Source organism: Pantoea rwandensis (assembly GCF_002095475.1).
Lineage (GTDB): Bacteria > Pseudomonadota > Gammaproteobacteria > Enterobacterales > Enterobacteriaceae > Pantoea > Pantoea rwandensis.
Genome location: NZ_MLFR01000003.1, coordinates 57,672 through 264,112, shown reverse-complemented (window position 1 = coordinate 264,112; position 206,441 = coordinate 57,672). Strand labels below are relative to the sequence as shown.

The window sequence follows — 206,441 nt, the reverse complement described above, 5'->3', positions numbered from 1 at the left end:
GGTGCGCTGGCCTGATGCTCGGCCGCCGCTGGCTGTGGTGCCTGCGCCGGTGCGCTAGCCTGATGCTCGGCCGTCGCAGGTGTTACCGCGGGTTGAGTCGGCTGAGCTGGAGCAGGATGCGGCTGATGAATCGTGTTGGCTTCATCTTCCGCTTTCTCGATATCGATACTCTGCTGCACAGAACGTTTCATGGAATCAGCAGTTTTACGCAGCTCTTCCATTGACTCTTTCAGCTCAGGCGATAGCGAACCACGACCCGCCTCTTCCACCTTTTTCAGGCTGTCCTGCAACTCCTGCAGTTTCAGCTCCTGTGCCAGTTCATTTTGAACGTTAGCAGCCAGCGAACGAATCGCCCGAATCCAGCCCACGACGGTTTTCACCGCAACCGGTAATCGTTGTGGGCCCAGTACGATCAACCCAATAACGAACACCAATAACAGTTCACTAAAACCAATATCGAACACAGTTAACCCTTACTTATCCCGGGCGTCGTCTTTGCTCGCCGAGGTTTGCTGTTTGTCTGCCAGAGTTTTGGCGCTGAAGTCAGCGTCCTGCTCTTTCGGTTGATCCTTTTTATCGTCTTCATCACCCATGGCCTTTTTGAAGCCGCGAATGGAAGAACCCAAATCCGAACCCAGGTTGCGAAGTTTATTGGTACCGAACAGAAGTACAACAATGACGGCAATGATTAACAATTGCCAAATACTGATACCGCCCATGAGATATGCCTCTAATATTCTGTGAAAAACTATTGAATGTAACGCACAGAAAGCCCGTATGAATTCGGGCTTTAGCTTGCGACATTACGCGATTTGCACCAGGCAGACAATCAGTTTGTCTTACGCCAGCCGATAAGCCAGGTCACGATGCCAGCGGCCATTAATAGTGCCGGGAAGAAATCCCAGTCGGGTCGACTCAACAGCACTGCGGTGCCACTGATTAATAGTGTAGCTCCTACCCCGAACAGGTAGCGTGCCTGATGATGGCGAGTCCGCTGCGCATTCATATCACTCACCAGTTTATCGACACTGTGGCGCAATAATTTATGCTGGCGCATGCTGTCGTAGAACAACTCGGGCAGCTCTGGCAACTTCTCAGCCCAGAACGGCGCTTTCTCTTTAACTGCGCGCAGGATTGCGGGAATCCCTACTTGATCCTTGATCCAATCCTCAAGGAAAGGTTTCGCGGTTTTCCATAAATCGAGTTGCGGATAGAGCTGACGGCCAATGCCTTCGATATACAACAGCGTTTTTTGCAATAACACCAGCTGCGGCTGCACTTCCATATTGAAGCGGCGCGCGGTGTTGAACAGATTCAGCAGCACGTGACCAAAAGAGATCTCTGCCAGCGGCTTCTCGAAAATCGGTTCACACACGGTGCGAATAGCAAACTCAAAATCTTCAACATTGGTATCCGGCGGTACCCAGCCAGAATCCACGTGCAATTCCGCGACTTTGCGGTAATCGCGGTTAAAGAAGGCGATAAAGTTTTCTGCCAGATAGCGCTTATCTTCTTTATTCAACGAGCCGACAATGCCGCAGTCAATCGCGATGTATTGCGGATCTTCTGGATGGTCGTAGCTGACGAAGATATTGCCGGGATGCATATCAGCATGGAAGAAGCTGTCACGGAACACTTGGGTGAAGAACACCTGCACGCCGCGTTCTGCCAGCAACTTCATATTGACACCATGCTTCTCCAACGTCGCCACATCGGAAATAGGAATACCGTAAATGCGCTCCATCACCATCATCGATTCGCTGCAGTAATCCGAGAACACTTCCGGCACATACAACATCGGGCTCTGCTCGAAGTTACGACGCAGCTGAATGGCATTCGCCGACTCGCGCAGCAGATTGAGTTCATCAATCAAGGTCTTTTCGTAATCGCGCACCACTTCAACCGGGCGCAGACGACGACCATCCGGCAGTAAGCGAGGAACCCAGCGCGCCATGCGGTAGATCAGCTTCATATCCGCTTTGATCACCGGCAGGATGTCCGGGCGAATCACTTTGATCACCACGTCACGGCCGTTGGATTTCAGCGTCGCCGTATGCACCTGCGCAATAGACGCAGAAGCCAGCGGCTTGATATCAAAGTCGTCAAACCACGTATCGACCGGGCCACCAATCGCTTGTTCAATCTGCTGTTGGGCTTTGAGGCCATCAAAAGGCGCGACGCGGTCTTGCAACACAGCGAGCTCATCGGCAATGGCCGGTGGGAAGAGATCACGACGCGTCGACAGCATTTGGCCAAACTTAATCCACACCGGACCCAGCTGCTCCATCGCCAGACGAATGCGCACGCCCGTCGATTCGTTTTTGTGCTTGTTAGGGATCCAGAAAATACAACGCCGCCAGAGTCGCAGCGGCAATGTGATGCGCATGTGGGGGATCAATTCATCAAGACCATAGGTCAGAAAGATCTTGATGATGAAGTATAAGCGCCGAATTTCTCCCAGCGTCATTTCGCCTCCAGCTGTGCTAAACGCGCTTCAAACGCATTGAGCGAACGTTCCATCGCCTCTACCTCTTCGCAGAACCACGCCAGTTCCAGTGCACCCGGTGCGACACGCCACTCTTCCGTCAGAACCTGACCAAGATAGTCTTGTCGACGAGTGACCTGCTTCTGCACAAATTTCAACGCATGCTGTGCTGCCTGGCTTACGCCTTGCGCTGCGATATCGCCAATCCACGGCGCGAGGTATTCGGCCGGGTCGAGTTCGGCGAGATCCATGAGCGCAGAGAACTGCTGCACAACCTGCAGATCGCCTTCCACATCTAGCTCACCGCTGCGAATCAGGCTGGTGAGCTGCTGGCGATCGCGCAATTTTGGCAAGGTGCTCAGGCGAAGGCTGACACTGCAATCGCTGCTGTCCTGCCAGTCACTCAGCACATCCAGTTGTGACTCGCTGAACACCAGCACCAGCGGGAAATCCAGCTCCTGCAAGCGCAGCGTTAACACTTTACCGGCCAGACGCTGGCGCGAAGCTTTCAGACTGCGGTCGCGATAGAGAACACGATTGAGGGCGGTCTCAAAACCGCCGGTAATAAGCGGGGTAAAAGTCATGATAAATCAGAACTTGAAGCCGCGATGCAGCGCCACAATACCGCCAGTCATATTGAAGTAAGTGGTATTTTCGAAACCGGCGTCGTTCATCATCGCTTTCAGGGTTTCCTGATCGGGATGCATACGAATCGATTCTGCCAGATAGCGATAGCTTTCCGCATCCTGCGCCACGAGCTGGCCAATACGCGGCAAGATGTGGAATGAGTAGGTATCGTAAGCTTTGCTCAACGGTTCCAGCAGCGGTTTAGAAAATTCCAGCACCAGCAGACGTCCACCCGGCTTAAGCACGCGGAACATCGATGCCAGCGCCTTCTCTTTTTCGGTCACGTTACGCAGGCCGAATGAGATGGTGATGCAATCGAAATAGTTATCGGGGAACGGCAGGGCTTCGGCATTGGCCTGCACATAGCTGACGTTGCCTGAAACGCCCATATTGCGCAGCTTCTCGCGACCCATCTTCAGCATAGAGCTGTTGATATCAGCCAAAACCACCTGGCCTGTTTCGCCGACCAAGCGAGAGAATTTTGCGGTTAAATCACCCGTACCACCTGCGAGATCCAATACACGCTGCCCGCGGCGCACGCCGCTGCTATCGATAGTAAAACGCTTCCAGACACGATGGATGCCAAACGACATCAGATCGTTCATCAGGTCATATTTTGCCGCTACGGAATGAAACACGTCCGCGACTTTATCGGCCTTTTCGCTTTTCGCGACGGTCTTAAAGCCAAAATGGGTAGTTTCCTGCTGTGATTCATCTGCCATCGGGTTTACCTGTTCCACAAACAATTCTTGCCGAAGTGTATCAGAGTCGCGCTACGCGAGCACGTGACCACCGTGCTATTCATTGATACGGCGCAGCGAAGCGGTGGAAGAATCTGTTGGCTTTTCATCGGGCTCAATGTCGTCGGCCCAATGTTCATCTGCCTCCTCTGGCTGCGCCTGCTCAACGAGTTGAGGATTGATGGGCCGCTTGATCTCCACGCCCAGTGCGCGAAAAGATTCGCTTTGCGCGATTAAGTTGCCGCGCCCTTCCGCCAGTTTTTTCATCGCCTGCTGATAGCTCTGCTGCGCTTTGTCGAGGTTATGGCCTATACCGCTCATGTCATCAACAAACAGGCGCATTTTGTCATACAGCCGTGCCGCACGGTCTGCGATACGTTGCGCATTGCGGCTCTGATGCTCATAGCGCCACAAATTGTTGATAGTGCGCAGCGCCACCAGCAATGTTGTTGGACTGACCAACATGATGTTCTGTTGCAACGCTTCGCTGATCAGCTCGGGTTGGCGATCAATAGCTAACAGAAATGCCGGTTCGACCGGAATAAACATCAACACATAATCCAGAGAGCGTAAACCCGGTAATTGTTGATAATCTTTTCGCCCCAGCAAGCGGATATGCCCACGCATCGCGCTGATGTGTTCCTGAATGGCTTGCTCACGCGTGGCTTCGTCTTCGGCGTTAAAGTAACGCTCATAGGCAATTAACGTCATTTTGGCATCAATCACCACGTCTTTGCCTTGAGGTAGCCGCACGATCACATCAGGTTGCATTCTGCCTTGCTGCTCTAACCGCACGCTGACTTGTGTTTCATACTCATAGCCTTCGCGCAAACCCGAGGCTTCCAACACACGAGTTAACACCACTTCACCCCAGTTACCCTGGATTTTGTTGTCGCCCTTCAATGCTTTAGTCAGGTTCACCGCTTCCTGTGCCATTTGCACATTGAGTTGCTGCAACTGACGGATCTCGTGCGCCAGCGTGTGGCGTTCGCGCGCTTCCAGACCAAAGCTGTCGTTGACCTGGCGGCGAAAACCATCCAACTGCTCTCGCAACGGTCCAATCAGGCTATTCAGGCTCTGGCGGTTCTGTTCATCAACACGGCGTCCGCTGTTTTCGAAGATGCGGTTTGCCAGGTTTTCAAACTGCGCGCTGAGGCGCTGTTCACTGTTAGTCAGCAAACGTTGCTTCTCTTCAGCACCAAAACGCGTTTCTTCAAGACGAATAGTGACTTCACGCAACTCGGCTTCCTGCGCACTGTTCACTTCCAGCTGATTGCGCAGTTCACGGTTTAGCTGCTCGCTCTCGCCGCGCCAGTAATCAAGCTGCTGTAATCTTTCCTGCGCAGCGCTCAGTGCACCATGTAGCTGACGCAGCTCTTGTTCACGCTGTTGGATTTGCTGTTGCAGCTGTTCAAGCTGCTGCTGTTGACGCTGCTGCGCCTCTTCCAGCAGGCGCCGCTCGGTGGTGAAACTGGCGTGCTGGTGTCCGGCGCGCAATTGGGCAAGTATCCAACCAATGCCCAATCCGGCCAGCGCCAGCGCGCCGCTAATGATAAGTTGCTGATCCATAATTCCCCCGCGGATCGTTTCGCTGAGGGAAAAGGTAAGATGCTACTGTATGAATGTCCAGATTGTTGTGTAACTTCGGGTGATTTACAGCGCTTTCACCGTCAACTCCCCTGCCCTCCATGCATCGATCAGGAAAAACGGCATCGGCAGCATCCATTCGGCGCCTTTCACTTTGGCAGGGTAATGCCAACTTTGGCCATTGCAGGTAAGTTCAACCTGCTGCCATCCGTTATCTTCATTTTCGACTTTTCCCGCCATGCTGGAGAAACCCGCATTACTGCCAACGTGGAAGCGATCGGTTTGCCAGCGAATCGGCGGGTGTGCGGGCCATGCCTGCGCGTGATGGAAATGGAAGAGATTGTCATGATTCAGCACGCTCTCGCGCACGGTCGGCCACAGCGCCACCTTGAGGAAGTATTGGTCGGTGAAACGCTCACTACCGCTGTACTTCGCAATGAAATCTCGCATCTGCTGCTCAACGTTGTGGAACACGCCATGGCAGCCACCCCACATCCCTGCCAGTAGTAGTTCAGTGTGCGTAAAGTAGTCGCGCATGTGGTGGAACCAGTATGGCGAATCGAGCCAGGCATCCACCGCGCTGACCTCACGCTCAGAGAGCAACGAATCCGCGTCACGTACGATATAGCGCTTCACGTTGGCATCATCCATTACCAGAAAGCGCCATAGCGTTGGGAAGATGCTCTTCTCATGCGACATATCCACCAGCTGCGTGTTCGACTGTTGCAAGCGCTGCCAGACATGCTGAGGTACGCTGTCGTCAAGATAGATACGGCAGATCCAGTTGGGGTAAAGCTCGCGCGCGACTTCAATATTTTTAATCAGCGTTTCACAGTAGCGCGGCTGACCACCGTACAAACTAAAAGAGATGACGTTTTCGTTGGGATTCACAGGATTGAACGGCGGTGGCGTCTCAGTGGGAAAAGCCACCTTGTGACCCTGACGAAAAATCGCATCTGATTTTTCCAGCGATTCACGGCCATAACGCGCCACTTCATCGTGTTTTTCCAGCCAGCCACACACTTCTGTTAAGCCATCCAGCCAAGTGTCAGATGCCTGCGCACGCTGCGCCGCAGGTGCCTGGTAGATCTTTTGGTAGGTTTTGTAGGATTTTTTGTATTCGCCGATCCGCATCAGCGTCAGTGCATAGTCGCTGAGCACCTGCATGTTGTGGGGCATCACGCGCAGGACTTCTTCACAGCACTGGCAAGCCACAGGGAAATCAGAGGCCGCCATCGCGTGGCGAAAACGCGCTGCCACGCCCTCAATATGAGATTGCGTAGCAGCAGGGTTTTTAACAAAGGCAGGACGAGGAGCAGTAACCGTTTTGCGCATAGTTATTTTCTCAGTATCAGCTGAAAAAAGTGCGCAATTAAGCGGCAGAAAGGTGATTTCCTATCCGTAAATTCCCTTCCGCCTTGCGCACTAAATTAAGCGACGCGCTGCTTCAACCACAATCTTCACCGCATCACTTTCGGTCTGTTTCATGGTCACCGCATCCGGGATCTCTTTTTGCGTACGGTTAACGATAACACCCGCCACCATGCCCGCTCTCAGCCCCTGACTGGCGCACATGGTTAACAGTGTAGCGGATTCCATCTCATAGTTAAGCACGCCCATTTGCTGCCACTCTTGCATTGAGCCCTGGAAGCGATTCACCACACGTCCTGAGAAGGTATCGTAACGCTCTTGGCCAGGATAAAAGGTGTCTGAAGAGGCGGTAATACCGATGTGCGTTTTGGCGCCACAGGCTTCTGCTGCGGCCACCAGCGCGGTGGTGCAGGTGAAATCGGCCACTGCTGGGAATTCCATCGGCGCAAAGTGCAGGCTGGCACCGTCAAGGCGTACAGAAGCGGTGGTGACCAGCACATCGCCCACATTGATATTCGGCTGGATCGCACCCGTGGTTCCGACGCGCAGGAAAGTGCGCACGCCCAACTGGGCCAGCTCTTCTACGGCAATAGAGGTTGAGGGGCCACCGATACCGGTTGAACACACCACGACCGGCTTACCGTCCACTTCCGCCAGATAGGTGGTGAACTCACGATGTGAAGCGAGATGTTGTGGATTATCCATCAGCGCCGCAATTTTTTTCACACGCTCAGGATCGCCAGGCACAATCGCCAGCGTGGCTCCTTTGAGGTCGGCTTTAGTGATACCAAGGTGGAAAACGTCAGACTGGGCCATATCAGACTCCTGATAGATAAGGGATGTGCGCGCCACTCTACGTCAGTGAGCGGCATAAATATGTGATTAATTTCACTATCAACAATGAAAGTTACATTTTAATAAAATTATTATGTGACATGAATCACACAATGGCGGTCGGTAAATCTGAATTGCTACAAGCGGTACTGTGTAAGTACGGGTGGCAGTGTTAATAGAGAGGGAGAACATCTGAAAAAGTCCCTCTGCACCCTACATCAGCCTCGCTCCTGAGCCAGGCTATAGTTACGTGATTGCGCACTTGCTAGCACGGAGAGAACAATGAAAACCGAAGACAATATGGCACAAAAATCAGCAATCGGCGGCTTTGCTCCCGCCGTTCAGCCCATCGCCAGCAGCACCATTACCACATCCAGCGACAACATTCATACCGGGGAGACATCGGTGCCAAGCCAAGGGGAAAACCTGCCGGCTTATTATGCACGCCCCAAAGAGTATGAAGGCACGTTGCCAGTTGTGTTGGTCGTACAGGAGATATTTGGCGTTCACGAGCATATTCGCGATTTATGCCGCCGTTTAGCGCAGGAAGGTTATCTGGCGGTTGCACCGGAACTCTATTTCCGAGAGGGCGATCCCAGCGAATACAGTGATATCCCTACATTGTTTAAAGAGTTAGTGAGCAAAGTACCGGATTCGCAGGTCCTGTCCGACCTCGATCATGTTGCCAACTGGGCTGCCCGTCATGACGGTGATATTCGTCGTATGGCGGTGACCGGTTTCTGTTGGGGCGGTCGTATTAGCTGGCTGTTTGCCGCGCACAATCCACAAGTGCGTGCTGCTGCAGCATGGTATGGCCGTTTAGAGGGTGATAAAACGCTGAAGCAGCAGAAGCACCCGATTGATATCGCCGTCGATCTTACCGCACCGGTACTGGGTTTGTATGGCGGTCAGGATGAAAGCATTCCGCTTGAGAGTATCGATAAGATGCGTCAGGCACTGCACGCAGCGAACGCCAAGGCAGAGATTGTTGTTTACCCAGAAGCAGGGCACGCTTTCAACGCCGATTATCGCCCGAGCTATCATGCTGATTCTGCTGCTGATGGCTGGTCGCGTATGCTGGCGTGGTTTAAACAGTATGGCGTTGCGCCGAACGCGTAATAATAAAGAGGGGCGCAGTGGCGCCCCACTCCCCTTAAACTCCTTCACCCCTCAGCTTCTGCGCCGCCTTCACCATGTTCGCCAATGCCTGCCGTGTTTCGCTCCAGCCGCGCGTTTTCAGACCGCAATCCGGGTTCACCCACAGACGCTCCGGCGGGATACTTTGTGCCGCTTTACACAGCAAGGCTTCCATCCACTCTACGCTTGGCACATTGGGCGAGTGAATGTCGTACACGCCAGGGCCGATTTCGTTGGGGTACTCAAACGCTTTAAACGCATCCAGCAGTTCCATATCTGAGCGTGATGTTTCGATGGTGATCACGTCAGCATCGAGCGCGGCGATTGACGCCATGATGTCATTGAACTCGCAGTAGCACATATGCGTGTGGATCTGGGTCTCATCGTTTGCCACCGCAGCGTTAAGGCGGAAGGCATCCACGGCCCATGTCAGGTAAGCAGCCCACTCAGACTGGTGCAACGGCAACCCCTCACGCAGGGCGGGCTCATCAATTTGAATAATGCCGATACCGGCGCTCTCGAGATCTTCCACTTCATCACGCAATGCCAAGGCAATTTGCTTGGCAATGGTTTCCCGCGTCACATCTTCACGTGGGAATGACCAGCAAAGGATAGTGACCGGGCCAGTGAGCATGCCTTTGACCGGTTTGTCAGTCAGCGACTGCGCGTACTTTGCCCACTCAACGGTAATCGCCTGCGGACGGCTGATATCACCGATGATCACGGGCGGTTTCACACAGCGAGAACCATAACTCTGCACCCACCCGTTTTGAGTGAACACAAATCCGTCGAGGTTCTCACCGAAGTATTCCACCATGTCGTTGCGCTCAGCTTCGCCATGCACCAGCACATCCAGGCCCAGACGTTCTTGCTCAGCAATGGCTTGTTTGATGTGTTCGGCAATCCCCGTGCGATAGTGGCCGCCGTCAATATTGCCTTTTTTAAAATCGAGGCGCAGACCGCGAATCTCAGTGGTTTGCGGGAAGGACCCGATGGTTGTGGTTGGCCATGCCGGCAGATTAAAACGGTTGCGCTGGGTTTTAGCGCGTTCGGTGTAGGGGCTACGGCGCTCAACGTCCTTGGATTGGATTTTTGCCAGTCGCTGGCCCACCGCCGCGTTGTGCACACGTGCTGAGTGAACGCGGGCGCGAATTGGCGCACTCCAGGCTTCCAGCGATACCGCATCATTATTGTTGAGTGCGTGACTTAATAAAGACAGCTCCGCACACTTCTGCAAAGCAAACGCAAACCAGCTTTTGACTTCCGCATCCAGTCGGGTTTCCACGCTGAGATCAATCGGGCTGTGCAGCAGTGAGCAGGAAGAACCCAACCATAGCTGTTTGCGCTGGCTAACCAGCGGCTGCAGACGCTCGAACCAGCGGCTGAGGTCAGCACGCCAGACGTTACGGCCATTAATCACCCCCAGCGACAACAGCCACTCAGCAGGAAGTTGTTGATGAACATGTTGGATGTCGTCTTTACCGTGGACCAGATCGATATGTAGCCCCTGTATCGGTAGCGCTTTAATGACATCAAGATTTTGGCCAATGCTGTCGAAGTAGGTAGTGAGCAGCAGTTTGACTTCACCTTGTAGTGCAGCGTAAGCGGGCTTGAACGCATCACGCCATGGCTGCGGCAATTCCAGCGCCAGAGCGGGCTCATCAATCTGCACCCACTCAATATTGCGCTTTTTCAACTCAGCCAGAACCTGCTTGTAGACGGGCAAGATGTCATTCAGCAAGGAGAGACGGTCAAACTGCTCGCCCTTCACTTTACCCAACCACAGGTAGGTGATCGGGCCTAACAAGATCGGTTTGATGTTGTGGCCTAGCGCGAGTGCTTCGTCCACTTCATCCAGCAGTTGAGTCCAGGTGAGTTTGAACTGATGGCCTTGGGTAAATTCCGGCACCATATAGTGATAATTGGTGTTAAACCATTTGGTCATCTCAGCGGCGGCGGCGGGTTCTCCACTTGGCGCCCGGCCTCGGCCCAGACGGAACAGCGTATCCAGATCCACAGAGCCATCTTTGTTCTGATGCCGTGCCGGTACGTTGCCCAACAGTAAGCTGGTGCTCAACACGTGATCGTACCAGGCAAAATCACCCACTGGCAGCAGATCGACACCGGCTTCTTTCTGTTGTTGCCAGTGGCGAGCACGCAGCTCTCGCCCAACTGCCAGTAAGTCTTCCTGTGAGCTATTACCTGCCCAGTAACTTTCTTGGGCCTTTTTCAGTTCGCGACGTAGGCCTACGCGAGGAAAACCAAGTGTGTGATTCAGAATGGTCATGTCATGTTCTCCAGATATTCTTAACCGTAAAGCACGCACCAAAACCGATTTACGTTCATCCAGCAGGCGGATTTGCCTTTCGCTGAGCGCATTCACGCGATAAAAGTAAAGCGGCCGCAACGCTTGCCTGAGATGTTTAGCCGTCCAGATGTTTACACCGCCATAATCTGCGGGTACTGTATGTTCCTCAAGCGCAATTTGTTCAATCTCGATGTGAAGGACTCTCATGATCGAACTCAAACACCTGAGAACGCTGCAGGCATTGCAGAACACCGGCTCCTTAGCCGCTGCTGCTACCCAGCTTCATCAGACACAATCGGCGTTATCTCATCAGTTCAGCGACCTGGAACAGCGGCTGGGCTTTCGCCTGTTTGTGCGCAAGAGCCAGCCGTTGCGGTTTACGCCGCAGGGGGAGATTTTGCTGCAGTTGGCCGAGCAGATTTTGCCGCAGATTCAGCAAGCCCTGCAGGATTGCCACGAGCCGCATCAAACCACGTTGCGCATCGCGATTGAGTGTCATAGCTGCATTCAGTGGTTGACGCCTGCGTTGAATAATTTCCGCCAGAGCTGGCCGCAGGTGGTGATGGATTTCAAATCGGGCGTGACCTTTGATCCGCAACCTGCTTTACAGCAGGGCGAACTGGATGTGGTGCTCACTTCAGATATTCTGCCGCGCAGCGGACTTTTTTATACGCCGATGTTTGATTTCGAGGTGCGACTGGTGTTGGCGCCCGATCATCCGCTGGCCAAGCTCGATCATATTTCACCGGAAGATTTAGCCGACGAAGTGTTGATGATTTACCCTGTGCAGCGTCAGCGCCTTGATGTGTGGCGTCATTTCTTGCAACCCGCTGGCGTCACTCCGGCGTTGAAGAATGTCGATAACACTCTGCTGCTGATTCAGATGGTGTCGGCACAAATGGGGATTGCCGCGCTGCCGCATTGGGTCGTAGAGAGCTTTGAAAAGCAGGGCCTGGTGGTGACGAAGACGCTGGGTGAGGGTTTGTGGAGCCGCTTATACGCCGCAGTTCGTGATGGCGAGCAGCGTCAGCCGATTCTGGAAGCCTTTGTGCGTTTCGCTCGTCAACATGCGTGTGATCATCTGCCGTTTGTCCGTGATGCTGCTCGTCCAGGTTCACTTCAGTCGATTTCTTCATGATCTTGCGGGCGACCTGTGTCGCCCATGCTGTTATCCCTGCCCTGCCTGCTCTATAATGCGCCGCCTCAACCCGCGACCAAGAGAGTTTCACCATGACGAGTAACGATGTTCTGCGCAGCGTGCGCTATATGCTTGATTTGAGCGATAGCAAAGTGGTGGAGATTTTTGCCTTAGCGGGCAGCGAAGTGCCATTGGAAGATGTACAGGCATGGATGAAGAAAGATGAAGATGCGGCGTTTCGTAAACTGCCCGACGTATTGATGGGTTACTTCCTCAACGGTTTGATTTTTTACCGTCGTGGTAAGAGCGAAGACGCGCCTGCACCCTCGGTAGAGCGTCGCATGAATAACAATATTTTCATCAAGAAACTGCGTATCGCGTTTGCGTTGAAGACCACGGATATTCCGGTGGTGCTGGAGAAGGCAAACTTTAAGATTTCACAGGCTGAGGTCGGTGCGATTTTCCGCAATCCTGATCATAAGAATTACCGCGAGTGCGGCGACCAGATTCTGCGTAACTTTTTGAAGGGATTGACGATGATGAATCGTCCAGCGGCGCCCGCGAAAAAGGGCTGAGTGCTTTGTGTTAGTGCTCAGTCGGGAAAGGGCTGATTGCTTTTTGTTAGTGCTCAGTCAGGGATAGCGTGGCAGATCGCAAAGGGAACCCACATCCCTGTGGATCGGCCTCGCCATCCATGGCTCGGACGCTTTGCTCCTCTGCCACGCTATCCCTTCCCTTAAGCTTTGAGCGTCGCTTTGATATCAGGTCAGATACCGAGAGCATAGAGCGCCTTAGCAGTTCAGCTCATTAGGCATCGCTTTTAGCGACACGCCCTACCACCCAACGCTTGTGCACGTAAAGTGAAGCGAAAATGACAATCGCCCCGGCAATAAAGCTCGGCCAGTGCGGTTTCTCCTGCCAGATCGCCAGATTGACCAACAAACCCGCTGGCACGTGCATGTTGTTCATGATGCCCAGCGTACCCGCATCGACCTGCGTCGCACCGTAGTTCCACATAAAGTAACCTAAACCTGATGCCGCCACGCCCAGCCACACCAGAATGCCCCATTGGAGGTTTGTGGTCGGCAGTTTGTTCGGATTACCCCACAGGCTCCACGCAATGATGGCAATGATCACCGCGCCTAAATAGAACCACGAGAATGCCGTGTGTTGCGGCATCGGGCGGGTTTCCTGCAGGCGCTTGTAACCGACCATACCAATGGCGAAGCAGATGTTAGCCGCCTGAACCAGCAGTAAACCGAACCAGAAGTGATCGCTGACTTTGTCATAGCGAATGATGGCCGCACCGGCCACCGCCAACAGCGCGCTGAAGGCATAGCCAACCCGCAGCCGACGTCTGCTGAGCAAATCGTAAATCAGCGTGACGTAGAGCGGCGTCATCACGGTAAACAACAGGAATTCTGTCACGCTGAGGTAGGTATAAGCCTCAAAACTCAGCAGGTACATGACGCCGAGTTGCAGCATCCCCACCAGCATATACAGCAGGAGGGTTGAGGCGCGATATCCCTTCCAGCGCAGGAAGGGCAAAAAGACGAGCGCAGCCAACCCAAGGCGCATCAGTACAGAGAACCAGGAGTCAACTTGGCCCGCAAGGTATTCCCCTATCAAACTAAAGGAAAAAGCCCACAAAATGGTGGTAACGATCAGTAACGGCACGGCATCGATCCCAAAATGAACAGTGGCGTTAGTGTAAACAAACTGTCGTGAGCGGGCTTAAATATCTGGTTGACAAGTGGTCAAAATAAATTCAAACGAATCAATTTAACTCCTAAGCCAACGCTGTATCGCTCGCTTTCAAAACCGGGTGGTTCATTGCTGATGGAGTAAATCTATTTCAGCGGCGCAATGAATTACCCTTTCAAATGCAAAAGCCCCGACGCTTAATGCGCGAATTCCAACATTTTCTGGTTTATATCGCTCTTTAATGTCATTAATCTGTAACAAATGTGTCACACATCACAGTAACGCAGCGTGACTATCCCTATTCTGTGCGCGAAAAGGAACTTTGATTTTCTGTTTTTACGCCAGATGGCTTTGACCCAACCTGCTGGGAATGAATAAAAATATTGCGCCCTGGAGGGCCACCTTCATGTTAAGTATCTTCAAACCGGCACCTCATCAGCCGCAAGTCGCTGATGATCGTGTTGATCCGCTCTATCGTCGGCTACGCTGGCAAATCTTCATCGGCATCTTCTTCGGCTATGCCGCTTACTACCTGGTACGCAAGAACTTCGCCCTGGCGATACCTTATTTAGTTGAACAGGGTTTCTCACGTGGCGATCTGGGCTTTGCACTTTCAGGGATATCCATCGCTTACGGTTTCTCCAAGTTCATCATGGGATCCGTCTCTGACCGTTCAAATCCGCGCGTCTTTTTACCTGCTGGACTGATTCTGGCCGCCGCCGTCATGCTCTTTATGGGCTTTGTGCCGTGGGCCACCTCCAGCATCATGGTGATGTTTGTACTGCTGTTTTTGTGTGGTTGGTTCCAAGGCATGGGCTGGCCGCCATGTGGACGCACCATGGTGCACTGGTGGTCGCAGAAAGAGCGCGGCGGGATTGTCTCGGTGTGGAACTGCGCGCATAACGTCGGTGGTGGCATTCCCCCCTTGCTGTTCCTGCTGGGCATGGCGTGGTTTAACGACTGGAAAGCGGCACTCTACATGCCAGCGTTCGGTGCCATCGTCATCGCTATCATTGCGTTTGCGCTGATGCGCGATACGCCGCAGTCCTGTGGCTTACCGCCGATTGAGGCCTATAAGAACGACTATCCGCCGGATTACAGCGAGAATCACGAAGAAGAGCTGACGGCGAAGCAGATTTTCATGCAGTACATCCTGCCTAATAAGCTGCTGTGGTATATCGCGCTGGCAAACGTGTTTGTTTACTTGCTGCGTTACGGCATCCTCGACTGGTCACCGACCTACCTGAAAGAGGTGAAGCACTTCACGCTGGATAAATCTTCCTGGGCTTACTTCTTCTATGAATATGCAGGCATTCCTGGCACCTTGCTGTGCGGTTGGATGTCGGACAAAGTGTTCAGGGGCAATCGCGGTGCGACCGGCGTGTTCTTTATGACGTTGGTGACCATCGCTACCATCGTTTACTGGCTCAACCCGCCGGGCAATCCTGGCATCGATATGCTGTGCATGATCGTGATCGGCTTCCTGATCTATGGTCCGGTGATGTTGATTGGCCTGCATGCGCTGGAGCTGGCGCCGAAGAAAGCGGCCGGCACGGCAGCAGGTTTTACCGGCCTGTTTGGCTATCTCGGTGGATCGGTGGCGGCCAGTGCGATTGTCGGTTATACCGTGGATTACTTCGGCTGGGATGGCGGTTTCATGGTGATGATTGCGGGATCGGTGTTAGCGGTAGTTCTGCTGCTGCTCACTATGGTCAGTGAGCACAAGCATAAGAAGCAGATGGCATAACAAAAATGGGCCGGATTAACCGGCCCATTCGTTTAAGCAAGAAACAGCTTACGTAATGTGTTGGGTACCGCGTCTTCGGCGTTGCTGCCAATCACTTCCAGCGTGGGCAAGGTGTCTTTCAAGCGCTGCTGCGCATTACGCATAATGCAGCCCTTCCCCGCCATACTCAGCATCTCAACATCATTCATGCCATCACCAAAGGCGATGCAGGCTTTAAGCGAGTGTCCGAGCTGTTTAGAAACCGCTTCCAGCGCATGCCCTTTCGATACACCGCCCGCCATCACTTCGAGACACGTTGGCAGCGAGAAACTCACGTTTACGCGATCGCCCCAGCGCGCTTCAATCGCCAGTTCCAACGGCGCCAGACGTTCAGGATCTTCACAGGTAAAGAACACCTTGCTGATACCGTCTGTTTCCAGCATACCCGGCTGATAAACCTGATAGTTGAACACCGATTCACGGAAATAGTCCTGCTCCTCGGGACGGTGGCGGCTCATGTACCACTCATCGTCGCGATAAACGTGCGTCAGGATATGCTCATCGTGATACTGCAGGCCATACAGTTCGCTGGCGATATCACCGTCAAGGTTATGGCTAAACACCAACTCACCTTCGGCATTGTGTACGCGGGCACCGTTGGAGGTGATCATGTAGGCCGGAATGCCAAGGTTATCGCGCATCTGGCCGACATCGATGTAATGACGCCCAGTGGCAAAAACAAAATGAACATCACGCGCGACCAGCTCTTGCAGCGTGGTGCGAGCAAACGGCGTTAAGCGGTGTTCCGGCGAGAGCAGCGTGCCATCCAAGTCGGATGCAACGATCTGGTACATGTAAACCTCTGGTATTGATATCGGATAAAAATTAAACGTGGCGTTCGAAGAAATCGACCACCAGGTTGAGCGCTTCAGCGCGCATGGCGTCTGTTTCAAACAAAATCTCGTGACGCGCGCCTTGAATCACGTAAGGCTTTGTTCCTTCACAGGGGTGGCCTGCGTCGGCCATCGCCGTACAAAAAATATCTTGTGAGCGGTTATCCACCACATCGTCTTCGCTGGCTTGTAACACGAGCGCAGGCGTGGTGATTTTCGCCGCCTGGCTAATGATACTGCGTCCGGCATACACGCCCTCACGTACCCAATGGTAAGTTGGGCCGCCCACACGCAATCCGGGATCGTCCGCGTAAAAACGCAGGTTGCGCCGATAGCGTTCCCGGCTGTGAGTCAGGCGATTAATACCAAACGGACTGGCGCGCCAGCGGCCGGTGCCGAGCGCATAGCGCTCACGAATCGCAGGCAATTTTTCCGCCCAGTCCAAAATCGGGTGCGCCATCCAGTCGGGCAGCGGCAGCACAATGCCGAACATCGGTGCCGAAAACACCGCGGCATGGAACGCCTGCGGCTGACGCGCCAGAAACAGCGCTAAAATCGCGCCGCCCATTGAGTGCGCCAGCACATACCTTTTCTGGTAATGGTTGCTGACGATCTCTTTCAGATACAGCGTTTCTAAGTCGTCAACGTAGTGGCTGAACTCCACCACATGTCCCCGATGTGAATCGGCCAATAGGCGATCGGAGCGCCCTTGCCCGCGATGATCGAGGATGACCACGTCATAACCGCAGTGAAACAGATCGTAAGCCAGTTCCGGGTATTTGATATAGCTTTCGATGCGGCCAGGAACAATCAGGATGACACGGCGATGTTGCGGTGAAGTGAAACGAACATAGCGAATTTTCAGGTTGCCAACGCCGGTGAATTCACACTCTTCACGTCGACGCCAGAAGTCGAGCAGCGGTCCGGTGGCAAAGGCAGAAAAGCCTCTCTCACGCCCGAGCCAACTCTGTTTATGATGCTGCATCCGTCCCCCAGAAAAAAAGCCTCATCGCGCCTTTGTGCGCCATAGCGTACCGCGATGTTCTGGCGTATTGTGTCACACTTCGTTCACTTCAGGGAATGTCACACATGACCATTGAATGGTGGTTAACCTATCTGCTGACGACAACTATCCTCAGCCTTTCACCCGGTTCCGGTGCGATAAACACCATGAGCACCGGTATCAGCCACGGTTATCGCGGCGCGGCCGCTTCAATCACCGGATTACAACTTGGCCTGGCGATTCACATCGTGCTGGTGGGTGCGGGTCTCGGCGCGCTGTTTTCACAATCGCTTATGGCGTTCGAAGTGCTGAAATGGGCGGGTGCCGCTTATCTGGTGTGGCTGGGCATTCAGCAGTGGCGTTCCGCAGGTGGCATTGATCTGGATGCAGTCGCGAAAGCCATGCCGCGCCGTCGTTTATTTAAGCGCGCAATACTGGTGAACCTCACCAACCCGAAAAGCATCGTGTTTCTGGCCGCGCTGTTCCCGCAGTTTATTCAGCCACACCAGCCGCAGCTCATACAGTATCTGGTGCTCGGCGTCACCACCATTGTGGTCGATATTATTGTGATGATTGGTTATGCCACGCTGGCAACCCGCATCGCAGGCTGGATTAAGGGGCCAAAGCAGATGAAGGTGCTAAACCGGACTTTCGGCGGATTGTTTATGGCAGTGGGTGCGTTGTTGGCGAGTGCGCGTCGAATGGCGTGAGACGCTTTGAAACGTGTCGCACCGAGGGGAAACCCGTCGGTGCGCAGTCAGTTGGGTGCCGGCAAGCCGCACAGTCCTCGGAGCGTAAACGCAGTACGTGAGGAGGGCCAGCAATGCCCGGTGCCGAACCCGATTTAACGAGAGATAATCAGGTGGATGCCGAATCCGGCGAATAGCACGCCCGCCATCCCATCAACCCACTTCGCCATACGCTGATACTTGTCACGCATCCACGGCAGCGCAAAGATGGCGGCCACCAGCGTAAACCAGGCAAAAGTTTCACCGATAATCAGCAAGAACAAACCCCAACGCTCCATCGCGCCAACATCATTACCCACAAACAGTGAGAACACGCTGCCGAAGTAGATAATGGCTTTCGGGTTCGACAGATTGGTCAGGAAACCTTTCAGGAAGCTCATGCCTCTCTTCGGCAGTTCCACCACCGGCGCATTAACCTGCGGGGCTTTATGCTGCTGACGTGCTGAGCGCAGCAACTGCCAGCCCATCCACAGCAGATACAGACCACCGCCCACCATGATGATTTCATGCAACCACGCCATTTTTTGCAGGATCAGATGCAGACCCATCAGCGCCACGCCTGCCCAAATCACGATCCCCAGCGTAATGCCCAATACGCCCATCATCGCCTCTTTGCGCGAACGGCTGGCGGCAGTTTGCGAAACAAAGAAGAAATCGGGGCCTGGGCTCATCAGCGCAACCAGATGCACCAGCGCAACGGTAGCAAATAACATCAACATGATTTATTTCCTTTACTCTTCATCGACATGTTCTTTGATCATCACCAGGAACGGTTTACCAAAACGTTCCAGCTTGCGATGACCGACACCGTTTACACTCAGCATTTCTGAGGCGGTAATCGGCATTTGTTCCGCCATTTCAATCAACGTGGCATCGTTAAATACCACATACGGTGGAATGTTCTCTTCGTCGGCAATCGCTTTCCGTAATTTACGCAGCTTGCCAAACAGCGTGCGATCGTAATTGCCACTGTGTACTTTTGGTGAGCTGCTGCGGCTTTTGACCGCTACGATACGCGGCACCGCCAGCATCAGTGGCACTTCAGCACGTAACACAGGACGCGCCGCTTCCGTCAGCTGTAATGCCGAGTGCATGGCGATGTTTTGCGTCACCATGCCAAGGTGAATCAACTGGCGTAGTACGCTGACCCAATGTTCCTGGCTTTGCTCACGGCCAATGCCGTATACCGGCAATTTGTCGTGTCCATTGTCGCGGATACGGTGGTTGGTGGAGCCGCGCAGTACGTCGACAATATAGCCCATGCCAAAGCGCTGACCAGTGCGATAGATGCTGGACAGCGCCTTCTGCGCCTCCACTAAACCATCATAGCGACGCGGCGGATCCAAACAGATATCGCAGTTACCACACGGCTGCTGGCGACCTTCACCGAAGTAGTTGAGCAGCACCAGACGACGGCAAGTTTGCGCTTCGGCGAAGGCACCCATAGCATTGAGCTTGTGGCGTTCGATATCTTGCAGCGGGCCAGGTGCTTTCTCTTCCAGGCATTTACGCAGCCACGCCATATCCGCTGGGTCGTACAGCATCATGGCTTCGGCAGGCAGCCCATCACGCCCTGCGCGACCGGTTTCCTGATAGTAGGATTCGATATTGCGCGGAATGTCGAAATGCACCACGAAGCGCACATTCGGTTTGTTGATGCCCATACCAAACGCCACGGTGGCGACCACGATTTGCAGGTCATCACGCTGAAAGGCTTCCTGCACATGGGCACGTTGCGTGCTTTCGATACCGGCATGATAGGCGCCAACGCTCAGCCCGCGGCTTTGCAGACGTGCGGCGGTGTCTTCTACCTTGGCGCGGCTGTTACAGTAAATAATCCCGCTTTTGCCACGCTGTTCCTGCACATAGCGCAGCAGCTGATCGGTGGGTTTAAATTTCTCTACCAGCGTATAGCGAATGTTAGGACGGTCAAAGCTGCTGATTTGAATCAGCGGATCGTCCATCTGCAACAGATGTGCGATGTCATTACGCGTGGTTTCATCGGCGGTAGCGGTCAGCGCCATCACCGGCAGCTCCGGGAAGTGCTGACGCAGCTGGCCAATCGAGCCATATTCCGGGCGGAAATCATGGCCCCATTGCGAGATACAGTGCGCTTCATCCACCGCCAGCATCACGGGGTTCCACTGATGCAGACTGTCGAGGAAGTTGTCCATCATCAGGCGCTCAGGGGCGATATACAGCAGCTTCAGCTTGCCCGTGCGGCAATCCGCAAACACCTGTTGCTGTTGCTCACGCGTCTGGGTGGAGTTAAGGCACGCTGCTGCCACGCCGTTGGCCAACAGCTGATCAACCTGATCTTTCATCAGTGAAATCAGCGGCGAGACCACCAGCGTCAATCCTTCACGCACCAGCGCGGGGATCTGATAGCACAGCGATTTGCCGCCGCCGGTTGGCATCACGACCAGGCAATCCCGCCCTGCAAGCGCGGTTTCGATGATGTTCTGCTGGCCGGGACGAAATTGCTGGTAGCCGAAGGTATCTTGTAATACCTGCTGCGCCAGCATTTCCTGATTAAGCACTGCCGATGTTGCCACGGTAATCCTGTTTTCTAACTGATTAGAATAAATCGTTAAGCGTTACACCCACGCCAAAACGGGTTTGACGGTGGTTATAGTCGATGAGCGATTCACCATACCCGCTGAACAGCTGAGTGTAAAAGCGCACATGTTCGGTGATCGGATAGCTCCAGGCGAAAGTGGCACCGCCGTAGCCGCTGTTCCAGTTATAGTTGCCTTCCACGCTGAAGATGCTCTCGCCCATCTCATAACCGAGTTTCGCGCGATAGTAGCCCATGTACTTGGTGATGTCGGGGTTATCATCGTTATTTTCATTTTCTGGAATGCGATACCAGGGTTTGATTTCCGCGAGGAAGTTGCCATTCTGCGCCATCAGGCGCGCGTAAACGCGGTTCCAGCTACGTGAAGTCGGATCGCTACGTCCGTTCGACTCGTGGTTCAGACCGGTTTCAATGTCGCGCAGTGTCCATCCACCCAACGTGTAATCGGTGGCCCAGCCGAGGAAAATCTGCGGCTCATAGTTGGTTTCACGGAACGGCGATGAAGCACCACGGTTTGAAAGCTGCCACCAGGAGCGCTGGGTGTAAGATGCAGCCAACACCGAGTTGTCGCCTAAAATACCGCGCCATAACGGGAACGCCAGGCTGAGCTGGAATTTTACTTCATCGTTTTTTGCTTTGTCAGCCCAGTTATAGGAGGAAATCGCACTTTTATTCATGCTACTGGTGTAAGTGTAAAGCAGGTAGTTGTTTTCGTAGGGATAAAGCACGAACGGGTTATCGTGTTTTTCCAACAGGTTGGCGATAATACTGCCCTTGACCGCTGGGGCGTCATGCACCTCTTTTATTGTGGCTTCATCAGCCTGTGCCAGTGCAGGAATCATCAAAGCTGCAGCCAGCAACGCGTATTGCTTACGCATAAAATTCTCCAGAAAACGGCATGTTGTCATTATTAGGGCGACGTTCAAAAAGCAGGCCATTCTACACGCAAAGCCAAAGGTTGATCAGTGCCGATTTCTGAAACTGGAAAGCAGCGCGAACGCGGCATAATATACACAACTCTTTAACATCTTAAGGCAGAAACTATGTCATCCCCGTTGTTGACGCAGCAGGAAGCTCGCCGTCTGATTGGCGAAATTTTTGTTTATCACATGCCCTTCAATCAGGCTTTGGGACTGGAACTTGATCGGCTGGAGGCGGATTACGCCGAATTAGGATTTGCGAACAAAACTATGCTGGTGGGCAATGCCGCACAGCACATTCTGCATGGTGGTGTCATCGCGTCAGTGCTGGATGTCGCAGCCGGGCTGGTCTGCGTCAGCCATGCGCTGTCTCGTCAAGAGAGCATCAGTGAAGAGGAGCTGCGCCAGCGCCTGTCGCGCATGGGCACCATTGATATGCGCGTGGATTATCTGCGCCCAGGACGTGGGGAACGATTTGTTGCCACCAGCAGTCTGCTGCGCGCAGGCAATAAGGTGGCGGTTGCACGTGTTGAGCTGCACAATCAGCAGGGTGATTATATCGCCACCGCAACAGCAACCTATTTAATTGGATAACTTTGATGGCGTGAGCTTATCAAAGACTTTTGGACAGTGATGATGGATACGCAACAAACGCGCCAGGGCATTGGTTATGCACTCGGCGCTTACTTTATTTGGGGCATTGCACCCGCCTATTTCAAGCTGGTGAAAGAGGTACCGCCCACAGAAATCATGACGCATCGCGTGATTTGGTCCGCGCTGTTTATGCTAGTGCTGATTACCCTGAGTCGCAGCTGGAAACAGGTGAGAACGGTACTCGCCCAACCGAAAAAAGTGCTGCTGCTGGCACTGACTGCCGTGACCATTGGCGGAAACTGGTTGCTGTTTATCTGGGCCGTGAATAATCAGCATATGCTGGAAGCCAGCCTGGGCTATTTCATCAACCCGTTGATCAACGTGGTGTTTGGTATGCTGTTTCTGCGCGAGCGCTTCCGTCGTTTGCAGTGGGTGGCGGTCGCACTGGCCACCACTGGCGTGCTAGTACAGTTATGGCAATTTGGTTCGCTGCCGATCATCGGCTTGGGCCTGGCGCTGAGTTTTGCGCTCTATGGCCTAGTGAGGAAAAAGATTCAAGTGGATGCGCAAAGCGGCATGCTGATCGAGACCGCCTGGCTTTTCCCGCTCGCGGCCATTTATCTGTTTGGATTTGCTGACAGTGCGACCAGTCATCTCAGTGCTAACCCACTGAGTCTCAATCTTAAACTGATCGCTGCGGGCATCGTCACCACCATTCCATTGATGCTGTTTGCCGCCGCCTGCGCGCGCCTGCGCCTGTCAACCGTGGGCTTCTTCCAGTATCTGGGCCCCACGCTGATGTTCCTGTTGGCGGTACTGTTCTATGGCGAGAGCCTGACACCGGATAAAATGGTCACCTTCGGTTTTATCTGGCTGGCACTCGCCGTGTTTATCATTGATGCGATTGCCTTTTCAGCTCGCACTCGCGTGCGCATAGCGTGAAATAAAGCGCGCGATAGCCGGGCCGGTCAGCAGGATGGTGAACAGGCGTAGCGTCTGCAACGCCATCACAAAGGCGATATCGACTCGGCTGCCAGCAGCAATGATCGCCACGGTATCCAGCCCGCCCGGGCTGGTTGCCAGGTACGCTGTCATCAGATCGACGTGCAGCACGCGCGTTAACATCCACGCCAACCCTCCGCACAGCAGCATCAGACCAAAAATCGACACCAGCATTTGTGGCAGCGTGCGCAGCGCCAGCAGGAAAATGGGACGCGTGAAACGCAAGCCCACGCTCCAGCCAATCAACGCATAAGCCAGCGCCAGCAACCATTCCGGCACCTGCAAAGTCGCGACGTCGGTGCCGTGCAGCGTGGCGCCAATCAGAGCGGGCAGCAGCAGCGCACCCGAAGGGATACGCAGCTTTTGTCCCAGCCACGCACCCGCAAACATCACCACCCATGTCAGGATGAAGCTGCTTTGTAAGGCAGGGAACCATACCAGATCCACTGTGCCACCGTTGGTGCCAAGGCCAATACGGGCGACCACCGCGGCTGCGGTCGCCACAAACAGCACGCGCAGATACTGCATGAAAGCCACTAAACGCACGTCCGCGCCAAAGTCTCCGGCCATCGCCACCATCGCAGAAGCGCCGCCGGGCGACGATCCCCACGCACCGGTTGGTCCTGGGAGGTTGCTAAAGCGTACCAGCAGAAAACCCGATAAACCGCTGGCCGCCAGCGTGAGCACCAGCACCGCCAGCACCACCGGCCAATCCGCTAACAGCGGTGAGAGAATCGCCGGTGACAGCGTTTGTCCGATCATGCAGCCCAACACCGCTTGCGCGAGCACAAATAAACGTTTGTCGATGCGTACGGTGGCGCCTGATAGGCCCATGACGGTTCCGACGATCATCGGACCCAAAAGCAGTGCAGCAGGAAGGTGAAACAACTGGAGAATGATCCCCAGTACTAATGAAGCAACCAGCAGAATGGTCCACTGCTGTCGCAAAGAGAGACGCGCCATAGGGTGGAAATCAGAAAGTGAGAAGTGACAACAGCCTACGCAGAAAAGTTAAACCATGCCAGTTTTGTCGCGGCGCAATTTGTTACTCATCTGTTAGCGACATTGTCGCTTCAGATAAGCGCGATAAATCGCGCCGCTACGAAAACGGTAAAACATTTTCAGGTCGTGTAATTACAACCAATTTTTCCGTTTGAAATAGAGGTACGGCGCCAGGCCGGCGAGGATCATCAACGAAATTGCACCAGGATAACCAAAGCTCCACTTCAGCTCAGGCATAAACTCAAAGTTCATACCATAGCTGGAAGCCACCAGCGTCGGCGGCAGGAATACCACTGAAACCACCGAGAAGATCTTGATGATGCGGTTCTGTTCGATGTTGATAAAGCCCATCGCCGCCTGCATCAGGAAGTTAACCTTTTGGAACAGGGATTCGTTGTGCGGCAGCAGCGACTCGATATCGCGCAGGATTTCACGAGCCTGCTCCAGCTGATTGCCTGGTAGGCGCGCTTTACGCACCAGGAAGTTAAGCGCACGCTGCGTATCCATCAAGCACAGGCGCACCTTCCAGCCGATATCTTCCAGCTCCGCCAAACGTGACAGCGCCTGGTCGTACTCTTCGCCCTGCTGGCCTTCCATGATCACGCGGCTCAGTTTTTCCAGCGCGCTGTAGATGTTCTCGATCTCATCCGCCAGCTGTTCGATTTTGGTTTCGAACAGGTCCAGAAGCAGCTCGTAGGCATTGCCATCGGTCAGTGTCTGGTTACGCGCTCGCATGCGGTAAAGACGGAAAGCGGGTAGCTCACGCTCACGTAGTGTATAGAGGCGATCTTCACGAATGGTAAACGCCACCGTGGAGTTACCGGCGTGATCTTCCGCATCTTCAAAGAAGAAGAAGGAGTGGATGTGCAGACCGTCTTCGTCTTCGAAGAAACGTGCGGAGGCCTCGATATCTTCAAGCTCCGGACGCGTCGCCAAGCTTTGGCCCAGCTCTGTTTGCACACGATCACGCTCACTGTCGTCAGGTTCGATAAGATCGACCCATACCGACGTGTTCAGTTTGTCGTTGTTGTCTTCCAGCTCGATACGCGTCAAGCGATCACGTTCGAGTTTAAAGGCGCTCAGCATAGCAATACTCCCCATTGCAGACTAAATGGGACAAGGCGGCACACCGTCATGCCAGAGGCAAAACGGGCACGGCAAAGCCTGAACGCGGAAACTTTCGCTTCAAGGGTAAATCAGTGCTGACTCGTGCGACGAGAGTGTTGAGGGAGGTCGCTGATAACCACTAAGGCTATCCGCAATGAGAGGTAACCTTAGAAGTTATTCCTGTTAAACAGGCGGTTGAGCCAGCATCGACTGGGCGCGTCCAAGGCATTGTCCTCTCATGATAATAGTGCGCGCATGTTACGCTGAGACGAAAAAGTCGTCAAGGTAGCGCAACCGCGCTACACCGTTTCCAGGCGGGCATAAGCCGCCACCAACCACTTGATCCCCTGCCCCTGAAACGCCACTTGCAGACGGCTGTGTTCACCACTGCCTTCGAGATTAATGATGGTGCCTTCACCGAATTTGGCATGGCGTACACGCTGTCCCAGCGCGAAACCACTGTCGTTTTCCGCGAGCGGCGTGCCCATGCGCTGATGGCTCACCGGCCGGCTCACGCTGGCGCGCAGACGTACTTCCTCAACGCACTCTTCCGGCAATTCGCCAATAAAGCGCGATGGGCGGTGATACACTTCTTTACCATAAAGACGGCGGGTTTCGGCGTAGGTCAGCGTGAGCTTTTCCATCGCGCGCGTAACACCAACGTAAGCAAGACGACGCTCTTCTTCCAGACGGCCACCTTCATCCAGCGACATCTGACTCGGGAACATGCCCTCTTCCATGCCGACGATAAATACCTGAGTAAACTCCAGCCCTTTAGCCGAGTGCATCGTCATTAACTGCACCGCATCCTGCCATTTATCGGCCTGGCCTTCACCGGCTTCCAGCGCGGCATGCGACAAGAACGCCTGCAGCGGCATCAAATCTTCATCTTCGTCTTGATAGCTGAACTGGCGCGTGGCCGTCACCAGTTCTTCTAAGTTTTCGATACGAGCCTGGCCTTTTTCGCCCTTTTCCTGCTCGTACATGATCCATAGACCGGAATCTTTAATCACCCGATCGGTTTGCACATGCAGCGGCATGTCGGCGGTTTCTGCTGCCAGCGAATCCACCAGTTCGCAGAAACGTTGCAATGCAGAGGCGGCGCGGCCAGCTAACGCTTTGTTTTGCAGAAGCTCACGTGTGGCTTGCCACAGGGTCAATTGCTGATCGCGCGCGGTTTGGCGCACCACATCCAATGTGCGATCGCCCACGCCACGTACCGGCGTGTTCACTACACGCTCAAAGGCGGCATCGTCATTGCGGTTGGCCATCAGACGCAGATAGGCCAATGCGTCTTTGATCTCCTGGCGTTCAAAGAAGCGCATACCACCGTAAATACGGTATGGCATGCTGCCTTGCAGCAGCGCTTCTTCCAGCACGCGTGACTGGGCGTTACTGCGATAGAGAATGGCGCAATCCTGCAGCGCGTTGCCGTTCTCATGCCAGGTTTTAATGCGGTTTACCACGAAGCGCGCTTCGTCTAATTCGTTAAACGCGCAGTAGAGGGAAATCTTTTCGCCATCGCTGCCATCGGTCCACAGCTCTTTACCGAGGCGGCCATTGTTATTGGCGATCAAGGTGTTGGCGGCTTTCAGGATATTATTGGTCGAACGGTAGTTCTGCTCCAGGCGAATGGTTTCCGCGCCAGGGAAATCCTGCAGGAAACGCTGGATGTTCTCCACCTGCGCACCGCGCCAGCCGTAAATCGACTGATCGTCATCGCCGACGATAATGACGCGACCGGTATCACCCGCCAGCATGCGAATCCAGGCATATTGAATGTTGTTAGTATCCTGGAATTCATCCACCAGTACGTTACTGAAACGCTCACGGTAATGATTGAGAATGTGCGGTTTATTGAGCCACAGCTCATGGGCGCGCAGCAGCAGTTCAGCGAAATCCACTAAGCCTGCACGATCGCAGGCTTCCTGATACGCCTGGTAAATGCGCAGCCAGGTTTGCTCAATCGGATTGTTGTAGCTCTCAATATGCTTCGGCCGCAAACCTTCATCTTTCTTGCCGTTGATGTACCACATGCCCTGACGGGCAGGCCATTGTTTCTCATCAAGGTTCATGGCTTTGATCAACCGCTTAAGCAGGCGCAGCTGGTCATCGCTATCGAGAATCTGGAAGTCTTGCGGCAAATTGGCATCAAGGTGATGCGCGCGCAGTAAACGGTGCGCCAGGCCGTGGAAAGTGCCAATCCACATACCGCCTTGGCTGGTGCCGATCAACTGATCGATACGATGACGCATTTCCGCCGCGGCTTTATTGGTAAAGGTCACCGCCATAATCGAATAGGGTGAGCAGTTTTCTACCGACAGCAGCCAGGCAATGCGATGTACCAACACACGGGTTTTGCCACTGCCTGCTCCGGCCAGCACCAGCAGGTTGCTGCGCGGTGCGGCGACCGCCTCGCGCTGTTTGTCATTCAAGCCGTTAAGCAGATCAGAAACGTCCATAAGCACCGTTTTGCCAAAGTAATAAAAGGAGAATTGAGAAATGCGGTTTCCCAGCATTTAAGCAACGCACCATTGTAGCGGAGTGATTTAACGTGCAATAAATTACGCCGCTACAAATGGTGCGTCAGGAAATGCCTGTCCTCACCCAGCCATTAGCTGGATGAACATACAGCATTATAGCAGCGAGGTCAGCGATGCCAACTGATGAATTTCCACATGCGGAACCAAACGCGCATCGTCAATCTTCATCAAATTACCGCCGCGCAGGTTAATCCAGCAGGCCTGCATGCCCGCGCGTAGTGAACCCACCACGTCGGTAGTGAGATCGTCGCCCACATGCAAAATATGCTCAGGCGCGATGCCCAAACGATCGGATGCCAGTTGATACATATCCTGCCAGGGTTTCGCGCGGCCATGGGGACCGGCGCGCAGGGCGAACTGGAAGTAGTGATCAATACCCAGCTTTTCTGGGCAGGCATTGCCATTGGTGATCGCCACCAGCGGCACGCGCTCCCCGAGCCACGTCAGCGTTTGATGCGTCTCTTCTGGCATCTCCACTTCGCTGCGCCACTGATGGAACACACTCATCACTTCGCTGGCACCCGCAGTGGCTTCAGTGGCGGATAAACCGATATTAAGCATCGCCCGTTCAACCGAACGACGGCGCCACTCAGAAACATCGTGATAAATCTCAGGCTCTTGCACTAACAATTCGTCACGCAGCGCCTGGTAATCAGCTGGGGTAAATTCACGCAGCGCCGGATGATAGGCCTGCAAAGCGGCATGGGATTCAGCCGTGGTTTTGCGGATCACCGGATGGTTGTCATAAAGGGTATCGTCGAGATCAAAGGTGATCGCTTTGATCGTCCCCAGCGGACGGTAGAACTTCATTCAGACTTTCCTCGTTTAGCACGTGGATGTGCTGCATCGTATACGGTCGCCAAGTGCTGGAAATCAAGATGGGTATAGATTTGCGTGGTGGAAAGATTCGCGTGCCCCAGCAACTCCTGCACTGCGCGCAGATCGCCGCTCGACTCCAGCAAATGGGTGGCAAATGAGTGACGCAACTTATGCGGATGGATATGACTGGCCACACCCTGCTTAATACCCCACTCGGCAAAACGTTTCTGCACGTTACGCGCGGAAATGCGGCTGCCTCGGCTGGAGACAAACATGGCATCATCCTGTGGCGCAAAGCTTTCACGCAGCGGTAACCAGTGCTTAAGCCAAGTCACAGCAGTACCGCCGATGGGAACACGGCGCTCTTTGCTGCCTTTACCCAGCACCCACACTTCACCGGCTTCTAAATCAACATGACGGCAATCCATACCGACCAGCTCAGACAGGCGCAGCCCGCCGCCGTACATGGTTTCCAACATGGCGCGATCGCGCACGGCCAGCGGATCGTTAAGATCGATTTCCAGTAATTGGTTGACCTCATCGACGTCCATATTTTTTGGCAGGTGGCGAGCATTGCGGGGTGTTGAGATACCTTTGGCGGGATTGGCACTTAACATGCCCTGACTGACCTGCCAGTCGAGAAAACTACGCAGCGCCGACATGCGTAACGCCAGGCTGCTAGGACCCAAACCCCCGCGACGACTGCGCGCCGCCAGTTGGCGAACCTGCGCAGGTTCCAGCTGGGCCCAAGCGGTAATTTTCATCTCATCGGCCATGGCCATTATCGCCTGCAATTGGCGAGTATAATTTTTTGCGTGAGCGGGCTAAGCTGGCGTTCGACTTTCAGATAACGCAGAAAGCCTTCAACGGCGGGCAGCAACGGGCTCATGCACGTTCAATCCAACGTGACAGCAGCTCGGGCAACATTTGCGCCAGATGCTGCAACAGCAGTGTCCCCATACCCGCCTGATAGTGTTGATTATCGCGGCTACTAAATATCAGCACACCCAGCTCACCGCGTTCCCCCATCAACGACATCGCGACAGAACCAATCGCTTTGGCCTGCGGTAATAACAGCAGCAGCTCAGGACCGTTGAGGCTACCAAGGTAATGGTGTTCGTGACCAAAACGTTGGATGCGCAGCGGCTCAAAGGCCTGACGCGACAGACCGAGTTGGGTGAAATCAGAAGGCGCACCAATGTGCCAATGGTCGTTGAATACGCGCACATGCGCACCGGCGAGGCCAAGTTCGCGTGCCCAGCGATGCAAACGCGTGAGCATCTCTTGCAGGCTGTCAGCGGAAGCAAGGTGGCTCTGCAACGACAGCAGGCGATCAAACAGCTGATGGTTAGCCGTAGCCTGCTCCATCAACAGGGTGATCTCCTCTTCCAACTGCTGGATGTGGTTGCGCTGACGGGCCATATGCCACTCCACCAGCGAAACACTGCCGCGCACCGGATGCGGCACCATCATCTGTTCGACCTGACGCGCATTGCGTATAAAGAAATCGGGATTCTGGCGCAGGAAGGTGCTAACCGACTGATCGTCCAGCAAAACCGCGCTGTCGGTTTGCTCTTCGATATTTTTCATAGATGAATAAACCCATCGTAGACGTGTGTGGCTGGACCGGTCATAAACAGCGGCTGACCTGCCCCTTTCCAGGCGATATGCAGAGTTCCACCAGGCAAATCAACGCGGACTTTCTCCGCCAGAATGCCTTGCTGAATCCCACAGGCCACCGCCGCACATGCGCCGCTGCCACACGCCTGGGTTTCGCCTGCGCCACGTTCATACACGCGCAGACGGATATGTTCGGGATTGACCACTTCCATAAAACCGACATTCACCCGTTCTGGGAAGCGCTCATGGCTTTCCAACTCCGGGCCGAGCGTCTCAACGGGCGCGGTTTTCACACTCTCCACCTGAATCACGCAATGCGGATTGCCCATTGATACCGCACCAAACATCACCGTTTGGTCCGCTACACGTTGCAGATAAAGGTTTTCGGCTTTATTGGCACGTAATGGCACCTGCTGCGGGTCGAAATTCGGCTCGCCCATATTCACGCGCACTAACTCATCGCTGGTCACGCTAAGGACCATGCGGCCGGTTTGTGTGCTGACGCGAATGTCGCTTTTGTTGGTCAATCCTTTCAGACGCACAAAGCGCGCGAAGCAGCGTGCGCCATTGCCGCACTGTGCCACTTCACTGCCATCGGCGTTGAAAATTCGGTAGTGAAAATCGAGATCCGGATCGTAAGGCGGTTCGACGATCAACAGCTGATCGAAACCGATCCCCAGATGCCTGTCCGCCAGACGGCGAATCAGCTCCGGCGAAAAAAAGACGTTTTGCGTCACGGCATCCACAACCATGAAATCGTTGCCGAGACCGTGCATTTTCGAGAACTGCATTTTCTGCTCCGCCGGATTACTCATAGAGATTAGTTCGCCTGCACACCAGGTTTAGTGGTGACCAACCCATTCACGTCAGCGTTTTGAGCGGCTTTTTGCTGCTGCTCAGTCACTTGCTGATTGCTCTTGGTTGGCTGATCTTTCGGCGGGAAATACAGCGGTCCTTTCAGGCCACAGCCTACCAGGCTGACCAGCGCCAGCCCCATACCCAGCTGACTTATTATTCGTCTCATTCTGTCTGCTCTTTCTGTCCTTAAGCCTTGGCTGCTTATCATCGCAGTTGACGTTGTAAAAGCAACAGGAAATACCCGCAAATCCGGGAGCATGTCAGAGGAAAAGCCAATCCCACCGCGCGAACGCTGGCGGGATCAGTGCATTTGGTAGCGCGGCTGGAAGTCGCCGTTGTCGTTATCGGGTTGCGTGGCGCAGAGTTGCGCCAGCGTCTGGCTGCGGAACGGAATCACCTGGTAGCGATCGCCCGTGTTCACAATCTGATAGAACTGCGGCAAGTTGAAATTGATAAAGCTGGAGCCGTACGTAAAACGGTCGTGCGAGGACGAGTAAAAACGGCTCACGTCGCGCACCAACTCTTCCTTGCTGCCTTCGCAATGGTGATACACCTCAACGCGGTTGCTCTCGTCGAGGATATAAATATTAAAGCCACGATCGTTCGTGGTGTCTTCAAAGAAGAACTGGATGATGCCTTCGCTGGCGTAGCCGTTGACCACCGGCGGTAACGGCGTCTGGTTCGATTCTACTTTGATCGACAAACCGTGCAGTTTGTTATTGGAAATCGCACCATAAAACTCCACCGCATTTTCCAGCTTCTGCACCGATACACTCATACGTTCAAAGAACAGACCCCAGGTTTGTCCCGCCATACGTAGTGCTTTAAAGCGGCCTGGCTCCTGACGCGTACTCGACAGACGCAGTTCAATGCATTCAGAAACCAGCTGCTGCACTCGCGTTCTGATCAAACCGCGCAAATGCTGGCTGTAGCAGAACACTTCTACCGTATCGGGCGGCGCAGCGTCCTGATGCATTTTGCCCAGAATGGTTTTCAGCGCTTCAATCATCGCCTGCTCGCCACTGAAGTGCAGCGTACGCACCTCATTCCACGAGTTGCGATACAGCAGGTCGATGCTGCCAATCAGGCACTGTTGCTGCTGGCCGAAGCTGAACACATCCAGCTTGCGGAAATCAAAATGCACCACCTGATTGCGGAATGCCGAGGTCGGATCGTGCTCAAGATTGACAATAATCGCCAAATGACGGATTTCACACGGGCTATACAACGCTTTCGGCGTCGGTGCCGGTACACGCAGCGGGAAGTGGCTCGACACATCGTTGACCAACTCCTGCAAGCGCGGCAGATCGCAGAACTCATTACCTTTCATGTGCAGACGGGTTTTGCTGGTCAGCAACCCGTTAAACCACGCCCATGCCACTAACTTGTTCAGGTAACGGTTATATTCCAGCGGCTGATGGCTGATGATCGAACTCATGTCCGGCGACTGGTTGTAAAGATACCAACCGGCGCGATTGGCGCGGCCTTCCGGCACATGAATAAAGGTCAGATTTTCTTCCGAGAGATCCGGCGAAATCTGCGGGTTCACCAGCGTCACTTTACCCGGCAGTGCCTCAAACGCGGCATACAGTTTACGCGTCAGCACGCCGATATCTTGCGGGCTGGCACTGACGCTTAAATTGTTACGGCGGGCAAAACGGATCAGGTTGCGATAACTCTGCATCATCGCATCCAGCAGTTCGTTGTGCGCTTCACGCACACGTTCGATTTTCCACTGCGCGCGGTTGTCTAATACCGCTAATTTCTCATCATCCCAGCCCCACTCTTTCACCAGCTGCGACAGAATCTCGCGACGCCAGCCTGAGCGTTGATGATGGTGATCTTCGCTCGAGAGCTTTTCACACACTTTTAAGTAGAAACATCGACGCACCAGATCGAGACGCGCCATGTCGTCGACACTGGTCAAATAACGCGTTACACGTTCCAGCATCATGCAGTAGGGATCGAGACCAAAGCAGATGATTTCGCCATCGTGCAGGCGCTGTTTGATATCCATGGCCAGCAACTGCGTATTGGGATATTCCCAGCTGTAGGCTTCCAGCAGCAGCGTTTTCAACACGGCTTTATAAGGAGAGTCGATGCTTTTATACAGTTGCCACAGGCTGGCACCAAAATACTCTTCCGCGGACAGCGTGCCGAGGCCGCCGAGATCCAGCCACTCATTCGGCGTTAACACACCTTGAGAATAGAGTGACATCACGTATTCGTCGTAATGGTGTTCTTCTTCGCCGGGCACCATATTCCACAGGATGCGTTTGCCCGCCATACGTACAGCGGTACGGTAAAACTCATCCAGCAGCAAAATATGTTGGGTTGAACCACAGTCCTCACCACCAAGACTGCCGCTCTCATTATGACGGAAACGGTTCTCGTCAATCAGGAAGAAACTGACTTCCACACCCATTGACACACACCATTTCTGCAACAGCGTACACTTGCGCTGCAGATTGAGGCGCTCTTCATTATCTAGCCAGGATTGGTGGCACACCCAGATATCGAGATCCGACACGCTGTTCTGCCCAACGGACGACGTGCTGCCCATTGAGTAAATGCCGGTGATAGGACGTTCGCCTTTGACGGCCGTACTGAGATCCAGTGGCTGATCGCCTGCGAGATCTTGCAGCAGCAGCTGTTGATTTTCATCAGGCGTGAAGATGCAGACACCGTGGGGAACGTTACCTTCAAGGTAGCCCGGCATCAGCGGATGATGATAGTGCAGTAATGTTGGCAGCAGACTGTAGACTTGCTGGAAAGCAGGCCCCATGGCAGCCAGTGCGCGATCAACACGCAGCTGGTTAATTGCATCCAGTCTCTGTTTCAGTGTCTCAATGTAGAGGTACAAGACGTTTCGCCTGATTGTCCCAGTGTTAAGCACCCTGTTTCCAAAACCTGCCGCTTAATAATAAAGATGTTGGGCAAATTATTGCTGGAAACGTGATCAATCTAACACCTGGAGGATTGACCGTAAAGAAAGTTGCGCTACCTAACAGTTTAGCACGTTCCGTTGGTAGCCCTGCTTTTTCGGACTTCGACCTCAGATTACGTCGCCCTAAGTGACCAAATCTGACATCGGGGCCTTTTCAATCCGTTGAAACTGACAGCATTCCCCTATCAATGATAGGATAATCGATGAACGATCAAAATGGTTAACAGTATGTTAAACAAAATTTTCAGAATTGCTACCAGGCAAAGTCCTCTTGCCTTGTGGCAGGCACAATATGTCCAACAGCGCCTGATGGCGGCACATCCGGGGCTGCGCGTTGAGCTGGTTCCGATGGTGACCAAGGGCGATATTATCCTCGACACGCCGCTGGCTAAAGTGGGGGGTAAAGGGCTGTTTGTCAAAGAACTCGAACTGGCTATGTTAGAAAATCGCGCCGATCTTGCGGTGCACTCCATGAAAGATGTCCCTGTGGATTTCCCCGAAGGTTTAGGATTAGTGACCATCTGCGAACGTGAAGATCCGCGTGATGCGTTTGTCTCTAATCATTACCACTCGATTGATGAACTGCCGCAGGGTGCGGTGGTCGGTACATCCAGCCTGCGTCGTCAATGCCAGCTCAGTGCACGTCGTCCCGATTTGGTGATTCGCTCGCTGCGCGGCAACGTTGGCACCCGCCTGGGTAAGCTGGACGCCGGTGAATATGACGCCATTATCCTTGCTGCGGCGGGGCTCAAGCGTTTAGGGCTGGAAGAGCGTATTCGTCAGGCAATGCCGGCTGAAATCTCCTTGCCGGCTGTGGGCCAAGGGGCGGTGGGTATTGAGTGCCGTCTTGACGATCACGCACTGATTACCCTGCTGGAAGCCTTAAATCACAGCGATACCGCAGTCTGTGTCCGTGCTGAACGCGCCATGAATACCCGCCTGGAAGGCGGTTGCCAAGTGCCGATCGGTAGCTTTGCGGTACTGGAAGATGACCAGTTATGGCTGCGCGGCCTGGTCGGTTCGCCGGATGGCCATCAAATGGTGGTGGGTGAACGTCGTGGCCCGCGCGAGCAGGCTGAACAGATGGGTATTTCTCTGGCAGAAGAGTTGCTGGATGGCGGTGCCCGTGACATTCTGCGTGACGTCTATCAAGGACAACCTCCCGCATGACCATCCTCGTGACCCGCCCAGAGCCCGCCGCCAGTGAATTGGTTTCGCGTTTGCGAACCCAAGGCAAGCTGGCGTGGACCTTACCGCTGATTGAATTCACGCCGGGTCGCGATTTAGAACATCTGCCACAAAAGCTCGCGGTATTGCAGCCAGGCGATATGGTATTTTTGCTGTCGCAGCAAGTGGTGCTTTTTGCGCACCCCGCCCTGCAACGTCACGCCCTCGTCTGGCCCGATGCGCTTGACTATTATGCGATAGGCCGCAGCACTGCGTTGGCATTGCATACCGTCAGTCATCTAAAAGTAGACTACCCTCATGCGCGGGAGACCAGTGAAGAACTGGTGCGTCTCAATCGTTTGCAGCAGGTCGCGGGCAGGCGGGCATTAATTTTGCGTGGCAGTCCGGGCCGGGAATTACTGGCAGAGACGCTGATCGCACGGGGTGCCAGCGTTGAGTATTGCGAGTGCTATCAGCGCTGTGAAAAGCATTATGAGGGTGCCATTGAGGGCCGACGCTGGCGCGACCGGGGTATCACTACACTGGTGGTCACCAGCGGTGAGATGTTACAACAACTGTTTGCACTGTTTCCGCCAATCGATCGTCGGGAATGGTTATTACACTGTCGGCTGGTGGTCGTCAGTGAACGTTTGGCTACGCAAGCCGCCGAATTAGGCTGGCAGGACGTTGACGTAGCCGATGGTGCCGATAACGATGCGCTGCTGCGTGCGTTACGCTGAACTTAACAATGGGATGAGCCATAATGACGGAACAAAAAGCCCCCTCCGCCATGGTTGAAGAAACCACCCCAGCGGACATTTCCCCCAAGCCAGACAATAAAAAGCCTCGTGATAAAAAAAACGATGGCAAAGTGCTGAGTGCGGTGGCGATTGTGATTGCGCTAGCGATTGGCGCAGGACTTTACCTGAATGGGAAACACCAGGCCGACTTACAGGCTCAAACTAACCAGAACCTCAGCGAGCAGCTCAGCGCGTTGCAACAGCAACTGGGCAGCGACAAACAACAGCTCACGCAACAGCTGGATGCAGCCAATACGGCTTTAAAGGAAGCGCGTACTCAGCAGGACAACAGCGCCAAAGAGCTGGAAACCCTGCGTGATAAAGTCGCCACTATTTCCGGCAACGACACGCGCACCTGGCTGGTGGCGCAAGCTGACTACCTGGTGAAACTGGCAGGTCGCAAACTGTGGAGCGACCAGGATGTCACCACCGCCGCTGCGCTGCTAAAAAGCGCAGACACCAGCTTGGCTGACATGAATGACCCCAGCGTCATGAATGTGCGCCGCGCGCTGACGCAGGACATCAGTTCACTGTCAACCGTCAGCCAGGTGGATTACGACGGCATCATCCTCAAACTCAATCAGCTGTCGAATGGCGTCGATAATCTGCGCCTGGCCGACAATGACAGTGATGATTCGCCGATGGATGCGGACGGCGGTGAGCTATCCAGCTCGCTGCATGAATGGCGTCAAAACCTGGTGAAAAGCTGGCACAATTTCATGGATGATTTCATTACCATTCGCCGCCGCGACAACACGGCACAGCCGTTGTTGGCACCGAATCAAGACGTCTATCTACGTGAAAACATTCGTTCTCGCCTGCTGATTGCGGCACAAGCAGTGCCGCGTCATCAGGATGAGATCTACAAACAGTCGATTGATGCGGTATCTACCTGGGTCCGCGCCTGGTACGACACCAATGATGCCGCGACTAAAGCGTTTCTTGCTCAGTTAGATGAACTCAGCCAGCAAAACATCTCAATGGATGTGCCCGATACGCTGGAGAGCCAGGCACTGCTGGAAAAACTGATGCAAACCCGCGTGAGAAATCTACTGGCGCAGCCATCCGTTCCGGCTACTCAACAGGGAGGCTAAGCATGCTAAAAGTATTAGTGCTTTTCCTCCTGCTGATTGCAGGGGTGGTGTTGGGGCCGATGATCGCGGGCCATCAGGGCTATGTATTGATCCAGACAGACAACTGGAATATTGAGACCAGTGTGACCGGTCTGGTCATTATCCTGATTCTCAGCCTACTGGTCATTCTGTGCATTGAATGGATTTTACGCCGCCTGTTACGTACCGGCGCCCGTACCCGTGGTTGGTTTACAGGCCGCAAGCGCCGCAGTGCCCAGCGCCATACGCAAAGTGCACTGATGAAACTGGCGGAAGGTGACTATAAACAGGCAGAAAAACTGCTTTCGAAGAATGCCGATCACGCCGATCAGCCCGTCGCCAACTATTTACTGGCGGCCGAAGCGGCGCAACAGCGCGGTGACGAGGTGCGTGCCAACCAACATTTGGAACGTGCGTCTGAGCTTTCTGAGAACGACACTATTCCGGTTGAAATCACCCGCGTACGCTTACAGCTAGCACGTAATGAAGACCATGCGGCGCGCCACGGCATTGACCGTTTGCTGGAAGTGGCACCGCGTCATCCAGAAGTGCTGCGCCTGGCTGAACAGGCTTATATTCGTACCGGCGCCTGGGGCGCATTGCTCGATATTTTGCCGTCGATGCAAAAATCTCAGGTGAACGACGAAGTACACCGTGAAGCATTGCAGCAGCAGGCCTGGCTGGGCCTGATGAATCAGGCAATGGCCGACCAGGGCAGTGAAGGCCTGAAGAAATGGTGGCAAAACCAGAGCCGTAAAACGCGCCAAGAAACGGCGTTGCAGGTCGCTATGGTTGAGCATCTGATTGAGTGTGACGATCCCGATACGGCACAAAACATCGTGCTGGAAGGCTTGAAACGCCAGTATGACGATCGCCTGGTGCTGCTGATGCCACGCATCAAAAGCGGCGATCCGCAATCACTGGAGAAAGCGCTACGCCAGCAAATGAAACAACATGGTGCGACGCCGCTGCTGCACAGCACGCTGGGTCAGATGTTGATGCGTCATGGTGAATGGCAACAGGCAGCAGAAGCTTTCGAACAGGCGTTAGCACAGCGTCCTGATGCGTTTGATTACGCTTGGCTGGCCGATGTGTATGACCGTCTGCACCGTCCGGAAGACGCGGCAAAAATGCGCCGTGAAGGCCTGTTACTAACGTTGAAGACCAATCCAGGCAACTGATTTTACGATTGTTACTTTTGTGCACGCCGGGCTTGTCCCGGCTTTTTTTTGCCTGTTTTTTGCCTGAATGCCAGTAAAGTGCAGATAAAAAAACACCTGCCATAAGCAGGTGTAAGATCAGGTCGTTCAGACAACTGATGGTATCCGACTCAACGTAATGTCCTTCTTACTGCAGTAAAGCGTGCGCAAATACTGCCAGGCTGGACAACGGATACCGTAAGGGGCTCTGCATCATTCCCAGGTTTATGTAGCATCAGCAAACATAAGAGGTGGAATGAGCATCTACACGCTAATTATTGCACAAGCCGTGCCAAAATTGCAGATGACGGGATAAGTTATTTTAAATCAGCGGGATAGCATTGATCCGGCATCATGATTACTGTGCCCTGTCGTAATCTCGCGACATTCCTGCTGAGAGATGTCTCCCCAGAGCGACAAGCTATGCAAGGAACTGTAAGCATGTTTAATATCAATGAGATAGACGTCTCATAAAAGCGACAATAGCGAGTGTTACTTTTGCGTATCCGACGACATACATGATGAAATGATTTAGAAAGATACAAACGAAAAAGCCTGCTTTTTCAAGCAGGCTTTTCGAATAGGGTCGACGAGAGAGGATTACGCTTCTCTGCGATAAGCGCCCTGCGGGCCGTTGCTAAAGCAACGTTGTCTCGCTGCGCTCGGCTCAAACCTCCTTCGGAGGTTCTCATCCTCTTAAACTACAGACGAAAAAAAACCTGTTTTTTCAAACAGGTTTCTTCAAATATGGTCGGCGAGAGAGGATTCGAACCTCCGACCCACTGGTCCCAAACCAGTTGCGCTACCAAGCTGCGCTACTCGCCGATTTTTTACTTCTCTACTTCTTCACGCTACTGCGTAATTTTGCTTGGTGCGAAGGGAGGGACTTGAACCCTCACGTCCGTAAGAACACTAACACCTGAAGCTAGCGCGTCTACCAATTCCGCCACCATCGCGTGTCCGAGCAAAATCTGGGGTGGCTAATGGGACTCGAACCCACGACAACTGGAATCACAATCCAGGGCTCTACCAACTGAGCTATAGCCACCATAATTCTGGTGCGTAAGCATTCCTGCTTACTTTTCACTGCATAACGCGGTTAACCAACCACCGAAGCTCTTGCGCACAAACTAAATGGCGCGCCCGACAGGATTCGAACCTGAGACCTCTGCCTCCGGAGGGCAGCGCTCTATCCAGCTGAGCTACGGGCGCGTAGCGCCGTTGCGGATGGGCATACTACGGGCTTGCCCTCATACTGTCCAGCCCTTTTTTATAAAAAAAACGCGTTTGCTTACGCTTTGTGCATTCCGTCGATAAATGAGGCAGTTTCATTGTCTGGCGCCCGGGAATTGCTGAATAAATCAGCGATATCAGAGATCGCCACGCCAGTGATAGCGCAAATATTTCAGCAGTTTTAACTGACGACGCAAACGTGAGGGCTGACGAATAAGACGATACAGCCACTCAAGGCCTAAATTCTGCCAGATACGTGGCGCGCGGGTGACATGTCCCGTGAAAACATCGTAAGTTCCACCCACGCCCATGTAGAGGGCCTGGGGCCAGTGTTCGCGACAATCACGCATCAACAGCTCCTGACGCGGCGAGCCCTGCGCCACGGTGACTATCTTCGCGCCACTTGCTGCAATGCGGGCGAACAGCTCATCACGTTCGGCTGGCGCAAAATAACCATCCTGACTGCCCACAATGTTCACATTCCACTGACGACGCAGCTTGTCGCAGGTTTCATCCAGCACAGCCTGGCGGCCACCAATCAGAAACACAGGAATGCCAGTTCGGCCTGCGCGCTCCATTAGGGCTTCCCACAAATCAGCCCCAGCAATGCGGCTCACCTGTAATTCAGGATACTTTTTACGTAATGAACGCACGATGCTGATGCCATCTGGATACTTGAATTCCGCCTCGGCAATCAGCGCACGCAGCTGAGCATCTTCTTCGAGCGTAAGCATTTTCTCGGCATTCATCGCCACCAGCGTACCATTACGTGGCTGGCCATCTGGCAGGAGGAAATGCAGGAAGCTATCCATATCGTTAAACGCGTGAAGATCGACGCCGCGCAACGAATGGCGCGGCTTATCGGTTTCCATTAATCATTTTCCCAAAGGTGATGAAAGGCTGTTAAACACCGGTTTGCTGCGCGGGCGAATCAGTCCCGCGCGAGCGAATAGCCAGTACAGCAATTTAGCCGCTACCATGCAGGCAGCAAAAATTACGCAAAAGAACACCACACGAGAGCCAAACGCATCCAGCCCTTCACGTGCCAGCACGATCATGTTAAACACCGCGCCAAAACAGAAGCTTTGCAAAATGGCGCCGCTGTAACGGTTCTCCGCATCGCGGCCATGCAGGTAAAGGTTATCAAATCCTTTCATCAGCCAACCGACCGCAATCGCGCCCAGCGGAATAAACCAAACGCCGCCCATCACCAATAGCGAGCCCAATAGCGTGGGTGAAATCGCGAGTCCAGAATGGTTGTTCAGCACTTCCCAGGTAAAATAGTTGGCGCTGTTTAACACGATTGACGGGCGCCCAGGCCATAGCCAGCTTGGGATAAAGACGTAAAAGTCACGCCAGATCGGTGCCAACCCCTGAAAATCAATCTTGTCGTAGTTTTGCAGTAATAGCGCCAGGTTTTCCCACGGTGAGAACGTGTCTCGGGTCAAATAAAGGAAGGTATAGAACGCTTCATCACCCACCACATCAAGGTTATAGCGGCGCAGCGCCAACCAGAACATGCCAGCAACCGCCATCACACCCGCACCCACCAGCATCCATAGCGTTATCCAGCCGCGCGTAATACCGATAAACAAGAACAGAGCGAAGGCAATGATGATGTTGGCGCGCGTCCCGCCCACCAGAGCGTAGGTCAGCAATCCGAACGCGACCGATACCAGCAAAAACCACAGCCACTGACGCTGTGTCGGATTGAGGAAATAGCGAATCAACATTGCAGGAATGAAGAAATAGAAGAAGCGTTTCAGCGCCACGCCTGACACTTCACTGGAGAAGATCTGGTTGTACGCAGAAAGCCTAAACAGCAACAGGCCATTGTGCATAAAGAACACCGCGACCGTGCCAATCGCGACCAGTGCCAGCAGCACACACGTAAGATGCGTTTCCACCCGGTTCATTTGCAGCCACGGTTTACGCGGCGGCGCGTTAACCGGCCTGAGACGGACTTTGTAGCTGACGTAATAAATCGCGTAGAAACTGGTGGCGGCAAGCAGGGCTTGCAGCAAAAATTCCGGCGGAACCACTTCGACGTTGAAACGGAAAACCAGCACGCTGGTCAGTGGGAAGCCAAAGTAAAAAGTCAGTAAAAACAGAATGGTAAAGAACAGGTGGAAGTTGAAACGCACCCGTTTAAATTCCCGCCAGGTCAGGGTCAAAATAAAGCCCAACGAAAGCAGGTAAACCACCAGCAGACCACTAAACTGCATCAGGCTCATGTTCTCTCCCTTTCACACTGGCTCAGCGCGTGGCGCCAGCCAGCCAGGTAACCTGGGGAAAAAAAGGCAATCGAGGATTTATCGCAGTGCGCCAATTGACGCTGCGCTTCGGCGACACGTGCCGCATCCAGTTCATCTTCACTAAACAGCACCGGTAATCCTTGCTCGCTCAGATCGCGCCAAAACGGGTTTTTTCGATTCAGGACAAACGGGATATTGGCTTGAATCAGTAAACACAGCGTGCCAATACCCTGCTGACGTTCGAACATAAAATAACCGAGCTGGCAGCGACTGAGCAATTGCAGATAGGTGTCAAAATCTATCTTATCGCGCAGCAACGTCACCTGACCTTGCGGAAACAAACGCTGCGCCGCCGCACTGATCTCGTCGATATAAACCTGATTGTTTTCCGGGTAGCCGAGCGGCACCAACACCTTCACCTTGCCACCAAACTGAGCGTGGATAGCCTGCAAACCCTCAATGTGGCGATTACTCCGATCGCCTGAGTTGCCCAGCAGAACCGTAAAATCGTCGCTCACCATACTGCCAGGCACCGCAGCCTCTGGCATACGCGTGGGGAAATAGAGCAGCGAGGTTGGCACTCGGGGATGGTGCTGCTGGAACTCGTGCAAATCTCCACGCGTCGCGAACACCTGTGCGATTCGGTTCTGCGCCAGACGTCTCAGCAGATAAAACAACTGATACTTCAGCCCACGCCCTTCTTCATAGAAATCGGCGCCCCAGATATGCCAGAACGCCTGCTGACGGCGAAGTTTACCGCTCAGCAATGCCAGCCAGATTTGCGGATTAAACTGCCCATGAAAGAAGAAACGTTGCGAGCGGTCGGCAGCCCGTGCGATGACCGCCTGCGCCAACGCACGCTTACTGGTGAAAGTTTCGATATGCAACGCCGTGTATGCCTGAAGTGCCTCTGGTGCAGAGGTCACTACCATAAACTGACGCGGCGCATCGCCCGGCAGCTCGCGGTTAATCACCTCATTAAAGAAGCGCAACACGGTATGATTGTGATGCGGGATATCCGATCCCAGCACGTGAAATAAAGTCATTTTTTCCGGCAATAAATCAAAAAAGCGCCACAGCAAAGGGCGAAGTAGAGCACGTAGGTCGCCATATAGGCTTGTGCGGCTCCGGCCGTACCATGTAATGGGATCAGCCAATGAGAGAACGCGGTCAACAGCGCGAACTGGCTGATTTCCGTCAGAATATAGAAACGTAGCGATGCTTTAGCGATCACCAGGTATCCAAAAACATAGGCGCCTACTTTAAAGACGTCACCGCACAACTGCCAGACAAAAAGGTCCCGCATCGCGGCAAATTGCGGTGAGAACAGCAGCCAGATAGCCACATCACGCAGCAGCCACACACAAAAACTGGCGGCGGCAACGGCGGGCAGTACAAAACGCAGTGCACGCCAAATCTCACGCGCAATCTGCGGCTTATGCTCTAATCGCGCCAGCGTGGGTAATAACCAGACGCTAAAGGTCGCGGTGATAAACTGCAGGTAAGCATCAGAAATGCTGGTCACGCCCTGCCACAATCCCACCTGCGCCCAGCCTTGCTGTTGTGCCAGCAAATTACGCATCATTACCCACGCCACCGGTAAGGTGACGGAGGTGATCAGCGCCATCAGCGTAAATTTCGCCAGATTACGCGCCAACTCAGGCTGCCATGAAGGTTTAAGCCAGCTCAATGGCAACACCTGGTGATGGCGACGCAGCATCAGGAGAGCCGGAAACACCAATAAGGCCGGAACTAAGGCTAAGCCCACTAACGCCCCAGCATATCCGCCCAGCCACCAACACAAGACATAGCCCAGCACGCCAACCAGGCTGCCCGCAATCAACGCCAGCGCATTGCCGCGCGCATCACGAAAGCCCTTTAGCAATGCCAGCGTCAAATTAGCCCAAGCGATACCCAATTGCAGAAACGCGACAATACGCACCACATTGGCATAGTGCTCATGGCCAAAAAGTGCATGGCTGATAGGTCCGGCGGCCAGCAAGAATACCAAGGCCACCAAGGTTGAAAAGGCCAGCACCATGGCTGATGCCGTGCCTGCTACAGCGCGCAATTGCGCTGGCTGCTGCTGAAACTGTGCGACGTACGTCGTCACGCCATTGAAAATACCCGCACCGGCCAGCACGCCTAATACGGTAATCAATTGGCGAAAGTTACCCGCCTGTCCGACACCTTCTGGGCCAAAGCTGACGGCTAACAATTTCACCACTAACAAACCGGCGATGATTTTTACCAGTGTTGAAGAGGCCGTCCAGACTGAAGCTTTCGCGAGCGACATCAGGCGAAAAAGCTCAATAGCGAACTGATGACTGTGCGCTGGTTATTGTCTGTCAGGTTGTAGAACAACGGCAGGCGAAGTAGACGTTCACTCTCCGGGGTAGTGAACACATCATCACCGTGGAAGCGGCCAAAACGTTCGCCTGCTGGCGATGAGTGCAGCGGGATATAGTGGAATACCGTGAGGATCTCAGCTTCTTTCATCCAGTTGATCAGCGCCTGGCGATCGTCACTGTCGCGCAGTTTGATGTAGAACATGTGTGCGTTGTGGCGGCAATCTTTCGGCACCACGGGTAATTCGATACGTCCGGCCGCCGCCAGCGGCTGTAGCGCATCATAATAACGTTGCCACAAGCGCAGACGCTGCTGGTTAATCCGCTCTGCCGCCTCCAGCTGTGCCCATAAGTAGGCCGCTTGCAGATCCGCCATGAGATAGCTGGAGCCGATATCACGCCAGGTGTATTTATCCACTTGTCCGCGAAAGAACTGGCTGCGATTGGTGCCTTTCTCTCGGATGATCTCTGCACGTTCCACCAGCTTTGCGTCGTTAATCAACGTCGCACCGCCTTCACCACCCGCGGTGTAGTTTTTGGTTTCATGGAAACTAAAGCAGCCAATATGACCAATGGTGCCCAACGCGCGGCCTTTGTACTGCGACATCACGCCTTGAGCCGCATCCTCAATCACAAACAACTTATGCTTCGCTGCCAGCGCCATAATGCTGTCCATTTCGCAGGCGACGCCCGCGTAATGTACCGGCACAATAGCGCGGGTTTTCGCCGTAATAGCGGCTTCGGTCAGCGTTTCATCTATGTTGAGGGTATCAGGGCGCACATCAACAAAAACGATGGTCGCGCCACGCAGCACGAAGGCATTAGCGGTTGAGACGAAGGTGTAGCTTGGCATGATCACTTCATCGCCAGGCTGGATATCAATGAGCAGCGCGGCCATTTCGAGCGAAGCGGTGCAGGATGGCGTCAACAAGACTTTCTTGCTGCCAAAGTGCTGTTCCATCCACTGCTGACAGCGACGGGTAAACCCCCCATCGCCGCACAGCTTGCCGCTGGCCATGGCCGACTGCATATATTCAACTTCGCTGCCTACAATCGGAGGCGCATTAAATGGGATCATGAGGCTTTCCTGTAGAACCAGTAAGCGGTGCTTTCGAGCCGGGCACCGCTGCGTAAATAGAGGCGCATGGCTGTAAGGTTGCTAAGCTGAGTGGCCACACGCAGGCATTCGAGCTGACGTACACGGCCCCAGTCTGCCGCCGCCAGCAGTAAACGCTGACCTATGCCTTTGCCTTGTGCTTCAGGCTGCACTGCCAGCAAACCAATACGTGCATCACCTTCCACTTCACGCATCGAGACGAATCCCTGCAAGACGCCGGTTTCATCGCATGCGACTAAGCATTGATGATCAAAGGTGCCGCGAACGGCATTCTCAATCCATTGCGCGTAGAAACGCCCGCTGTCATCTGGATGGAACCAAGGTGCACGGAAGCGGCTCTGGCGAAATGCCTGAGAGGCGACATCGCGCAACGCCGGAATTTGCGCCTCACGCGCAATACGCACACCCACCTGCCGTTCAGTCCGCTTAATATTGATCGCGAGGTCAGCTTCACCTTCGACCAACTGAAAACCCTGCTGACTCAGGCATCAATCACCTCAATGCGTTCAGCCGGCACTTTAGCCTGCCATAACGTATAAGGCTGCTGTAACGCATCTTGCAAAGTCATCTCGCCATCCAGCGCCACACGTGCACTGTTTACGCCAAAGAAATCGCTCTCCCACGCAAGGGGATCAATACTGACGCGGACGGGCATGGAGAAGCTCCTGTGAAATTATCGCCAGACACCTTTAGTATCGACGATCCACGGCTGTGTGATTTGGCTCATCGGAATCGCACGGAACTGCGCGTGATCAACCAGCATGACCAGGATATCTGCCTGCTGTAGCGCATCTTCAATGGAAACCAGGGTCGCTTCATCAGCCAGCCGAGTGGGGATTTTCGACACATGTGGCTCCGCCACCAGCGTACAACCACTGTGCCATTCGGCAATCAGGTGGGCCACCGTCATGGCTGGGCTTTCACGTAAGTCGTCGATGTTAGGCTTAAAGGCCAGACCAAAGCAGGCGATGGTCACCTCGTTGGCTCGTTTACCCGAGGCGGTCAGGCACTCCGCCAGCTGTTGTTTGACCTGATCCAGCACCCACGCGGGTTTTGCATCATTGACTTCACGCGCGACGCGAATCAAACGTGCCAAGTCTGGGTTTTGCGCCACGATAAACCAGGGATCGACGGCGATACAGTGCCCACCGACACCAGGACCAGGCTGTAGGATGTTGACGCGTGGATGGCGGTTTGCCAGCGCAATCAGTTCCCATACGTTAATCCCTTGCTCAGCACAGATCAGCGACAGCTCATTGGCGAAAGCAATGTTGACGTCACGGAAGCTATTTTCGGTGAGTTTGCACATCTCAGCCGTGCGCGCGTTGGTTTCAACACATTCGCCGCGCAAGAAAATGCGGTAGAGATCGCTGGCGCGGGCCGAGCAGGCTGGCGTCATGCCGCCGATCACCCGATCATTTTCCAGCAACTCAACCATCACTTTCCCGGGCAGTACGCGCTCAGGGCAATAAGCGATATGCACGTTGCAGTCGTCACCATGCTGAGGGAAGCGCAGATCATGACGCGCTTCAGCCAGCCATTCGGCCATTTGCTCCGTCGCGCCGACGGGTGAAGTGGACTCCAGAATCACTAAATCGCCCGCTTTGAGCACAGGCGCAATCGACAGTGCCGCCGCTTTGACGTAGCTGAGATCCGGTTGGTGATCGCCCATGAAGGGCGTTGGCACCGCGATCAGAAAGGCATCTGCGGCTTCCGCTTGCGTGGTGGCACGCAAATGACCCGCTTTTACGGCTTCACGCACCACATCCCCTAATTCGGGTTCGACAATGTGGATATCGCCGCGATTAATGGTTTCAACCGCGTGAACATTGATGTCCACGCCGATCACGTTCTTTCCCTTTGAGGCAAAAACAGCTGCCGTTGGCAGCCCAATGTAGCCCAGTCCGATAACGGAAATGGTTTCAAAACTCATCTTTATACTCTGTATTGTTTTAATGCCTGCAAGATGCGCGCACAGGCTTGGCCATCGCCATAAGGATTATGCGCACGGCTCATCACCTGCCAGGCCTCATCATCCTGTAGCAGCAGGCTGACTTCAGCGACGATTTTGCTCACGTCAGTACCCACCAGTTTCACCGTACCTGCATCAACCGCTTCTGGACGTTCGGTGGTGTCACGCATCACCAGAACCGGTTTGCCCAGAGATGGCGCCTCTTCCTGAATACCACCCGAATCGGTCAGGATTAACCAGGATCGGTTCATCAACCAGACAAACGGCAAGTACTCTTGCGGCTCAATTAGAATGATGTTGTCGATCCCGCTGAGAATACGATTTACCGGCTCGCTGACATTCGGGTTGAGGTGCACCGGATAAACAATCTGTGTCTGTGGATGCTGACGCGCAATCTGCGCCAGTGCGCTGCAAATACGCTCGAACCCTCCGCCGAAGCTCTCCCGACGATGGCCCGTCACCAGGATCAGTTTCTTATCAGCGTCCAGAAATGGATAACGTGCCGCTAAGCGTGCATTGAGATCGACATCATCTAACACGCGATCGCGCACCCACAGCAGCGCATCAATTACTGTGTTGCCGGTGACAAAAATGCGCGCATCGGGCAGATTCTCGCGTAGCAGGTTCTGACGCGAATTTTCGGTTGGCGTAAAGTGGTAGCTGGCCAGATGGCCGGTTAACGTGCGGTTGGCCTCTTCCGGCCACGGCGACATCAGGTTCCCGGTGCGTAATCCCGCTTCCACGTGCCCCACCGGAATCTGATGATAGAACGCAGCGAGGCTAGCAGCGAACGTCGTGGTCGTATCACCATGCACCAGGACCAGGTCAGGCTGAAAATCGGCGAGCACCGTTTTCATTCCCTGCAGAATACGGCTGGTGATCTCCGTCAGCCCCTGCTCCGGGCGCATGATGTTGAGATCATAATCAGGCTGCAGTTTAAACAGGCGCAATACCTGATCGAGCATTTCACGGTGCTGTGCGGTAACACATAAGCGTGCTTCAAACGCGTCATCCTGTGCCAGCGCTTGCACCAGCGGAGCCATTTTGATCGCCTCAGGACGCGTGCCAAATACGGTCAGAACTTTCACGTGGCTTCTCTTAATGGCTGATAGGTGACGTTGGACGCGGACGGCGAACCAGCGCGACGCCTGATCCCACCAGCGCGCCAATGACGCCCCACATAATCATCATAAACAAACGGCGCGGACTGTCGCGCGATACCGGCTCTTCCGGTGTACGCAAGTATCGATATGTCTGGAAGGGTTTATCCAGACGCGCACCTGCCTGTAACGTACCCAGCATCGCCCTGTTTTGATCATAGCTTAAATCATAAGCGGGACCGCTGGCCTGCAACGTATCGAGCTGTGCCTGCAACATTTGCTGTCCCAGCAGGAAGCGATCGCTGTCTGGTAATGCTGCGCCCGTCACCGGGGCACGGTTCTCTTTGATGCCCTGTTCGCTGGCCACTTTCAGTGCCTGCTCAATACGTTGACGCTGGCGATCAAATACCGCCTGCGCCACTTCTTGCTGGCGATTAACCTGCGCCAGCAATTGCGCACTGCGTGCCTGCCAGGCACCCTTCAGTTCAGTATTCAGATGGCGCGCGGCACGTTCACTGGCGTAAGCGATATATTGACGCAGTAGGTTATTGGCATCGCTGGCCGTTTCGGCAATCAACTTAATATTATCCAGCGTATTGTGTGCTGGATCGGCTGGCGTGAACTGGATATTGGTAATTAAATCATCCAGCAGCGCGGCATCGTTATGCGCATTGCCACTTTTGCGACTTTTGTAGTAATCCGTCTGTTGCCAAAAATCTCGGCGCGTATCCCAGGAGGCCAGCTGCATGGTGAACTCCTGATAAACCTCATCCATCACCGTTGGTGCGGGCGTGTTGAGGTTAAGGGTGTTGGTCCGCACATCAAGATTATTGAGGAATTGTTGCTGTACGAAGAAATCGCCCAGCATATTCACCGTGGGGCGATCGGTCACCGCCGTGGTGCTCCACGCCTGTTTCATTAGCATTGAAGCCAGCCATGCCAGCACGGCAAACACCAACGCGCAGCCAATAATCCAGCGCTTACCGCGCCAGAGTGTGCAGCCCAGGCCGCGCACATCGAGTTCGTTCTCCACAACCACAGAGGTCATAACAAAAGTCCTTATCCGGGAACTGATGGGGTAATTTATTTTTTATCTTCGACGCTACTTTGCCAGCGACGTTTAATGCGACGTATTTTACGTGCCACGCGCCAGGCGTGTTTCAGGCAATAGCCGTAAAGGAAAAACGCCATCAGGAACAACACCAACATCACCCATTCCGGGATGAAGGCAAGGTATTCACCCAATACACCAATACCCGCCAAAATCGCCGCAGCGACCGTAATCAGGACAAAAGCCTGACGAGAGGTAAAGCCGGCGCGCATAATGAGATGATGAATGTGCTGACGGTCTGCCGAAAACGGGCTCATACCTTTACGCAGGCGGCGATACATAATGGCCACCATATCCATCAGTGGAATGGCAATCAGCCACAGCGCGGTCACTGGGGTAATTGGATGGCTAAGGCCTTGCGTGGTTTCCAGCAGAATCCAGATGATGGTAAAGCCGATCATGGTACTGCCAGCGTCACCCATAAACACTTTGTAGCGACGACCAATCAGACCCAGATTGAGCAAAATATAGGGGATGGTGGCGGCTATCATGGCGAAACACCACATCGCAAGGCTGGTTTGCCCATCGAAATAGAGGATGATACCCATGGCGGCGAAGGTCACGCTGGCGAGCCCACCCAGCAGACCATCAATTCCATCCACCATGTTAAAGGCATTAATCGCGGCCCAGACGGCAAACAGTGTCAACACGTAGCCGAAGGGGCCGACAACGAGCTCAACAGGGCCGATAATAAACCCCAGGCTCAACAGATACAGCTTCGCGCCAACCATCATCACAATGGCGACAGCGGCCTGAACTATCGCGCGGATTTTAACGCTGATATCGAAGCGATCGTCCAGCGCGCCTACCAGCACTAACACACCCGCACAGCTCAAATAGAGCTCGGCATGAGGTAGATAATAATCTGAAATAGCAAAAGCGAAGCAGATCCCGGCATAGACGGAAATCCCCCCGACTAACGGAATGGCGCCATGGTGTCGTTTTCTTGAATTAGGGGTATCTACCAACCCAATTTTGTTAGCTGCTTTACGAGCAAAAAATAGGAACACTAAGGTAAAAAGAAAAACTAAACCCAGCTCAGTACTCATAGTGAGTAAATTCACGTTAACGCTCTCAGCTAAAATCATCGACAACAATTAGCAAGATCCTTGCCATTGCCGTATATCCTTTGTCCGAATTATGTCTGCCACCAGCCTGACTGCTGAAAAAATCAGCACTTCTCCGACACAATCATCATATTGCTTCCTGACTGGGCTAATCGTAATGCCCATAAATAAAAAACGCCACGTTAAGACGTGGCGTTAGCAATAAATCCTGGCAAATTGTGCGCGCGAATCGCTTCGCTTAGCGATTCACTTTCGCCAACTTATGAACGCTTCATCATATCGAAGAATTCATCGTTGGTTTTGGTCATCGCCAGTTTATTGATGAGGAACTCCATCGCGTCAATTTCACCCATCGGATGGATGATTTTGCGCAGGATCCACATTTTCTGCAGCTCTTCCTGCGTGGTGAGGAGTTCTTCTTTACGGGTGCCTGAGCGATTGTAATCGATCGCTGGGAACACACGTTTTTCTGCGATTTTACGTGACAGGTGCAGTTCCATGTTACCTGTACCTTTAAATTCTTCGTAAATCACTTCGTCCATCTTCGAACCGGTATCAACCAGCGCGGTGGCGATGATGGTCAGGCTGCCGCCCTCTTCCACGTTACGTGCTGCACCGAAGAAACGCTTCGGACGATGCAGGGCGTTGGCATCCACACCACCGGTCAACACTTTACCGGAAGCCGGTACCACGGTGTTGTAGGCACGCGCCAGACGGGTAATGGAGTCCAGCAAGATGATAACGTCTTTCTTGTGTTCGACCAGACGCTTAGCCTTCTCGATCACCATCTCTGCAACCTGAACGTGGCGAGATGCCGGTTCGTCAAAGGTAGAAGCAATCACTTCGCCTTTTACCAGACGCTGCATCTCGGTCACTTCTTCCGGACGTTCGTCAATCAGCAGCACCATCAATACGCAGTCCGGATAATTGTAAGCGATGCTCTGCGCGATATTCTGCAGCAACATCGTTTTACCGGCTTTCGGCGGTGCCACGATCAGACCACGCTGACCACGACCAATTGGCGAAGCCAGATCCAATACGCGAGCTGTCAGATCTTCAGTTGAGCCATTACCGCGCTCCATGCGCATACGATTATTCGCGTGCAGCGGCGTGAGGTTTTCGAACAGAATCTTATTACGCGCGTTTTCCGGCTTGTCGTAGTTAACTTCGTTAACTTTCAACAGCGCAAAGTAACGTTCACCCTCTTTTGGCGGACGAATTTTGCCAGAGATGGTGTCACCAGTGCGGAGGTTGAAACGGCGGATTTGGCTAGGGGAAACGTAGATATCATCAGGACCGGCGAGGTAGGAGCTGTCTCCAGAACGGAGGAAACCAAATCCGTCCTGTAATATCTCCAACACACCGTCACCGAAGATGTCTTCGCCACTTTTCGCATGCTGCTTGAGGATAGAGAAAATAATATCCTGCTTGCGCATACGTGCCTGGTTTTCCAGACCCATATTTTCGCCGAGGGTAATCAGCTCAGAAACCGGCGTGTTCTTTAATTCGGTAAGATTCATAGTGAGGGTTCTTAAACTCGGGGTAATTCTCGAAATGATTGTCGTGGGTGGTATGGCGAAAATTCCATGCCTGTTAATGGCTCTTTTTCAACTCTGCTCGACGATTATCGTCAGGTGTGGCGATAGGAAACGAAGAGAAGGTCGAAAGGTGATGCCGAATGTGCTAGTCATCAGATTGCCAAACCACGATAACGTTCAATGCGAGCAGGGTCTGACAAGGGAAAACTTTAAGATGCAAACTACAAGGTAAGAGCGTAATGCAGTGAGGTCAACTTAACACGCCTGAAAGGAGACGTCCAGCAGTGGCGAAAAAATTCACCACTGCAGAACAACACCGTGCTGAGCTTAGGCCAGGTTGGCGTTCAGGAACTCTTTCAACTGACCTTTAGACAGTGCGCCAACTTTAGTGGCAGCCACTTCGCCGTCCTTGAACAGCAGCAGTGTCGGGATACCACGAATGCCGTATTTTGGCGCCGTGCCCGGGTTGTCATCAATATTCAACTTGGCGATGGTAAGCTTACCGTCATACTCTTCTGCGACTTCGTCGAGAATTGGGGCGATCATTTTGCAAGGACCACACCATTCAGCCCAGAAATCTACCAGAGTGACACCGTCGGCTTTCAGCACGTCAGTCTCGAAACTGTCATCGGTCAAGTGAACGATTTTATCGCTGCTCATGTTTAACTCCAAAGATTGTGCCTGGCGAATTGGCGTAAATAATACCAACGTAGGTTGACTTTATTTCATCGGATACGCTTTCGTAAAGCGCTAGTAAGCTGATATTCTACCACACTATGAGCAAAACACACTTAACTGAACAGAAGTTTTCCGACTTCGCCCTGCACCCACAGGTAGTGGAAGCCCTTGATACTAAAGGCTTTCATCATTGCACGCCTATTCAGGCGCTCGCGTTGCCTTTTGCGCTTTCAGGGCGTGATGTCGCGGGTCAGGCGCAAACCGGTACCGGCAAAACGATGGCGTTTCTGACGTCAACGTTTCATCATCTTCTTTCTCATCCAGCCGCTGAAGGCCGCCAGATTAATCAGCCACGCGCGCTGATCATGGCCCCGACGCGTGAACTCGCCGTGCAGATTCATGCCGATGCTGAGCCGCTGTCGCAAGCGACCGGTCTGAAGCTCGGTCTGGCTTATGGCGGTGATGGCTACGACAAACAGCTGAAAGTGTTAGCTGATGGCGTCGATATTCTGGTGGGCACCACCGGTCGTCTTATCGATTACGCTAAACAAAATCATATCAACCTCGGCGCCATTCAGGTCGTGGTATTGGATGAAGCCGATCGCATGTTCGATCTCGGCTTTATTAAAGACATCCGCTGGCTGTTCCGCCGCATGCCGCCGGCCACCCAGCGTCTGAGTATGTTGTTCTCTGCAACGCTTTCTTACCGTGTACGTGAGCTGGCGTTCGAACACATGAACAACGCCGAGTATGTGGAAGTCGAGCCTGAGCAAAAAACCGGCCACCGCATCAAAGAAGAACTTTTCTATCCTTCTAACGAAGAGAAGATGCGCCTGCTGCAAACCCTGTTGGAAGAAGAGTGGCCCGATCGCGCCATCATTTTTGCCAATACCAAACACCGTTGTGAAGACATCTGGGGCCACCTGGCTGCCGATGGTCACCGCGTGGGCTTGCTGACCGGTGATGTGGCACAGAAAAAACGTTTACGCATTCTCGACGACTTCACCAAAGGTGATCTGGATATCCTGGTCGCCACGGATGTTGCCGCACGCGGTTTGCATATCCCTGCAGTGACCCACGTGTTTAACTTTGATCTGCCTGACGATCGTGAAGACTATGTACACCGTATTGGCCGTACCGGCCGCGCGGGTGCCAGTGGTCACTCCATCAGCTTGGCCTGTGAAGAGTACGCGTTGAATCTGCCTGCAATCGAAGAGTACATTGGCCACGGGATTCCGGTGAGCAAGTACAACAGCGACGCACTGATGAGTGAACTGCCACCGCCAAAACGTCTGCAACGCAGCCGTTCAGGAAACGGTCCACGCCGTGGCGGTAACAACAGTAATCGTCGCAGTGGCGCACCACGCAATAACAACCGTAAACGTCCGAGTTAAGCACACCATGCTAAGCGCATCGTCACTTTATGCTGCGATTGATTTAGGCTCTAACAGCTTTCATATGTTGGTGGTGCGCGAAGTGTCCGGCAGTATTCAGACCGTTGCGCGTATAAAGCGCAAAGTCCGTCTGGCTGCCGGCCTGGACAAAGCCAATCATCTCTCTACAGAGGCGATGCAGCGCGGCTGGCAATGTCTGAAACTCTTTTCCGAACAATTGCAGGACATTCCCCCTGAGCAAATCCGCGTGGTCGCAACCGCCACGCTGCGCCTTGCTGAAAATGCGCAGGATTTTCTGACCAGCGCGGAAGATATCCTGGGTTGTCCAGTGAACGTTATCAGCGGTGAAGAAGAAGCTCGCTTGATTTATCAAGGCGTTGCTCACACCACTGGGGGTTCCGATCAGCGTTTAGTGGTCGATATCGGTGGCGGTAGCACCGAATTGGTGACAGGTGAAGGGTCGCATGCCACCACGCTGTTTAGTTTATCGATGGGGTGCGTCACCTGGCTGGAGCGTTTCTTTAGCGATCGCCACCTGGCAAAAGAGAATTTCGAGCAAGCTGAACTGGCGGCACGCGAGATGATTCGCCCCGTCGCCGCTGCACTGCGGGAAAAAGGCTGGCAAATTTGTGTCGGTGCCTCCGGTACGGTGCAGGCTCTGCAGGAAATTATGGTGGCGCAGGGCATGGATGAACGTATCACCCTGAGTAAACTGCAGCAGTTAAAACAACGCGCCATTCAGTGCGGCAAACTGGAAGAGCTGGAAATTGAAGGACTGACGTTAGAGCGCGCGCTGGTGTTCCCAAGCGGGCTGTCGATTCTCATCGCGATCTTCCAGGAACTCAGCATTGATAGCATGACGTTGGCCGGTGGGGCACTGCGCGAAGGTTTGGTGTATGGCATGCTGCATCTGCCTATCGATCGTGATATCCGCAGCCGTACATTGCAAAACGTGCAGCGTCGCTTTTCCATTGATGTGGAACAAGCGAGCCGTGTGCGTCAGCTGGCCGAGAGCTTTTTCCGTCAGGTGAGCAGCGTCTGGAAGCTGGATAACCGATGTCGCGATCTGCTGCTCAGCGCCTGTTCGATCCACGAAATTGGCCTCAGCGTCGATTTCCGTCAGGCCCCTCAGCATGCCGCTTACTTGATTCGCCATCTCGATCTTCCTGGTTTTACCCCCGCACAGAAAAAAATGCTGGCTTGCTTGCTGCAAAACCAAAGTGGCAGCATCGACCTGGGTTTACTGACACAGCAGAATGCCGTCCCCCCACGCATGGCGGAGCGCCTTAGTCGTTTACTGCGTCTGGCGCTGATCTTCTCTAGCCGCCGTCGTGATGACACGCTGCCTGCGGTACGTTTACAGGCGGATGATGATGCGCTACATCTGACGCTGCCTGCCGGTTGGCTGGACGCGCATCCGCTGCGTGCCGAATTATTGGAGCAGGAAAGTCATTACCAGTCATACGTACACTGGCTGCTGACTATCTCTTGATCGAACCTGCTGCGCTTGCTGATGCTGCGTTGAAAAGCTCCCGTCAAAGGCTCATTTACGGCCTGTAAACTCCGCTTTGCCGGGAACTTTTCGCCTTGCCTCGCTACGCTAGCAACGGTTCTCACTTGAGGCTTGGCCTGAGCGAACGGCTGGGATTTATCCCTTCTTCGCATTTTCGAGCATCGCGCGTAACCCTGCGACCCGCGTTTGCCCAGTCTTGGCACGCTCTTCCGCACTCACCACTTTTTTCTCGCGCTCCCACACCACATCATCTTGTGGCAATTCCAGCAGAAAACGGCTGGGTTCTGGGCGTACTAACTCACCATATTGGCGGCGTTCACGGCATAAGGTAAACGTCAGCTCTTTCTGCGCACGGGTGATACCCACATACGCCAGGCGACGTTCCTCTTCGATGTTGTTCTCGTCGATACTGCTTTGATGAGGGAGCAGCCCCTCTTCCATGCCGACCAGATAGACATACGGAAACTCCAGCCCTTTCGACGCATGCAATGTCATCAGCTGCACCTGATCGCTCTCTTCGTCACTCTCACCGCGTTCCATCATGTCGCGCAGGGTAAAGCGTGTGACCACCTGTGCCAGCGTCATCGGCTCGTTCAATTCGTCACCTTCGAGCATTTCCGTCATCCACTGGAACAGCGTATTGACGTTTTTCATGCGCATTTCAGCCGCTTTCGGGCTCGGTGAAGTTTCGAATAACCAGCTTTCGTAATCGACACCGCGAATCAGGTCACGAACGGCATGCACAGGTTCACGTTCGGTAAGTTGGATGATCTCATTCAGCCAGTGGGTAAAACGTTGCAGATGTTCTAGCCCACGTCCGCTCAGTGTCTGTTCCAGCCCCATATCAAAACTGGCGTGGTACAAACTTTTGTTACGCAACGTGGCCCACTCGCCCAGCTTTTGCAGCGTTGCAGAACCAATTTCGCGACGAGGTGTGTTAACAATGCGCAGGAAAGCACTGTCATCTTCCTGGTTGGTCAGTACACGCAAATAGGCGAGCAGATCTTTAATTTCTGGGCGTGAGAAAAACGAGGTGCCACCCGAAATGCGATACGGAATACGGTTCTGCATCAGCTGCTTTTCAAACACACGCGACTGATGGTTACCGCGATAAAGAATCGCATAATCCTTGTAGGCTGTTTTATTGATGAAGTGATGAGCAATCAGCTCACCCGCCACACGCTCGGCCTCATGGTCCTCGTTGTTCGCACTCAGCACCTTCAGCTCACTGCCTTCGCCCAATTCGGAAAACAGGCGCTTCTCAAACACATGAGGATTATTGGCGATGAGGATGTTGGCAGACTTGAGGATACGCTGCGTTGAACGATAGTTCTGCTCCAGCTTCACCACTTCCAGCGCGGGGAAATCCTCTTTCAACAGCACGAGGTTTTGCGGACGCGCGCCACGCCACGAGTAGATCGACTGGTCGTCATCCCCCACCACCGTAAAACGTGCTCGGCTGCCCACCAGCAGTTTCACCAGCTCATACTGGCTGGTGTTGGTATCCTGGTATTCATCCACCAGCAAATAGCGAATGCGCTGCTGCCAGCGTTCACGGACTTCTTGATTGCGCTGCAGCAAAAGCGTGGGCAATGCAATTAAGTCGTCAAAATCCAGCACGTTGCAGGATTTCAGATGCTGATCATACAGTTGATAGCAGTGGGCGAAGATCTGGTCGCGTTGCGATTTCGCCAGTCCGGCAGCACCTTGCGGATCGATCAGGTCATTTTTCCAGTTTGAGATGGTGGAGATCAGCTGCTGCAGCAGCGTCTTATCCTCTTCCAGCCACTGTTTTGTTAAGTCTTTGAGCAGCGCCAGCTGATCCTGATCGTCAAACAGCGAGAAACTCGCTTTCATCCCCAGCGCTTTGTATTCGCGTTTAATGATCTCCAGCCCCAGCGTGTGGAAGGTGGAAATCATCAGGCCACGTGCCTCTTTGCGCCCTAACGTCTGCGCTACACGCTCTTTCATCTCACGTGAGGCTTTGTTGGTGAAGGTCACCGCAGCGATATGACGCGCCTGATAGCCGCACTCGCGTATCAGGTGGGCGATTTTATTGGTGATAACACGAGTTTTACCGGAGCCCGCACCGGCCAGCACCAGGCAAGGACCGGTGACAAATTCGACAGCACGTTGTTGGCCGGGGTTTAAACGCATAACGGAATTTCACTCAGTTAAATCAAAAAAAGGTTGTGATGGAGCGTTGCTGCTGCGCACTGAATACCATGGCTCATCGCGCGCACTTAGTGGTAGCAGCGCGATTCATCGCAGAAGAAATCGTGCCGCTACCAATATGTGTCGTCATCAGGCAACAAGCATTACGCTATAATGCGGGCCAATTATACACATTGAGACTTGATCATGGCGAAAACCGCGGCGGCTTTACACATCCTCGTCAAGGATGAAGCACAGGCCAAATCCCTGCTGGCCCAACTGGAAAAGGGCGCGAACTTCCAGCAACTGGCGAAAAAACACTCCACTTGCCCATCGGGCCGCAACGGTGGCGATTTGGGTGAGTTTCGTAAGGGCCAAATGGTGCCAGCCTTTGATAAGGCGGCTTTCTCCTGCCCGCTACTGCAACCCTACGGACCGGTGAAAACCGCCTTTGGTTACCACATCATCAAAGTGCTGTGGCGTAACTGATCACTTCTTACTTTTCATCTGCTGCAGCACGTTGCTGCACTGATTGGCATCGGTGTCACTGGGTGAAATCAGGGCCAATAGCGCTGCGGCCGGTGCCACAACAGCACCCAACGCGACGGCTGCAGCACCACGTGCAATCAGCGGCCCCGCTTTCACGCCCGCATCCGGATTTTTGAACGTGCCGCGCACATAGAGCGGTGAACGCAGCGTGATGATACGAATCCCTTTACTGTCTGGGTTAACCGACAAATCCAGCCGTTCGTTGGCAAAGTTAGCGCTGCCGGTGACGTTAATCACCGCGTTCTCGGTATCAAACACGAACACTTTTGGCGTGGCCAATCCCTGACGAATGTTGAGATCGGTAGCTGCACAGTTGATGCGTACCTCATCATCACCAAACAGCTTGCCAACCACATAGTTACCGACGTTCAACCCCGCTATTTCCATTAGGCTGCGGCTAATTAAGCCATCGTTCATCAACAGTTTCAGCTCGCCATTGCTGGTGCCAAGCAAGTCGGCGACGGAGTTGCCGGTGCCGCTTAGACTGGCATCCCCATTCAACTGACCCAGGCTACGCTGCATTGCTGTGACATCTGGGAACAACTGACGCAGTTGTAACTTACGTGCATGCAGGTCAGCACGACCGCGCATCGGGCTTTTATCGCCTTCCAGATGGATGGTGGAGTTGATGCTGCCCCCGGCCATACCGAAGCGCAGCGGATCTAACAGCAAATCGCCATTTTTCAATTGCAGATGAGTATAGAGATCGCTGAGCGGTAACTTACTGCTGTGCTCAATGCGCTTGCCGCTAAACTTTACATCCGCATCCATCACGTCCCAGCTTTTGGTGTCGAATTTGTCATGCGGTAACACGCGATCTGCAGGCTGCGTTGAGGCTTCACCACGCTGTGCTTTGGCCTTCTCGGTCTTTTCACTGCCTTTACCGGAATTCACCCCAATCAACGGACCTAAGTCCGCCATACGCAGCTGGTTCGAACTCAATTCACCGGTCAGGGTGGGTCGCGGTTTTACCTGAAGATAAGTCAGCGAGCCATGAATATCACTGTCACCGATATGACCATTGAATTTCTCATACTGGAACAGCGGCCCTTTCGCATCATTGAAGCGGGCAATCAGATGGCCATCCGTTTCATACGGCGGCGTATCGGGCAACAGCACGCCCGTTAAGCCATAAAGATTCGCCAGCGTATCGCCGGAGAAACGCAGGCGCACATCCAGACCACCGAGGTTGAGCGGATCCTGCAAGGTGCCCTCCACGCGCACACGTGTGGTGCCGTTGCGCACATCTACCTGTAACGGGAAAGGCGTGGTTTTGCTGCGCAACGAGAGCATGCCGCCGATCTTGCCATCGCCATCCAGTTTCTGATTGTTATAGGTCCCGCTCGCCTGCCAGCCAAACACGAAATCGCCCGCACCTTTCTGCTGGTCATTACCGCCAGCAACTTGTGTATAAGGCACCGGTTTGCCGAGTGGGTTAATCGTCACCGTCACATCAGCCTTGTTAATGGCATCGCGGTAACGCACTTCCCCCTTGTCGAACAGGATGTTGTCGAGGCGGAAAGACCAGGCGGAGGGTGCCGCGTTGGGATCGCTGTTTTCACTGCTGGCGAGATTAAAGGTCCAGTTGTTCTTTTTGTCGGCGGTTTGCACTAAGCGGGCGTCTGGCTGCTGCAGCTTAATCCAGGGCAAATAAACCTGCTTATGTAGCAAGGCCAGCGGCGCGAGTGTGGCTTCGACACGCTGCAAATGCACCATGGTGACATCAGGAATCGTAGGCGGATTACCGAGCATCACGTCGTCGGCATGCACCTGCGGCCACGGCACCCAGCTGCGCCAACCGGGTTCTTCGCGGTTACGCACCCATGACACGCCAAGATCGCCGCGAATAGCGAAAGGCCGATTCAGTTCAGTTGAGACTTTTTGGTTGATCGTAGGTTTCAGGCGGTTCCAGTCAAAGGTGGCGATAATCACCACGACCACCACAATCAGCAATACGAAAATCCCGATTACCCAGCTCAGGATTTTTCCTGTACGTGACATTATGCTTCCTCCTTGCCGTTCCACGTCTCAATTAACTGTAGTCGAGACGTAGGGGAACGGGGTCAGGGAAGCTCAAGTGCCATGGATTCCAACTCACTGAAGGGCACCGGACGAGAGAAGAAATAGCCTTGTGCGGCCATCGCGGGTGAGTTACACACCTGTTGCCACTCCTCTTCCGTTTCCACTCCTTCCACGATCACGCCGTTGCAATAACGGTTAATTAAGGCCAGTAGCATAGAAAACAGTGAACGGCCTTCATCGGTGGAACGCAGCAGCATAAATAGCTCGCGTGACAGCTTAATGTAGTCGTAACGGAGTTCAGTCAGCGCAGAGAAATTCGCCATGCCGGAGCCAAAATCATCCAGCCATAACGGACCCAGTTCTGGCATCTTCGCTACCATCTCTTCTTGCGGCAGCGCATGATGTTCCGTCAGTTCGAAGCGCACCCAAGGCAGTTGGGTGATGAGCTGACGGATCTCCGCATGCTGCTGTATCGCCATGAGCGTAGGGCCATCAATATTGACCGAGGCCACCAGCTGACGCTGAGTAAAGAAATGCGACCACTGTAAAAGCAGTTCAAGCTGCTCTTCAACGACGTCGAGACGCTGCGCGATATTCAGCGCCTCAAAATAGGTTTCGGGCGACAACCTTTTTTCTGGTGCGGATGGATGGGCCACCGCAGTCAGTAATTCAATAGCCAGTAAACGGCCGGAGACCTGGTAGATCGGCTGGAAAGTATAGAATCGTTGGCACTGCTGCCAGAAGAGACGCGTTTCCTGTTGTTGCTCCAGTTCAATTGAAAAAGGCAGCCGATGACTTAAATTATTCATCACCATGGTTTTTTCCTGGTTGGTGGTGGGTGCCTGCAAATAGCATCCCAGCGGCAAGTATCGGCTATTAACGGGATAACTTTATTGGTCTCAGCAGCCACACGAGCAGTTGAGTGTATCAGCGCGTTTCAGGCTTAATCGGCAAAACAAACGACGCTTTGACCGCTAAATCGTCATTGACGTGGCCAACTCGCCCCTTAAGCTAAATTAAAACGTCGTTTTAAAAACCATTGACAGCTGCCATACCAGACGCGAGACTCGTGGGCAGAATTCACTACAGGCCGAAGACCATGACGCAGAAGAACATCGCCATTATTGGCGAATGCATGATTGAGTTGTCCGAAAAAGGCGAGAACATCAAACGCGGTTTTGGCGGTGATACGCTGAACACGGCGGTCTATCTGGCACGTCAGTCAGATAGCCAGCAGCTTCAGGTAAACTATGTCACCGCACTGGGCACCGACAGCTTCAGTGACCAGATGATCGCAGCCTGGCAACAGGAGCAAGTACAAACCCAGCTGATTCAGCGTCTCGATAATAAGATGCCAGGCCTGTACTTCATTGAAACTGACGATCACGGCGAACGCACGTTCTGGTACTGGCGTAATGACGCTGCGGCACGTTTCTGGCTGGACAGCCCGGAATCCGATGCGATCTGCGCACAGCTGGCTCAGTACGATTATCTCTATCTGAGTGGCATCAGCCTGGCGATTCTGCCGACTGACAGCCGCGAGAAGCTGATGACGCTGCTCAGCGCCTGTCGTCAAAACGGCGGGAAAGTGATTTTCGACAACAATTATCGTCCGCGCCTGTGGGCTGACAAAGCCAGCGCACAGCAAGCCTATGCCGAGATGCTGCGTCACACCGACATGGCATTCCTGACGCTGGATGATGAACATCTGTTGTGGGGCGAGCAGCCACTGGAAGCCGTCATTGCCCGCACCCGTGAAGCCGGCGTGCAGGAGATTGCCATCAAGCGCGGCGCAGATTCCTGCCTGGTGGCGATTGGCGATGAGCCACTACGTGAAGTCGCTGCGGTTAAGCTGCCGAAAGAGAAAGTGATTGATACGACTGCCGCGGGTGATTCTTTCAGCGCCGGCTATCTGGCTGTGCGTTTGGCCGGTGGCAGTGCAGAAGATGCCGCCGCACGCGGTCATCTGACGGCCAGTACGGTAATCCAGCACCGCGGTGCAATTATTCCATTGGCAGCAATGCCGCTATTGAAGTAAATACCGCACTGAAAAGTCGCGATGCAATGGTTTGCGCATCTGTCCGTGGCACTGCCGCTTCAGATGCGCACCATAAATCGTGTTGCTACCAAACTCTCTGCCATAAACAATAAAAACATTATTGCGCCTTAATGAATGAGGAGAAAAATTTGCGTTAATCACGCATATTTCACTGCTAATTTTCATCAACATCGCCAGTGATGCCTCTCCGGATACAATTCGCCTCTTTCACTTCAACATTATTAATAACACCAATTTAAATTCAATCAATTACGACAACTTAACCCGCCGCCAGGCATAGTCTTAAACTCGCGAAATTGGCGGTTTTCGGCTGGACGCCAGGGCAAAAACAGACCATGTTTTAATCAATAACAGCAGGATGCTGTGACACCGGCCGCGAACAAAAAAAACGACAACATGACTCGCTCAGGACTGATTTATGCACACAGAAATCATCAATATCTGGCCGCACGGTGATGCGCCAGGCGCGAGTGATTCGCGCGCTCAACCACAGATCGTCGATCTCGCCAAAGAGTACGAGCCTTATGACCGCGCAGCCACCGGCGTGCGCTGCCCTGAGATGGCGATTTGGCATCCTGAAACCTCAAACGGCATTACGCTGCTGGTTGCTCCCGGTGGCGGTTATCAACGCGTTCTGATTGACCGCGAGGGCAGTGCACTGTCCACATTCTTTACGTCCATGGGTTACACGCTGGCCGTAATGACCTATCGCTTACCCTACGATGGCCATCACGAAGGACCCGATGCGCCACTGGCAGATGCACAGCGCGCGGTGCGCGTGCTGCGTGAACGGGCTCAGCGCGGCATGAACGGTAAATACATCGTGATGATGGGCTTCTCCGCGGGTGGCCACGTGGCTGCCAGCCTCGGCACCCGCTTTGGCGAAAAAATCTACCCGGTTCAGGACCATGCTGACAACTTCTCACCGCGACCGGATGCAATGGTCCTGCTCTATCCCGTGATCAGTATGCGGGATGGTTTGGCGCACGAAAGCTCACGTACCCGCCTGCTGGGCGCATGGCCAGATCAGAAGATCATTGATGCTTACTCGCTAGAAACGCGCGTGAATGGGCAAACACCCCCTACGCTGCTGATTCATGCCAGCGATGATGAGGCTGTGTCCGTGAATAACAGCATGGTGTTTTTCAGTGCTTTACGTGAACACAAGGTGCCAGTTGAAATTCACTTCTACCAGAAAGGTGGCCACGGATTTGGCATTCGTGGCGTGGCGGATTTACCACTCGCCAGTTGGCCGATGCTGGTCACCGAGTGGCTGCGAGCAAAGACGTAGAAAGGTGATGTAATCGTAGCGGTGCAACTTATTGCGCGCCGGTCCGCGACGTCATCGCTCCAGGAGTGCGCGATAAATCGCACCGCTAAGTCATATTGCAGACGCGGTCCTTGCGCGCCCCACAAAGGCTGGCGCGCAAGACGCTCGCGACGATCCACAGACTTCAGGAAGAAGGAGGGGCCTGCTCCGCTGGGGCGCTGGCGCTGCCATCCGTTTTCGCGGCATCATCGGTGGCTGCTGGAGCGGCAGGCGCATCTGGCACCTTCATCACCTTGTCCCAGCCTTCTTGCAACATCTTCACGTTGGTTTCGGCTTCACCCTGCGGCTGAATCAGCACCATGGTCAGCTCCTGCGATAATTGCTGACGCAGCTCCTGATTAAGCTGCTCACGCGTCAGCTCGCCAAGAAACGCCTGACGCAGTTTCTGATATTGCTCCGGGGCGATATCCACTACCGCGTTTTGCTGCGAGCGTAAACGCTGGCCCATCAAGATATCCGTGTCAGTGCGTGCGTAGGTGGCAAACAACTTATTCAGCTCTAATAGCTTCTGCGCCATCAACGCATCGAACTCATCCTGCGGCAAACCTTTATCACGCACCGCTGCCAGCTCTTTCGCCACCTGATTCATATTCTGAGGCAGCGAGGCATTTGGGCTGTCCATGTTGATGGAACACTGGGCACGCTGATAGAGCACGCGGCAGTCAAAGCCCACCTGGACGTTCTGCGCTTTACTGTCAGCAAGGGCGCGCTGCACATGCCAGAACAGCGCTTCACGCGCCAGATCGCTCTGCCAGTAATGCTGAAGATTTTGTGAGTCACGAATGGGCTGCCATGGCGTATCCCATACCAATGACAGGCGATCTTGATTCATCCCCCCATTCACCAGATTGACCGCTTGATGCGGCAAAGGTGACAAGGTTGGCAGTGCAGCCGGCGCGACGCGTTTACCTTTCAACGGTGAGAACGTTTTATTGATTTGTTCCGCGATACTGCGGCTATCGACATTCCCCACCACATACAACGTCATCCCATCAGGCGTATACCACTGCTGATAGAAGCTACTGAGTTGGGCGATATCCACCGGTGCACGCGGCTGTTCACCTGGGTCGTGCGCCAGCATAGCTGAGCCTTTCAGGCGATAACGCCACCACACGTCTTGAGTGTTGGATGGCCAAGTCGCGATAGGGTCGGATGCGCTGAGCGCGGTGGAGACCACCTGCTCATTGATGCTCATTTTACCTGCCGTTGCTGCCAGCCAGCTCAAGGCTTCTTTCAGCAACTCAGGACGGTTATTAGGCAGGCTCAGATTATATTGCGTGTAATCATACGACGAGATAGCCGGTGGCAGAGGACGCTGCGGATCCATGGCCTGCTGCCAGAGTGCACGCTGCTGATTGGTATCCAGCGTGGCGTTATGCACCATCGCCAGACGGGGTATTAGGTGGCTAAAGCCAGTTTGCTGCGCGCTCTCCACCAGCGAACCGGTGTTAACAATTAAACGCAACTCAATGCGATCGCTTGGACGCTGTGGCGTGGTCAGTAGCTGCCAGCTAAAACCATTGTCCAGTTTGCCTTCCTGCCACGCGGGATCGGGCTGGAGTGTTTCGGCGTGTACGCCGAAGCCGGATGCCGCAAGGATCAATCCGCCAACCAAAAGCCGAATTCTGGTGCCCTGCATGTGAACCCCTACTCAAACAGATCAACGCTCGTTATCGCGACATGTGCGGTCACCTCTGAGATGACCGACGCGGCAGTTTGCCGCCACGTTTATTGAAGAACAGACTCTTTGACCACAGGATGGTCAGGATGTCGCGCAACGAGGTAAAAAATCGGGAAAAAAATCAATGGGGTTTATTATGCAAATGCCCGCTGTCAGGGCAAGTGACAGCGGGCATTTCTTGGGAAATTAGCGTAAATAGACGATCAGACGCTGGTTTGTGAGGCGTTATTCACCTTTTTCGCTGAAGAAAGCGTCGCTTTCATCTGCTTTTCATCCAGCTGCCCCACCCACTTCGCCACCACCACTGTCGCCACTCCGTTACCGACCAGGTTAGTCAGTGCACGTGCTTCGGACATAAAGCGGTCAATACCGAGAATCAACGCCAGACCGGCAACCGGCAGATGACCTACCGCAGATAAGGTTGCCGCCAGCACGATAAAGCCACTGCCCGTTACCCCTGCTGCACCTTTAGAGGAGAGCAGCAGCACCACTAGCAAGGTGATCTGATGGAAGATATCCATATGAGCGTTGGTTGCCTGAGCAATAAACACCGCCGCCATGGTCAGGTAGATTGAGGTGCCATCAAGGTTAAAGGAGTAGCCTGTTGGGATAACCAAACCCACCACCGATTTCTTACAACCTAACTTCTCCATTTTATCCAGCATGCGCGGCAGCGCAGATTCAGATGAAGAAGTCCCCAGCACGATCAACAGCTCTTCTTTAATGTATGCGACAAACTTGAAGATGTTGAAACCGGCCCAGCGCGCAATCAAACCGAGCACCACGACCACAAACAGCACACAGGTGATGTAGAAGCAGATAATCAGCTGACCCAACTGCACCAACGAACCGACACCGTATTTACCGATGGTGAAGGCCATCGCACCGAAGGCACCGATAGGCGCAAGGCGCATAATCATGTTGATCACGCCGAAGATCACTTTCGAGAAGCTCTCAATGACGTTAAACATCACGGTACCGGCGTTACCCAGGCGGTGCAGGGCGAAACCAAACAGGATGGCGAACAGCAGCACCTGCAGGATGTTGCCACTGGCAAAGGCACCAATCACGCTGCTCGGAATGATGTCGAGCAAGAAGGCAATAACGCCCTGATCCTGCGCTTGCTGGGCGTAAATCGCCACGGCTTTGGCATCGAGGGTGGCCGGATCGACGTTCATGCCCGCACCTGGCTGCACCACGTTAACCACTACCAGACCGATAATCAGCGCGATGGTGCTGACAATTTCAAAATAGAGCAGCGCGACAGCGCCCGTACGTCCAACTGCTTTCATGCTCTCCATGCCGGCAATACCGGTCACCACCGTACAGAAAATCACGGGGGCGATGATCATCTTGATCAGCTTAACGAAGCCATCGCCAAGCGGCTTCATTTGCGCGCCTAACTCAGGATAGTAGTGGCCTAACAGGACGCCGATGCCAATGGCAACCAGCACCTGGAAGTAGAGGCTTTTGAACAGTTTCATAACAGGTGTCCAGGTATAGACGGTATTCACCGTCGTTATTATGGAAAACGCATGCGGCAAGCCGCCTGGAAGCGTATAACCTTACCGATTGCGGGAAAATAACACCCCGTTAACAGGATTAATATACCCTTACATTCCTTACAAAAGTTACAAAACTCTAACTATGAACTGAAACGCTTCAGCACCCCGTCTGACGGCGATTTAACAAGGAAAATCAATTAATCAGGTGATTATTCAGGATGTGACCAACGGGAGAGCCAGCGTTGATTAAAGATAGGTAAAGGTAAAGCCTCTGCATACAAGTACCCCTGGCCGATGGTAATTCCACGCGCCAGTAGCCAATCACGCTGCTCTTCGGTCTCTACACCCTCGGCAATGACATCAAGATGGATGATATCGGCAATCGCGGCCACGATGCGTACCATGGTGTCGTCGTCAGGCAGTGCAGCGACAAAACTGCGATCCATCTTCAGTTTGTTCACCGGCAACGCCTTAAACTGATGCAGATAATTGAGATTTGAGTAACCCATACCGAAATCGTCCAGGGCGACAGCGACACCGGTTTGCTGCAGTGAGCGCAGCAACTGTATTGCCTGTTCCGCATCACCAATCTGCGCGGTTTCTGTTATCTCCAGCACGAAGTTACCCGGTGCAATACGATGACGCTCCAGCAAGCCTTGTAAATGTGTGACCATGCTGGCATCACGCAGCTGTACAGCAGAGATGTTGACGCTGAGTGGGATATTGATGCCCTGTTTCTGCCACCCGGCAAGGATGCGGCAAGCTTCCTCAAACACCCAGCGCCCAATCGCTGAAATCACACCAATCTCTTCTGCGCTGGCAATAAACTCTTCAGATAGCCCATAGCTGCCATCCGGCATCCGCATGCGCAGCAGTGCTTCAGCACCCGCCAATTCTCCGGTTTCCATATTGATTTGCGGCTGAAGGTAGAGCGCGAACTGATCATCCTGTAGTCCCTGCAAGATATCGTGCTCCTGTGTTAAACGTTTTTGTGCCCGTTCGGTCAGGGCAGGGTCAAAGAACAGGACCTGGTTTTTGCCCTGATGACGCGCTGACATCATTGCGGAAGTGGCACGATCGAGCTGCTCGCTGGCACTGACCAAACTGTCGTCATGTAACGCCAGACCAATACTGGCATTGGGGCGCAGCTGTAACTGGTGGAGATTCACCGGCTGATTAATACGAATCATCAAATTACGCGCCAGCCGCATCGCCCGGAACGGGTTGTGCGCGCGTTTCATCAACAGTGCGAAGTCACTCGTCCCCATTTGCGCCAGCAGCGTATGGTCGTCAACCGTGCTGCGAATTTTCTCTACCAGCGTCAACATCAGGGTGTCGCGCTGTTCATCACTCAGTACGCCGTTGGCTTCCTGAAGGGTTTCAATGCGAATCACCATCAAGCCCCAAGACTGGTGACTATGGCGGTGGCTGATGTGCTGGTCCAGTAGCGCCAGGAAGAGCGCCCGATTGGGCAAATCAGTGACCGCAAAATGGGTGGTCATGCGACTCATTTCATCGTGAATCGACTCCAGCACCTGCTGATTGCGATTGTAACTGCGGATCAGCATGCCAATTTCATCATCCCGATGGTTATGCGGTAGATCGAGCTTGTGCGTAAGAATGGCTTGCGGTGGCAGCTCTAGCAAATCACGCGACAGGTTGCGCAAAGGATGAACAATCAGCCGGTTGATGCACCAGCTTACCGCCACTGAAAGAATCAGTGCCAAGAGCAAATAAGTGGTGATCATGGTGGAGAGCGTACTCAGCAGAAACTGATAGACGCGTGATGAATCGGCTTGCAGCACCAGATAGGCAATCGGCTTTGGTAAGCCTGTGCGCTCGACAGAATAGAGCGGTAAGGTGATTTGTACCGGTAACTCAAACAGACGCGCCACAAAAAGGGGGACAGGCTTATCTGGCACGAAGTCCGCGTGCAATGCCTGGAACGCGTTGGGCAACACCACATCGGCACGCGACAAAATACCCGCGGGTTTCAGCGTATTAAGGATGTGTTCAGCCTGCGGAATATCGCCTTTTAATACCGCTTCTGACAGCGGCTGACGCACCGTGTGCGCGATATTCTCCATCTGCTGGGCGTAGTCAATTCTGCGCTGCTGCACAAAGTGAAAAAGTTGAATGACGATAAAAATACTGATGGTCACCATGGCCACAGCGGACACCGTTGCCATCTGTTTTATCGTTAACGAGCGACTAACGCGCAACCAAACCTCTCCCGGCGTCTAACGCCGTGTATTTAGATAAAATGCGTTGCGAGTATATCGCAGGTCAGTGTTGCTTTGCGCCGGGATAAAGTCGAAAAATCGCCTTGGGAACCAGATAAGTCAGCAATGAGGAAGTGCACAATGTTGTAGCGGCGCGATTTATCGCGCGATAAGTTGCGCCGCTACGGTGGGCTACTGCGGATAAGCGACCCAGTCTCCTCCGTTAAGTCGGATCCAGGGCTTGCCTTGATACATCATCACCACCGCATTGTCGTTTTCCGAGACCACTGGCGATTGCGGCAGATTATCCGCCAGCACCGACATATTCACGTTCGGCGCGTTAAAGACTTGGCCATCCACCACACGTGAAACAATCTCCGATATCGCCAGCAAGCTGGTCGGCGTATCAATGGTCAACGGTTGCCCTTGATGAGGCGCCTTCATGCCAACAAACTTAATGCCTACCGGGACATGGGTAATGCTAGGGCTTGGGATATCACGCAATCCTGACATTTGCATTTTATCGCCCTGCAGCGCCGCACCGTGCTCCGGCACCACCACCACCATGACGCGACGGCCTGATTTTTCCAGATTAGTCAGGAAGGTATCCAGTTGGTCAAATAGCACTTTAGCGCGTGGCTGCCATTCCGCCGTGCGTGTGCTGCCTAACTCACGCGTACCATCATGCAAGGGGATGAGATTATAGAAAGTGGCACTGCGTGCATCGCTGCTCTTGGTGCGATCATCCAGCCAGCGCTGCATAAGCTGTCCGTCATTGAACACCGTCGAACCGTCAAATGACGTCAACTCTGGCGCAATGCCCGCCTGAGACATCAGCGGTGCCTGTAAGTTACCCTCTTCACGCAGCTCTTTAAGATAGTTACCAAACACACCGGTATGGTCCATCATCAGCTCCTGCTTAAAGCCGAGCTTGGCAAGATTATCAAACAGATAGCAACGCTGATCGGTGGGTTTATACAGATTGGTGTGTGAGGTCTGGCCACAGCTGGCGCGTAATAAACGGATCCCCGCCGGGCCGCTGTAGCCGGTGGCAGAGTTGTAGTTGTTCAGCACAATATCAAAGTGCTTCCACAGCGGATGGTCACGCAACTGTGCCACATCCATATCCGACCAGGACAACGAGCAGATATTGATCACCAGGATATCAAACGGCTGTGAGTCAGCGGGGAGCGCATCCGGGAAATGCGTTACACGCTGTCGCTCGCTGTCGTAGAAGCGGTTAAGCCAGGAAGTCAGATTGGCACTGGTGGGGGGAGCCGATTGATCGAGGCCATCCGGCGCTTTTGCGGTGGAGGCTTTATCATTCAGCGCCACTTCCGGCGTAGCCGTTTTGCTCGGCAGCAGGTTCATCTCTGGGCCTGCGATGGTCAAAACATTAAGCCAAATCAGCATCAACGACACCAAAACGGTGACGCGAATCCACTGGGCAATGAACATATACAGCACCAGTAGCACAAAACCCGCACCGATCATCTCCCAGTTAATAAAGCGTTCCAGCAGATCGAGCAGGTAAGCGGCTGAGAATCCCGCCAGCTGGCTGCCCTGGCTCATAATCGAATCCATCCCCGGCAGCCAGGTATCATGCCAAAACAGGGCAAAACCTATTGGCACAGAAACCCAGTGCCGGATGCGATGCAGACGACGAGAAGGCAGTGGGAACAGTAGCCACGCCAGAAACACCAAATTGCTTAAGGCATGAAAATTAAGATAGCCATACCACAACAGACCAAACTTGATCAGGAAGTAGAAATTCCAGCCACCGAGACCGCGCCACCACGAACCGTGCAGCTCGAAGGTTTATTATCACTCATTACGGTTTTGTATCCGTTTTAGCGGGTTTGCGTTGCCACTGCCCTTCCGATTTCAGCGCACGCAGCGGCAACAGACGCATCAGCAAACGGGTGCTGCTGCGCGGTAACCAGCGCACGAACAAGGATTTCAGGAACAGTAAAATTAATAACAGCAGGATCGCCACCTGCACCCAATCCATCAGTGTCATCAGCGGCGATCTCCATCCACGTTGAGTGTAATCGGCTGCGGGGTTTGCGCGCGGCGCAGGGTCTCGTCAGGTGTCTGATGGGTTTGTGCTACCTGCATTGTCACCATCGGTGCTTCACGTTGTGCCACTGGCGTCAGTTGCCGAATTTTATGCACTTCCGACAGGATCTGATTATCCTCAAACCACACCACCCGGTTGCTGAACAATTCATCGTGCGGCAGTGAAAAAATCGACTTCAGCGCAATATCCAGATCGTTAAAACGACAAGACGATAGAAATAAATAGATGCGCTCATTGACTAACGTCACCAGATCGCCGAAACGACGTGGCTTGCAGAGCGTCAAAATTTGTTCGGGCTTTAACTGCGGCACCGGGCGCAGCGCCACCATCAAACCTTTATCATTTTCCGGTAGCAGCGTATTACTCATCAATTGCTGCACCGCCGCACAGAAGTTTTCCAGTGGCAGGAGGCCCTTTTGTTGCAGTGGCTGTAACGCCTGCATTAAGCCCGCAAGATTAGACGGCACATGGCGAGTAAATTGCTGCCCCTGAATCCCCTCCAGCGTGGTGAGGAAGCGGGACAAACTTGCCGCCGTCGGCACAATGGCAGTCACCCCACACGCCAGCAGCAAGCGCTCATCGCTATACCTTAGACTGGTACTAATTTCGCGCACCACAATCTTTAGCGCATTACCTCGTGAGCGACGTAAACTGTGGACCATCCCCGCTAGAGTATTGATGTCTTGGTTATGGGCCAGATTAAAAATGACGGTTGCCGCATTCGCCTGCTGAGCGCGCGAAAACACGCCTTCATTGTCGCTAAACAGTTGCCACTGGCTGGAGAGTGGCGGCGCACCTTCCAGCACAGCTTCCTGCGCAAGGAACTGATTTTCATCATTCAGGCTAAGAGGGGTATTTTGTTCCGCCTCGTTGGCAGCAATAAATTGATTATCTTTGCAACTGAATCGGATGGCGCGATCGGCCAGTAATTTGTCGGCAGAGTACCACCAGTTAATTCGGTATTGCCAACTGTCCTGTTGGAACTCTAAATGTGCGACACCATCAAGTTGGCGAAAATAACGTTGTAGATGATTACGGAGGTGAAGAATAGAGGTACCAGACGTAATCAACAGCAACGTGATTTGTTTTTTGATTAACAAACGCCGCATTCGTTTAACCCAATCTGTGAGTTCATCCGGGGATAATTTACTCCACAGCGCGGCATTACTGTAAAACAGCACTAAGCCACTACGGCTATTCAGTATGCGGGCGAAATCACTCTCCAGACGCTGTAAACCGGCTTTGTTCGCGGGTAAAGAGAACAGCGGGATACGCACCGGACCAGAGGCCGGGTCGGGGGTGAGCAGCGACTGCGGCTTCTCATCTGCGCTGACCAGTGTGGCGACCTGCTGATGGCTAACCACCTGACGCAACAGCAATCGTGCATCTTCCTGACGTTGACTGGTGATCCAATAAAACCCTGGATTTTGCAGGGTGGTTAATTCCTGCTGAACCTGTTGTAGACCAAGCGCATAGAGATTTTTCATATTTGTTTCGCGATCAGAACAATCCAGGCTAGTTTAATATAGACGGCGACAATTGAAACTGTTGAAATAAATAAAACCTGCGCTATCTCAAATCATACTGATTTCGACATGGTGTTGGCTTTTCTTCAGGTTTAGACTTTACAAAAAATAAAATCACAATTCATCCGTTGCTGTTATTGATGGCAAGAAAGTAATGAAAACTGAAAATGCCTTTTCGCTGATCGCTTCCACCAGTGAAGATCAGGATGACATTAATGCTTTGAGCGAAGCCTTTTCTCTAAAGGCCTTTCGTTACATTGATATTGCCCGCGAAGAGCGGCTGAATACCCTACTGACGCGCTGGCCGCTGCTGCGTGAATTAACCGCTGCACAGGAGCAGGAACGCTAATGCCGGTCATCGCCCTACAGGGTTTGCGCGGCGGTTGTGGCGCGACATCACTCAGTGCGGCGCTCGGCTGGGCGCTCAACACGTTGCAGGAATCGGTACTGGTTATCGATTTTTCTTCGTCTAATCAACTCGCTGCTCACTTCAACCTTCCGCTTAGCCACCCGCAAGGCTGGGTATCGGCACTGCTGGAACAGCAGCCGTGGTCACAGTGTGCGCAGCGGTATCAATCCGGGCTCGATTTCCTGCCCTTTGGCACGCTGAGCCATCAGCAAACCTTAAGTCTGCAGTCCGTTGACGAACAGTTTGCGGCGCCGCTGCTCCATGCTCTACCGGCGCTGAAATCACAGTATCGCTGGCTGATCTTCGACCTCCCTGCGGATCTATTACCTTGGCAACGATCCTTCGCAATGGCTGCCGATCGTCTGCTGCAGGTATTGTCGTTGGACGCAAACTGTCAGCTGCGATTGCATCACCCGCGCTTCTTGCCGCACACCCTGTTTTTAATCAATCAGTTCAATGCCAATAGCCAGTTGCAACAGGATTTGCATCAGCTCTGGCTACGCACACTGAAAAATCTCATCCCACAGGTTATTCATCGTGATGAGGCGCTGGCCGAAGCACTGATGATGAAACAACCGGTGGGTGAATACCGTCCCCACGCGCTGGCCAGTGAAGAGATTAATACCTTGGCGAATTGGTTGCTGCTCAATGTTGCTGGCGGTATCGCGTGAATCCGTTGCGCTGGCTGTTCGTTCCGCAGGCGTGGCTTGCGTTGCAGCGCCGCGCCCGTTTGGCACGCCAACACGGCGCGGGATTTTTCACCGTCACTCTGCATCTGCTGTGGTGTGTTCTCGCCTGGTCGCTGCTGCGGCAGGAAACACCCGGCTGGCAACGTATTCTGCAGCAGCGTCAACGCTACTATCCGCAGATTTCACCGCTGCGCCCGCGCCCATTGGATGTGCTGCGATACGCGCTGCAAAGTCTGTGGCTACTGCTGGTGCTCCCGCTCGATAACAGCGCACGCAGCGAACGTCAGCGCCTCAATGCGTTTAGTTCGCTGTTCCGCTGGCGTCAGCAACTTTATCAGTGGCTGGGTCGTGTGCCTGATCACCTGGCAAAAACGGGCCTGCACCAGCGCGCCGAGCAGCAGTTGCAAAAGCTGCCCGCACCCGTCCGCCAGTTGATGTTTATTGCCGCCGCGATTGTTGCCAGCTTGCTTGCGCTGCTTTGCATTTCGCAGCCGTTTGGGATCACCACACAGTTTGTTTTTGTATTGCTATTGTGGGGCCTGGCAATGATGGTTCGCCGCGTGCCGGGGCGACTCTCGACCATCATGCTGATTGTCTTATCCCTCACTATCTCCTGCCGTTATTTGTGGTGGCGCTACACCGAAACCCTGAATTGGGACGATCCGCTCAGCCTGACATTTGGCCTGCTGCTGATCGGTGCCGAAACCTATTCGTGGACGGTTCTGGTTTTAGGGTATTTCCAGACGCTGTGGCCACTTAACCGCCAACCGGTCTCCATGCCGCCGGAGATGACCTCTTGGCCGAGCGTCGATATTCTGGTTCCCACCTATAATGAGCCGCTCAGTGTGGTGAAACCCACCATTTACGCAGCGATGGGCATCGACTGGCCGCAGGATAAGCTCAATATTTATATCCTTGATGACGGATCGCGTGAGGAGTTCCGCGAGTTTGCCGCCAGCGTGGGGGTTAATTATGTGGTACGCCCGACCCATGAACATGCCAAAGCGGGCAATATCAACCATGCGCTGAAAGTGGCCTGCCGCAGTGACTACGTGGCGATTTTCGACTGCGACCACGTTCCCACGCGATCTTTCCTGCAGCTGACCATGGGCTGGTTCCTGAAGGATCACCGGTTAGCCATGCTGCAAACCCCACACCACTTCTTTTCGCCCGATCCGTTCGAGCGTAACCTCGGGCGCTTCCGTCAGACGCCTAACGAGGGTTCGCTGTTCTACGGTCTGGTGCAGGATGGGAACGACACCTGGGATGCGGCGTTTTTCTGCGGCTCGTGCGCCGTGCTGCGCCGTACCGCGCTGGATGAGATTGGCGGCATCGCCGTGGAAACCGTCACTGAAGATGCGCATACCTCGCTGCGCCTGCATCGCCAGGGTTACACCTCTGCCTATATCCGTATCCCACAAGCCGCGGGACTGGCCACCGAGAGCCTGTCGGCGCACATCGGCCAGCGTATTCGCTGGGCGCGCGGTATGGTGCAAATTTTCCGTCTGGATAACCCGCTGTTTGGCAAAGGCTTAAAACTGGTCCAGCGCCTGTGCTACGCCAATGCCATGCTGCACTTCCTGGCCGGAATTCCTCGACTGATCTTCCTGCTGGCTCCGTTGGCGTTTCTGCTGTGCCACGCCTACATCATCTATGCACCCGCGCTGGCGATTGCGATTTACGTCTTACCGCATATGGTGCACACCAGCCTGACCAACTCGCGAATTCAGGGACGCTGGCGTCACTCGTTCTGGAGTGAAGTGTATGAAACCGTACTGGCGTGGTATATCGCTCGCCCTACCACCGTCGCGCTGTTCAACCCACATAAAGGCAAATTCAACGTCACCGCGAAAGGCGGCTTGGTTGAAGAGCGGCATCTCGATTGGGTGATCACCAAGCCCTATATGATGCTGGTGCTGCTGAACATTGCTGGCATTGTCATGGCCTTCTGGCGCATGGCGTACGGCCCCGCCAATGAGATGCTCACCATCTGGGTGAGCCTGGTATGGGTGGCTTACAACATGATTATTCTGGGTGGCGCAGTGGCGGTCTCCGTAGAGGCGCGCCAGATTCGAGAAGCCCATCGCGTGGAGATCGCCATGCCGGCGGCCATCGCACGTCAGGATGGCCACATGGTGCCCTGCACGTTACGTGACTACTCCGACGGCGGGGTTGGCGTTGAGCTACGCGAAGCCGATGCGTTAAAGGAAGATGAACCCGTCTGGCTTTTACTGCGCCGTGGTCAGCAAGAGTTCAGCTTCCCTTGCCAGGTACAGCGTGTGTTTGGTCGCCGTGCAGGGATTCGCCTGCATCAGCTTTCCACGCGCCAGCATATCGAATTTATCCAGTGCACCTTCGCCCGTGCCGATACCTGGGCGCTCTGGCAGGACGGCTTCCCGGAAGACAAACCGGTACAGAGTCTGGCCGACATCATGGTTCTGGGATTTAAAGGCTATCTGCGCCTGGCGGAGTATGGCCCTGCCCCGCTACGCCGTATTTTCCGTACCCTGACGATGCTGGTGAGCTGGCTGGCTTCACTGCTGCCACAGGGCATTAGCCGCGCACCTGCGGCAATCAAAACCGATTTCACCTAAGTTGATGATATAACCATGACGAGAAAACTGAGCTGGTTCACCGCCCTGCTATTGGGTACTGCAACGCTGGCGCAGGCTGCTGCACCGCAACCTACTGCGCCCGAAGCACCTCGCGCCGCCGCACAGACGCCGTTGCCGGTGGTCAGTCAACCGTTAGATGCCAATGCGCCGCTACGTGACAGCCAGTTGCTGTTCAACCAGGTCGCGCCACCGCCGGGCAGTATGACGCTGCGCGGGACAGAACCCACCAGCCAGATTGAGTTTGGGGTGCGCAGTGATGAAGTGGTCACGCGCGCTTTGTTAACGCTCAATTACCGCCCTTCACCGGCGCTGATCCCCATGCTGTCGCAGCTCAAGGTCTATCTCAACGACGAACTGGTTGGGCTGGTCACGGTCACGGCGGACCAACTCGGCAAAGAGAATCAAACCCAGCTGGCTATCGATCCGCGCTTCATTGGCGACTTCAACCGCGTGCGCCTGGAGCTGGTTGGGCACTATGCTAACGTGTGTGAAAACCCCGCCAACAGCACCATCTGGATGGATATCGGTAAAGAGAGCAAACTCGATCTGACGCTGCAAAAACTGCCGCTGAAGAATGATCTTTCGCATTTCCCAGAACCCTTCTTTGATGCGCGTGACAGCCGCCCACTGCAATTGCCCATGGTCTTTAGCACCCCGCCAAACTTGGTGCAGCAGCGTGCCGCAGGTATGCTCGCGTCCTGGTTCGGCAGCAAAGCGCAATGGCGTGGTCAGTCGTTCCCGGTGCTCTATAATCAGCTTCCTAAAGAGCAACATGCGGTGGTGTTCGCCACCAACGATCATCGTCCAGACTTCCTGAAAGACCTGCCACCGGTGGAGAAACCGACGGTGATGATGGTGAGCCAGCCCGATAACCCGTATGAAAAAATGCTGCTGGTTTTGGGCCGCGATGATAACGACCTGCTGACGGCGGTAGAGGGTATCGCGCAGGGCGAACTGCTGTTGCGCGGTGACTCCTCAACCATCGACAGCGTGAAATTGCTGGAACCCCGCCAGGCCTATGATGCCCCAAACTGGGTGCGCACCGATCGTCGCACCACCTTTGCTGAATTGACGCAGTATCAGAACCAGCTACAAGCTGATGGCCTACAACCTAACCCTATCAGCCTGACCCTGAACCTGCCGCCTGACCTGTTCCTGGTGCGCGCGCGCGGCATCGATATGGATCTGATCTACCGCTACACCTCACCGATACAGCAGGACGGTTCGCGCCTGGCAGTGCATCTGAATAATCAGTTCATGCAAGATTATCCGCTGACGCCGAAAGATACCGCCGGACAGCAGATTATGCATATCCCCTTGCTGCAAGGCTTGCAGGACAGTAGTCGCCAGTTAACGATTCCTGCACTGCGTCTCGGTGTGGTGAACCAACTGCGTTTCAATTTTGACTACGCCAACACCTTTATTGGCGGCACGGCTGATGGTCGCTGTGAGACCGTTACCGCTGTCGGCCACCATGTAGTCATCGACGATAACTCCAGCATCGATTTCTCTGGCTATCGCCATTACATCGAGATGCCGTCGCTGAACGCTTATGCCAATGCCGGCTTCCCTTACAGCCGCTATGCCGATCTGGCGCAGACACTGGTGTTAGTGCAGCCGAAGCCCGACAACGGCGAAGTGAGCACCATGCTGAATGCGCTGGGGGCCATCGGCGCACAGACCGGCTATCCGGCACTGCGCGTGCAAATGAGTGATGACTGGAACAAAGCCAAAACCACCGATGCTGACGTGCTGATGATCGGCAGCATCCCGCAGGATCTGCAGGATGACAAAAAGATCAATGCGCTAGTCGAGGCGGCACGCAGCTGGATTAACATGCCATCGCGTCCGATCACGGCGCAAAACGTACCGGTTTCTGCCAGTGACCGCCAAGTCGAAAGTCAGACGGAGATCAGTTCACGCGGTCCAATGGGCGCCATTGTGGGGTTCCAGTCTCCGTTTAATGACCAGCGGAGCGTGGTTGCCCTGCTGGCTGACAGCCCGCGTGGCTGGGACCTGCTCAACAATGCCCTGCTCGACAGCGGCAAACGTGCTGCAATATTCGGTTCTGCCACCATTGTGCGTGAATCAGGCGTCACCAGCGTTCGCGTCGGTGATACCTACTTCGTGGGCCATCTGCGTGGTGGGAACGTCTGTGGAACCTGCTGGCGACACATCCGGTATGGCTGGCGATTTGTGCAGTCATCGTGGTGGTGCTGTTTGCGTTGATGGCATGGCGCCTGATGCGGATGGTCAGCCGTCGCCGCTTGGCCGAGCTGGAAGATGATGAATAAACTGCCGCTCGGGCTGCTGATTGCTAGCATCCTTGCGGGCCCCGGCGTGGCAGCCGATGGCCCGCAGGTTTCTCCGGTCGCCTGGCTGTTAATGCAGATTCGCACCGGTGAATCCACCAACAAGTATGATTTGGTACAGCAGTCGCTTTATCGTCTGGAGAAAATCGATCCTGACAATCCCCAGGTGCTGGCGGTACAGATCCGCATGGCACTGCGTCAGGGCGATCAGGCCAAAGCGCAAAAGCTACTGGATGAACTGAAACGCGTGGCACCGAACGATATCGCCACCCGTGAATCCGAAACCGGTTTGCGTTTGATGAGCGCAGAAGGGCGACAACAGTTGCAGCAAGCGCGCTTGCTGGCGACAGCGGGGCGCACAGAAGAAGCCAAAACTGCCTGGGATGCCCTGTTCCACGGCGTGTTCCCCGATGTGAACACCGAACTGGAGTACTGGCGTCTGGTCGCACGTTTACCGGGCCAGCAGCAAAGCGCCTATCGTCAGTTGCAGGGACTGGAGCAGCGCTATCCCGGCAATATCGGCGTTGAGCTGCAGCTGGCGCGCATGGCGTTTGATAATAACCAACCTGCCGAAGCCTTAACGCAGCTGCGTCAACTCGCCAACCGTGATGGTGGGCGTGAGGCCGCTTCCGAGCTGTGGTTGCAACAGATCCACAATCAGCCGGTCAGCGATGCCAGCGTGGCCAGCCTGAAGCAATATCTGCAGGTGTTTACATCAGGTGATGCACAACAGCGTGGTGAAGAAGAGCTGGCACGGCAGCAAAAGCTGTTAGCCGATCCGGCCTATCGCGAGCGTATGCGGGGTCTGGCACTGGTCGATGCTGGCGGCGGCGCGAATGCGATTGCCGCACTGGCCGCCGCGCTTAAAGCCAATCCCAATGATGCTGAGTTGATGGGGGCTATGGGCCAGGCGCAGGCGCGTGCCAACAATCGCGCGCAAGCCATCAGTTGGTTGCAGAAAGCTATTCAGGCTGGGCAAGCCAGCACCCAGATTGGCAAGTGGCAGTCACTGCTGCAGACCAACCGCTACTGGTTGGCGATCAACCAGGGTGATGACGCGCTAAAAAAAGGCGATGTTGCTGGCGCAGAACGGCAATACCGCAGTGCGCAGGCCATCGATAACCGTGACAGCTGGGCACTGATTGGCCTCGGCGATGTCGCTCAGGCGCGCAAAAATGACACGCAAGCGGAGCAGTACTGGCAACAGGCGCTGCGCCTTGATCGTGGCAACACCACCGCTATACGCCGCCTGGCCGCGCTATATCAGCAGCAATCGCCAGCCCGAGCGATGGCGTTTATCAATGCATTGCCCGCCGCGCAGCAGCGTTCGCTCGCGGATACGTTGCGTTCGTTGCGCAGTGACAGCCTGCGGGCTGAAGCGGATGCGCTGGCGCAGCAGGGTCAGTGGCATCAAGCGGTGGTGAAATACCGCCAGGCCGCGCAGGACAATCCCAATGACATCTGGCTCTCCTATCGTTTAGCGGGCGCACTACGCAGCAGTGGCGAAGAAACTCAGGGCGCGCAGGTGATGGACGCCATGGTACGCCAGCATCCGCAAGAACCCGCGGCGCTCTACGCGTGGGCATTGTGGCTCTCATCGGGCGATCAGGATGATGCCGCGCTGGCAGCACTACACCGCCTGCCAGAAACCCGCTGGGACAGCAATATGCATGAGCTGGCGGATCGTTTAACACAGGATAAAGTGTTCGCTCGCGCCACCGATCTACGCGCTGATGGCAACGAATCCGCTGCGCTGGCGCTGCTGCAACAGCAACCCGCCTCAACTCGACGTGATATTACGTTGGCAGACTGGGCGCTTGAGCGCGGCGACGCGAAAGCTGCGCTGGCGAGTTATCAGCGTGTGCTGCAGCAGGATGCCACCAATAACGACGCTGCGCTGGGCCGCATCGAAGCCCTCATCGCCCTGAAACGCACCGACCAAGCACACCAGGCGTTACACGCTTTACCCTCAAGCGTGGCGCAGCAAAATATCAACAGCGGTCGCCGTGTGGCGCTGGCCTGGCAAAACAGTGGCGACACAGCGCGTGCGCAGCAGCTGTTCAATGATTTAAAAACGCGTGCCGCCAAAGAAGCCCCATCCCAAAGCAAAGCACTGGTTTATCGCGATGCCGCGCGGCTGGAAACGCAACAGCAACAGCCTGAGGCGGCGCAGCAGGATTATCGCCTGGCGATGGCGGCCAGCGGCATCAGCACCGACGCGCCACAGGATAATGACAGCTATACCCGTCTGACGCGTAACAACGCCAGTGATGACTGGCTGAAACGCAGCCTGCGCAGCGATGCGGCCGATCTCTATCGTCAGCAGGACACCACCTTCACGCTGGAACAGGATTACTCGCGTGACAAGGGTAACGGCGGCACGTCTGATTTCACTGCACACACCACCATGATGCAGGCCGAAACGCCGCTGGCAGACGGGCGCAGCTTTGTGCGCGTTGATCATGTATTGGTCTCGGCGGGCACCTTCTCGACCAGCAATGGCAGCCACAGCGAACGTTTCGGCAGTTGCAACGACGATAATTCGGGGGGGTGTAGCCGTGATTTCAAACAGCGAGACGAAGGCACCGCGATTGGCGTGGGTTGGCATAACGATCGCTGGTCAGGAGACATTGGCACCACCCCACTTGGCTTTGAAGTCACCAACTGGGTGGGTGGCTTAAGCTGGAAAACCGATGTTCAGGATCTTGGCGTGACCTTCACCGCCTCCCGTCGGCCGATCTCCAGCTCGCTGCTGGCCTATGCCGGCGCGCGCGATCCCGCCACCAACGGCGGAAAAACCTGGGGCGGCGTGGTGGCAACCGGTGGCTCGGTTGGGTTGAGTTATGATCAAGGCGGCGCGAATGGCGTGTGGGCGGATATCAGCGCTCATCAAATTACGGGTGAAAATGTTGCGGATAACAGCCGTGAACGTCTTATGGCCGGTTACTACTACAAGCTCATCAACGAGGACAATCGCCGTGCGACGGTGGGCCTCAATAGTATGCTGTGGCACTACCAAAAAGACCTCAGCGATTACACCTTCGGCCAGGGTGGCTATTACAGTCCGCAGCAGTATTTCTCGCTATCCGTTCCAGTCACCTATCGGCAGCGCACCGAAAACTGGTCGTTTGATCTCGGGGGGTCGGTTTCCTGGTCACAATCGCAAACTGACGGCCAGCAACGTTATCCGGTCAATCCTGGATTTACACTGGCTTCCAACCCCACTTCTGACAGCAGTTCTGGCAACGGCTTCGGTTATACCCTGCAAGCGCTGGTGGAGCGGCGTCTCACGCCACACTGGTCGGTAGGACTGGCGATGGATATTCAACAGGCGAAGGATTACACCCCCAGCCATGGCCTGATTTATATGCGCTATTCAATGGGCGGCTGGAACGGCGATATGGATATGCCACCACAACCGCTTGAGCCATATGCGAATTTTAAATAACCGAATAGCACATCATCTGTAGCCGCGTGATTTATCACGCCAATGCCCTTCTGCACCCAAGCCGCTTCCAGATGCGCGATGAATTGCCCTGCTTCAGGGTGTCTCATCTTAGGGTAGCTCCCGTCTTAAACGTCAAACGGGAGCTACGTGATTTATCGCTTTTAAGTAAAAGATAGTGCTAAACCGTAGCGGCGCGATTCATCGCGCGACGTTCAGTTTTTTAACGCTTTTCCTGATACGCCAGCCACGTCAGCAGCTGCAAACTAGCAGAGAAGTAGTCTGATTCGGCGCTAACTGGTCGTTGAGATAGCCGGTTTGATTCAGCGCTAAATCGCGAATCGCCAGCAGGCCACCGTCTAAATTATACGGCGCTGGCGTATTCCCCAACACATCAAACCAAGCGGGTGTGGTCTGACGGCCATAGCCCTGCCAGACGCGCTGGAACGGCACCAGACGCAAACTTTGTGGATCGTACCACCAGATATTGAGCGGGATACGAATGGCGTCATAGCTGAAACGGTTTGAATACCCCACGGCGGGGGCAACGGAACCATCGGCGTTCAGTGCGACCCAATCCAGCGGCAGACCCGTTTTACCAAAGTGCATGTCGCCCAGTAGATCCATCCCGTTATCAATCAGTTCGTTCCACACACGCAGATGGCTGCGATCGGCAAACTCCTGCCATGCCGCAAACAAGAAGTAGGAAGGATTCAGCACCACATAGCTGTTTTTGTTAAAGCCCTGCGCGCCAGGCAACATCACCGTATGGCCGCCAAAGGTGATCACGTTTTGCTTAACGATGGCTCGCTGAATACGATCTGAAGTGGATTGATAATCACCGCCCCACTTCTGCCCTGCGCGTTGCAGGGCCCACGCAATCAGCACATCACCATCTGATGCATTATTCTTGTCGGCAATCGGGTCAGAAGCACCCGGTGTGTAGCGCCAGTAGAACAGGTCATTCTGCGGATTACGCAAGTGCGTACGCGTCCACTTCCAAAGCAGATCGAAAGTGGTGCGGTCATCATTGGCCACCGCCAATAACATGCCGTAACCTTGGCCTTCGGTATGGCTGACATTGTTGTTGGCCGTATCACTGATACGACCATCGCTGCTCATAAAACGGCCTTTAAAAGTACTCCAACCGTCTGCGGCCGCCTGCGCGCTAAAAAATATCACCATGAAACACAGCATCCATTGACGCCAGAACCGCATCACTCTCATCACAGCATCCTATTGATATCGATAATGCAGCGTACCGCCGTCAAGTTTCTCAAATGTGACCGGTACGGCAGCACTGCCGCCTTGTGCCTGCAACCATTGTGCATACACACCCGACAGTATGGCACTCAACGCCAACTGCCAGCGTTCAGCATCCACATTCGTATCGCCCTGCGGCAGCGCGTGATGCTGAATCAGAATAGCGTTCTCCTGCGGCTGCAGTTGGGCAAAGCCCCAGTTGAAGCGCGCCAGTTGCAGATTCATTTCGCGCTCCAGATCCTGCACGGTGCGTGCTTCCGCTAAAGGATAGCGTGCCGCCAGCGATGCGCCCACGTCGATGAGAAAACCTTCCGCTTCCTCACCAGCGTTATTCAGCATGCTTTCAATCATTACGCTGACCAAATCGAACCAGCCAGGCTGATGCGGATGACTGATACGCGCGGTTACTTGCTCACTCATTAGTTGTCTCCGAACATGTAACGTAAGTACAGATTCGCTGTGCTTTCGTTGTAATCGCCAAAGGTGTCGTAGCCTAACTGGCCGCCCACGATGACATCTTTGTTAATTTTGTAATCTGCACCGGCATGTACGTTGTAACCAATACCGTTTTTGCTTCCACCACTGTAATAAGCTTCTTTAGCAAAACCGTCGGTCACCATCTCATTCATGAAGGCCTGCAAATCAGGATTGTTAGGGAAGTAAGCACTCTTATCCTGACTGTAAGATTGATAACCCACTGAGCCACCGACTTTCAGACTCAAATCATCATATTTGCGGGTGTAATCAACCGGGAACGAAATAGATGCATAATCCTGGGGGCTGAAATATCCGCCCTGACCATAGCTGTAGTAGCTAAGGTTTTTGGAGAAGTCCATCCAGGAGACACTCATGCCGGCTTTCAACTCACGATCTTCGGAGTGAAGCGGTCGAATATAAGCCCCCGCATTCGCTTGCAGACTTTTATTGCTGGCAACGTTGTTACCCAAGTAACTGTACGCACCAGCACCCGCATAGAAACCTGCATCGCCATTGTCATAGCTCAGTAACGCATTACCGCCGTTCTTCGTCACACGACCCCATGTTTCTCCTGTCAGTGAATCTTTAACACCCACATAAGAAAGCAAGCTGTCTGTTACTGCTCGGCGTTCACCCGTCAAGATCAGGGTCAAATAATCTGTCAGCTTCGGCGCCCACTGAACACCGCCAACCAGCGTACTGAGATCCTGGCCTAAAGGCGTGCTGCCCAAATCAATTTTATAATTGTCGCCCTTCAGCGCCATGCTCAGCTCAACGCCAGAAGCATTCTGTGAATCAGTCGAGTTAGATCCCGCTTGAGTCAGACTCGGTTTCAGCGAAGAGGCGATCAAATAATTCTTCACATCCTGATGGGTGTTTAGCCAGTTAAGGTTGCTCGCACCGGTTGACGTCAGAGGATTAAGGTCATCAAAGGTGATCCCTGCCAAATCGGTAGTCGTGGCACCATACTTTGTCAGTAAATTCTGGAGAGTCGTGCTGGTTGTCGTGGCATTACCTTCATTGTTGATAGTAGTGACCATGTTTTGCACGGCATTCGACACAGCATTGCTACCAAAGCGTCGCCATGAATCGCCACTCGCTGACCCCGCGCTGAGTGAAACCGGCGTCACGGTGAATTCAAAGCGAGAGTCACCAAATGGCGAAGTTGACCATGTCAGTGGTGCTTTCGCTTCGGTTAGCTTACTCAAGCCAGACTCACCATCTCGTCCACGAATCTGCACGCCGCCAATCGCCCATGAACCGGTTTTTTCTTGCAGATCATCCATCATATTGTCGATCTGACGTAACGTCTGGCTCTGCTGAATGGCTGGGGTGTTGCTGGCCAGCGTTGCACCTGACGCGCTGCTGGTCACATCCGGCGAATTTTGCCAAGGCATCACGGCACCATAAGCGGACGGTGAACGCCCGACTGGCGAACTGCCGCGATTGATAAACGGATTGTCTGCCAATGCCAGCCCCCCCACACTTGGGGTGCTACCATTGGTCGCGCCTTGCAGGCCAATCAGCTGCCCACGCGCACTGCGTAGATAGCTCATGGCTTGCGCGTGCTCACCATTGGCTTCTGCCACGCGCGCCAACAGCAGTTGACGATCCGGTGACTGCTCGCTATTCAGGCCACGCGTTAATGTGTTCGCTTTGTTCACATCGCTATTGGCCAGCGCCACGTTGATGGCCCCGGTACGCGCATCTTGTGTCGGCGTATCCTGTGTCATCAGGTAGTCGTAAACCACACCCGCTTCTTTGTTCATTTTGCCGGACTGATACAGTCGCGCCATCGCAAACATCAAATCACGGTTCTGCGGATCGTGCTGCAGTGCCCCCACCAGCTTGTCATAAGCGGCGGCATACTGTTTCTGCTCACGCAGACGATCCACTTCGTTGATCACGTAGCCGTTGCGAATCCCTGCCAACTGCGTTGGCGTACTGCGTGACTGCAACTCTGGGCTGCTAAGGAAGCTCTGCGCTTCGCTATTCAGACCCGCCTGATTAAGCACCGCGACCTGCGCCGCGTAATCACCGGCGTTGCCCTGAATGCCACGTTGCATATTGCTGCGCACCACAGAAACCGCCGTGGTGAGATCGCCCGCTTTCGCCAGCTTCTGGGCCAGGTTACCCGCATCCACAGGATTTGATGGGGGTGAAGCCGCCAGCGCCCGTAGGGTGTTGGCCGCAGCGGCATTCGAACCCTGCGCCAGATATTGATCGGCAGTGGTCATTTGCAGGTTGAAGTTCACACGCTGCGCCAGTTCGCGCATATCGCTGCTTTTACTGCCGTTAGGAATGCGCGACAGCAGCAGACTCGCCTGCTGCCAGGCACCACTTTCGCTGGCGTTCAAGGCACCCGCATAGAGTTCAGCGGTGCTCGCCCCGGTGCGCATTGATGGCTGCATGATATTAGCGGCCATCATGTTGTCACCCTGCGCACGGTAAATACGCGCAAGGTCCAGACGCAGCCAACCATCGTTGGGATAGCGCTGAATTCCACTGTTCAGGGTGGCAATCGCCGCACTGTTGTTACCTGCCGCTAGCTCGCGCTTCGCCTGAGCACGAATCGGGTCGGTGCTGTTACCGCGCGGGGCCACACTTTGACGCACACTGTCCGGCAGAGAGGCCAGCAATGTATTCGCCTCGGCGCTCCGGTTCTGCTGACGCAGTACGTAGAACAGCCCTTCTTTAGCGTTGCGGTTATTAGGATCGCTCTGCAGGATAGAGCGATAGCTCTGCTCCGCTTGGTCCAGCTGATTACTGCGGCGCTGCACATCAGCACGGAACAGCTTGGCTGAAACGCCTTTCTCGCCCTCCGCCTGAGTCAGTGGCTCACTCAGTGAAAGTGCCTGTGCGCTATCACCGTTTTTCAGTGCCTGCTGCGCGGTCGCCAACTGGGCATAGAAGCGTGCATCAGACGCCTGTTTCTGGCGAGCTTCGCTCTGATCGCCGCCCATTTGCGCGGCGCGCGTCAGGTAATCGGCGGCTTCGGCGTAACGCCCGGCTCGCTGTGCCACATAGCCCATACCGGCCAAGGCATCCGCATCCTGCGGGTTAGCTTGCAGCACTTTCTCAAAGTTGTTCTGCGCGTTGCTGACATCACCACTGTTAAGCGCCGTAAAGCCCGCGCCCTTCTCAGCACCGCCGACATTTTTGCGGTAGTAATCCATCACCGCATTATCTTGCGGATGACGCTGTTGCCAGGTTTGATACAGCGAAGCATCGGACGCTTGTGGACCGAGCCACAGCAGCGCCTGACGCAATGAACGGTCGGCTTCTTTGTTGCCATCCGCCAGCCCTGCCAGCACATCAATCCCTTGACGACGGGTTGATTCCTGGTAAGTCATCGCCTTACCCAGCGCCAGTTTTGCGCCAGTATCCTGCGGATGATCGGCAGAGAATTGACGCAACGCTTCAACCGCCTGCGGCAGCAGGGAACGGTCACCCGCCATCGTCAGATAGTACTCAGCCGCCACGCTCGGTGGTGGCTCATTGCCGTTAAAGGTATTGCGCCAGGTTTGCAGCGAAGCCGCGATATTGCCGCTGCGTGCCTGCTGGCGCGCCAGAGACAGCTGCGCCTGCGGGATGGTTTGCAACTGACGTGCATTATCCAATTCGCTGAGGTGCGGATCGTTCGGCGAGGCCGCGCTGAGACGCGCGCGCCACTGTGCCGCTTCCGCCGTGCTGCCACTCTGCTGGGAATAGAGCGCCAGCAGATAGAGAGCCTGAGTGTTGTTCGGCTCCACCATCAACACTTTTTGCAGCGAAGATTTGGCTAAATCGTCATGCGCTTTCTGATGCCAGTAAGCCGCCTGATCGAACAGCGCTTGTAACGCAGGATTGGTGCTCTCTGCCGCCAACAGCGGCTGAGAGAGCGTCAGCGCCCCACCCAAAATCAGAGCATGGCGAATACCGGCACTTAACAGATTTTTTTCATTGTTTTTATCCTTACTTCTTGCCGGACTTGCTATCAGCCTTCGGGTTGAGACGTCGCCATGCATGACGTTTCAACATCGCCCAAGCGCTACCACCGACCAGCGCGGAAAGCAGCAGTGCCGCCAGCGCCATCAGCACGGAGTGCTGGTTGGCATACCACACCACCATCATGTACCACGGCATTTCCCCGCTCGGGAATTGCGGTCCCACGCGGAAGCTACGAATACCGTTCTCATCAGTGATGATGGCGGTATCACCGCGAATACCTGCGTTGATGCGCGGCGAATTCAGGTCTTCATGCAGACGCAACAGTTGCTGATCGCTGGTTGCGACGGTCATAACGACTAAACGATCCGCATTCCATGGCGAGCGGTAACTGACAAAACCACGCCACGCTTCATTGGAGGAGAAGTAGCGATCGGCATCCAGTTGCTGGCGATACCAGTCACCGGTCAGCCAGCCACGCAGCTTGTCCCACGTAGTAGGATCTTTCACCCCCAGCGTGTTGCCGCTGGTTTCATACGGCGTGTTGGCCAACATCTGCTGATTGAACTCACTGTTCTGCGTGGTGCTCACCGCCAGCAAATCGCTTTGCTGCAGACGCGTCAGATTGGTGCCACCATTCGGCAGGCCAAACAGCACCTGGTTCTGCACCAGGGGCACGCCCGTGGCATTACCCGCACGTGAAGACATATCCAGCAGCGTCGAGATCTCGGCATCCGTTGGTTTTTCCGGCAGCAGCAAGGTGGTCTGCGAGAAGTCTGCCAGACGCGAGAACGGGAACGACGCACCAACGAAATAGGACAGGTTGGGCAGCATGGTGAAGTGACGTGTGTGGCTCAGATCGATCCACGAATCATCTTCAATGCGGCTCTTGATGTTGTTGTTCAGCAGCACACCGCAAGGCGCATCCGCTTTCGGCTTGATGTTGAAATAGAGCGCCAGCTGGTTGTCACCGTAAATCAGATACGGCTCCAGCTTCAGGGTGTAGTGTTCCTGACGTGCGTCCCCCCCCAAACGATGCCAGGCACTCTCCAGCAGACCGACTTTGTTCACCGTCAGGTTGCGCAAGAAATTGCCGTTGATCATCACGTTAAGGAACGAGTTGTTCTCATCAATCCAGCTCTCTGACGGGAAGCGATAGTGCAGCTCCACAGGAATGGTGTCGCCATCCCACATAAACAGATCCGGCGCGGCGCGGAAGTTCACGCTCAGTGCATCGTGCCAGATACCAGTGGTGGTCAGGCTCTGATCTTTACGCAGCAGTTCACTCAGACGGACTGGACGGCTGGTATTAATCCAGCGCGGTGCGTCGTAAGGCTTACGCGTGCCAATCTGCTGTGGCTGCACGTTGAGGCTACTGGCATCGGTCGCCAGCGGCTGGGTGGTCAAACGGTTCGCCGCCTGACGTAACTGCGCATCATCAGCACCGACGACCAATAGCAGCTTGTAAACTGGGTTGTTCGGGTTGTCGATCACCTGTAGCAGTGGGCCGTTGGTGGCAGGTAGGGTGACACTGCCAATTTTGTCGCCCGGATGGCCGACCAGAATGCCGTTATGCTCAGGCAAGTCGCCACGTACCACCGGGAAACGGATGCCACGATAGTCAGACTGAATACCCATCCAGGATGCCACTAACGCCGCTGCGCTCACACTGTCAGGCGCAACGTTGGCAGCAAAACCAAAGGTTACGCTGGCGGGTGTCATGCGCTGTGCATCCATAAAGGGACGCGGGAAGTTGCGCAGGCTGGTGCCGATATTCAGCTGCTGGCCTTCAAGGCTCAGCGTGGTTTTCGGCAGGATGGAGACCTGATACTGCTGTGCGCTCTCTTTCTCACACAGCAGTTTGTCTGCATCGTTGATTTTGAAACTCAGGTTGTTGCTCGACACCACCATCGCTGCGGGAATATCCAGCTGATAGTCGCTGACATCGCTGTCACTCGAACCTAACGGCAACGTTCCTAACGGCTGACCGTTCAGCATCAGTTGCAGTGAGGTGTTGCGCGCCGCCAGCGCTGCTGAGACGCGCAGCGACAGATTGAGGTGCGCGTTGGTGATCACTTCATCACTGGGCAACGTGAAGACAATACCGGATTGCAACTGGCCGCCGGTCAGGGTTATCCCCTGAGGCTGACCCATTTGCGCCACTGAAATCGTGCTGCTGACCGGCTGGTTCAGCATCGCACTGGCCGCAGGCATCGCAACCGGTGCCGCGGGAGCTACCGTCGGCAACACCATCTCAGGTGCGGGGGCATCCATCCCAGCTGGGGCATCGGTCACAGCAGGTGTATCCGTTACAGCGGGTGCATCCGTCGCAGCAGGGGCGGCGGCGGGCGCATTTTCCACAGGCGCATAAGGCGTGGCTCCGGCGGCTTGTTGCAGCTGGGTATCGGCTTCGCTTTGAATACCTTGCGGTGGCGGCACGTTGGACAGCGCGGAGCTATCCTGCGTGACCGCTGGCGTTTCTGCCCAAGCAGGGGCGAGCATCAGCGCCGTTGCCAGCGAGCTTGCCAGCAACGTTTGCGTCAAATTTTTCATGCTGCGCTGTCCTCATTTACGGCGGCCTGCTTGTTACGCTTACGCTTCTCACGGCGATCTTTCCAGGTCAGCCAGAACAGCTCAAATACGGTGCGAATAATGGTGCCCAATGAAACCAGCGGGTTGTCCTGCTTGTATTCCGGCTGAATCCACGCGTCCGCACGTGCCAGCACAACGCGCACCAGTTCACGGCGGCGTGCCAGCGGCATATCGCCAAAGCGCAGGCGGATACTCTCATCATCACCGGAGATTTTGCTGACAGGGATGGTGATAGCCCCCGATTTCAACAGCAGATCGATCTCTTCAATTTCATCGTGCTCATGGCGATTATCCGGTGCATCCAGTTGCGCGCCCCCCATCGACAGGTCGCTGGTTTGGGTGCGTGAAGAGATGCCGCTGGCGTAATGGATCACCGCGGGAATCTGCACTTCGATACGGATGGTTTTACGCACCTGCTTAGTTTCACGTGCCACAGCAATCGCGGCCATCAGAATGATCAGGCTGAACACCGCCCAACCTACGTTGAGGGCGATAACGTAAGGATCCACGCCAAAGTAGTCATGCGCGACAGCACGCACTACACCCGCCACGATACCAATCGTCAGCAGCACCGCGACAATCACATGCGGACGTACAATGTGGAAATCGAAGAAGCCCTGATCCAGCAAGCCCCCTTTATCCGTTACGTTAAATTTACCGCGCTTAGGCGCCAGCATGGTTAACAGCGTGGGAATAACGAGGTGGAAGCACATGACGGTTTCGTAGATTTCTCCCCAGAAGGTGTAACGGAACTTGCCGTTCATGCGCGAGTTGACGTAGAGCGACATCACCAGATGTGGCAATACGTAGGCAAAAATCAGCGACGCCGACGAATGAATGATGTTCAGGTTGAACAACAGATACGCCAGCGGCGCCGTCAGGAATGCGACGCGCGGTAGACCAAACTGGAAGTGCAGCATGGCGTTGAGGTAGCACAGACGCTGCTGCCATTTCAGACCTCGGCCAAACAGCGGGTTATCGACGCGGAAAATCTGCGTCATACCACGCGCCCAGCGGTTACGCTGAACCACGTGCAAGCCCAGACGCTCTGTTGCCAGTCCAGCAGCCAGTGGGATCGCCAGGAACGCGGAACCCCAGCCCAGACGCTGCATTTTCAATGCGGTATGCGCATCTTCAGTCACGGTTTCGGTCGCGAAGCCGCCAATTTCTTCCAGCGCGCTGCGACGAATCACCGCACAGGAACCGCAGAAGAAGGTCGCATTCCAGTTATCGTTACCCTGCTGAACCGGGCCGTAGAACAGTGCACCTTCGTTCGGGATGCTGCGCGCTGCGCGCAGGTTACGCTCAAACGGATCGGGCGAGTAAAAGTAGTGTGGGGTCTGCAGCAGTGCCAGCTTGGGATCTTTCAGGAAAGGACCCACTGTCGCCTGCAAGAAGGCGCGCGTTGCCACGTGGTCACAGTCAAAAATACAAATCAGCTCACCTTTGGTGATTTTCATTGCATGGTTGAGGTTACCGGCTTTCGCGTGGCGGTTGTCATCACGCGTGATATAGCCCACGCCAACATCCGCGGCAAAGACCGCAAACTCACTGCGCTTACCGTCATCCAGCAAATAGACCTTTAACTTGTCGCGCGGGTAATCAATACACTGCGCGGCCAGCACCGTATCACGAACCACATCAAGGCTTTCGTTGTAGGAAGGTACGTAAATATCGACCGTCGGCCATAGACTGGTATCTTCCGGCAGCGGTTCAATGGTGCGCTTTAAGGGCCAAGTCGTCTGCAGGAAGCCAAGAATAAGAATCAGCCAGACATACAGTTCGGCCAGATATAGGCCGATGCCGAGAATGGCTTCAACCTCAGAATTAAACTGCAGCGTCTCCGTGGTGCGCCACCAGATATATCGGGTCGACATCAGCGCAGAGAGGATAACCATAACAACAGTTATTTTGCGGCTTTTGCTGAAGCCCAGTAAGAACATCATCCCGATGCTGATTAAGCCAAAGATATATTGTTTCTGGCTGTCCATAGGCGTGATGATGACTACCGCGGCCACTGGTGCGAGCACCAGCAGCAGCAGGTAAAACCCGAGTTTACTCATGATTCACCCTGAAGAAGCTGTGTTGTTATTATTTCTGTCTGGCAACGCCAGACTGTTAATAATGGCTGCGAATAGGCGCCTGAACTTCACCGTTACCCACGGTTACATCCAAGATATTTGCCACCCGTTTCGCCACCAGTTCGATATCAAACGCCGCTGCCGAAGCTGGGCTGAAATCAAATACTGACTGTTGCGAGGCATTGGCTTCCGCGACACTTTCATCACGGTGGACGACGCCCAATAAGTTCTCGCCCAATCGCTGCTGCATAAAAGCAGTGACCTCACGGCTAATATTGCGGCGATTGTCACTCTGGTTTAATACGAAATAATGACCACGCTTATTATTTAGTGGCTGACCAATCATCCGGTCATTTTCAATTTGCGGCAGCAGAGAAACAGAGGCGGTATCCGCGAGCATCACCACTAAATGCATATCGGCTAATGCCTGCATAGCTTTAAGCGCTGGGCCTGGGCCGGGGGGAAATCGGCAATAATGACCAGTCCCGGGTAATTTAATACCGTGTCCAGACCGCGACGCAGAAAATGCGGGTCTTTTACCAGGTTCTCTTCGAAACGCTCACGCTGCTCTTCCGTCACATCACCGTATGGCATGACGAAAATATTCCCGCCGGTGGTGAGGATAGACTGGCTCCAGTCCGCCTGCTCTTCAGAGCGCGCGACAAAACCACGACCATCATGCAGCGGTACCCCAAAATGCAGGCGCAATGCGTTCTGGACATCGAAATCGATTGCCAACACCTTGCTGCCGGCACGTGCCAGACTCCATGCAAGGTTGGCCGCCATAGTGGTTTTCCCTACTCCCCCTTTTGGCGAGCACACACAAACTAACGGCATAGCGCAATCTTCTCCAGTAGCGGTTTTAATGGTGTTTCTTTAGAAATATTAGCAGGTTCCGCAGGACGTGAGCGGAACAGCGCACCAAAGCGTGATGGTGTGGTAGCGGCTGGTCGCGCCGGTTCAGCCGACGCGGCGAACGTTGGCGCAGGTGCTGAACGTACTGACTCTGCGGGCGCGGCTAGCACTGGCGCTATACGTGCTGACTCTGCGGGTGCGGCAAACACTGGCGCAGCCGGGGCAGCAGAGACGGGGACAGGAGCCGTCACCGGGGCTGGCTCGCTGGCGGCCGCTGGTTTGGCGGGCGCCGGTGGAAACAGTGAAGTGGTTGCCTGACGCTCAACGTGTGTCGCTTTCGGTGCCTGAGCAATCACAGAAGGTGCTGGCTTAGCCGCGGGTGCCGGTGGGAATAGCGAAGAAACCCCCGTCGGTGGCACAGCAGGCGTTGATTCGACTGGCGCGGTGGCGGCCAGACTATCAAGAATCGAACCGCGTGTGGTGCCAGAGAGTGGCGCGACCGCTGCAGGCGCAGGCTGGGCAGGCGCCACAAATTCATCACCACGAATAGGTTGAGGCTGAGGTAGGTCAATACGCTGACCGCTACCTAATTCCGGCTCATTATGGGTGCCCAATTGGCGGATAATCGCCCATTGACTGTGATCCGCTTCCTGCGATTGCCCAGACATATCCTTAAAAGCGATATCAAGCGTTTTGGTCTTTTCTTTAAAACGCTGCAGATCGTCGTAATTCTTCATGATCAGAGCCTGTAAAAACGGGAGGGAATTTTCCTGGAATATAGCACACACATTAAAAGACGGTGAGAGAATTCTGATTATTAAAACACCAAACTCGACAAAAGAGTTTTATCTAAAGGATTGAAAATTTGATGATGCAAAAAACATGCTGTTATTTATGGCCGGGGATTAATTAATATCGATTAACTGAAATAATAACGCAGTGGATATTAACCTAAGCTACTGATATGTATTCAAAGTGGGCCAAGTTACAGATTTTACTCCAATGTGAGAACGCTCACACAACCCTGACATTATTCGGAATTTGCCTTAACAAATTATATCTTTATCAGGACCAATCAATAACAGATTCAGCGGCGTAATACATTTCAAACCCCTTTTCTGTGAAACAGGTCAGCCTTTAATTTTACTGAAGTGTATTGAAGTAAAAAAAAAGACTCCCGAAGGAGTCTTTAATCATTTTTGGCGGTAATTTAGGGCGTGCCAACCGGCTGGTTCTCATCCTGATCAACCGCAAAGCAGGCAATTTGTTGCTCACCATACTGCTTGAGTTTGGGCTGTAACTGCACGCAGGTGCCAAACCGGCGACGACAGCGCGCGTTAAAAGCACAGCCCGGCGGCGGATTAAGCGGGCTAGGCAACTCACCGGTGAGTTTGATACGTTCACGGCGTTCATCAGGATTAAGACGCGGTGTCGCTGATAATAATGCCTGCGTGTAAGGATGGCGCGGATTGCTGAAAATCGCCTCTTTACTGCCCCGCTCCACACAGCGGCCGAGATACATCACCATCACTTCGTCGGCAATATGCTCTACCACAGACAGGTCGTGGGAAATGAACACATACGACAAACCCAAGTCCTGCTGCAAATCCATCATCAGGTTCAGTACCTGAGCACGCACGGAAACGTCCAACGCCGATACGGGCTCATCGGCAATCAGCACGTCAGGATCGAGCATCAAACCGCGCGCAATCGCAATACGCTGACGCTGGCCACCGGAGAACATATGCGGATAGCGATCGTAGTGCTCGGTTTTCAAGCCGACCTTCGCCATCATTTCCAGGGTTTTTTCCCGGCGTTCTGCTTTGGTCAACGAGGTGTTGATCACCAGCGGTTCTTCGAGAATCTGGCTGATTTTTTTGCGTGGATTGAGTGAGCCATACGGGTTCTGGAACACAATCTGAATTTTCTGACGACGCAGTTTTTGCGCCTGTGGATCGTGCTTCAGCAGGTCCTGGCCGTGCCAATACAGCTGGCCTTCGGTTGGCGTTTCAATCATGGTTAACAGGCGGCCCAAAGTGGATTTACCACAGCCGGACTCCCCCACCACCGCCAACGTTTTGCCGCGTTCGAGGTTGAATGAGACGCCATCCAGTGCTTTGACCAGGCGCTCTTGGCCAAACAGCCCTTTCTTTACCGGGTAGTGTTTTTTCAGGTCAATCGCCTGCAGCAGGTAATCCTGCTTAGTGTTATCAAGACTCATAAGTCGGTCTCCCGGCATCATCCAGTGGGAAATGGCATTTAGACTGGCGGCCCGGAATGTCGCGCAGTTCAGGTTCTTCGCGGCGGCAGCGTTCAGTGACATACGGACAGCGCGGGTTGAGCAGACAACCCGTTGGGCGGTCATACTTGCCCGGTACCACGCCTGGCAGCGAAGCTAACCGTGCTTTATCTGCCGCAAACTCAGGTAGTGCACGCAGCATGGCTTGGGTATAGGGATGACGAGGCGCTTTGAAGATATCCACCGCCTTGCCGGTTTCCACTACCTGACCGGCGTACATCACGATGATGTGCTGTGCCGCTTCGGCCACCAGCGCCAGATCGTGCGTAATCAGGATCAATGCCATGTTTTCTTGCTTCTGCAAATCCAGCAGTAGCTCGATAATCTGCGCCTGAATGGTCACATCCAGGGCTGTCGTCGGTTCATCAGCAATTAACAGCTTAGGTTTGCAGGCAATGGCCATTGCGATCATCACACGCTGGCTCATACCGCCCGACAGCTGATGCGGATAGACATCAAGACGCGATGCCGGATCGGGAATACCCACCTGGTCTAGCAGATCGATAGCACGCTGACGGCGCGTGCTTTTGCTGCCACCCTGATGCACCTTCAGCGCTTCCATAATCTGGAAGCCCACGGTGTAGCATGGGTTGAGGCTGGTCATCGGGTCCTGGAAGATCATCGCCACTTCTGCGCCCACCAGTTGGCGGCGCTCTTTTTCTGAGATCTTCTGCAAATCGCGCTGGTTAAATTCCAGCTTTTCCGCCATCACACGGCCGGGATAATCAATTAGCCCCATAATCGCCAGCGAGCTGACCGATTTACCGGAGCCGGATTCACCGACAATGCCCACCACCTGGCCTTGTTCAACCTGGTAACTGATGCGGTCTACTGCTCGGAACGGTGTTTTTTCGTCGCCGAAGTGCACCGACAGTTTTTCTACATTTAATAGTGCCATCTCGGTGCCTCTTTACTGCTTGAGTTTCGGGTCGAGTGCATCACGCAAACCATCGCCCATGAGGTTGAATGCCAGAACCGTCAGCAGAATGGTCACTCCAGGGAAGGTGACCACCCACCAGGCACTTTGCGCATACTGCAACACGTCGGAGAGCATGGTGCCCCACTCCGGCGTTGGCGGTTGCGCCCCCATACCGAGAAAGCCCAACGCCGCCATATCAAGAATGGCGTTGGAGAAACCTAGTGATGCCTGCACGATCAGCGGTGCCAGGCAGTTAGGCAGAATATTGACGAACATCTGGCGCAGCGTACCGGCTCCCGCCACGCTCGATGCGGTGACGTAATCACGGTTCACTTCCACCAGCACCGCTGCACGGGTTAAACGGATGTAGTGTGGTAGCGCAACAAAGGTAATCGCCAGCGAGGCATTCACAATCGACGGGCCGAAGATGGCCACCAGCACCAACGCTAACAGCAGACTTGGCAGCGCCAGCATGATATCGACCAAGCGCATGATCACGGCATCCACCACACCACCGAGGTAACCAGCCATCAGACCAAATACCACGCCGAGGATCAGCGACAGTACCACTACCATGCAGCCGACCAGCAGCGACAGTCGTGCGCCGTACATTAAGCGCGACAGCACATCACGGCCGACGTCATCGGTGCCGAGAATAAACTTCCAGCTACCGCCGTCCTGCCACACAGGCGGATGCAGCAGCGCATCACGGAACTGTTCAGCCGGCGCATGCGGTGCCAGTAAGTTGGCGAACAGCGCAATTAACAGCATCAGAATGATGTAAAACAGGCCAATCACCGCGCCTTTATTACGTTTGAAATAGTGCCAGAATTCCTGAATAGGGGTCATCGGCTTAGGTGCAGCAGTTACGCTTGCGGGATCAACAGCAGACATGATTCCCCCTTATTTCTTATGTCGAATGCGCGGATTGACCACGCCGTACAACAGATCAACCAGCAGGTTGACCACGATGATCAGAATCGCCACCAGCAGCACGCCGCCCTGCACCACCGGATAGTCACGGCGTTGTAGCGCTTCGATCAGCCAGCGACCAAGTCCCGGCCACGAGAAGATGGTTTCGGTCAGAATTGCACCAGCCAACAAGGTGCCAACCTGTAGACCGATAACGGTGACGACCGGCAACATGGCGTTGCGCAGGGCATGGACCACAATCACGCGCATGCGCGTTAAGCCTTTGGCGCGCGCGGTGCGGATGTAGTCTTCACCCAGCACTTCCAGCATTGAGGAGCGCGTCATACGCACGATCACCGCCAGTGGAATGGTGCCAAGCACGATGGCGGGCAAAATCATGTGCATCACCGCATCTTTGAAGTCGCCCGGCTCGCCCCAGATCAGCGTATCAATCAGCATAAAGCCGGTCAGCGGATGGCTGTCGTCAAGGAAGATGATGTCGCTAATGCGCCCGGAAACCGGCGTGAGGTTGAGTTGCACCGATACCAGCATGATCAGCATGATGCCCCACCAGAAAATCGGCATTGAGTAACCGGTCAGCGAGATACCCACCGCCGTGTGATCGAACACCGAGCCGCGCTTCACCGCAGCCAGCACGCCCACTGGGATGCCCACGGCGATGGCGAAGATCATCGCGCAGATACCGAGTTCCAGCGTGGCTTTAAAACGGGGTACGAACTCATCCCAGACCGGAATACGGCTTTTCAGCGAGATGCCGAGGTCGCCGTGCAGCACACCATTGATGTAGGTGATGTACTGTTTCCACATTGGCTGGTCGAGGCCAAACTGGGCCATCAGCTGGGCATGACGTTCAGGAGAGATACCGCGCTCGCCCGCCATGATCAGCACCGGGTCGCCGGGGATCAAATGGACAAACGCAAAGGTCAGTAAGGTAATACCGATAAACGTTGGGATGACAAGGCCCAGACGTCGGAATATGAATTGCAGCATAAGCCGGGTTCTCAGTCATTTTCCCGTGGCGTTGCCGCCAGGGACTACATTGCTCACAACACGCAGCCGACAAAGTCGATCGCGACGCAAGAAGCGCTTCAAAATCCCCGTCATACTTCATGCTGCATCGGCGTTGGCTTCATTTGCTCGCCCCAGTCACTTACTTGAGTAAGCTCCAGGTGACTCACAAACTTGCCGCCTTGCTGCAGCGTGAATTATTTAGGGTATATAAGAATTAAGCCGGAAAAAAAGTGCGGAGTTCGGGCGGCGAAGAGGCCGCCCGAGGGTCAGCAGCGCTGACCCTAACCGCGATAATCCGAAAGGTTATTCTTGGATATCGACGTTTTCGAAGTGATGTTTACCTAATGGATCAACCACATAACCTGAAACTTTCTTACTCACTGGCTCATAAACGGTTGAGTGAGCAATGATCAGCGCTGGCGCTTGGTCATGCATCACAACCTGAGCTTGTTTGTAGAGCTCAATACGTTTGTTGTGATCGGCTTCTGCACGTGCTGGCTGAATCAGATCTTCAAACGGCTTGTAGCACCAACGTGAGTAGTTAGAACCGTCTTTTGCCGCTGCGCAGCTGAACAGGGTCGCGAAGAAGTTATCCGGATCCCCATTATCGCCGGTCCAACCCATCATGACGGTCTGATGCTCACCCGCTTTGGCGCGTTTCAGATACTCGCCCCACTCGAAGGTCACGATCTTGGCTTTAACACCAATTTTCGCCCAGTCAGCCTGAACCATTTCCGCCATACGACGGGCATTCGGGTTGTAAGGACGCTGTACTGGCATCGCCCACAGGTCGATTGAGAAGCCATCCGGCATGCGGCTTCTTTCAGCAGTTCTTTCGCCTTGGCAGGATCGTAAGCGTAATCTTTCACATCGTCGTTGTAGCCCCACATGGTGGGTGGGATCAGGTTTTTCGCGGCCTGGCCAGCGCCCTGATAAACAGCGTCGATGATGGCTTGTTTGTTCACCGCCATGGTCAGTGCCTGACGCACTTTCACGTTATCCAGCGGTTTTTTCTCGGTGTTGAATGACAGGTAACCGACGTTCAGACCAGGCTGTTCCATCAGGTTAATTTTGTCATCTTTCTTCATGCTCGCGATGTCAGCCGGGTTTGGATACGGCATGACCTGGCACTCACCTTTCTGCATTTTGGCGTAACGCACTGAGGCATCAGGCGTGATGGAGAACACCAGACGATCAATCTTCGGTTTGGTGCCCCAGAAGTCTGGGTTCGCTTTATACAAAATGCGCGAGTCTTTCTGGTATTGCTGCAGCACGAATGGACCGGTGCCCACTGGATTGAGGTCCAGCTTCTCTGGCGTGCCGGCTTTCAGCATGTTGTCGGCATACTCTTTTGACAGGATTGAAGCGAAGTCCATGCCGAGGTCAGCAATGAATGGCGCTTCTGGACGAGTCAGGGTGAAGCGTACGGTGTTGTCGTCAACTTTCTCGATTTTCGAGATCAGTTTAGGCATATCCATGCCTTCGAAGTATTCGTAGCTGCCGCCAGAAACACCGTGGTACTTGTTGTTTTTGTCGAGCTGACGCTCGAAGGAGAACACGACATCGTCGGCGTTGAATTCACGGGTTGGCTTGAAGTCTTTGGTGGTTTGCCACTTCACGCCTTTACGCAGGTGGAAGGTATAGGTTTTACCGTCCGCGCTGACGTCCCATTTTTCTGCCAGACCCGGCTGCAGCTCAGTGGTACCGGTTTTGAACTCAACCAAACGGTTGTAGATCGGTACGGAGCTGGCATCGTAGGTGGTACCCGATGTGAAGAGCTGTGGGTTGAAGCCTTCCGGCGAACCTTCTGAACAATATACGAGGGTTTTCGCCTGGACACCCGCGGCAACGGTCAAAGCAATCAGGCTTAGACCGACCTTCAGCATCCTGGATTTAGCCAGGGAGTTGATCATGTTTTGCTCCATTGTGATGTGATGTTGTGTGCGTCGCCCGACCTCTGATTTTTTTATGCGGTTCGGGCAGGTCATTTAAAGGTGACCAAAATGTGAGCGGTTATTATGTGCTGCGCTTACGCCGTGGAACCGGTAAAGCAACGCCGTCTCTACACCTTATTGACGCATCAATTTGTCAACAGTTGCAAAGAACGTCAATACAAGGTGGGGTTATTTACACAGAGTGTGAGTAAGTGCAAGCAACGATAAAAAACAGGGTTATTGCGCTGAGCCAAAATTAAAAAAGGTGATAAAGCGCTCAATGCCGCGTGATTATCTGGCTATGTAGCTAAATGACAGTGATTATCACCGCTAAAAAACACACAAAACTTGTTGGTAAATGTCGATTATCTGAACGATTCCCCGTGCGTTATGACGTTCAGGCAGCGAAATATGCTGGTGTAATGGCATAAGAAATCAGCAAAAAGCAAAAAGCGGTCATAAGAAGAATGTGTCGCGAATTAAGCTTGCAGGGTTGATTGGGTGTGGGGTGGAGTCGATAAAGTGGGAATAATGATGGGTAAATGTGATTTGTCGGATGGAATGGGTGAATTATAAGGTTAGGTGTAAACAGCATCGCTTTTTAAATGGTGCGCTACTCAGGGAAGGGGGCTCGATCGCTCATCAGCAATGGTGCCGCTGTTTTGAAAAGCAGCACGCACAGAACCAAACGAAGGAGGGAATGCGGGGCCGCGGAGTAAAGCGTCACACGCCAGGGATGGCGTGTGCCGAGCGATCAGGGACGAGACAGCGACTTTACGCAGCGGCCCCGTATTTCATCCTGGCTGCAACGGTTTAGCTTTTGAAAGCACGCACAGGATCGAATATCACCCCGACAGCACCCGTTCCGCGATCGACAGACGAAAAAAAACCTGCTTTTTCAAGCAGGTTTCTTCAAATATGGTCGGCGAGAGAGGATTACGCTTCTCTACGAGAAGCGCCCTGCGGGCCGTTGCTAAAGCAACGTTGTCTCGCTGCGCTCGGCTCAAACCTCCTTCGGAGGTTCTCATCCTCTTAAACTACAGACGAAAAAAAACCTGCTTTTTCAAGCAGGTTTCTTCAAATATGGTCGGCGAGAGAGGATTCGAACCTCCGACCCACTGGTCCCAAACCAGTTGCGCTACCAAGCTGCGCTACTCGCCGATGGGGGCGAATATTACTGCTCCCCCTTGGGAGCGTCAATCCCTTTTCCGTAAAATCTACCCGATCGCCTGGAAAGCAAGCAGCAGAGCAAAAAGCCCTGCCGCTCAATGCGTTCCAGAAAACACTTACAACGTTTTGGCTGGCGTCGCCGCAGGTGCCTGACACCAGTTATTTGCCGCTTTAATCCCGCCATCCGGCGAACTGTAGCCCAGGCAGCCTAAAATGGTATCGAACAGCTCAACGTGGCGATGGGTTTTACCCACGCGCTGCTGCGCTTGCAAACGTTCGAAGTTGCTGCGATTGGTCGGATCCTCCAGATACTTATCAGAAGCCCACACCATCATCGGCACGCGGAACTGCTCCGGTGGCGCCATCTCGCGCGGCGTACCATGCAAATGCATGTTCTCGCTGATGGACTCACCATGGTCAGAGGCATAGAAGACAATTGCCTTCTTATCACGCAATTGATCGAGCACGCTATCCAACATGGTATCGACATACAGAATCGAGTTGTCATAAGCGTTAATCAATTGCGCTTTACTACAGGTCTCATCCACGCCCATACACTCAGGCTGATAACGCGCGAAGCTGCGCGGATAACGCTGAGAATAAAGGTAATGCGAGCCTTTGGTGTGCAGTACCACCAAATGCTTACCTTTCGGGAAACGTTGCAGCGAAGCTTGCAGTTCTGGCACCAGCAGCATGTCATCGACCGCTTTGCCTTGGTTACGCTTCTCAGAACCAATCTGCTCACGGAACGAGAAGTTATTCACATCGGCATTATCGTAGAACCACACTTCACTCTGCATGGCGAACAGCTCAGAGGTGAAGCCCAGCTCTTTCATCACCGCAAAAACGTTCTGCTCTTTCAGCGTGCGCCCTGGAGTATCCATGGTGCCGCCTTCGCGCACAAACATGCAGCGCAGTGACAGCTTGGTGGCGGTATCGCAAGATTCACCACGGAACGCCACCAGGTTCTTCTCTTTAGACAGCTTCGGCGTGGTATCACGGTCATAGCCCAGCAGGCCCATATGATCCCAGCGTGTGGTTTCACCAATCACAAACACCACATAAGTGTCATCGATGCCCGCTGGCGCTACGTAGGTGAACTTCTTCGCCGGATCCAACAGCTCCGCGCCATCCACCTCTTCGTCAACTTTGGTCCAAGCAAACAGCCCTAGCGCCGCGATCCAGTTGGAAGGGAGATACGAATGTGCCACCACCCCGCCGTAGCTCGGCAGGTCGATATTGGTGATCTCTTCATTCACCTTTTGCAGCTTGTCAAAGTAGCGAATCGGCAGCCACACCAGCGCCACACTCAGCAGCATAATCAATGCAGGCTTCAGGCGCTGGCCCGGTGTTCTCAATTGCTCAATCAAAGTCTGGCTAAGGTTATTGCGCCAAATCATCAGCAACGGCAGTGCGCTGACCAGCACCATCCACATCACGAAACGCATACCCACGACTTCTTTAGAGAGATCAACGTCAGTGGTCATCACCGACGCGACGATGCCGTAGCCGATCACCACATTAAAGAAGGCCATGTAATAAGCAGCAGCGACCGAAATCACAACGGTGAGAGTGGCAAGGATGCGATAAATCCACTTCCCACCTAACGACAACAATCGCATCAGGAAGAAGGTCAGCAGGACTGCCGCTGTCACTTCTGCCACCGCAGAGAGCCAGTTAGAGAGGGTAGATTTCGTTAAGAAGCCGTCAAAACGGCGATAAAAAATCGGCAAATTCAATAAGATGCCGAGATACAACGCAAGCAACAGCGACAGCTTTTGCTGCGTTAAACTCTTAATATAATTCATTTACTTATTCATTCCTGACCCGGTGTCAATAAACCAACCTTAAATGTGACTATCTAAAGTCAATAGAGTTCGTCCGTGAGAGAGAAAAGCGCAGGCAACTAGCAGGAACGGGACGAATCTGAACCGGAACGGCAATGAGGGTGCATGCAGCGCAGCAGTAGAACATTTAACCAATGGTAAGACCAGAATATTGTTGTTCCGACCCCATTAAATGACAAAGGGCTCCTGCTGGAGCCCCTTTTATCATCACAGCGACATTAGCTGATGATGTTCAGTGTCACATCAATATTACCGCGTGTAGCATTAGAGTAAGGGCAAACAATGTGTGCCGCATCCACCAACTTCTGCGCTTCTGCCGCATCCATCGCTGGCAGGTGAATATTCAACTTGGCTTCAATACCAAAACCAGTTGGGATAGGACCAATACCGACTTCACCCTCAATCCACGCATCTTTTGGCATGGTGATTTTGTCGCGGCCCGCAACGAACTTCATCGCACCAAGGAAACAGGCTGAGTAACCCGCCGCAAAAAGCTGCTCTGGGTTAGTCACTTCGCCGCCTGCGCCGCCCATCTCTTTGGGTACGCCCAGCTTCACGTCCAGTACGTTGTCAGAAGAAGTGGCACGACCATCACGGCCGCCAGTGGCTTTGGCTTTTGCGGTATAAACAACTTTTTCTAAAGACATGATAACCTCACCTTATTCGCTATATAATCGCGCGCTATGTAATTATGCGCAGTATTTACTTTGATATCCAGGATGCCGCTTGCGCGACACCCTTAATGCTTTACTTGGCCCGATTGAGATTGGCGCGCAGACCGTCCAACTGGCTTTTCAGCACAGCCATGGTGTCGTCGTCGCAGGCCGTGGCACACTGCACAGCTTCAGGAATCGTCTGCGCTTTTTCACGCAACGCTCGCCCTTCATCCGTTAACGTAACAACGACTTGACGCTCATCCTGACGAGAACGTTGACGGCGTAACAAACCCGCACTCTCTAAACGTTTCAGCAAGGGCGTCAATGTGGCGGAATCGAGAAACAACTGTTCGCCGATTTCCGAGACCGTGACATCGTCCTGCTGCCACAACACTAACATCACCAGATATTGTGGATACGTAATTTCCAGCTGAGCTAAAAGCTGGCGATAGACTTTATGCATCGCAAGATTTGCCGAATACAGCGCGAAACACAGCTGCTGATCTAACTGGAGTGGCGCCTGCTGCACTTTTTTGTCATCTTGATTACTGTTCATGTGATTGAATATAGATAGCGCGCTAGATAATTGCAAGCGACTTTTCTTCAGGAGAATGAATGATGCGTGATTCACTGGAAGAGCAAGCGCGCCGTTATGCCACACAGGCACATGCCGCCGCAGGCCAGCGTCGCAAATACACTGATGAGCCTTACATTGTGCACCCGGCGGCAGTGGCCGAACTGGTGCGCAGCGTCAGCGATGATGAACAGATGATTGCCGCCGCCTGGCTGCATGACACGGTAGAAGATACACCGAGTACGTTACAGGATATTGAAAGTCACTTTGGCTTACGTGTCGCCCAACTGGTCGATATGCTCACTGACAGTGCCCAGCCTGACGCGAAGAACCGCGCCGCGCGCAAACTGGCGCACTTCCGGCACACCGCTGAAGCCTCACCCGAAGCGCAAACCATCAAACTGGCGGACATTATCGATAATACCCGCGCCATCGTGCAATTTGATCCGCACTTTGCCCGTATCTACCTGGTGGAAAAACAGATTCAGATTCAGCTGTTAAATGAAGGTGATAAGCAATTGTGGACTCAAGCCGAGCAGATTATTCAGCACGGTATTGGGCAACTGGCGCAGCCGCCACACAGCGTACCGGAGAGTTGGTTTGTGAAACAGGCAGCGAAATACGGTGGGTTGAGTTGAAAAAAACCCGCCGTGCAGGCGGGTCAGAGAGCCGATAATCGATCTTACTCTAGCAGTTGCCGCCCCAGATACGGGTTTGCTTGCAACAACTTCATCAGTTTACGTGCCGTAGCGGATGGGCGCGTACGTTGCGCCTCCCAGCTTTTTACAGATGAAACGCTCACCCCCATCACGCGGGCGAATTCATCCACCTGCATGCCGGTCATTTCGCGTAAACGCTGCGGCTCGGGAACTGAAACCTGATTGAGCGATATTTCTGATACGGAAGTCTGTGCATCACGTGTCAAAACAATCTGCTCAAGGCTACTGAGCAACTCGACCATTGGATCTTTTATATCCATAGAGAACTCCTTAAAACTCACTATGAAGCACGTGAAAGTAGAGAGGTAAGCGCCACCGGGCGCTGAAACCGGCCATATCAGGCTGCATCCCGCAGCGGTTTAGTTTTATTTTTATCAAACCGTTACGGGACACAGCCTGTTGCACACTGCGAAAAGATGTCAGAGCAATGCAACAATTAACCGGGACTCTTAGTATGGGTCAGATCCCCGGCTTTGCTGCCTGATTACTGATTATATTTTGTTCTTACTTATGTCGCAGAAGGATCGATCACCATAAGTAACTGACCCGCCTGCACTTGCTGCCCCGCCTGCCGATAGAAACTATGGATTTTTCCACTGACTGGCGCCACGATCGGGATTTCCATCTTCATTGATTCGAGAATGCCTACCGTGGCGCCCGCTTCAATCTCACTGCCTTCATCAACCAACCATTGCCACACGCTGCCCGCCACCTGGCTCTCTACCGGGCTACACCCTGCAGGCACCGTAATCTCTTCGACGCTTTGTTCTTGTAACTGGCTGTCGAAGGTGAATTGCCCTTCAGCGCGCCAGCGCGCCAACTCACTGTCAAATGCCTGCTGACGTTGCTGCTGGAAGGCGTCGATATCTTCAGCCTGCTCGACCAGCATCGCCTGATAATCTGCGAGGCGGAATTCGCCCTCTTCGCTGCGCAGCGGATAGTCACCCCACGGGAAACGCTCGCGAATGGTGAGCAATTCCTCGGCGCTAACCGGATAAAAACGAATTTGATCAAAGAAGCGCAGCAGCCACGGCTGAGTGAATGCAGCGGTTTGTCGATCGCGGTTCCACATCTGCATGGTACGCCCGACAAACTGATAGCCGCCCGGCCCTTCCATCCCATATACACACATGTAAGCGCCGCCAATGCCCACCGAGTTTTCCGCTGTCCAGGTGCGAGCCGGATTGTACTTAGTGGTCACCAGTCGATGGCGCGGATCGAGCGGCGTTGCCACGGGAGCACCGAGATAGACATCGCCCAATCCCATCACCAGATAAGCGGCGCTGAACACGATCTCCTTCACCTCATCAATGCTGGAAAGGCCATTGATGCGGCGGATAAATTCAATATTGCTGGGGCACCAGGGCGCATTAGGGCGCACAGACTGGCTGTAGCGGGTAATGGCCTCACGGCATGCAGCATCATCCCAACTGAGCGGTAACCACACGGTGCGCGATGGCACGGCGGCCTCGCTGAGATCGCCCAGCTCTCTATCAATCTGCAAAATTTGCGCCAACAGCTCACTTCTTGCACAGCGCTGTGCATCGTAGTGCACCTGCAGCGAACGAATGCCCGGCGTTAATTCCAGCTGACCCGGCAGCGGATGGGCTTCCAGCTGTTGCATTAACGCGTGCACGCGGAAACGCAAGGCGATATCCAGCATCAAATCGCCGTACTCCACCAACAGGAAGCGGTCACCTGCCGCACGCACACTGAGCGATGGACGGCCATTTTCTGCCACCTGATGGTGCAATAGCGGATCAATAAGGGGCAGCGACGCATTCACTGTAAGCGGTGCTGATTGCAGTTTGATGATCGCTTCACGCTCTGCCTGCGCCAGTTGATCTGCACTGTTAAGATCGATCGGCAAGAAGCGCACACGATCCCCAGCTTTGAGCTGTCCGAGCTTCCACAGATCGGCTTCGATCACCGTGGCCGGACAGACGAATCCACCGAGTGAGGGGCCGTCCGGGCCGAGTATAACCGGCATATCTCCGGTAAAATCCACCGTGCCAAAGGCGTAAGCATTGTCGTGAATGTTGGAGGGGTGCATCCCCGCTTCGCCGCCGTCGCTGCGTGCCCAGGTCGGTTTCGGTCCGATCAGGCGAATGCCGGTACGGCTGGAGTTGTAGTGCACCTGCCACTCAGCGGCAAAGAATTCAGTGATGTCCTCATCGGTAAAGAAAGTCGGCGCACCGTGCGGACCGTAAATCACCCGTAATTGCCACTCACCATTGAGTTCCGGCACCAGCTCGCCAGGCAACTCTGCCGTTGCCAGCACCTGTGGATCGGCAAGATGCAACACGTCGCCCGCACGCAAAGCGCGCCCGGCATGACCACCAAATTTACCCAGCGTAAAGGTACTCCGGCTGCCGAGATAGCGCGGGGTATTCAAGCCCCCTGCCAGCAGCAGATAGCTGCGGCATCCCTCACTGATATCGCCCAGCGTCAGGGTTTGCCCAGCCTGTGCGGTGACAATCTGGTGCATCGTTAGCGTCTGCTGATCTAGCTGCGCGGCAATCAGTGCCCCGGTGATGACAAAACTGCACGTCTGGTTAAAACGCAGCGTGGGGCCACGCAGGGTGATTTCCAGTCCTGCCGCCTGCGCGTCGTTATTCAGCAGGCGATTACCTAACTGGAACGCACGGCTGTCAAACGGGCCGGACGGCGGCACACCAACATGCCAATACCCGACGCGGCCAGGCGCATCCTGCACCGTAGTTAAGGTGCCGCCGCTGAGAATATCCAGCGTGGGCGGCTGCCACTGCACGCCGCCCAAAGTGGCGGTGATGATGCGGCCCTGCTGGATTTCTGGCAGCGAACAGAGATGGCGCAACCACAGCAGATTGGTTTCGATACCGTACAGCTCGGTAGCATCCAGCACTTGCGCCATGCTGTGCAATGCCCCTTCTCGGCTGGCCGCATGCACAATCACTTTTGCCAGCATCGGATCGTAGAACGGCGACACCTCCATGCCGGTCTCCACGCTGCTGTCGATGCGCAACGTGGCGTTTTCACTCTTCGTCGGAAAATGTACGTGGCTGAGCAAACCGGCACTCGGTTGGAACTGTTTGGCCGGATCTTCGGCGTACAGGCGCACCTGAATAGCATGGCCTTGCGCTTCAGTCGTTAAGGTGTGCAGCGACGGCAACGTTTGCTGCGCCAGTTCCACCATCCAGCGCACCAAATCCACGCCGTACACCATTTCAGTTACGCCGTGCTCCACCTGTAAGCGCGTGTTCACTTCGAGGAACCAGAACTGCTGGCTGGCATCATCGTAGACATACTCCACGGTACCCGCGCTGCGGTAGTTGACCGCGCACGCCAGCCGCACCGCCGTAGCCTGTAGCTCGGCACGTACCGCATCGCTCAATCCCGGCGCGGGCGTTTCTTCCAGCACTTTCTGGTTGCGGCGCTGGGCGGAACAATCTCGCTCGCCGAGGGCAATCACATTGCCGGCCCCATCGCCGAAAATCTGCACCTCAATGTGACGCGCGCGAGCGATAAACTTCTCTAAAAATACACCATCATCGGCGAAATTATTGCCCGCCAGTCGTTTAACACGCGTAAACGCCGCATTTAACTGTCTGGCATCATCACAGCGCTGCATGCCAATACCGCCACCACCGGCGGTGCTTTTCAGCATCACCGGGTAGCCAATCTGTTTCGCCATGACGTGTGCTTCGTCCAGCGAAGTCAGCAAACCACTGCCTGGCAACAGGGGCACCTGATTTTCCTGTGCCAGCGCACGCGCATGATGTTTCAAACCGAACGCGGCCATCTGCTCGGCACTCGGGCCGAGGAACTGCACGCCAGCCGCTTCACAGCGCGTGACAAACTCAGGATTTTCACTGAGGAAACCGTAACCCGGATGCAGAGCCTGCGCCCCACTCTGCGCGGCAATTTCCAGTATTTTTTGCTGGTTGAGGTAGGTATCTCGGACCTGGCCCTCGCCCAGTGACCAGGCTTCATCGGCCAGCCGCACATGGCGCGCGTGGCGGTCGGCTTCGGCATAGACCGCAATCGCCCGAATATTCATGGCTTGCAGGGTCCGGATAATGCGCACGGCAATCGCGCCACGGTTGGCAATCAATACGCGATCAATCATGGGTGAAATCTCTTATTACGGCAGGTCGTCCTGCATGAACAATGACGGCTAAAAACGGGTCGTCCCGTTGCGTCAAAGATTCACCACACGCTGACTAAGATCGGCGTCGGGTTGTAACCGTTACAGGGATTATTAAGCTGCGGACAGTTGGAGATCAGTACCAGGATATTCATCTCCGCCACCATCTCGACATATTTGCCCGGAGCAGAGATCCCGTCAGCGAAGGTCAAGCCACCCTCGTGCGTCACTGGCACATTCATAAAGAAGTTGATGTTGTGGGTAATGTCGCGCCGCGTCAGACCGAAGGCCGGATTCGCTGCTACTGCCAGCATCCAGCTGTCACGGCAGGAGTGCATGTGGCGTTTTTCCAGGTCGTAGCGCACGGTGTTGCTCTCACAGGAACAGGCGCCGCCCAGCGTATCGTGGCGACCACAGGTATCTGCGGTGAGCGTCAACATCGGGCGATCTAAGTTGGAACGCAGCACGCTGCCCGCGGTGAGAAAAACGTTCTTCTGCCCGCGCAACGTATCGCTCATGCTGTAGCGCTCGGCAGTGTCGTCGGCATTAAAGAACAGGGTATCTGCCGCCTGATTACCTTCCAGGTCGGTAATACGCAATGTCTGGCCTGTTTCAATGCGCTGGAGCCAGTAATCACCGGCGTTCACCTGTTGCTGGAACTGCGCGTCGGCAAGATTAAGCACACTTTCATTGATCATCACACTTCTCCTTGCAGCTGATACAGCGAGTTGTTGCGCAGGCCACGCTGGTTTTCACCGCGTTGAAGACAAACTTCAGGTAGCGGCGTGCGCTGGCTATCGAGTTCGATCTGCACGGACTGACGCGGATAATCGCTGGCCGTGGTCAAGGGATGTGGACAGGTGTGCAGAATCACCAGCGTGTCCATGGCGAAGCGCAGACGCACACTTGCACCGGGTGCACCCTGCTTTTCGAGTTGTAGCGTACCGTTGTCATCAGCCCGAACCTGAGCAAACAAATTGAGACAGGCTGCCATATCACGATGGCCTAGACCGTATTTCGCCAGTTCAGTCAGGAAGCTGTCATAGCCATTTTGGTGGCGCAGATTGCGCGCTTCCTGATAATCACTGACGCCAAAACGGGCGGCAGTTTGCTGGGCGTTTAGCGTGCCACACACCGTTTCGTGCCAACCAAAGCTGTCCTGCTCGATACCGCAGAAAATACGTCCCATATCGGAATACAAGCAGTGGCCTTCCGTAAGGCGAAACGTGTGCTGGCATTTCAGGGTGTCGGGTGCGTTGTACCGCTCCAGCAGGTTTTCGGGGTTGTAAAACAACAGGCCCACGTTGGCCCCCCCTTCGATATCGGTTAACGCCAGGGCAGTTCCGCTGCGCATCACCAGTGACCAGTGCGACCCTGCTGGCAAACGTGTTTGATAGGCATTCATACTCTTCTCCTTTAAGCCACTTGCGGCTCAGACGGCAGGCCAGCAGCAGGCTGATCGCGGTCGAGCGGCAGGTCGTAAGTAATGGTGGCGCCCCAAGCTTCCGGCGCATGTGGGTCATGACGCAGTTTGTCGAACACCAGCAGGCGTGAAGCCAGGCTGAAGCCCTCTTTCAGGTCGTGGGTGATCATAAAAATGGTCAGGTTGTGCTGCTGCCACAGTTGAGTAATCAGCTGGTGCATTTCACTGCGGATGCCGGGATCGAGCGCACCAAAAGGTTCGTCGAGTAACAGGATGCGCGGCTGCTTCATCAGTGCCTGCGCCAGCGCCAGGCGTTGCTGCATGCCGCCCGAGAGCTGGTGTGGATACTTACTCTGCGCATGTTCCAGGCCAACTTGTGCCAACATCGCCTGCGCCCGCTGGCGAATTTCTTGTCGTTTCTTACCCCAGACGCGGCCCAGCCAGCGAGCGGTGCTGAATTCTTCCGCTAGCATCACGTTGCCGAGCACCGTCAGATGGGGAAACACCGAGTAACGCTGAAACACCACACCGCGATGAGCATCGGGTTCATCGGGAATCGGTTCGCCGTCCAGCAGAAGTTGCCCTTTGGTCGGCGATTCGGTGCCGAGCAGCATGTTAAGGAAGGTGGTTTTGCCACAGCCGGACGCCCCGACAATCGCCACAAACTCGCCCTGCTCGACGTTGATGTTGAGACGCTCCAGCACCACCTGATCGCCGTAATGTTTTTCGAGGTTTTTCAGTTGCAGTAATGGCATGGTTCGCTCCTGAATCATTTCGCGTGATACCACGGCCAGCAGCGACGGCTAATCAGCCGCAGCAGCAGGTCGAGGATAAAGGCCAGCAGCGCGATCCACGCCACGTACGGTAAAATGACGTCCATCGCCAGGTAACGACGCATCAGGAAGATGCGGTAACCCAACCCTTCGGTGGCGGCAATCGCTTCAGCAGCAATCAGGAACAGCCACGCCGACGCCAGCGACAAACGCACCGCATCCAGCAGACGCGGCATCATCTGCGGCAAGATCACGCGCCACAAAATCTGCGCGCTGTGCCCACCCAAGGTCTGCGCTTTCACCAGCTGCTCGCGCGGGATTTTCTCCACCTGCAGCTGCAAATCACGTGCAATCAGCGGGGTAATGCCAATGACAATCAGCACCACTTTCGAGACTTCGCCGAGGCCAAAGCAGATAAACAGAATGGGCAGAATCGCCAGCGGCGGCACGAGCGCCACCACTGTGACCAGCGGTGCTAATACCGCGCGGACCACCGGCAGCGCGCCGGTGAACAGGCCAATCGCCAGCGCCAACAGTGCGCTGATTGCTACGCCGCTGAGCAGACGTATCAAGCTGGCGACGGTGTCAGTCCACAGCAGATATTCACCGGTGCGTGGGCTGGGCTGAAACGCCATGCGACTGATGGCGTCCCCCATGGCGTTAAACCCCGGCAACAGTTTGTCTGCGGCGTTCAGGCTGAGACGCGCATCCGACGCGAACAGATAGACCAGCAGCAGCGCCAGCAGCGGCAGGATGCCAAGCAGCAGGCGACCGAGCGGCAGCGGTTGGTAGTTGATCAATTTACGCATCGGCATCGTCTCGCTTACAGCTGGCCAGCGGCGGCCAGTTTGGTGAACTCATCGGTGAAGCGCAGTTTCAGGTTGCCGGTATCACCCCAGTTGCCTGCTGGTGTTTCCACGCCCACTACATCGGCACTCGGTGCGGCTTCACCCAGTAAACCGTGTTTAAAGGAAAACTCAGCGACCAACTGCATGGTGGCTTTCAGCTGCGGGCTGTCGACAAAATCGAGGGTGGTTTTGGCATCGCTGAACAAGTGAGTGGCGGCCAGCTGCTGATCGAAGCCCGCCAGATCGGTGCCGGAAGCCTGCGCCATTTGCGTGCGGGCAGCTTTGGCGCTGTCACTCGCGCCGGACATGGTTTTCAGGGTTTCATACCAGGCACCGGTCAGCGCCTTGCCCAGCTGCGGATACTTTTTCAAGGTGGCGGTATTTACCACCAGCAAATCGAGAATTTCGCCAGGAATTTGTGCTGAAGAGAAAATTAAATGGCTGTCCGGCTGTTTTTCAGCTTCGGCCAACAGCGGGTTCCAGGTCACGATAGAGTGCACGTCCGAGGTGCCAAACGCTGCCACCAGATCGGCATCGGCGGTGTTCACCACTTTGACATCCTTCTCACTCATGCCGGATTTCTCCAGTGCACGCGCCAGCAGATAGTGAGAGACGGAGAGTTCGACCAGATTGATCGGCTTGCCTTTGAGCGAGGCAATGTTGCCTTTGCCTTTCAGCAGAATGCCGTCATTGCCATTGGAGTAGTCGCCAACAATCAGCGCCGTGCTGTCCACGCCGCCGGTGGCAGGAATAGTCAGCGCATCCATGTTGGTCATGGTGCAGCCGTCAAAGCCACCCGCGGTGTACTGATTCACCGACTCGATGTAGTCATTGACCTGCACAAACTGGATATCAATGCCGTATTTGTCAGCCCATTTTTTCACGATGCCGCTTTGTTGGGCGTAATCCCATGGCATCCAGCCCGCATAAATGGACCAGCAGATCTTGAAGGAGGGTTTGTCGGCGGCCAGCGTATTGACGCTGAACAGTGCGACGGTGCAAAGCAACAGCAAGCGAAGGCAGGCTTTGATCATGATGGTTCCTCTGGCGTTAACGGGCGAAAAAAAGCAGGAGGCGGCGAGCAACGATCTCGCTTTCCTCCCGGGCTTTTGTCCCGCCGTGTAACCGTCAGAGGACGGTCGGTCACTCTCGGACCAGCATCTTTCGACCGGAACCCTAGTGACCCATTGCAAATTGTCTGGCGACGTCGGTTACCCGCTATCGCTCCTGCATCTGCTTAAACACATTCAAAAAAAGTGCCAATCTTTCAACGCAATGAAATTAAACACTATTTCGTTAAACGGCTTCCTTACCCTCTTGTTCATTGCACAGTCATGCAGCGCGGGCGCACCAATATGAAGCGCACATTCCAGGGCGAATATTGATGCACCTCTCAGATTTAAACGAAGCCCGAAAAAACTTTTACTTACTCTTCAAAGGGTTATTTCTGTCACGTGGTTGTCATCTTTGAACCAATCCAATATTGGTTCACTTCTTGCCTAAGCTGAGAAAGCCGATTGCTCAGCCTTTCATCAGTAAAAGTGCTGGTTAATCCGGGATTACCGATCTTTTACTGATGATTAAACAGGCGAACCAATCATGAGTCACACGTCAGATAACGCTCGCAACTCCAGTTCTGCTCTGGAGCAACTGCGCCAACTGATCCAGCAACACGAGCAGCAGCCCGATCGCGCGTTGCCTACCGAGCGTGAACTGGCGGAGCGCTTTGGCGTCGGACGCCGTGAGATTCGTCGCGCGCTTGATGTGCTGGAAGAGGAGGGACGCATCTGGCGCAAGCAGGGCAAAGGCACCTTTGTTGGCCCGGCGGCACCGGTACAGCCGCTGGCGCTGCACGATCTACCGCAGCAGTCGAACCTGCTGGAGGTGATGGAAGCCCGCTTGCAGCTGGAACCCGGATTGGCGCGACTGGCCGCCCTGCGCGCCAGCAAAGAGCAGATTGCACTGATGAAGCGCCTGCTGGAACGCATGAATGGCATCACAGCCCCGGAGGATGGCGACCAGCACGAACTGTGGGACAGCGCCTTTCATCGTGCCATTGCGGAAGCCGCCGGAAATCGCTTGATGCTGGGGTTATTCGATGCCGTGGATGCCGTGCGCCGCGATCCTGGCTGGCAGCATCTGCGCGTGCAGGCGCGTACGCCCGCGCGCCTCAACAACTACGACGACCACCACCAGCGCTTGGTGAATCACATCGCGCAACGCCAGCCTCATGAAGCCGCTGCCGCGATGCGCGAACACTTACTGGCGCTGCAACAGGCGCTGCTTGAAGCACTGTACAGCCATCAAGAGGAGACGCCATGAACGATCACCCGGTGCTTACCGTTCGCAACCTGCGCGTGCAGTTTCGCGGTTCGCCCGTCACGGTATTGGACGACATCTCTCTGACGCTGCATGCCGGAGAAACGCTGGCGCTGGTTGGGGAATCGGGCTGCGGCAAAAGCATCACCTCACTCACATTGATGGGCCTGCAACCCGCCAGTGCTGAAATTTTACAGGGCGAGATGCTGTTCGACGGGCGCAGCCTGCACGATCTCAGCGCCAGCGACTACGCCAGTTTGCGCGGCAATCAGCTGGCGATGATTTTCCAGGAGCCAATGACCTCGCTCAACCCGGCCTTTACCCTCGGCGATCAGCTTAGCGAAGCGGTGATGCGCCATCGCCATGTTAATCGCCGCACGGCGATGGAAGCGGCACTGGCCATCCTGCAAAAAGTGCAAATCCCCGCGCCAGAGATGCGCCTGAAAGCCTATCCGCATCAACTGTCTGGTGGCATGCGCCAGCGTGTAATGATCGCCATGGCATTGATTAACAATCCAAAATTGCTGATTGCCGATGAGCCAACCACCGCGCTCGACGTCACCATTCAGGCACAGATTTTGGCGCTGCTGAATACCCTGAAGCAGGAAACCGGCACCGCCGTATTAATGATCACCCACGACCTGGGCGTGGTGGCCGAAGTCGCGCAGCGCGTCGCGGTGATGTACGCCGGTCAGGTGGTTGAAACCGGCAGCGTGGAAGCGATTTTCAACGATCCCCAACATCCGTACACCATTGGTCTGATGGGGTCGATTCCCAGCCTGAGCGCACGCAGCGGCGCACTGGCCACCATTCCTGGCCAAGTTCCGTTACCGGAAAACATGCCCGCAGGTTGTCGTTTTGCCAACCGTTGCCCCTTTGCCGAACTCCGCTGTCATCACCACCGTCCAGCGCTGCGTGCGCTGGCTACCGATCATCAGGTCGCCTGTTTCCGCGCGCCGCTGGAACAGCACGTCACGCCGGGGGAAATCGCATGAAACCGATTTTGGAGTGCCGCGATTTAAGCAAAACTTTTGCCGGGCCGAATCGCCTGTTTAAGCGCAATCGCGGCGTCACCGCAGTGGATCGCGTGTCGTTGCAGGTCATGCCGGGTGAAACGCTGGCGATTGTTGGCGAATCGGGGTCGGGTAAATCAACCCTCGGCCGTTTACTGCTACGCCTGCTGGCGGCCAGTGCCGGGGAAGTCCTCTACCAGGGCGAAAGCATTACCGATGCCAGCGGCGCACGCCTGAATCAACTGCGCCGCGAAATGCAAATCATCTTTCAGGACCCCTTTGCCTCACTGAATCCACGCATGACGGTGCAACAGATTGTCGGCGAGCCCTTGTGGCTGCACGAAAAACTGAGCCGGGAAGCACGCCATGTTCGCGTGGCGGAGTTGCTGCGCACCGTGGGTTTACCGGCCGCCTGGGCCGAGCGTTATCCGCACGAGTTCTCCGGCGGTCAACGTCAGCGTATTGGCATCGCCCGCGCCCTCGCCTCCCAACCCAAATTGCTGCTGGGCGATGAGCCGGTTTCCGCCTTAGACGTTTCCGTACAGGCGCAGGTGGTGAATCTGCTGGAGAGTCTGAAACAGCAGTTTGGCCTGACGATGATCATTGTGGCACACGGTCTGGCAGTGATTCGCCATATGAGCGATCGCGTGGCGGTGATGTACCTCGGACAGATAGTTGAAGTCGCCACCGTGGACGAGATTTTTGACGCACCGCTGCACCCCTATACCCAAGCGCTGATCGCCTCCGCGCCGCAGATGCAACCCGGTGTCAGCCGCCAGATTCCGATGCTGCAGGGCGATCTGCCCAATCCTGCCAATCCGCCTGCAGGCTGTCGTTTTCACACCCGCTGCCCTTGGGCGACAGCGGATTGCCGTCAGTTTGAACCGATTAACCAAGTGCTGAGCGGCGGCCGCCAGATTGCCTGCCATCGCTGGCAGGAAATTAACCGCGATCGTAGCGTTATTACCCTCGCACCGCCTTCTGCCGCCTTTTTACGTCGCCGCGCGCTGTTTGAGCAGGCGGTCAAGCAACAAGCCTAACCCTCTGGAGATTCGCCTGTGAAGAAAGCTCGTTTACCCTTACTCACGGCCTTAAGCGGCCTGCTCTTGCTTGGTGCCAGTGCACACAGTCAGGCGGAAAGCGTGATTCGCATTGGCCTGGGTGCCGACCCGGACATGCTCGATCCGCATCTGGCGCGCACCTATTACGGACGTTTTGTGTTTGCCGCCATGTGCGACCGCCTGGTGGATGTGGATGAAAACCTGAAAGTGGTGCCCGGCCTGGCAACCGATTGGGCCTGGAGCGATGACGGCAAAACCCTGACCATGAACCTGCGCGAGGGCGTGACCTTCCAGGATGGCGAAAAGTTTGATGCCAACGCGGTGAAATTCAATATTGAGCGCGCGCTAACGCTGCCGGGTTCGCTGCGTAAAAGTGAAATTTCTTCCATCGATAGCGTGGAAGTCAGCGGGCCAATGCAGGTGAAGTTCCACCTGAAAACGCCCGATGCCGCGCTGCTCAGCCAGCTCACCGACCGTGCCGGCGCGATGCTGGCCCCGGAAGCAGCCAAAAAACCGGACTTCGTCACTCATCCGGTCTGTTCTGGTCCGTATCAGTTTGCCAGCCGCGTGCAGCAAGACCGTATCGTGCTGACGCGCTTTGAAAACTACTGGAATAAGAGCGCTTATCACTTCGATAAAGTGATTTTCCTGCCGATCCCGGATGCCTCGGTGCGACTCGCCAACCTGCGCGCAGGCGATCTCGACCTGACGGAAGGCGTGGCGGCAAGTGATGTGAAAACCGTAGAGGGCGACAGCAAGCTGGCGCTGGCCAAGGTCACCGGCCTCGGTTATCAGGGCATCACCTTCAACATCAATAACGGCAAGGTAGACGCCAACAGCCCGCTGAAAGATCCGCGCGTCCGTGAAGCTTTCTCGCTGGCGATTGACCGCGACGCGCTGAATCAGGTGGCGTTTGAAGGCTTGTATACCCCGTCCAATCAGGCGTTCTCACCGGTCAGTGCCTATCACGTCAACACGCCAGTCGGCACACGTGATGTGGAAAAAGCCAAAGCGCTGCTGAAGGCGGCGGGTGTGACCACGCCGCTCACTCTGACGCTGCTGGTCACCAACAACCCAACGGCACAGCAGGTCGGCCAGGTGATTCAGGCGATGGTCGGTGAAGCGGGCATCAACCTCAACTTGCAGATGAGTGAGTTCGCCAGCTTGCTGGATCGCCAGCAGCGCGGCGATTACCAGCTCAGCTTATCCGGCTGGTCCGGCCGTCCCGATCCCGATGGCAGCATCTATTCGTTTATCAATAGCAAAGGCACGCTCAACGACGGTCGCTATAGCAATGCCAAGGTTGATGAGTGGTTGAACGCCGCACGCCTCACCAACGATCAGGCGCAGCGTCAGGCGCTCTACACCAAAGTTGTGAATCAGCTGCAAACCGATATGCCGATTGCCTATCTCTACTTCGAGCCGCGCATCTTTGGCATGACGAAAAAACTGCAGGGCTTTAAAGCCTGGCCTGATGGTCTGGTGCGCCTCGCGGGTGTGAGCATGGCGCAGTAAACCGCTGAGGAGCGATGATGCTGGAACTGATTGTTAAACGCTTACTGCTGGCGATCCCCACGCTGCTGCTGGTGAGCATCATGGTGTTTGCGCTGCAAAAGCTGCTGCCGGGCGATCCGGTGCTGGCGATGGCGGGTGAGGAGCGCGATCCAGCGGTCATCGCGCAGCTGCGGGCGGAATACCATCTGGATGATCCGATCCCCACGCAGTATTTCTCGTGGATCGGCAATGCGCTGAAGGGTGACTTAGGCATGTCACTGCGCACCAAAGAGCCGGTGACCTCGCTGATTGCCAGCAAATTGCCGGTAACGCTGGAGCTGTCGCTGCTGGCGATGGTGATTGCGCTGGGGATTGGCATCAGCATGGGCATTATCGCGGCGGTGCGCAAAGACACCTGGGTCGATCACACCACCAATTTTGTCGCGCTCTCCGGCATATCGGTGCCGCATTTCTGGCTGGGCATTCTGCTGATCCTGCTGTTTTCGGTGCATCTGCAATGGTTACCGGCCTCCGGCTTTGTACCCATCAGTGAAGATGTGGCGCAGAACCTGAAAACGCTGCTGCTGCCCGCTTTAGTGCTGGGGACTGGCCTCGCCGCCACACTGATGCGCCATACACGGGCATCGATGATCAGCGTGCTAAAGGCCGATTACATCCGCACCGCGCGCGCCAAAGGTCTGCTGGCCCCCAAAGTGGTGCTGAAGCATGCCTTCCGTAACGCGCTGATGCCGATCGTCACGCTCACCACGTTGCTGTTTGGTGAGCTGCTGGGCGGTGCGGTGTTAACCGAGCAGGTTTTCACCCTGCCCGGTTTCGGCAAGATGATTGTCGATGCGGTGTTTAACCGTGATTACGCGGTGGTACAGGGCGTGGTGCTGGTGGTGGCGATCGGCTTCCTGCTGCTGAACCTGCTGGCAGATGTGCTCTATCTGTTAATCAACCCGAAAATGCGAGGCTAACCATGAGCGAGGTGTTAACAGCAGGCGCAGTGCCTGCGGTTGCAAAGCCCAACCGCCGGGTGCTGAAGAAATTTCTGCGTAATAAGAGTGCGCTGATCGGCGCAGTGATCGTGCTGCTGTTTGTAGCCGTGGCGTTGCTGGCCCCTTGGCTGGCACCGGCCGATCCGATCAAGGCAAACTTCCTTGCCGTGCGCAAAGCGCCCTCCGCGCTGTTCTGGTTGGGGACCGACGAGCTGGGCCGCGATATTCTGTCGCGTCTAATTTGGGGGGCGCGCACCTCACTGCTGGCAGGCTGCATCTCCGTGATGATTGCCATTTTGATTGGCGTGCCGCTGGGCTTAATTGCCGGTTACTGGCAGGGCTGGTGCGATGGCATTATCTCACGCTTTATTGAAGCGCTGCTCGCCTGCCCGTTTCTGATTCTGGCGATCGCGTTGGGTGCCTTCCTCGGGCCGAGCTTGTCGAATGCGATGATCGCCATTGGGCTTTCCGCCATGCCGATTTTTGCTCGTCTGACGCGCGGCCAGGTGATCGCCATCCGCCATGAAGAGTATATCGACGGCGCACGTGCCATCGGTTTGCCGGACCGCTGGATCATCCTACGTTATGTGCTGCCCAACGTGCTGTCACCGATTCTGGTGCAGGCCACGCTGGCCATTGCTTCAGCCATCATCACTGAAGCCAGCCTGTCATTTCTTGGTCTCGGCCAGCAGCCACCGTCACCTTCATGGGGCGCGATGCTGAACACCGCTAAGGGCTATCTGGAACAGGCGCCATGGATGTCGATTTTCCCTGGGCTGGCGATTTTTCTCACTGTGCAGGGCTTCAATCTGCTGGGTGACGGACTGCGCGATGCGCTTGATCCGCGCAATGACTCACATTAAGGAACCGTTATGAGCGATTTGGATTTCAACGTTAGCTATGCCTCGCACCGCGCCCCGATGATGGGCCGCAATGCGGTCGCCACGTCTCAGCCGCTGGCGGCGCAGGCGGGGATGCGCATGTTGCAGCAGGGCGGTAATGCCGTAGATGCCGCGATTGCCAGCGCCATGGCACTCACCGTGCTGGAACCCACTGGCAACGGCATCGGCAGCGATGCGTTTGCCATTATCTGGGATGGCAAAGAACTGCACGGCTTAAATGCCTCCGGGCGTTCCCCTGCCAGCTGGAATGCCGAACGCTTTGCCGGACAGAGCACCATGCCGGAAATCGGTTGGGAAGCGGTGACCGTGCCGGGTGCCGTTTCTGCCTGGGTCACGCTGGCCGAGCGCTTCGCCACGCTGCCGCTGACCACGCTGGCACAACCGGCCATCGAATACGCCCGTGACGGCTTCCCGGTTTCGCCGCTGATAGCCCATCTGTGGCAGCGCGGTTATAACAAACTGAAATCTCAGCCGGGCTATATCGAGTGTTTTGCGCCAGACGGCCGACCGCCTCGTGCCGGTGAGCTTTTCCGTAATCCGGCGCAGGCCGCGACGTTACAGAAAATCGCCGAAACCAACGGAGAAGCTTTCTATCGTGGTGAACTGGCCGAGAAAATGGTGGCGTTTGCCGAGCAGCATGGAGCAGCGCTGAGCATGGCCGATCTCAACAACCATCGTGCCGACTGGGTGGAGCTGCTATCACGCCCGTTTGCCAACGGTTCGGTGCAGGAGCTGCCGCCCAACGGTCAGGGCATTGCCACCTTAATTGCGCTCGGAATTCTCGAGCAGTGGGACATCGGCCGCTACACGCCGGATTCCGTGCCGTGGCTACACTTATCCATTGAGGCGATGAAGCTGGCGTTAGTCGATCTGGATCGCTACGTTACCGACTACGACCATCTGGAATTCCCGGCGGAGCTGCTGCTCAGCGACAGCTATCTTAAACAGCGCGCTCAGCTCATCAATCCCGATCAGGCCGGTGATTTTACCTTCGGCTCCCCGCAGCAGAGCGGCACCGTTTACCTCTCCACCGCCGATGCCAGCGGCATGATGGTCTCGTTTATTCAGTCCAACTATATGGGCTTCGGGTCGGGCGTGGTGGTGCCGGGCACGGGCATCAGCTTGCAGAACCGCGGCTGCGGCTTCTCACTCGATCCGCAGCATCCGAATATGGTGGCCGGAAGCAAACGCCCGTTCCACACCATTATTCCGGCGTTTGCGCTGGATGCGGCGGGACAGCCATTGATGTCGTTTGGCGTGATGGGTGGCCCAATGCAGGCGCAGGGACATCTGCAGCTGGCGCTCCGCATCATGCAGCACAAGCAGAATCCGCAGGCGGCGATAGATGCACCGCGCTGGCGTGTTGAGCAAGGTCGCGCAGTGGTGGTTGAACCGGGCATCGACCGTAATGTGCTGGCAAAACTGCGCGAGATGGGTCACCAGATTACGGTGGAAGATCCGCTGCAGAGCTATAACTTCGGCGGTGCACAGGCCATTGTGCGTGACCCGCAGGGCTTCTACATTGCCGCCACTGAAAGCCGAAAGGATGGACAAGCACTGGTGTTCTAAATCGCCACCGCACCTGCGTCTTATCAGTGCAATCAGGCTGATGCAGCTGGGTGCTGGCGGCTTTTAGGGCTGCCCGCAATCGCCCATTTCTTTTATTACCCTTATCCGGCGCACCAGAGTGCGCCTTTTCCCACAGTTTGCCCCGCCTCAACCCGTTGTACACACCTGGCCATTGCACTATCCTTTAGGACCATTCCCACCGAATCGAATTTAGTTAGCCATAACAGGAGTTCAACATGGCGTCAGGATTATCCCGCATCTGGATGCGTACCGGCATGCTTATGATCAGCGCACTGGTTGTGCTGCAACTTACCGCCTGTGGCGATAAGGAAGGCGATCAGCGTAAAGCTTTCACCGATTTCCTGCAGAACACCGCGATGCGTAGCGGCGAACATCTGCCAAGCCTGAGCGAAAACCAGAAGCAGACCTTCGGTAACTACGCCAGCGACTATGCCATTTTGTATGGCTTCTCACAGCAGGCCAATCAAGCGGTTGAACAAGGCATGCGCCCTGTGGTTGATGAACTGGCCGCGATTCGCGTGCCTCAAGATTATCTGACCCGTCGCGACAGCCTGCGCCAGGCAAGTGGCAATCTGAGTGTGCTGTCACAGCAGATTCAGAGCGCGAAGATGCAGGCTGACAGCAGCAAAGCCACACTCAAGCAGCCAGACGATCTGAAGAAAGTTTATGACAGCCTCTATGCCAAAGTGGTCACGCAACCTGCTGGCACCTTGATTCCGCTTCTGCCACAGCTGCAAGCGCTGAGTCAGACTGCGGTACAAACGGGTGACTATCTGCAATCACAGGGTACCCGCGTGACCTTCAACGATGGCGGCGTGCAGTTCCCGACCCAAGAACAGGCCACGCAGTACAATACCTTGATGAGCAATCTTTCCAGCAACGCACAAGCGCTGACGCAAGCGCAAAATGCCGTGCAGGGTGGTTTGTAACTTCAGGCTTTCACAACTTCGCGGGCGGCCACAAGGTCGCCCCTCCAGCCGTTAATATCGCTGCTGTTTTTTCAGATTTTTCGTCACTTCCTTACAGAGCGGTTTTCTGCCTCACCGTTGTGTGATCTGGCGCATTTTCAACCAAAAATTGTTTGTGATCCAAATCACACTTATGGAACAAATAGAACAGCCATAATAGTGACTAAAGTCACATTTATCGCCTTGTTTTGCTTAAAAATTAGCCTTCGTACTTTTCTTACACCCTAATTGTGTGATCAACATCACCTTATAGCCCCCTCATCACCCCAATTTATAGTGATCTGCATCACACTTAACCCGAATGCTACGCAGCGTAATAAACTAGTGCTAGAGTCCGCGTGCATACAGTGATGCCACGGCCCGCGCCGGAACGGCTCAATAAAAGTCTTAACAAAAACAACCGCGCTCTTATTGCAGCGCGTCTCAATAAGGGGTGGGTTTATGTCCTCATCAGCGAAGGTCAAGGTCCAAAGCTTTGGTCGCTTTCTGAGTAACATGGTGATGCCAAACATCGGTGCGTTTATCGCCTGGGGTATCATCACAGCACTGTTCATCCCAACCGGATGGATTCCAAACGAAACGCTGGCGAAGCTTGTCGGCCCAATGATCACTTACCTGCTGCCCTTGTTGATCGGTTTCACCGGTGGTCGCTTGGTCGGCGGCGATCGTGGCGGCGTGGTCGGTGCAATCACCACCATGGGCGTGATCGTTGGTGCGGATATGCCGATGTTCCTCGGCGCGATGATTGCCGGTCCACTGGGTGGCTGGGCGATCAAAACCTTTGACCGTATGGTTGATGGCAAGATCAAAAGCGGCTTCGAGATGCTGGTTAACAACTTCTCAGCCGGTATCATCGGTATGCTGTTGGCGCTGCTGGCGTTCATCGGCATCGGTCCATTGGTTGAAGGTCTGTCACACATCCTTGCGGCTGGCGTGAACCTGATGGTGCAGAACAACCTGCTGCCATTGACCTCTATCTTTGTTGAACCGGCGAAAATCCTGTTCCTTAATAACGCCATCAACCACGGTATCTTCTCGCCACTGGGTATCCAGCAGGCCAGCGAAGCCGGTAAATCTATCTTCTTCCTGATTGAAGCTAACCCAGGTCCGGGTATGGGCGTTCTGGTTGCCTACATGATTTTTGGTCGCGGAAGCGCCAAACAGTCTGCTGGCGGTGCAGCGATCATCCACTTCCTTGGTGGTATCCACGAAATTTACTTCCCGTACGTACTGATGGCGCCACGTCTGCTGTTGGCGGTTATCCTCGGTGGTATGACAGGCGTGTTCACCCTGACCGTACTGAACGGTGGTCTGGTGTCTCCTGCTTCTCCAGGTTCAATCCTGGCAGTATTAGCGATGACGCCTAAAGGCGCTTACTTCGCTAACATCGCTGCCATCGTCGCCGCGTTTGCTGTCTCCTTCGTGGTCTCTTCTATCCTGCTGAAAACCAGCAAAGTAAAAGAAGATGATGATATCGAAGCCGCGACTCAGCGCATGCGTGATATGAAAGCACAGTCAAAAGGCCAGGCCGTTGCCGGTTCTCCGGTTATTGCCGATGCCAACAGCGTTGACGTCACTCACGTGCGTAAAATCATTGTGGCCTGTGATGCCGGTATGGGTTCCAGCGCCATGGGTGCAGGTGTGCTGCGTAAGAAAGTGCAGGATGCCGGTCTAAGCAACATCTCAGTCACCAACAGCGCAATTAACTCGCTGCCGGGTGACGTCGATTTGGTGATTACCCACCGCGATCTGACCGAGCGCGCCATGCGTCAGGCGCCACAGGCTCAGCACATTTCACTGAACAACTTCCTGGATAGCGCGCTGTACAGCAACCTGACCGAGCGTCTGGTGGCGGCAAATCGCAGCGAAGCACATCGTGAAACCGTGCAGACCACTTTGGCTGACAGCTATGACGACGGCAGTTCACATCTGTTCAAACTGGGCGCGGACAACGTGTTCCTCGGCTTGAGTGCCAGCAACAAAGAGCAGGCGATTCGCTTCGCCGGTGAGCAGTTGGTGAAAGGCGGTTACGTACAGCCAGAATATGTTGAAGCGATGCTGGAGCGTGAAAAGCTGACCCCAACCTATCTGGGTGAGTCTATTGCCGTTCCACACGGTACCGTGGAAGCCAAAGATCGTGTGCTGAAAACTGGCGTGGTGTTCTGCCAGTATCCAGCGGGTGTGCTGTTTGGTGAAGATGCGGATGACGTGGCTCGCCTGGTTATCGGTATTGCTGCTCGCAATAACGAACACATCCAGGTGATTACCAGCCTGACTAACGCGCTGGATGATGACAGCGTGATTGAGAAGCTGGCGAACACCACCAGCGTGCAGGAAGTGCTGGAATTGTTGTCACCTAAAGCGTAACTCGCGTTTTAACTTCCCTGGGGCGGGCAAGCCCGTCCCACTTATCCGGGGCGGATTTGCCCGCCCTTTCGTCATTTGATATGGGTCAAATTTATGAAAGCGTTACATTTTGGAGCAGGTAACATCGGCCGCGGTTTTATCGGTAAGTTGCTGGCTGATGCCGGTATCGAACTGGTCTTCGCGGATGTGAATCAGGTGGTTCTTGATGCCCTTAACGCCCGTCATGAGTATCCGGTTCATGTAGTTGGCGAGCAGGCAAAGGTCGAAATCGTAACAGGCGTAAGCGCAGTGAACAGCACCAGCGACGATATCGTCACGCTGATTGCTGAGGTTGATATCGTTACCACGGCGGTTGGCCCGCAGATTTTGGAGCGCATCGCTGGCAGTGTGGCGAAAGGTTTGGCCAAACGCAGCGATAACGGTAATGTCCGTCCGCTGAACATCATTGCTTGTGAAAACATGGTGCGCGGCACCAGCCAGCTGAAACAGCATGTGCTGAAAGCGCTGCCAGAGCAGTATCACGCATGGGTTGAAGAGCACGTTGGCTTCGTGGACTCTGCTGTGGATCGTATCGTGCCGCCTTCCGAAGCCGGCAGCAGCGATCCGCTGGAAGTGACCGTTGAAACCTTTAGCGAGTGGATTGTCGATAAAACCCAGTTCAAAGGTGCATTGCCGAACATTCCCGGCATGGAACTCACCGACAATCTGATGGCGTTTGTGGAGCGCAAACTCTTCACGCTGAACACCGGTCATGCTATTACCGCTTACCTCGGCCAGCTAGCCGGCCACGCCACCATCCGTGATGCGATTCTGGATGAGAAAGTTCGTGCGGTGGTTCAAGGTGCGATGCAGGAGAGTGGCGCGGTGCTGATCAAACGGTATGGCTTTGATGCCGACAAGCATGCTGCTTACATCCAGAAAATCCTTACTCGCTTTGAAAATCCGTACCTGAAAGATGATGTAGAGCGTGTGGGCCGCCAGCCGCTGCGTAAACTGAGCGCGGGTGACCGTCTGATCAAGCCCACGCTGGGAACCATTGAATACCACCTGCCACACACGAATTTGGTGCAGGGTATTGCGGCCGCGATGCACTATCGCAGCGAAGCCGATCCGCAGGCACAAGAATTGGCCACACTGCTGGCAGAAAAAGGGCCACAGGACACGCTGGCGGAGATCTCTGGGCTGGAAGCCAATAGCGAAGTGGTCACCTCAGTGGTGAGTGCTTACAACGCTATGGCATAATGCGCGCCCTTTAATAGCACACACGGGCACGGCATTTTCTGTGCCCGTCGGCGGTATCTGAACGATGCAGGCAATAATGGAAGAGAAGCAAGCTTTTGAAAACCGGGTGCTTGAGCGCCTGAACGCCGGTCGATCGGTGAGAAGCTTCCTGATCGCCGCCGTTGAGTTACTCGCCGAAGCGGTGAACCTGCTGGTGTTACAGGTTTTTCGCAAAGACGACTATGCCGTGAAATATGCGGTTGAACCACTGTTGCTGGGCAATGGTCCATTGGGTGAACTCTCAGTACGCCTGAAGCTTATTTATGGTTTAGGCGTGATTAATCGCCATGAATACGAAGATTGCGAGCTATTGCTGGCGCTGCGTGAAGAGTTAAATCACGATACCAACGATTATCGTTTTACCGACGATGAGATCCTGGGCCCGTTCGGTGAATTGCATTGCGTGGTTGCCTGGCCGCCACAACCGGATTTCACCCGTGATGATGATGCGTTGCGCAGTATGCAACAACAGCGCTATCTGCAAATGGTCCGCTCCACGATGGTACTCTCACTGACCGAATTGATATCGCGTATCTCGCACAAGCAGGCATTTAAGAAGCCCGCGATTTAAGGCGCTGTTCACTGCCTCCTTACACTTTGCAGCATCGCAAATCCCCGCTCTGCTGCAAATTCGCCCCAATTTGATGTATCCTTTGCCTGTTTTCCTTAACGAGTTTCCCCTGATGAAAGAACAAGAAAAAGCCGAGATCAAACTGCTCAGTGACCAACTGGACGCATTGAATCGCAAAGAACCCCAGCTGCTGGAATCTGGCGATGCCGAAAAACTCGGCGAGCTGCTGCGTGAAAAAGAGAAGTTGGTGCTGGAAATTGAACGCCTACGTGGCGTGCGCGTTGAAAAGCTGAGCAAAGAAGCGCAACAGTTGCAGAAGCTTGGCTTCAGCCGTGAGATCACCAAGAAAGAACAAGCCAACATGGGCGCATTTAAGAAGAGCGTGCGCGGCTTGGTGGTGGTGCATCCAATGACCGCGCTCGGACGTGAGATGGGTTTGAAGGTGATGACCGGCTATGCGAAGCAGCCGTTCTGATAAGCCTTTACGCGGCGTGTGATACGTCGCGTTCACCGTTGATTGCGACTATCGGTTCGATGCCTGCGGCCTGAAGTACCTGTGCGTTTAGGGTATCCAGCAACGCATAACGACGCCGATACTCTGCGCGTTTCTTGCTGGCAATCTCTTCAAGATTTTTGCGTTCCATACAGAGTGGCAACATAAACATCCCATCCTCACCCGCGGTTCCCCCCAATGACAGCCAAAACTCGCTGTAGCTGGCAAAGAACTTATCACCCTTGCTGTGGCGATAACGCAGGCTACGGAAGACATGTGTGGTGTCCCCCACCGCGCTGATCGCTTGCACACCGCACTGCTCTGCCAGAATAAACACTGCTTCCATCAACAGACGTTTCGGGAAGACACCGTGCGCGGCCTTGGTCGCATCACGAATCACATCATTAGAAATGTGTTTACGTGGCCCCTGCAATCCACCAATCAATAATGTGCGCTTGCCCTTTTCCTGAATAATGGAAAAGGAGAGCGAAGCAATATTCATTGTTTGATAATGCAGCGTCAGGGTTATTTCGCCTTCACGATCAAAATGACCAGGACAGCAATTAATGGCAAACGCCTCATCGTTCTTTCCGTTAAATGCGGCAATCACATTTAACACTGGACTCAGCAGTAACTGGCGCAATTTGGCATTATCCAGTTGATCCATCAGTGTGTAATGGTCAAGGAGTGCCTCTGCACGTTGCACCACGCTGAAGCCTGCGCGTAGATAAGGACGATGAGGTTTTGCGGGCAGCAACCCCTGCATTTTCAGCAACTGCGGTAAAAATGGCAGTTTTGCTAACTCATTGAGGTAATTAAAAGTCGTAACCGGAAAAATGAAAGACCTTAAAGCAAATTTAAGGCGGAACATTTTGCTGTCCCACAATTTATCAGTCCTGACTTTTCCGCTAATTAACGGCAAAAACAGTGAAGCCGACGAATCTTTATTCGTCACAGGGGTAGTGATAGTAGACATAATTATTTTACTTTCGTGTGATCAACTGCGGCTACTGTATGCCCCAAATTATCAACGACAAGTTAATAACGGCCGTAACGGTATTGTCAGCAGAGGTAATATCGAAGTGGTTTAAGAAGTGTTTAGAAATCGTAAAGAAAAAACCGGCGAAACACGTTCACCGGTTGAATACGTTGGTTAGTACCTGAACTTACTTAGCAGCAGCGAAGCGTGCAGCTGCTTCGTCCCAGTTCACCACGTTCCAGAACGCTTTGATGTAATCAGGACGTTTGTTCTGATACTTCAGGTAGTAAGCGTGTTCCCACACATCCAGACCGATGATTGGCTCACCAGATGCGCCAGAAATCGCTTCACCCATCAGCGGGCTATCCTGGTTAGCGGTTGAAACCACAGCCAGTTTGTCGCCTTTTTTCACCAGCCACGCCCAGCCTGAACCGAAACGGGTGGTAGCAGCTTTCTCAAACTCAGCCTGGAAAGCTTCAACGCTACCGAAATCTTTTTCGATAGCCGCTTTCAGTTCGCCCTGCAGGGAGGTACCCAGTTTCAGGCCTTTCCAGAAGAAGCTATGGTTAGCGTGGCCGCCTGCGTTGTTACGCAGTGGGCCTTTTTTGTCTGCTGGCAGCTGATCCAGTTTAGCAATCAGTTCTTCAACCGGCAGGTTTGCGAATTCAGTACCTTCCAGCGCTGCGTTAGCGTTGTTAACGTAAGCCTGGTGGTGTTTAGAGTGATGGATTTCCATCGTCTGCTTGTCGAAGTGTGGTTCCAGTGCGTCGTACGCGTAAGGCAGGGATGGCAGTGAATAACTCATGTTCTTCCTCTCCATTTAGTGTTTTGCAGCATCACATTAGCAGTGTGCCGCGTAAGCAGTCGGATCATTATAGTTAAAATCATGATCGGGAAAAGGGTTATCAATGCCTTAGTAATGATAAGGATTTGATGAATCTGGGAAAAGCACCGCACGCAGGGTGACATCTTATGTGTGCCGGGTCGCCATTGATGGCGACCCGGTTCAACATCCTGAAAACGCTTGAGGCGACCGGGGTACTTTAGCGACCCAATTCGGTCAATGATTTGTCCAATGCGCCCACCAGCCAGTCGATGTCCGCTTCCTGGAACGCCAACGGAGGACGCAGTTTCAGAACGTTGCCATACGGCCCGGCCACTGATGTCAACACGCGGTGATCGCGCAGCTTCTCAGTGAGGTCCAGTGCCAGCGCTTTGTCTGGCGTTTTGCTCGCACGGTCCTGCACCAACTCGAAGCCGATAAACAAGCCTGCGCCACGCACATCGCCAATACTGTCATGGCGATCCATCAATTTCTGCAATTCGGTGAGCAGCTTGGCACCCACGACACGGCTATGCTCTTGCAAACCTTCTTCTTTAATTACCGTCAACACCGCTTGAGCTGCGGCCATCGCCACCGGGTTGCCACCAAAGGTATTGAAGTAAGGGATATCATCACTAAAGGCGGCCAGCACATCACTCTTCGCCAGCAGGCCCGAAACAGGAATGCCGTTACCCATGGGTTTACCGGTGGTAATCACATCCGGCACTACGCCATGACGCGCAAAGCCCCAGAACGCATCACCGGTACGACCAAAGCCTGGCTGCACTTCATCAGCAATAAAAATACCGCCGTTGGCGTGCACCACATCCACCGCCTTCTGTAGGAAGCCCCGTGGATTAGGTAACACACCGTCCGAAGAGAAGATCGAATCCGCGAGGAAGCCAGCAAACTTGATGCCGTGCGCTTTCATATCGTCGATCTGCTTTTGAATCTCATTGGCAAACCATTCACCGAGATCAGGCGCATTAACGCGATAGGCATCCGGCGGTGATACCAAACGCGTGGTCGCTGCCAGAGGCTGGCCGCTGCCCAATGCCGGAGAGACGCCAGACGTCAGATCGCTGGTGCCGTGATAGGCTTCCTGCGACACGATAATTCCGGTACCGCCGCTATAAGCACGCGCCACGCGGATCGCCAGATCATTGGCTTCTGAACCGGTGCACATATACATGGCACGATCGATGGCGTCTGGCGTGGTCGCCAGCAACTCTTCGGTGTAATCCAGAATGCGTTCGTGCAGATAACGGGTGTGGGTGTTCAACATCTTCATCTGCTGATTCACCGCTTCAATCACCGCCGGATGGCAGTGACCAATACTCGCCACGTTGTTGTACACATCGAGATATTTATGGCCTGCTGCATCCCACAGGTACTGCCCTTCACCGCGCACCAGATGCACCGGCTTACGATAAAACAGGCGATATGACTCGCCCAACACTTTGCTGCGCTTATCTGTGAGCTGGCGGGTTGCCGCATCCAGACCGTCGGCGTGCTCAGCACGAAAACTGTTGGTGTCCATGATGGTGGAACGTGTAGCCATGGTAACTCCCGTTGCGAAGGTAAGAGGGGTGCATGATGTGTGACCGTTGTCACCATCATGCCTGCTTTAACGACAAATGCAACCAAATACACAAATACAACCAAATACACATGACGCCGTGATGACACTCAGGTAAGCTTAGGCCCAGATTATTACGCTACAGGGAAATGTCATGCTGCAGGAAACCCGTTTACACCGCATTCGCGCCCTGCTGACTACGCAGCATCAAGTCAGCACCGAGCGCATCATCAAGGAATTGGGTATTTCGCGGGAAACGGCACGGCGTGACATTATTGAACTGGAAGCGCAGGGCTTAGCACGACGGGTGCATGGCGGTTTAGTCGCGGTGGATAGCCAGCCGGAAGCACCGCTGCAAGTGCGCCGTAGTGCCCAAGCAAAAGAGAAACGCGCGATTGCCATGGCGGCCGCACAGCATTTGCAGCCGGGACAGACGCTGTTTCTGGATGCCGGCACCACCACCACTATGCTGGCTGAAGAACTGCGCACCATGTCCGGTCTCACCATTATCACCAACAGTTTGCAGGCAGCTTTGGCACTGAGCGCCGCGGAAGAGCATGAAACGCTGAATAATCAGGTGATTTTACTCGGCGGTATGATGATGGCGGGCGCACAGCAAACGCGCGGTGAGATAACCGTCGGAGAGATTTATCGCTACCGCGCTGACGTGGCATTGCTGTCACCGGTGGGCATTGATGCAAAAAACGGTGCCAGTAGCTTCCATCCGCACGAAGCGGCGATTGCTCGTGCCATGGTGCAGCAGGCTGCACGCACCTTTTTATTGGCGGATCACAGCAAGCTGGGGGTGATTAGCCGCACGGTGTACGCACCGATTGGCGAAGTGGATTTGCTGATCTGCGACAGTGGACCGGCAAAAGCGGGCGCATTAGCCGCGCTTCAACAGGTGCTGCCGCAGGTGCAGGTGGTTTAACAGTTCATAAAATAGCGATAAGCGAATTCGTTGAGTTCAGCACTGTTGCCCATCACATGCCAGATACGCAGTTGACGTAGACGCTCTTTCTTACGCATGGGCAAGTTTAAACCGTAAATTTCCAGCGTTATCGCGGCAGCTTGCTGATTATTGGCTGAACGATCGGGCGCTACTGCCACTTCTCCATTATCGAAATTACAGATGAAGTAGTCGTCAAAATCGTAGTCGGGCCGATCGGGTTTAATTAATGCTGAATGATACTTCTCACGCTTCTGGCTTTGGCACATATCACAGCAGGGAAATAAGTTTTCCCAATCAAATGCAGATTCAGGGAACTGACTTTTGGGCTTGAAATGCTCCAGCGTTTCACGGCTTTCACTGCCAATAAATCCATCACAAAATGCACAATGATGCTGCGTCATCTCTAACAAAGCCTTGCGCACCGCATGATAACAACCGTCAGAAAACCAGCGAAATCGTGCCGCAGGATTGTGACTACGCGCAACAATATAACGTGCTGTCCAATCTTGTTGATGCACTTCCAGGCAGCACGGCCACGATCCGCGTTTTATTTTGAACATTCCATGTTCCTCTTATTTGCTTAAACGACGTGCGATCTGCCGCAACTCCATTTCAATAATTATCTCTAACTCTTCACCACGAGCGCGTAGCCTGTCCGCTAATGACATTAGCGCGGTATCATCTGCGGGGTTTTGTAAATAGTCATTACGTGCAAGCTTAAATGACGCCAGTAATTTTTCGGTCTCAACGTCAAAACGTTCACCCACATCAAACACCTCTTCCAGAATCAGCTGAATGCTTTTTCCTGCTCCCGATTCAGTGGGGACAATCTCTTCAGGCACCGAAGCATCACGCAGAATATGGCGCTGAGGATCAGGCAGTCGATACACCCAGGCATCTTCTAGTGAGCCTACAACAAAGGGGGAATGAGTAGAGACAAACACTTGCGCATTTGGCAGTAACTTTTGTATCGCGGGTAATATCCGGCGCTGCCATTTTGGGTGCAGATGAATATCCACTTCGTCCAGGAAAAGGATAATCGGTTGGGAAAAAATCTCTCGCTCTTCAATGAAGGGAATATCCTCCAGTCGTAAAGCCAGATCTGATACCCAGTGAATAATGGATTTTAATCCTTCTGGTAGCGAATCGAATGATATCTCGCAACCATCCAGTAGGAATGCCACCGCTAAAGGATTGCGATGCAGCTTAAACTCAATGGAAATTTCACAAATTTCGAAGATAAAATCGGCTATCTTGTGTAATGCAAATTGGTAATATTTTACTTCTTCAGCTGAGTTATCCAGCTTCGATAAGGCAGCCTTGGTAATGTTATTGGCAATCCATTGTGCCAGCAATGATGCCCGACAGGTGCTTTCAAATGACAAGGCTTTATCAAAGGGTGAATCGTTAATATCAACGATAGCATTGACTCTAAACTGCCCTTGAAGACTTCGACTGCCTGAATAGGCAAAGGCAGCAAAGGTAAATGGGTTTTTATTGAATCTGGCGAATTTATCATAGTGACATGAGTAGCATTCCGTTAAGGTTTTAAACTTTCCATCACCATAATATCTCAACCCCCCATCACTTGAGATTAACGCGTATTCACCGTCTTTTTCACGCTGTTCTCCCAGAGTGTAAACCCCGTTGGCTGAAGCAAAGTTAAATCCTACGCAGCTGCTGTCACTCACAAACCTATTTTTTATTAATGGGTCAAGAGTTCGAGAGTCAAATATTGCCGCTAACGCATACAATACCGTGCTTTTGCCACATCCATTGGGGCCGGTAAAAATATGGATTTCTGCTTTTTCAGTATCACGCTCAGCGCTTTCAGGCGGTGGAAAATCAAAGTGGGTATGTTCAAAAACACCGATGCCTTTCAAGCTCAGGCTTTCAATACGATGAGATTGTCGCATTGCGTCACATCCTTGTGCTTAGTGCTGATTCGTTAAACCAGGCGCTGCGGATGACTGTAAACCGTGGCGCGTCCCGGCTTACTAAACCCTATCAGCGTTAAATTACAACGCTCAGCGACTTCAACTGCGAGCTGGGTCGCAGCGGATACCGCAAATAAAATCTCCACGCCGCACATCGCTGACTTCTGCACCATTTCATAGCTGGCACGGCTGGAGACCAGCACCGCGCCCTGCTGCCAAGGTTGCTGGCTACGATGACCCAACAGTTTATCCAGTGCCACATGGCGACCCACATCTTCACAGCCCCCCTGCAATTCCCCCTGTGGCGACATCCAGGCCGCCGCGTGCGTGCAACCGGTGAGATTGCCGATGGGCTGATAATCGCGCAGTTGTGCCAGGCCTACATCCAGATTGGCCAGATCAAAGGTTTGGGTAAACGGCAGAGGCTGCAGCGGTTTACCGATTTGGTCGAGCTGTTCTACGCCGCACACGCCACAACCGGTGCGCCCCGCCATCGCGCGGCGCTGCTCTTTCAGTGCCATAAAACGGCGGCTTGAGAGTTCGATCTGCACTTCAATGCCGTTGCAGCCCGGCACCACATCCATGCCGAAAATCTCTTCTGGCTTATCAATGATGCCCTCTGAGAGCGAAAAACCGAGCGCAAACGCCTCCAAATCATTGGGCGTCGCCATCATCACCACATGAGAAATACCGTTGTACACCAGCGCGATGGGCACCTCCTCCGCCAACCAATCGGTTTCAGCCAAGGTGATGTCGCGTCGTTGTCTGACCTGCGCCTGCACTGCGCCTTTGATCTCACTCACACTCTGGTGACTTTCTTGTGCTTTTACTTTCACTTTGCTCGCCTCAACCAACAACCCCACAAATGCAGTGGTATTATTTCGCTGCTATTCTCTCACTGTTAGTTGGGTCATTGTGAGCCTCGATCCCACTCTCAGCAAAAATAAAAATGTGTAGCCATGTCGAAAGGATATTCCATGAACGTCAGCCGAAGAAAATTCTTCAAGGTTTGTGCTGGCGGTATGGCAGGAACAACGGCAGCACTGCTCGGCTTCGCGCCGGAAGTGGCGTTGGCGGAAACACGACAGTACAAACTGCTGCGTGCCCGCGAAACCCGTAACACCTGCACTTACTGCTCAGTGGGCTGTGGCTTATTAATGTACAGCCTTGGCGATGGCGCGAGAAACGCCAAAGAGACTATTTTCCATATTGAAGGCGACCCGGACCATCCGGTGAGCCGTGGTGCATTGTGCCCGAAAGGTGCGGGCTTGCTTGATTTTATCCATAGCGACAGCCGTCTGAAATACCCGGAATACCGCGCGCCAGGTTCGGATAAATGGCAGCGCATCAGTTGGGATGATGCGTTTGATCGCATCGCCAAATTAATGAAGGCCGACCGCGATGCCAACTTTATCGCGCAAAATGCTGCAGGCGTGACCGTTAACCGCTGGCTGAGCACCGGCATGCTGTGTGCTTCAGCCTCTAGCAATGAAACTGGCTACTTAACCCAGAAATTTACCCGATCGCTCGGCATGTTAGCGGTCGACAACCAGGCTCGCGTTTGACACGGACCAACGGTAGCAAGTCTTGCTCCAACATTTGGTCGCGGTGCGATGACCAACCACTGGGTCGACATCCGTAATGCCAATCTGATCGTTGTGATGGGTGGCAACGCCGCTGAAGCGCATCCTGTGGGATTCCGCTGGGCGATGGAAGCCAAGATTCACAACAAAGCCAAATTGATTGTTATCGATCCGCGCTTTACGCGTACGGCATCGGTGGCAGACTTTTATACGCCGATTCGTTCCGGCACCGACATCGCTTTCCTGTCGGGCGTACTGCTGTGGCTGATGCAAAATGACAAAATCCAGCATGAATATGTGCAGGCGTACACCAACGCCAGCCTGATCGTGCGTGAGGATTATCATTTTGAAGATGGCCTGTTCAGCGGCTACGACGAAGAAAATCGTAAATACGACAAAACCAGCTGGAACTACGAGCTGGGCGATGACGGCTTTGCCAAGCGCGATGACAGCCTGCAACATCCTCGCTGCGTGTGGAACCTGCTGAAACAGCACGTCAGCCGCTATACACCGGAGATGGTTGAGCGCATCTGCGGTACACCGAAAGATGACTTCCTGCATGTGTGTGAGCTGCTGGGGGAAACCAGCGCCCGCGATCGCACCACCTCGTTCCTGTATGCACTCGGCTGGACACAGCACTCAGTAGGCGCGCAGAACATTCGCACCATGGCGATGATCCAGCTGCTGCTTGGCAACATGGGCATGGCCGGCGGCGGCGTTAACGCCTTGCGTGGTCACTCCAACATTCAGGGATTGACCGATCTTGGCCTGCTGTCGCAAAGCCTGACCGGTTACATGAACCTGCCGTCGGAGAAGCAGACCGATCTTCAAACCTATCTCACCGCCAACACGCCGAAAGCCACCCTGCCCGGCCAGGTGAATTACTGGAGCAATTACCCGAAATTCTTCGTCAGCATGATGAAGGCTTTCTACGGCGACAAAGCGCAGGCCGAGAACAGCTGGGGCTTTGACTGGCTGCCGAAGTGGGACAAAGGTTACGACGTCTTGCAGTACTTCGAGATGATGTCGCAGGGCAAAGTAAACGGCTACTTGTGCCAGGGCTTTAACCCGGTAGCGTCGTTCCCGAACAAACGTAAAGTGGTCGATTCGCTGTCGAAGCTGAAGTTCCTGGTCACCATCGACCCGCTCAATACCGAAACCTCGACCTTCTGGCAAAACCACGGCGAGTTTAACGATGTTGATCCGGCGAAAATTCAGACTGAAGTATTCCGCTTGCCCTCCACCTGCTTCGCGGAGGAGAACGGTTCCATCGTCAACTCAGGACGCTGGCTGCAATGGCACTGGAAAGGTCAGGATGCGCCGGGCGAAGCGCTGAATGACGGTGAAATCCTCTCTGGCATCTACAGCCGTTTGCGCAAAATGTACGCCAGCGAGGGCGGAGCCTTGCCGGAACAGGTGCTGAATATGACCTGGAACTATCTGACGCCAGACAATCCGGCCTCAGAAGAAGTGGCGATGGAGAGCAACGGCAAAGCGCTGGCGGATGTGTTCGATGACAAAGGCACGCTTCTGGTGAAAAAAGGCCAACAGATCAGCAGTTTTGCGCAGCTGAAAGATGATGGCAGCACCAGTAGCGGCTGCTGGATTTTCGCCGGAAGCTGGACGCCAGACGGCAACCAGATGGCGCGGCGTGACAATACCGATCCGAGCGGGCTGGGTAACACACTGAACTGGAGTTGGGCTTGGCCGCTCAACCGCCGCATTCTCTATAACCGCGCCTCGGCCGACCCGCAGGGCAATCCGTGGGATCCAAAACGGCAAATCCTCAAGTGGGATGGCAGCAAGTGGGCCGGCATGGATATTCCGGACTACAGCACCGCCGCGCCAGGCAGCAATGTGGGGCCATTTATCATGCAGCCAGAAGGCCTTGGCCGCCTGTTTGCGCTCGACAAAATGGCCGAAGGACCGTTCCCGGAACACTACGAGCCGTTTGAAACGCCGCTCGGCACCAATCCATTGCACCCGAACGTGATCTCCAACCCGGCAGCACGCGTGTTCAAGGACGATCTGGCGGCGATGGGCAAAGCGGAGCAGTTCCCATATGTCGGTACCACCTATCGTCTTACCGAACATTTCCATTACTGGACCAAACACGCGTTGCTCAACGCTATCGCGCAGCCGGAACAGTTTGTGGAGATTGGCGAGAAGCTGGCCAACAAGCTGGGCATCACGCAGGGCGACACGGTGAAAGTGAGCTCCAATCGCGGCTTTATCAAAGCCAAAGCGGTAGTTACCAAACGCATCCGCTCGCTGAATGTCGATGGCAAAGTCATCGATACCATCGGCATTCCGATTCACTGGGGCTATCAAGGTGTGGCGAAAAAAGGCTTTATCGCCAATACCCTGACGCCGTTTGTCGGTGATGCTAACACGCAAACGCCTGAGTTTAAGGCGTTCCTGGTTAACGTTGAGAAGGTGTAGGAGTACGTAGATGGCTTATCAATCACAAGATATTATCCGCCGCTCCGCCACCAATGGTTTCACGCCTGCCCCGCAGGCGCGTAATCATCAGCAGGAAGTGGCTAAGCTGATCGACGTCACCACCTGTATCGGCTGCAAAGCCTGTCAGGTGGCGTGTTCGGAGTGGAACGACATTCGCGATGAGATCGGTCATAACGTCGGGGTGTATGACAATCCAGCGGATCTGACAGCCAAATCCTGGACGGTGATGCGCTTCTCAGAAGTGGAAGAGAACGGCAAGTTAGAGTGGCTGATCCGCAAAGACGGCTGCATGCACTGTGCCGATCCCGGCTGCCTGAAAGCCTGTCCTTCAGAAGGCGCGATTATTCAGTACGCCAACGGCATCGTCGATTTTCAGTCCGAGCAATGCATTGGCTGCGGCTACTGCATTGCGGGCTGTCCGTTTGACGTACCGCGACTGAATAAAGACGACAACCGCGTGTATAAATGCACGTTATGCGTCGATCGTGTCAATGTGGGTCAGGAACCGGCGTGCGTGAAAACCTGCCCAACCGGCGCCATCCATTTCGGCAGCAAAACCGATATGCAGGCGCTGGCGGCAGAACGCGTGGCGGAGTTGAATACGCGCGGCTATGACAATGCGGGTTTGTACGATCCTGAAGGCGTGGGCGGCACACATGTCATATATGTGCTGCACCATGCCAACAAACCGCAGCTGTATCACGGTTTGCCGGAGAACCCGAGTATCAGCCCGGCGGTCACTTTCTGGAAAGGCATCTGGAAACCGCTGGCGGCGATCGGTTTTGCCGCCACCTTCGCCGCCTCGGTGTTCCACTATGTCGGCGTTGGCCCGAACCGAGTGGAAGATGAGGAAGACAACCTGCACGACAAAGAGGAGAGCGAAGAATGAAAAAGCGCGATCGTCTGGTGCGCTACAGCGCACCGGAACGCATCAATCACTGGATTGTGGCGTTCTGTTTTGTTCTGGCGGCCCTGAGTGGGCTGGGTTTCTTCTTTCCGTCGTTTAACTGGCTGATGCACATTCTCGGCACACCACAACTGGCGCGTATCCTGCATCCTTTTGTCGGTGTGGTGATGTTCGCCGCGTTTATCATCATGTTCCTGCGTTATTGGAAGCATAATCTGATCACGCGTGATGACCTGGTGTGGGCGAAAAACATCCACAAAATCGTCCGTAATGAAGAGGTGGGTGATACCGGCAAATACAACTTCGGGCAGAAGTGTGTGTTCTGGGCTGCTATCATCAGCTTAGTCATGCTGCTGGTGAGCGGGATTATCATTTGGCGTCCTTACTTCGCGGGTGCCTTTGCCATTCCGCTGATTCGCGCCGCTCTGGTGGTGCATTCGGTCTCAGCTGTGGCACTGATCGTGGTGATTATGGTGCATATCTACGCGGCCCTGTGGGTTAAAGGCACCATTACCGCCATGGTTGAGGGCTGGGTTCCGGCTGCGTGGGCGAAGAAACATCACCCACGCTGGTATCGCGAGCAGCGCCAACGCCAAACACAACAGGAAAAACGTCCCTGATGAGTATTCGCATCATCCCGCAGGACCAGCTGGAGAAAGGCGAAAAAAACACGGCGGCACAGATTCCGCCGTTGCTTTTCCCTCGGCTGAAAAATTTATACAGCCGCCGTGCGGCACGTTTGCGTGAGCTGGCAGCGAAGAACCCGCTCGGCGATTATTTGCGCTTTGCCGCCGTGATCGCGCAAGCGCAGGAAATCGTGCTGTATGATCACCCGCTACAGGTCGATTTACGCCAGCGTCTGGCAGAAAGCGCCGAGCTGGGCAAACCGCCACTCGATATCCATACCTACCCACGCGATGCACACTGGCAGCGCCTGCTGCATTCGCTGATTGCTGAGCTAAAGCCAGAGATGAGCGGCCAGGCATTGGCGGTACTGGAGAATCTGGAAAAAGCCTCTGTCTCAGAGTTGGAAGGCTTGGCCAGCGCGTTGCTGGAAGGTGAGTTTGCACAGGTCAGCAGCGATAAGTCGCCGTTTATCTGGGCAGCGCTTTCGATCTATTGGGCGCAGATGGCAGCGCTAATTCCTGGCAAAGCCCGCGCGGAATACGGTGAACATCGCCAGTTCTGCCCGGTGTGTGCCAGTGTGCCGGTGACCAGCGTGGTGCATATGGATATCGGTCAGCAGGGCTTGCGCTATCTACACTGTAATCTGTGCGAAAGTGAATGGTACGTGGTGCGCAGTAAGTGTTCCAACTGCGAACAGACGCGCGACCTGCACTACTGGTCACTCGACAGTGAAAAAGCCGCGGTGAAAGCCGAAAGCTGTGGTGACTGTGGCACCTACCTGAAGATGCTGTATCAGGAGAAGGATCCGGCCGTCGAACCGGTGGCCGATGATTTGGCTTCCTTGGTGTTAGATGCGCGCATGGAGCAGGAAGGGTTCGCACGCAGCAGTTTGAATCCGTTCATGTTTCCTGGAGATTAGCGCGTTGAATTCCCGGTGCGCATTAATGCGCACCCTACGAAACCGTGGGGTCACCGGGCCATCGAAGGATCATCGTTACAGCGAGTATCAACCGGGCAATTGAAGGATCATCGTTACGGCGAGTATCAATCGGGCAACCGTAGGATCACCGTTTACGGCGAGCATCAACCGGGCAACCATAGGATCACCGTTTACGGCGAGCATCAACCGGGCAACCGTAGGGTCGCCATTTATGGCGACCGTCATCAATGCCGCACACCACCCTTTAACACGGAGGCGTTCAATGAAACTGATTGGCAGCTATACCAGCCCTTTTGTACGCAAAATCTCAGTCATCCTGCTAGAGAAAGGTCTGGTGTTCGAATTCGTCAACCAGTCGCCTTGGGTTGAAGACAGCCACGTGCCGCAGTACAACCCGTTGGGTAAGGTCCCCGCATTGGTTGATGACAACCACCTTACCTGGTTTGACTCTTCGATTATCGCCCAGGTGATTGAGCTGCGCGGTGACGCGCCGGCTCTGCTGCCCGATGACGCCCTGCTCTCGTTGCAGATCCGTCAGTTGGAAAAACTGGCGGATGGCATTAACGATGCCGCCGTGATGATTGTGCGTGAACAGATGCGTCCCGGCGATCAGCAGTCCGAAGAGGTGCTGCTGCGCAACCGTGAGAAAATTCAGCGCGGCCTTGATGCCCTGGAGACAGCCGCCGCACAGGGTGAAGTGTTCAATAACGGCACCCTCAATCTGGCCGATATCGCCACCGGTTGCATGATTGGTTATCTCAATTTCCGCCGCGTGTTGCCAAACTGGTGCGTGAATCGCCCCGCGCTGGTGAAACTGGCAGAGACGCTGTTTAAGCGGGAAAGTTTTGCCCGCACCGTTCCGCCATCCAGCTAAGTGATTTGATGAAAACCCTCTATACGCAACTGCCTGCTATCGACAGCCTGCTGCGCGATCCCGCTCTGCAGCCGCTGTTGATGCAAACCGGCACCGCTTTTACCACGCGCCAGCTACGCGACATGCAGCAAGAAGCGCGAGCCCATATTCAGCAACATCAGTCACTGCCCAGTTGGCACACTAACTGGCCGGAAGAAGCACAGCGCCGCATCGAGCAACAGCAGCAAAGTGCTCTGCGCCCGGTGTTCAATCTTACTGGGACTGTGCTGCACACCAACCTTGGTCGTGCCCCGTTAAGTGAACGTGCGATTGAGGCCGTTACCGCCTGCCTGCGCCAACCAGTGACGCTGGAGTATGCGCTGGATGACGCTGCACGTGGGCATCGCGACCGTGCCGTCAGTGAACTGCTTTGTGAACTCACGGGGGCAGAAGCGGCCTGTATCGTGAACAACAATGCCGCAGCCGTGTTGCTGATGCTGGCTGCACTGGCACCCGGTCGCGAAGTGATTGTCTCTCGCGGTGAGCTGGTCGAAATTGGCGGCGCATTCCGCATCCCCGATGTGATGCGTCAGGCAGGTTGTCAGCTGGTGGAAGTCGGCACCACCAATCGCACCCATTTGAAAGATTATCGTACCGCCATCAGCGACAACACCGGCTTGTTGATGAAGGTGCACACCAGCAACTACCAGATTCAGGGCTTCACCCATGCGGTGTCGGAAGCCGAGCTGGTAGCGTTAGCGGCCGAACATCAACTGCCGGTGATCACTGATTTAGGAAGCGGTTCGCTCATCGATATGACCGCTTTTAACTTGCCCGCCGAGCCGATGCCGCAGCAGCTGATCGCCGCAGGTGTCGATTTGGTGAGTTTTTCCGGCGATAAACTGATGGGCGGCCCACAAGCAGGGATTATCGTCGGCAAACAGGCGCTTATCGATCAGTTGCAACAACACCCGCTTAAGCGTGCTCTACGCGTGGATAAAATGACGCTGGCAGCGCTGGAAGCCACCTTGCAGCTCTATCGTCAGCCAGAGACATTACGGGAAGCCTTACCTGCCCTGCGTCTGCTCACCCGTCCTGCACACGACATTCTGCAGCAGGCCGAACGCCTGCTCCCAGCGCTGGAACACACCTATGGCGCGGAGTATTCACTGGCTATCGCTGCCTGTTCGTCACAAATCGGCAGCGGATCGCTACCCGTTGAACGCTTACCCAGTTTTGCCCTCACCTTTAGCCCCAAAGCGGGTCACGGCAGTGCATTGACCGCACTGGCACAACGCTGGCGCGCCCTGTCACGCCCAGTGATTGGACGCCTTCAGGACGGCAAACTGTGGCTGGATTTGCGCTGCCTTGAGGATGAAGCCGCCCTGATTCGGATCCTCACATCATGATCATCGCTACCGCTGGACACGTCGATCACGGTAAAACCGCGCTACTTCAGGCGATAACCGGTGTTGACGCCGATCGCCTGCCGGAAGAGAAACGACGCGGCATGACCATCGATCTCGGCTATGCCTATTGGCCGCAACCGGATGGCCGTGTGATCGGCTTTATCGATGTACCGGGACACGAGAAGTTTCTCGCCAATATGCTGTCGGGTATTGGTGGCATTCACCATGCGCTGCTGGTGGTGGCGTGCGACGACGGCGTGATGCCGCAAACGCGTGAGCATTTGCAACTGCTGAGTCTGGCCGGACAACCGCCCCTCAGCGTGGCGTTGACTAAGGCCGATCGCGTGGACGCAGTGCGCATCGCTGAAGTGCAGCATCAGGTGGCAGAGTTGACGCAGCAACTGGGCTGGTCGGCGGTCATGCAGTTTGTCACCAGCAGCACGACGCAACAGGGTATTGAAGCATTGCGTCAGCACTTGAGTGAACTACGCGCGCCGGATGTTGATATGGGCCGCCGATTACGCCTGGCGATTGACCGTGCATTTACCCTCAAAGGCAGTGGCTTAGTCGTCACCGGTACCGCCCTTGCGGGTGACGTCAGCGTGGGCGATACCTTGTGGCTCAGCAGCCTTAATTTGCCGATGCGCGTGCGTTCACTGCATGCGCAGAATCAGTCAGTGGCGCGTGCCCAGGCCGGGGAACGCATTGCGCTAAATATCGTCGGCGATGTGGAGAAAGCCCAGATCTCGCGCGGTGACTGGCTGCTGGCGCAACCGCAACCCTCGGGCGCACAGCGACTTATCGTGGCGCTGCGTTTGCTACAGCCGTTAAAAAATCCCTCGCAGCCAGTACACATTCACCATGCTGCAAGCCATGTCACTGGACGCCTGAATCTGATTGCCGGTGAACTGGCGGAACTGGTGCTCAACGAGCCGCTATGGCTGGCCGAGAGCGATCGACTGATTATCCGCGACAGCAATGCACAGCTCACGCTCGGCGGCGGACGCGTGGTGCTGCTCAACAGCAAGAAACGCGGCAAGCGCCATCCCGATTATCTTGCCTGGCTGCAACAGCTGGCAGCGGCAGAAACCGATGAAAGCAGTTTACAGGCACATCTTACTCATCAACCCGTCGACATGGGCGAGCTTGCCTGGGCGCGCCAGCTTAACGATGAGGCGCTGCATGCGCTGGTGGGCAAGGTGGCACCAGTGCGGCTTGGCAGCGCCTTAATGGCTGCTGAACAGGCTGCGGCTTGGCAGTTGCGTCTGCTGGAAGCCCTCACTGCGTTTCACCAGCAACATCCTGAAGTGCCGGGCATCGGACGCGATCGCTTGCGTCGCGTGGCTCTGCCGCACCAGCCGCCAGAACAGGTTATCGCGCTGATTGATCAATTGCTGTCGCAAGGCCATTTGCAGCATCAGCACGGTTGGCTGCATCTGCCAGATTTCGAGCCGCGTTTTAATCCGCAGGAAGAGGCGTTGTGGCAGCAGGTAGGCCCACTCTTTAGTGACCAGCCGCTGTGGGTACGTGACATCGCAGTGAAGACTCAACATGATGAAGAAACCCTTCGCAGCCTGTTGCTCACCGCCGCACGCCTCGGACACATTACCGCGATCGTGCGCGATCGCTACTACCGCAGTGACCAGATCCAGATCTTCGCCGATCTGATTCGCCAGCGTGCCGCCAACGGTGGCAGTACCAGCGCGGCCGATTTTCGTAATCAACTCGGCACTGGGCGTAAAATTGCCGTGCAGATTCTGGAGTTCTTTGACCGCAGCGGCTTCACCCGCCGCCGGGGCAACGATCACCTGCTACGTGACGCCCGCCTGTTCGACACTTCCGCTTAACACTTCGCGTTGCTTCGCAGTTTTTACTGTAACTGCGCTGCAACGCCGATTCCGCATTGCTCAAAAATGTGCCAGGATGTAAGAATATTTCTTACATTGGGACACGATGATGGCACGTACCATGACAATCGATTTAGGCGATGAACTTCGCGAATTTGTGGAATCTCTGGTGGAATCCGGTGACTACCGTACCCAAAGCGAAGTGGTGCGCGATTCGCTGCGCTTACTGCGCGAAAAACAGGCGGCGTCGCAGTTAGAAACGCTGCGTCACCTTATTAAACAAGGTCTCGAAAGCGGTGAGCCTAAGCCTTTTGACGGTGAGGCGATCTTGAGACGAGCACGAGCCAGGGTAGGCATTAATGAAACGGACGATCACGATAACGCAGGACGCTGAGCAGGATATTGAGGAGCTTTGGATATATGGATACTGGAAATTTGGTCGAGAGCAGGCAGAACATTACTCCCACCAGCTTTACAGCATGTTTCATAAACTGGCTGAGCACCCTATAGGCCGTAAACGAGCCGATCTAGCAAAGGCGCTTAATTCATTTCCCTGCGGCCAACATATTATTTTTTATCGTATAGCGGGTGATGAGCTGATCATTGTTCGCGTGCTTCACCATTCCAGAGAAGTGGCACATCCATTAGGGACACGTTTTTTTTTAAAACAAAAAGGGACGATCGCTCGTCCCTTTGGTTCACTTCAAAACATCACTTACTGCAGCAGTGAAATATCCGCCACCTGCAGGAACAGCGCGCGCAGTTGCGCCAGCAGCGTCAGGCGGTTAATCCGCACTTCTGCTTCGTCAGCATTCACCATCACGTTATCGAAGAAGTTATCGACCGCTTCACGCAGCTGCGCCAGTTCCACCAGCGCATCTTGATAACGGCCTTCCGCGAAGTATGGCTGCAATTTGTCACCCAGCGCCGTCACGAAGGTCGCCAACTGAATCTCAGCGTTCTCTTTCAGCAGTGAGGCCTGCACGCTATCGTTCAGGGTTTCAGTGGCTTTCGCAAGGATGTTAGACACACGCTTGTTGGCCGCAGCCAGCGACGATGCCGCTTCCAGGGTACGGAAGTGGGATACCGCCTTCATGCGCGCATCGAAATCCGCCGGACGGGTTGGACGACGTGCCAGCACCGCCTGAATGGTGTCGACGCTGTGACCTTCTTCCTGATACCAGGTACGGAAACGACCCAGCATGAAGTCGATCACCTCATCCACCACCTTGCCGTTGCTCAGCTTGCTGCCATACAGACGCACCGCTTCTTCGGTCAGGGTTTGCAGATCGAGCGGCAGGTTCTTCTCAACGATAATACGCAATACGCCTAACGCAGCACGGCGCAGTGCGAACGGATCTTTATCGCCTTTCGGATGCTGACCAATGCCGAAGATGCCCGCAAGGGTATCCATCTTGTCAGCAATCGCCACAGCACAAGCCACGAGGTTCGATGGCAGCGCATCACCGGCAAAGCGCGGCTGATACTGCTCGTTCAGCGCCACGGCCACATCTTCCGCTTCGCCGTCATGACGCGCGTAGTGCATGCCCATCACGCCTTGGGTATCGGTGAACTCGAATACCATGTTGGTCATCAAGTCACACTTCGACAGCAGGCCCGCGCGGGTTGCATGATTCACATCAGCACCAATCTGTGCAGCAATCCAGCCTGCCAGCGCCTGAATGCGATCCGTTTTATCACGCAGCGTACCCAGCTCTTTCTGGAACAGTACGGTCTCCAGACGCGGCAGGTTATCTTCAAGACGCTTTTTACGGTCAGTGTTGAAGAAGAACTCAGCATCGGCCAGACGCGGGCGCACCACCTTCTCGTTACCGGAGATGATTTGCTGCGGATCTTTCGATTCGATGTTAGTGACGAAGATGAAGTGTGGCAGCAGTTTTCCATCAGCGGAGTACACCGGGAAGTACTTCTGGTCGCCCTTCATGGTGTAAACCAATGCTTCAGATGGCACCGCGAGGAACTTCTCTTCGAATTTCGCAGTGAGCACCACTGGCCACTCCACCAGCGAGGCCACTTCTTCCAGCAGGCTGTCGCTCAGATCGGCGATACCGCCCAATTGCTGTGCCGCCGCTTCCGCATCGGCTTTGATTTTTGCTTTACGCGTGGCGAAATCAGCAACGACTTTACCGCGCTCCAGCAACAGTTGCGGATACTGATCGGCGTTGTCGAGCGCGAACTCCGGCTCACCCATAAAGCGGTGGCCACGGATCACACGATCGGACTGAATACCGAGAATGGTGGCTGGGATCAGCTCATCACCCAGCAGCAGCGTCACGGTATGTACCGGACGCACAAACTGCACGTCACTGGCGCCCCAACGCATCAGTTTTGGAATCGGCAGCTTGCTCAGCGCCGTAACCACCATAGCGGGCAGCAGTGCCTGGGCGCTCTCGCCTTTCACCGATGCGCGATGTACCAGCCATTCGCCTTTATCAGTGCTCAGACGCTCAGCCTGATCCACAGTGATACCGTTACCGCGCGCCCAACCTTCGGCCGCTTTGGTGGCTTTGCCATCTGCATCAAACGCGGCAGCAATCGCCGGGCCGCGTTTTTCAACTTCACGATCGGCCTGCGCCGTCGCCAGTTGGGCCACTTTCAGCGCCAGGCGGCGTGGAGAGGCAAACCAGCTGACTTCGCCGTGCGCCAAACCGGCGCCATCCAGCTCAGCGGTAAAGTGCGCTGCAAAGGCTTCTGCCAAACTGCGCAGCGCTTTCGGAGGCAACTCTTCGGTGCCAATTTCCACCAGGAAAGTTTTATCGGTCATGGCTGCCTCTTACTTGTTTTTATTGCACATTGGGAAACCGAGCGCCTCACGGGACGCGTAATAGGCTTCTGCCACGGCTTTCGTCAGGGTGCGGATACGCAGGATATAGCGCTGACGCTCGGTCACCGAGATCGCCTTGCGCGCGTCCAGCAGGTTAAAGCTGTGTGCCGCCTTCAGAATGCGCTCATAGGCCGGCAATGGCAGCGGTTTTTCCAGCGCCAGCAGCTGCTGGGCTTCTTTCTCGTACTGCTCAAAGCAGGAGAACAGGAAGTCCACATCCGCGTATTCAAAGTTGTAGGTCGACTGCTCTACTTCGTTCTGATGGAACACTTCACCGTAGGTGGTTTGGCCAAATGGACCATCGCTCCACACCAGATCGTAAACGCTGTCGACGCCCTGGATGTACATCGCCAGACGCTCCAGGCCGTAAGTGATCTCACCGGTAACCGGCTTGCACTCCATGCCGCCCACTTGCTGGAAGTAGGTGAACTGCGTCACTTCCATGCCGTTGAGCCACACTTCCCAACCCAGTCCCCAGGCACCCAGCGTTGGGTTTTCCCAGTTATCTTCCACGAAGCGAATATCGTGCACGGTCGGATCAAGGCCCAGCTCTTGCAGTGAACCCAGGTACAGCTCTTGCAGATTGTCCGGGTTAGGTTTGATCATCACCTGGAACTGATAGTAGTGCTGTAAACGGTTCGGGTTTTCACCGTAGCGACCATCGGTAGGACGGCGCGAAGGCTGCACATAGGCGGTCGCCATTGGCTCCGGGCCGATGGCGCGCAGACAGGTCATTGGGTGTGAAGTGCCAGCGCCCACTTCCATGTCCAGCGGCTGGACGATGGTGCAGCCCTGACGCGCCCAGTAATCCTGCAAGGTCAGGATCAGGCCCTGAAAGGTCTTGGTATCAAACTTTTGCATGTTGAGTACGCGATAAGGGTCGATTAAAAAAGAGTGCGACAGTATACCCTTTGACCGCGGATTGTGCAGCCGGAAATCCTGGTGCGACCGGGGATGACTTTTCAGCGATTCCGCCCGCAAAAATCATGAGATAAGAAAATCGTATACGATTCAACCAAGCACGATCCCGCCATTTGTAATAATTTAATTAACCCTTAAATTTCATACAAATAAACGCAATATAACCAAATCCTATTACGTGACACATATCACCTTTTCGACCCAATGGTCAAAAATCGCGCATTGACACTTGTATAATCGTATACGAAATTGCGGTGAAACAGTTTTGCTTGGAATTTCACCATGAAGACCGCAATTGCTTATCCGAGAATGAATGCCAGTGACCGCCCAATGGGCCCGGCTCCGCTCTCCGCCGCCGTACTGCACGAACCGATGCTGTTTATCTCCGGCCAGGTGGCGATTGACCCCTACAGCGGCGAGATCAAGGGCAATGACATCGCCAGCCAGACGCGTCAGGTATTGAAAAACGTCGGCGACCTGCTGAGCGAAGCACAGATGACCTTCGATAACGTAGTGCGCGTGACGATCTATCTCACCGACCTCAGTACTTTCAGTGAGATGAACGCCGCCTACAGCGAGTTCTTCCAGTTCCCGTTCCCGGCACGCGCCACCGTCGGCATTCAACTCAACCATCCTGACCTGCTGGTCGAGATGGAAGTCACGGCGATGCGCTAATGCATATCCATATCGAAAACGACGCCAGCGCACCGCAGGCCCTGCATTTGTCACGGGACGTACTGCAACAGCATCTTGATGCGCACCCCATATTACGCAGCCATTTCACCCTGACGGAAAACAGCGATTCTGAACAAACCGCCACTTTCCTCGCTAACTGCGATCTGCTTTGGAGCGGACGCAAACTGGCGCTCGACACCTTCAGCGCACCGCGCCTCAGGTGGGTGCAGGTGATGTCCGCTGGCGTTGAGCAGTGGCTGGCGCATCTGCCACAGGACGTGACGCTCACCAATGCCTCCGGCGTACACGGCGACAAAGGTGCCGAGTTCATTCTGATGGCGGCGCTGATGTTCAACTTTGGCATTCCCGGTTTTCTGCAGGATCAGGTCCAGCGCTTGTGGCGTCCAACCTTCGGCGGCTGCGCGCGTGGCAAAACCGTCATGCTACTCGGCGTCGGCGGTATCGGTGCGGCGGCGGCCAAACTGCTGACCGCTCAAGGCTATCGCGTGATTGGCGTGACGCGCAGCGGCCAGTGCGATGCGACGTGGCGCGCTGTATCCGGATGGACGCCATCGACGAAGTGTTACCGCAGGTGGATGTGCTGGTCTCGACGCTGCCGCTGACGCCACAGACAGCAATGCTGTTTGACCGTCGCCGGCTCGACCTGTTGCCTGCCCGCGCGGGCATCGTGATTGTCGGTCGTGCCGCGGTGTTCGACTACACCGCGATGCGCGAAAAACTGTGCGCCGGTGAACTGGCCGGTGCAGTGCTGGATGTCTATCCGCAGGAGCCGCTGCCAGTGGACGATGCGCTGTGGAGCACGCCAGGCGTGGTGATGACACCGCACTGCAGCCTGGACGATCACAGTGCCTATCTTGAGGGCTGTCTTGAAGTATTTATCGACAACCTGGTGCGTTTCCGCAGCGGCCATCCACTGCGCAACCAGGTTGATGTTGCAAGAGGTTATTGAAGTCGCAGTACCTATAAAAGCCGTAAAGACGTTCATAAAACACAAGGTCATCGCTTACACATTCACCAGCACCAGGGGAACCTTATTATGAAATTTGCACGCATCGCATTACTTATCTCTGGCATTACCGGCACCTTACTGGCTGGGCTTTCCGGCGCCCATGCCGCCAGCACTGACCCGATCACGCCAACGGCTAGCGACTTCGCGGCAATGGCACAGTGCAAAGCACTGCAAACCAAATATCCTTCGCTGAAAGGCAAAGATCTGGTCGTCGGCCTTGGCGGCTACACCAAAGGTTTTGAAGCCCCGTCGGAGAAAGATCCGAGCATTATCGAAGGGCTGGACCCTTCACTGTTCGAGCGTATCAGCAGCTGCCTCGGCGCTAAACATAGCTATCAAACCGGTTCATTCAATGTGCTGTTGACCTCGATCACCAGCGGTCGTGCGGATATTGGCCCGATGCTGTATGTCACGGATGAACGCCTGAAGCAGATCGCTTTTGTCGCCTCAATGCAGGTGCAGGATGGCTCGATTCTGGCGAAGGGCAACCCGAAGAAGATCACCACCGTTGATGACCTGTGTGGCAAAACCGTGGCCGCCGCTGCGGGTTCTTACGAAGCCAACAAATTGGTGCCTGAGCAGAGCGCCAAATGCACCGCCGCCGGTAAGCCCGAAGTCAGCATGTTGATGGTGCAAAACACCGACAACAGCATTCAGGCCGTGAAAAGTGGTCGTGCCGATATCTACCTGACTGAAGCCGGTTCCGCCATCGCTATCGCCAAAGCCGACAAAACGCTGGAAAGCGGTTTCACCGTTGACTTGCCAATCATGGTTGGCTTCCCCATTGCCAAAGACAACGCCACTTTGCGTGGCGCGGTAATGGATGCGATGAAGGTGATTCAGGAGAGCGGTGCGCAGAAGAAATTGCTGGATTACTGGGGTCAGGGCAGCGCTGCTGAACGCCCGGTTGTTGCACGTGGTTAATGCATAAACTCAGTCAGATCAATTGGGTTGCGGCTACCCGAGCAACCCAAGCGATCGCATTGAGGGAGATAACGCCTTGGATGATTTTCTGAAGTACCTGACCTTCCCCTACCTGTGGGAAGGAGCCGTCATCGCTGTCCAGCTGCTGATTGGTGCACTGGCAGGCGGCATTTTGATTGGCTTTTTCCTGGCGTTAGCCAGCACCTCTAAGCACTGGTTTATCCGCGTGCCGGTGAAAACGTACATCTATTTGCTGCGCGGCACGCCGGTGCTGCTGCAGCTGATTCTGCTCTACAACGTGCTGCCAGAGTTCGGCCTGCGTTTCAGCCCGTTCACCAGCGCTCTGCTGGCGTTGATGATTAATGAAACCGCCTTCTGCGCCGAGATTATTCGCGGCGGCATTATGGCTACCGATCGCGATCAGAGCATGGCAGCACAGGCCTTTGGCTATTCGCGCACCAAAGAGATGATCCACGTGGTGATTCCGCAAGCGCTGCGCGCCATCCTGCCAACCATGGGCAATGAAACCGTCGGCCTGCTGAAATCGACCTCGCTGGCATCGGTGGTTGGCGTCAACGAACTGACGATGCGCGGCCAGGCGATTGTGTCGCAGAACTTCTTGTTCATTCCGGTGCTAGTGGCCTCGGGCGGCATTTACCTGATTCTCTCTACGCTGCTGGCGGGCGGTCAATGGTGGCTGGAGAAGTTCTATAACCTCGACGAACGCGCGCGCCGTGCCCGTGCTCGGTTGGCGAAACTCCCGCCAGAAGCGGACGTGATGGCCATGCAGTTGCCGAAACGTCGCTGGGATAAACAAACCGCCGCGCCGGTGCTGGAAGTAGACAACCTGTGCGTCGAATACGCCGGTAAAGCGGTACTGAAATCTCTGTCGCTGACCGTGCGTCGTGGCGAAGTGGTGGTACTACTCGGTCGTTCCGGCTCCGGTAAAAGTACTCTGCTTAAATCAATTCTAGCGCTCACGCCACGCAGCAGCGGCACCATCCAGACCGAGGCCACTTTATGGGTAGCGATGAAAATGGCCGCCCTCTGGCTGCCCGTCATCTGCCGGCTAACCGCGCCAAATCCGGCATCGGTATCGTGTTCCAGCACTTCGCGCTGTTCGATCACCTCACCGCGTTGGAAAACGTGATGAGTATTCTGCTACGCGTGCAAGGTGCCCAGCCCGAAATCGCCCGTGCTAAAGCAATGCGCGCCCTGAAGATGGTCGGATTGCAGGATTTCGCCGCCTCGCTGCCGCATGAGCTGTCCGGCGGGCAGAAACAGCGTGTCGGCATCGCCCGTGCGTTGGCAGCAGAACCGCAAATTCTGCTGTTTGATGAACCGACCTCAGCGCTCGACCCTGAGCTGGTGCGTGAAGTGAATCAGACTATGCGCAGCCTGGCGCAAACCGGCATCACCATGATCATCAGCACCCATGACATTGCCTTCGCGGCGGGCGTGGCCGATCGCGTGGTGTTCCTGCAGAACGGCACGCTGATTGAAGAAGGGCCACCGGCCATTTTGCAGAATCCGAAAACACCGGCCTTTGCCACCTTCCTGGAACATGAAAAGGTCACGGAGGCCCAGCATGCCAACGCATGATCTTGCCGCTCGTGAACGTCTTGGCGATGCGCTGTTCCGCTATATGCAGGGCCAGCCTGCGGATGCGCTAACGGGCGAACCCGATGCCAATCAGCAGGCACTGCGCCGTTTTCGCTTGCTGCCGCGTGTACTGCAGGGTAATGAGGCAATCAGCACTCAGACCACGCTGCTCAATCAAAGCTGGTCGGCCCCGCTGGGCGTTGGCGCTTTTGCCGGTGACCGTCTCTTTCATGAAGAGGGTTTGCTGCCGATTGCGCGCGCCTGCAAACGCCTGCAGCTGCCGCTGGTGGTCTCCGAAGAGACCGTCACGCCGCTGGAGCAGATTGGCGAGGAGTATGACCGCTGCTGGTTACAACTGCGCGCGGCGGGTGATGTTGGGCGTATCAAAGATTTAATTGATCAGGCTGCACAAGCCGGATTCAAAAATATCGTTCTCACCGTGCTGGCACCGGTGCATCCGGTGCCGGGCTTACAGCCGGGCGGATTCTCGATTGGCGATGCATTAAAACAGCGGGGCTGGCATACCGTCGGCGGCACGCAACCGGGCGTGGAACCCTTGCCTGCCTTTCCGGTGTGGCGCTGGCAGGAAATTGACAAAGTGGCCGCACACTGCGCTGCGCGTCAACTGCCACTGTGGCTAAAAGGCATTTTGCATCATGACGATGCGGCACCGGCTGCACAGCACGGTGTGAGCGGCATCATCGCGTCGAATATTGGCCTGCGCCAAAGTGCGCGTTGGGCCACGCCAGTCGACCAGCTCGCCGATTTGCAGGCGGTCACTCGCCTGCCGCTGCTGCTGGACGGCGGCGTGCGCTGCGGTAGCGATGCGGTAGTGGCACGTTGTCTGGGTGCCTCACTGTCTCTCAGCGTGCGACCGATCATCAGTGCATTGGTGGCCGGTGGCGAAAGCGCAGTGTTCAATCTGCTTTCCGGCTGGATCAATGAAATCACCGCCATCAGCCACTGGTGCGGCGTCAGCGACATGTCCGCACTTAACGGCAGTTTTGTCACGGAGGCACGCAACTGATGCAGACGTTAATTTTTAATCAGGGTGATGCCAGCGAATCGCGCATCTATTACTGCGCCCACTACCTGGCCGAGAGCCTCGGCTTGTTTGCTGCTGAGCAGTTGCAGGTCACCTTCACCACCAGCGCCTCGGGCGGTCATACCGTGCAAGGTGGTCAGGTCCCTGCCGTGTTGAACCGCGATGCCGATCTCACGCTGGGCGGCCCGATGGTGGTGATGAAGCACTTCCAGCAGCACGGCGCTGAGTTGCAGTGCTTTTGCGCCTCGGTCGCCGCTAATCCGTGGTTTCTGGCGGCCGCGCAGGCACAACCGGATTTTCAGCTCGACGATTTGTGCGGCAAACGCGTGCTGGATGTCGGGAATGTTGGCACCGCGACACTGACCTTTCGCTGGCTGCTGGCAAAGCACGGTTTGCTGGATCAGGTTGAGTTGATTGCGGGCAGTGGCGATCAGGTGCAGGATTTCGCCGCCGTGGCCGCAGGCGATGCCGATTACGCGCTGCATGCCATGCACATGCTGGCACCCGCGATTGCGGCTGGGCAGTTAGCCAGCATCAGCAGTCTGGCCTCGCTGTGCGGCAATGTGCCGTGGAGTGCCTATATCGCGCGTGCCGATGTGCTTATTGAGAAAGCCGCTTCCTTTGCTGCCTTCTCACGCGCCATTCAGCAGGCGCTGGCGTGGATCGCCACGCATGATGCTGAAGCACTGGCAGCGCAGGTGCAGCACTTTTATCCCCATTATCCGATCGATGCGCTGATCACCGGTTTAGCCGCCTATCAGCAAGCCCACGTCTTTGCGATGAGTGGCGAGATTTCACAAGCCGACTTCAACCACTTCAGCCAGCTCTTGAGTGACATTGGCTGGCTCGACCCTTCTCAACCCGTGCCCTATCTCGCACTGGTGACGCAGGCAGGAGTAGAGAGATGAAAACATTAATTATTAATGGACTGGTCGTCACCGAAACCCGCACCGCGCCTGCTGATCTACTGATTGAAAATGGCAAAATCAGCGGCATGTTAACACCCGGTGCCATGACTGCGGGTGCCGATGAGATCATTGATGCGAAGGGGCTACTTATCGTGCCCGGTGCCATTGATGTACATACCCATTTCACCGGTTCGCATGATTTCCCCGAGCAGGAGTTGCGCGAAGGCACGCGCGGTGCGGCTGCGCATGGCGTCACCACCATTGTCGAAATGCCGCACTCACTACCGCCCGCGACCACGCTGAACAACTTCACCGCCAAGCAGCGCTGGCTGGCTGAAAATAGCTCGGTGGATTACGCCATGTGGGCCGGGCTGGACGGGCGCAACGTGCACGAGCTAGCGGCGCTGGATCAGGCTGGGGCACTGGCATTCAAAGCATTCCTGTGCAGCGGTGCACCCAACGGCGAAGCCACTGACGAAAAAGGCTTACCGCGCCTCGACGACGATGGCCTGCTGCGTGCAATGCGAGAGCTGGCAACCTTTGATGGCTTGATTGGTGTTCACGCCGAGAACCACGACATCCTGATCGGCGCAGGTAGCGAACTGCGCCGCGCCGGTCGTAAAGATACCCGCGCGCATGCGCTGGCCGGGCCAGAAATCGCCGAAATCGAAGCCGTGGGTCGTGTCTTGGCGGTCGCGGAAGAGACCGGCGCACGCTGCCACATCGTGCACGTCAGCTCCGCACGCGCCGCCGAAACTATCGTCGCCGCCAAAAGTAAGGTGCGCGCCAGTTTCGAAACCTGTCCGCACTATCTGATTCTGGATGAAGACGATTTGGTGCGCATCGGACCGAATGCGCGCTGCGGCCCGCCGATCCGCCCACGTCCAGTGGTCGATGCGCTGTGGCAGCTGCTGCTGCGCGGTGACGTCGACATGATCGCCTCTGACCACTGCCCGTACACGCCGGCACAGAAACAAGCCGGTGAAGCCAGCATCTGGGACGCCGGAATGGGGCTAACCGGGGTGGAAACGCTGAGTCCAATGTTCTTCAGCGCAGCGCATATCGATCGCGGTCTGGCCCTTACCGAATTTGCCCGCATGACCGCCAGCGGCCCCGCCAAAGCCTTCCAGCTGTGGGGCAAAAAAGGGGCGATTGCACCTGGCTTTGATGCCGATTTGGTGTTTATCGATGCGCAACAAAGCTGGACCGTTGAGGGGGAAAAATTTCAGGGGCTCGGCAAGTGGAGCGCATTTGAAGGGATGCGCTGTCAGGGTAAAGTGGTGCGCACACTTATTCGTGGTGTCACGGTATTCCAGGATGGCCAGATGCAGGTTGAACCCGGCTTTGGCCAGTTCGTGACCCGGCAGGTATAAACAGGACAATCACCATGGCAGGAAAATCATCTACCCCAAGCCGTAAAAACAGCGCACCGCTGGCGCAGGAAGCCGCTACCGACGGCAACTGGCAGGCCGCGCGTCCGCGCACGCTGGTCGATCATGCAGTAGACGCCATTCTCAGCGCCGCCTCACGCGGGTTGATTTTACCCGGTGACCGCATCGCCGAACCGGATCTGGTCGCCAAGCTCGGCATGAGCCGCGTTCCGATTCGTGAAGCGCTGCGCATTCTGGAGAGCCAAGGCATCGTCACCAGCGAGCCGTATAAAGGCATCCGTTTGATGGAGATCTCCCATCAGCGGCTGGAGCAGATTATCGATGTGCGTATCCCACTGGAAACGCTGGCCTGTCGCCGCGCCATTGAAGCAGGTCGTAATGGCACTGAGCAACTGACGCAGCTTTATCAGGGCGTGGCGCAGATGCAGACCATGATGCAAAACGATGATGTGTATGGCTTTGCCTCGGCGGACACCGATTTTCATCGCACGCTGTGCAGCTTTGCCCACAACCCGGTCCTGAGCAATTTGTGGGAGTCGATTGCGCGCCAGCTGACGGTGATTTTCGGCCTCTCCACCATGGGCAAATCGATGAGTGACATCATTGAAGAACACCAGCGGCTGATCAACGTGTTCGCCGAGGGCGATATTGCGCAGATGACCGGTGAGATTGAAAACCACATCCGCATTCAGGCACTGGATGTGGACTACGAGACTTTGATTACGCAGCGCCGACAGCAGCGTTCCGCTGTGGGCTGATGCTTTATTGATTGCCTTTACACCAGGAAAACCACGATGAAGATCACCAACGTTGAGGCGTTTTATCTGCGCCTGCCGGTTATTGAGCAGCGTACAGATAGCTCCCAGGATGCGCTGCTTATCAAAATCACCACCGATGCGGGCATCACCGGTTGGGGTGAAGTCGATGGCAGCCCGTATGTCACCAAAGCCATTATTGAAGCACCTTATTCCCACACTATGGTGACGGGCCTGAAGTCGCTGCTGATCGGCGAGAACCCGCTGGAGATCGGTCGCCTGTGGAAGAAGATGCACAAAGCCACCATCTATTATGGTCGCAGCGGCGCCGTGTTGCAGGCAATGGCTGGGATTGATATCGCCCTGTGGGACATCAAAGGTAAAGCGCTCGGCAAACCGATTGTTGAACTGCTGGGCGGCGCGATGCGCGATAAGATGCGCGTTTACTCTTCCAACATGTTCCAGTACAGCGTCGAAGAGACCGTGGCGCGCGCCAAACACGCCATCGACACCGGACACACTGGCGTGAAATTTGGCTGGGAACCGTTTGGCACCGATGAAGCCATGGATCTGCGCTATCTGGAAGCGCTGCGTGAGGCAATGGGTGACAGCGTCGATCTGATGCTCGACGTCGGTCACGTCTGGGATGCCAAAACCACTGTGCGCCGCAGCCAGCGCTATGAGCATCTCAACCTGTTCTGGATTGAAGAGCCGCTGCACCCGGATAACTATGCCGGTTACGGTCAGGTCTCTGCCGCGTGTCAGCAGCATATCGCCGCCGGTGAACAAGAGTGTTCGGTGGTGGGTTTCCAGCGCCTGATTGATGAAGGCGGCATCGACATCGTGCAAATCGACCTGACGCGCACTGGCTTTACTCAGGCGATGGAGATCGCCAGCTACGCGCACAGCCGTGGTCGTAAAGTGTGTAACCACAACTTCACCACCGACATCAATACCGCCGCCTCGCTGCATTTCCTGTGCGCGATTGAGAACGCGCTGGTGATGGAGTATTGCGTTGAACCGGGTGAAATCAGCCGTTCGCTGGCGAAGAATCCGGTGCGCATCGCTGAGGGTTACGCGTGGCTGCCAAGTGAGCCAGGTCTGGGTGTAGAGCCGGACGAGGCGGTGATCGAGAAGTTTTTAGTACGCGATTGAGTCAAACAAACTGTCGTAGGGTCGCCATTTATGGCGACCTGGTCATCCGGTGCGCATAAATGCGCACCCTACGAAAACCACTCTTAACTCACCAAGAGTGATCCGAATTTCAGTTCCAAAGGTTGTTGACGCGCTGCTCACTGGCTACCCTTTTGCACAGTTCATGCACGAGGAAGCCATGTCGCAAAAAATACACTGGATCGATAACTTGCGTGCGGTCGCCTGTCTGATGGTGATCGTTATTCATACCACCACTTGGTATATCACCGGCCCGATGGCGGTCACCGGCATCAGTTGGGATGTGGCCAACCTGCTCAACTCGGCGTCACGCGTTTGCGTGCCGCTATTCTTCATGATTTCAGGCTACCTGTTCTTCGGTGAACGCAGCGCACAAGGGCGACATCTGCTGCGCATCGTGCTGTGTTTACTGTTCTATAGCGCAGTCGCACTGGCCTATATCACTTGGCTAACGCCGATCAGCGAAGGCCGCTCGCTGCTGAAGCTGCTGCAAAAACCGGTGTTCTATCACCTGTGGTTTTTCTTCGCCATTATCGGCATCTATCTGTTATCACCGCTGATTCAGGTGAAAAACGTGCAACCGCGCTACGTGGCACTGTTGGTTGTGGTGTTGGCGGTGCTGGCCAATCCGAATACCGTTAGCCAGTCACTCGGGCCGTTTCACTGGCTGCCGGTGAATCTCTATGTCAGTGGCGACAGCATCTATTATCTGCTGTATGCACTACTGGGGCGGGCGATTGGCTGCATGGAAACCGATAAACGTGGCATCAGCTGGCTGGCGGGATTGGGCTTTATCGTCTGCTGGATGGGGATTACGCTCGGGACCAAACAGATGCTGAAGATCAACGGCGCCTTCAACGATACCTGGTATCTCTACTGCGGCCCGCTGGTGTTTATCGCCGCCATCAGCTTGTTGGTGCTGTTCAAGAATGTGCTCAATCATCGAACATTACCGATGTTAGCGACCATCTCGCGCTACTCGCTGCCGATTTATGGCTTCCATGCACTGTTTATTCATTTCTTGCGCACCAACCATTACGACAACATGGCACGCCCATGGATCGACTTACCGTGGGTATTTGGCGTCACGTTAATTGGCAGCTTGTTGCTGGCGATGTTGCTAAAACGCGTGGATAAACATCATCTGGTGAGCTGATCGTCCCAGCGCTGATGCGCGCGCCGTAACTGGCGTGCCGAGGAAAATCCGGCCGCCAGTGCGGCTTTCTCAGCGGCTTCACCCTGCTGCTGGCGCTGCCGCGCAATCACCAGGCGTAGCTGTTCATGGTATTCACGTACGCTGATGCCGAGATGCTGGCGGAACAGACGTGTGAGATGGCGCTCGCTGACGTGCGCGCGCTCCGCTAGTGCCGTCAGCGACCAGTCGTTTTCAGGATGAGCAATCATGACATCTTGCGCGCGATGAATAGCAGGGTGCAGATGGTTGCGATAACGCAGCCACGGCGACAGTTGTGGATCGTCACCCGAGCGGCGGAACCACACCACCATCTCCCGCGCCACCTTCAGTGCCTGCGGCGCACCGCACAGCCGGTTGATCAGATGCAACGCCAGATCAATACCCGCCGTGATGCCTGCACTGGTCCAGATGCCATGATCTTCCACGAACACGCGGTTATCTTTAACTAACGCCGCGGGCGCAGCGGCTTTCAGTCGTGGCAACACATCGTGATGCGTGGTGCACTGTACGCCGTTAAGCAGTCCGGCCTGCGCCGAAAGCAGCGCCCCGGAACAGATGCACACTAAAGTGATACGCTTAGAATGGATGGCAGACTGCTGTGAGCGAAGCCACTCGCGCGCGGCGGCGGCGGGTGCCGTGTCGAACCAGACTTTGGAATCGTAGACGCCAGGCACCACCAGCAAGCTATTATCGGGCAGGCTATCAGGCAGCGGCGCGATATCCGCAATCGTCATGCCGGTGGAGCAGCGCACGCTGACTTGCGGACCAATGTAATGCAGTGCAAAGAAGCCATCTGCCAGCTGCAAAGTTTCCGCCGGGCCAGTGAGATCAAGCGCCATCACGCCAGGAAGAACCAGGAAATAAACAGGCTGCGGCATCAAAGGCTCCAGATTGGGTGATGTGTTTTGCTCACAGCCTCTTCATGGCAGAGAAGAACAAGCCGAGAGCCGACATAGCTTTGCTGCTGCCTCAGCCTTTATGGATATCTTCTCACCCTGATAACGGGAGAGCGCTAAGGACAATTCAGGCCATAAAAAACCAACCCAACTTGTCCATCATAGCGGAATAAAACCAAAACCCACGACCCAATCCGGCCATCACTTAACCAAATCAGGACATCAACGGTTGGAGCTGCTGATACAGCTGCGCAAACTTCTCACGCTGCGGCTGATAGGCGCGATGGCGTGCGTTATCGGGCTGATGGCGCTGGACTAACTCCGGCTCCGGCCACTTGCTTTGCGGATCAATCGCCCATTGTGCCAACCGCGCCGCGCCCAGTGCCGGACCCACTTCACCGCCGTGGCAATAATCCAGCGTTAATCCGCTGATATCCGCCAGCATCTGCCGCCAATAGGCACTGCGCGCCCCGCCGCCAATCAACATCACCGTTTGCGGCTGTACGCCACACTCATGCACCGCTTCCATGCCTTCTGCCAGTGCAAAACCCACGCCCTCCAGCACGGCACGTGACAGCTCTGGCCGGCCATGCTGATGGGTTAAGCCAAAAAAGGCGCCCTGCGCCTGCGGGTTGTTATGCGGCGTGCGTTCGCCAGAGAGATACGGCAGGAACCAAACGGGTGCGGCATCAAGGTTCGCTTTCTCGGCTTCCGCCAGCAATTCGGGCACATCGGCACAGCCCGTTAACGCCGCCGCCCAATCCAGGCAGGAGGCGGCACTCAACATCACTGACATCAAATGCCAGCGATTGGGCAATGCATGGCAAAAGCTGTGCGCCGCGCGCTGCGGATTACTAAGATAGCCATCGCTTACCAGGAAGTAGACGCCGGAAGTACCGAGCGACAGCATGCCTTGCCCCGGCGACACCATACCCACGCCGACTGCGCCCGCAGCATTATCCCCACCACCCGCCACCAGCGGCACCGCCTTCATCCCCCAACGCGCGGCGACCTCTGGCGATAAGGTGCCGGTGATCTGGTTGCCCTCATACAGCGTGGGCATCTGGCTGCGGTTGAGATCGCAGGCGCTCAGCATGGCATCACTCCAGTCGCGCTGTGCCACATCCAGCCACATCGTGCCCGCCGCATCAGACATGTCACTGGCGAAATCACCGCTCATGCGCCAACGCAGATAATCTTTCGGCAGCAGGACTTTCGCTACCTGCTCGAAAACCTCTGGTTCGTGTTGCTGCACCCACAGCAATTTGGGTGCGGTAAAGCCCGGCATCATCAGGTTACCGGTGATCTGGCGCGAATCGGGCACACGCTGCTCCAGTTCACGGCACTGCTCGCTGCTGCGCCCGTCGTTCCACAAAATAGCGGGACGCAGCACCTGATGGTCGGCATCCAACAAGGTGGCGCCATGCATTTGGCCACTCAGGCCAATCGCGTTCACCTCGCTGAGATCGTGCTGCTGCGCCAGCGCCTGCATAGCAATATCCGTGGCCTGCCACCAGCTTTCGGGATCTTGTTCGCTCCATAACGGCTGCGGACGCGACACCTGCAACGGTGAGGTTTCCACCGCGATAACCTGCCCTTGCGCATCCAGCAGCACCACTTTGACGCCAGAAGTGCCCAAATCGATCCCGATAACCATGTTCAGCTCCCGATGCGGTTAAAAATCATAAAGGTAGTGATTCACCAGGTTTTCCAGTTGCTCCTGGCGCCCGCTGCGGTGCTGCGGGTTCAGTTGTTGCTGCTGAGCATGCGCTGCCAGTGACGCCAGTGAAAACTCGCCTTTCAAAATTTGCTGGCCGAACTCACCATTCCAGCCGCTGTAACGCTGCGCCACGCGTTTATCCAGCTCACCATCCTGCACCATGCGCGCCGCGACTTTGAGCGCCAACGCCATGGTATCCATGGCACCAATATGGCCGTAGAACAGGTCATATTTGTCAGTGCTTTGGCGGCGCACTTTGGCATCAAAGTTTAAGCCGCCGGTAGTGAATCCGCCCGCTTTGATGATCTCGTACATCACCAACGCATTCTCCTCGACGCTGGTCGGGAACTGATCGGTATCCCAGCCACATTGCACATCGCCGCGGTTAGCATCCACCGATCCAAAAATGCCCAGCGCGATGGCCGTTGCAATTTCATGATGGAATGAGTGGCCCGCCAGCGTAGCGTGGTTGGCTTCGACGTTCACTTTGATCTCTTTTTCCAGACCAAATTGTTTTAGGAAGCCGTATACCGTCGCCACATCGTAGTCGTATTGATGTTTGGTCGGTTCCTGCGGTTTTGGCTCAATCAGCAGCATGCCCTGGAAGCCAATTTTGTGTTTGTGCTCCACCACCATCTGCATAAAGCGGCCAATCTGTTCACGTTCCTGACGCAGATCGGTATTCAGCAGGGTTTCATACCCTTCGCGTCCGCCCCACAGCACGTAGTTTTCACCGCCCAGCGTTTGCGTGGCTTGCATCGCGCTGCACACCTGCGTCGCAGCCCAGGCAAAGATTTCTGGGTCAGGACTGGTCGCTGCACCGGCACCGTAACGTGGATGGGTGAAGCAGTTGGCCGTGCCCCACAGCAGCTTCACACCAGTTTCCTGCTGTTTCTCCAGCAGTTTGTCGGTCATCGCGGCAAAGTTCTCGCGGTAGCTGTGCAGTGAATCGCCTTCCGGTGAGACATCCACATCATGGAAGCAGTAATACGGCACATTCAGCTTGTGGAAGAACTCAAACGCGACGTCCGCCTTCTGTTTCGCCAGCTGCAATGCATCGCCATTTTTCTGCCACGGGCGATCAAACGCACCGACACCAAACATATCCGCACCGTTCCAGCAGAAGGTGTGCCAGTAACACGCGGCAAAGCGCAGATGCTGCGCCATAGTTTTACCGAGAATCACTTCATCAGGATTGTAATGGCGAAACGCCAGTGGGTTGGTGGACTTGGCCCCTTCATAACGAACGCGATCGAGCTGGTCGAAATAAGCGTGCATGTGTTGCTCCTTAGCATCAGACCCGAATGGTCAGCAGTGAATCATTATTTTGCTAAGGGGTTAGCGACAGACTCAATTACGATATTTCACACTCAAATTAAGATAATTATTAATTGTGCACTCGCTCGCAAAAATCGGGAATTCTCGATCGCGCTCAAAGAATCAGAAATAAACAAAAAAACGTAATAGCAGGATAAAAATCAGTAATTGATGTTGCCTGAAACTCAAGGCAACAATTCATCCGCTTGGTTCATAGCCTTACAACGACAATAGCCTCAACCTACAGGATGACCATGATGAAAATGAAATACACGCTGTTAGCCGCCTGCGCTGCGCTGGCCCTGTTTAGCCATGCGGGTATGGCGAAAGAAGTCAAAATCGGCATGGCGATCGATGATTTACGCCTAGAGCGTTGGCAGAAAGATCGCGACATTTTTGTTAAACAAGCCGAAAAGTTAGGTGCCACGGTATTTGTGCAATCGGCCAACGGCAATGAAGAAACCCAAATGTCGCAAATTGAAAATATGATCAACCGTGGTGTCGATGTGCTGGTGATCATTCCTTACAACGGACAGGTATTAAGTAATGTCGTCGCGGAAGCCAAACGCGAGGGCATTAAAGTGCTCGCTTATGACCGTATGATTAATAATGCGGACATCGATTTCTATATTTCCTTTGATAATGAAAAAGTCGGGGAATTGCAGGCTGAAAGCATTGTGAAACAGGTGCCTAAAGGTAACTATTTTATGATGGGCGGCTCGCCAGTGGACAATAACGCTCGCCTGTTCCGTGCCGGTCAGATGAAAGTGTTAAAACCGTATATTGATAACGGCAGCATCAAAGTGGTGGGCGATCAGTGGGTGGATGCCTGGCTGCCCGAAAATGCGCTGAAAATCATGGAAAATGCCCTGACCGCCAACGGCAACCACATTGATGCGGTCGTCGCCTCCAATGATGCCACCGCAGGCGGTGCGATTCAGGCGCTGAGTGCACAGGGTCTGGCAGGCAAAGTGGCGATATCGGGCCAAGATGCCGACTTGGCCGCCATCAAGCGCATTATGAACGGCACCCAAACCATGACGGTGTATAAACCCATCACCGAACTCGCCACCGAAGCGGCGAAGATTGCGGTAGAACTGGGCGATAACCAAACGCCCGCCAGCAACGGCAAGCTGAATAATGGCCTGAAAGACGTGCCCTCACGCCTGCTGACGCCTATCCCCGTCAATAAAGACAATATCGAAAGCACCGTGGTGAAAGACGGTTTCCACAAACAGAGCGAACTCTAAGCGCCGCTGCGAGGAGCAACCCCATGCTGCTGGAAATGAACCACATCACTAAACGTTTTGGCGCGGTGAAAGCACTGGATGATATCAGTCTGCGTCTGGATGCAGGCGAAGTGATGTCACTGTGCGGCGAGAATGGCTCGGGCAAATCCACTTTGATGAAAATCCTGTGCGGGCTCTATCCGCACGGTGATTTTGACGGTGAGATCCAATTTGCCGGCGATCGCATTCAGGCGCAGACCATCCGCGATACCGAGCGCAAAGGGATTGTGATTATTCATCAGGAGCTGGCGCTGGTACGCCAGCTCACGGTGATGGAGAACATTTTCCTCGGTGCCGAGTTGGGCCGTTTTGGCCTGGTGGATGATGAAACCATGACGCTGCGCTGCCAGCAGCTGCTGGCACGGGTGAAGCTGGATGTAGCACCCGATACCAAAGTGGGGGAGCTGGGGCTGGGTCAGCAGCAGTTAGTGGAGATTGCGCGTGCGCTCAACAAGCAGGTGCGATTGCTGATTCTGGATGAACCCACCTCCTCGCTCACCGAGCAGGAAACCGAGGTGCTGTTAAGCATCATCAATAACCTGCGTGAACACGGCATCGCCTGCATTTACATCTCGCACAAGCTCAATGAAGTGAAAGCCATCTCTGACACCATCTGCGTGATCCGCGATGGGCAGCACATCGCCACGCGCCCGGCGGCCGGTCTGAGCGAGGATGACATCATCACCATGATGGTGGGCCGTGAGCTCACCGCGCTCTATCCGCATCAGCCGCACGAGATTGGTGAAACGATACTGGAAGTGAAAAACCTCACCGCCTGGCATCCGGTCAATCGCCACGTGCGCCGGGTGAATAACGTTTCATTCAGCCTTAAACGCGGTGAGATTTTAGGTATTGCCGGGTTGGTCGGGGCCGGACGCACCGAGACGGTACAGTGTCTGTTTGGCGTCTGGCCGGGGCGCTGGCAGGGCGATATCGCCATCAACGGCAAGCTGGTGAAGATCCACGACTGCCGAGAAGCGATTGCGCATGGCATCGCCATGGTGCCGGAAGACCGCAAAAAAGACGGTATTGTGCCGCTGATGGGCGTGGGGAAAAACATCACCCTGGCAGCGCTCGACCAGTTCAGCCATCGCCTCTCCACCGTGGATGAAGCCGCCGAACAGCAGGCCATTAACGATGCGATTCGCCGCCTGCGGGTGAAAACCTCTTCGCCCGAACTGGCGATTGGGCGACTCAGCGGCGGCAATCAACAAAAAGCCATTCTTGCTAAGTGTCTGCTGCTTAACCCCAAAATCCTGATTCTGGACGAGCCCACGCGCGGTATTGATGTGGGCGCACGTCAGGAGATCTACCTGCTGATTAACGCGCTGGTGCAACAGGGCATCGCGGTGATTGTGATTTCGTCCGAGCTGCCCGAAGTACTGGGCCTGAGCGATCGCGTTTTGGTGATGCATGAAGGGCAAATCAAGGCCGATCTGATTAACAACAATCTGACTCAGGAGCAGGTGATGGAAGCCGCTCTACGGAGTGAACATTATGCTTAAAACTGAGAGTACACAGCGCCTGCCGAGCACGCCGACACCCAGCAAGTTTCCGCGCCTCAATCTGCAAGTTTTAGTGATGCTGGGGGCGATTGTGATGATCGCACTGTTCTTCACCTGGACCACTGACGGCGCCTGGCTGAGCGCGCGCAATGTCTCAAACCTGCTGCGCCAGACTGCGATCACCGGCATCCTCGCGGTCGGTATGGTGTTTGTGATTATCTCGGCAGAGATTGATCTCTCGGTCGGTTCGATGATGGGCCTGCTGGGCGGGGCGGCGGCGATTTTCGATGTCTGGCTCGGTTGGCCTCTGCCGCTCACCATTGTGGTGACCTTGGTGCTGGGTCTGCTGCTCGGCACCTGGAACGGTTGGTGGGTGGCGTACCGCAAAGTGCCTTCGTTTATCGTGACGCTGGCCGGCATGCTGGCGTTTCGCGGCATTTTGGTCGGCATCACCGATGGCACCACGGTGGCACCGACCAGCCCGGCGATGTCGCTGATGGGGCAAAGTTACCTGCCCGGCGGCGTGGGCTTCGGCTTTGGTTTTGTTGGCTTGGCACTGTTTATTCTCTGGCAGTGGCGCTTACGGTTACGCCGCCAGCAGTTAGGACTCAGCCAACCCGCGGCGACAGGCACCGTGGCGCGTCAGGCGATCACCGCCGTTGTGGTACTCGGCGCCATCTGGCTGCTGAATGACTATCGTGGCGTACCCACCCCGGTGTTGCTGCTGGCGCTGCTGTTGCTGGCGGGGATGTTTATGGCGACGCGCACCGCCTTTGGCCGCCGCATTTACGCTATTGGCGGCAACATTGACGCCGCGCGGCTTTCAGGCATTAACGTGGCGCGCACCAAGCTGGCGGTATTTGCCATCAACGGTGTGATGGTAGCGATTGCCGGGTTGATCCTCAGTTCACGCCTCGGTGCCGGATCGCCCTCGGCGGGTAACATCGCTGAATTGGACGCGATTGCCGCTTGTGTGATTGGCGGCACCAGCCTCGCGGGCGGTGTCGGTTCGGTAGCCGGTGCGGTGATGGGCGCATTTATCATGGCCTCACTGGATAACGGCATGAGCATGATGGATGTCCCAACGTTCTGGCAGTATATCGTGAAGGGCGCCATTTTGCTGCTGGCGGTGTGGATGGATACCGCCACGCGTCGCCGGGTGTAATCGCGTGGGCGATCACACTGTGGTGCAAACCATTTCTGCTGTCCTTGCAGCCGTGCTATGCAATGCGCTGAGGGTTTAAGGGAACGCGCCACCATGCATGAGAAACGTTACCGCATTACGTTGCTGTTCAACGCCAACAAGGTGTATGACCGCCAGGTTGTGGAAGGGGTCGGCGAATATTTGCAGGCCTCGCAAACCGACTGGGATATTTTCATTGAGGAGGATTTTCGCTGCCGCATTGAGAATATCCGCGAGTGGCTCGGCGATGGGGTGATTGCCGACTACGACGACAGCACCATGAAACGTTATTAGCTAACGTCTCGGTGCCGATTGTCGGTGTCGGCGGCTCTTATCATCAGCCGCAAGATTATCCGCCGGTGCATTACATCGCCACTGACAATGCCGCACTGGTGGAGAGTGCCTTCCTGCACTTGAAAGAGAAAGGCATTAACCGCTTTGCTTTTTATGGTTTGCCCGCGTCCAGCGGCAAGCGCTGGTCGCAAGAACGCGAGCAGGCGTTTCGTCAGTTGGTGATGCGCGAGCGTTATCAGGGCGTGGTGTACCAAGGTATGGAAACCGCGCCCGAGAACTGGCAGCACGCGCAGAACCGTCTCGCCGACTGGCTACAGACGCTGCCGCCGCAAACCGGCATTATTGCCGTCACCGATGCCCGCGCCCGCCATCTGCTGCAAGCGTGCGAGCATCTCAAAATCCCGGTGCCGGAAAAGCTCACGGTGATTGGCATCGATAACGAAGAGCTGACGCGTTATTTATCACGCGTGGCGCTCTCCTCCGTCGCCCAAGGCACGCGGCAGATGGGCTATCAAGCTGCCAAGCTGCTGCATCGTTTGCTGGATAAACAAACCCTGCCGCTGCAGCGCATTCTGGTACCGCCGGTCAAAGTAATTGCCCGGCGTTCTACTGATTTCCGCTCGCTGCGCGATCCCGCCGTGATTCAGGCCATGCACTACATCCGCTTCAATGCCTGCAAAGGCATCAAAGTGGAACAGGTGCTGGATGCGATTGGCATGTCACGCTCAAACCTGGAAAAGCGTTTCCGCGACGAGACCGGTGACACCATTCACGCCATGATCCATCGTGAAAAACTGGAGAAAGCGCGCGAGCTGTTGGCCTCTTCATCACTGAACATCAATGAGATCTCGCAGATGTGCGGCTATCCGTCACTGCAATATTTCTATTCGGTGTTTAAGAAGAGTTACGCCACTACGCCCAAGGAATATCGCCAACTTCACGGTGAGAACGTGCTGTAGCGCACGGGTGAGATCAAGATTTCGCGCTGGGTTGTCGCTATAATTGCGTGGCTTCTTCAAAGGAAGATCGTCGTCTCCGGTGAGGCGGCCGGATTTCAAATCCGGTTGGGGCCGCCAGCGGTCCCGGGCAGGTTCGACTCCTGTGATCTTCCGCCACCTTCATCTTACTGTTACTCATTTCTAAATGATTGGCTTAGGCAACCTGTAAGTCATCGTTACAAGTTGGAAAATTTCAGTCTGAGGATGTAGAGCAAGGTTGGCACTTTACTTCTGCACTCTTCTCCGCCACTTGTTCCAATCTCTTTATCTCGCCTGCACAATGCAGTTATTCGGTAAAACCGAACAACTGAGCTCTGTTTAAAAATCAGCTTGTTCATGATTCTATACTGTCTTTCACGCTGGCTATTTCGGAACCCCCATGCTCATCCATCCCACCGATAACCTGACCTTCTCTGGCGATCCGCGTGCGGATGAGCTGCGTAAACGGCTGCTGCAGCCTGATGCTCCCAAAGTGATTGCGGCGTCATTATCGAAACAGCTGGATCGCGAAAGCCGCACCCACAGCCATGCGGCGGGCCAGCTTTATTGCCTGAAGCAGGGAATGATGACGGTCAACACGCCGTCGGGCATCTTCGCCAATCCGCCACGCCTGGTGGGTTGGATTCCACCACACTTTGAACACGCGATTATCGGACCCGGTCGCGTACTCGGCTGGACGGTGTTGGTGGATGAAGCGCTCAGCGCACCCTTGCCGACACATCCTGTGCTGCTCTCCTGCCCTTCGGTGCTGGAGCCACTGGCCGAACGACTGGCAAGTTTGTCACCAGATGCTTGGGGCAGCGAACGCTATAACCGGCTGTGCGATGTGTTTCTGGATGAGCTGTATGAATCCACCGAACATGCTCTGACATTGCCGCTGCCGGAGGAGCCGCGCCTGCGCCAGATTGCACGCCTGTTGATAGACGATCCCGCCGATGCGCGCACGGGTCCGGAATTGGCACAGTGGGCGGGATTAAGTCCGCGTAGCCTGAGCCGTCATTGGGCCAGTGCGGTGGGCATGAGCCTGTCGCGCTATCGTCAGGTGTCGCGCTTACTGAAATCACTGGAAGGACTGGCTGCGGGTAAAAGTGTGCAGCAGGTAGCCTGGCAGGTTGGCTTCGATAGCGTCAGCAGCTACATCAGCGCCTTTCGCAGCGCCTTTGGTTCGACGCCAGGTAAATACTTTATGCCGCCTGGCGGGTCTGCGGTTGCAACATCAGAAGACTCGTAGGCCCATCAATATCAGGCAAGCAGTGCTGATATTTACGACGAAACGCGCCAGGCGGGAGATCGTACATGCGGCGAAAAGTGCGGCACCACGTCTGCTGCGACTCAAAACCGTATTTAATCGCGATCTCCATCAGCGGCAGATCACCGTTGACCAAGGCAATCGCCGATGCCGTTAACTTCCGCTCACGAATATAGGTGCCCAGCGCAATGCCAGTATGGCTGCGAAACAGTCGTTGTAAGTGCCACTGCGAATAACCCACGCGTCGCGCCACGGTTTCCAGAATCAGTCGCTGTTCAATATTGTCTTCAATCCACAGCATCAGTTGATGCATACAGGCTGCGTGAATATCCATCTTTCCTCCTGATGGCGGTTTAACCCTTCAGCAGCATTATAAAAAAGCCGTCACTGGCTATGTTCAGCGTTAAAGCCAATAAATAACGAAATCTCGCCAATGTGGCGCACAGGTTGCTCAAGTTGGATGCTTGCGGCTTAACCTATCATGTAATATTGTAAGTTACATGATAAACACAGAGCAGGAGAGAAGATGAACAGCTTGATCACCCCGGACGTATGGATATGTGTGGCGATTGCATTGGCAGCGGCCAGTACCTCAATGACCATTACTCAAACGGAATTGTTTGCAGGATTGCGTGCATGGACAGCCAAAAAGCACGCGCTACTCGGCCATCTGTTCCACTGCTTTTACTGCATGAGCCACTGGACGGTGTTGGTGGGTATGCTGATTTATCGCCCTTACCTGCTGCACAGCGATGTGGCGGTGATTGATTGGGTGATGACGGCGTTTATCACCTTAACGCTGACTACCTTTATCAACGGTCTGATGTTCAAGGTATTCCAGGCAGCAGTGACCACGCATGTGATGAAACACAATGCGCAGATCACCTTACAGAAGCAGGATTAAGACTCGTTACTGCACAGCGGATGGGGCTCGGCTTCCAGCCCCAGTTTTGCCATTTTGTGGAGATAATCATCGGCAATATCGGCCACGGTGATTTGGCTAAAGCGTTTGAGCAGCAGTGCTTCTGCTTCATTGAGCGCCTGATCCAGACGCTCATCCACCGCATGTTCAACTAAACACGGCGAAGGATCGGCAGCAGGCCCGATGCTGAACAGCGCCGGTGAACCCATCGCCTGATAAACATCCAGCAGCGTAATGGCGCTGAGCTTAACACTCAGTTCCCAGCCACCGCCATGCCCTTTCTCCGACACCACATAGCCTTTTTCGCGTAGCCCGGACATCATGCGGCGCACCACCACCGGATTGGTACCCAGCATCTTGGCCATCGCCTCAGACGTGGCGCGTTTGACGTGCCGATCAAGATGAATCAGCGCGTGCAGAGAGCGGGACATTCGGTTGTCGCGGGGCATGGATCATTCCTCTTAAGTTCACGACACTCTAGCAAAGCCGCCCGGCTGCAACAATTTATCCCGCCAGTCTGGGGTTGATTGCCAGTGGAAACTGTTTCAGACTTTCTGGCTAAGAAAGCAAACAGGAAGGAAAAAGTAATGAAAGGAATTTATCCGGCACAGGCGAGTGACTTCGACGCCATTACCGTTTTGTGGGAAGCCTCAGTGCGCGCCACGCATCATTTTCTGTCCGATGCGGATATTGTGTCGCTGCGCCCGCAGGTTCGCGATCAATACCTGCCCATGGTTGACCTGCGCGTATGTCGTGATGAAAAAGGTGCCATTCTGGGATTTTTAGGCGTGGCAGAACATCGACTGGAGATGCTGTTTGTCCATCCGGAAGCCTGTGGCAAAGGTATTGGCAAACAGTTGCTGCATTACGCCATTGATAAAATGGGCGTGACTGAAGTGGATGTGAATGAACAGAACCCACAGGCTTTAGGCTTTTATCAAAGTCAGGGGTTTTCGGTGATCGGCCGTTCGCCGCTCGATGGACAAGGAAATCCTTTTCCGCTTATCCACTTACGTCTAATGCGTTGATGACGTCTGCTGCACCAGGCTGGCCTGCCAGTCACTGAACAGCGTTGGCCAGTTCTTAGCAGGGATATTCTTTTTCTGCCCGGTGCCGAAACCGTGCCCGCCCTGCTGGAAAAGGTGCATCTCCACCTTCACGTGGTTCTGACGCAACGCGTCGAACATCTGTAACGTGTTTTTAGGGGATGCCGTGCCGTCATCCAGTGCCTGCGCCAGGAACGTCGGCGGGGTTTTGGCCGTGACGCGATCTTCCTGCGAATACTGATCAATATCTTGCTGGCTGATATCTTTGCCGTACATCGCCGTGCGTGTGCCCACATGCGTCACGCCATTTTTCAGCGACAGCACCGGATAAATCAGTGCGGTAAAATCAGGCCGTGCTGAGATCTGATCCTGCGCATCAACAGCCGGGTAATTGTTGGCGTCGGGGCTGTTACTCACATTGGCGGCGAGGAAAGCGCCCGCGGAAAACCCCATCACCCCAATCTGATTGGCGGCAATTTGATACTCCGTTGCCTGACTACGAATGAGGCGCATCGCGCGCTGAACATCAGAAAAGGCATTATTGCGGTTAATCTCTGATCCACCGCGTGGCATGCGATAAAGTAAAACAAATGAGGAATATCCTTTTTGGCTCAATACTTTTGCGACATCGAGCCCTTCAGCATCCTGCATAATATAAGAAAAACCCCCACCGGGAATGATTAGCACAGCCGAGTGATTATTTTTTCCTGCAGGAGGAACATAAATCATTTCAGGTGAATCGACATTTGTGACAGCGCGATTATTGATGGTCGGTTTTTTACTAAAATTAACGACTTTATTATTCCCTGACACTTCATTTGGCCAGATAGGAATTTCCTTATTGGCAAACGCAGCAGGAAGATATAGCAAAACAAACAGAGGGAATAACCGAGGAAACTTCATCGATACGGCTCCAGATTCTGAGTAAAAACAGTGACAAAAGACAAAGCTGAAACACAATCTCAGGCTTTGCTACGCAACAATTACCCCAGAGAAAATCAAATAAACGAACACATCCGGTAAAGTAACAAATAATATTACCTTACCGCATCCACTATAATACCGGACCAGAAAAAATTAGACTTTTCTCATGTTTACGTTAACAAGGCCATATGTTATAAGTAAATTTTAAACTATAAGAATCTGTGACCATGGGAATTTACTGGATCATAAGTCTTAGCCTGACTTTCGTCGGACTCGTCGAAGTTATGTTAAGTAAAAATGAAAACACAGCACAAATCAGATCATACGTTTATTTTGTTGCCGTTGTAGTGCTTTTTACTTTCGGCGGCATTCGTGGTCTGGGTACGGGTCTCGATGATTTCCAGTATCGTGATTTCTTTGTTCAGTTCGTCGATAAAATAGTCATAGAAGGGTTCTGGCGCACAGCAGAAGAATTCCGTTATGAACCAGCAATATATGCGATAGCCGGTATTACTCGCGTATTTACTGCTAATCCAGATATCTTTATTTATGTTTTCACCGTGATCGCGGTGGGTATCAACGCATGGTATTTCCGCAAGCTCACCCCATTGCCCATCGTTGCGTTAGCGGTTTACTCGGCTCACTTATTTATTAACAAAGACATGAACCAGATCCGATTTGGGTTATGTTCTGCTTTCTTAATGGGCTTTGTTTATCATTTGTCCCGTCGTAGTAAATCCGGGATGATTACCACCTTTATTCTTTCCTTTATTAGCCACGCAACGGGGATTGTTGCGCTCCTCATTCCGCTGGCGATGATTGTAAGAAAGAACAAATACATACCCATTCTGATTGTCGTCGCCAGCTTACCTCTTGCGTTTATGGGCAGCTCGGCATTGATTAGCCTGCTTTCCAGTCATCTGGGAGGATTAGGTGACAGGGCCATGGGATATGCCAATCAGGAATCGACCCAGGACCAAGGGATTCTTACGCTCTCTAACCTGAAAAATATCGGCTTCGTCTTTATCTTCAGCTTTATGCTGCTGAGCGACAGAATCAGAAACTTCGATGCCACTAAGTTCAATACTTATTACATCCTGGTCATCACCTTCGCCCTCGGTGCGGGATTGAGGATGGCGCTGCAGGATTATGCCTCCGGTGGCCGTCTGGCAAACTTCCTGTTGCAGGTTGAACCGGTGCTTATTTCCCTGTGTATTTGGGAAACCCAAAAGCTGAAGAAAGTGATTGCTGTGGGCATTACTGTTTTAATGGTGCTCTATTATCTTTATTACAATACTGTTTCAAGCAAACAGTCGATTACCGGCTACGAAGTCTCGCAGACCTTCAAACTGTTCCGCTAACCTCCCGCAAAAACGCTAGCCATCGGTTAGCGTTTTTATTTTACATCTCAGATAAACCTGATAGACGCATAAGGAAAGTCTGAATGTTTTTATGGCACTGCTCATTCCTTGCATTTTGCTTTCATTGAACCTCTAATAGGCTAACATCTGCACCAGAATAGTTAGGAATAATCTTAATGGCTTAATGCCATTTAATTCCTGAGCTTTTTGGTGCCAAGCCACTCAATGAAAGAATGCAGATATGAACGAAAAAAATAATTTTGACATCGTCCGATTCTCTCTCGCCTTTATCGTAATGCTGGTGCATTCCGCCGAGGTAACAAGAAACGCCGATATTCGTTTCCTGTCTCATTTCCTAAACAGTGATTTTGCCGTCAGGGGATTTTTTGCAATAAGTGGATTCCTTATTGCAAAAAGTTACTTAAGAAGTAAATCACTGACATCCTATTTTATTAAACGTGCGCAACGTATCTTGCCCGCTTATATATTTGTGGTGATTCTCTGCTTCGTGATCGGCATGTGTCTGACTACGCTGCCACTAATGGATTTCCTGAAAAATAAAGAGACCATTAAGTATCTACTCGCTAATTTTTCTTTCCTAAACTTTATCCAGGCCTCGCTGCCGGGTGTGTTCACCAGCAACCCAAATCAGCCGATGGATGGCTCGCTATGGACAATCAAGGCTGAACTGACGCTCTATGTCCTGCTGCCGTTCATCATTCCACTGATGAAGAAGAGCCCGCTGAAAGTCTGGAGTATCATTTTTGTTATCTCCTGCGCCTGGTTCTTCTATTTCACATCGCTGTATACGGGTCCGAAAGCCGATACGCTGGCAAAACAGTTTGTCTCGCTCTCTTCATTCTTCTTCTTTGGCAGCCTGTTGGCGGTGCATCAACCCACCTTTGATCGCCTCAAAGAGATTACCATTGTGTCGCTGGTGTTGTTCTTGCTGTTCAAGAATACCGACTACTCCTTTATCATCGAGCCGGTTGCCTTCTCATCGGTGGTGATTCTGTTCTGCACCAACCTGTGTAAAGAGGTCAAAATCAGCCAGTACGGCGATCTCTCTTACGGCATGTATCTCTATCACTGGCCGATTATTCAGGTTCTGCAGCACTTTGGGGTGTTCAATGCCAATGCTTTCCTGGGATTGGGATTAACCATCGTGATTACGCTGGCTCTGGCCTATACCTCATGGAATGTACTGGAGAGCCGTTTCCTGAAACGTGCGCATCATACTCAGCCCTCCATTACGCCGCCGACCAGCACCGCACGCGACTGAGTTAGCGACCTGTTCACCGTGAATGGCGTCAAGCTTATCCGTTAAGCGCTTTTCGCTTGCCATGCATAACCACCCTACGACGATCGCACGCGGTTTTCGTAGGGTGCGCATTTCTACGCAGCGGATAGATTTCAGATGGTGGCACCCATTGAGAGCCGGTAATGGAGGTTAACCTGCTCGATGGTGGGCTGCTGGTTAATCTTCTTCAGCACAATCTCCGTCGCCACTTTCCCCATCTCAAAACGTGGCGTGATCACGCTGGCTAAGCGCGGCGTGGTCGCCTGACCAATATCCAGTCCGTGGAAACCCGCAATCGCCATCGCCTGGGGTACGGCAATGCCCGCAGCTTGGCACTCCTGTAATACACCTACCGCCAAATCGTCATTCGTGCAAAGAATGGCATCCATTTCCGGGTAGAGCTGGCGCGCCAGCGTCATCATGCCGGTACCAATCGAGACCGAAGAGACTTTATTCGGCACAATGCGCCCTGCCGGGAACCCAGCCGCTTCAACCGCATCACGATAGCCCGCATAGCGCTGCTCATCACGGCGATCGGACATCGAACCAAAATAGATGACACGCTGCTTTCCACTAGCCAGCAGCATGGAGGTCATATCGTAGCCTGCGCGATAGTTATCAAACCCGACGTTGATGCGGCCACTTGCCTCTGTCAGCCCCATAACTTCCGCCACAGGGATGTTAGCGGCATTCAGGTATTTTTCGGCGCGGACAGTGTGGACTGACTCGGTGAGAATCAGCCCTTTGATATTGAACGCGAGTACGGTGGCAATCTGTTCCTCTTCGCGCTGCGCATTGTAGTCATAGTTGACCACCAGCGTCTGATAGCCGTGTGCGCTGGTGACGGATTCAATGCCTGCCAGTAAATCGGCAAAAATTTGGTTGTTGAATGAGGGGATTAAGACACCGATGCGCGGTTGATTCTGCTTCGCCGTCGCGGTGTTTTCGGGATCGGGAACATAACCGATTTCGGCAATCACGCTGGCGATCTTCTCCGCCGTTTCCGTTTTGACCTTTTCCGGGGTGCGAAGATAGCGGCTCACCGTCATTTTGGTGACCCCCGCCAGGGTAGCAATATCGTCCAGAGTGATGCGCTGCGTTTTCATTGCGACGTCCGCAAAGATGGCCTGTCAATCAACGTATTATGCCCGTTGCCGGCTGAAAAATGAAACGAGCAGTCAACATAACTCAGATCGGAAAATAATCGGTAGTAATCAGAATAAAAATTTCATAATGATGAAAATAAAAACAAGAACTGCGACGTCAACCAGATAGGATTTGATAAAAAACCCCTTTTTTCAGCCAAATATGGCCCTGCACTTATTATCGTTTACCGCAATTTTCGCAACCTCCTTCACACTTCCTGGAAAAAATGATCCAAAAACCATCATTTAGAACATATATTCCAATATGCAAACCTCGAGTGAATAACGCTGAACATCGATAACCTACACCACTCCTCTTTCTGGACACGTAACGTTCAGGCTGTAGAGACAAGGGGCTATAACAATGGATACCAGGCAAAATCGCTATAACATGAAGTATGTCATTCTCTGCTGTACCGTCGCGGCATTTGGCGGGCTGTTAATGGGATATGACTCCTCAATTATTTCCGGTGCAATCGAACCTTTAAGTGAATATTTCCAGCTGTCACCCGCTGAAACCGGTTGGGCCGTCTCCAACATCTTGCTGGGCAGTCTTGTGGGCTGTTTTATCGCGCCACGCCTTAGTGACAAATTAGGGCGCAAAAAATCCCTCGCCATCACTGCGCTGCTGTTCACCGTTTCGGTGATCGGTACCGCCATCGCGCACAACTTCACGGTGTTTGTCCTGTTCCGCATTATTGGCGGATTGGCGATTGGCCTCGCCTCGGTGATTTCACCGATTTATCTGGCGGAGCTTTCACCGTCGAAATTTCGTGGTCGCACCACGGCACTTTATGCCGTGTGCTGCGTCGGCGGGCAATCTGTGGTGTTGTTGACCAACTATTTCATCACCAAATCAACGCTGCCCGAGGTGATGATTAACATGGGCTGGCGCTACATCCTGGCTACCGCGCTGGTGCCGTGCGCACTCTTCATGTTCTTCATCGCCTTTATCCCGGAATCACCGCGTTGGAACGTGCTGAAGGGTAAATACGATGAAGCGCTGGATACGCTGACAAAAATCTCCAATCGTGAGCATGCCGAAAGCGTGTTTAATGAAATCAAACACTCGTTCTCTGACAAAACCGCACTGCAGCACAGATCACGTCTGCGTCTGGATAAAACCACTATCCCGCTGCTGATCATCGGTATTGGTCTGGCAGTGGGCAACCAAATCAGCGGCATCAACGTGATTCAGTATTTCGGTCCTACATTGCTGAAAAACGTAGCGGGCAGTACCGATTCCGCGCTGTTACAAACCTTCTGGCTCTCTATTTGTCAGTTCATCGGCGTGCTGGCCGGAATGATGCTGATAGATAAAGTTGGGCGTCGTAAGTTGCTGCTGTTAGGCGCCATCACCTCTTGCATCTGCCTTGCGTATTCGTTTATTGCCTTCTTCTATCATCTGCCGGGCATGTTGGCGGTGGTGGGGCTGTTTGCTTACATGATTTTCTTCGGCATGACCTGGGGCCAGATCGTCTGGACAGTACTGGGCGAGATCTTCCCCACTGAGATTCGTTCAATTTGCGTTGGGATCTCTATCTGTGCCATGTCACTGGCGAACTTCGTGATCAGTAGCACCTTCCCGATCATGAACAGTAGCCCGCTGCTGCTGGACCTGTTCCACGGTGGGTTCCCACTGCTGTTGTTCGCGATTTTCTCACTGGGGATGTACTTCTTTACCTTCCGTTATCTACCGGAAACCGCAGGTGTCTCACTGGAGAAAATCCACGGTCTGGTGCTGGAGAAGTTTAACGTTGAAGCGGAGTTGCCGCAGAGCACCACCAGTACGAAATCTGGCGAGTCATTTGATATTCCACGGCATTAACAGCGTTAGCATTGCGTAGGGTTCGCCCTACGCGATAGCACGCTCATATTGCTCGACTACCGCCAGCGCCAAACCGTTGGCGGGATCGATACGCTGCGGCAGGAAATGCAGCTGAGTATGGGTGAAGGTAAAGGCTAAGGTGCTGGCTTGTGCGGCCTGTTGTACTGCCTGTACAAACGCGGGATGGCTATTCCACGGCCCATCAATGATGATGCTGGCGGGATTCACGAGCTGCATCAGCGGGCTGAGTGCAGAACCCAAATGCTGTCCGATTGACGTCATCACCTCATTAACGATCTGCGGTTCACTGGCAGCATTTTGCCAGCGCAGCCCAGGTTTACGTTGGCCCAGTTGCTGTTGAACAGCAGGCTTACTCACCAGTGTTTCCAGGCACCCTAATCGACCGCAGCTGCAACGCATACCCTGTGGCTGCACTTGCATATGACCAATTTCACCTGCGGTCCAACTGCTGCCGACGAACACTGCACCCTTTTCCACCAGCGCGCCCCCAACACCTTCACCAATACGCAAATAGAAATGGCTTTGCGATTTATTCAGGTCGAGTTGCTGTACGGAAAGCAAAGCAGCGGCTTTCACGTTGTGCATGATACGTAGCGGCAGATCGGTGGCATTTTTTAATGGCGTGAGAACATCAACATCCTGCCAGCCAAGATGGGCCGAAAAATGCACCCAGCCACGCTGTGGATCGATGATACCAGGGAAGCCAACGGCGAAACCTAATAACTCGGGATGCGCGGCTTGCAAGGTCTGGCACACTTCCACCAACTCCGGCAGCAGCAGCGCGGGATCGGCGGTGTTCGTATGCCAGGTTTGCTCGGCAATCACCTGCGAGAAGTAATCACAAACGCGCCAGTGAATCGCATTACGCTCCACCATGATGCCCGCACTTTTCAACTTCTCCGCACGCAGCGTAATTTCAATTTTTGGTCGGCCTGCAGCGGCCACACTCACCGGGCCAAGTTCGTTAATCAGCCCCTGCTCAAGTAAATCATCCACGATCAGGGAAACGGTGTTTTTACTCAGTTCGAGCGCGAGCGCCAAATCCTGGCGGGAGGTAATACGGGTGGTACGCAATTGCGTCATCACGCGTTTGAGGTTGTTGAGTCGAAGTAATGCTGGGCCTTTACCGGCTGCTTTCATCGAACGCTCACCTGTCTCAATACTCATCGCCGCGCACGCGGCTGCGGTAGCTTTCCCAGTCGAAGCGCACCCACAAACTGGTGCCGAGACGCATACGGTCCATCACGCGTTCGCCCAGCAGCGCATTCATCCCTGCTGGATCAAGGTTCGATAACATACCCGTCGGTCGTTTCGACGAGGAGCGGCGATCGACAATCTGGTTAATGATCACTTTTTCATAGCGCGATTCGCTTTGCATGCCGATCTCGTCGATCACCAGCAGATCAACATGACTGAGATCCTGCAACAGGCGCTCTTCGGTAAGATCACTGCCGCCACTGAAGGTGCCTTTCATGCTCGACATCAAATCGGCCACGGTCACAATCAGTACGCTTTTGCCACGAAGAATGAGGTCATTGCCAATCGCCGCAGCAAGGTGGTTTTTACCCGTGCCAGGACGGCCAGAAAAAACGAAGCTGGCAATGCTGTTGTCGAAACCGGCGGCATACTCGCGAGCTAAGGCGAGGGCCTTGCGTTGACCATCATTCTCAACCCGATAGTTGTCGAACGAGCAGTTCATGTGCAATTCACGAATGCCGGAGCGCCCCATGATGCGTTGCATCTTCATGGCGCGGTTTTCTCGCACAATGGCTTCGGAGCGCAAACGGCCCTGCTCCTGATTCCACGCCAGCAGCTCTTCACCGTTTTTGAATTTCGGTTGCACATCCGCAGGCATAAATTTTTTCAGGCGATTGAAAAGATCGTTCGGCGTTTTCATCATTCACCTCGGAATCCATCGGGAATATCGTAATCGGTTTTGCTGACTTGCGTCACATCGCGCTTCGGCTGTCCGCCGTTGGCCGCGCGGTTCATCTGCACGCTGCGCGCCAGTTTCTGCTGCCACTGAACATGGTGGAACAGTCGACCTTCGGCCTGCCAGTAAGCCACAAAAGTGGCTAATTCGGCGGCGGTCACCGACTCGCTCAGTGCCACACCCCAGATGGCGGCCTGACGCTGAAAATCATTATCCGGCTGCCAGCCTGAATACATGGCGAATTTCCCGACCGGCGTGGCCATCGGCGCAGCATCGGTGTGAAACAAGCTGTCATCCAGCATGACATCATTCGGTTGCTGCGCGGCCGCTTCCAGCGCCAGCAATTGCGCCAGCCGCTGTGGCGTAAGCGCATAAAAGGCCGGTGCATTGTTGTGCAGCACCGCCAGCACGCCGTTATCGGCCTGCTGCAACACGGCAAGCGGATCCTGGCAAAAGCCATCCAGCCCCACCAGCGTTGAAGATAAGATTTTAACTGACATGAAGAAACCTGACGTTGACCAACCCGGAGCGCCGATAGGTTAGGCGCTAAGCGGCCAGTGTACCTTTTTTAATGCGGCGGATCGCGCAGGAATTAGAAGCTGGCGCTGACGCCGAGACTATAAATAAATTGTTCGCCGCTGATAACGGCTCCAGTTTGAGAAAAGGAGGCAAAGGCCGCCATATTTTGCCCAATGGGTAGGTTGGCGCCTACGCTCACATCCATCCAGCGGCTTTCATGGTTGATCTCTTCCGGACGATCCCGCGTGGCGGCTGGGCTATCGTAATTCAATTGATGACTGTAGCTAACCTGTGCCCACGGTGAAATCCAGCCAAGTGCGGAATCAACCCGCCAACCCAGCGAGGCAATATGACCGGCGTTATTACCATCAACAAATTCGCACTTAGGACAGCTCATCATCGAATCATCCACGGCAAACTGTGCCACCGGACCCGTACGCAGCGTTTCACTCATCGGCATCTGCCAACCCGCCGAATAACGGTTGGCGAACGGGGCATTCCCCACGCTGGCCGTTTCGTTGTGTAGCACCATGGCGCCCTCATCGGGTGAGTTGAGCGCCGCATCCATCAGACTAATATCACGATCTTCTGTCAGCATCAGACGGTTGCTGGATATTTTTTCAGCCAGTATCGCGTTGTAATCTGCCACATTATCGCCGCTGGCCTGGCCCCAGGCGCTAGCGGGCATGGCCATAAACAATAGCCAAAAACCGCCAAAAGCCAGCATGAGAATCTGCTGGCCTGTCCGCTGACTTTTCTGCAACATGAAAGACTCCTGACGAGCCAGAAAGGGATTGGGCGTTAAGGTTATGTCTACCCTAAATCATTTGCGCTGCACGCTGAGTCCTCTCAGTGACCGAGGCGAGCACAGGTAGCTGCAGCACAAAGAATGACAGGTATATTATCGGCACCCATTGATTAACTATTAATCTATTCTGCTCTACGTCAAGGGATTAACTGTTTTTTCCTCATGCGAAGGGAGTGATGCAATGCAACGTTGTGGCTGGGTAACACAGGATCCGCTCTATCTGGCGTACCACGATAACGAGTGGGGCGTGCCGCAAACCGATAAGCGAGCCTTATTTGAGATGCTGTGCCTTGAGGGGCAACAGGCCGGGTTATCGTGGATTACCGTGTTGAAGAAACGAGAAAACTATCGCCGCGCTTTCCATGAATTTGATCCGCACGCGGTTGCTCAGATGGATGAGGCGGATATGCAACGTTTGCTGCAGGATGCCGGTATCATCCGCCATCGTGGCAAGCTGGAAGCAATTGTTAATAACGCCCGAGCGATGTTAGCGCTGGAAGCCGAAGGCGAGGACTTTTCCCGCTTTATTTGGTCATTTGTCGATAATCAGCCGATTTTGCATCGTTATGCCGATTACAAACAGGCACCGACCACCTCTGATCCTGCCATTGCGCTGTCGAAGGCGTTAAAGAAGCGTGGTTTTAAATTCGTCGGCCCGACAACATGCCACTCATTTTTGCAGGCCTGCGGCCTGATTAACGATCATCAAACCAGCTGTTTCTGTCATCCCGATAATCTTTAAAGCAATTCTTTACACTTTAAGACTCACCCTCACGCATTTCCCCATTATTGAACGGCATAATGGTGCCGTTTTGGGGCATTTTCCCCGTAAAAAATTGTGAGGGATTTCCAATGAATAAGCGTGTTTTAGCGCTGGCCTTGTTAGTGAGTGGCAGCATCGCGCTGTCAGGTTGTACCACCAATCCTTACACCGGCGAATCGCAAGCGGGTAAATCGGGTATGGGTGCTGGCTTGGGCGCGGTGCTGGGTGCCGGCGTCGGCATGTTGTCATCATCGAAAAAAGATCGCGGTAAAGGTGCGCTGATTGGTGCCGCATCGGGTGCTGCACTGGGTGGTGGCGTCGGCTATTACATGGATGTGCAGGAAGCCAAACTGCGCGACAAAATGCGCGGTACCGGCGTTAGCGTAACGCGTCAGGGCGACAATATCGTGCTGAATATGCCGAATAATGTGACGTTTGACTCCAATAGTAGCAACCTGAAACCGGCAGGCGCCAACACGCTGACCGGTGTGGCGATGGTGCTTAAGGAGTACCCGAAAACCGCAGTGAATGTGGTGGGCTTCACCGACAGCACCGGTACGCGCGCATTGAATATGCGTCTGTCACAGCAACGTGCAGAAAGCGTGGCCAGCGGCCTGATCCTGCAAGGCGTGGCGCAAAATCGCCTGCGCACTCAGGGCATGGGGCCGGACAATCCGATTGCCAGTAACACCACCGAGGCGGGTAAAGCACAAAACCGTCGCGTAGAGATTACGCTGAGCCCGTTGGGCTAAGCCGTTGACTGCCGGTCTGCCTCTGCAGATCGGCTTTTCAGCGCTTTTTTACGCCATTTTTGACGCTATTTGGATGAGAAATCGCTCATTAAAGGGCAACCGATAGAGCCGAAGAATACTTTATGCTAGCGTGATCAAAAATTGATCAATGGAAGTTAACATCATGTCGCTTAAAGCCATTGCCGCCGCCCTCGGCCTCTCTGTCACCACCGTGAGCCGTGCGCTAAATGGTTATGATGATGTTGCTGCTGCAACACGTAAGCGCATAGAAGATGAGGCTACTTCACGCGGGTATCGCCCTAATGATGCCGCGCGGCGTTTGAAGACTGGACGCGCAAATACCATTGGCTTAGTTTTTCCCGTTAGTACAGCTTCCCTTAACGACAGTTACTACAGCGAAATGCTGCAGACGCTTGATCTCCGCCTCGCTCAACATGACATCGACTTGGTTATTTTGCCAGACAAACCGCAGGACCAGCATCGAACGCTGATGCGTATGCTGCGCAGTGGCGCGCTTGATGCGCTCATTCTCACCCACACCATGCCACATGATGCCCGGCTGCAACGCTTGCAGCAGAAGGGATTTCGCTTTCTCACGCTGGGTCGCAGTCAGTTGCCGCAGCCCTATGCTTGGTTTGACTACGACAACCATGCTGGAACCCTGTTAGCCGCAGAACACTGCCTGCAACAGGGACTAACGCGTGTTGCTTATCTTGGTGGCGATGAACCTTGCACCTACATCATCGACAGGCGCCAAGGGTTCGTCGACGCACTCATGCAGCACCATCCTTCTATTGCCCCCACCATGTTGGCAGCATTGCCGATGACACGACGTTCTGGCTATCAGCAAACTCGTTTATGGCTGGCGCAGGATATCGCACCGCAGGCGATCGTGACCGATTGCGCGCCGCTGGGAGAAGGCGCGGCGATTGCGCTCCAGCAGGCCGGACGCTTGAGCGGTCCGCACGCGATTCCCCTTTATGTCTATGATGGTCTGCCGCACGACACCATTATTGAAGATCCGGTCAATGCCATTCTGCAATTATCACAACAGCGCATTGGCGAATGCGTGGCAGAGATGGTGCTGCAACTGCTGGAGGGAGCCCCCCTTAATGCGCTACAGACATTGTGGCAACCGACACTACGCCTCACTTCTGATGCACAATGATTGCGTGACGCTCGCGCTGTGATAGTCTTCGCCTGATTCAATTATTCAGGTGTTCGCAATGAAAATAAGGCCGCCACGAGCCACAATCAGTGACGTTGCCCGCACGGCAAAAACCGGTAAAACCAGCGTTTCCCGCTATCTTAATGGCGAAGTAAACCTGCTCTCGCCCGACCTAAAAGCCCGCATTGAACAGGCCATTGCCGATCTCGATTATCGTCCCAGCCAGATGGCGCGCGGCCTAAAACGTGGGCGTACACGCCTGATAGGCCTGATTATTGCTGATATCACCAACCCTTATTCCGTCGATGTGTTGAGTGGTATTGAAGCAGCCTGTCGCGCGCAAGGCTTTACCCTGCTGATGTGTAACACCAATAACGAAGTCGATCGCGAGCAGTATTATCTGCAACTGCTCAGTAGTTATCAGGTGGAGGGGATTGTGGTGAATGCGGTTGGTATGCATGAAGAAGTGCTCAAGCGCTTACAACAGTCGATGCTGCCGATGGTACTGATCGACCGCAAAATCCCCGACTTCGCCTGCGATGTGGTGGGCTTGAATAACCCGGAAGCCTCACATATCGCGACGCAGCACCTGTTGGATAATGGCTACGAAGCCCTGCTGTTCCTCAGCGAACCCTTGGGTAGCGTCAACACCCGTCGTGAACGCCTTGGCGCTTTCTATGACACCAGCAAAACACGTACAAACGTGATGGCGGAAAACGCCGAAGTCCCTTTGCACCAGCCAGAGCAATTGGAAAAAATCCTGCGCGATTTCCAGCAACGCCACAGTGACAAGCACTGCGCAGTGATGGCCGCCAACGGCGCACTGACGTTGCAAGTTGCCCGGGCTTTGCAGCGGCTCGATCTGCACTGGGGAGAAACCATCGGTCTGCTCGGATTTGATGAGCTGGAGTGGGCAGCATTAGCAGGCGTAGGGATCACCACGCTGAAACAGCCCACATGGCAAATCGGCTATGCGGCGCTGGAGCAGGTCATTGCCCGCATTGATGGCAATGAACAACCGATCAGTGAACAGGTTTTTTCCGGCGAATTGATTGTGCGCGGCTCCAGCCAGCCGCTGCGCTAATCCCCCGTTATCTGGCTCACTTCGTGAGCAGGATCATAATTCCACGCTCTATGGCTTTCTTTTGGAACCGGTTCCATCTAGGTTTTTATCATCAATGAATGATTGCAGGATGCGCACAAACGCGTACCTGGCAAAAGGAGAGACAAAAATGGCAAACCCAGAAATCATCGTCACCGCCGCCGCCTATGGCGCACAGAAAGTTGCCGAGCTAGGTGGCCAAACCGCGCTCCTTCCCCTGATTAAAGCCGCCGGGGCTGATGGCGTTGAAATCCGCCGTGAGCTATTTAGCGAAGATGACTTGCTCAGGTTACATACACTGAATAAAGCGATTGCGCAGCAACAGCTCAGCGCCAGCTACTCCGTGCCAGAAGCATTATGGCTGGCAGATGGCGCGCTCAACCCGCGCCTGGCGCAATTCCTGCTGGAAGCGGAGCAGATTGGCGCAAAACGTTTGAAAATTGCGCTCGGTCATTTTGTCGATCTCTCCGACGTTTCACTGGTTGAGGTGCTGGCCGCATCGCCGGTGACCGTGGTAGTGGAAAACGATCAAACGCCGGACAGCAAACTGGCTCCGATGCTGAATTTCTTCCATCGCGCCTGTGATGCCGCTTTGCCGCTGGACATGACGTTCGACATGGCTAACTGGCAGTGGACGGGAGAAGACGCACTGCAAGCCGCCGCTCAGCTCAGCCGTTATGTCAGCTACATTCATGTTAAAGCGGCCGTGCCGCATGGCGAGACCTTCCGTGCGATTGCGCTGGATGAAACCGATGGCAGCTGGCGTGCATTGCTCAGCGCCCTGCCGAAAGATGCGCCGCGTGGCATTGAGTTTCCGCTGGAAGGCGCAGACCTGTTGGCGGTGACACGCCACTACGTTGATGTACTGCGTGCGCTGTAAGGAATCCATCATGAAGCAGCTGGATGTCGTGACGATTGGCGAAGCGATGGCGATGTTCATCGCACAGCAGGCTGGCGATCTCGCCGCAGCAGAGGGCTTCGTCAAACGCATTGCCGGTGCCGAACTCAATGTGGCGATCGGTCTGGCGCGCCTCGGTTTGCAGGTGGGTTGGGTTAGCCGAGTGGGTGATGACAGCTTTGGTCGTTTCACTCTACAGCAGCTGGCGAAAGAGCAGGTCGACCATCACTGCGTGACCACCGATGCACGCTACCGCACCGGTTTTCAGCTCAAGTCACGCGTGGATGACGGTTCAGATCCTGAGGTGGAATATTTCCGCCAAGGCTCTGCCGCCAGCCACCTTTCGCCTGACGATTTCAACGCCGATTACTTCGGCAACGCGCGCCATTTGCATCTGAGTGGTGTCGCTGCTGCGATCTCTGACAGCTCGCTTGACTTGACCCAGCACGCAGCAAAAGAGATGCGCGTGCGCGGTAAAACCATCTCCTTTGATCCTAACCTGCGCCCAGTACTGTGGCGTAGCGAAGCAGATATGCGTAAGCAGCTGAATTTACTGGCAGAATACGCAGATTGGGTGTTGCCGGGTGAGAAAGAGGGTTTCATCCTGACCGGTTATCAGCAGCCGGAAGCCATTGCGGATTTCTATCTGGATAAAGGGGTACGCGCAGTGGTGATCAAAACCGGCTGCGACGGTGCCTGGTACAAAACCGCCGAGGGCGAAAAAGGCCAGGTCGCACCGATTCAGGTGGATAACGTGGTGGATACCGTCGGCGCGGGTGATGGCTTTGCGGTTGGGCTGATCAGCGCACTACTGGAAGGAAAATCGCTGCCGCAGGCGATTCTGCGCGGCAATAAAATCGGTTCGCTGGCGATTCAGGTCGCGGGCGACAGCGAAGGGCTGCCGACGCGCGCGGCGCTGGGTGATTATTAATCATGAAACCTGATCGTCGCGGCGCGAGCTATAGCACCTGTCAGACCACATTATGCGTCTGATACAGGCGAGATAAATCGCGCCGCTACGATGACAAGTAAATGCCATACCACTGTACCTACAAACCTATTATTTCGAGGCGCATCCATTGAATGTGCCCACCTCAAAACAGAGGAGTCACCCATGAAATCGCAGACAATCGCGCCAAAACGCTGGTGGTTTATCATGCCCATCGTGTTTATCACCTACAGTCTGGCGTATCTGGACCGGGCGAACTTTAGCTTCGCCTCTGCCGCAGGGATTAATGACGATCTCGGCATCACCAAAGGCATGTCATCGCTACTGGGTGCCCTGTTCTTCCTTGGCTATTTCTTCTTCCAGATCCCCGGCGCGGTGTATGCCGAACGCCGCAGCGTGAAGAAGCTGATTTTCTGGTGCCTGATTTTATGGGGTGGCTGTGCCTCGTTAACGGGTATCGTCAGCAATATCCCGATGCTGGCCGCCATACGTTTTGTGCTCGGCGTGGTAGAAGCCGCCGTCATGCCCGCGATGCTGATTTACATCAGCAACTGGTTCACCAAGTCCGAGCGTTCACGCGCTAATACCTTCCTGATCCTGGGTAATCCGGTGACGGTGCTGTGGATGTCGGTGGTGTCGGGTTATCTGATCAACGCCTTCGGCTGGCGAGAAATGTTCATCTTCGAAGGCATTCCAGCCGTGATTTGGGCGGTGGCCTGGTGGTTCCTGGTGCAGGATAAACCCGCGCAGGCCAAATGGATGAGCGACGAAGAGAAATCTGCCCTACAGGCCCAGTTGCAGAAGGAACAGGAAGGGATCAAAGCGGTACGTAACTATGGTGAAGCCTTCCGCAATCGCAATGTGATTATTCTCTGCATGCAATATTTTGCCTGGAGCATTGGCGTTTACGGATTTGTGCTGTGGCTGCCTTCGATTTTGCGAAACGGTACGCAGATGGGTATGGTGGAAGCGGGTTGGCTTTCGGCGGTGCCGTACCTGGTCGCGACCATCGCGATGATTGTCGTGTCCTGGGCCTCTGACAAAAAGCAAAACCGTAAGCTGTTTGTCTGGCCGCTGCTGCTGATTGGGGCGCTGGCTTTCATCGGCTCATATCTGGTCGGCTCCAGCCATTTCTGGCTGTCATATGCCCTGCTGGTGATTGCCGGTGGCGCGATGTATGCCCCTTACGGCCCGTTCTTCGCCCTAATTACTGAAATGCTGCCGCGCAATGTTGCGGGTGGTGCCATGGCGTTGATCAACAGCATGGGCGCACTCGGTTCCTTCCTCGGTTCCTGGGTTGTAGGCTATCTTAATGGCGCAACCGGCAGTCCTGCTGCCTCTTACATCTTTATGGGTGCCGCGCTGCTGGTATCGGTGTGGCTGACGCTAATCGTCAAGCCAGCGGAGAACAAGACATCACCGATTCATGGGGCGAAGCACGCCTGAAAGCGTAAAAGATGACATTTCCGGGCGGCTCTGGTCGCCCGTCACACATTCTACAGGGAGCAAACGATGAAACCTGCTGTGATTCTTTATAAGAGCCTGCCAGACGATCTGCGCGCTAAACTGGATGCCCATTTTACCGTGACCGAAGTGCGCGACGTCTCACCCGAAACCGTGCAGCAGCATGCCGCACAGTTTGCAGAAGCGCAGGGTCTGTTGGGTTCTGGCGGTAAGGTAAATGGCGACTTGCTGGCGGCCATGCCGGCACTGCGCGCCTGTTCCACCGTGTCAGTGGGTTACGACAACTTTGACGTTGATGCGCTCAATCAGCGCAAAGTGCTGCTGATGCACACGCCGACGGTACTGACAGAAACCGTTGCTGATACCATGATGTCACTGGTACTGAGCACCGCGCGTCGTGTCACTGAGTTGGATAAATGGGTTAAAGCGGGCGAGTGGAAGAAAAGCATCGGGCCAGAACATTACGGTGTGGATGTGCATCACAAAACCCTCGGTATTCTCGGCATGGGTCGCATCGGCCTGGCGCTGGCACAGCGTGCGCACTTCGGTTTCGGCATGAACATACTCTATAACGCACGTCGCCAGCATGAGGAGGCGGAAACCCGCTTCGGTGCGCGCGCCTGTGATGTAGAAACCCTGCTGAAAGAGAGTGACTTTGTTTGCATCAGCCTGCCGCTGACCGAACAGACGCACCATATGATAGGTGCGGCACAGCTTAAGATGATGAAGCCCAGCGCGATTCTGATTAATGCCGGCCGTGGTCCCGTGGTCGATCAAGAAGCGCTGACCGCCGCACTGAAAGACGGCACCATCCATGCTGCCGGTCTGGACGTATTTGAAGTGGAGCCTGTCCCTGCCGAGGCAGAAATCCTCACACTGCCAAACGTGGTCGCCCTGCCGCACATCGGTTCTGCGACCCATGAAACCCGCTACGGTATGGCGCGTGATGCTGTCGATAACCTGATCGCTGCATTAAGCGGTAAGGTGGAAAAAAACTGCGTTAACCCGCAGATTCAGGCTTAAGCGTACAGCTTTACCCATTGCGCCTGCCCCCGGCGGGCGCTATGGTGGTCTCCCCCTGCTCACAATGTTTTAACTTCTTATGTCCTTTTCTCAGTTCGGCGACAAATTTACTCAACACTCCGGCATCTCACGTCTGATGGAAGACATGGGTGAAGGCCTGCGCACGCCCGGTACCATTATGCTGGGTGGCGGAAATCCGGCGCAGATCCCGGCCATCAATGACTACTTCAACCAGTTACTGCTGCAGATGCATCAGGACGGCAAACTAAGCGAAGCGCTATGTAATTATGACGGTCCACGCGGCAAAGCGCTGCTGCTAGATGCGCTGGCGAAGATGCTGCGTGAAGAGTTGGGCTGGTCAGTCACCGCACAGAACATTGCGCTCACCAATGGTAGCCAGAGTGCGTTCTTCTATCTGTTTAACCTGTTCGCCGGTCGTCGCGCAGATGGCAGTAAAAAGCGCGTGCTGTTCCCATTAGCGCCGGAATATCTTGGTTACGCGGATGCAGGGTTAGAAGAGGATCTGTTCGTTTCTGCCAAACCGAACATTGAGCTGTTACCTGAAGGCCAGTTCAAATATCACGTTGATTTTGATCACCTGCCGCTGAATGACGATGTGGGTCTGATTTGCGTGTCACGCCCCACCAACCCCACCGGTAATGTGATTACCGATGATGAATTGATGCAGTTGGATGCACTGGCACAGCAGCACGGCGTGCCTTTGTTGATCGACAACGCCTACGGTGTGCCCTTCCCTGGCATTATCTTTAGCGAAGCACGTCCACTGTGGAACCCGAACACCATCTTGTGCATGAGCTTGTCGAAACTCGGCCTGCCTGGTGCACGTTGCGGCATTATCGTCGCCGATGAGAACACCATCAGTGCCATTGGCAACATGAATGGGATTATTAGCTTAGCGCCAGGCAGTATTGGGCCTGCCATCGCGACCGAAATGATTGTACGCGGCGATTTGCTGCGTCTGTCGGAAGAGGTGATCAAACCGTTCTATCAGGCCAAGGTGAGCGAGACGATTGCGATTCTGCGCCGCTATCTGCCAGAAGATCGCTGTCTGATTCATAAACCCGAAGGCGCGATTTTCCTCTGGCTGTGGTTCCGTGACCTGCCGATCAGCACTGAAGCACTCTATCAACGCCTGAAAGCGCGCGGCGTGCTGATGGTGCCGGGCCACTTCTTCTTCCCCGGTCTGGAACAGGAATGGCCGCATACGCATCAGTGTATGCGCATGAACTATGTACCGGATGCGGAGCAGATTGAACGCGCGGTGCAGATATTGGCGGAAGAGCTGGAGAAGATTGGCTAAACCGATCTCTTAATAACGCCTCTCGAATAAGTTTCGGAGGCGTTAATTGATTATTTATTATTGTACCAGTCATAAAATCGGAACAGGCTTGAATAAAAAGCATAGGCTCCGATCAACATAAATAACCATGCCACAACACCTTTCCAGCCGGGATTATTCACCGGAACATAGGGCGATGATTCATGCGAGAGAGCGAAAAAAGTCCAAATCCACAATGCGCTAATAATGATTCCACGTGTAGGGATATCCTTTCCAAAAATCTTCATTACTTATCCTTGTCATCTATTCCATAGTTCTAATAATAAACCAAGCCAAACAAGAATAAATTAGCGATTCTATTAACTGGTAACGAATAATAAGATGAACCGCCGAAATTTATTTAACTTTGTGAACCACTTCCAAATAATCTCTATTTATTCGCCACCAGCGATAACTGACACCACTGCGCCAACTGTTTGATTGCTTCCTCCACTTCCGCATTCCAGCCAAAACCGGCATTCAGTCGGAAGCAGTGATCGTAGCGGTGATCGGTGGCGAAGATATGCCCCGGCGCGATGCCGATGCCCGCGTTACGCGCCTTCAGAAACAGTGCGCGCACGTTCAATGCCTGCATTGGCATCTCTACCCACAGCACGTAACCGCCTTCTGGCTCTGACACCCGCGTGCCAGCCGGGAAATAGCGCAGCACCGCTTGGCGCATATGGTGGATTTGATTCTTGAGTTCACGACGCAACTTACGCAGGTGCGCGTCGTAGCCACCGCTGCGTAACAGCTCGGCAATCGCCGCTTGCGACAACACCGAAGTGCCCATGCTGGTGGTGTATTTCAGCGAGGCGATTTTGCGCATGTAATTGCTGCTATGCACCCAGCCAATGCGGATGCCGGGTGCTACCGTTTTCGAAAAACCACTACATAGAATGGCATTCGGGCTGAACGCGCGCATCGGGAAAGGTCGGCGATCGCCAAACGCCGTATCACCAAAAATATCGTCTTCAATGATCACCACATCGTTCTCATCAGCCTGACGGGCAATGTACGCCTTCTGCTCGTTAGGAATGCTTTTTCCCAGTGGATTGTTGATGTTGTTGATGGTGAGGTAAGCCTGCACGGCTTTGCGTTGGAACAGGGTGGTGAGTTTGGTGACGTTGACGTAGCCTTCGGGTCCGGCTTCCACTTCAATCACGCGCAGGTTGAGGTTATGCAGCATCTGTAACAGCACGAAGTAGCAGGGCGATTCCACTGCCACGATGTCGCCGGGACGCGTGGTCGCCCGCAGTGCGAGTGAAATCGCTTCGATACAGCCGTTGGTGATCAGGATGTCATCAGCGCTGATATTGCAGCCATAATCCACCGCACGGCGCGCAATCTCCGCTTTGAGCGGCGCATAGCCCGTACCTTTCACGGTGTTACCCAGCAGCGCCGGTTTGCTGTAACCCATCTGGCGCATCAACAGGCCAATTTTCTTGACCGGGTAGAGCGAGATATCCCCGTTCGCCAGGTCCAGCCGCACACGACAATCGGAGCCGAGCATCGCCAAATGCAGCTCAGTTTGCTCATCCAGCGGCGCCACTTCACGCGGCTGCTCGCTATGGGTCGTGGCGGGTAAGGCCTTCTCTACCTTACGCGGCGCAACAAAAAAACCGGACTTGGGACGCGCCACGGCATAGTGCTCATCCTCCAGCGTGCGTAATGTTTTCAACGCAGTGGTCATACTGACACTGTACTGCGTCGCCAGCGTGCGCACCGAGGGTAGACGGCTATCGGGCGGCAGCGATCCGCTGTGAATCGCTTGTTTTATCTGCTCTGCGATCTGACGGTAACGACTACTCTGACTCTCCTGTTCACCCGTTCCATCCGTCATCTGTTCCACCCCATATCGTGCTGATCTGTGCGTATCCATCAGATTACATTCAAAGTACTTTAGGCTGCATCTGTTAATTCAGCCTCAGACATTCATTCCGTTGCACCTTCGTGGCCCATTTTCCCGACAGTTGCCGCCAGCACGGCAGCTGCGATTTTATTAGCCAAAGGATGAAGTGAAAAATGAATAATCTGTCCACCATGATGAGAGAAATTGAAGGCTATCTCACCCCTGCAATTATCGATTCTGCTCAACGCTGTTCTCAACGTTTACTGGCCGCCCTACCCGATAGCGAACACCCCGCTAAAAATCGTGTCCTGCTCGCTTATGGCGGTGGCAAAGACAGCAGCTATATGGTGGCGTATGTGCGCTACATTCAGGGGCTGATTTGGCAGCAGCACGGCAGCACCTTCCAACTGCGTATCAGCACCAACCGTCATGCGGCGATGAATGACAGCGTGATGGAAAATATTGATCGCGTGTACCGCGCTTTGCAGATCCACAACGATGACTTTACCGAATGCCTGGTGACCGACGGCTTGCAAATTCGCCACTTCGATCGCCACTTGCCGATGCCCGACAGCGTGCGCCAACAAAATCGCAACGATGTGCTGATGAATGGTCACCGCTTCCGGGCAGATGCGCGCTCGACCTTTTGCAACGCCTGCAACCTCAGCATGGTCAACTCCTTTGGCCTGGCGGCCCACTTTGAAGGTGGCGTCGATGTGATCATCACCGGCGATTCACCGCAGGAACAAACCGCCTATCTGGCCTGGGCTCGCCATCTCTCCCGCCTGTTTAATGCCCCTGTGGCCGATAAATCACGCGGCTTTAGCGGTTTCCTGCAAACGCTGGATGGTGTAGCGGAACGCTATTTCGCTGATATCTATGGTGCCGATCAGGTCACCCCGGCGCACCGCATCACCTGGCAGCTGGAGCGCGATCCGCTGTTCTTCAACATCTATCAGGACACCGCCTATGAAGCCGGTGCGCACTGGGCGTTACTGACTGAATTCATGCACTTCCGCTTCGATGAGCTGATGTTCAGCTTCTCTGAATCGGACTGTGGCAACCCGACGTTAATGGCACATATTCGCGGTCTGCGTGCAGAGACGCTGATGCAGCGCAGCTACGCCGAAGGCATTCGCGAATATGTGCGCTTTGCCCTCGGCCTGATGGAGCAGAAAGATTTTCCACCCCAGCTGATAGCGGAAATGGCCGCGCGTTATCAGGACGATGCCGCAATTGAGAGGGCGCGCCAGCGTGCCGCCCAGTTTGCCGAACAGGCGTTTGGCCTCAACGAAAGCCAGCTGGTCTGCATGATCTACTCGCCGTTTATTGCACAAGGACACCAGCTTAACGCTTGGCTACAGCAGTTAAACGAGGCGCCCGATGAGCAGGCGATTCGCGCACTGCTGCGCGGCGACAGCGATGACGTGTTACTGGCCCAGCAGTTGGAGCAGCTATCTGGCCTGACGGTGGCGCAGTTGCGTCAATGCTGGCGCAGCGCGCAAGTCAGTTCACTGCTGGATGGGTCGCGCGGCGATGCGCTCTCGCGCGTACTGCGTTTTGATCCGCATAAGGCAGTGATTCAGGTCAACAACGGTGCCTTGCAAGACATCGTCACTGAAGTGATCTCCGGGCGCTAACCCGGTAAGGCAACGCGATGAGAAAGATTTTCCTGCAGATTGGCGCCACGCGTGATGGACAAAACCCGTACTGCGCGGTGGCAAAACGCGAAGGCTATTTTACCGTGCTGGCGGAGATGGGCGACTTTGTCGACTATCAAAGCTTAAGCATCCAGCATCCGTTCGATCTGATTGTGCGTCTCGATCGCCCAGAAAATCCGTGGGATGTGCTGCAAGCTTGCCTGCGCGCCGGGTTACTGGAACATCCTCATGTGGTGCTGGCGGGCTTCGAAGCCTACAACGCCAGCGCTGGTCGCGTGCGTGAACTGCTGGCCGGGCCAGATGCGGGGCCGTGCTTTATCCCGCCCGATAAGTACGCGCAGCGCATGGCATTGCGTAAAGCCTGGCCACGCTTTCCCCAACCGGAGTTTCGCTTCTTTGCCTCGCCGCTCAGCATCCGTGATGCGCGCGATGCCCTGCTCTATCCGTGCGTCATCAAACCGGTGGATGGCGGTGGGGGGCTGGGTATCTGGCTGGTGGAAGAGGCCAGCCAGTTGGATGCGGTGATCGCCAAGCTGGTAGAAACAGTGAATTACGGCGGGCGCGGCTTTAGTGGCTTTATTGTCGAAAGCTGGCTGGCAGGGGATGAATACTCGCTTCAGGGCGTGGTGGACAACGGCCACGCGGTGGCGCTGACCTGCTGCCAGAAGGTGATTGAGCACCATATCGACAGTGACGGCTGTATTAGCTTCTACGAATCTGGCCATGTGGCAACCTCAGCACAGCACCTGCCGGCCACGTTTGCCAGCCTGATGAATTTCTGTTGTGAAACATTGGGCTATCGCCAAGGCGCATTCCATATCGATTTTATTATGGTGAACGGTGAACCGCACTTCTTGGAAATGGGCTTCCGCTTATCAGGCATGGGGGTGGTGAATCTGGTACAGGAAGTCACCGGCATCAACTGGGCCGATGTGGCATTTCAGATTGAAGCGGGGAACGGATTGCCTCGGCTACACTTCTCGCCGCAATCCCAAGCCATTGGGCGCTTGCGTCTGCGTCAGCGTTTGCAGCATGACGCCGCAGAGCGCTGGATCGAGCAGCACCAGCGCGGTCAATTGCTGCCGCCACTCAATCTACCGAAGCTAGAGGTATCACCGCGATCCTCTCTTTATTCCGACCTCACTCGCCATGCCGGAATTCTGGCCACCTTCTGCCTCGCTGCTGATAGCCGCGACGAAGTACTGGCGGTGTTCCATCACATCCTCGAGGTTCCTGCTTTAGTTTCACGGAGAGATTTACTATGTGCAGAATGATTCTGGCACACGGCCAGTTTGATGCCGCGGCGGTGCTCGATGCCGCTCGCGCCATGAGTTGTGGCGAAACCGCCATGCATGAGGGTCCGATTAAGCAACACCCTAATGGCTGGGGGTGTTTGTGGCGGGAACAGGGGCATATTCGCACCCTGCACGGCACCGGCACCTTCGCCGATGCGTTGCCCGGCATTGATGTGGACCGTTTACGCCACAGCCGTTTTCTGGCGGTACATGTGCGCCATGCCACACTGAGCAAAAATCAAGGAATCGAGTTTTCTCATCCGCTGTGGCGCACCAGCGGCGCCACGCAGTGGTACATGATGCATAACGGTTTTTTGCCCACCGTGTATGCACAATTAGGGATGGCCGAATCGCGTTTCGACTCTGCCGAATATCTGGAATATATCGTCGACCAAGCCACCCCCGCTGATTTCACGCGTGATTATCTGCGTGAAAAAATGGCTCGCGTGGCACCGGGTGGCAGCGCCGCCAATGCCATTTTTGTGACGCGCGATAAAGCCTGGGCGTGGCAGTGGCATCCTGAAGATACCCCTTATCCCAACTATTTCACGCTGCACCGTCTGCATAACAACAACACTACCATTATCTCTTCTGAACCTATTGCTGCACTGGGCACGGCGTCTGACTGGCACCGTATGAACAACCATGAACTTCATGAATTTCCATTTGGGGAGTGATCAGCATGGCCATTTTCAATCAGATACGCGTTATCAATCCTAAGATGTTTGTCGAAAGTGCCTGGCTGGATGACATCGTGACAGCGCGCGTGCCGCTACTGGTGCTGCGCAATTTTCTGACGCCGGACGTGCGCGAAGCGGTGGTCGATGATTTGCAACAGTGCCGCCAAGAGGTGCGCGTCTCACACTACCCTAACGGGGCGCTGACCACACTCGGCCCCTATCTGGCCAAGCACACCCGCGCGCCAGAAAACTACTTCACCGAACTGCGTGATATTCAGCCTGCGTTGCCTCCCTCGCTGCACTGCTTGCGCGATCAGGTCTACAACTGGGTGAAACATTCTCTGCGTCTGGAGAGCCTGCAAACCGCCAGCGAGCCAGAACTGGGCAACTATGCGGGTTCGATCGTGCGCTTCCACGCCAACGGCGTTGCCAACCCACTGCATAACGACAACATCGTGCGCGATGCCGCTGGCAGTGGTCTGGCCGTGACCAACATCCTGCATCAACTGAGCTGCGTGGTCTGCTTGCAAGAGTGCGACGCCGGCGGTGAGCTGCGCATCTTCAATAAGAAGTGGGAGCCAATTGATGAGCGCTTTAAAACGCCGGGTGAACTTGGATACCAAACCGGCGTGATTGAGCAAAGCGAGGCCTGTGAGTTCTCCCCCCGCAGCGGCGATATCTATCTGTTTAATCCTGCTTTTTATCACGAGATTGATCGCGTGGAAGGCGACACGCGCATCACCATGGGCTTTTTCTTTGGCCTGACCGACAAAAAAATGAAGCACGCCATTGCCTGGAGTTAACGCTGGGCCTTCGATGAGGAGATGAACATGAATACCTATGAAAAAATCACCGCCCTGCTGGATCAACACCACGCGCAATATCGCGTGGTGGAGCATGAGGCCATCGGCCAGACCGACGTGATCAGCGCGATTCGCGGCAACGATCTTAATCAGGCGGCCAAAGCGATGGTGCTGGAAGTGACCATGCCTGACGGTGCCGATGCGCGTTACCTGCTGGCGATTGTGCCGGGCGACTGCAAGATTAACTTCAAAAGCGCCGCGCGCGCCATCGGTGGCAAGAAGTCGAGCTTTGCTGCACCTGAGAAAGCGCAGGAGTTAACGCAGTGCGTAATGGGTGCAGTGCCTCCTTTTAGTTTTGATGATCGGCTGGCGCTGCGCGTCGATGCGCGTCTACGCGATGTCGGCACGCTGTGGTTTAACGCCGGTGCGTTGGAGCGCTCTGTGGCGCTGAATGTGGATGATTTCTTTCGTGTTGTCGGCGATGACTGTTGTGCAGATATCGCCACTCCGGTGACGGCAACCGCCTGAAGCGGCTGTAAGGAACGAGTATGTCAGTCAAAGATATGATGTTAGCGCTGTGTGTGGTGGTGGTGTGGGGTGTGAACTTTGTGGTGATCAAACTGGGTTTGCACGACATGCCACCGTTTTTGTTAGCGGGTTTACGCTTTGCGCTGGTGGCCTTCCCGGCGATCTTCTTTGTGAAGCGCCCGAAGATCCCCCTGCGTTGGCTGGTGGTGTACGGCATGACCATTAGCTTTGGTCAATTCGCCTTCCTGTTCCTTGCCATCAAACTTGGGATGCCAGCCGGACTGGCCTCATTGGTATTACAGGCGCAGGCGTTCTTTACCCTGTTGCTGGGTGCCTTGTTTCTGGCAGAGAAGCTGCGTTGGAACCACATCGCAGGGATTCTGGTGGCGACACTGGGTATGTTTATGCTGGCCAGTGCGGGCATGGAAGGCCAGACCACGGCAGGCATAACCCTGACAACCATGATGTTGACGCTGGCAGCAGCGCTGTCATGGGGCTTGGGCAATATCACCAACAAGATTATTCTGCGTAACCGTAACGTGCCAGTGATGTCGCTGGTGGTGTGGAGTGCACTGGTGCCGGTGGTGCCGTTTTTCGCCTGCTCGTGGTGGTTCGACGGCGAAGCGGCGATTGTCACCAGTCTGCTGAATATCTCGTTGCAAACGGTATTGGCGCTGATCTATCTGGCCTTTGTGGCCACCATTGTGGGTTACGCGATTTGGGGTAATCTGCTCAGTCGCTATGAGACCTGGCGCGTGGCACCGCTGTCACTGCTGGTGCCCGTCGTTGGTATCCTGAGTGCCGCACTCGTTCTGGACGAAACCCTGTCTGCACAAGAAATCATTGGGGCGTCGGTCATTATTCTCGGCCTGCTAGTGAATGTGTTTGGTGGGATGGTGAGCCAGCGATTATGGGTACGGACCTGATCTGCAGAAACAAAAACGCCGCATTTCTGCGGCGTTTCACTTCTCGACACAACATCCTTAGTTAAGGATTTCAATCCGGCGCGGTTTTGCCTCTTCAGGAACGATACGTTCCAGATCGATGCTCAGCAGGCCCAGTTCGAGACGCGCATCGCGCACCACGATGTGGTCGGCCAGCTGGAATTTGCGCTCAAAATTACGCTCGGCGATACCCTGATAAAGGTATTTGCGCTCCGGTTGCTCTTCAGGATGCGCGCCGCGAATAATCAGTACATTGTCGTGTGAAGTGATATCTAACTCGCTCTGGGCAAAGCCTGCAACGGCAATGGTGATGCGATAGTGGTTTTCATCCACCAGCTCGACATTGTAAGGAGGATAGCCACCATTGGCCTGGTTCTGATTGGACTCAAGCAGGCTGAACAGACGGTCGAAACCAATAGCAGAACGATAAAGCGGAGTGAGATCAAAGTTACGCATAAAAAGACTCCTGAAAATCAGCAAGTTTTGGCAACCTTCCACCATGGACAGGTTGTGCGGCCCACTGCTGTCCCTGTCGGCGACAGCAACGTGACCGTTCCTTAAAAATGGGTGCGAGAACCACGCTTTCAAGGCCAATACGTATTTTTTTGCAGCAATTTTGACGAAATAGCATACACTCAGGAATTCTTCGCCTGTATAGCAAGACATCGCCACAGAGCAATGCTGCATGCAAGAGACACACTCCAGCCAGATATCATGTCATGGCTGTAGGGATGATGATGATGAAAATGATGAAAGGCTTTCCGCTGACAGGTCTTCTGGTTTGCGGTGTTTTGACTACTTCGGGTTGCTCCAGCGTCATGACTCACACCGGCGCCAGCCAAGGCTATTACCCCGGCACACGTGCCAGCGCAGATCTCATTGCCGATGATAATACCAGCTGGGCGATCAAGCCGCTGGCGGCGATCGACCTGCCCTTCTCCGCAGTACTGGACACCATTTTGTTGCCGTGGGACTACTTCCGCTCTGACAGTCATTCGGCGCATGACCGTGTTCTGCAGAGCGAAAAGATGGCCGGCACTGAGGCCAGCCTCGCCACCGCAGCGTCTATGCCGCCGGTATCGCACTGACGCAAAACAGCTGACGCCAGCCGTCTACATCACGCATATACGCGATCTGCTTACCGTCTGGCGACCACACCACCGCATCACCGGATGGCGGAAGTTCGCTGCGATCGGTTAAACGCGTACAGTGCCCGGTGGCCACATCACAACGCATCACGCTGTTATCACAAATGAAGGTGATGGCTTCACCGCTTGGCTGCCAGCTCAAGGCCGACTGAATACTGCTGCTGAGCTGGGTAATCTGACGCGGTACGCCGCCGTTTGGCGAAACGCTCCACAGCTGCACGACACCCTGATCGTCGGCCAGCAGAAAAGCGATGGCGCTGCCGTCTGGTGCGGCGCGCAGCCAATGTCGTGGCTGCAAAGCCAACCCTTTGCTGTGCGTGACGCGACGCTGCTTCACACCGGCCGGCGGCGCAGGCAATTTATCCGCTGTGCCCTGTAGCGGTGATGCGCCCGCTTTCGCGTAATCACCAGTTGCCTCTGGCAGATCCACCACAAACACTTCGGGGACTTTGTCACCGTTCGCGGCGCGCGTATCGCCAATAAAGGCCAGCGCCCAACGCTGCCAGCTGCCATCCGGTTTCTGATAACCACGATCGCCAATCCAGCACTCCTCGTAGGCACGGTCAATCTGATCGCTGCCCGGCTGTGGATCGCGCGTGGTCTGACTCACCAGCACACAGTAATGGCTGCCATCATATTCACGCGGATGCTGCTTAGGCGGGCACACCGGATGCAGCGGTACGGCCACACCCACGTTGCGAAGATCGTCATGCACATCTTTCTCATGCATCACATGATCATTATAGGTAAAGCTGAGGCGCGATCCGTCGGGGCTGAAGACGTGAACATGTGAACCGCCGCGTAAAGCACCCGCCGTGTAGGGCGCGGTGATGTCACAGGCGTCGAGATTCTCGGCATGGCTCTGCTGCACGATCACGCCACGGCGATGATGAAAATCGTAGTGCCAGTGCGCATCGGGATGTTCGGGGCCATGAATACACACATAGCGCGGCGGCAGGTCTGGACTCACGGTGACAACACCAACGTGCGCGCCATCGCGAGCCTGATACAGCACTTCGACCACACCGCTTGCCACGTTGACGCGCTCGATGGTTAAGCTGGTAAAAGAAGCCCCCGACGGGCGAACATCAAACGCCAGCCACTGGCTGTCGGCGGTCCAGACGTTGATATTGGTGAGTTGATGGTGACGCTGTGCAAAAGTGAGTTGTTTTTCTGACATGAGGCAACCTTACATCCAACAGTTGCCGAACAAATTACGCGATTTTGAGAGGGGGTGCAGCAAGTTTGCCATTCACAATGGCCGCCATAAATGGCGTAATGCTTGTCAGTTAAGGGGCTCTTCAGGTGAGGCTGTCATTTTCTTAAAATGGCGCCCTTTATAGCAGTAAAAATGCTACCTCCTGAAACATCTCGCCCTTTCCAAAAGCGTAAACAGATGTCAGCAAGCAGGCTGGTGCCGCTCTGGGGCTGGCATTTCGCAGCGCTGAACAGAATGAGGAAGCCAGGAGAGCCAGCATGGATGCTGGCGAAAGGTGCAGCCGGGACAGGGAAAGTCCCGTCTGCGCCGGTCCGTCAGGCGGACGAGTGAAGTGAAGGTACCGCGTCAGCGGCGCGAGGGCAGCCAGCCCCAGAGCGGCACCAGACTGCGTTATCACCTAATGCTTAACTGACAAGCATTACGCCATAAATGGCGACCCTGCAAATAACCCATGTGGTTTGGCAATCACCCCACGCGTTTTACATCCCCGACCAATAGGATATACGACAGCGCACCGACCAACGCCACGGCAGAGATATACACCAGAGCCGGGGCAAAGCCATAATCCTGCGCCAGATAGCCCACCACCAGCGGCACAGTAATACCGCCCAAACCTCCGATAAAGTTGAACATCCCACCGGTCAATCCAATCAAACGCACCGGTGCCAGTGAGGAAACCAGCGACCAGGTGATGGAGGCAAAACCGTTGCCGAAGAATGCGATGGCCATCAGCGTCATAATCCATACCGGATCGTTGGTGTAGTTGGCCCCCATGATGCAGGTAGAGATCAGCAATCCGCAGATAATTGGCGTTTTACGCGCAAAACCAAGGGAACGCCCGCTGCGCACCAGACGATCGGCCACGATGCCAGAAAGAATCACGCCAAAGAAGGCGGCCAGGAACGGCACGGTCGTCATAAAACCGGCCGTGAGCGCAGAGATGTGTTTTTCCTGTGTCAGGTAGTTCGGGAACCAGGTCAGGAAGAACCACAGCGTGGAGGTAACCGCGAATTGCCCAAGGTATACGCCGCACAGCTTGCGATGGAACACCAGTTTCCAGTCCGCAGCAGTGAGTTTGGTGCGCGTTTTTTTCGCCGACGGCGCATCGCCGTCGACCATCGCTCCACCTTCACGGATATAGTCCAGTTCCGCCTGGTTGATGCCTTTGCTCTGGCTTGGCGCCTGATAGAACTTGATCCACACCAGCGACCAGATGATGCCGATAGCGCCTGTGATGATGAACACCCAGTGCCAGCTCAGCAGTTCCTGAATCCAGATCAGCAACGGCGTGAGAAAAGCGAGGCCGACAAACTGACCGGAGGTGTAAAAGCCGACGGCGGAGGCGCGCTCCTGCTCGGGGAACCAGCTGGTGACCAAGCGATTGTTGGTCGGGAACGCGGGCGCTTCAAAGATGCCGGTGATGGCACGCAAACCAATCAGCGATAATAGTCCGCTGGCAAAACCCTGGAATAAGGTGGCAACTGACCAACCGAAGATGGCAATAAAATAGGTCAGGCGGGAACCGACGCGATCGAGGAACCAGCCACCGGGGATCTGACACAGGGTATATAACCAGGCAAAGGCAGAGAAGACGTATCCCATCTCAGCTTTGCTGATACCGAACTCTTCCTGAATATGGGCAGAGGCCACCGCTAAATTAGCGCGGTCGACATAGCAAATCACCACCGTAATAAAGATCATCAACAGCGTAATATAACGACGCCGTGTCGGTTTGGCCTGAACAGCAGAGAGATCCATGGTGTTTCTCCGTAATCGTGTTTGTAGTTCAGGCGTGACGAAGCACGCCGCTACAAATGCAGGGCAAGGATATTGAAGGTAAAACCGCACAGGCGGTAAATGTCATCTGCCGGGATAAGGCTGAGCGAGGCCCTATGCCTTATTTCACCGGCATATCTTTATCTAAAAGATTTTATAAATTCTTAAACCCTAAATAATTCGACGTGCAGACAGGCGGCAAGGGAATATATTCCCCAGAGCTTGCTCAAGGTGAATGAGCGCAGCCAGCGCATCTACAGATTGAAGTATGACGGGTATTACCACTCTGCAACCGATCCATCTGGGAAGCGCCACAATGGATTGCGCCAGTCCGGTGCATTTTTACTTCTTTCAATCACCAGCTCTTCGTTAATTTCCACGCCGAGGCCCGGTTTATTCAGCGGATAGAAGTGACCATCATCCATTTTGAAATCATCTTTATTGATGACGTAATCCAGCAGTTCAGCACCCTGATTATAGTGAATGCCCATACTCTGCTCCTGGAACACCGCGTTGCGTGACACGAAATCGACGTGCAGGCAGGCAGCGAGTGCGATTGGGCCGAGCGGACAGTGCGGTGCCAGCGCCACATCATAGGACTCCGCCATCGCGGCAATTTTATAGCATTCGGTGATACCGCCCGCATGCGACAGATCCGGTTGCAGAATCGCCAAGCCGCCCGCTTCCAGCACGCGCTTGAACTCGAAGCGCGAGAACATGCGTTCGCCTGCAGCAATCGGAATATGGGTTTGCGCCGCCAGACGCGGATAGTATTCCGCCTGCTCCGCCAGCACCGGCTCTTCTATAAACAACGGGCGATACGGCTCCAGCTCTTTAATCAGCACTTTCGCCATTGGCGCACTGACGCGGCCGTGGAAATCGAGGCCGAACTCAATCTCTTTGCCAAAGGCTTCGCGAATCTGTGCCACGGTGTTCACGGCAGCATCCACTTTGCGCGCATTATCGATAATGCCCATCTCTTCGCAGCCATTCAGCTTAAAGGTGTCGAAGCCTATCTTGCGCAGTTTCTTGATGCCATCAACAACTTCTTCCGGGCGATCGCCCCCCACCCAACTGTAAGCCTTGATGCTGTCACGCACCAGACCACCCAGCAGTTGATACACCGGCACACCCAGCGCTTTGCCTTTGATATCCCACAAAGCCTGATCGATACCGGCAATAGCGCTCATCAGAATCGGACCGCCGCGATAAAATCCACCGCGATACATCACCTGCCACAAGTCGTTGATGCGTGCCGGGTCCTGACCAATCAGATATTCCGACAGCTCATGCACGGCCGCTTCGACGCTGCGTGCGCGCCCTTCAATCACCGGCTCGCCCCAGCCGACAATGCCTTCGTCAGTTTCGATTTTCAGGAACATCCAGCGCGGCGGCAGGCGATAGGTGGTCAGTTTGGTAATTTTCATCGTACAGCGTCCTTATAAGCAGCAATAAATGCGCGAGCTTTCTCCACAGTGCGCGACAGCGGCTGGCCAGCGCGATAAAGATCGCTGCCCAAACCTGCGCCAATGCAGCCTGCGGCCATAAATTCATGCAAGTTTTCCGGCGTCACGCCGCCCACCGCAAACACTGGCACTTCCGGCGGCAGCACCGCTTTCAACGCCTTGATGTAGCCCGGTCCAAACGCCGACGATGGGAAGATTTTCAGCGCCTGGGCGCCCGCCTGCAGTGCGGTGAAGGCTTCAGTGGCGGTGGCGCAACCCGCAGCAACAATCATCCCTTTCGCCACGGCCTGACGGATTACTGCCGCATCGGTATTCGGCGTTACCACCAGCTTGCTGTTGAGCGTGGCCAGCTCATCGACCTGCGCCGGATTCAGCACCGTGCCCGCACCAATCAGCGCTTTATCGCCGAAAGTCTGCACCATCGCACCAATGCTTTTGGGCCATTCAGGGGAATTCAGCGGGATCTCGATGGCGTCAAAACCCGCTTCGATCAGCGCACCTACGTGTGCTTCGGCTTCGTCTGGCGTGATGCCACGTAAGATGGCGATCAACGGCAATTTAGTTTGCCAGGTCATCTGCAATACTCCTTATTCCATGCTGGAAAGCGCGATCGCCTTCCAATGTGACTGAATCCACACCGATAAATTGCAGCGCCTGCTGATAGCGCTGCGCCAGCGCATTTCCGGCAATAATGTTGACCGGTTGGCTGCGATCTACGTATTGCGTCATCAGCGCCACTTCATGACCAATCAACAGGCCGGATAAAAAATCGCTGATATGGTGGCGATTGCGTGCGCCCAACACATGAGAAGCACGCACTTCGAATAGGCGGGAAAGGATTGATGCATCGTGGCTGCCGACCGCTAAGCCCTCACGGAAAGCGGCGGGATTCTCTTCCTGCTCGGGTAAACCCGCACCAATCAGCGACTGTTTCAGCAACAGATGATGCAGTTCACCCGTCATCACCGTGCGGAAATCCTGTACTCGCTGCTGCTCCACCTGCACCCACTTAGCATGTGTGCCAGGCATTACATACTGCGTTGCAGGTTGCAGCGCTAAGGCACCCAGCAATTGTGTCTCTTCACCACGCATCACGTTGTAGTTATCAGCACGTTCGACGCTCAATCCCGGCACGATCCATGCTTTATCTTCAACGCGGGTCAGGCGGCTGCTGAGTTGGTCCAGCGCCACCGGACAGGCCAAATAAGGCACCGCAAGCCAGCCTGCATTGCTGCCGACCATGCCTGCCATCACTACCGGTACCTCATTCACTGGCCAGCCGTCAGTCACACTGGCAAACACCTCTGCTGGCGTGCGTCCGCCAAGACGCGTGACGCCCGCTTCTGAACGGCGCTCCTCAATACAGTTGCCCTGCTGATAATGCCAGGCACGTAAATTGGTTGAGCCCCAATCAATCGCGATATAGCTGGTCACATAATTTCCTTGAGTCGGGCGGTGGAGCTGGCGATCATTGCTTTTGCCGCCTGTTCCGCCGCATCGCCATCCTGATGACGAATGGCATCGAATAGCGCTTTGTGTTCGGCTAAGGTGCGCGGCATGTTGCCGGAATCAGCCATATAGGTTTTCGCAAACACCGCTTTCTGCAATTGACTGATTGCCACGTTAAGCTGCTGCAATACCGGATTGTGCACCGAGGCCAGTACCGCTTCGTGGTAGCGGATATCTGCCTCATTGAACGCTTCACGATCGAGATGATGAGCAACCATGTCGTTATAAGCCTGTTCAATCGCCGCCAAATCGGTTGAGGTCGCGCGTTCCGCCGACCAGCGTGCAATTTGGGGCTCCACCAGCACGCGCACTTCGCTCATCGCGGCAATCAGCCTTGGGTCTTGATCGTGCGCCAGTGCCCACTGCAATACGTCGCTATCGAGGTAATTCCACTGATTGCGCGGGGTAACAAAGGCGCCACGATAGCGCTTCATCTCCATCAGCCGCTTTGCCATCAGCGAGCGAAACACTTCGCGGATAATGTTGCGAGAGGTGCCAAA

169 protein-coding genes, 6 tRNA genes, 2 other RNA genes, 8 pseudogenes and 1 riboswitch (1 of these 186 only partly in view) are annotated in these 206,441 nt (G+C 54.6%); of the genes and pseudogenes, 83 read left to right on the top strand and 102 right to left on the bottom strand.

From position 1 onward, the window contains the following. From tatB to udp, 8 genes are all read right to left on the bottom strand, one after another. On the bottom strand, positions 1-464 hold a 464-nt coding region (gene tatB / locus HA51_RS06345), incomplete at its 3' end, for a Sec-independent protein translocase protein TatB (RefSeq protein WP_084933297.1). A 9-nt stretch (positions 465-473) separates the two neighbouring features. Continuing rightward, positions 474-719, bottom strand: coding sequence for a twin-arginine translocase TatA/TatE family subunit (gene tatA, locus HA51_RS06340; RefSeq protein ID WP_084933294.1), 246 nt, complete (start codon positions 717-719; stop codon positions 474-476). A gap of 110 nt (positions 720-829) precedes the next feature. Then, a complete protein-coding gene (ubiB, locus tag HA51_RS06335; RefSeq protein ID WP_084933292.1) occupies positions 830-2,467 on the bottom strand; it encodes a ubiquinone biosynthesis regulatory protein kinase UbiB in 1,638 nt (545 codons plus the stop codon). Next, on the bottom strand, positions 2,464-3,069 hold the full coding sequence (ubiJ, locus tag HA51_RS06330) for a ubiquinone biosynthesis protein UbiJ (RefSeq protein ID WP_084933289.1): 606 nt from the start codon (positions 3,067-3,069) through the stop codon (positions 2,464-2,466). Before ubiJ ends, ubiB begins: the two co-directional genes overlap by 4 nt. 6 nt (positions 3,070-3,075) lie before the next feature. Continuing rightward, complete coding sequence (ubiE, locus tag HA51_RS06325; RefSeq protein WP_084933285.1) at positions 3,076-3,834, bottom strand: bifunctional demethylmenaquinone methyltransferase/2-methoxy-6-polyprenyl-1,4-benzoquinol methylase UbiE; 759 nt, start codon at positions 3,832-3,834, stop codon at positions 3,076-3,078. Between the two features lie 75 nt (positions 3,835-3,909). Further along, a complete protein-coding gene (gene rmuC, locus HA51_RS06320; RefSeq protein ID WP_084933281.1) occupies positions 3,910-5,421 on the bottom strand; it encodes a DNA recombination protein RmuC in 1,512 nt (503 codons plus the stop codon). 84 nt (positions 5,422-5,505) lie between these two features. Beyond that, the gene (locus HA51_RS06315) at positions 5,506-6,774 is read right to left on the bottom strand and encodes a hypothetical protein (RefSeq protein ID WP_084933278.1); all 1,269 of its coding nucleotides are present in this window, start codon (positions 6,772-6,774) and stop codon (positions 5,506-5,508) included. Between the two features lie 90 nt (positions 6,775-6,864). Continuing rightward, a complete protein-coding gene (gene udp, locus HA51_RS06310; RefSeq protein WP_084933275.1) occupies positions 6,865-7,626 on the bottom strand; it encodes a uridine phosphorylase in 762 nt (253 codons plus the stop codon). 300 nt (positions 7,627-7,926) lie between these two features. Between udp and HA51_RS06305 the strand changes: the two genes are divergently transcribed. After that, positions 7,927-8,763 carry a dienelactone hydrolase family protein gene (locus HA51_RS06305; protein ID WP_084933270.1) on the top strand — a complete coding sequence of 279 codons (837 nt, stop codon included), beginning with the start codon at positions 7,927-7,929 and terminating at the stop codon, positions 8,761-8,763. A 34-nt stretch (positions 8,764-8,797) separates the two neighbouring features. Here HA51_RS06305 and metE read toward each other — a convergent pair whose 3' ends face one another. Beyond that, on the bottom strand, positions 8,798-11,068 hold the full coding sequence (metE, locus tag HA51_RS06300) for a 5-methyltetrahydropteroyltriglutamate--homocysteine S-methyltransferase (RefSeq protein ID WP_084933346.1): 2,271 nt from the start codon (positions 11,066-11,068) through the stop codon (positions 8,798-8,800). Positions 11,069-11,294: 226 nt separating this feature from the next. Between metE and metR the strand changes: the two genes are divergently transcribed. Then, a complete protein-coding gene (gene metR / locus HA51_RS06295; RefSeq protein ID WP_084933266.1) occupies positions 11,295-12,227 on the top strand; it encodes an HTH-type transcriptional regulator MetR in 933 nt (310 codons plus the stop codon). 92 nt (positions 12,228-12,319) lie between these two features. Further along, the gene (locus HA51_RS06290; protein ID WP_084933263.1) at positions 12,320-12,802 is read left to right on the top strand and encodes a YehS family protein; all 483 of its coding nucleotides are present in this window, start codon (positions 12,320-12,322) and stop codon (positions 12,800-12,802) included. Positions 12,803-13,034: 232 nt separating this feature from the next. On the opposite strand, the gene HA51_RS06285 is transcribed toward HA51_RS06290, so the two are convergent. Continuing rightward, the gene (locus HA51_RS06285) at positions 13,035-13,904 is read right to left on the bottom strand and encodes a carboxylate/amino acid/amine transporter (RefSeq protein WP_084933259.1); all 870 of its coding nucleotides are present in this window, start codon (positions 13,902-13,904) and stop codon (positions 13,035-13,037) included. A gap of 433 nt (positions 13,905-14,337) precedes the next feature. Between HA51_RS06285 and glpT the strand changes: the two genes are divergently transcribed. Next, the gene (gene glpT, locus HA51_RS06280; protein ID WP_084933253.1) at positions 14,338-15,678 is read left to right on the top strand and encodes a glycerol-3-phosphate transporter; all 1,341 of its coding nucleotides are present in this window, start codon (positions 14,338-14,340) and stop codon (positions 15,676-15,678) included. 32 nt (positions 15,679-15,710) lie between these two features. Here glpT and yigL read toward each other — a convergent pair whose 3' ends face one another. After that, on the bottom strand, positions 15,711-16,511 hold the full coding sequence (yigL, locus tag HA51_RS06275) for a sugar/pyridoxal phosphate phosphatase YigL (RefSeq protein WP_084933250.1): 801 nt from the start codon (positions 16,509-16,511) through the stop codon (positions 15,711-15,713). A gap of 31 nt (positions 16,512-16,542) precedes the next feature. Next, positions 16,543-17,535 carry a lysophospholipase L2 gene (gene pldB / locus HA51_RS06270; protein WP_084933243.1) on the bottom strand — a complete coding sequence of 331 codons (993 nt, stop codon included), beginning with the start codon at positions 17,533-17,535 and terminating at the stop codon, positions 16,543-16,545. A gap of 104 nt (positions 17,536-17,639) precedes the next feature. On the opposite strand from pldB, the gene rhtB reads away from it, so the two are divergent. Continuing rightward, positions 17,640-18,263: a homoserine/homoserine lactone efflux protein gene (gene rhtB, locus HA51_RS06265; protein ID WP_084933241.1), complete on the top strand. Its 624-nt coding sequence runs from the start codon at positions 17,640-17,642 to the stop codon at positions 18,261-18,263. Positions 18,264-18,397: 134 nt separating this feature from the next. Here the strand turns inward: rhtB and rhtC are convergent, their stop codons facing one another. The 3 genes from rhtC to pldA are packed head-to-tail and all read right to left on the bottom strand — an operon-like array spanning position 18,398 to position 21,758. Then, on the bottom strand, positions 18,398-19,021 hold the full coding sequence (gene rhtC, locus HA51_RS06260; protein ID WP_084933239.1) for a threonine export protein RhtC: 624 nt from the start codon (positions 19,019-19,021) through the stop codon (positions 18,398-18,400). 12 nt (positions 19,022-19,033) lie between these two features. Beyond that, entirely contained in the window at positions 19,034-20,857 is a 1,824-nt protein-coding gene (gene recQ, locus HA51_RS06255; protein ID WP_084933236.1) for an ATP-dependent DNA helicase RecQ, read from the bottom strand. 22 nt (positions 20,858-20,879) lie between these two features. After that, entirely contained in the window at positions 20,880-21,758 is an 879-nt protein-coding gene (gene pldA / locus HA51_RS06250; protein ID WP_084933233.1) for a phospholipase A, read from the bottom strand. Positions 21,759-21,923: 165 nt separating this feature from the next. On the opposite strand from pldA, the gene HA51_RS06245 reads away from it, so the two are divergent. Together HA51_RS06245 and rarD are read left to right on the top strand one after the other, a co-directional pair. Next, complete coding sequence (locus tag HA51_RS06245) at positions 21,924-22,394, top strand: thioesterase family protein (RefSeq protein WP_084933230.1); 471 nt, start codon at positions 21,924-21,926, stop codon at positions 22,392-22,394. Positions 22,395-22,436: 42 nt separating this feature from the next. Beyond that, the gene (gene rarD, locus HA51_RS06240) at positions 22,437-23,336 is read left to right on the top strand and encodes an EamA family transporter RarD (protein WP_084933343.1); all 900 of its coding nucleotides are present in this window, start codon (positions 22,437-22,439) and stop codon (positions 23,334-23,336) included. Here the strand turns inward: rarD and HA51_RS06235 are convergent. From HA51_RS06235 to HA51_RS06195, 9 genes and pseudogenes are all read right to left on the bottom strand, one after another. Next, positions 23,307-24,359, bottom strand: coding sequence for an AbrB family transcriptional regulator (locus HA51_RS06235; RefSeq protein ID WP_084933227.1), 1,053 nt, complete (start codon positions 24,357-24,359; stop codon positions 23,307-23,309). The two genes, rarD and HA51_RS06235, sit on opposite strands and share 30 nt — an antisense overlap. A 171-nt stretch (positions 24,360-24,530) precedes the next feature. Next, the gene (corA, locus tag HA51_RS06230; RefSeq protein WP_084933226.1) at positions 24,531-25,484 is read right to left on the bottom strand and encodes a magnesium/cobalt transporter CorA; all 954 of its coding nucleotides are present in this window, start codon (positions 25,482-25,484) and stop codon (positions 24,531-24,533) included. Positions 25,485-25,804: 320 nt separating this feature from the next. Beyond that, positions 25,805-27,967, bottom strand: coding sequence for a DNA helicase II (gene uvrD / locus HA51_RS06225; RefSeq protein ID WP_084933340.1), 2,163 nt, complete (start codon positions 27,965-27,967; stop codon positions 25,805-25,807). A gap of 174 nt (positions 27,968-28,141) precedes the next feature. Beyond that, the gene (yigB, locus tag HA51_RS06220) at positions 28,142-28,858 is read right to left on the bottom strand and encodes a 5-amino-6-(5-phospho-D-ribitylamino)uracil phosphatase YigB (RefSeq protein ID WP_084933223.1); all 717 of its coding nucleotides are present in this window, start codon (positions 28,856-28,858) and stop codon (positions 28,142-28,144) included. Beyond that, a pseudogene (xerC, locus tag HA51_RS06215) lies at positions 28,855-29,756 on the bottom strand (tyrosine recombinase XerC). Before xerC ends, yigB begins: the two are co-directional and overlap by 4 nt. After that, a complete protein-coding gene (locus HA51_RS06210) occupies positions 29,753-30,457 on the bottom strand; it encodes a DUF484 domain-containing protein (protein ID WP_084933220.1) in 705 nt (234 codons plus the stop codon). The pseudogene xerC and the gene HA51_RS06210 overlap by 4 nt, the downstream one beginning before the upstream one ends. Then, positions 30,454-31,278: a diaminopimelate epimerase gene (gene dapF / locus HA51_RS06205; RefSeq protein ID WP_084933337.1), complete on the bottom strand. Its 825-nt coding sequence runs from the start codon at positions 31,276-31,278 to the stop codon at positions 30,454-30,456. The genes HA51_RS06210 and dapF overlap by 4 nt, the downstream gene beginning before the upstream one ends. A gap of 29 nt (positions 31,279-31,307) precedes the next feature. Further along, positions 31,308-31,511 carry an LPS translocon maturation chaperone LptM gene (gene lptM / locus HA51_RS06200; RefSeq protein ID WP_084933218.1) on the bottom strand — a complete coding sequence of 68 codons (204 nt, stop codon included), beginning with the start codon at positions 31,509-31,511 and terminating at the stop codon, positions 31,308-31,310. A gap of 135 nt (positions 31,512-31,646) precedes the next feature. Next, positions 31,647-34,208 (bottom strand): class I adenylate cyclase, encoded by a 2,562-nt coding sequence (locus HA51_RS06195; protein WP_084933216.1) that lies wholly within the window; start codon positions 34,206-34,208, stop codon positions 31,647-31,649. Positions 34,209-34,520: 312 nt separating this feature from the next. Between HA51_RS06195 and hemC the strand changes: the two genes are divergently transcribed. From hemC to hemY, 4 genes are read left to right on the top strand one after another with little or no spacing between them, the layout of a single operon-like run. After that, entirely contained in the window at positions 34,521-35,462 is a 942-nt protein-coding gene (hemC, locus tag HA51_RS06190) for a hydroxymethylbilane synthase (protein ID WP_084933334.1), read from the top strand. Then, entirely contained in the window at positions 35,459-36,199 is a 741-nt protein-coding gene (gene hemD / locus HA51_RS06185) for a uroporphyrinogen-III synthase (protein ID WP_084933213.1), read from the top strand. The genes hemC and hemD overlap by 4 nt, the downstream gene beginning before the upstream one ends. A 23-nt stretch (positions 36,200-36,222) precedes the next feature. After that, on the top strand, positions 36,223-37,353 hold the full coding sequence (gene hemX / locus HA51_RS06180; protein WP_084933207.1) for a uroporphyrinogen-III C-methyltransferase: 1,131 nt from the start codon (positions 36,223-36,225) through the stop codon (positions 37,351-37,353). A 2-nt stretch (positions 37,354-37,355) separates the two neighbouring features. Further along, positions 37,356-38,552 carry a protoheme IX biogenesis protein HemY gene (gene hemY / locus HA51_RS06175; protein ID WP_084933204.1) on the top strand — a complete coding sequence of 399 codons (1,197 nt, stop codon included), beginning with the start codon at positions 37,356-37,358 and terminating at the stop codon, positions 38,550-38,552. A 601-nt stretch (positions 38,553-39,153) separates the two neighbouring features. Here hemY and HA51_RS06170 read toward each other — a convergent pair. The 17 genes and pseudogenes from HA51_RS06170 to trxA form a co-directional block, all read right to left on the bottom strand. Then, positions 39,154-39,283, bottom strand: a non-coding RNA gene (locus tag HA51_RS06170) — RtT sRNA. Between the two features lie 35 nt (positions 39,284-39,318). Continuing rightward, a tRNA-Pro gene (locus tag HA51_RS06165) sits at positions 39,319-39,395 on the bottom strand. A 44-nt stretch (positions 39,396-39,439) separates the two neighbouring features. Continuing rightward, positions 39,440-39,526: transfer RNA gene (locus HA51_RS06160), tRNA-Leu, on the bottom strand. Positions 39,527-39,542: 16 nt separating this feature from the next. After that, a tRNA-His gene (locus HA51_RS06155) sits at positions 39,543-39,618 on the bottom strand. A gap of 87 nt (positions 39,619-39,705) precedes the next feature. Further along, a tRNA-Arg gene (locus HA51_RS06150) sits at positions 39,706-39,782 on the bottom strand. Positions 39,783-39,940: 158 nt separating this feature from the next. Then, positions 39,941-40,675 carry a lipopolysaccharide N-acetylmannosaminouronosyltransferase gene (gene wecG, locus HA51_RS06145; protein ID WP_084933202.1) on the bottom strand — a complete coding sequence of 245 codons (735 nt, stop codon included), beginning with the start codon at positions 40,673-40,675 and terminating at the stop codon, positions 39,941-39,943. Between the two features lie 3 nt (positions 40,676-40,678). Continuing rightward, positions 40,679-42,037 (bottom strand): ECA oligosaccharide polymerase, encoded by a 1,359-nt coding sequence (wzyE, locus tag HA51_RS06140; protein WP_084933200.1) that lies wholly within the window; start codon positions 42,035-42,037, stop codon positions 40,679-40,681. Continuing rightward, on the bottom strand, positions 42,034-43,104 hold the full coding sequence (gene wecF / locus HA51_RS06135; RefSeq protein WP_084933198.1) for a TDP-N-acetylfucosamine:lipid II N-acetylfucosaminyltransferase: 1,071 nt from the start codon (positions 43,102-43,104) through the stop codon (positions 42,034-42,036). The genes wzyE and wecF overlap by 4 nt, the downstream gene beginning before the upstream one ends. Beyond that, the gene (gene wzxE / locus HA51_RS06130) at positions 43,101-44,354 is read right to left on the bottom strand and encodes a lipid III flippase WzxE (protein WP_084933194.1); all 1,254 of its coding nucleotides are present in this window, start codon (positions 44,352-44,354) and stop codon (positions 43,101-43,103) included. The genes wecF and wzxE overlap by 4 nt, the downstream gene beginning before the upstream one ends. Beyond that, positions 44,354-45,484 carry a dTDP-4-amino-4,6-dideoxygalactose transaminase gene (rffA, locus tag HA51_RS06125; RefSeq protein WP_084933192.1) on the bottom strand — a complete coding sequence of 377 codons (1,131 nt, stop codon included), beginning with the start codon at positions 45,482-45,484 and terminating at the stop codon, positions 44,354-44,356. Before rffA ends, wzxE begins: the two co-directional genes overlap by 1 nt. Continuing rightward, positions 45,481-46,178: pseudogene (rffC, locus tag HA51_RS06120) on the bottom strand (dTDP-4-amino-4,6-dideoxy-D-galactose acyltransferase). The gene rffA and the pseudogene rffC overlap by 4 nt, the downstream one beginning before the upstream one ends. 18 nt (positions 46,179-46,196) lie before the next feature. Further along, a complete protein-coding gene (gene wecC, locus HA51_RS06115) occupies positions 46,197-47,456 on the bottom strand; it encodes a UDP-N-acetyl-D-mannosamine dehydrogenase (protein ID WP_084933189.1) in 1,260 nt (419 codons plus the stop codon). A 2-nt stretch (positions 47,457-47,458) separates the two neighbouring features. Beyond that, complete coding sequence (gene wecB, locus HA51_RS06110; RefSeq protein WP_084933184.1) at positions 47,459-48,583, bottom strand: non-hydrolyzing UDP-N-acetylglucosamine 2-epimerase; 1,125 nt, start codon at positions 48,581-48,583, stop codon at positions 47,459-47,461. A 10-nt stretch (positions 48,584-48,593) separates the two neighbouring features. After that, entirely contained in the window at positions 48,594-49,643 is a 1,050-nt protein-coding gene (gene wzzE / locus HA51_RS06105; RefSeq protein WP_084933181.1) for an ECA polysaccharide chain length modulation protein, read from the bottom strand. Positions 49,644-49,678: 35 nt separating this feature from the next. Then, positions 49,679-50,755, bottom strand: a complete 1,077-nt coding sequence (wecA, locus tag HA51_RS06100) for a UDP-N-acetylglucosamine--undecaprenyl-phosphate N-acetylglucosaminephosphotransferase (RefSeq protein ID WP_084933332.1) — start codon at positions 50,753-50,755, stop codon at positions 49,679-49,681. A gap of 278 nt (positions 50,756-51,033) precedes the next feature. Further along, positions 51,034-52,293, bottom strand: a complete 1,260-nt coding sequence (gene rho / locus HA51_RS06095; RefSeq protein WP_084933178.1) for a transcription termination factor Rho — start codon at positions 52,291-52,293, stop codon at positions 51,034-51,036. Between the two features lie 345 nt (positions 52,294-52,638). After that, a complete protein-coding gene (trxA, locus tag HA51_RS06085; RefSeq protein ID WP_084933172.1) occupies positions 52,639-52,971 on the bottom strand; it encodes a thioredoxin TrxA in 333 nt (110 codons plus the stop codon). Positions 52,972-53,087: 116 nt separating this feature from the next. Here trxA and rhlB point away from each other — a divergent pair, with 116 nt between their 5' ends. Both rhlB and ppx read left to right on the top strand, forming a co-directional pair. Continuing rightward, positions 53,088-54,383, top strand: a complete 1,296-nt coding sequence (rhlB, locus tag HA51_RS06080) for an ATP-dependent RNA helicase RhlB (RefSeq protein WP_084933168.1) — start codon at positions 53,088-53,090, stop codon at positions 54,381-54,383. A gap of 7 nt (positions 54,384-54,390) precedes the next feature. Continuing rightward, on the top strand, positions 54,391-55,875 hold the full coding sequence (gene ppx / locus HA51_RS06075; protein WP_084933166.1) for an exopolyphosphatase: 1,485 nt from the start codon (positions 54,391-54,393) through the stop codon (positions 55,873-55,875). A 156-nt stretch (positions 55,876-56,031) separates the two neighbouring features. On the opposite strand, the gene rep is transcribed toward ppx, so the two are convergent. Beyond that, complete coding sequence (gene rep / locus HA51_RS06070) at positions 56,032-58,053, bottom strand: DNA helicase Rep (protein ID WP_084933163.1); 2,022 nt, start codon at positions 58,051-58,053, stop codon at positions 56,032-56,034. Positions 58,054-58,257: 204 nt separating this feature from the next. Here rep and ppiC point away from each other — a divergent pair, with 204 nt between their 5' ends. Next, on the top strand, positions 58,258-58,539 hold the full coding sequence (gene ppiC / locus HA51_RS06065; protein WP_084933160.1) for a peptidylprolyl isomerase PpiC: 282 nt from the start codon (positions 58,258-58,260) through the stop codon (positions 58,537-58,539). Here the strand turns inward: ppiC and HA51_RS06060 are convergent, their stop codons facing one another. Further along, complete coding sequence (locus HA51_RS06060) at positions 58,540-60,600, bottom strand: AsmA family protein (protein ID WP_084933157.1); 2,061 nt, start codon at positions 60,598-60,600, stop codon at positions 58,540-58,542. Between the two features lie 62 nt (positions 60,601-60,662). Beyond that, complete coding sequence (gene pdeH, locus HA51_RS06055; protein ID WP_084933153.1) at positions 60,663-61,436, bottom strand: cyclic-guanylate-specific phosphodiesterase; 774 nt, start codon at positions 61,434-61,436, stop codon at positions 60,663-60,665. A gap of 284 nt (positions 61,437-61,720) precedes the next feature. Between pdeH and kdgK the strand changes: the two genes are divergently transcribed. Further along, complete coding sequence (gene kdgK, locus HA51_RS06050) at positions 61,721-62,659, top strand: 2-dehydro-3-deoxygluconokinase (RefSeq protein WP_084933149.1); 939 nt, start codon at positions 61,721-61,723, stop codon at positions 62,657-62,659. A 439-nt stretch (positions 62,660-63,098) separates the two neighbouring features. Continuing rightward, positions 63,099-63,971 (top strand): alpha/beta hydrolase, encoded by an 873-nt coding sequence (locus HA51_RS06045; protein ID WP_084933146.1) that lies wholly within the window; start codon positions 63,099-63,101, stop codon positions 63,969-63,971. Between the two features lie 163 nt (positions 63,972-64,134). Here the strand turns inward: HA51_RS06045 and HA51_RS06040 are convergent, their stop codons facing one another. The 6 genes from HA51_RS06040 to bcsE form a co-directional block, all read right to left on the bottom strand. After that, positions 64,135-65,649, bottom strand: coding sequence for a M16 family metallopeptidase (locus HA51_RS06040; RefSeq protein ID WP_084933144.1), 1,515 nt, complete (start codon positions 65,647-65,649; stop codon positions 64,135-64,137). 245 nt (positions 65,650-65,894) lie between these two features. Continuing rightward, positions 65,895-67,175, bottom strand: coding sequence for a dicarboxylate/amino acid:cation symporter (locus tag HA51_RS06030; RefSeq protein ID WP_084933141.1), 1,281 nt, complete (start codon positions 67,173-67,175; stop codon positions 65,895-65,897). Positions 67,176-67,405: 230 nt separating this feature from the next. Next, complete coding sequence (hmsP, locus tag HA51_RS06025; protein WP_084933139.1) at positions 67,406-69,418, bottom strand: biofilm formation regulator HmsP; 2,013 nt, start codon at positions 69,416-69,418, stop codon at positions 67,406-67,408. A 192-nt stretch (positions 69,419-69,610) separates the two neighbouring features. Further along, entirely contained in the window at positions 69,611-71,227 is a 1,617-nt protein-coding gene (gene bcsG, locus HA51_RS06020) for a cellulose biosynthesis protein BcsG (RefSeq protein ID WP_084933136.1), read from the bottom strand. Positions 71,228-71,249: 22 nt separating this feature from the next. Continuing rightward, positions 71,250-71,438: a cellulose biosynthesis protein BcsF gene (gene bcsF, locus HA51_RS06015; RefSeq protein ID WP_084933133.1), complete on the bottom strand. Its 189-nt coding sequence runs from the start codon at positions 71,436-71,438 to the stop codon at positions 71,250-71,252. Further along, a complete protein-coding gene (gene bcsE / locus HA51_RS06010; RefSeq protein ID WP_084933129.1) occupies positions 71,438-72,985 on the bottom strand; it encodes a cellulose biosynthesis protein BcsE in 1,548 nt (515 codons plus the stop codon). The genes bcsF and bcsE overlap by 1 nt, the downstream gene beginning before the upstream one ends. 193 nt (positions 72,986-73,178) lie before the next feature. Here bcsE and bcsR point away from each other — a divergent pair, with 193 nt between their 5' ends. The 5 genes and pseudogenes from bcsR (at position 73,179) to bcsC (ending at position 82,497) form a co-directional block, all read left to right on the top strand. Beyond that, positions 73,179-73,373, top strand: coding sequence for a cellulose biosynthesis protein BcsR (gene bcsR / locus HA51_RS06005; protein ID WP_084933127.1), 195 nt, complete (start codon positions 73,179-73,181; stop codon positions 73,371-73,373). After that, positions 73,373-74,104, top strand: a complete 732-nt coding sequence (bcsQ, locus tag HA51_RS06000; protein ID WP_084933125.1) for a cellulose biosynthesis protein BcsQ — start codon at positions 73,373-73,375, stop codon at positions 74,102-74,104. The genes bcsR and bcsQ (HA51_RS06000) overlap by 1 nt, the downstream gene beginning before the upstream one ends. Then, positions 74,101-76,716: a UDP-forming cellulose synthase catalytic subunit gene (gene bcsA, locus HA51_RS05995; protein WP_084933122.1), complete on the top strand. Its 2,616-nt coding sequence runs from the start codon at positions 74,101-74,103 to the stop codon at positions 76,714-76,716. Before bcsQ (HA51_RS06000) ends, bcsA (HA51_RS05995) begins: the two co-directional genes overlap by 4 nt. 15 nt (positions 76,717-76,731) lie before the next feature. Then, positions 76,732-79,031: pseudogene (gene bcsB, locus HA51_RS05990) on the top strand (cellulose biosynthesis cyclic di-GMP-binding regulatory protein BcsB). Next, entirely contained in the window at positions 79,024-82,497 is a 3,474-nt protein-coding gene (gene bcsC, locus HA51_RS05985; protein WP_084933116.1) for a cellulose synthase complex outer membrane protein BcsC, read from the top strand. Before bcsB (HA51_RS05990) ends, bcsC begins: the two are co-directional and overlap by 8 nt. A gap of 220 nt (positions 82,498-82,717) precedes the next feature. On the opposite strand, the pseudogene HA51_RS05980 reads toward bcsC, so the two are convergent. The 17 genes and pseudogenes from HA51_RS05980 to HA51_RS05900 all read right to left on the bottom strand — a co-directional run bounded on the left by HA51_RS05980 (position 82,718) and on the right by HA51_RS05900 (position 105,014). Beyond that, positions 82,718-83,721 (bottom strand): annotated as a pseudogene (locus tag HA51_RS05980) (family 8 glycosyl hydrolase). A gap of 9 nt (positions 83,722-83,730) precedes the next feature. Then, positions 83,731-84,177: a cellulose biosynthesis protein BcsD gene (bcsD, locus tag HA51_RS05975; protein WP_084933113.1), complete on the bottom strand. Its 447-nt coding sequence runs from the start codon at positions 84,175-84,177 to the stop codon at positions 83,731-83,733. Further along, positions 84,177-88,241 carry a cellulose biosynthesis protein BcsC gene (locus tag HA51_RS05970; protein WP_245840176.1) on the bottom strand — a complete coding sequence of 1,355 codons (4,065 nt, stop codon included), beginning with the start codon at positions 88,239-88,241 and terminating at the stop codon, positions 84,177-84,179. The genes bcsD and HA51_RS05970 overlap by 1 nt, the downstream gene beginning before the upstream one ends. Next, positions 88,189-90,714 carry a cellulose biosynthesis cyclic di-GMP-binding regulatory protein BcsB gene (gene bcsB / locus HA51_RS05965; protein WP_084933110.1) on the bottom strand — a complete coding sequence of 842 codons (2,526 nt, stop codon included), beginning with the start codon at positions 90,712-90,714 and terminating at the stop codon, positions 88,189-88,191. The genes HA51_RS05970 and bcsB (HA51_RS05965) overlap by 53 nt, the downstream gene beginning before the upstream one ends. Then, a complete protein-coding gene (gene bcsA / locus HA51_RS05960) occupies positions 90,711-92,816 on the bottom strand; it encodes a UDP-forming cellulose synthase catalytic subunit (protein ID WP_084933108.1) in 2,106 nt (701 codons plus the stop codon). The genes bcsB (HA51_RS05965) and bcsA (HA51_RS05960) overlap by 4 nt, the downstream gene beginning before the upstream one ends. Positions 92,817-92,871: 55 nt before the next feature. Beyond that, positions 92,872-93,671: pseudogene (gene bcsQ / locus HA51_RS05955) on the bottom strand (cellulose biosynthesis protein BcsQ). Continuing rightward, the gene (gene bcsO, locus HA51_RS05950) at positions 93,662-94,426 is read right to left on the bottom strand and encodes a cellulose biosynthesis protein BcsO (protein ID WP_084933106.1); all 765 of its coding nucleotides are present in this window, start codon (positions 94,424-94,426) and stop codon (positions 93,662-93,664) included. Before bcsO ends, bcsQ (HA51_RS05955) begins: the two are co-directional and overlap by 10 nt. 473 nt (positions 94,427-94,899) lie before the next feature. Beyond that, positions 94,900-95,910 (bottom strand): dipeptide ABC transporter ATP-binding subunit DppF, encoded by a 1,011-nt coding sequence (gene dppF / locus HA51_RS05945; RefSeq protein ID WP_084933104.1) that lies wholly within the window; start codon positions 95,908-95,910, stop codon positions 94,900-94,902. Then, positions 95,900-96,886: a dipeptide ABC transporter ATP-binding protein gene (dppD, locus tag HA51_RS05940; RefSeq protein WP_084933101.1), complete on the bottom strand. Its 987-nt coding sequence runs from the start codon at positions 96,884-96,886 to the stop codon at positions 95,900-95,902. Before dppD ends, dppF begins: the two co-directional genes overlap by 11 nt. 12 nt (positions 96,887-96,898) lie before the next feature. After that, positions 96,899-97,801, bottom strand: coding sequence for a dipeptide ABC transporter permease DppC (dppC, locus tag HA51_RS05935; protein WP_084933098.1), 903 nt, complete (start codon positions 97,799-97,801; stop codon positions 96,899-96,901). A gap of 9 nt (positions 97,802-97,810) precedes the next feature. After that, positions 97,811-98,830 (bottom strand): dipeptide ABC transporter permease DppB, encoded by a 1,020-nt coding sequence (dppB, locus tag HA51_RS05930; protein ID WP_084933096.1) that lies wholly within the window; start codon positions 98,828-98,830, stop codon positions 97,811-97,813. Between the two features lie 324 nt (positions 98,831-99,154). Beyond that, positions 99,155-100,737: pseudogene (gene dppA, locus HA51_RS05925) on the bottom strand (dipeptide ABC transporter periplasmic-binding protein DppA). Between the two features lie 967 nt (positions 100,738-101,704). Then, positions 101,705-101,834: non-coding RNA, RtT sRNA (locus tag HA51_RS05920), on the bottom strand. A gap of 35 nt (positions 101,835-101,869) precedes the next feature. Further along, positions 101,870-101,946: transfer RNA gene (locus tag HA51_RS05915), tRNA-Pro, on the bottom strand. A gap of 125 nt (positions 101,947-102,071) precedes the next feature. After that, positions 102,072-103,763: a kdo(2)-lipid A phosphoethanolamine 7''-transferase gene (eptB, locus tag HA51_RS05910; protein WP_084933093.1), complete on the bottom strand. Its 1,692-nt coding sequence runs from the start codon at positions 103,761-103,763 to the stop codon at positions 102,072-102,074. A 257-nt stretch (positions 103,764-104,020) separates the two neighbouring features. Continuing rightward, the gene (locus HA51_RS05905; protein ID WP_084933091.1) at positions 104,021-104,449 is read right to left on the bottom strand and encodes an organic hydroperoxide resistance protein; all 429 of its coding nucleotides are present in this window, start codon (positions 104,447-104,449) and stop codon (positions 104,021-104,023) included. Positions 104,450-104,549: 100 nt separating this feature from the next. Then, positions 104,550-105,014, bottom strand: a complete 465-nt coding sequence (locus tag HA51_RS05900; protein ID WP_084933089.1) for a MarR family winged helix-turn-helix transcriptional regulator — start codon at positions 105,012-105,014, stop codon at positions 104,550-104,552. 62 nt (positions 105,015-105,076) lie between these two features. On the opposite strand from HA51_RS05900, the gene HA51_RS05895 reads away from it, so the two are divergent. Further along, complete coding sequence (locus HA51_RS05895; protein ID WP_084933325.1) at positions 105,077-105,670, top strand: HD domain-containing protein; 594 nt, start codon at positions 105,077-105,079, stop codon at positions 105,668-105,670. Positions 105,671-105,714: 44 nt separating this feature from the next. Here the strand turns inward: HA51_RS05895 and HA51_RS05890 are convergent, their stop codons facing one another. From HA51_RS05890 to HA51_RS05860, 7 genes are all read right to left on the bottom strand, one after another. After that, on the bottom strand, positions 105,715-106,011 hold the full coding sequence (locus HA51_RS05890; RefSeq protein ID WP_084933087.1) for an HTH-type transcriptional regulator: 297 nt from the start codon (positions 106,009-106,011) through the stop codon (positions 105,715-105,717). Positions 106,012-106,259: 248 nt separating this feature from the next. Continuing rightward, positions 106,260-109,859 (bottom strand): urea carboxylase, encoded by a 3,600-nt coding sequence (uca, locus tag HA51_RS05885; RefSeq protein ID WP_084933084.1) that lies wholly within the window; start codon positions 109,857-109,859, stop codon positions 106,260-106,262. 80 nt (positions 109,860-109,939) lie between these two features. After that, positions 109,940-110,575 (bottom strand): urea amidolyase associated protein UAAP2, encoded by a 636-nt coding sequence (locus tag HA51_RS05880; RefSeq protein WP_084933081.1) that lies wholly within the window; start codon positions 110,573-110,575, stop codon positions 109,940-109,942. Continuing rightward, the gene (locus HA51_RS05875; RefSeq protein WP_084933077.1) at positions 110,575-111,282 is read right to left on the bottom strand and encodes an urea amidolyase associated protein UAAP1; all 708 of its coding nucleotides are present in this window, start codon (positions 111,280-111,282) and stop codon (positions 110,575-110,577) included. The genes HA51_RS05880 and HA51_RS05875 overlap by 1 nt, the downstream gene beginning before the upstream one ends. 11 nt (positions 111,283-111,293) lie before the next feature. Further along, entirely contained in the window at positions 111,294-112,055 is a 762-nt protein-coding gene (locus tag HA51_RS05870; protein ID WP_084933075.1) for an ABC transporter ATP-binding protein, read from the bottom strand. Positions 112,056-112,069: 14 nt separating this feature from the next. Beyond that, positions 112,070-112,882: an ABC transporter permease gene (locus HA51_RS05865; RefSeq protein ID WP_084933320.1), complete on the bottom strand. Its 813-nt coding sequence runs from the start codon at positions 112,880-112,882 to the stop codon at positions 112,070-112,072. 14 nt (positions 112,883-112,896) lie between these two features. Further along, the gene (locus HA51_RS05860) at positions 112,897-113,955 is read right to left on the bottom strand and encodes a putative urea ABC transporter substrate-binding protein (RefSeq protein ID WP_084933074.1); all 1,059 of its coding nucleotides are present in this window, start codon (positions 113,953-113,955) and stop codon (positions 112,897-112,899) included. 62 nt (positions 113,956-114,017) lie between these two features. Further along, positions 114,018-114,112, bottom strand: a riboswitch (guanidine-I (ykkC/yxkD leader). 408 nt (positions 114,113-114,520) lie between these two features. Here HA51_RS05860 and HA51_RS05855 point away from each other — a divergent pair. The 12 genes from HA51_RS05855 to HA51_RS05800 all read left to right on the top strand — a co-directional run bounded on the left by HA51_RS05855 (position 114,521) and on the right by HA51_RS05800 (position 127,963). Then, positions 114,521-115,243, top strand: coding sequence for a FadR/GntR family transcriptional regulator (locus HA51_RS05855; protein WP_045815028.1), 723 nt, complete (start codon positions 114,521-114,523; stop codon positions 115,241-115,243). Further along, on the top strand, positions 115,240-116,235 hold the full coding sequence (locus tag HA51_RS05850) for an ABC transporter ATP-binding protein (protein WP_084933073.1): 996 nt from the start codon (positions 115,240-115,242) through the stop codon (positions 116,233-116,235). The genes HA51_RS05855 and HA51_RS05850 overlap by 4 nt, the downstream gene beginning before the upstream one ends. Then, on the top strand, positions 116,232-117,293 hold the full coding sequence (locus HA51_RS05845) for an ABC transporter ATP-binding protein (protein ID WP_084933071.1): 1,062 nt from the start codon (positions 116,232-116,234) through the stop codon (positions 117,291-117,293). Before HA51_RS05850 ends, HA51_RS05845 begins: the two co-directional genes overlap by 4 nt. Positions 117,294-117,311: 18 nt before the next feature. After that, positions 117,312-118,829, top strand: coding sequence for an ABC transporter substrate-binding protein (locus tag HA51_RS05840; protein WP_084933068.1), 1,518 nt, complete (start codon positions 117,312-117,314; stop codon positions 118,827-118,829). A 17-nt stretch (positions 118,830-118,846) separates the two neighbouring features. Further along, positions 118,847-119,788 (top strand): ABC transporter permease, encoded by a 942-nt coding sequence (locus HA51_RS05835; RefSeq protein ID WP_034827746.1) that lies wholly within the window; start codon positions 118,847-118,849, stop codon positions 119,786-119,788. A gap of 2 nt (positions 119,789-119,790) precedes the next feature. Then, entirely contained in the window at positions 119,791-120,672 is an 882-nt protein-coding gene (locus HA51_RS05830; RefSeq protein WP_034827744.1) for an ABC transporter permease, read from the top strand. A gap of 9 nt (positions 120,673-120,681) precedes the next feature. Beyond that, positions 120,682-122,280: a gamma-glutamyltransferase family protein gene (locus HA51_RS05825; protein ID WP_084933065.1), complete on the top strand. Its 1,599-nt coding sequence runs from the start codon at positions 120,682-120,684 to the stop codon at positions 122,278-122,280. A 236-nt stretch (positions 122,281-122,516) separates the two neighbouring features. Continuing rightward, entirely contained in the window at positions 122,517-123,230 is a 714-nt protein-coding gene (locus tag HA51_RS05820; protein ID WP_084933063.1) for a DUF3053 domain-containing protein, read from the top strand. 480 nt (positions 123,231-123,710) lie between these two features. Beyond that, a complete protein-coding gene (locus tag HA51_RS05815; RefSeq protein WP_084933060.1) occupies positions 123,711-125,636 on the top strand; it encodes a PTS mannitol transporter subunit IICBA in 1,926 nt (641 codons plus the stop codon). A 93-nt stretch (positions 125,637-125,729) separates the two neighbouring features. Next, entirely contained in the window at positions 125,730-126,878 is a 1,149-nt protein-coding gene (gene mtlD, locus HA51_RS05810) for a mannitol-1-phosphate 5-dehydrogenase (protein WP_084933058.1), read from the top strand. A gap of 64 nt (positions 126,879-126,942) precedes the next feature. Beyond that, a complete protein-coding gene (gene mtlR / locus HA51_RS05805) occupies positions 126,943-127,488 on the top strand; it encodes a mannitol operon repressor MtlR (protein ID WP_211282912.1) in 546 nt (181 codons plus the stop codon). Between the two features lie 112 nt (positions 127,489-127,600). Beyond that, positions 127,601-127,963 (top strand): YibL family ribosome-associated protein, encoded by a 363-nt coding sequence (locus HA51_RS05800; RefSeq protein ID WP_084933051.1) that lies wholly within the window; start codon positions 127,601-127,603, stop codon positions 127,961-127,963. A 7-nt stretch (positions 127,964-127,970) separates the two neighbouring features. On the opposite strand, the gene HA51_RS05795 is transcribed toward HA51_RS05800, so the two are convergent. From HA51_RS05795 to HA51_RS05785, 3 genes are all read right to left on the bottom strand, one after another. Next, positions 127,971-128,957 (bottom strand): VirK/YbjX family protein, encoded by a 987-nt coding sequence (locus HA51_RS05795; protein ID WP_084933049.1) that lies wholly within the window; start codon positions 128,955-128,957, stop codon positions 127,971-127,973. 190 nt (positions 128,958-129,147) lie between these two features. Further along, positions 129,148-129,765: a superoxide dismutase [Mn] gene (gene sodA, locus HA51_RS05790; protein ID WP_034827730.1), complete on the bottom strand. Its 618-nt coding sequence runs from the start codon at positions 129,763-129,765 to the stop codon at positions 129,148-129,150. A 238-nt stretch (positions 129,766-130,003) separates the two neighbouring features. After that, on the bottom strand, positions 130,004-131,344 hold the full coding sequence (locus HA51_RS05785; protein ID WP_084933046.1) for an aspartate aminotransferase family protein: 1,341 nt from the start codon (positions 131,342-131,344) through the stop codon (positions 130,004-130,006). A 172-nt stretch (positions 131,345-131,516) separates the two neighbouring features. Between HA51_RS05785 and HA51_RS05780 the strand changes: the two genes are divergently transcribed. Then, positions 131,517-132,293, top strand: coding sequence for a DeoR/GlpR family DNA-binding transcription regulator (locus HA51_RS05780; protein WP_084933044.1), 777 nt, complete (start codon positions 131,517-131,519; stop codon positions 132,291-132,293). Here the strand turns inward: HA51_RS05780 and HA51_RS05775 are convergent. Genes HA51_RS05775 through fdhD form a run of 3 tightly spaced genes read right to left on the bottom strand, consistent with a single transcriptional unit; the run spans position 132,290 to position 135,045 of the window. Continuing rightward, positions 132,290-132,874: a retron system putative HNH endonuclease gene (locus HA51_RS05775; RefSeq protein WP_084933041.1), complete on the bottom strand. Its 585-nt coding sequence runs from the start codon at positions 132,872-132,874 to the stop codon at positions 132,290-132,292. The two genes, HA51_RS05780 and HA51_RS05775, sit on opposite strands and share 4 nt — an antisense overlap. 12 nt (positions 132,875-132,886) lie before the next feature. Further along, the gene (locus tag HA51_RS05770) at positions 132,887-134,230 is read right to left on the bottom strand and encodes an AAA family ATPase (protein ID WP_084933036.1); all 1,344 of its coding nucleotides are present in this window, start codon (positions 134,228-134,230) and stop codon (positions 132,887-132,889) included. 32 nt (positions 134,231-134,262) lie between these two features. Then, positions 134,263-135,045 carry a formate dehydrogenase accessory sulfurtransferase FdhD gene (gene fdhD, locus HA51_RS05765; RefSeq protein ID WP_245840179.1) on the bottom strand — a complete coding sequence of 261 codons (783 nt, stop codon included), beginning with the start codon at positions 135,043-135,045 and terminating at the stop codon, positions 134,263-134,265. Between the two features lie 183 nt (positions 135,046-135,228). Between fdhD and fdnG the strand changes: the two genes are divergently transcribed. From fdnG to HA51_RS27770, 9 genes and pseudogenes are all read left to right on the top strand, one after another. Then, positions 135,229-138,276 carry a formate dehydrogenase-N subunit alpha gene (gene fdnG / locus HA51_RS05760; RefSeq protein ID WP_084933031.1) on the top strand — a complete coding sequence of 1,016 codons (3,048 nt, stop codon included), beginning with the start codon at positions 135,229-135,231 and terminating at the stop codon, positions 138,274-138,276. A 10-nt stretch (positions 138,277-138,286) separates the two neighbouring features. Beyond that, entirely contained in the window at positions 138,287-139,186 is a 900-nt protein-coding gene (fdxH, locus tag HA51_RS05755) for a formate dehydrogenase subunit beta (RefSeq protein ID WP_084933028.1), read from the top strand. Then, positions 139,183-139,824: a formate dehydrogenase cytochrome b556 subunit gene (fdoI, locus tag HA51_RS05750; protein ID WP_058972873.1), complete on the top strand. Its 642-nt coding sequence runs from the start codon at positions 139,183-139,185 to the stop codon at positions 139,822-139,824. Before fdxH ends, fdoI begins: the two co-directional genes overlap by 4 nt. Further along, positions 139,824-140,750, top strand: coding sequence for a formate dehydrogenase accessory protein FdhE (fdhE, locus tag HA51_RS05745; protein ID WP_084933023.1), 927 nt, complete (start codon positions 139,824-139,826; stop codon positions 140,748-140,750). Before fdoI ends, fdhE begins: the two co-directional genes overlap by 1 nt. Before the next feature lie 283 nt (positions 140,751-141,033). Then, positions 141,034-141,645 carry a glutathione S-transferase gene (locus HA51_RS05740; protein ID WP_084933020.1) on the top strand — a complete coding sequence of 204 codons (612 nt, stop codon included), beginning with the start codon at positions 141,034-141,036 and terminating at the stop codon, positions 141,643-141,645. 8 nt (positions 141,646-141,653) lie between these two features. Beyond that, on the top strand, positions 141,654-143,033 hold the full coding sequence (gene selA / locus HA51_RS05735) for an L-seryl-tRNA(Sec) selenium transferase (RefSeq protein WP_084933018.1): 1,380 nt from the start codon (positions 141,654-141,656) through the stop codon (positions 143,031-143,033). Further along, positions 143,030-144,880 carry a selenocysteine-specific translation elongation factor gene (selB, locus tag HA51_RS05730; protein ID WP_084933015.1) on the top strand — a complete coding sequence of 617 codons (1,851 nt, stop codon included), beginning with the start codon at positions 143,030-143,032 and terminating at the stop codon, positions 144,878-144,880. The genes selA and selB overlap by 4 nt, the downstream gene beginning before the upstream one ends. A gap of 109 nt (positions 144,881-144,989) precedes the next feature. Next, positions 144,990-145,274 (top strand): type II toxin-antitoxin system ParD family antitoxin, encoded by a 285-nt coding sequence (locus tag HA51_RS05725; protein ID WP_084933316.1) that lies wholly within the window; start codon positions 144,990-144,992, stop codon positions 145,272-145,274. Next, positions 145,240-145,452, top strand: a pseudogene (locus HA51_RS27770) (type II toxin-antitoxin system RelE/ParE family toxin); the annotation flags it as partial. The gene HA51_RS05725 and the pseudogene HA51_RS27770, both read left to right, overlap by 35 nt. A 143-nt stretch (positions 145,453-145,595) precedes the next feature. Here the strand turns inward: HA51_RS27770 and glyS are convergent. Next, positions 145,596-147,665, bottom strand: coding sequence for a glycine--tRNA ligase subunit beta (glyS, locus tag HA51_RS05715; protein WP_084933009.1), 2,070 nt, complete (start codon positions 147,663-147,665; stop codon positions 145,596-145,598). A 9-nt stretch (positions 147,666-147,674) separates the two neighbouring features. Then, on the bottom strand, positions 147,675-148,586 hold the full coding sequence (glyQ, locus tag HA51_RS05710) for a glycine--tRNA ligase subunit alpha (RefSeq protein ID WP_034827699.1): 912 nt from the start codon (positions 148,584-148,586) through the stop codon (positions 147,675-147,677). 342 nt (positions 148,587-148,928) lie between these two features. On the opposite strand from glyQ, the gene HA51_RS05705 reads away from it, so the two are divergent. The 12 genes from HA51_RS05705 (at position 148,929) to HA51_RS05660 (ending at position 159,305) form a co-directional block, all read left to right on the top strand. Further along, positions 148,929-149,321, top strand: a complete 393-nt coding sequence (locus HA51_RS05705; protein ID WP_084933006.1) for a RidA family protein — start codon at positions 148,929-148,931, stop codon at positions 149,319-149,321. Continuing rightward, a complete protein-coding gene (locus tag HA51_RS27475) occupies positions 149,321-149,944 on the top strand; it encodes an NAD(P)-dependent oxidoreductase (RefSeq protein ID WP_245840175.1) in 624 nt (207 codons plus the stop codon). Before HA51_RS05705 ends, HA51_RS27475 begins: the two co-directional genes overlap by 1 nt. After that, entirely contained in the window at positions 149,884-150,291 is a 408-nt protein-coding gene (locus HA51_RS27470; protein ID WP_245840174.1) for an NAD(P)-dependent oxidoreductase, read from the top strand. Before HA51_RS27475 ends, HA51_RS27470 begins: the two co-directional genes overlap by 61 nt. A gap of 87 nt (positions 150,292-150,378) precedes the next feature. Then, complete coding sequence (locus HA51_RS05695; RefSeq protein WP_084933004.1) at positions 150,379-151,275, top strand: transporter substrate-binding domain-containing protein; 897 nt, start codon at positions 150,379-150,381, stop codon at positions 151,273-151,275. Positions 151,276-151,351: 76 nt separating this feature from the next. Then, positions 151,352-152,425 (top strand): ABC transporter permease subunit, encoded by a 1,074-nt coding sequence (locus tag HA51_RS05690; protein WP_281253419.1) that lies wholly within the window; start codon positions 151,352-151,354, stop codon positions 152,423-152,425. After that, positions 152,374-152,877 carry an amino acid ABC transporter ATP-binding protein gene (locus HA51_RS27655; protein WP_281253418.1) on the top strand — a complete coding sequence of 168 codons (504 nt, stop codon included), beginning with the start codon at positions 152,374-152,376 and terminating at the stop codon, positions 152,875-152,877. The genes HA51_RS05690 and HA51_RS27655 overlap by 52 nt, the downstream gene beginning before the upstream one ends. Continuing rightward, positions 152,864-153,904 (top strand): alpha-hydroxy acid oxidase, encoded by a 1,041-nt coding sequence (locus HA51_RS05685; RefSeq protein WP_084933000.1) that lies wholly within the window; start codon positions 152,864-152,866, stop codon positions 153,902-153,904. The genes HA51_RS27655 and HA51_RS05685 overlap by 14 nt, the downstream gene beginning before the upstream one ends. Beyond that, on the top strand, positions 153,904-154,830 hold the full coding sequence (locus tag HA51_RS05680; RefSeq protein ID WP_084932997.1) for an ABC transporter substrate-binding protein: 927 nt from the start codon (positions 153,904-153,906) through the stop codon (positions 154,828-154,830). Before HA51_RS05685 ends, HA51_RS05680 begins: the two co-directional genes overlap by 1 nt. Further along, positions 154,827-156,203 (top strand): dihydroorotase, encoded by a 1,377-nt coding sequence (locus HA51_RS05675; protein WP_084932994.1) that lies wholly within the window; start codon positions 154,827-154,829, stop codon positions 156,201-156,203. Before HA51_RS05680 ends, HA51_RS05675 begins: the two co-directional genes overlap by 4 nt. A gap of 14 nt (positions 156,204-156,217) precedes the next feature. Next, on the top strand, positions 156,218-156,979 hold the full coding sequence (locus tag HA51_RS05670; RefSeq protein WP_084932991.1) for a GntR family transcriptional regulator: 762 nt from the start codon (positions 156,218-156,220) through the stop codon (positions 156,977-156,979). Positions 156,980-157,015: 36 nt separating this feature from the next. After that, positions 157,016-158,131 (top strand): mandelate racemase/muconate lactonizing enzyme family protein, encoded by a 1,116-nt coding sequence (locus tag HA51_RS05665; RefSeq protein ID WP_084932989.1) that lies wholly within the window; start codon positions 157,016-157,018, stop codon positions 158,129-158,131. Positions 158,132-158,309: 178 nt separating this feature from the next. Then, the gene (locus HA51_RS05660; RefSeq protein WP_084932986.1) at positions 158,310-159,305 is read left to right on the top strand and encodes an acyltransferase; all 996 of its coding nucleotides are present in this window, start codon (positions 158,310-158,312) and stop codon (positions 159,303-159,305) included. Here the strand turns inward: HA51_RS05660 and HA51_RS05655 are convergent. The 3 genes from HA51_RS05655 to xylA form a co-directional block, all read right to left on the bottom strand. Then, positions 159,290-160,222, bottom strand: a complete 933-nt coding sequence (locus HA51_RS05655) for a GlxA family transcriptional regulator (RefSeq protein ID WP_084932983.1) — start codon at positions 160,220-160,222, stop codon at positions 159,290-159,292. The two genes, HA51_RS05660 and HA51_RS05655, sit on opposite strands and share 16 nt — an antisense overlap. A gap of 232 nt (positions 160,223-160,454) precedes the next feature. Beyond that, positions 160,455-161,897 (bottom strand): xylulokinase, encoded by a 1,443-nt coding sequence (gene xylB / locus HA51_RS05650; RefSeq protein ID WP_084932978.1) that lies wholly within the window; start codon positions 161,895-161,897, stop codon positions 160,455-160,457. An 18-nt stretch (positions 161,898-161,915) separates the two neighbouring features. Continuing rightward, positions 161,916-163,238 carry a xylose isomerase gene (xylA, locus tag HA51_RS05645; RefSeq protein WP_084932976.1) on the bottom strand — a complete coding sequence of 441 codons (1,323 nt, stop codon included), beginning with the start codon at positions 163,236-163,238 and terminating at the stop codon, positions 161,916-161,918. 296 nt (positions 163,239-163,534) lie between these two features. On the opposite strand from xylA, the gene xylF reads away from it, so the two are divergent. From xylF to HA51_RS05615, 6 genes and pseudogenes are all read left to right on the top strand, one after another. Then, positions 163,535-164,527 (top strand): D-xylose ABC transporter substrate-binding protein, encoded by a 993-nt coding sequence (xylF, locus tag HA51_RS05640; protein WP_084932973.1) that lies wholly within the window; start codon positions 163,535-163,537, stop codon positions 164,525-164,527. A gap of 23 nt (positions 164,528-164,550) precedes the next feature. After that, entirely contained in the window at positions 164,551-166,071 is a 1,521-nt protein-coding gene (locus HA51_RS05635) for a xylose ABC transporter ATP-binding protein (RefSeq protein WP_084932971.1), read from the top strand. Then, positions 166,064-167,236: a xylose ABC transporter permease XylH gene (gene xylH / locus HA51_RS05630; protein WP_084932968.1), complete on the top strand. Its 1,173-nt coding sequence runs from the start codon at positions 166,064-166,066 to the stop codon at positions 167,234-167,236. The genes HA51_RS05635 and xylH overlap by 8 nt, the downstream gene beginning before the upstream one ends. Positions 167,237-167,329: 93 nt before the next feature. Further along, positions 167,330-168,507, top strand: a pseudogene (gene xylR, locus HA51_RS05625) (D-xylose utilization transcriptional activator XylR). Between the two features lie 61 nt (positions 168,508-168,568). Beyond that, a tRNA-Sec gene (locus HA51_RS05620) sits at positions 168,569-168,663 on the top strand. Positions 168,664-168,925: 262 nt separating this feature from the next. After that, positions 168,926-169,777 carry an AraC family transcriptional regulator gene (locus HA51_RS05615; protein WP_084932966.1) on the top strand — a complete coding sequence of 284 codons (852 nt, stop codon included), beginning with the start codon at positions 168,926-168,928 and terminating at the stop codon, positions 169,775-169,777. Here HA51_RS05615 and HA51_RS05610 read toward each other — a convergent pair. Then, positions 169,731-170,129, bottom strand: coding sequence for a helix-turn-helix domain-containing protein (locus tag HA51_RS05610; protein ID WP_084932962.1), 399 nt, complete (start codon positions 170,127-170,129; stop codon positions 169,731-169,733). The genes HA51_RS05615 and HA51_RS05610 overlap by 47 nt on opposite strands. 192 nt (positions 170,130-170,321) lie before the next feature. Between HA51_RS05610 and HA51_RS05605 the strand changes: the two genes are divergently transcribed. Then, entirely contained in the window at positions 170,322-170,699 is a 378-nt protein-coding gene (locus HA51_RS05605) for a DUF1360 domain-containing protein (RefSeq protein ID WP_084932960.1), read from the top strand. Here HA51_RS05605 and HA51_RS05600 read toward each other — a convergent pair. Then, positions 170,696-171,166: an Rrf2 family transcriptional regulator gene (locus HA51_RS05600; protein WP_084932958.1), complete on the bottom strand. Its 471-nt coding sequence runs from the start codon at positions 171,164-171,166 to the stop codon at positions 170,696-170,698. The two genes, HA51_RS05605 and HA51_RS05600, sit on opposite strands and share 4 nt — an antisense overlap. Before the next feature lie 138 nt (positions 171,167-171,304). Here HA51_RS05600 and HA51_RS05595 point away from each other — a divergent pair, with 138 nt between their 5' ends. After that, complete coding sequence (locus HA51_RS05595) at positions 171,305-171,745, top strand: GNAT family N-acetyltransferase (protein ID WP_084932956.1); 441 nt, start codon at positions 171,305-171,307, stop codon at positions 171,743-171,745. Here HA51_RS05595 and HA51_RS05590 read toward each other — a convergent pair. Continuing rightward, entirely contained in the window at positions 171,734-172,492 is a 759-nt protein-coding gene (locus HA51_RS05590) for an alpha/beta hydrolase (RefSeq protein WP_342744871.1), read from the bottom strand. The two genes, HA51_RS05595 and HA51_RS05590, sit on opposite strands and share 12 nt — an antisense overlap. Before the next feature lie 422 nt (positions 172,493-172,914). Between HA51_RS05590 and HA51_RS05585 the strand changes: the two genes are divergently transcribed. Together HA51_RS05585 and HA51_RS05580 are read left to right on the top strand one after the other, a co-directional pair. Then, the gene (locus HA51_RS05585; protein WP_084932948.1) at positions 172,915-174,048 is read left to right on the top strand and encodes an EpsG family protein; all 1,134 of its coding nucleotides are present in this window, start codon (positions 172,915-172,917) and stop codon (positions 174,046-174,048) included. Positions 174,049-174,289: 241 nt separating this feature from the next. Continuing rightward, positions 174,290-175,330, top strand: coding sequence for an acyltransferase family protein (locus tag HA51_RS05580; protein WP_084932944.1), 1,041 nt, complete (start codon positions 174,290-174,292; stop codon positions 175,328-175,330). A gap of 131 nt (positions 175,331-175,461) precedes the next feature. On the opposite strand, the gene HA51_RS05575 is transcribed toward HA51_RS05580, so the two are convergent. Continuing rightward, positions 175,462-176,454, bottom strand: coding sequence for a LacI family DNA-binding transcriptional regulator (locus HA51_RS05575; RefSeq protein ID WP_084932941.1), 993 nt, complete (start codon positions 176,452-176,454; stop codon positions 175,462-175,464). Positions 176,455-176,857: 403 nt separating this feature from the next. Between HA51_RS05575 and HA51_RS05570 the strand changes: the two genes are divergently transcribed. Beyond that, positions 176,858-178,321, top strand: coding sequence for a sugar porter family MFS transporter (locus tag HA51_RS05570; protein ID WP_084932937.1), 1,464 nt, complete (start codon positions 176,858-176,860; stop codon positions 178,319-178,321). A 27-nt stretch (positions 178,322-178,348) separates the two neighbouring features. Here the strand turns inward: HA51_RS05570 and HA51_RS05565 are convergent, their stop codons facing one another. The 4 genes from HA51_RS05565 to HA51_RS05550 all read right to left on the bottom strand — a co-directional run bounded on the left by HA51_RS05565 (position 178,349) and on the right by HA51_RS05550 (position 181,560). Beyond that, positions 178,349-179,482: an ROK family protein gene (locus HA51_RS05565; protein WP_084932935.1), complete on the bottom strand. Its 1,134-nt coding sequence runs from the start codon at positions 179,480-179,482 to the stop codon at positions 178,349-178,351. Between the two features lie 16 nt (positions 179,483-179,498). Continuing rightward, positions 179,499-180,239, bottom strand: a complete 741-nt coding sequence (gene dnaC, locus HA51_RS05560) for a replicative helicase loader DnaC (RefSeq protein WP_084933311.1) — start codon at positions 180,237-180,239, stop codon at positions 179,499-179,501. Further along, complete coding sequence (gene dnaT / locus HA51_RS05555; RefSeq protein WP_084932931.1) at positions 180,239-180,775, bottom strand: primosomal protein DnaT; 537 nt, start codon at positions 180,773-180,775, stop codon at positions 180,239-180,241. The genes dnaC and dnaT overlap by 1 nt, the downstream gene beginning before the upstream one ends. A gap of 92 nt (positions 180,776-180,867) precedes the next feature. Then, positions 180,868-181,560: an autotransporter gene (locus tag HA51_RS05550; protein ID WP_084932928.1), complete on the bottom strand. Its 693-nt coding sequence runs from the start codon at positions 181,558-181,560 to the stop codon at positions 180,868-180,870. 223 nt (positions 181,561-181,783) lie between these two features. Here HA51_RS05550 and HA51_RS05545 point away from each other — a divergent pair, with 223 nt between their 5' ends. From HA51_RS05545 to HA51_RS05505, 9 genes are all read left to right on the top strand, one after another. Beyond that, complete coding sequence (locus tag HA51_RS05545) at positions 181,784-182,344, top strand: DNA-3-methyladenine glycosylase I (RefSeq protein ID WP_084932926.1); 561 nt, start codon at positions 181,784-181,786, stop codon at positions 182,342-182,344. Between the two features lie 110 nt (positions 182,345-182,454). Then, positions 182,455-183,117: an OmpA family lipoprotein gene (locus HA51_RS05540; RefSeq protein WP_084932922.1), complete on the top strand. Its 663-nt coding sequence runs from the start codon at positions 182,455-182,457 to the stop codon at positions 183,115-183,117. A gap of 163 nt (positions 183,118-183,280) precedes the next feature. Further along, complete coding sequence (locus HA51_RS05535; protein WP_084932918.1) at positions 183,281-184,285, top strand: LacI family DNA-binding transcriptional regulator; 1,005 nt, start codon at positions 183,281-183,283, stop codon at positions 184,283-184,285. 58 nt (positions 184,286-184,343) lie between these two features. Further along, on the top strand, positions 184,344-185,369 hold the full coding sequence (locus HA51_RS05530; protein ID WP_084932915.1) for a LacI family DNA-binding transcriptional regulator: 1,026 nt from the start codon (positions 184,344-184,346) through the stop codon (positions 185,367-185,369). Between the two features lie 148 nt (positions 185,370-185,517). After that, positions 185,518-186,267, top strand: coding sequence for a sugar phosphate isomerase/epimerase family protein (locus tag HA51_RS05525; protein WP_084932913.1), 750 nt, complete (start codon positions 185,518-185,520; stop codon positions 186,265-186,267). 10 nt (positions 186,268-186,277) lie between these two features. Then, entirely contained in the window at positions 186,278-187,216 is a 939-nt protein-coding gene (locus tag HA51_RS05520; protein ID WP_084932912.1) for a sugar kinase, read from the top strand. 183 nt (positions 187,217-187,399) lie between these two features. Next, a complete protein-coding gene (locus HA51_RS05515; RefSeq protein ID WP_084932910.1) occupies positions 187,400-188,680 on the top strand; it encodes an MFS transporter in 1,281 nt (426 codons plus the stop codon). Positions 188,681-188,746: 66 nt separating this feature from the next. After that, positions 188,747-189,721, top strand: coding sequence for a glyoxylate/hydroxypyruvate reductase GhrB (gene ghrB / locus HA51_RS05510; protein ID WP_084932907.1), 975 nt, complete (start codon positions 188,747-188,749; stop codon positions 189,719-189,721). A 79-nt stretch (positions 189,722-189,800) separates the two neighbouring features. After that, complete coding sequence (locus HA51_RS05505) at positions 189,801-191,042, top strand: valine--pyruvate transaminase (protein ID WP_084932903.1); 1,242 nt, start codon at positions 189,801-189,803, stop codon at positions 191,040-191,042. 50 nt (positions 191,043-191,092) lie between these two features. Here HA51_RS05505 and HA51_RS05500 read toward each other — a convergent pair whose 3' ends face one another. Together HA51_RS05500 and HA51_RS05495 are read right to left on the bottom strand one after the other, a co-directional pair. Next, entirely contained in the window at positions 191,093-191,308 is a 216-nt protein-coding gene (locus HA51_RS05500) for a hypothetical protein (protein WP_084932900.1), read from the bottom strand. Between the two features lie 143 nt (positions 191,309-191,451). Then, positions 191,452-192,903, bottom strand: a complete 1,452-nt coding sequence (locus HA51_RS05495) for an aminotransferase-like domain-containing protein (RefSeq protein WP_084932897.1) — start codon at positions 192,901-192,903, stop codon at positions 191,452-191,454. A gap of 182 nt (positions 192,904-193,085) precedes the next feature. Here HA51_RS05495 and HA51_RS05490 point away from each other — a divergent pair, with 182 nt between their 5' ends. From HA51_RS05490 to HA51_RS05465, 6 genes are read left to right on the top strand one after another with little or no spacing between them, the layout of a single operon-like run. Next, a complete protein-coding gene (locus tag HA51_RS05490; protein WP_084932894.1) occupies positions 193,086-194,552 on the top strand; it encodes a hypothetical protein in 1,467 nt (488 codons plus the stop codon). A 17-nt stretch (positions 194,553-194,569) separates the two neighbouring features. Then, positions 194,570-195,847 carry an ATP-grasp domain-containing protein gene (locus tag HA51_RS05485; RefSeq protein ID WP_084932892.1) on the top strand — a complete coding sequence of 426 codons (1,278 nt, stop codon included), beginning with the start codon at positions 194,570-194,572 and terminating at the stop codon, positions 195,845-195,847. Further along, positions 195,835-196,545 (top strand): class II glutamine amidotransferase, encoded by a 711-nt coding sequence (locus tag HA51_RS05480; protein ID WP_084932889.1) that lies wholly within the window; start codon positions 195,835-195,837, stop codon positions 196,543-196,545. The genes HA51_RS05485 and HA51_RS05480 overlap by 13 nt, the downstream gene beginning before the upstream one ends. 5 nt (positions 196,546-196,550) lie before the next feature. Beyond that, positions 196,551-197,351, top strand: coding sequence for a 2OG-Fe(II)-dependent halogenase WelO5 family protein (locus HA51_RS05475; RefSeq protein WP_084932886.1), 801 nt, complete (start codon positions 196,551-196,553; stop codon positions 197,349-197,351). A gap of 27 nt (positions 197,352-197,378) precedes the next feature. Beyond that, entirely contained in the window at positions 197,379-197,879 is a 501-nt protein-coding gene (locus HA51_RS05470) for a YbaK/EbsC family protein (protein ID WP_084932883.1), read from the top strand. A gap of 20 nt (positions 197,880-197,899) precedes the next feature. Beyond that, complete coding sequence (locus tag HA51_RS05465) at positions 197,900-198,805, top strand: EamA family transporter (RefSeq protein ID WP_084932880.1); 906 nt, start codon at positions 197,900-197,902, stop codon at positions 198,803-198,805. A 57-nt stretch (positions 198,806-198,862) separates the two neighbouring features. On the opposite strand, the gene ibpA is transcribed toward HA51_RS05465, so the two are convergent. Continuing rightward, positions 198,863-199,279: a small heat shock chaperone IbpA gene (gene ibpA, locus HA51_RS05460; RefSeq protein ID WP_034830093.1), complete on the bottom strand. Its 417-nt coding sequence runs from the start codon at positions 199,277-199,279 to the stop codon at positions 198,863-198,865. Positions 199,280-199,563: 284 nt separating this feature from the next. Here ibpA and HA51_RS05455 point away from each other — a divergent pair, with 284 nt between their 5' ends. Next, complete coding sequence (locus tag HA51_RS05455) at positions 199,564-199,911, top strand: YceK/YidQ family lipoprotein (protein ID WP_084933305.1); 348 nt, start codon at positions 199,564-199,566, stop codon at positions 199,909-199,911. On the opposite strand, the gene HA51_RS05450 is transcribed toward HA51_RS05455, so the two are convergent. The 6 genes from HA51_RS05450 to HA51_RS05420 form a co-directional block, all read right to left on the bottom strand. After that, complete coding sequence (locus HA51_RS05450; RefSeq protein WP_084932878.1) at positions 199,889-201,151, bottom strand: YidR family protein; 1,263 nt, start codon at positions 201,149-201,151, stop codon at positions 199,889-199,891. The genes HA51_RS05455 and HA51_RS05450 overlap by 23 nt on opposite strands. 504 nt (positions 201,152-201,655) lie before the next feature. Then, positions 201,656-202,948 carry an MFS transporter gene (locus HA51_RS05440; protein ID WP_084932875.1) on the bottom strand — a complete coding sequence of 431 codons (1,293 nt, stop codon included), beginning with the start codon at positions 202,946-202,948 and terminating at the stop codon, positions 201,656-201,658. 296 nt (positions 202,949-203,244) lie between these two features. Continuing rightward, positions 203,245-204,393, bottom strand: a complete 1,149-nt coding sequence (gene dgoD / locus HA51_RS05435; protein ID WP_084932873.1) for a galactonate dehydratase — start codon at positions 204,391-204,393, stop codon at positions 203,245-203,247. Beyond that, complete coding sequence (locus HA51_RS05430) at positions 204,390-205,007, bottom strand: 2-dehydro-3-deoxy-6-phosphogalactonate aldolase (protein WP_084932870.1); 618 nt, start codon at positions 205,005-205,007, stop codon at positions 204,390-204,392. Before HA51_RS05430 ends, dgoD begins: the two co-directional genes overlap by 4 nt. Then, complete coding sequence (locus HA51_RS05425) at positions 204,991-205,866, bottom strand: 2-dehydro-3-deoxygalactonokinase (protein ID WP_084932868.1); 876 nt, start codon at positions 205,864-205,866, stop codon at positions 204,991-204,993. The genes HA51_RS05430 and HA51_RS05425 overlap by 17 nt, the downstream gene beginning before the upstream one ends. Next, on the bottom strand, positions 205,863-206,441 hold the 3' portion of the coding sequence (locus HA51_RS05420; protein WP_084932865.1) for a FadR/GntR family transcriptional regulator. Its footprint extends 120 nt past the window's final position; the window shows 579 of its 699 coding nt (coding positions 121-699); its start codon lies off the right edge, out of view — the gene reads right to left on this strand; it ends in the stop codon at positions 205,863-205,865. Before HA51_RS05420 ends, HA51_RS05425 begins: the two co-directional genes overlap by 4 nt.

Excerpts from the sequence above, each read along its gene's own strand:
- tatA (WP_084933294.1), bottom strand. The coding sequence starts at position 719 with ATGGGCGGTATCAGTATTTGGCAATTGTTAATCATTGCCGTCATTGTT.
- ubiB (WP_084933292.1), bottom strand. The coding sequence starts at position 2,467 with ATGACGCTGGGAGAAATTCGGCGCTTATACTTCATCATCAAGATCTTT.
- ubiJ (WP_084933289.1), bottom strand. The coding sequence starts at position 3,069 with ATGACTTTTACCCCGCTTATTACCGGCGGTTTTGAGACCGCCCTCAAT.
- ubiE (WP_084933285.1), bottom strand. The coding sequence starts at position 3,834 with ATGGCAGATGAATCACAGCAGGAAACTACCCATTTTGGCTTTAAGACC.
- rmuC (WP_084933281.1), bottom strand. The coding sequence starts at position 5,421 with ATGGATCAGCAACTTATCATTAGCGGCGCGCTGGCGCTGGCCGGATTG.
- HA51_RS06315 (WP_084933278.1), bottom strand. The coding sequence starts at position 6,774 with ATGCGCAAAACGGTTACTGCTCCTCGTCCTGCCTTTGTTAAAAACCCT.
- udp (WP_084933275.1), bottom strand. The coding sequence starts at position 7,626 with ATGGCCCAGTCTGACGTTTTCCACCTTGGTATCACTAAAGCCGACCTC.
- HA51_RS06305 (WP_084933270.1), top strand. The coding sequence starts at position 7,927 with ATGAAAACCGAAGACAATATGGCACAAAAATCAGCAATCGGCGGCTTT.
- metE (WP_084933346.1), bottom strand. The coding sequence starts at position 11,068 with ATGACCATTCTGAATCACACACTTGGTTTTCCTCGCGTAGGCCTACGT.
- metR (WP_084933266.1), top strand. The coding sequence starts at position 11,295 with ATGATCGAACTCAAACACCTGAGAACGCTGCAGGCATTGCAGAACACC.
- HA51_RS06290 (WP_084933263.1), top strand. The coding sequence starts at position 12,320 with ATGACGAGTAACGATGTTCTGCGCAGCGTGCGCTATATGCTTGATTTG.
- glpT (WP_084933253.1), top strand. The coding sequence starts at position 14,338 with ATGTTAAGTATCTTCAAACCGGCACCTCATCAGCCGCAAGTCGCTGAT.
- yigL (WP_084933250.1), bottom strand. The coding sequence starts at position 16,511 with ATGTACCAGATCGTTGCATCCGACTTGGATGGCACGCTGCTCTCGCCG.
- pldB (WP_084933243.1), bottom strand. The coding sequence starts at position 17,535 with ATGCAGCATCATAAACAGAGTTGGCTCGGGCGTGAGAGAGGCTTTTCT.
- rhtB (WP_084933241.1), top strand. The coding sequence starts at position 17,640 with ATGACCATTGAATGGTGGTTAACCTATCTGCTGACGACAACTATCCTC.
- rhtC (WP_084933239.1), bottom strand. The coding sequence starts at position 19,021 with ATGTTGATGTTATTTGCTACCGTTGCGCTGGTGCATCTGGTTGCGCTG.
- pldA (WP_084933233.1), bottom strand. The coding sequence starts at position 21,758 with ATGCGTAAGCAATACGCGTTGCTGGCTGCAGCTTTGATGATTCCTGCA.
- HA51_RS06245 (WP_084933230.1), top strand. The coding sequence starts at position 21,924 with ATGTCATCCCCGTTGTTGACGCAGCAGGAAGCTCGCCGTCTGATTGGC.
- rarD (WP_084933343.1), top strand. The coding sequence starts at position 22,437 with ATGGATACGCAACAAACGCGCCAGGGCATTGGTTATGCACTCGGCGCT.
- HA51_RS06235 (WP_084933227.1), bottom strand. The coding sequence starts at position 24,359 with ATGGCGCGTCTCTCTTTGCGACAGCAGTGGACCATTCTGCTGGTTGCT.
- corA (WP_084933226.1), bottom strand. The coding sequence starts at position 25,484 with ATGCTGAGCGCCTTTAAACTCGAACGTGATCGCTTGACGCGTATCGAG.
- uvrD (WP_084933340.1), bottom strand. The coding sequence starts at position 27,967 with ATGGACGTTTCTGATCTGCTTAACGGCTTGAATGACAAACAGCGCGAG.
- yigB (WP_084933223.1), bottom strand. The coding sequence starts at position 28,858 with ATGAAGTTCTACCGTCCGCTGGGGACGATCAAAGCGATCACCTTTGAT.
- HA51_RS06210 (WP_084933220.1), bottom strand. The coding sequence starts at position 30,457 with ATGAAAAATATCGAAGAGCAAACCGACAGCGCGGTTTTGCTGGACGAT.
- dapF (WP_084933337.1), bottom strand. The coding sequence starts at position 31,278 with ATGCAGTTCTCGAAAATGCACGGTCTCGGCAACGATTTCATGGTTGTG.
- lptM (WP_084933218.1), bottom strand. The coding sequence starts at position 31,511 with ATGAGACGAATAATAAGTCAGCTGGGTATGGGGCTGGCGCTGGTCAGC.
- hemC (WP_084933334.1), top strand. The coding sequence starts at position 34,521 with ATGTTAAACAAAATTTTCAGAATTGCTACCAGGCAAAGTCCTCTTGCC.
- hemD (WP_084933213.1), top strand. The coding sequence starts at position 35,459 with ATGACCATCCTCGTGACCCGCCCAGAGCCCGCCGCCAGTGAATTGGTT.
- hemX (WP_084933207.1), top strand. The coding sequence starts at position 36,223 with ATGACGGAACAAAAAGCCCCCTCCGCCATGGTTGAAGAAACCACCCCA.
- hemY (WP_084933204.1), top strand. The coding sequence starts at position 37,356 with ATGCTAAAAGTATTAGTGCTTTTCCTCCTGCTGATTGCAGGGGTGGTG.
- wecG (WP_084933202.1), bottom strand. The coding sequence starts at position 40,675 with ATGGAAACCGATAAGCCGCGCCATTCGTTGCGCGGCGTCGATCTTCAC.
- wzyE (WP_084933200.1), bottom strand. The coding sequence starts at position 42,037 with ATGAGCCTGATGCAGTTTAGTGGTCTGCTGGTGGTTTACCTGCTTTCG.
- wecF (WP_084933198.1), bottom strand. The coding sequence starts at position 43,104 with ATGACTTTATTTCACGTGCTGGGATCGGATATCCCGCATCACAATCAT.
- wzxE (WP_084933194.1), bottom strand. The coding sequence starts at position 44,354 with ATGTCGCTCGCGAAAGCTTCAGTCTGGACGGCCTCTTCAACACTGGTA.
- rffA (WP_084933192.1), bottom strand. The coding sequence starts at position 45,484 with ATGATCCCATTTAATGCGCCTCCGATTGTAGGCAGCGAAGTTGAATAT.
- wecC (WP_084933189.1), bottom strand. The coding sequence starts at position 47,456 with ATGAGTTTTGAAACCATTTCCGTTATCGGACTGGGCTACATTGGGCTG.
- wzzE (WP_084933181.1), bottom strand. The coding sequence starts at position 49,643 with ATGACCTCTGTGGTTGTGGAGAACGAACTCGATGTGCGCGGCCTGGGC.
- wecA (WP_084933332.1), bottom strand. The coding sequence starts at position 50,755 with ATGAGTACTGAGCTGGGTTTAGTTTTTCTTTTTACCTTAGTGTTCCTA.
- rho (WP_084933178.1), bottom strand. The coding sequence starts at position 52,293 with ATGAATCTTACCGAATTAAAGAACACGCCGGTTTCTGAGCTGATTACC.
- trxA (WP_084933172.1), bottom strand. The coding sequence starts at position 52,971 with ATGAGCAGCGATAAAATCGTTCACTTGACCGATGACAGTTTCGAGACT.
- rhlB (WP_084933168.1), top strand. The coding sequence starts at position 53,088 with ATGAGCAAAACACACTTAACTGAACAGAAGTTTTCCGACTTCGCCCTG.
- ppx (WP_084933166.1), top strand. The coding sequence starts at position 54,391 with ATGCTAAGCGCATCGTCACTTTATGCTGCGATTGATTTAGGCTCTAAC.
- rep (WP_084933163.1), bottom strand. The coding sequence starts at position 58,053 with ATGCGTTTAAACCCCGGCCAACAACGTGCTGTCGAATTTGTCACCGGT.
- ppiC (WP_084933160.1), top strand. The coding sequence starts at position 58,258 with ATGGCGAAAACCGCGGCGGCTTTACACATCCTCGTCAAGGATGAAGCA.
- HA51_RS06060 (WP_084933157.1), bottom strand. The coding sequence starts at position 60,600 with ATGTCACGTACAGGAAAAATCCTGAGCTGGGTAATCGGGATTTTCGTA.
- pdeH (WP_084933153.1), bottom strand. The coding sequence starts at position 61,436 with ATGGTGATGAATAATTTAAGTCATCGGCTGCCTTTTTCAATTGAACTG.
- kdgK (WP_084933149.1), top strand. The coding sequence starts at position 61,721 with ATGACGCAGAAGAACATCGCCATTATTGGCGAATGCATGATTGAGTTG.
- HA51_RS06045 (WP_084933146.1), top strand. The coding sequence starts at position 63,099 with ATGCACACAGAAATCATCAATATCTGGCCGCACGGTGATGCGCCAGGC.
- HA51_RS06040 (WP_084933144.1), bottom strand. The coding sequence starts at position 65,649 with ATGCAGGGCACCAGAATTCGGCTTTTGGTTGGCGGATTGATCCTTGCG.
- HA51_RS06030 (WP_084933141.1), bottom strand. The coding sequence starts at position 67,175 with ATGAAACTGTTCAAAAGCCTCTACTTCCAGGTGCTGGTTGCCATTGGC.
- bcsF (WP_084933133.1), bottom strand. The coding sequence starts at position 71,438 with ATGACACTGATGGATTGGGTGCAGGTGGCGATCCTGCTGTTATTAATT.
- bcsE (WP_084933129.1), bottom strand. The coding sequence starts at position 72,985 with ATGAAAAATCTCTATGCGCTTGGTCTACAACAGGTTCAGCAGGAATTA.
- bcsR (WP_084933127.1), top strand. The coding sequence starts at position 73,179 with ATGAAAACTGAAAATGCCTTTTCGCTGATCGCTTCCACCAGTGAAGAT.
- bcsQ (WP_084933125.1), top strand. The coding sequence starts at position 73,373 with ATGCCGGTCATCGCCCTACAGGGTTTGCGCGGCGGTTGTGGCGCGACA.
- bcsC (WP_084933116.1), top strand. The coding sequence starts at position 79,024 with ATGAATAAACTGCCGCTCGGGCTGCTGATTGCTAGCATCCTTGCGGGC.
- bcsD (WP_084933113.1), bottom strand. The coding sequence starts at position 84,177 with ATGAGTGAGCAAGTAACCGCGCGTATCAGTCATCCGCATCAGCCTGGC.
- HA51_RS05970 (WP_245840176.1), bottom strand. The coding sequence starts at position 88,241 with ATGCATGGCGACGTCTCAACCCGAAGGCTGATAGCAAGTCCGGCAAGA.
- bcsB (WP_084933110.1), bottom strand. The coding sequence starts at position 90,714 with ATGAAAAATTTGACGCAAACGTTGCTGGCAAGCTCGCTGGCAACGGCG.
- bcsA (WP_084933108.1), bottom strand. The coding sequence starts at position 92,816 with ATGAGTAAACTCGGGTTTTACCTGCTGCTGCTGGTGCTCGCACCAGTG.
- bcsO (WP_084933106.1), bottom strand. The coding sequence starts at position 94,426 with ATGAAGAATTACGACGATCTGCAGCGTTTTAAAGAAAAGACCAAAACG.
- dppF (WP_084933104.1), bottom strand. The coding sequence starts at position 95,910 with ATGAGTCTTGATAACACTAAGCAGGATTACCTGCTGCAGGCGATTGAC.
- dppD (WP_084933101.1), bottom strand. The coding sequence starts at position 96,886 with ATGGCACTATTAAATGTAGAAAAACTGTCGGTGCACTTCGGCGACGAA.
- dppC (WP_084933098.1), bottom strand. The coding sequence starts at position 97,801 with ATGTCTGCTGTTGATCCCGCAAGCGTAACTGCTGCACCTAAGCCGATG.
- dppB (WP_084933096.1), bottom strand. The coding sequence starts at position 98,830 with ATGCTGCAATTCATATTCCGACGTCTGGGCCTTGTCATCCCAACGTTT.
- eptB (WP_084933093.1), bottom strand. The coding sequence starts at position 103,763 with ATGAATTATATTAAGAGTTTAACGCAGCAAAAGCTGTCGCTGTTGCTT.
- HA51_RS05905 (WP_084933091.1), bottom strand. The coding sequence starts at position 104,449 with ATGTCTTTAGAAAAAGTTGTTTATACCGCAAAAGCCAAAGCCACTGGC.
- HA51_RS05900 (WP_084933089.1), bottom strand. The coding sequence starts at position 105,014 with ATGAACAGTAATCAAGATGACAAAAAAGTGCAGCAGGCGCCACTCCAG.
- HA51_RS05895 (WP_084933325.1), top strand. The coding sequence starts at position 105,077 with ATGCGTGATTCACTGGAAGAGCAAGCGCGCCGTTATGCCACACAGGCA.
- HA51_RS05890 (WP_084933087.1), bottom strand. The coding sequence starts at position 106,011 with ATGGATATAAAAGATCCAATGGTCGAGTTGCTCAGTAGCCTTGAGCAG.
- uca (WP_084933084.1), bottom strand. The coding sequence starts at position 109,859 with ATGATTGATCGCGTATTGATTGCCAACCGTGGCGCGATTGCCGTGCGC.
- HA51_RS05880 (WP_084933081.1), bottom strand. The coding sequence starts at position 110,575 with ATGATCAATGAAAGTGTGCTTAATCTTGCCGACGCGCAGTTCCAGCAA.
- HA51_RS05875 (WP_084933077.1), bottom strand. The coding sequence starts at position 111,282 with ATGAATGCCTATCAAACACGTTTGCCAGCAGGGTCGCACTGGTCACTG.
- HA51_RS05870 (WP_084933075.1), bottom strand. The coding sequence starts at position 112,055 with ATGCCATTACTGCAACTGAAAAACCTCGAAAAACATTACGGCGATCAG.
- HA51_RS05865 (WP_084933320.1), bottom strand. The coding sequence starts at position 112,882 with ATGCGTAAATTGATCAACTACCAACCGCTGCCGCTCGGTCGCCTGCTG.
- HA51_RS05860 (WP_084933074.1), bottom strand. The coding sequence starts at position 113,955 with ATGATCAAAGCCTGCCTTCGCTTGCTGTTGCTTTGCACCGTCGCACTG.
- HA51_RS05855 (WP_045815028.1), top strand. The coding sequence starts at position 114,521 with ATGAGTCACACGTCAGATAACGCTCGCAACTCCAGTTCTGCTCTGGAG.
- HA51_RS05850 (WP_084933073.1), top strand. The coding sequence starts at position 115,240 with ATGAACGATCACCCGGTGCTTACCGTTCGCAACCTGCGCGTGCAGTTT.
- HA51_RS05845 (WP_084933071.1), top strand. The coding sequence starts at position 116,232 with ATGAAACCGATTTTGGAGTGCCGCGATTTAAGCAAAACTTTTGCCGGG.
- HA51_RS05835 (WP_034827746.1), top strand. The coding sequence starts at position 118,847 with ATGCTGGAACTGATTGTTAAACGCTTACTGCTGGCGATCCCCACGCTG.
- HA51_RS05830 (WP_034827744.1), top strand. The coding sequence starts at position 119,791 with ATGAGCGAGGTGTTAACAGCAGGCGCAGTGCCTGCGGTTGCAAAGCCC.
- HA51_RS05825 (WP_084933065.1), top strand. The coding sequence starts at position 120,682 with ATGAGCGATTTGGATTTCAACGTTAGCTATGCCTCGCACCGCGCCCCG.
- HA51_RS05820 (WP_084933063.1), top strand. The coding sequence starts at position 122,517 with ATGGCGTCAGGATTATCCCGCATCTGGATGCGTACCGGCATGCTTATG.
- HA51_RS05815 (WP_084933060.1), top strand. The coding sequence starts at position 123,711 with ATGTCCTCATCAGCGAAGGTCAAGGTCCAAAGCTTTGGTCGCTTTCTG.
- mtlD (WP_084933058.1), top strand. The coding sequence starts at position 125,730 with ATGAAAGCGTTACATTTTGGAGCAGGTAACATCGGCCGCGGTTTTATC.
- mtlR (WP_211282912.1), top strand. The coding sequence starts at position 126,943 with ATGCAGGCAATAATGGAAGAGAAGCAAGCTTTTGAAAACCGGGTGCTT.
- HA51_RS05800 (WP_084933051.1), top strand. The coding sequence starts at position 127,601 with ATGAAAGAACAAGAAAAAGCCGAGATCAAACTGCTCAGTGACCAACTG.
- HA51_RS05795 (WP_084933049.1), bottom strand. The coding sequence starts at position 128,957 with ATGTCTACTATCACTACCCCTGTGACGAATAAAGATTCGTCGGCTTCA.
- sodA (WP_034827730.1), bottom strand. The coding sequence starts at position 129,765 with ATGAGTTATTCACTGCCATCCCTGCCTTACGCGTACGACGCACTGGAA.
- HA51_RS05785 (WP_084933046.1), bottom strand. The coding sequence starts at position 131,344 with ATGGCTACACGTTCCACCATCATGGACACCAACAGTTTTCGTGCTGAG.
- HA51_RS05780 (WP_084933044.1), top strand. The coding sequence starts at position 131,517 with ATGCTGCAGGAAACCCGTTTACACCGCATTCGCGCCCTGCTGACTACG.
- HA51_RS05775 (WP_084933041.1), bottom strand. The coding sequence starts at position 132,874 with ATGTTCAAAATAAAACGCGGATCGTGGCCGTGCTGCCTGGAAGTGCAT.
- HA51_RS05770 (WP_084933036.1), bottom strand. The coding sequence starts at position 134,230 with ATGCGACAATCTCATCGTATTGAAAGCCTGAGCTTGAAAGGCATCGGT.
- fdxH (WP_084933028.1), top strand. The coding sequence starts at position 138,287 with ATGGCTTATCAATCACAAGATATTATCCGCCGCTCCGCCACCAATGGT.
- fdoI (WP_058972873.1), top strand. The coding sequence starts at position 139,183 with ATGAAAAAGCGCGATCGTCTGGTGCGCTACAGCGCACCGGAACGCATC.
- fdhE (WP_084933023.1), top strand. The coding sequence starts at position 139,824 with ATGAGTATTCGCATCATCCCGCAGGACCAGCTGGAGAAAGGCGAAAAA.
- HA51_RS05740 (WP_084933020.1), top strand. The coding sequence starts at position 141,034 with ATGAAACTGATTGGCAGCTATACCAGCCCTTTTGTACGCAAAATCTCA.
- selA (WP_084933018.1), top strand. The coding sequence starts at position 141,654 with ATGAAAACCCTCTATACGCAACTGCCTGCTATCGACAGCCTGCTGCGC.
- selB (WP_084933015.1), top strand. The coding sequence starts at position 143,030 with ATGATCATCGCTACCGCTGGACACGTCGATCACGGTAAAACCGCGCTA.
- HA51_RS05725 (WP_084933316.1), top strand. The coding sequence starts at position 144,990 with ATGGCACGTACCATGACAATCGATTTAGGCGATGAACTTCGCGAATTT.
- glyS (WP_084933009.1), bottom strand. The coding sequence starts at position 147,665 with ATGACCGATAAAACTTTCCTGGTGGAAATTGGCACCGAAGAGTTGCCT.
- glyQ (WP_034827699.1), bottom strand. The coding sequence starts at position 148,586 with ATGCAAAAGTTTGATACCAAGACCTTTCAGGGCCTGATCCTGACCTTG.
- HA51_RS05705 (WP_084933006.1), top strand. The coding sequence starts at position 148,929 with ATGAAGACCGCAATTGCTTATCCGAGAATGAATGCCAGTGACCGCCCA.
- HA51_RS27475 (WP_245840175.1), top strand. The coding sequence starts at position 149,321 with ATGCATATCCATATCGAAAACGACGCCAGCGCACCGCAGGCCCTGCAT.
- HA51_RS27470 (WP_245840174.1), top strand. The coding sequence starts at position 149,884 with ATGGACGCCATCGACGAAGTGTTACCGCAGGTGGATGTGCTGGTCTCG.
- HA51_RS05695 (WP_084933004.1), top strand. The coding sequence starts at position 150,379 with ATGAAATTTGCACGCATCGCATTACTTATCTCTGGCATTACCGGCACC.
- HA51_RS05685 (WP_084933000.1), top strand. The coding sequence starts at position 152,864 with ATGCCAACGCATGATCTTGCCGCTCGTGAACGTCTTGGCGATGCGCTG.
- HA51_RS05680 (WP_084932997.1), top strand. The coding sequence starts at position 153,904 with ATGCAGACGTTAATTTTTAATCAGGGTGATGCCAGCGAATCGCGCATC.
- HA51_RS05675 (WP_084932994.1), top strand. The coding sequence starts at position 154,827 with ATGAAAACATTAATTATTAATGGACTGGTCGTCACCGAAACCCGCACC.
- HA51_RS05670 (WP_084932991.1), top strand. The coding sequence starts at position 156,218 with ATGGCAGGAAAATCATCTACCCCAAGCCGTAAAAACAGCGCACCGCTG.
- HA51_RS05665 (WP_084932989.1), top strand. The coding sequence starts at position 157,016 with ATGAAGATCACCAACGTTGAGGCGTTTTATCTGCGCCTGCCGGTTATT.
- HA51_RS05660 (WP_084932986.1), top strand. The coding sequence starts at position 158,310 with ATGTCGCAAAAAATACACTGGATCGATAACTTGCGTGCGGTCGCCTGT.
- HA51_RS05655 (WP_084932983.1), bottom strand. The coding sequence starts at position 160,222 with ATGCCGCAGCCTGTTTATTTCCTGGTTCTTCCTGGCGTGATGGCGCTT.
- xylB (WP_084932978.1), bottom strand. The coding sequence starts at position 161,897 with ATGGTTATCGGGATCGATTTGGGCACTTCTGGCGTCAAAGTGGTGCTG.
- xylA (WP_084932976.1), bottom strand. The coding sequence starts at position 163,238 with ATGCACGCTTATTTCGACCAGCTCGATCGCGTTCGTTATGAAGGGGCC.
- xylF (WP_084932973.1), top strand. The coding sequence starts at position 163,535 with ATGAAAATGAAATACACGCTGTTAGCCGCCTGCGCTGCGCTGGCCCTG.
- HA51_RS05635 (WP_084932971.1), top strand. The coding sequence starts at position 164,551 with ATGCTGCTGGAAATGAACCACATCACTAAACGTTTTGGCGCGGTGAAA.
- xylH (WP_084932968.1), top strand. The coding sequence starts at position 166,064 with ATGCTTAAAACTGAGAGTACACAGCGCCTGCCGAGCACGCCGACACCC.
- HA51_RS05615 (WP_084932966.1), top strand. The coding sequence starts at position 168,926 with ATGCTCATCCATCCCACCGATAACCTGACCTTCTCTGGCGATCCGCGT.
- HA51_RS05610 (WP_084932962.1), bottom strand. The coding sequence starts at position 170,129 with ATGGATATTCACGCAGCCTGTATGCATCAACTGATGCTGTGGATTGAA.
- HA51_RS05605 (WP_084932960.1), top strand. The coding sequence starts at position 170,322 with ATGAACAGCTTGATCACCCCGGACGTATGGATATGTGTGGCGATTGCA.
- HA51_RS05600 (WP_084932958.1), bottom strand. The coding sequence starts at position 171,166 with ATGCCCCGCGACAACCGAATGTCCCGCTCTCTGCACGCGCTGATTCAT.
- HA51_RS05595 (WP_084932956.1), top strand. The coding sequence starts at position 171,305 with ATGAAAGGAATTTATCCGGCACAGGCGAGTGACTTCGACGCCATTACC.
- HA51_RS05590 (WP_342744871.1), bottom strand. The coding sequence starts at position 172,492 with ATGATTTATGTTCCTCCTGCAGGAAAAAATAATCACTCGGCTGTGCTA.
- HA51_RS05585 (WP_084932948.1), top strand. The coding sequence starts at position 172,915 with ATGGGAATTTACTGGATCATAAGTCTTAGCCTGACTTTCGTCGGACTC.
- HA51_RS05580 (WP_084932944.1), top strand. The coding sequence starts at position 174,290 with ATGAACGAAAAAAATAATTTTGACATCGTCCGATTCTCTCTCGCCTTT.
- HA51_RS05575 (WP_084932941.1), bottom strand. The coding sequence starts at position 176,454 with ATGAAAACGCAGCGCATCACTCTGGACGATATTGCTACCCTGGCGGGG.
- HA51_RS05570 (WP_084932937.1), top strand. The coding sequence starts at position 176,858 with ATGGATACCAGGCAAAATCGCTATAACATGAAGTATGTCATTCTCTGC.
- HA51_RS05565 (WP_084932935.1), bottom strand. The coding sequence starts at position 179,482 with ATGAAAGCAGCCGGTAAAGGCCCAGCATTACTTCGACTCAACAACCTC.
- dnaC (WP_084933311.1), bottom strand. The coding sequence starts at position 180,239 with ATGAAAACGCCGAACGATCTTTTCAATCGCCTGAAAAAATTTATGCCT.
- dnaT (WP_084932931.1), bottom strand. The coding sequence starts at position 180,775 with ATGTCAGTTAAAATCTTATCTTCAACGCTGGTGGGGCTGGATGGCTTT.
- HA51_RS05550 (WP_084932928.1), bottom strand. The coding sequence starts at position 181,560 with ATGTTGCAGAAAAGTCAGCGGACAGGCCAGCAGATTCTCATGCTGGCT.
- HA51_RS05545 (WP_084932926.1), top strand. The coding sequence starts at position 181,784 with ATGCAACGTTGTGGCTGGGTAACACAGGATCCGCTCTATCTGGCGTAC.
- HA51_RS05540 (WP_084932922.1), top strand. The coding sequence starts at position 182,455 with ATGAATAAGCGTGTTTTAGCGCTGGCCTTGTTAGTGAGTGGCAGCATC.
- HA51_RS05535 (WP_084932918.1), top strand. The coding sequence starts at position 183,281 with ATGTCGCTTAAAGCCATTGCCGCCGCCCTCGGCCTCTCTGTCACCACC.
- HA51_RS05530 (WP_084932915.1), top strand. The coding sequence starts at position 184,344 with ATGAAAATAAGGCCGCCACGAGCCACAATCAGTGACGTTGCCCGCACG.
- HA51_RS05525 (WP_084932913.1), top strand. The coding sequence starts at position 185,518 with ATGGCAAACCCAGAAATCATCGTCACCGCCGCCGCCTATGGCGCACAG.
- HA51_RS05520 (WP_084932912.1), top strand. The coding sequence starts at position 186,278 with ATGAAGCAGCTGGATGTCGTGACGATTGGCGAAGCGATGGCGATGTTC.
- HA51_RS05515 (WP_084932910.1), top strand. The coding sequence starts at position 187,400 with ATGAAATCGCAGACAATCGCGCCAAAACGCTGGTGGTTTATCATGCCC.
- ghrB (WP_084932907.1), top strand. The coding sequence starts at position 188,747 with ATGAAACCTGCTGTGATTCTTTATAAGAGCCTGCCAGACGATCTGCGC.
- HA51_RS05505 (WP_084932903.1), top strand. The coding sequence starts at position 189,801 with ATGTCCTTTTCTCAGTTCGGCGACAAATTTACTCAACACTCCGGCATC.
- HA51_RS05500 (WP_084932900.1), bottom strand. The coding sequence starts at position 191,308 with ATGAAGATTTTTGGAAAGGATATCCCTACACGTGGAATCATTATTAGC.
- HA51_RS05495 (WP_084932897.1), bottom strand. The coding sequence starts at position 192,903 with ATGACGGATGGAACGGGTGAACAGGAGAGTCAGAGTAGTCGTTACCGT.
- HA51_RS05490 (WP_084932894.1), top strand. The coding sequence starts at position 193,086 with ATGAATAATCTGTCCACCATGATGAGAGAAATTGAAGGCTATCTCACC.
- HA51_RS05485 (WP_084932892.1), top strand. The coding sequence starts at position 194,570 with ATGAGAAAGATTTTCCTGCAGATTGGCGCCACGCGTGATGGACAAAAC.
- HA51_RS05480 (WP_084932889.1), top strand. The coding sequence starts at position 195,835 with ATGTGCAGAATGATTCTGGCACACGGCCAGTTTGATGCCGCGGCGGTG.
- HA51_RS05475 (WP_084932886.1), top strand. The coding sequence starts at position 196,551 with ATGGCCATTTTCAATCAGATACGCGTTATCAATCCTAAGATGTTTGTC.
- HA51_RS05470 (WP_084932883.1), top strand. The coding sequence starts at position 197,379 with ATGAATACCTATGAAAAAATCACCGCCCTGCTGGATCAACACCACGCG.
- HA51_RS05465 (WP_084932880.1), top strand. The coding sequence starts at position 197,900 with ATGTCAGTCAAAGATATGATGTTAGCGCTGTGTGTGGTGGTGGTGTGG.
- ibpA (WP_034830093.1), bottom strand. The coding sequence starts at position 199,279 with ATGCGTAACTTTGATCTCACTCCGCTTTATCGTTCTGCTATTGGTTTC.
- HA51_RS05455 (WP_084933305.1), top strand. The coding sequence starts at position 199,564 with ATGAAAATGATGAAAGGCTTTCCGCTGACAGGTCTTCTGGTTTGCGGT.
- HA51_RS05450 (WP_084932878.1), bottom strand. The coding sequence starts at position 201,151 with ATGTCAGAAAAACAACTCACTTTTGCACAGCGTCACCATCAACTCACC.
- HA51_RS05440 (WP_084932875.1), bottom strand. The coding sequence starts at position 202,948 with ATGGATCTCTCTGCTGTTCAGGCCAAACCGACACGGCGTCGTTATATT.
- dgoD (WP_084932873.1), bottom strand. The coding sequence starts at position 204,393 with ATGAAAATTACCAAACTGACCACCTATCGCCTGCCGCCGCGCTGGATG.
- HA51_RS05430 (WP_084932870.1), bottom strand. The coding sequence starts at position 205,007 with ATGACCTGGCAAACTAAATTGCCGTTGATCGCCATCTTACGTGGCATC.